The organism is Streptomyces sp. NPDC001678 (genome assembly GCF_042892945.1).
Lineage (GTDB): Bacteria > Actinomycetota > Actinomycetes > Streptomycetales > Streptomycetaceae > Streptomyces.
Window position 1 is genome coordinate 1 of sequence record NZ_JBIAUP010000001.1, and the last position, 230686, is coordinate 230686.

Sequence of the window (230686 nt, forward strand, 5' to 3'; positions counted from 1 at the left end):
ACTAATCCACCCCGAAGGGCTTCATCGTTCGACTTGCATGTGTTAAGCACGCCGCCAGCGTTCGTCCTGAGCCAGGATCAAACTCTCCGTGAATGATTACCGGGCTGCGTTTAATTAAAAACTGCCGGTGAAACACTCGCGTTGAGCGGAACAACCAGGCGGAATAGGCCCGGTCGTTCACAGCGTCCTCGCTGTGTGCGCCTACCCGATCCATAATCGGACCCGGCAGGACTTTTTTAAAGGAACCTCATCCATCGTGATGACGGACGGGGTGTCAACATATCTGGCGTTGACTTTTGGCACGCTGTTGAGTTCTCAAGGAACGGACGCTTCCTTTGTACTCACCCACAGTGTTGATTACTGGGGCTTTCCTCCGGGCTTCCCTTCGGTGTTTCCAACCTTACCAGATCCGTTTTCCGTTCCGTTCCCGGTTCGGATTCCTTTTCCGGCCCCCTGTTGGAGCGGGGTTTCTCGCTTTTGGCCTTTCGGCCTCCGGCGTGATCACTACTTTAGCGGATTTCCCTTTCGGCTCCTAATCGAGCCGACCGCAGGAATATTTCGGCACGCCGAAATAGACCCCGATCAGGGATGTCCTCGCAGTAGTGGTGGTCGCCGCTCGTCTCGGACGCGCCCAGGGCGCTGCCCGTCTCAAGCGGCTCGCCTACGTTAGGCCCTCTCGGCGCAGGAGTCAAGCACCGGCCGGCTGACCTCGCTTGCTCCTGTCACGCGGCACATGGGCCCGGTACCGGCTGACCGTCGGGTCGCCGTCCGTCCAGAAGCGCCAGGGGTGGACGGCGCCCGCGCCGCCCACGCCCGTGCGGGGGCCGTTGCGCACCTGACCCGTGGGGACGGGAGTGCCCCGAAGGACGGAGAGGGGCGCGCCCGGGCCGGCGCAGAGGTCCGTGCCGTTGAGCGAGCGGTCCACGTCGAGGGCGGTCGCGAGGCGGGCCGGGCCCTGGGCCAGCTCGCGGTCGTGGCGGGCCTTCGGGCGGTTGGCCCGGGCCAGGTCGACGCCCTTGATCACTTCACCGCCGCGCAGCAGGACTCCGCTGGCCGTGCCCTCGGGGCCGCAGACCAGGTTGAGGCTGAACCACATGCCGTAGATGAAGTAGACGTACGCGTGTCCGGGCGGACCGAACATCGACGCGTTCCGCTCCGTGCGGCCACGGAAGGCGTGCGAGCCGGGGTCCTTCTCTCCCGCGTATGCCTCCACCTCGGTGATGCGCAGTTCGATCGGGCCCTGCGGGGTCGTCCGGACGAGGGTGCGGCCCAGGAGTTCGGGGGCGACCTCCAGTACGGGACGGTCGAAGAACGCGCGGTCGAGTGGCATACGGTCAGGCGCGGCAGTCATGCCGGTCGAGCGTAGTGGAAGGGCCCGGCGGCCGGGTCCGGGGAGGAAGAGCGCGATGGTGTTCAAGAAGCTGATGGCGAGCCTGGGCGCGGGCGGGGCCTCGGTGGAGACGGTGCTGTTCGAGGAGAACGTCGTACCCGGCGGGGTGGTGCAGGGCGAGGTGCGCATCCAGGGAGGTTCGGTGCCGCAGCGGATCGAGGGGCTGTCGGTAGGGCTCCAGGCGCGGGTCGAGGTCGAGGGGAACGACGGCGAGTACAAGCAGGACGTGGAGTTCACCCGCGTCCAGCTGGGCGGGGCCTTCGAGGTGCAGGCGGAGGCCTCGCACGTGGTGCCGTTCGGGCTGGAGATCCCCTGGGAGACGCCGGTCACCATGTTCCTGGGCCGGCACCTCACCGGGATGAACGTGGGGGTGACCACCCACCTCGCCATCGCCCGCGCGGTGGACTCCAGCGACCTCGATCCGGTGAACGTGCATCCGCTCCCCGCCCAGCAGGCGATCCTCGACGCCTTCGGCCGGCTCGGTTTCTCCTTCAAGTCCGCCGATCTCGAGCGCGGCCGCATCAGTGGCACGCGGCAGCGGCTGCCCTTCTACCAGGAGATCGAGTTCCATGCGCCGGACCGGTACCGGGGGCTGAACGAGGTGGAGCTGTCGTTCGTCGCGGACGACCGCGAGATGGACGTCGTGCTGGAGATGGACAAGAAGCCGGGGCTGTTCAGCTCGGGCAGCGACACCTACCGCTCGTTCACCATGGATCTGCGCACGTACGAGCAGACCGACTGGGCGGCCTACCTCCACCAGTGGCTCGCGGAGGTGGGCGGCAAGCGGAACTGGCTCTGAGCCGGGGGGACGGCCCCCGGCCGATGACCGGCGGCCGGGGAGCCGGGCCCCGGCCGTCGGTCAGCCCAGCAGGACGACCAGGGGCGAATCCGTGCTCGCCCAGTACTCGACGGCGTCGTGGAGGACCGCCTCCGCCGTCCGGGCGTCGCCCGGGGCGGCCTTGCGGAAGGTCTCCCAGTCCTCGGCGAGCAGCAGATAGCCGCGGAACTTGCCGGAGCCCCACCACGACAGGTCCGTGAGGCAGTCGGCGAGGGCGTCCCAGTTGCGGCCGAACCACTCGGGGAACTCCAGGTCCGTCGCACAGCGGTCGAGGAAAGCGGCCTTGTCGTGGACCCCGGTGAGCCGGAGCCTGGCGCCCCGCCAGTCGGCCTCGGCGGCGCGGGCCATGACGTCCGTGGGGGCGTCCGTGCGGGCGTCCGTGAGGGCCTCGGTAGGGGGCAGGTGGTAGATGCCCGGGGGGATCGATCCGTTGAGGATGCCGGGGAGCCCTGGGGCGGGCAGCGGACGGGTCATGGGTGCACCACCGCTTCGAAGGTCTGGTAGTGGTCGCCGGTGTAGTAGCGCTCGGAGTGCTCTCCGGTGATGACGCGTCGGGCGCCGCGGTTGCGGGCGCCGGGGGTGGGGACGGTGTACTCGTGGTAGTAGCCGCGGGCCTGCTTGGGAAGCCGGTTCTCGTAGTTGCCGAAGACGGTGCCGTCCTTGTCGTACGGGAAGGGGCCGCCCTTGGCGATGAGTTCGAGGGTACGGCGTGCCTCGGGCGGCAGCTTGTCCTCGGTGACGGTCTTCATGCCCTTCGCCCAGGAGGGCACCGAGCCCGGTGGTGGCGTGGTGACGGCCGGGGTCCGGGTTTTCTCCGCCTTCTGGCTTCCCGACGAGGAGCAGGCGGGGAGCAACAGCAGCGGCAGGGCTGCCAGCAGCAGGGTCAGGGCGCGCATAAGGCGGCTCTGCCGTCGTCCGATGTTCTGAAGTACATGAAGCACACTCCATATGGTCGCAGTGCCGACGGTCCAGGCGTCGCTAGGCTGGCGCTTTCAGCTGTCCGCGTGTACTGGAGGTGTCCTGGTGTCCGAGCAGAAGCGTCGGCCGCTCCCCCACGATTTTCATCCGCCGGTGCCCTCGTTCCCCGTGGTGAGCGATGACGTGACGCCCGGGGCGAGGCTGAAGGGCGATCAGGTCCTCTCCGGTGGCAATGTGTCGCCGCACCTGCGCTGGGAGGGCGCCCCCGAGGGGACGAAGAGCTTCGCGGTGACGTGCTACGACCCGGACGCGCCGACCGGCAGCGGTTTCTGGCACTGGGTCGTCTTCGACATCCCGGCCGACGTCACCGAGCTGCCGGCCGGTGCGGGCACCGGTGAGATGAAGGGGCTGCCCGCGGGCGCCGTGCACGCGCGCAACGACTACGGCACCCGTGACTTCGGCGGCGCCGCGCCGCCGCCCGGGGACGGTCCCCACCGGTACGTCTTCACGGTGTACGCGGTGGACCGGGAGAAGCTGGGCCCGGACGAGGCCGCCTCGCCGGCCGTGGTCGGCTTCCACCTGCGCTTCCACGCGCTGGGGCGGGCGCAGCTGATCGGTGAGTACGAGGCTCCGGCGGCCGGCTGACGTTCCCGCGCCCCGTCACGCGCGGGTGGGCGGCCGGAAATTCCGTTGCGCCGGGCGGGCGGGGATCGCACAGTAGTGGTGCCTGACTGGCGGCTTCGCATGCGGCCGTCGGGCAGCGGGTACCGCAGTGGCGGGGGCGGTGGGGCGCTGGTGCGCCGGCCGTCCGCCGGAGTCCGGCTCGTGAGCCGGGTGGCCGCGCCTGCTGCTGTAACGCTCCGGGCCCGGGGTTTTCACGGGGGAAGGGCCCGGAGCGTTCTCCCTTTTGGTCCCTACCTTTTTGGTCCCTACCTGAGCAGCATCTGCGCGATCGCGACGCCGCCGACGGCGACGATGACGCCGCGCAGGACCGTGGGCGAGAGCCTGCGGCCGACCTTCGCGCCTATGAGGCCGCCGATGGTGGAGCCGACGGCGATCAGGAGGACGGCCGTCCAGTCGACGTCGGCGACGAAGACGAAGAAGAGCGCGGCGACGCCGTTGACGACGACACCGATGGTGTTCTTGAGGGCGTTGACGCGCTGGAGGTCGTCGTGGAGCAGCAGGCCCATGAGGGAGAGGTACATGACGCCCTGGGCCGCGCCGAAGTAGCCGCCGTAGGCGCTGGCCAGGAGCAGTCCGGCGAGGAGGGCGGGGCCGCCGTCGGTGGGGGCCTCGGTGCCGTTGCGCTCCCGGCGGCGGGCGAGGGCCCGGGCGAGCCGGGGCTGGAGCACGACGAGCAGCAGGGCGAGGGCGATGAGCGCGGGGACGATCGCGTCGAAGGCCTTCGACGGGAGGGCGAGCAGCAGGACGGCTCCGGTGAGGCCGCCGATCAGTGCGGTGATGCCGAAGCGGATGACGCGGCCGCGCTGGCCGCGCAGTTCGCGGCGGTAGCCGACGGCGCCGCTGATGTTGCCGGTGACGAGTCCCAGGGTGTTCGAGACGTTGGCGGTGACGGGGGGCAGTCCGGTGGCGAGGAGCACCGGAAAGGTGAAGAGGGTGCCGCTGCCGACGATGGCGTTGATGGTGCCCGCGCCGACGCCGGCGGCGAGGACCGCGAGTGCTTGCCAGATGGACAAGGCCATCTCCTTCGCTTCAGTGTGTCGCCTCCCCGCCCTGAGGGGGTCGGGGGGCCGCACTGATCATGCATGAATCGATCATGCATGAGGAAGGAGAGGGCTTCAGTCGATCGGGGGCTGCTCGCGGCGGGGGCTCTCCTTGGTGATCTTGGGGGTGCCGCCGCCTCCGCCGCCCGGGGCGCCGAAGCTGCCGACGGCGCCGCTGAGGCCCTTGAGGGCGTCGCCGATCTCGCTGGGCACGATCCAGAGCTTGTTGGCGTCGCCCTCGGCGATCTTGGGGAGCATCTGGAGGTACTGGTAGGCGAGCAGCTTCTCGTCGGCGTCACCGGCGTGGATGGACTCGAAGACGGTGCGGATCGCCTGGGCCTCGCCCTCGGCACGGAGGGCCGCCGCCCGGGCCTCGCCCTCGGCGCGCAGGATCGCGGACTGCTTCTCGCCCTCCGCCGTGAGGATCTGCGACTGCCGGATGCCCTCGGCGGTGAGGATCGCGGCGCGCTTGTCCCGGTCGGCGCGCATCTGCTTCTCCATCGAGTCCTGGATGGAGGTGGGGGGCTCGATGGCCTTGAGCTCGACGCGGTTGACGCGGATGCCCCACTTGCCGGTGGCCTCGTCGAGGACGCCGCGCAGGGCGGCGTTGATCTCCTCACGGGAGGTGAGGGTACGCTCCAGGTCCATGCCGCCGATGATGTTGCGCAGGGTGGTGACGGTGAGCTGTTCGATGGCCTGGATGAAGCTGGAGACCTCGTAGGTCGCGGCGCGGGCGTCGGTCACCTGGTAGTAGATGACCGTGTCGATGTTGACGACGAGGTTGTCCTGGGTGATCACCGGCTGCGGCGGGAACGGGACGACCTGTTCGCGGAGGTCGATGCGGTTGCGGATGGAGTCGATGAACGGGACGACGATGTTCAGGCCCGCGTTGAGGGTGCGGGTGTAGCGGCCGAAGCGCTCCACGATGGCGGCGCTGGCCTGCGGGATGACCTGCACCGTCTTCATGAGGGCGATGAAGACGAGCACCACCAGGATGATCAGGACGATGATGATCGGTTCCATCGTGGCTCAGCTCCCCATGCCGCTGTCGTAGGTCTCGTGGGTCATGACCAGTGCGTGGGTGCAATGGTCTTGATCAGTCTTACAGAACCGGATGCCACCGTGCAGGCGTTGGGCCCAGCTCGTCGGGATGCGGCCGGTTCTGGCCGACGGGGTCAGATGACGACCGCCGTGGCGCCGTCGATCTCGACGACGTCGACCTGCTGGCCCACTTCGTAGGAGCGGTCGGCGTGGAGGGAACGGGCGGACCAGATCTCGCCCGCCAGCTTGATGCGGCCGCCGCCGCCGTCGACCCGTTCGAGGACGACGGCCTGCCGGCCCCTGAGCGCGTCGATGCCCATCGCCTGCTCGCCGCGGCGGCCGCGCTGGCGGTTGGCGATCGGCCTGACGACGGCGATGAGGGCGACGGAGACGACGGCGAAGACCACGAATTGGGCCACCGTGCCCGCGTGGAAGACGGCCGCGGTGACCGCGGCGGCGACGGCCCCGGCCGCGAGCATGCCGAACTCCGGCATGGCGGTCACGACCAGTGGGATTCCCAGTCCGACGGCGGCCACGAGCCACCACACCCATGTGTCCACGTGGTCATGGTAGGGGTGGTGGCCGCCCGGCGGACAGGGCGTGCGGGAAGGGCCCGGGCTCCCTTAGGCCATCGGGAGGCCCTGGGCCGTCCAGCGGTCGCCGCGCTGCTCGACGACCAGCGGCAGGCCGAAGCAGTGGGAGAGGTTGCGGGAGGTCAGCTCGAGCTCGATGGGGCCCGCGGCGAGCACCTTGCCCTGGCGGATCATCAGGACGTGGGTGAAGCCGGGGGCGATCTCCTCGACGTGGTGGGTGACCATGACCATCGAGGGGGCGAGCGGGTCGCGGGCGAGCCGGCCCAGGCGGCGGACGAGGTCCTCGCGGCCGCCGAGGTCCAGGCCGGCGGCGGGCTCGTCGAGCATCAGCAGCTCGGGGTCGGTCATCATCGCGCGGGCGATCAGGGTGCGCTTGCGCTCGCCCTCGGAGAGGGTGCCGAACTTGCGGTCGAGGAACTCGGTCATGCCGAGGACGTCGAGGAAGGCGCGGGCGCGCTGCTCGTCGACCTCCTCGTAGTTCTCGTGCCAGCCGGCGGTCATGCCGTAGGCGGCGGTGAGGACCGTCTGGAGGACGGTCTGGCTGCGCGGCAGCTTGTCGGCCAGGGCGATGCCGGCCATGCCGATGCGCGGGCGGAGCTCGAAGACGTCGACCGAGCCGAGCTTCTCACCGAGGATCCGGGCGGTGCCCTTGGTGGGGAAGAGATAGCTGGAGGCGACATTGAGAAGGGTGGTCTTGCCGGCGCCGTTGGGGCCGAGGATCACCCAGCGCTCGCCCTCCTTCACCGACCAGGAGACCTGGTCCACCAGAGCCCGGCCGTCGCGGACCACGGATACGTCCACCAGTTCCAGCACATCGCTCATGAGCGCGTTGTCTCCCATTGCAGTCGCTTCGTCGCTTGCGCCTGTCGGCGCAGCCCCCTGGGAAAAACCTACGCCACCGGTTACCGATGGCAGTCCCTAGGCTGGGGGCCATGCTCGATGAGAATCGCTCAGGACGGCTCACCGCGTGGGGAAATGCCCTCCTTGCCGGATTTGCCGCCCCCGATGATGCCGCACACCACATCACCGGAAGTGACGCGGTCCACCGTGTCACCGGTTTGCCCGGCGAGTCCGGGCCGGTGGGACTCACACTGGCGCTGGGACGACTGAGGGCACTGGGGGCGACGGGACTACGGCTGGCGCTGCCGGTGCCGGGGCATCCGCTGGGGCTGAGCGGACCGCCGGAGTTCAATGCCCGCGCCATGGAGGCCGAGGAGGCCGTCGTCGTCCCGGGAACGGCGCTGGGGCTGGTGCCGGAGGTGTACGAGGCGGGGCCCGAGGGCGATGTGCACGTCGAGGTGGTGTGGCACTGCCTGGCCGTGCGGGACGCGCCGCCGGCCGATGTGCCCTCGCTGTCGGAGGCCGAGCGGGAGCTGGCCGAGGCGCTGCGCGAGGCGACGGAGGTGCTGACCCGGCTGGACGTGGCCGGCTCGGGACCCGCTGCCCAGGCGGCCCTGGAGGCCTACCGGGCGCGGGCCGAGAAGAGCCGTGAGGTGCTGGCGCCGGGGTATCCGCCGCGGGCGGCGCGGGTGCTGGAGCTGGCGCAGCGGGTCGGGGCGCTGATCGGGATCGCGTACGAGCCCGGGGACACCGAGGGGCGTGAGCACGGCGGCGCGGTGAGCGCCTCGGAGATCGCGGCACGGGCGGCGGCGCTGCGGCCGGTGGAGCGTACGGCCAGGCGGGCGCGGGTGGCCGCGTACAACGCGATGCTGGAGGAGCGGGACCGAGGGCGGCACTGACGCGCCCCCGGCGGCGGCGAGGCCCCGCGGACCGAGGGGTCCGCGGGGCCTCGCCGTACGCGTGTCCGTGCCGCCGATGGAGGCACAGGGCGTGAGACCTGTTTACTAGCGGCCCTCGCGACCCTCGCCATGGCCCTCACGGCCCTCGCCATGGCCCTCACGGCCGCGGTCCTCGTGGTGGCGGCCGTGGTGGTGCTCGGTGGTGACGTGGTGCTCGGTCATGTGGTGCTCGACCGGGGGGTTGTTGATGCAGGTGTTGCCGAACGTCGGGTTCAGGAGGCCGATGATGTCGATGGTGTTGCCGCAGAGGTTGATCGGGACGTCCAGCGGAATCTGGATGACGTTGCCCGAGATGACACCCGGTGACCCCTTGGCTACACCGGAGGCCAGCGCTCCGCCGAACCCGTCGTCATCCGTGGCGGCGGCGGGGACGACGGAGGCGCCGAGGGCGACACCGGCCGCGGCCAGAGCGAGGGCGGCCTTCTTGGCACTGTTCATAGGTGCTCTTCCTTCTGATGACTGACCTGGTCGACCCCTGCCACGGGGCCCTGCACCTATGAACGCCAATGCACCGCCGATGGCACGGCCATCGACGGTGTTTGCCCTCTTTCGGACGATTGACCGCCACCCGGATGTCGGCTCCGCCGGGTGCGGAGCCGACCTGCCTTTGGGGTGGCGAGGGTGGTGCGACGAGCTGATTACTCGTTGACGCAGAGGTTGCCCGCGGCCGGGTTCAGGGCGCCGACGACGTTGATGCTGTTGCCGCAGAGGTTCACCGGGACCTCGACCGGGACCTGGATGACGTTGCCGGAGACGACGCCGGGCGACTTCTCCGCCACGCCGTGCGCGCCGTGGGCCCCGTGGGCGGAGGCGGCACCGGCGCCGGCGAGGGCGAGACCGCCGACGGCGAGCGTGACAGCAGCGGCCTTCTTGATGTTGTTCACTCTTCCTATGACCTTCCTGAGTGTTTTGCCAGAGCGTCGCCACGGCTCCCGCCGCGGTTACGCCATGGAAAACGGCCCAGGGCCATTCGGGTTGCTGGGGCGGAGGGGTTATCACACGACCGCATGAATCTCTGATCAGAACGCGACGTTCCGCTACCGCCCGGGAACGGCCGCCCCTCAGGCTCCGATCCCATGTCGGACGGCCCACAGCGCCGCCTGCGTCCGGTCGGCGAGGTCCAGCTTCATCAGGATGTTCGACACGTGGGTCTTGACGGTCTTCTCGGACAGGACCAGCGCCCGGGCGATCTCCCGGTTGGAGCGCCCGTCCGCGATCAGGGCCAGCACCTCGCGCTCCCGCTCGGTGAGCCCGTTGCCCCTCCCCTGGCTCCCCGAGCCGCCCTCGTCCTGCGACAGCAGGATGTCCGCCACCTCCGGCTGGAGCAGGACGTGCCCGGCGTGCACGGACCGGATGGCACCGGCGAGGGCGTCCGGGTCCACGTCCTTGTAGACGTAGCCCGCCGCGCCCGCCCGCAGGGCGGGGATGACGGTGCGCTGCTCGGTGAAGCTGGTGACGACCAGCACCCGGGTGGGGTTGTCGAGCTCCCGGAGCCTGCGCAGCGCCTCGATCCCGTCCATGCCGGGCATCTTCACGTCCATGAGGACGACGTCCGGTCGCAGCTCCTCGGCCCGCTCGACGCCCTCGACGCCGTCCCCGGCCTCGCCGACGACCTCGATGTCGTCCTGGACCTCCAGAAAGGTGCGCAGCCCCCTGCGGACCACCTGGTGGTCGTCCACCAGCAGCACCCGGATCACACGGCTCTCAGCCACCGGGCACCTCCATTTCGATCGTCGTGCCCTTGCCGGGCGCGGATTCCACGGTCAGGCCGCCGCCGACCCCGTTCGCCCGGTCCCGCATGGAGACCAGGCCCAGGTGCCGGCCGGCCCTGCGCACGGCGGAGGGGTCGAAGCCCTGCCCGTCGTCGGCCACCCGCAGGGCGGCGCCGTGGCCCCGGCGGGTGAGGGTGACGTCCACGGCCCGTGCCCCGGAGTGGCGCAGGGCGTTGTGGAGGGCCTCCTGGGCCACCCGGAGCAGCGCCTCCTCCTGGGCGGCCGGCAGGGCCCGTACGCCATGGGCGGCGAAGGTGACCCTGGCGGTGGACTGGGCCCGGTCGAGGACCTTGACCTGGGTGCGCAGGGTGGCGACGAGGCCGTCCTCGTCGAGCCCGGCGGGGCGCAGCTCCACGACGGCGGCGCGCAGCTCGTCGGCGGCCTCGGCGGCGAGCCGGGCGACCTGGTGCAGCTCGCCCTTGGCGCGGGCGGGGTCGCGGTCGACGAGGGCGGCGGCGGCCTGGGCGGTCAGCCGCAGGGAGAAGAGCTTCTGGGAGACGGCGTCGTGGAGCTCGTGGGCGAGGCGGGCCCGCTCCCCGGCGATGGTCAGCTCACGGCTGCGCTCGTAGAGGCGGGCGTTGGTGAGGGCTATGGCGGCGTGCTGGGCGAGGACGCTCAGCAGCTCCTCGTCCTCGGCGGTGAAGCCGCAGCCGCCGGCGGGCTTGGGGCACTTCTTATTGGCGAGGAAGAGGGCGCCGAGGATCTCGTCGCCGTCGGCGACGGGCATCCCGATGAAGTCGCTCATGTCCGGGTGGGCGCCGGGCCAGCCCTCGAAGCGGTGGTCCAGCCGGACGTCGGCGAGGCGCTGCGGGGTGGCGTCCTTGAGCATGGCGGCGAGGATGCCGTGCTGGCGGGGCAGCGGGCCGATGGCCTTCCACTGCTCTTCGCTGACGCCGTCGACGACGAACTGGGCGAAGCCTCCGTGGTCGTCGGGGACGCCGAGGGCGGCGTACTCGGCGTCGAGGAGCTCCCGGGCGGAGACGACGATCGTCTTGAGGACGTCGCGCACCTCCAGGTGGCGGCTCATGGCGAGCAGGGCGGTGCTTACGGCCGTGAGGCCGGAGCGGGGGCCATGGGTCATGGTCTCACGGTATCGAGCGGAGCCATTTCCGGGATCGGGCCGACGGTGGGGGCGGGCGTAGTCCGTAAGCCTTAGGCCGGTGGGCCCGTGGGCAGGCTCTCCTCATGTCTATACCAATAGGACAGTGGACCCCCACCCATGGCGAGCCGTACCGGGCCGTGCCGTACCGGCCCGTGCGGATGGGTGTCGAGGAGTCGGTCGGGCGGGCCGCCGAGTTGCGGGAGCGGATGGCGGAGCGGCGGACCGTGCGGCGGTTCTCGGCCGATCCCGTGCCGGAGCAGGTGGTCAGGGACGCCATCGCGTGCGCTGCCACCGCGCCCTCCGGGGCGCATCAGCAGCCGTGGACGTTCGTCCTGGTGAAGGACCCGGAGGTACGGCGGCGCATCCGGGAGGCGGCGGAGGAAGAGGAGCGCCTCTCCTATGCGGGGCGGCTGGGCGAGGAGTGGCTGGCGGCGCTGCGGCCGCTGGGCACGGACGAGGTCAAGCCGCATCTGACGGACGCGCCCGCGCTGATCGTGGTCTTCCAGCAGCGCTACTGGCTCGGCGAGGACGGCAGCCGGCGCAAGCACTACTACGTGGACGAGTCGGTCGGCATCGCGGTCGGGATGCTGCTGTCCGCGCTGCATCTGTCGGGGCTGGCGGCGCTGGTGCACACGCCGAGCCCGATGCGGTTCCTGTCGGAGGTACTGGGGCGGCCGGTGAACGAGAAGGCGTTCGCGGTGATCCCCGTGGGCTATCCGGCGGCGGACTGCGAGGTGCCGGACCTGGTGCGCAAGAGCCTGGATCAGGTGCTGGTGGAGGTCTGACCCCAGGCCCGGTTCCAAGAACCTCAAAGGAACGTTTCTGATCGCAAACTCTCCGCAGGGGCGCGGCCACACCGGGTGAGAAACAAGACCTCCCGGTGTGAGCCCGCTCATGGGACGCACATCACGTACGAAGCGGCCTAGTGGACGGATAAGGCGCCCATAAGGAGCGGTTCGAGCAGGTGACGCACCCTTTCGCCCGAGCCGTGCGGAGGGCGCTTCAACGAAGCGGCGTAGTACGTCACACCTTTGCCACGGCATTTTGCGACCGCTAAGAATTTGCTCCGTCGCACGGCGCCGTGAACCGAGAAACGGCGCTTTCAGCGCGCCAGGACGGGCCGGTGCGACTCATCGATCGGAAGAGGTTCAGCTCAGCATGCGCTCCCCCATCTCTGGCTATACCCGCCTGACCAAGGTCCACACGTTCTCCGCGGCCGGAATCGCCGCGGCCGGTGTCGCCGCCCTGGCGTTCGCGGTCGTGCCCAACGGTTCCGCCGACGCCGAGCAGGCCCAGGCGGTGAAGCCGGTGGCGTGGAACGCCTCCGCCTTCGGCGAGACCCAGCAGGCCGAGCTGAACAAGCAGGCGGACCGCGCGGCCGAGCAGGCCAAGAAGGACGCCGAGAACAAGAAGAAGGCCGAGGCCGAGGCCAAGGCGAAGGCCGACAAGGAGCGCGCCGAGAAGGAGGCCGCCAGCCGGTCCGAGGAGCGCAAGCCGGTCGCTGCCGCCGCCGCTCCCGCCGCGCCCGCCGCCAAGGTCTACGCCAACAACCTGGACGGCTGGATCAAGGAATCCCTGGACATCATGAAGGCCAAGGGCATCCCGGGCAGCTACAACGGCATCTACCGCAACATCATGCGGGAGTCCACGGGCAACCCCAACGCCATCAACAACTGGGACTCCAACGCCGCCGCCGGCATCCCCTCCAAGGGTCTGCTCCAGGTGATCGACCCGACCTTCAAGGCGTACCACGTCGAGGGCACGTCCTGGAACATCTACGACCCGGTCGCCAACATCACCGCGGCCTGCAACTACGCGGCCAAGGTCTACGGCTCGATGGACAACGTGAACTCCGCCTACTGACGGCCGGAGGACACACACGCCGAAGGGCGGCACCCCATGAGGGGTGCCGCCCTTCGGCGTACCGGCGCGGGCCGCGACTACTTGCGCATGACCTCGGGCTCGTGGCGGCGCAGCAGGCGGACGACCGCGAAGCCGCACGCGACGCCGATGGCGAGGAGGGCGATCATGTCGATGCCCCACTGGCCGGCGGTGTGCGCCCAGAGCGGGTCGAGGTTCGTCGGGTTGCTCTTGTCCATCGGCGCCATGATGTGCGAGAGGTCCAGCGTGGTGCCGGCACCGGCGATGGCCCAGCGGGCCGGCATCAGCCAGGCGACCTGCTCGATGCCGGGCGAGTCGTACAGCTTGAACAGGATGCCGGTGAAGACGACCTGGACGATGGCGAACATGACCAGCAGCGGCATGGTCTTCTCGCTGGTCTTCACCAGGGAGGAGATGACCAGGCCGATCATCATGCAGGTGAAGCCCAGGGCGATGATCATGAGGCACATCTCGACGGCCGGGAACTTCTTCAGGATGAGGCCCTGCGCCGGCAGCTTACGGACCGAGAAGCCGATGGCGCAGGTGAGGACGCCCTGCACCACGGTGATGAGGCTGAGGACGATCACCTTGGACATCAGGTACGCGGACCGGGACAGGCCGACGGCGCGTTCCCGTTCGTAGATGACCCGTTCCTTGATCAGCTCACGGACGGAGTTGGCGGCGCCGGAGAAGCACATGCCGACCGCGAGGATCAGCATGATCGTGCCGGCGTCCTGGTTGAAGTGGCGCGGCGCGGGGGCGCCCAGTCCGTAGTCGGACGGGATGAGGGTGCTCACGCCGCCGAGGACGGCGGGGAGGAGCAGCATCAGGGCCAGGAAGCCGCGGTCGGAGGCGATGACCGAGCTGTAGCGGCGCATCAGCGTCCACAGCTGGGAGCCCCAGCTCTGCGGCACCGGCGGGCGGACCACCTGCGGCTGGACGTGGACGGACTGCGGGGCGACGGCGTCGATGTCGGCCGCGTACATCTGGTAGTGCTGCGAGCCCTTCCAGCGGCCCGCCCAGTCGTAGTCGCGGTAGTTCTCGAACGCCGAGAAGACATCGGCCCAGGTCTCGTAGCCGAAGAAGTTGAGCGCCTCCTCCGGCGGGCCGAAGTAGGCCACCGAACCGCCCGGCGCCATCACCAGCAGCTTGTCGCAGAGCGCCAGCTCGGCCACGGAGTGGGTGACCACCAGGACCGTGCGGCCGTCGTCGGCGAGGCCGCGCAGCAGCTGCATGACGTCGCGGTCCATGCCCGGGTCGAGGCCCGAGGTGGGCTCGTCGAGGAAGATCAGCGAGGGCTTGGTCAGCAGCTCCAGGGCGACCGAGACGCGCTTGCGCTGGCCGCCGGAGAGGGCGGTGACCTTCTTGTCCTTGTGGATGTCGAGCTTGAGCTCGCGCAGCACCTCGTCGATGCGCGCCTCGCGCTCGGAGGCCGCGGTGTCGCCGGGGAAGCGGAGCTTGGCCGCGTAGCGCAGCGCCTTCCGGACGGTGAGCTCCTTGTGGAGGATGTCGTCCTGCGGGACCAGACCGATGCGCTGGCGGAGCTCGGCGAACTGCTTGTACAGGTTCCGGTTGTCGTAGAGGACGTCACCCTGGTTGGCGGGCCGGTAGCCGGTGAGCGCCTTGAGGAGGGTGGACTTTCCGGAGCCGGAGGGGCCGATGACGGCGATCAGCGACTTCTCGGGGACGCCGAAGGAGACGTCCTTGAGGATCTGCTTGCCGCCGTCGACCGTCACCGTCAGATGGCGGGCCGAGAAGGAGACGTCACCGGTGTCGACGAACTCCTCGAGGCGGTCGCCGACCAGCCGGAAGGTCGAGTGACCGACACCGACGGTGTCCTGGGGGCCGATCAGCTGCTGACGGACCGGCTGACCGTTGACGTACGTGCCGTTGTGGGAGCCGAGGTCGACGATCTCGAAGCCGCCGGGGGTGGCCCGGAACTCCGCGTGGTGGCGGGAGACCTGGAGGTCGGAGACGACCAGGTCGTTGTCGAGGGCACGACCGATGCGCATCACCCGGCCGACGGCCACCTGGTGGAAGCGGGTCGGGCTCTCGCCGCCACCGGCGGGCGCCTGGCCCTGCGGCTGGGCGGCCTGCTGCGGCACCTGCTGGTACTGCTGCTGCCAGCCGCCCTGCTGCGGCACCTGCTGGTACTGCTGCGGAGGCTGCTGCCCCCAGCCCTGGGCGCCCGGCTGCTGGTACTGCTGCGGGGCCGGCTGGCCCGGCTGGACCGCCGGGGCCATCGCCGTCTGGGCGCTGTAGAGGTCGGCGGCCGGGGCAGCGGCGGCGGCAGCGGAGAGGTTCAGCCGCGGGCCGTCCGTCGCGTTGCCCAGGTGGACGGCCGAACCGGGGCCGATTTCCATCTGGTGGATCCGCTGGCCCTGTACATAGGTGCCGTTGGTACTGCCGTGGTCCTCGATGATCCAGCCCTGACCGCCCCACCGGACGGTGGCGTGCCGCCAGGAGACGCGGGCGTCCTCCAGGACCATGTCACCCTGCGGGTCGCGCCCGAGGGTGTACGACCGGGACGGGTCCAACGTCCAGGTCTGTCCGTTCAATTCCAGTACGAGTTCCGGCACTCCATGCCCCACTATTTGTCCCCCGATGAGCCCCCTGCACGGGGGAGTCTAGGGATGGCGAACATCGGGAGGAACTATTTCAGGCGCAGTCCCCCAACCAAAAGTCGGGAGCCTCACGACCGTGTACCGGGCCTGTAACAGGCGCCGTTGACCGATGCGAAACGCGCCCTGACAGTAGTAACCGCCCAGGGATGCGCGGGATCGTCGCGGATCGTCCGCTTCCGGGGCGACTGGTAGGGACCGGGGGGCCGTGATGACCTTGACCAGCGGCAGCCGCGCGGCGCGCGGCGCGGATCTCGTACTCACCGCGATAGCCGCGGTGAGCTGGGCCTTTCTCGCGATGGCCGGGGTCGCGGCGATAGGTCTGCATCTGCTCGGCGCGGACGCGGCCGGATCGCTGGGCCCGCTGACGGCGGCGGTGGTCGTCCTCGCGGTGGGCGGCTCCATCACTCCCTCGGGCTCGGTCGAAGCATTCGGGCTGACAGGCGCCGGGGCGCACACCACCATCGACATCGCGCCGCTGGGCGTCAGCCTCGTGGGAGCGCTGCTGCTGGGCATGGTGTTCGCGCGGTCGCTGCGGCCGCTGGGGCCCGCGGTGCGGGGGTCCGAGCTCGTCGCACGGGCGGCCGCGGTCGCCCTGCTGTTCCTCCTGGTCCTGGGCGGGCTGGCGTGGGCGGCCTCCTCCACCGTCACCTTCGACGGCGGCGGTCTGGGCCTCGGCGCAACGGGCGGCACCACACGGATCCCGGGGCTGGGCGACATCGGGGACATCGGGGGCGGCCTGCCGGGCCGGCTCGGGGACCTGGCCCAGGCCAAGGCGTCGGTGGGCTTCTCCGTGCGGCCCGGGGCGTCGCTGCTCGGCGGCCTGGTGTGGGTGCTGGGCGTCCTGCTGGTCACGCTGCTGTCCGCCCGCCGGGCCCCGCTCCCCCGCCGCTGGCAGGCCGCCCACGCGACGGTCCGCCCGGCGGCCTCGGCGCTGCGCACGGTGCTGGTGCTGGCGGTCGTCGCGGGCCTGGCGGCCGCCGGGGTCGCGGCGGCGGGCGACGACCACCCCCGGCGGGTGCTGGGCGCGGCCGTGCTCGGGGCGCCGAACGGGGTGTGGCTGGGGGTGCCGCTGGGACTGTTCGTCCCCCTGCGGGGCACGGCGAACGGGTCCCTGCTCCAGGTGCTGCCCCATCCGCTGGACGAACTGCTGCGCGCGGGGACGGACCAGGCGGTGACGGTGGGCCGGATCGCCGATCTGGAGCCGCTGGTGTGGCTGCTGCCGGTGGGCTGTGTGCTGCTGATGCTCACGGCCGGGGTGCTGACGGGGGCCCGTACGCCCCGGGACGGCGCCGGGCCGGGGGCGTACGCGTGGCGGTGCGGGCTGGCGCTGGGGGTGGCCACGGCGGTGACGCTGCCGCTGCTGGTGCTGGCGACGCGGGTGAAGGCGGGCGCGAGCCTGTCGGTGCTGGGCGTCGACGCCCTGGGGGCGGGGCTGGAGCTGGCCGGCAGCGTGCCCCTGGCGCTGGCGCTGGGGGCCGTGTGGGGGCTGGGCGCGGGAGCGTTCGGCGGGCTGCTGGCGTACGCGACGGGGGCGGCGGGACGGCGGGCCTCGGCCCACGCGCGCGGCCGGCGGCCGGACGAGGGGCGCAGCTACCCCGATCCGGCGTACGCGCCCGGGCCGTACGCCCCCTCGCCGGGCTACCGGCCCTCGCGCGGGGACACCAATCCGTATCTGCGGCCGCCCGGGGAGGTCCCTCCCGGCGAGGAGCCGGGCGCGCGGGACCCGTCCGGGGGCTCCTCCGGCCAGGATCCCTTCACCGCGCCGACGCAGACGAGCCGCCCGCCGGTGCCGCCTCCGCCACGGCGGCGGCCGGGGACGCCGTACCGGTACGGGTCGTCGCCGGTGCCGCCGCCGGACGAGCCGCCGCCCGCGCCGTGGCGGCGGTAGGGGCCCGCCGGGTCGTCGTCGGGGGACATGCTGAGTTGTCAGCCGGGACAGGTGTGCGGATACCGTAGGACCACCATGAGCGCATCGCAGATCCCCGCTGCCACCGCCGCCACCGGCGACGATGTCCCCACTCTCCTTGTGAAGATCTTCGGGAAGGACCGGCCGGGCATCACGGCCGGGCTCTTCGACACCCTCGCCGCCTTCGCCGTCGACGTCATAGACATCGAGCAGATCGTCACCCGGGGGCGGATCACACTGTGCGCCCTGGTCACCGCCCCCGTCGGCGGCTGGACGAGCGAGGGCGAGCTGCGCTCCACCGTGCACAGCTGGGCGGACTCGATGCACCTCCAGACCGAGATCATCTCCGGCCGGGGCGACAACAGGCCGCGTGGTGAGGGCCGTTCCCACGTCACCGTGCTCGGCCACCCACTGACCGCCGAGTCGACCGCCGCCATCGCGGCCCGTATCACCGACACCGGTGGCAACATCGACCGTATCTTCCGGCTCGCCAAGTACCCCGTGACGGCCGTGGAGTTCGCGGTCTCGGGCACGGACACGGAGAAGCTGCGCACCACGCTGGCCACCGAGTCGGCGGTGCTGGGCGTGGACGTGGCCGTGGTGGCGGCCGGCCTTCAGCGGCGGGCGCAGCGGCTGGTCGTGATGGACGTGGACTCCACGCTCATCCAGGACGAGGTCATCGAGCTGTTCGCGGCGCACGCGGGCTGTGAGGCCGAGGTGGCCGAGGTGACCGCGCGGGCGATGCGGGGCGAGCTGGACTTCGAGCGGTCCCTCCACGAGCGGGTGGCGTTGCTGGCGGGGCTGGACGAGTCGGTGGTGGAGAAGGTGCGGGCGGAGGTCCGGCTGACGCCGGGCGCCCGGACCCTGATCAGGACGCTGAAGCGGCTGGGCTTCCAGGTGGGTGTGGTCTCGGGCGGTTTCACCCAGGTCACGGACGATCTGCGGGAGCGGCTGGGGCTGGACTTCGCCTCCGCCAACACCCTCGAGATCGTCGACGGCAAGCTGACCGGCCGGGTCACCGGGGAGATCGTGGACCGGGCGGGCAAGGCCCGGCTGCTGCGCCGGTTCGCGGCGGAGGCGGGGGTGCCGCTGGCGCAGACGGTCGCGATCGGCGACGGCGCCAACGACCTGGACATGCTCAACGCGGCGGGGCTGGGCGTGGCGTTCAACGCCAAGCCCGTGGTGCGGGAGGCGGCGCACACGGCCGTGAACGTGCCGTTCCTGGACACGGTGCTGTATCTGCTGGGCGTCACCCGGGAAGAGGTCGAGGCGGCCAACACCCACGAGTGAGGGCCGCCACCCCGGCCGGGCCGTGGATCGCCCGGCCGGGCCGGGGATCCGTCAGGCCGGGCCGGGGATCCGTCAGGCGTGCGGCGTCCAGAAGGCGACGAGCCGTCCCACGCCGTGCTCGACGGACTTCCAGGACCCGGTAAAGGTCAGCACCGCGACCGCGGCGGTGGGGAAGCCGGAACGGTTCATCCGGGCGAGCAGATCGCCGTCGGCCTCGCCGGCGAGGGCGTCGGCCAGGGCGTGCATCCCGGGGTTGTGCCCGATGAGCACCAGGTCGGCCACCTCGTCGGAGACCTCGTTGAGCAGGGCGATCAGCTCGCCGAGGGACGCCTCGTACATCCGGTCCTCGTAGACCGTACGGGGGCGTTCGGGAAGCTCGGAGACGGCGAGCTTCCAGGTCTCGCGGGTGCGCGCGGAGGTCGAGCAGAGGGCCAGTTCGGGAGTGACGCCGGAGCCGGCGAGCCAGCGGCCGGCGGCCGGGGCGTCCTTGCGGCCGCGGTCCGCGAGGGGACGTTCGTGGTCGTCGCCGTCGGACCACTCGGCCTTGGCATGCCGGAGGATGACGATCCTGCGGGTCGGGTCGGAGCTCATGCCGTCCAGCTTCGCATGAAACGCGTGGCGAGGCGCGGGGTGTTGACGGGCTCGCCCCCTCCGGGCGGGGGTCATGGGCGCACGGGCGGTCACGGCGCCAGACGCTCCACGGCGTACCACGCGAAGCGCACCAGCTGCGCGACCGCACCGCCCCCGGACGCGCCGGCTTCGGAGGCGCCGTCCGCCGAGGCGGGCGAGGCGGTCAGCAGGAACGTCAGCAGGAAGAGGAAGACCGCGAGCGCGGCGGCGGGCAGGGCCACGGCCCACCAGGTCAGCCGGCTCCGGGTCGGCCGGGTCTGGGTCAGCTGGGTCTGGGTCCGCCGGGACACGGCGGCGGGAGCCTGCGGGCCGGCGGCGGGCATGGGGTCTCCTTCAGGAGGTCGGGTCCGCCGCGGCGTCGCGGCGTACTACGAACCTACGGAGACCCGCCACCTTCCCCCATCCGGCCTTCCACCCAATCGACCCTGACCTCCACCCCCTAGGGGATGGTGGTGCCAACCCCACCCCCGGGCGGCGCCGCGGGCGGGCCGGGGGCGTCAGGGGGAGGCGAGAGTGGCTATCACGCTGATGACGACGGTGATGCCGAGCATCACGCCGAGGATCGTCAGCAGGGCCTTCTGGCCGTTCTTGGGATTGGGGTTCTCTTCGAGGACCGGCATGAGGGACAGTCTCCCACCCGCGCCGGACCCCCGGTCACCCGGGTGCGTGGGTGACCCAGGCCCGGCGGATGCCCAGCCAGCAGCGCTGGGCGAGGGCGACGTGGCTGGCGGGCCCGACGGTGACGGGGGCGGTGTCCATCCCCGGGTCCCACCAGTGGACGCACTCGACGTGCAGCTGGACGCGGTCGGGGAGGGCGTTGCCGTTGAAGCAGTGGGTGACGGCGTGGGAGCCGTGGAGGCGGGTGTGGCACTCGGCCTCGTGGCGCGCCGGCGGTGCGGGGGCGGTCGCCGTGGTGCCCAGCAGGGCGACGGTGGCGAACAGCAGCACCGCCGTACGCCGTATCGGGGGGCTCATGCCCGTCCACCTCCCTCCTCCCCCAGTGTGCGGGCGCGCGCGGCGCCGCACGACCCGGGAGACGCCCGATGCCCGCCCCGGCGGTGGGCCGGGACGGGCATCGTGGGAGTACGAAGGGTCAGGCACCCCTCGTGTGAAGGGTCAGGCACCCATCATGTGCACACCGCCGTCGACGTGGACGATCTCGCCCGTCGTGCGCGGGAAGAAGTCCGACAGCAGGCCGACGACGCCGCGGCCGGCCGGCTCCGGGTCGGCCAGGTCCCAGCCGATGGGGGCGCGGTGGTTCCACACGTCCGCGAGCTCCTCGAAGCCCGGGATGGACTTGGCGGCCATCGACTTGATCGGGCCGGCCGAGACCAGGTTGCAGCGGATGCCCTTGGGGCCGAGGTCGCGCGCCAGGTAGCGGTTGGTGGACTCCAGGGCGGCCTTGGCCACGCCCATCCAGTCGTACTTCGGCCAGGCGATCTGCGCGTCGAAGGTCAGGCCCACGACGGAGGAGCCCTCACGCATCAGCGGCAGCAGGGCCATGGTCAGCGACTTGTAGGAGTACGCCGAGACCTGGACGGCCGTGGAGACGTCCTCCCAGGTGCCCTCCAGGAAGTTGAAGGCGCCCTGCGGGCCGAAGGCGATGGAGTGCACGATGCCGTCCAGCGGCGCGCCCTCGCCCAGGTGCTCGCGCACCTTGTCGGCGAGGCCGTCGAGGTGCTCCTGGTTGGTGACGTCCAGCTCGATGACCGGCGCGGGCTTCGGCAGGCGCTTGGCGATGCGCTCGACGAGCGAGAGGCGGCCGAAGCCGGTGAGGATGACCTCGGCGCCCTCGTTCTGGGCGACCTTCGCGGCCTGGAAGGCGATCGACGACTCGGTCAGGACGCCGGTGACGAGGATGCGCTTGCCTGCGAGGATTCCACTCATGGTGATCAGTGACCCATGCCCAATCCGCCGTCGACGGGAATGACGGCTCCGGTGATGTATGCGGCGTCCTCGGAGGCGAGGAAGCGGACCGAGGCGGCGATCTCCTCGGGCTGCGCGTAGCGGCCCAGCGGGACGTTGCCGACGATCCCCGCGCGCTGCTCGTCGGTGAGCACACGGGTCATGTCGGTGTCCACGAAACCGGGCGCGACGACGTTGACGGTGATGTTGCGGGAGCCCAGCTCACGGGCGAGCGAGCGGGCGAAGCCGACGAGGCCGGCCTTGGAGGCGGCGTAGTTCGCCTGGCCCGGCGAGCCCATCAGGCCCACGACCGACGAGATCAGGACGACGCGGCCCTTGCGGGCGCGCAGCATGCCCTTCGAGGCGCGCTTGACGACCCGGAAGGTGCCGGTGAGGTTGGTCTCCACCACCGAGGTGAAGTCCTCCTCCGACATCCGCAGCAGCAGCTGGTCGCGGGTGACGCCGGCGTTGGCCACCAGCACCTCGACCGCGCCCTGCTTCTCCTCGATCTCCTTGTACGCCTGCTCGACCTGCTCGGGGTCGGTGATGTCGCACTTCACAGCGAGGAAGCCGGTGGGCGGCTCGCCCGAGCGGTAGGTGATGGCGACCTTGTCGCCCGCTTCGGCGAAGGCGCGCGCGATGGCGAGGCCGATGCCCCGGTTACCTCCGGTGACGAGAACCGAGCGGCTCAAAGGATCACCCTTCCGATGTCGTATCCATGGATCTGCCGGACTACACACCGAACGTAGCGGTAGAGGTCACGGAAGTGAGAAGCGACCTGCGACAGCGGCGGCAGGCGGTCGCTGTTGGATCTCTACAGTCCCCGGCCGGGCTATGCCACCCAGTGGGCCGGCCGGGTGAGGCCCTCGGGCAGCACGGTGGCGGCGTCGCCGCGGGCCGCGTTGAGCTGCGGCTGGGTGAGGAAGAAGGCACCGGTGAGGTCGGCTCCGGACAGATCCGCGTCGCGGAGGTCCGCGCCGATCATGTCGGCGTCCCGCAGATCGGCGCCGGAGAGGTCGGCGGCGATCAGATAGGCCCCGCGCAGATTGGCGCAGCGCAGGTCCGCGCGGCGCAGCCGGCGGCCCATGAGGTCCGCGCCCCGGTGGTTCTTCGCCTTGCGCCCGCCCTTGGCCCGGACGAGTTCGCTGGTGCGCAGCAGCAGGACGTTCACCTTCTGGCGGTGCGCCCCCACGTCCAGGGCGGCCAGCGACGCCGCGTCGCCCTCGGTCAGCCGCTCGGTCTCCACCAGCAGGCGCCGCAGGTCGGCGTGGACGGGGCGGGCGTCCTTCAGGGTGAGGGCCTCGGTGAGGTACCACAGCAGCTCGTGGAGGTGCCGCATCACGGGGAAGACCTCGAACATCGTCCCGGAGGTCTGTGGCGCGGCGCGCCAGTCCCGGCCGAGGAAGGTGACCTGGGAGACCTTCTGCCCCGCGCCGAAGCAGTCGTAGACGGTGCAGCCCTGGTAGCCCTTGTCGCGCAGCCGGGCGTGGATGCCGCAGCTGAAGTCCGTCTTGAGGTTGGCGCAGGGCGTGCCGGCGTCCTTGTCCCGGGCGAAGTCCGCCGAGCGCGCGAAGGGCAGGGCCACACAGCACAGCCCGAAGCAGTTCCCGCAGTCGCCCTTGAGCGCGGCGCGGTCCGCGCTCCGGTCCGCGCCGGGGGCGGCGTCTTCACTTATGGCGGACACTGCGCGTCGGGTTCCTCTCGTACGGCGGGCGCTGCCGGAGGATGACGAGGTGGCAGGCCGTAACACCCTAACGGCATGGTTCACTGCGACTCACACCGATAAGGAGCGTGGACCGTGCCGCATGAGATCGATCCGTCATTCCTCGCGCTGCCGCTGCGCCCGCTCGCCGACGCGGCCCTCGCGCGGGCACGGGCCCTGGGGGCCGAGCACGCGGACTTCCGCTTCGAGCGGGTGCGCAGCGCCTCGTGGCGGCTGCGGGACGCCCGTCCCGCCGGTTCCTCGGACGCCACCGACCTCGGCTACGCGGTGCGGGTGGTGCACGGCGGTGCCTGGGGTTTCGCCTCCGGTGTGGAGCTGACGATGGACGCCGCGGCGCGGGTGGCCTCGCAGGCGGTGGCGATGGCGAAGCTGTCCGCGAAGGTGATCGCGGCGGCGGGGTCGGACGAGAGGGTCGAGCTCGCCGACGAGCCGGTGCACGCGGAGCGGACGTGGGTGTCGTCCTATGAGATCGACCCCTTCGACGTGCCGGACGCGGAGCGGACCGGGCTGCTGGCCGAGTGGAGCGAGCGGCTGCTGGCGGTGGAGGGCGTGGCGCACGCGGACGCGTCGCTGGTGACCGTGCACGAGAACAAGTTCTACGCGGACACCGCCGGCACCACGACCACCCAGCAGCGGGTGCGGCTGCACCCCCAGCTGACCGCCGTGGCCGTGGACCCCAAGACCGGCGGCTTCGACTCCATGCGCACCCTGGCCCCGCCCGCCGGTCGTGGCTGGGAGTATCTGACGGGCGCCGGCGGCTGGGACTGGGACGCCGAGCTCGCGGAGATCCCCGCGCTGCTGGCCGAGAAGATGCGCGCGCCGTCCGTCACGGCGGGGACGTACGACCTGGTGGTCGACCCGAGCAATCTGTGGCTGACCATCCACGAGTCCATCGGCCACGCCACCGAGCTGGACCGCGCGCTGGGCTACGAGGCCGCGTACGCGGGCACGTCCTTCGCCACCCCCGATCTGCTGGGCACCCTGAAGTACGGCTCCGGGATCATGAACGTGACCGGCGACCGGACCGCCGAGCACGGCCTGGCCACCATCGGCTACGACGACGAGGGCGTGGCCGCCCAGTCCTGGGACCTGGTCAAGGACGGCGTCCTGGTCGGCTACCAGACCGACCGCCGCACCGCCCGTCTCACCGGCCTCGACCGTTCCAACGGCTGCGCGTACGCGGACTCGCCCGAGCACGTGCCCGTGCAGCGGATGGCGAACGTCTCGCTGCGCCCGGCGGCGGACGGGCCGTCGACGGAGGAGCTCGTCTCCGGGGTGGAGCGGGGCGTCTATGTGGTGGGCGACCGGTCGTGGTCGATCGATATGCAGAGGTACAACTTCCAGTTCACGGGCCAGCGGGCGTACGCGATCCGGAACGGCCGTCTCGCCGGGCAGCTCCGGGACTTCGCCTACCAGGGGATCACCCCTGAGTTCTGGGGCTCCATGGAGGCCGTGGGAGGCCCGGACACCTATGTCCTGGGCGGTGCGTTCAACTGCGGCAAGGCCCAGCCGGGCCAGGTCGCGGCGGTCTCGCACGGCTGCCCGTCTGCCCTGTTCCGGGGCGTGAACATCCTCAACACGACGCAGGAGGCCGGTCGATGAGCGGTACACACGGATCCGGCTGGGGGTCCGGGGGTTATCCCCCGGGAAAGAACAGCAACACGACGCAGGAGGCCGGTCGATGAGCCCTCGCCAGCACAAGCCCCACGAGATCGTCGAGCGCGCCCTGGAGCTGTCGCGCGCCGACGGATGTGTCGTCATCGCGGGCGAGACCTCCACCGCCAATCTGCGCTGGGCCGGGAACGCGCTGACCACCAACGGGGTCACCCGGGGCCGGGACGTCACGGTCATCGCGACGGTCGACGGCGCCCAGGGCACCGCCTCCGGGGTCGTCTCCCGGTCGGCCGTCACCGCCGCCGAGCTGGAGCCGCTGGTGCGGGCGGCGGAGGCCGCGGCGCGGGAGGCCGGGCCCGCCGAGGACGCGCAGCCGCTGGTGACCGGCGTGCCGGGGTCGGCGGAGTTCACCGGGGCGCCCGCGGAGACGTCCTCCGCCGTCTTCGACGACTTCGCCCCCGCCCTCGGGGAGGCCTTCGCCCGGGCGCGCGCGCAGGGGCGGGAGCTCTACGGCTTCGCCCGCCACGAGGTCGTCTCCAGCTATCTGGGCACCTCCACCGGGCTGCGGCTGCGCCACGACCAGCCCACCGGCACGCTGGAGCTGAACGCCAAGTCCCCGGACCGGACCCGCTCGGCGTGGGCGGGGCGGGCCACGCGCGACTTCACGGACGTCGACCCGCGCGCCCTGGACGCCGAGCTCGCCGAGCGGCTGGCGTGGGCGGGCCGCAAGGTCGAGCTGCCCGCCGGGCGGTACGAGACGCTGCTGCCGCCCTCCGCCGTGGCCGATCTGCTGGTCTACCAGCAGTGGTCCTCGGCGGCCCGGGACGCGGCCGAGGGCCGTACGGTCTTCTCCAGGGCCGGTGGCGGCACCCGGATCGGCGAGAAGCTCTCGGAGCTGCCGCTGACGCTGCGCAGCGACCCGTCCGCGCCGGGGCTGGAGTGCGCCCCGTTCGTGCTGACGGGCAGCTCCGGCGACGACGCGTCGGTCTTCGACAACGGCCTGCCGATCGCCGCGACCGACTGGATCCGCGAGGGGGTGCTGGAACACCTGCTCACCACGCGGCACAGCGCGGAGCTGACGGGCCTGCCCGTCACCCCGTACACCGACAACCTGATCCTGGACGCGGGCGGCACCCGTTCGCTGGCGGAGATGGTCGCCGCGAGCGGCCACGACGGTCCCGCCCTGCTGCTGACGTGCCTGTGGTACATCCGTGAGGTGGACCCGGCGTCGCTGCTGCTCACGGGCCTGACCCGGGACGGGGTCTATCTGGTGGAGAAGGGCGAGGTCGTCGGCGAGGTCAACAACTTCCGGTTCAACGAGTCCCCGGTGGGACTGCTGTCCCGGGCGAGTGAGGCGGGACGCACCGAGCCGACGCTGCCGCGCGAGTGGGGCGACTACTTCACCCGGGCGGCCATGCCGGCGCTGCGGATTCCGGACTTCAACATGAGTTCGGTCAGCCGGGGCGTCTGACCGGTGGGCGGAGCAAATAGACTCGTCCTGTCCTTTGTCCGACAACCCCTTACAGGAACGCCACGATGACACGCCTCGGCGACTCCGTCGCGCGCGCCAGCGCTCTGCTGGCGCAGGATCTCTCCACCGACTCGGCCGTGGAGCAGCTGCTCACGGAGACGAAGGCGCGGCGCTATCTGGACCTGTCGGACCTGGCGCCGAAGGACCAGGCGGAGCTGATCGCCTCGCGTACGGTCGAGGTGCTGCCGGGCGTGGCCAAGCTGGCCGAGCGCATCGAGGCGCGGCAGGCCGAGGGCAAGGGTCTCCACATCAAGCTGGGCATCGACCCGACGGCCACGGACGTCCACCTGGGGCACGCCGTGCCGCTGATCATCCTCAGCCGGTTCCAGCGGCTGGGCCATGACGTCACGCTGATCATCGGTGACTTCACGGCCAAGATCGGCGACCCGACGGGCCGTACGGCCGAGCGCCCGCCGCTGACCGACGAGGACATCGCGCGCAACCTGGCCAGCTACCGGGAGCAGGTCCGCCCGTTCTTCGACTTCGAGAAGGTCAGCTTCCGGCAGAACAGCGAGTGGCTGGCGCCGTACACCTTCCCGGAGCTGCTGGGTCTGCTCTCGCAGGTGCCGGTCTCGCAGCTGCTCCAGCGCGAGGACTTCCGCAACCGGCTCGCGGCGGGCTCCGGTCTGACCATGACGGAGATGCTGTACCCGATCGCGCAGGGCCTGGACTCGGTGGCGCTGGACTGCGACGTGGAGCTCGGCGGCGCCGACCAGCTGCTCAACCTCCAGATGGGCCGCAAGCTGATGGAGGTGCACGGCCAGAAGCCCCAGCTGGTCGTCACCATGCCGCTGATCGAGGGCACCGACGGCACCGGCGCCAAGATGTCCAAGTCCAAGGGCAACTACGTGGGGCTGTCGGCGCCCGCCGACGATGTCTTCGGCAAGATCATGTCGGTGCCGGACCGGCTGATGGAGCCGTACCTCAAGGCGTGGACGGAGTGGACGGACGCGGAGATCGCGCTGGTCCTCTCCCGCGTCGAGGAGAAGTCGCTGCACCCGATGGATCTGAAGAAGATCCTCGCGGGTGAGGTCGTGGCCGCGCTGTACGGCATGGAGGCGGCGATGGCGGCCCGCGCGGGCTTCGTCGCGCAGTTCTCCAAGAAGAACTTCACCGACGTGGAGACGCCGGTGGTGGATCTGTCCGAGCACGGCGAGGAGCCGGCCACGGCCGTGCTCAGCAAGGTGCTGGGCTTCCAGCCGAGCGCCTCGGCCGCCCGCCGGGTGGCCAAGCAGAACGGTCTGCGGCTGGTGCTGGAGACCGCCGAGGGCCAGGAGGCCGTGGTGCTGCCGGAGGCCGAGGCCATCCGGCCGCTGGGCGAGGTGGCCCGTGAGCTGCTGGCCGGCCGGGAGGCGACCGTCTACCTGAAGGCCGGCCGGAAGATCGCCGAGCTGCGCGGTCTGTAGGCGGTCCTGAGCGAGACGGGTGGCCGGTGCGCGGGTTCCGCGCACCGGCCACCCTCGTTCTCCCGGCTTTCGGCCTCGCTCAGCCGACCCTGTGTTTGCCGCCCCGGACGCCGAGCCACAGCCGGTCGCCGAGGGCGACCAGCACCACCGCTCCCAGCAGCTGGAGCAGGTGCCGGATCCAGTCGATGCCGTGGGTGTGGCGGACGCCCAGCACGCTCGCCAGCCAGTTGCCCAGGAGGGCGCCGCCCAGGCCGAGAAGGATCGTGAGCCAGAGGGGGATCTGCTGTTTTCCGGGGATGATCGCCTTGGCGATCAGACCCAGGACGAGTCCGACGACGATTGCCCACAACCAGTTCATCTGGCCTCCTCGTGCGGAGCGACATGGGTGCTCCGCCATTCTGGGGCCGTCCCTTCTACGGCGCACGTCGGATCCGTCCGTACGCCGGATGCGCACCCCGAGCGCCCATCGGTGAGCCGTCCCGCAACCGACCCGGTCTCGTCCGCCGGAAGGCCCCGGCGTAACGTTGTGTACGTACGGGACCGAGCGAGTCGGTGCGGCAGTCGGGTGGTGGAACGTGATGCGGAAGCTGGGCGGCACGGAGGTCTTCCGGATCACCGGGGCCCGCCAGGGCCTCGCGGAGGACGTGCGCGGGCGGCAGCGCCGGTACGTGGTCTCGATGGGCATCCGGACGCTCTCGGTGGTGCTCACCGTGGTCCTGTGGAACATCGAGCGCTACGTGGCGATCGGCACGCTGGTCCTGGGCGCGCTGCTGCCGTATGTGGCCGTCGTCATCGCCAACGCGGGCCGGGAGAACGCCCCTTCGCTCCCCGGTACGTTCGTGCCGGCGCCGACGCGCCCGGTGCTGGGCCGGGCTCCGGAGCGGCCTTCCGACACGGTCGCGGAACCCGTCGCGGAAGCGGGACGGCCGGGCCGGCACGATCAGGGGCACGACCACAGCTGACCCTCCGGTTCCGGGCGAAGGCCGGCCGGACAGTGCGACAAGCTCAAGAAAACCTCAGATCAATCATGTGGATCGGTGCCCCGTTCCGGGCCCCCCGTGACATACTTCGTAGGCGCTCCGCATCCCCCGTCGGAGCGACAGACCGACGCCGGGCGGCTCCCCCCGTGGCTGCCCGGCGTCGCCGTGTCCGGCCACGTAGAGTCGAGGGGTGAACTCCCCCGAGAATGCCGTGATCTGCTCCGCCAAGGGCTGTCGTGCCGACGCCGTCTGGGTGCTCGCGTGGAACAACCCCAAGCTCCACACTCCCGAGCGCCGCAAGACCTGGCTGGCCTGCGACGAACACCGTGAGCACCTCTCCAACTTCCTGTCCCTGCGCGGCTTCCTGAAGGACGTGGTGACGCTGGCGGAGTGGGAGAGGACGTCAGCCGCCGATCGCTGACATGGGGCGGCTGGGCTGGAGGAAGGACGGGGCGTCGATGCCCGAGCCGGCCTTCTTGCCCCACATGGCCGTCCGCCACAGCCCGGCGAGTTCCTCGTCCGTGGCACCCGAGCGCAGCGCCCCGCGCAGGTCCGACTCCTCGGTGGCGAACAGGCAGGTGCGCACCTGTCCGTCGGCGGTCAGCCGGGTGCGGTCGCAGGCGCCGCAGAAGGGCCGGGTCACCGAGGCTATGACGCCGACGCGGGCGGGGCCGCCGTCGACGGTCCAGCGCTCGGCGGGGGCGGAGCCGCGGGCGTCCTCCCCCTCGGGGGTGAGGGTGAAGCGGGTGCGCAGGCTCGCCAGGATCTCCTCGGCGGTGATCATTCCGTCGCGCTTCCAGCCGTGCTGGGCGTCGAGCGGCATCTGCTCGATGAAGCGCAGTTCGTAGCCGTGCTCGACGGCCCAGGCCAGCAGGTCAGGGGCCTCGTCGTCGTTGTGCCCGGGCATCAGCACGGCGTTGACCTTGACGGGGGCGAGGCCGGCGGCATGGGCGGCGGCCAGGCCGTCGAGGACGTCCGTCAGGCGCTTGCGGCGGGTCAGGGCGGTGAAGACCTCGGGCCGCAGGGTGTCCAGGGAGACGTTGACCCGGTCCAGCCCGGCGTCCGCCAGGGCCCGCGCGGTACGGGCCAGGCCGATGCCGTTGGTGGTCAGCGACAGCCGGGGGCGGGGCGCGAGGGCGGCGCAGCGCTCGACGATGGAGACGAGGCCGGGGCGCAGCAGGGGCTCTCCGCCGGTGAAGCGGACCTCGGTGACGCCGAGGGCGGTGACGGCCACGGAGACCAGGCGGACGATCTCGTCGTCGGTGAGGAGATCGGGTTTGGCGAGCCACTGCAGGCCCTCTTCGGGCATGCAGTAGACGCAGCGGAGATTGCACCGGTCGGTCAGGGAGACCCGCAGGTCGGTGGCGGTGCGGCCGTAGGTGTCGATGAGCACGGGCGCCTCCGCCGGGGTTGCACGCTTGTTCGCTGCCCGCAGCGTACGTGATGGTTTCGGGGCTCCGCCCCGGACCCCGGTCCTCAAACGCCGGACGGGCTGATTTCAGCCCGTCCGGCGTTTGAGGACAAAGCGCAGTAGCCCGTCCGGCGTTTGAGGACAAAGCGCGGTAGCCCGTCCGGCGTGAGGACAACGAAAGGTCAGTGCGCCCCGTAGCCCGTCAGGGAGCGGACCTCGAGTTCGGCGTACTTCTTCTCCTGGTCGGGGGCCGGCCGGGAGAGCAGGGAGCCCAGCCAGCCGAGGGCGAAGCCCAGCGGGATGGAGACCAGGCCGGGGTTGCCGAGGGGGAAGTAGTCGAAGCTCATGCCCGGGAAGAGCGCCTTCGGGTTGCCGGAGACGACCGGGGAAAGGATCACCAGGGTGACGGAGGAGATCAGTCCGCCGTAGATCGACCACAGGGCGCCCTGGGTGGTGAAGCGCTTCCAGAACAGGCTGTAGAGGATCGTCGGCAGGTTGGCGGACGCGGCGACGGCGAAGGCCAGGGCGACCAGGGCGGCGGCGTTGAGCCGGTGGGCGAAGATGCCCAGGGCGATGGAGACGGCGCCGATGACGACCGCGGCGAGCTTGGCGGTGAGGATCTCCTCCTTCTCGCTCGTCCGTCCCTTGCGGATGACGTTGGCCCACAGGTCGTGGGCGAAGGAGGCCGAGGAGGCCAGGGTCAGCCCGGCGACGACGGCGAGGATGGTCGCGAAGGCGACCGCGGAGATCACGGCCAGCAGGATCGCCCCGCCGGTGGAGCCCGCTCCCCCGCCGACCTGCTGGGCGAGCAGGGGCGCCGCGGTGTTGCCGGACTCGTTGGAGGCGATGATCGCCTTGGGGCCGACCAGGGCCGCGGCCCCGAAGCCCAGGGCGATGGTCATCAGGTAGAACGCGCCGATGATGCCGATGGCCCAGTTCACCGACTTACGGGCGGCCCGGGCGGTGGGCACGGTGTAGAAGCGGATCAGGATGTGCGGCAGTCCGGCGGTGCCGAGGACGAGCGCCAGGCCGAGGGAGACGAAGTTGAGCTTGGAGGTGCCGTCCTTGCCGTACTGGAGGCCGGGTTCGAGGAAGGCCCGGCCCTTGCCGCTGGCGTCGGCGGCGCGGCCGAGGAGGGTGGAGAGGTTCCAGTGGAACTTGTTGAGCACCAGGATGGTGATCAGCAGGGTACCCGCGATCAGCAGGACCGCCTTGACGATCTGCACCCAGGTGGTGCCCTTCATCCCGCCGATGGTCACGTAGAGGACCATCACCAGGCCGACCAGAACGATGATCCAGCGCCGGGCCCCCTCGCCGGTGGCGCCCAGCAGCAGGGCGACCAGCGCGCCCGCGCCGACCATCTGGGCGAGCAGGTAGAAGATCGACACGACGATGGTGGAGGTGCCGGCGGCGGTGCGCACGGGCCGCTGCTTCAGCCGGTGGGCGAGGACGTCGGCCATGGTGAAGCGGCCGGAGTTGCGCAGCGGCTCGGCGACCAGGAGCAGGGCGACCAGCCAGGCGACGAGGAAGCCGATGGAGTAGAGGAACCCGTCGTAGCCGAAGAGCGAGATGGCCCCGGCGATGCCCAGGAAGGAGGCGGCGGACATGTAGTCGCCGGAGATGGCCAGGCCGTTCTGGAAGCCGGTGAAGGAGCGGCCGCCGGCGTAGAAGTCGGTGGCGTCCCTGGTCTGCCGGCCGGCCCAGACGGTGATGCCGAGGGTGGCGGCGACGAAGACCGAGAAGAGCGTGATGATCAGGGTGCGGTGATCGCTGGCGCCGCCGGCCGCCAGCGGGTGGGCGGCGGCGGTCAGTGCGGTGGTGCGTGGCGTCATTCGCCCGCCTCCAGACGGGCCTTGAGGGCCTCGACCTTGGGATCGATCTTCGCTTCGGCGTGGCGGGCGTACCACCAGGCGATCAGGAAGGTGGTCAGGAACTGCGCCAGCCCGAACACGAGGGCGATGTTGATGTTGCCGACGACGATGGTGTCCATGAAGCCGCCGGCGTAGTTGGACAGCAGGACGTAGAGCAGATACCAGCTGACGAAGGCGACGGTGAGCGGGAAGGCGAACGAGCGGTGCGCGCTGCGCAGTTCGCCGAACTCGTCGCTCGACTGCACGTCGAGGAAGTTGTCGGGCTGGGCGGGGATGGTGGGGCGGGCCGGCTCGGCCGGCCCTTTGGACGCGGTCGGTGGGGTACCCACGGCCTCTTCTGAGTCCACGGCCTCTCCTGAACAAAACGAGTGGATACGGGGGCGCGAGCCGAGCCTGTGACTGGGATCACGCATCGTAGAGCGACACCGCAGTATGCGACAGTCCCTGCCCTTCCGCCTGTCGACTGCCGTTCTCGGGCGTCGTGTTGACGCTCCGGAGTCCTCGGCTCCACCGGCATTCTTGAGGAATTCATTGCCCGGGCCCGCTGATCGGCGCTAGCTTCACTCGTCACACCCCGCCCCCGCACGCCCGTGCGCACGGGCGGATTTCCGGATGATGTGGAGAACTCCATGGCTCATCTGCGACTCAGACGACGCCGCGCCCTGCTGGCGGCCCCGCTCGGTCTGGCACTCACCGCCTCCCTCGGCTTCCTGCCGGGCGCGGCATCGGCCGCCCCCTCGGCGGGCGTTCCCGCGAAGGCCGCCGTCACCACGGACGGCCCGCTGCTCTCGTACGTCGTCAACATCAAGCCGGGCGCCCCCACGACGGGGCTGATCAAGAGGTCGATCGAACGGTCCAAGGGGACCATCGTGGCCTCGTACGACAAGATCGGCGTGATCGTCGTCCACTCGAAGAACCCGCACTTCGCGGAGACGCTGCGCGGCGTGCCGGGGGTGGCCTCGGCGGGCGCCACGCGCACCGCGCCGCTGCGGCAGGCCGCCACGACCGACTACGGCAAGCCGGAGAAGCTGAAGCTCACCAAGGAGGGCGCGCTGGCGGCGTCCCGTGACGCGGCGGCCGGCAAGGAGCCGCTGGAGGGCCTCCAGTGGGACCTCGGCGCCATCGGCGCGGACAAGGCCGCCAAGGTCAACCCGGGCAGCGGGAAGGTGACCGTCGCGGTCATCGACACCGGCGTGGACGACACCCACCCCGACCTCGCCCCGAACTTCGCCGCCGACAAGTCGGCCAGTTGTGTCACCGGCAAGGCCGACACCGGCCCCGGCGCGTGGCGCCCCCACAACCCGGACAAGGACTACCACGGCACCCATGTCGCCGGCACGATCGCCGCGGCCCGCAACGGCGTGGGCGTCGCGGGTGTCGCTCCCGGCGCGAAGGTCTCCGCCATCAAGGTGAGCACCCCGGACGACAACTCGTTCTTCTACGCCGAGAGCGTCGTCTGCGCCTTCGTCTTCGCCGCCGACCACGGCGCCGGGGTGACGAACAACAGCTACTACGTGGACCCGTGGATGTTCAACTGCCCCGACAACGCGGACCAGAAGGCGATAGCCGACGCGGTCGGCCGGGCCGCGCGGTACGCCCAGGACAAGGGCGTGGTCAACGTCGCCGCCGCGGGCAACTCCAACTTCGACCTGTCGGCCAAGGAGATAGCGGACGCCTCCAGCCCGAACGACTCCACGCCGCTGCCCCGGAAGATAGACCCCAAGGTCTGCCTCGACGTCCCCTCGCAGCTGCCGGGCGTCGTCACCGTCTCCGCCACCGGCGCGCAGGGGCAGAAGTCGTTCTACTCCAGCTACGGGCTGAACTCCGTCGACGTCGCCGCCCCCGGCGGTGACAACCTCCAGGTGCCCGAGCTGCCCGGCAAGGACGGCCGCATCCTCTCCACGATGCCGGGCGGCGACTGGGCGTACCTCCAGGGCACCTCGATGGCCAGCCCGCACGTGGCGGGTGTGGCGGCGCTGCTGAAGAGCACCCACCCGAAGTCCAGCCCGCAGGAGATCCAGTGGCTGATGAAGGCCCAGGCGAAGAACCCGGGCTGCCCCAAGGCCGCGTACGACCCCGACGGCACCGGCAAGTGGAAGGCCACCTGTGCCGGCACCAAGCACGTGAACGGCTTCTACGGCTTCGGCGTCGTGGACGCCCTGGCGGCGGTCCGGGACTGATCTGACCCGTGCCCGACGGAGGGGCCGGCCGGCGACCGGCCGGCCTCTTCCGTCTCTCGCTCGGCCTGCTCCAGCTCGTTGTGGCACCGCAGCACCCCGTGGGCCAGCAGCCCCTGAGCGGCGAGATAGGTGAGCATGACCCAGAACTGGGGTGCCGGGGCCTGCGGCCACTTGGCCAGTCCGCTCGCGAGGAGCGTGTCCGACAGCAGGAACAGCGCCCCGCCCGCACCGGTCCGCAGGCGGGCACGGGTGGCGCCGAGCGCCATCGCCGTCAGCAGCAGGCTGTAGAGCGCGACCGGCACCCGCAGCTCCCCGTCCAGGCCGGGCCACAGCAGGACGACCGCGGTGAGCCAGGCGGCGGTGTAGAGGGCCGCCAGCCGGTACGTCCGGGCGCCGCCGGGGCTGCCGTGCCGGGCGAAGAGCAGCAGGTAGCAGACGTGCCCGGCGGCGAAGGACCCCATGCCCAGCAGGAAGGCCGGGCCCCCGGAGTCCCCGCCCACCTGGAGCAGGGTGTCGCCCCCGCAGCCGAGGAGCAGCGCGCCCGCGAGCAGCGGCGGTCCGCCGCGCAGCAGCGCGTGGGCGGCGAGCAGCGGCATCAGCGCGGGCTTGGTGGCGTGGGCGAGGAGCGTGGCGCCCGTGAGCAGGGCGGTCAGATGGACCAGCGCCGTGCCGCCGAAGGCCGCCAGCGCCGCTGTGGCAGCGCGGTCCCGGCTCGCGCGAACCGCTCCAGCTCGAGCCGCTCCCGCTCGGGCCGCTTTCATACGGGCCGCTTTCACACGAGCCGCTCTCACGCGACCCGCTCGGGGACCGTCGCCGGCTTCGTCGCCTTCTCCGCCTTCGTCGCCTTCTCCGTCGTCGTCTCGGACGTACGGTCCGGCTGCCAGCCGGGGCCCCGGAAGACCCGCCCGAACCGCTCCCGCCAGCTCCGCGCCGCCTTCACGTCGCGCCCGATGGCCGCGTACTCGTGGGTGGCGACGCGCAGCGGGTTGTAGGTGTGGATGTTCTTCGTCAGGCCGTAGACCGGACGCTCCCCCTCCGGCACGAAGGACCCGAACATCCGGTCCCAGACGATGAGGATTCCGCCGAAGTTGCGGTCCAGGTAACCCCCTTGCGAGGCGTGGTGGACCCGGTGGTGCGAGGGCGTGTTCAGCACGTACTCGAGGGGCCGGGGCAGCTTGCCGACCCGCTCGGTGTGCACCCAGAACTGGTAGACGAGGTTGACCGACGAGCAGAACGCCACCGCCGCCGGGTGCACCCCGGCCAGCACCATCGGCACATAGAACGGCCAGACCGTCAGCGTGGTCCACGGCTGGCGCAGCGCGGTGGTGAAGTTGAACTTGCGGCTGGAGTGGTGCACCACGTGGCAGGCCCACAGGATCCGTACGACGTGGTGGCCCCGGTGGGACCAGTAGTAGCAGAAGTCCTGCGCGAGCAGCATCAGCGGCAGCGTCCACCACAGCACGGGCACGCGCAGGGGGGTGAGTTCGTAGAGGGCCGTGTAGACCGCGACGATCGGGATCTTCCACAGCGCGTCGAAGAGGAGGCTGCCCAGCCCCATGCCGACGCTGGTCGCCGCGTCCTTGGCCTCGTAGCCCTCGGAGCGGTCGTCGGGATGCAGCCGGTAGCTCACCAACTCCAGTGCGGTGAGCAGGATGAAGGCGGGTATGGACCACAGGACCACGTCCGGTAGGTGCGGCATGGCCGCACCATAAGCGCGCCGGAGGGCGGGCCGCTAGGGGTTGTTACCAACGGGTACCGCAGCTGGGAAAAGGGTTGGCCGCCTTGATCGGCCCCTGCCTAGAATCGGGGTGCGGGGGCGGCTCCGCGGTGTGCTTCCTTCTCCTCATCGCCAAAATGAATCCGAGCGCGCCCGCTCTCCGCCCCCGTTTTCGCTTTCTCAGGGGGATCCGCTTCGTGTCCACGCTCCATGCCGTGCTGCTCCGCCGCGCCCGGACCGTCTACGTCGACCATGAGCCGTCGCCGCCCGCCGCGGTGAGCGCGCCCGCCGTCGCGGCCGGACTGACCGCGCTGGAGGGCGAGTTGCTGGACCGGGGGCACGCGCTGACCGAACCGCTGCGCACGGCGCTGGCGGGTGCCGGGGCGCGGGCCCTCGCCGATGCCGGGCGGGGTCTGCTGCACGCGATCGACGCGCAGCTGGGCGCCGACCGTACGCACATGCCGCTCTTCCGCGGCTTCCCCCGGTCGGTGCCGAAGGACACGGACGCCCTCTTCGTGGACCGGGTCTTCGGCCTGCTGCTCCAGCGGCCGGAACAGCCGTGCGTGCTGTGCGGCACGGTCGGGGCCGTGCTGCCCGTCGCGCCGTGCGCGCATCTGGTGTGCCGCTCCTGCTGGGACGGCGCGGACTACACGGGCTGCCCGCTGTGCCACCGGCGCGTCAACCGTACGGATCCCTTCCTGCGGCCCGCCCGGCCCGACGGCGCCGTCGCCCGGTCGTATCCGGACGAGCCGCTGCGGCTGCTCGTGCTGGGCACCTCGCGGACGGCGGACGCGGCCGCCGAGCTGACCGGGCTGCTGGCCCGCGCCACGCCGCTGTCCCCGCGGGACCGCGACGACGTCAAGGTCCTCCTGGCACACGCCGAGCCGGGCGGCCTGGGCTGGCTGCCCGCCGACGTCCCCGTACGCGAGACCAGGGCGCTGGTGCTCGGCACGCTGCTGCGCGACGGCGGGCCCACGACCGTCGCCGCCGTGCGGGAGCGGCTGCCGAAGCTGCTGACGACCGCCACGGATGTGCTGCGCCTGCTGTGGGTGTGGTCCGGCGGCGAGGCGGACCTGCTGTCGGCGCCCCGGCTGCGCGGGGTGCCGCGCGGGCTGCGGCGCGAACTGCTGGCCGTCCTGGACGGATTCGCGACGCCCTCGCTCGTCGAGGACCTGCTCCGGCACCCGGAGGCGTGGAAGCGCGCGGCGGAGCTCCTCCACCCCTTCGAGGGACACGCGCGGCACCCACGAGCGGCACTGGCCTTCGCGGCGCTGCGGGGCACGGAGGTCTCGGGTGCGGAGGCGCTGGGCGAGGCACTGCTGCGGACGGCGGCGGAGCACCCGGAGGCGGTGACGGTGCGGGGCGACGGCTCCGGCGGGGCTGCTGACAGGGCGTGGCGGCCGGGGAGCGGCGGTCCCGTGCCCCCGCACGGTGTCCGGATCGTCGCGCGCACCTGGGCGGGCCGGGTCGAGGAGGCGCTGCGGCGCGGGGACGCCGCCGGGGCCGTGGCGCTGCTGGCGCGGCGGCCCGGCGAGCTGGTGCGGCGGCTGGACCAGCTGCTGCGCGTGTACGGGGGCGAGGAGCTCGCGCCCGAGCTGGGCGCGGCGCTGGAGCACGGCCTGCCGAAGGCCGGTCCCGGGCCGCTGCTCGGGGCGCTGGGCGCGCTGCGGGGGCGGCATCTGCCGTCGTCGCGGCGGGTGTTCTTCCCCCGGGGCCGGGTGGGCGGGGCGCGGGGCGTGGACGACATCCGGCCGCCGCTGCCCGCCGCGCTGGTGGCCCGGGTCGCCGGGCTGCTGGAGGCCGAGGTGGTACGGCGGCTCGGCGCGGCGTCCCGCTACGAGCTCGCCGTGCTGGACCCGGGGCTGGCGTCCCTGGCGGCGCCGTTCGCCGAGCGGTCCTCGGCGGCGTCGCTCGTCGCGGTGCCGCGCGGCAGCGAGCTGCGGCTGCCCGGGGGCCGGGTGCTGCGGCTGTTCCTGCACTGGCTGGAGCCCGAGGGCACCCGGGTGGACCTCGATCTGTCGGTGGCGTTCTTCGACGAGGACTGGCGTGCGGTCGGGCTGTGCGACTACACGCGGCTGCGGTACCGGGGCGACGCCGCCGTGCACTCCGGCGACCTGACCTCGGCACCGCCGCCGGACGGCGCGACCGAGTACGTCGACCTGGACCTGACGGCGCTCGCCGGGGCCGGGGCGCGCTATGCCGTGCCGGTGGTCTTCAGCTTCAACGACGTGCCCTTCGACGAGCTGCCGGACGCCTTCGCGGGGTTCATGACCGTCTCCGGCACCACCGCGGCGCGGGACGCGTCGTACGACCCCCGGTCGGTACGGCAGCGCTTCGACCTGGCCGGGGAGTCCCGGATCTGCGCACCGATGATCGTGGACCTGGCGGACGGGCGCGCGCTGTGGACCGATGTCCACCTTCCGGGTGACAGCGGTGTGCACGACCTCGGCCGGCACGGGGATGTGCTGGGCGCGCTCGCACGGGATCTGTGGGGACACTTCACGGGCGGGGCGCGGGTGACTCTGTGGGACGTGGCCTGCTGGCACGCGGCGGCGCGGTGCGACGAGACGGTCGTCGTGCGGCGCGCGTACGGCGCGGCGTCGGACGGGCCGGGCGAGCCCGGCGCGGGCACGGACCGCTCGCTCGCGGGCGGCACGGGCGCGGACCGCGCGGGTGCGGGCGGGCCGGGCACGGACAGGCCGCGTACGGACGACCCGCGCGTGGGCAGCGCGGGCACGCCGGACCCGGGCACGGACCGCGCCGACATGGCCGCCTTCCGCGCAGGCGCTGCGGGCACGCCCGTCCCGGGCACGGACCACCCGCCCACCGGCGACGCGGGCGCGGCCCGCCCGGGCACGGCCGCCCCAGCCGTGGTCGGCCCGGGCGGCGAACTGTGGCGCTACCGGCGTCGCGACGGCGAGGGCGTCGCCGCCTTCGCGGCGCGGCTGCGCGCGCTGGGCGTGCCGGACTCCCGGGAGCCGGCCGGCAGTGCGGGCAGTGGCGGCCACGCCGCCGCACGCGTGGCCGACGGCCGCCACGTCTTCCTCGCGTTCGTCGAGGGGGACGGGCTGTCCCCGGTCGGCGCGACCGGCACGGTCTACCGGCTCTTCCCCGGTGCTGTCGACGCGTGCGCGGGGCCGGAGCGGGTGACGGCAGGCGGGCTGCTGGCGGAGCTGGCCTGAACCCGGCCGCGCCGGAACCGGCCGGATCCCGCGTTGTCAGCGGTGGCCCGTAAGCTCTTGGACCATGCTCGAAGACCGCACCGCCGCCGCATCGCCCACCCCGTGGCCGGCCGCGTATCCCGAGGGGTACGCGGTCGTCGACGTGGAGACCACCGGGCTCGCCCGGGACGACCGGATAATCTCGGCCGCGGTCTACCAGCTGGACGCCCAGGGGCAGGTGGAGGACCAGTGGTACACGCTGGTCAACCCGCAGCGCGACCCGGGCCCGGTGTGGATCCACGGGCTGACGTCCGAAGTGCTCGCGGACGCGCCGCTGTTCCAGGACATCGCCGGCGAGTTCGCCAAGCGGCTCGACGGCCGGGTCCTCGTCGCGCACAACGCGGCCTTCGACTGGTCGATGATCGCCCGGGAGTACGCCCGGGCGGGCACCACCGCCCCGGTGCGGCAGCGGCTGTGCACCATCGCGCTGTCGAAGGAGCTGAAGCTCCCCCTGCCGAACCACAAGCTGGAGTCGCTCGCCGCGCACTACGGCGTCGTGCAGCAGCGCGCCCACCACGCGCTGGACGACGCCCGGGTGCTGGCCGAGGCGTTCCGGCCGAGCCTCCACCTGGCGGCGGGGGCGGGGCTGCGGCTGCCGCTGCTGGCCTGCCAGCCGCTGACCGAGTGGTCCGACGGCCCGACGGCCGCGCCGGCGTACTCGGCGAGGGTCGGTTATCAGCCGTCCTACCGGGGCGGCACCGGCACCTGGCGGGCCAGCCGCAAGCGCCCGGCGTGCCCCTACCCCAACCCCGGCCGTTACGCGCCGGGCGGGCAGCTCAAGCAGGGGATGCGGGTGGCGTTCTCCGGGGACACCTCCATCGACCGGGAGCTGCTGGAGGACCGGGCCGTGGAGGCGGGTCTCCATGTGGCCACGAGCATCTCCCGGCTCACCAGTGTGCTGGTGACCAACGACCCCGGCTCCCCCACCTCCAAGGTCGTCAAGGCCCGCTCGTTCGGTACGCCCGTGATCGACGAGGCGGCGTTCGTCCAGCTGCTGTCGCACGTCACCCCGGCGGAGGGCGGCGCCTGAGCGAGGGGGCGGGCCCCCGTGGCAAGGGGGGCGAACCCCACCAGGTACCGTCAAACGCGTGTACCGCTTCCTGCTGACCCGGCAGTGGGTGATCCTCACGCTCGTGGGGCTCGCCCTCATTCCGGCGATGATCAAACTGGGCTTCTGGCAGTTCCACCGCCATGAGCAGAGGGTCGCGCGCAACGACCGGATCGCCCACAGCCTGGCGTACGCCCCCGCGCCCGTCGGCACGCTCAGCGCCCCCGGCCGTGAGGTCCCGCAGGAGAACGTCTGGCGCAAGGTCACCGCGACCGGCACCTTCGACACCAAGGGCGAGGTCGTCGTCCGCTACCGCACCGACGAGTCCGGCAAGTCCGGCTTTATGGTGATCACGCCGCTGGTGCTGGACAACGGTACGGCGCTCCTCGTCAACCGCGGCTGGATCCCCGCCGACGGCGGCCAGCTGGCGTTCCCGGCCGTCCCCGCGGCGCCCTCCGGCAAGGTCACCGTCACGGGCCGGCTGCGCGCCGACGAGACGCCGGGCAGCGGCATCAAGGACACCAAGGGCCTGCCGCCCCGCATGATCATGCTCATCAACAGCGAGCGCCAGGCCAAGGAGCTCCACCGCCCCGTCCTCGGCGGCTATGTCGAGCTGATCTCCCCCACGGGCGACAAGCAGCCCCAGCCCGTACCCGACCCGGACCACAGCAGCATCGGCAACCACATGGCGTATGCCGTCCAGTGGTGGCTGTTCAGCGCGTGCGTGCCCGTCGGCTGGTTCGTCCTGGTCCGCCGAGAGCGCCGCGACCGGGCCGCCGACGCCGCGGCAGCGGCCGCGACCGCTTCCACCGCCGCTGCCGAAGCCGCGTCCGCCGGGGGCGGCGAGGACGGCGAGGTCGCCCGGACAGCCGCGCCTGCGGAGTAGCCCGCGCGGGGCCGGGGAAGGACGCCCCGCGTGTCAGCACTCATCGAGGACTACGCGCTCATCGGCGATCTGCAAACCGCCGCCCTCGTCGGCCGGAACGGCTCCGTCGACTGGCTCTGCCTGCCCCGCTTCGACTCGGCCGCCTGCTTCGCCGCGCTGCTCGGCGGCGAGGACCACGGCCACTGGCGGCTCGCCCCCGTGGGCGCCGGCGAGTGCGCCCACCGCTCCTACGCCGCCGACTCCCTCGTCCTGGAATCCGTCTGGGAGACCGACGACGGCACCGTCAAGGTCACCGACTTCATGCCGCAGCGCGACCGCGCCCCCGACCTCGTCCGGATCGTCGAGGGCGTCAGCGGGTCCGTCGAGATGCTGGGCGTGCTGCGGCTGCGGTTCGGCCACGGCGCGATCGTCCCCTGGATGCGCCGCGGCGACGGCCACCACGTCGCCGTCGCCGGCCCCGACTCCGTCTGGCTGCGCAGCGAGCCGCCCGTGACCACCTACGGCCGGGACTTCAGCACCCGCTCGGAGTTCACGGTCGAGGCCGGGCAGAAGGTCGCCTTCGTCCTCACCTGGCACCCCTCCCACGAGCCCCGCCCCGCGCTCGTCGACCCCCATGACGCCCTGCGCCACAGCCTGGCCGACTGGCGCGCGTGGGCCGGCCGCTGCCGGTTCCGCGGCCCGTACCGCGAGGCCGTGCTGCGTTCCCTGCTCACCCTCAAGGCCCTCACCTACGCGCCCACCGGCGGGATCGTCGCCGCCCCCACCACCTCCCTGCCCGAGGAGATCGGCGGCGTACGCAACTGGGACTACCGGTTCTGCTGGCTGCGCGACTCCACCCTCACCCTGGAGACCCTCCTCGCGCTCGGCTACGAGGACGAGGCCCGGGCGTGGCGCGACTGGCTGCTGCGCGCGGTCGCCGGCGACCCAGCCGACCTCCAGATCATGTACGGGCTGGCGGGCGAGCGCCGGCTGCCCGAGTCGGAGCTGGAATGGCTGCCCGGCTACGAGCGGTCCTACCCCGTCCGGGTCGGCAACCGGGCGGCGGGCCAGCTCCAGCTCGACGTCTACGGCGAGGTCATCGACTCCCTGCGCGCGGCGCGCCGCGGCGGTCTCGGCGACCGGCCGCACGCCTGGAACATCCAGCGCCGCTTCCTGGAGTTCCTCAAGGACCACTGGCGCGAGCCCGACTCGGGGCTGTGGGAGGTGCGCGGCCCGCGCCGCCACTTCACCCACTCGAAGGTGATGGCCTGGGTCGCCGCCGACCGCGCGGTGCGCACCCTGGAGGAGGACCCCTCGCTCCGCGGCGACCTCGACGGCTGGCGGGCCCTGCGCGACGAGATCCACCGGGACGTCTGCGAGCGGGGCTACGACGCCGAACGCGGCACGTTCACGCAGTACTACGGCTCGCGGGAGCTCGACGCGGCCGCCCTCCTCATCCCCCGCGTCGGCTTCCTGCCGCCCGACGACCCCCGCGTCGTCTCGACGGTCGACACGCTCCGGCGCGAACTGCCGCACCACGGCCTCGTCCGCCGCTACAGCGTCGAGGGCGAGCCGGTGGACGGCGTGCCCGGTGGCGAGGGCGCCTTCCTGGCCTGCTCGTTCTGGCTGGCCGACGCGCTGTTCCTGACCGGCCGGACGAAGGAGGCCCGCGAGCTCTTCGAGCGGCTCCTCGCCGTGCGCAACGACGTCGGCCTGCTCGCCGAGGAGTACGACCCCGAGGCCGGCCGGCAGCTCGGCAACTTCCCCCAGGCCTTCAGCCACATCGGCCTGGTGGGCACGGCCCTTCTGCTGACGGGGCGGGACACGGCAGACTGACGCCATGGATCTTGGACTTGAGGACCGGGTGTACGTACTGACCGGCGCGAGCCGCGGCCTGGGCTTCGCCACCGCCCGCGCGCTGGTCGCCGACGGGGCCCGCGTGGTGATCTCCGGGCGGGACGCGAAGACGGCCGAGGCGGCGGCCGGGGAACTCGGCGCGGGCGCCGTCGGCGTGGCCGCCGACAACGCCGACCCCGCCTCGGCCGAGCGGCTCCTGGACACCGCCCGGGAGCGCTTCGGCCGCCTGGACGGCGTACTCATCAGCGTCGGCGGCCCGCCGCCCGGCTCGGCCGCCGACAACGACGACGACCAGTGGCGCGCCGCCTTCGAATCCGTCTTCCTCGGCGCGGTCCGGCTGGCCCGCGCGGCGGCCGGCGCGCTCGGCGAGGGCGGTGTGATCGGCTTCGTCCTCTCGGCGTCGGTCCACGAGCCGATCCCCGGCCTGACGATCTCCAACGGCCTCCGCCCGGGTCTCGCGGGCTTCGCCAAGTCCCTCTCCCTGGAGGTCGCCCCACGCGGCATCCGCGTCGTCGGCCTGCTGCCGGGCCGCATCGCGACGGACCGCATGCGCGAGCTCGACGCCCTCTCCGGCGACCCGGAAACCGCCCGCGCCCGCCGCTCGGCGACGATCCCGCTGGGGCGGTACGGACAGCCGGACGAGTTCGGCCGGACGGCCGCGTTCCTGCTGTCGCCGGCGGCGTCGTATGTGACGGGTGTGATGCTGCCGGTGGACGGCGGGGCGCGTCACGGGTTCTGAGGGCGGTCCGGTTTGCCTGCCCGGAGCGCCGGGCCGCGACGAGGCTCACGCTCCGGGCACCGCCCTTCCGGCCGCCCCGGGCACGGTTTATGCGATCACGCGAATATCCGCGTCTCCGCATGGACGGCAGTCCGCGGCTCCCCTACGGTCGTGGTCGCCCGACCCGACAGGGCTCGATCACAAGGGGGTTCACCATGGCGCGCCAGGAACTCACCCGGCTTACCGGCAGCGCGAACGGGAACGGGAACAGTGAATGCGGCGAGGACGACTGCCCGAACGTCTACCGGACGGCCACCGGATCGTTCCTGGTTCAGGGCGAGACGTCCGAGGCCTTCAAGCCCTCGGTCGGCGAAGGGCTCGTGGAGATCCCCGAGCGCGTACTGAGGGAGGCGTTTCGTGCTCTTGGATGGTGAGGCATGGCAGGCACGATTCCTGGGCTTCGAACGGGAAGCATGGCGCCTTGAAACCCTGCCGCAGTACCTCATGCCGCAGGAGACCCAGGAGCTGCAGGCGTTCCGCAACGGGGCCCGCGTCGACCCCGCCACGGTATCGACCGGCTACACCGACCGGCTGCGCCGACAAGTGGGCGAGGGACGTGCTCAGGGACGGGTCCACATCGTCACCCGACCGCTGTCCGAGTACCTGCGATTCGAATTCTCGCGGTACTACGCACCCCACACCCTCGCAGGTGAAGAAATCCGCATCCTCGACGTGACCGGCCGCAGGAACCCTCTCGAAGGAGTCCGCGACTTCTGGATGTTCGACCGCGCCGAGGTGGTACTCATGCACTACCACCCGGACGGCAGGCAGATCAGCCGCGAAGTCCACGAAGGCGATGTGGCACATTTCGTCGAATACCAGCGAATCGCCATGGAAGAGTCGGTGCCCTTCGAGGAGTATGTGAAGGGCCTTGACCTTTGAGCCGGAAAGGCTGGGTCAGTCCAGGTCGGACCTAGCGGAATCGCTGCGAGACCAACGGCGGCGAGCCGGGAGGACGCAGACCTGGCTCGCCCGCCGCTGCGCGATGTCCCAAACAAAGATCAGCAACATCGAAAGCGGGAAACTCACACCCACTATTGTCGATGTAGAGCTGATACTGGAAGCCCTCGGGGTCGCCGGCCCTCTCGCCGCTCAGGTTCTCATCCTGGCTCGAACGGCCAACACGGAGTGGCAAGACAATTGGTCGTCCCGCCGCAGAGGTCTCGATAAAAAACAGAACGAGCTGGCGCGACTAGAATCCATTACGACAGAGTTCCGTTTCTTCCTTCTGTCGATGATCACCGGTCTGCTCGCCACGCCGGAATATGTACGGGCCAGCATCGCCGACGTGCCCGGCGACCAGTCCAAGACTGTCGCCAAGAAGCTGGAACGGCAGAGCGTGCTCTATGACTCGTCGAAATTCTTTACATTCCTGCTCACGGAACAGGCCGCACGCTGGCCGCTCCTCCCACCCATGGCGATGGCCATGCAGCTCGACCGGCTTGCTTCGGTTTCCCGAATCCCGAACGTACGCCTCGGCATCATTCCGTTGAGCGGCTGCATTCCAGAGACTCCCCTGAGCACCTTCACTGTCTACGACCGACGACTGGCCACGGTCGAGACCGGCACAGGAGCCTTGATCCTCCGGGATCATCGCGACGTAACCGCATACCGGGCGGACTTCGACCGCTACGAGGAATATGCGCTTTTCGGTGAAGCGGCCAGGGAGAAACTGGCGGAATGGTCAGCGGCCTGCCGTCGGTGATCTTTACCCCAGGACGTGAATAAAACTGGTCTCGACGCGTCACGAGCCCCACGATGTGCCAATGTCCGTGGACGCCGGGGCACCCACGCAACAAACCAATGCCGATGGCTGCCTCTGCGTCCTCCTATCGCTCAGGAAGGTTCGCCATGACTGACCTGTACGGGCTCGACATCGACGGCGCTCGATTCGCCACGGCGTGCGGCGGCAACACCCACCCCGACGGCGAATCCTGCATCACCCTCGCCCGCATCGCCGAGGACGCCTACGCCCTCGGCGACAGCAAGCGGCCCGACGCGCAGCCGCTGAGGTTCACCACCGCCGAGCTGAACGCGGCGGGCATCGACCCCGGCCGCTTCGGCCTCACGGCCTGACCGGCCCCGTAACCGGCGGCCCCCGCCTTCCGGAGGAGGCGGGGGCCGTCACCCACGTTCCCCGGACAGGAAGACGAGTTGCACGTTCACGGGTACCTCTGGGCTGGCGAGAAGGCCGCCTTCGACAAGGAGAGCGTCCGCCGCCCACCACCGTCCGTCCCACCGGCCCCCACCAGCCCCGACGAGGTACAGCAGCGCTACCGCGAAGCCGTCACCGCCTGGAAGACCACCGACATCCCGCCCATCGAGACGGCCCTGTGGCTGCTGAAACCACCCAGGCTGATCCAGGGCACATGGGACGAGCCCAAGGAAGCCGCCGAGTGGCTGGCGGAACGGCTGACCGAGCACACGCCCCGGCCGGCGGCCCTCGCCGCCTCCGCCGCCGAGCGGCTGGCACAGGGCGGTGACGTATCGCTCGGGTTCTACCTGCGCGGCACCTCGTTCCTGTCCGTGGCGCTGGTGACCTGCTCCCCGAACCGCGCGCGACCGGAACTCGGCTGCCCCCTCCGCCAACCCCCGTCACCCCACCCGCTCCGCCCGGTGCCTCACCGCCCGTAGCCGTACCTCCGCCGGGAGCCGGGCCAGGCCCGCCGACACCCGTGCGTGGTGGAGGACTTCCTCCCGTAGTCGGGCCAGCGCCGCCCCCGGTGCCCCGTGGGCGCCCAGGGTCAGGACGACCCGTGCCCGGGGCGCGGTCCGGCGGCCGCTCAGCTCGACGGCCGCCCGTTCCACCCCCGGCATCCCCTCCGCCTCCGCTTCCATGACCTCCTCCAGCGCCCGTCCCCGCACCGACGCCACCTCTCCGCCGCCGCTGTGGACGACCACCGCGCGCAGCCGGCGTCGGCGGGCCTGGGCAGAGAGCCACCACGCGGCCAGCAGGACGACGACGGCCAGGGTCGCGATGACCACCGGCCACCACCAGCCCCTGTCGCGCCACCTGCGCAGGTCCGCGCCCGGCAGCAGCACGTCGTCCGGGCCGTCGAACGGCCAGGACGACGGCAGTTCGAAGCCCCAGCGGCGCGGCAGGTCCAGCGCGCCGATCAGCACCGCGGCGCCGAGCGCCAGCAGCAGCGCTCCGGCGAGCCCGGTCAGCAGCCGGTTGACGGTCTTCAGCACCGCGAAAACCACCCCACCCCGGTCACTTCTTCGCCGGGCGTCGTACGTGCACGGACAGGGACGGCTCCCGGGCCAGCCCCAGCTCTCTCACGCCCTCGGCCAGTACGGTGTTCACGTCCGTCCGCACCTCGTCCAGGTCCCGGAAGTGGGAGCGGGCCCGGGCGCGGACCACGCGCCGGCCGACGTCGACGCGGACGCTCTGGACGCCGGGGACTTCCATCACCCGGTCGCGGAGCACCAGGGCCGCCGCCCCGCGTTCCAGTCCGGCCCGTACCCCGTCGTCGCCCGTGCCGTCGGCGCGGCGCATCGGCAGCACTCCGCGCAGGCCCGGGGCGACGGCGAGGACGATCAGCCAGCAGCCGACGAGAACGGCCGCCACCGCACCGGCGATCACCAGCCCGTCGCCCAGGTGACGGGTCGCCAGCTCGTGGGCGAGCCGGCGGCGCCAGGCCATGGCGGGGTGGCCGGCGCGGACGGCGGCGATGTCGTAGAGCAAGAGCCCGGCGACGGCCAGGGTCGCGGCCGCGAGCAGGGCGGCGGGCAGCCTGCGCGTGGACCGGAAGCGGGGGACGCGGCCGCCCTCGGCGACCTGGGGTGTCCCCTCCCCGGCCGTCTTCTCCAGTGACACGGGACCGCTCATCGCACCCGCACCCCCGCTGTCCGGCCGGTGTGCGCGGAGTGCAGCCGCTCGACCGTGATGACCACCTCGGGCACTTCCATCCCCGTCAGTTCCCCGACCCGTTCGGCGATCCGCTCACGCACGGCACGGCAGCGCGCGCCGATGTCGGCGGGGTAGTCCAGCTCCACGAGGACCCGTACCCGGGCGGAGCCGTCGTGGACGACGACGGAGGCGCGCGGGGGCTCATGGTCCTCGGGTGGTGCCGTGCCGCTCAGCGCCTCCAGGGCCGCCCGGGAGGCGATCTTCGCGACGACACGGTCGGCGATCCGGGTGGCGCCGCGCTCGGCGGGCACCACCGCGCGTCCTCCCCGCACGCCCTACCTCCCGTGCCGGTCACGGTCGCGGTCGCGCGGACGCAGCAGCCGTGAGAACTCACCCGGTTCCAGATCGCCGTCGAGGAGCCGCCCGGCCACGAACCCGAGCGCGCCCAGCGCTGCTACCAGCAGAAAAGCGCCGAACCCCCCGAAGTAGCCGGCGAAACCGAGCGCCATGCCGGCGATCATGCCGGCCACGGCCATGCTCATCACGCGCTCCTCACTGGAGCCTGGGCTCCGGCTCTTCCTCTTCCTCGTCCGGCAGCTTGACGTCGGTCACGGCGATGTTGACCTCGACGACCTCCAGGCCCGTCATCCGCTCCACCGCCGTGATGACGTTTTCCCGCACGGCGCGGGCGACATCCGCGATGGCGACGCCGTAATCCACCACGATCTCCAGATCGAGGGCCGTCTGGACCTCACCGACCTCGGCCTTCACTCCCCGGGCGACGGACCGCCCGCCGGGCACCCGGTCGCGGACGGCCCCGAAGGTGCGGGACAGACCGCTGCCCAGGGCGTGGACGCCGACGACGTCGCGGGCCGCGAGGCCGGCGATCTTCTCCACGACGCCGTCGGCGATGGTGGTGCGACCCCGCTCGGCGGGGGCGACCGGCTCCTTGCCGGAGCCGGGGGGCCGGCCCACGGCGGGGCCGGACTTCTGACCGGTCTGGTGGGGCTGACTCGATGTGTCGGTCATCGGCGTTCGCCTCTCTTCCCGTCCCTAGCCACCATAGGCGGGGTCGCCGCGCCCCGCTTGGGCGATCGAGGGGAAGTACCGAGGGAAGTATCGAGGGGAAATCCGGCCCGGCGCCGGTCAGGAGGAGGGGCGCGGGAAGCTCTTCGGTGTCACTCCCCGAGGCCCGCGAGGTCGCGCAGCCGGCGCGCCTGCGCCGCGCGCTCCGCGACGCGCTGCTCCTCGTACGTACGGTCGAGGGCGCCGCGCAGCAGTGCCTTGGTCTCGACGACCGCGTCGCGCGGCGCCGCCAGCAGGGCCGCGGTGAGGTCGGCGGTGGCGGCGGGGAGCTCCGCGAGGGGGACGACCACATTGGCCAGGCCGATGCGCTCGGCCTCGGCGGCGTGGACGAAGCGGCCCGTGGCACAGATCTCCAGCGCCCGGGCATAGCCCACGAGCGACACCAGCGGATGGGTGCCGGTGAGGTCGGGCACCAGCCCCAGGCTGGTCTCGCGCATGGCGAACTGCGCGTCGTCGGCACAGACGCGCAGGTCGCAGGCGAGGGCGAGCTGGAAGCCCGCGCCGATGGCATGGCCCTGGACGGCGGCTATGGAGACGATGTCGCTGCGCCGCCACCAGGTGAACGCCTCCTGGTACGCGGCGATCTCGGCGTCCAGCGCCTCGTCGGTGCCGCGGGCCAGGTCCAGGAAGGACGGCTCGCCGTCGAAGCCCTCGGGCGTGAACGCCTGCCGGTCGAGGCCGGCGGAGAAGGACTTGCCCTCGCCCTGGAGCACCACGACCCGCACGGTGCCCGGCAGCCGCCGTCCCGCCTCGGTCAGCGCCCGCCAGAGCGCGGGCGACTGCGCGTTGCGCTTGGCGGGGTTGGTGAGGGTGACGGTGGCCACCGTGTCATCGACGGTGAGTCGTACGCCGTCCTGGTCGAGCAAGGTCTCGCTGGCAGTCATGGGGGCCTCCGAATTGCCCGCAGTCATTTATGTGACTGCACAGTAACCACCCGGACGGCCGGTCGGCCGACCGGGTGGGACTGTCCTGACCGCTTTTCTCACAAGGTGCGCGGCGTCAGACCGAGGCGGCCTTCTTGCCGCGCGTCGCTCCACCGCGGCCCCGCAGGACCACGCCGGATTCCGTGAGCATCCGGTGGACGAAGCCATAGGAGCGACCGGTCTCTTCGGCCAGCGCCCTGATGCTCGCACCGGAGTCGTACTTCTTCTTCAGGTCTGCCGCGAGCTTTTCGCGCGCGGCGCCGGTCACCCGGCTGCCCTTCTTCAGAGTCTCGGCCACCCGTGCCTCCTCATGGGAGATGCGCCTCTTGTCTCTCATGATCACCCCTAGGCGGCCTCCTGGCCACCCATTCGGCAAGGTCCATAAGAAGTCCAAGGGAACGGACGTCCGTGTTTTCCGGCCACGACAGGCCCTGGAGCAGGCAATTCCGCATGATCGGGCTCGTACGGCCGTACGGGTGGCGAGGCGAAGCGGCAGGTCAGACAGGGCCCCGTACCGCGCGGCGCGAACGGCGCCCCGCATCCCGTACAGCGCGTGCGCCGGAGCGACGGAGGGTGACCCGGTACGAGCCGCCCTCACTCAGATGATGGATCACGCCTCGGCCGAATGATCGGGACCGCACTGATCAAGAGCGGTCCCGGGCCGGTCAGGCGAGCGCGACGAGGTCCGCGTAGTCCGGGCCCCACAGGTCCTCGACGCCGTCCGGGAGCAGGATGATCCGCTCCGGCTCCAGGGCGTCCACGGCGCCCTCGTCGTGCGTCACCAGCACCACGGCGCCCTTGTAGGTGCGCAGCGCGCCGAGGATCTCCTCGCGGCTGGCCGGGTCGAGGTTGTTGGTGGGCTCGTCGAGGAGGAGGACGTTGGCGGAGGAGACGACGAGCGTGGCCAGCGCCAGCCGGGTCTTCTCACCGCCGGAGAGCACGCCCGCGGGCTTGTCGACGTCGTCGCCGGAGAACAGGAAGGAGCCCAGCACCTTGCGGACCTCGACGAGATCGAGGTCGGGCGCGGAGGAGCGCATGTTCTCCAGGACCGTGCGCTCCGGGTCCAGCGTCTCGTGCTCCTGGGCGTAGTAGCCCAGCTTGAGGCCGTGACCGGGGGTGACGGCGCCGGTGTCGGGCTTCTCGGCGCCCGCGAGCAGCCGCAGCAGGGTGGTCTTGCCGGCGCCGTTGAGGCCGAGGATGACCACGCGGGAGCCCTTGTCGATGGCCAGGTCGACGTCGGTGAAGATCTCCAGCGAGCCGTAGGACTTGGACAGGCCCTCGGCGGTGAGCGGGGTCTTCCCGCAGGGCGCGGGCTCGGGGAAGCGGAGCTTGGCGACCTTGTCGGAGACGCGCACCGCCTCCAGGCCCGAGAGCAGCTTCTCGGCCCGCTTGGCCATGTTCTGCGCGGCGACGGTCTTGGTGGCCTTGGCGCGCATCTTGTCGGCCTGCGAATTGAGGGCCGCGGCCTTCTTCTCGGCGTTCTGCCGCTCGCGCTTGCGGCGCTTCTCGTCGGCCTCGCGCTGCTGCTGGTAGAGCTTCCAGCCCATGTTGTAGACGTCGATCTGCGAACGGTTCGCGTCGAGGTAGAAGACCTTGTTGACGACCGTCTCGACTAGGTCGACGTCGTGGGAGATCACGATGAAGCCGCCGCGGTAGGTCCTGAGGTAGTCCCGCAGCCAGGCGATGGAGTCGGCGTCGAGGTGGTTGGTGGGCTCGTCCAGGAGCAGGGTGTCGGCGTCCGAGAAGAGGATCCGGGCCAGCTCGACCCGGCGGCGCTGACCACCGGAGAGGGTGTGCAGCGGCTGGGTGAGGATACGGTCGGGCAGGCCGAGGCTGGCGGCGATGGTCGCGGCCTCCGCCTCGGCGGCGTAACCGCCCTTGGTCAGGAACTCCGTCTCCAGGCGCTCGTACTTCTTCATGGCCTTCTCGCGGGTGGCGCCCTTGCCGTTCGCCATCCGGTCCTCGTTCTCCCGCATCTTGCGCAGGACGGCGTCGAGGCCGCGCGCGGAGAGGATGCGGTCGCGGGCGAGCACGTCGAGATCGCCGGTGCGGGGGTCCTGCGGGAGGTAGCCGACCTCACCGGAGCGGGAGATGGTGCCCGCGGCGGGGATGCCCTCACCGGCGAGGCACTTGGTGAGGGTGGTCTTGCCCGCGCCGTTGCGGCCGACCAGGCCGACGCGGTCGCCCTTGGCGATGCGGAACGAGGCGGACTCGATGAGGACGCGTGCGCCGGCGCGCAGCTCGATACCGGATGCGGTGATCACGAGGGGTTCTACTCCTGGGCAGTGATGGACGGCGGAGGGACGGACTCGGTCGCGATGACGCCGTCTAATGCACGAGGAGGAATGCCATACGGACCAGTCTAACGGGGGCGCGCAAGCCGATTCGCGGGTCACCCGCCACACCCGGACGTGCCGGAGAGCGCGGGGCCGGGGCGATTCGCCGATACTCGGGGTGGACAGCCCTTACCGGTGAGCGGTGGAGCCGAGAGGCGGTGGGCACGTGCAGTTCGACGACGACGCGGACCTCGACACCTCCCAGGTGCAGGACCAGCGGGGCGGTGGCATCCCGGGCGGTGGGCTGACCATCGGCGGTGGCATCGTGGGGCTGATCGCGCTGGCCCTGGGGCTCTTCTTCGGCATCGGGCCGAACGAGCTGGGGCTGAGCTCCCAGGGGCCGGGCCCCGCAGCGTCGCCCAGCACGGACCAGCAGGTCTCCCGGACCTGCCGCACCGGCAAGGACGCCAACACCCGCCAGGACTGCCGGATCGTCGCGATCGTCAACAGCGCCCAGTCGTTCTGGAGCCAGGAGCTGGCCCGGCGCTCCATGACGTACACACCCGCCTCGACGGTCCTCTTCACCGGCCGGACGAACACCGCCTGCGGGGCCGCCACCTCGGCGGTCGGGCCGTTCTACTGCCCCGGCGACCGCAAGGTCTATCTGGACCTGGGCTTCTTCGACGAGCTGAAATCCAAGTTCGGCGCGAGCGGCGGCCCCTTCGCCCAGGCGTACGTCGTCGCCCACGAGTACGGGCACCACATCCAGAACCTCCAGGGCACGCTCTCCCGCGCCCAGGACCGGCTCACGGGGGCGGGCAGCAACTCGGTCAAGGTCGAGCTCCAGGCCGACTGCTACGCCGGGGTCTGGGCCAAGCACGCGACGACCACCCCGGACAAGTCCACCGGCCGGCCGCTGATCAAGCAGCTGACCAAGGCCGACATCGACGACGGGCTCTCCGCGGCGGCCGCGGTGGGGGACGACCGCATCCAGGAGAAGTTCCAGGGGCGGGTCACCCCGGAGAGCTGGACGCACGGCTCGGCGGCCCAGCGCCAGCAGTGGTTCACCACCGGCTACACCACGGGCGACATGGCCCGCTGCGACACCTTCCGCTGAGGAGTGAACGTCATGGCAGACCCGCACATCGCAGCGCCGGCCGTCAGCCCGGCGCTGCTCTACCACGACGCGAAGGCGGCGATCCGCCTGCTCACGGAGGCCTTCGGCTTCGCCCAGAGCGCGCTCTACGAGAGCGAGGACGGCACGGTCCTCCACGCCGAGCTCGTCTACGGCAACGGCATCGTGATGATCGGCTCCAAGGGCCGGGGCGGTGTCTTCGACGAGGCCATGGCGGGCGGCGGGCCCTCGGGCGTCTACGTCGTCGTCGAGGACACCGACGCCCACCACCGCCGGGCCGTCGAGCACGGCGCGGAGATCGTGATGCCCCCGACGGACCAGGAGTACGGCTCCCGGGACTACATGGCCCGGGACGCCGAGGGCAACGTCTGGAGCTTCGGAACGTACGCCCCGAAGGGGCCCCAGTTCGGCCCCTCCGGCGTTTAGCCACCCCAGCCCCTCCGGCGTTTGAGGAGCGGGGTCCGGGGCGGAGCCCCGGGAAACGCCTCCCTACGCACCCCCGGTGTGCACCTGGAATGCGGCCCGCCGCACCGCCTTCGCCAAGGCCGGGTCCGGATGCGCCGCCGCCAAGGCAACGAGCACCTGCACCGTCCGCGGATGCCCCACCGCCCGTACCTCCTCCAGCAGCCCCGGCACGGTCCCCTGCACCGCCGAGTCCAGGTGCCGCACCAGCAGCCGGCTCTCCCCGTGGTCCGCGACCGCGGCCGCCGTGTCCACCCACAGCCAGGTCGCCTCCTCCCGGCTGAGCACCTCGGCGGCCTCCTCCGGGTCGTGCCCCTCGTGCTCGGCGAGCCACAGCAGGGCGTACGGGCGCAGTACCGGCTCCTCGGCCGACGAGCGGACCGCCGGCTCGGCGGGGGCGCCCACCGCGCGCAGGGCCTCGAAGGCCAGGCCGCGCACCATCGCGTCGTCGCCCCGGGCCGCGTCCAGCAGCTCCGTGACGGCGCTGCGCACGGGCCGGGCGGCGAGCCAGGCGCGGTACTCGGCGCGGGCGGGGCCCGGGGTGAGGTCGGCGCAGCCGCGCAGCATGGCCTCGGCGGACAGCTCGATGTTCCCGGCGGGGCTCTGGGCTGCCACGCAGATCTGCTCCAGCTTGACCCACACCGCCCAGTTCCCGAGCGGCGTGAGCAGGGCCTCGGCGCGGGGGCCGGTGCCGCCGCGCATGACGAGCGCGCCGACCGAGGCGAGCCCTTCGAGGGCCCAGTCCAGCAGCCCCGGCAGCGGGTCGCCGGCGGTGGGGGCGGGCGGGACGGCGGGGCAGGCGCCCGGCGGGACCGGCGCGTCGTAGGGGATCTCGCACCGCTCGGCGCGGATCTCGGCCACCCGCTGTTGGAGGAGGTCGAGGAGCATCGCCACGGAGACCGGCCCGGCGGACAGGTGCATCACGGACAGCAGCTGGGGGGCGGCCTCGACGACCTCGGCCGCGATGGTGGAGTCGGTGCCGGGGGGCTCGGGGTGGGCCAGGGACCAGGCGTCGAAGAGCGCGACCCAGCCGCGCAGCACGGCGCTGTCGTCCCGCTCCCAGGCGGTGAGCCGCCAGCCGGGGCGGGCGGTGCCGCCGTGCAGCTCCAGCAGCCCGGCGAGCCGGGCGCGGTCCCAGTCGGTGCGCACCGGGGCGGGGGGCAGGTCCAGGGCGGCCGCGGCGCGCTCGGCCTCCTCGGCGGCGAGGCCGCCGCCGGCGCCCGGCCGCAGGGTCGTGCCCCGGGAGCACTCGTCGGCCGCCCAGCGGGCCAGGCGGACCGCGCCGGCCAGCCAGGCTCTGGCCTGGCGGGCGAGTTCCGGCCGGGCCGGGGTGCCGGCGGGCGGGCGGGGCGCCGGGCGGGCGCCCCGGTTCGCCACGGCCCGGCGGGCGGCGGTGATCGGCTGTCGGGGGACGAGTCTGAGCCGGGAGTCGCGCGGAGTACGGGACGTCACAGGAGCAGTCTTGCCGTTCACGCTCCGAAAACCCAATCGGAATCAACTATCCAGCCGTCGGCGACCTGTGGTGGGACGTCATACGGGGGGTGTGTGCGAGGCGCGAGCGCCCTGTTCGCGCCCTACATCAGGGGGGTCAGGAAGCGCCGCAGGGCCTCTTCGTAGCCCGTGGGATCGACGTTCCAGGAGGCCGCGTGGCCCGCTCCGCGAACGGTCCGCAGCGTGATCAGTTCCGGTCGCCGGGCGGCGAGTTCACGGGAGTGGAGGAGGGGCGCGATGGGGTCGTCGGTGCCGTGGACGACGAGGGCGGGGACGTCCAGGAGGGTGGGGTCGGCGGCGGCCAGCAGGCCCTCGGGGGCCAGACCGGTGCGTCCCTCCGTCGCCCGGACCGCAAGCGGAATGAGCGCGGCCGGGAGCCGGTGGGCGGCCAGGGCGGCCAGCGCGGCGGGCCAGTCGAGGAGCGGCGCGTCCAGGACGACGCCCGCGACGCGGTCGCTCAGCGCGGAGCCGGTGTCCCGCAGGGCGGTGAACAGCGCCATCGTCGCGCCCGTGGACCAGCCGTACAGGATGACGCGACGGGCGCCGTTGCGGACGGCGTAGCGGACGGCGGCATCCAGATCCCGCCACTCCCGGGCGCCGAAGTGGCTGATTCCATGCGCCGGGCGGGGGGCGCCGGGGTCGCCCCGGTAGGAGAGGGCGAGGACGGGGAGGCGCTGCCGGTGGAGGAACGGCAGCACGGTCATGGTGTGCTCCCGGGTGGTGCCCAGGCCGTGCACGGCGATCACCCAGGTGTCGCGGGCACCGGGCACGAACCAGGCGGGCAGCGGGCCGAGCTCGCCGGGCACCTCCACGTCGGCGTGGTCGAGGCCGAGGGCGTCGCGCGGGTTGCCCCGGTGGGTCTGCGGGGTGAGCCAGACCCGGTCGCCGGGGGCCGGGGCGCCGTGGGTGACGCGCTCCAGGTGCCGGACCACGCAGTCGTGGGGGTGCGAGACGTCGGCGACGACGTCGCCTACGACGGCGGCCAGGCCCCGGCCGGCCAGCCCGTAGGTGCCGGGGCGCAGCGTGGCCGGGGCGCGGGTGAGCGTGATCGTGCCGGGGGTGGTGGCGGTGCCGGGGGTGATGTCGTGGACGGTGAGCCGGTGCTCGCCCGGGGGCGGGTGGCCGGGCAGGGTCCGCAGGGCGGCGTCGCCGGCGTACCGTCCGGCCGCCACGACGGCGGCCCCGGCACCGATCAGCGTGGTGGCGGCGACGGCCGCCACTCCTTTCAGGCCCATCCCCTCCAGTCTGGTCCCGTGCGGGCCGCCGGGCGACTCGGCTCAGCCGGGCTGTCCGTAGCCCCGGTACTTGGCGGCGACCTCGGCCAGCCGCTCGGGGCTCAGCAGGGTGGGGGTGCGGCCGGGGACGGACGAGGCGGTGAGCCAGACCCGGCACATCCACTCCAGCTGGGCGGTGCGGTCGTAGGCGGCCTCCAGGGTGGCGCCGTGGGTGAGGGTGCCGTGGTTGCGGAGCAGGCAGCCGGTGCGTCCTTCGAGGGCCCGGAGGGTGTGGGCGGCCAGCTCGTCGGTGCCGTAGAGGGCGTAGGGGGCGACGCGGACGGGTCCGCCGAGGGCGGCGGCCATGTAGTGGATCAGGGGCACCTCGTCGACGAGCGTGGAGACGGCGGTGGCGTGGGTGGCGTGGGTGTGGACGATCGCGGCGGCGTCGGTGGCGCGGTAGACGGCGAGGTGCATGGGCAGTTCGCTGGTGGGGGCGAGCTCGCCGAGGACCTGGCGGCCGTCCAGGTCGACGCCGACGGCGTCGCCGGGGCCGAGCCGGTCGTAGGGCACCCCGCTGGGCGTGACAAGGACCACGTCACCGACCCTTGCGGAGACGTTTCCCGAGGTGCCGACGACCAGTCGGTCGGCGGTGCTCCTGCGGGCCGTGGCCACGACATCGGCCCAGGTCCGGCTGATGTCGTCGGGTGCGGCGGGGGTCTGCTCACCGGTCTTCATGATCTTCGCCTCCGGGCGGTGTCATCGGGGGGCCCGAGCCAGTTCACCTTCCGTTCACCCGGAGTCCCTACGGTCGCCGCGTACTGACCATCGAACTGATTGCCTGGGTGAATGGAAAACATCACGCTTCTCATCGGGATCGTGATCGTCACGGCCTTGGTGTTCGACTTTACGAACGGCTTCCACGACACGGCCAACGCCATGGCCACCACCATCTCGACCGGAGCGCTCAAGCCCAAGACCGCAGTGGCCATGTCGGCCGTGCTCAACCTGGTCGGGGCGTTCCTGTCCGTCGAGGTCGCGAAGACGATCTCCGGAGGCATCATCGATGAGAGTGCCGGCATCAGACCAGAGGTGATCTTCGCCGGGCTGGTCGGCGCGATCGTCTGGAATCTCCTGACCTGGCTGGCGGGCCTGCCCTCCAGCTCCTCGCACGCCCTCTTCGGCGGTCTGATCGGCGCCACCGTCGCGTCCGTCGGCTTCGACGCGGTCAACGCCGACAAGGTCGTCATGAAGGTCCTCATCCCCGCGGTCGCCGCCCCGATCGTGGCGGGCATCGCCGCCTGGGCCGCCACCCGCCTGACGTTCCGCCTGACCAAGGGCCGCGACGAGCAGGAGACCGCGAAGGGCTACCGCGCCGGCCAGATCGCCTCGGCCGCCCTGGTCTCCCTCGCCCACGGCACCAACGACGCCCAGAAGACCATGGGTGTCATCACCCTGGCCCTGGTCACCGGCGGCGTCGTCGCCCCGCACTCCGACCCGCCGCTGTGGGTCGTCGTCTCCGCGGGCCTGGCCATCGCGCTCGGTACGTACCTGGGCGGCTGGCGCATCATCCAGACGCTCGGCAAGGGTCTCGCCGACATCAAGCCGGCGCAGGGCTTCGCCGCCCAGACCGGTGCCGCGACCGTGATCCTCGCCTCCTCGCACATCGGCTTCGCGCTCTCCACCACCCAGGTCTGCTCCGGCTCGATCATGGGCTCCGGCCTGGGCCGCAAGGGCGGCGTGGTGCGCTGGTCGACCGCTGGCCGCATGGTCGCCGCGTGGGGCCTGACCCTCCCGGCCGCGGGCCTCGTCGCCGCCGGCGCCGCGCTCCTGGCCGACCAGGGCGACTGGGGCATCGCCGCCGTCGCCGTCCTGGGCCTCGGGGTCTCCGGCGCCATCTGGGCGGCCTCGCGCCGCAAGCCGGTCACCCACGACAACGTCAACGACCCGGGCACGCCGCAGGGCCTCCCCGAGGAGCCCGTCGGTGTCGTCACGGCCGCCCTTCAGGCCGTGGCCCCGCCGCCCGCCGGCTCCCTGACCCCGGCCGCCGCCCAGGTCACCCCGGCACCCGCCACCCCGGCCGCCCCCGCCGCCGCGACGACCGGCTGACGCCGGGCAACGGAGGAAGAACCACCATGCACATCGACTGGGCAGCTCTCGGCCAGGTCTTCGGCGTGAGCCTCGTGGTCACCGTCGGCCTCGTGGGCGTCTTCACGCTCGGCATCCTCGGCACGTCCCGCAAGCCGGAGGCCGCGGGCGCCACTTCCGCGACCGGCTCGCCTCTTCTGACCCGCACCGGCGCGTACGCGTGCTTCGCGCTGTGCGCGGCGGCGGTGGGCTACGGGATCTATCTGATCGTCGCCTGACGGGCACACCGCGTGCGTTCGCGGAGGGGCGGGACCGGGTTCTCCGGTCCCGCCCCTCCGTCGTCTCCCGCCCGCCCCTCCGTCGTCGGCGCGCGCTGCCGGGCGTCCGGGCCGTGGGCGAGAGAGCGGCGCATATGTCTTGAGGTCGGCCCGACGGCGCCAGTAGGAGCGCAGGTCAGGGCGAGTTGACGCCCCTTCCCGCCCCATGGTGGACTTCCGGAGCCAAACGGCGACAGCAGAGGAAGCCGGTGCGAATCCGGCGCGGTCCCGCCACTGTCACCGGGGAGTGTCCCCCCAACCGATGGCCACGGCGCGAGCCGGAAGGCCGGGGGCGGCGCGGATCCGGGAGCCAGGAGACTCTGGTCGCCGGTCGACGTCGAGCCAGGGCGCGGACCCTGAGTGAGGACACCGCTTCGCCATGCCCGGCAGCGATCGCTTTTCCTTCGCGTACGGCGCCGCCCTGGGCTTCGCCTGCGACCAGCTCCTCGGCGACCCCCGCCGCGGTCACCCCGTGGCCGCGTTCGGGCGGGCCGCGCAGGCCGTCGAGCGGCGGCTGTGGCGCGACCACCGGGGCTACGGCACCCTCCACACCTTGGTCTGCGCCGGTGGCGCGGTCGCCGGGGCCGGGCTGCTGGCCCGTGCCGCGCGACGTCACCGCGCGGCCGACATCGCGCTGACCGCCGCCGTCACGTGGTCCGTCCTGGGCGGCACGTCCCTGGGCCGGGAGGCCCGGGCCATCGGCGGGGCGCTGGCCGCCGGGGACCTGGAGGTCGCCCGGGAGCGGCTGCCGCACCTGTGCGGCCGCGACCCGCAGGCGCTGGACGCGCAGCAGATCGCCCGGGCCGTGGTGGAGTCCGTCGCCGAGAACACCTCCGACGCCGTCGTGGGCGCCCTCGTCTGGGGCGCCCTGGGGGGCGTGCCCGGGCTCGTGGGCTTCCGGGCGGTCAACACCCTCGACGCCATGGTGGGTCACAAGTCGCCCAGGCTCCGGCGGTTCGGCTGGGCGTCGGCCCGGCTCGACGACGTCGTCGGCTGGCCGGGCGCCCGGCTGACCGCCGCGCTCACGGTCCTCGCCGGGCCCGATCCGCGCGGCGCCCTGCGCGTGGCCCGGCGCGACGCCTCCCGCCACCCCAGCCCCAACGCCGGGCCGGTCGAGGCCGCCTTCGCCGGGGCCCTGGGCGTCCGCCTGGGCGGCACCCTCGCCTACGCCGGGCGCGTCGAGCACCGCCCCGTACTGGGCGGGGAGAACCGTCCCGTGCGGACGGCCGACATCGAGCGCGCGGTCCGGCTCTCGCGCCGGGTGTCGCTGCTGGCCCTGGGGACGGCGGTTGCGGTTCGTACGGTGGGCAGCCTGTTCAGGAAGGCGGGGAGGAATCGGTGACAGTCTCGGTGACAGCCGACAGGAGCGGGCGTACGGGCCCGCCGGGCGGGGGCCTGCTGGTGGCCGGGACCACCTCGGACGCGGGCAAGAGCGTGGTCACGGCCGGGATCTGCCGCTGGCTGGTCCGCAAGGGCGTCAAGGTCGCGCCGTTCAAGGCGCAGAACATGTCCCTCAACTCCTTCGTGACGCGCGACGGCGCGGAGATAGGGCGCGCGCAGGCCATGCAGGCCGCCGCCGCCCGCGTCGAGCCGAGCGCCCTCATGAACCCGGTGCTGCTCAAGCCCGGCAGCGACCGCAGCAGCCAGGTCGTCCTCATGGGCAAGCCGGTGGGCGAGCTCAGCGCCCGCGGCTACCACGCGGGCCGCCAGGAGCAGCTGTTCGGCACGGTGACGGAGTGCCTGGCCGAGCTGCGGCGCACCCACGACGCCGTGATCTGCGAGGGGGCCGGCAGCCCAGCCGAGATCAACCTGCGCCGCTCCGACATCGTCAACATGGGCATCGCCCGGGCCGCGCGCCTGCCCGTGGTCGTGGTCGGCGACATCGACCGGGGCGGTGTCTTCGCCTCCTTCTTCGGTACGACAGCGCTGCTCTCCCCCGAGGACCAGGAGCTGATAGCGGGTTACGTGGTCAACAAGTTCCGGGGCGACGTGAGTCTGCTGGAGCCGGGGCTGGAGATGCTGCGCGACCTGACGGGCCGGCGGACGTTCGGCGTGCTGCCGTTCGCCCACGGCCTGGGCATCGACGAGGAGGACGGCCTGCGCGTGTCCCTGCGCGGCGCGGTCCGCGAGTCCGTGGTCGCCCCGCCGCACGGCGCGGACGTCCTGCGGGTCGCCGTGTGCGCGGTGCCGCTGATGTCGAACTTCACGGACGTCGACGCGCTGGCGGCCGAACCGGGCGTCGTCGTGCGGTTCGTGGACCGCCCCGAGGAGCTCGCCGACGCCGACCTGGTCGTCGTACCGGGCACGCGCGGCACGGTACGGGCGCTCGCGTGGCTGCGCGAACGCGGGCTCGCCGACGCGCTCGTACGGCGGGCGGCGGAGGGCCGCCCGGTGCTGGGCATCTGCGGCGGCTTCCAGCTGCTGGGCGAGCGGATCGACGACGAGGTCGAGTCGAAGGCCGGCACGGTCGAGGGCCTGGGCCTGCTGCCGGTGCGCGTGCGGTTCGCGGTCGGGAAGACCCTGGCCCGCCCGGTCGGCGAGGCCCTGGGCGAGCACGTCGAGGGGTACGAGATCCACCACGGCGTCGCCGAGGTGCTGGGCGGGGCCGAGGCGTTCATCTCTGATGACAAAGGACACAGCCTGGACGGCTGCCGGGTGGGCGCGGTGTGGGGCACGCACTGGCACGGCTCGCTGGAGAGCGACGGCTTCCGCCGGGCGTTCCTGCGCGAGGTCGCGAAGGCGGCCGGACGGGCGTTCGTCCCCGCCCCCGACACGTCGTTCGCCGCGCTGCGGGAGGAACAGCTCGACCGGCTCGGCGATCTGATCGAGGAGCACGCGGACACGGACGCGCTGCTGCGCCTGATCGAGGACGGGGTGCCGGGCGGACTGCCGTTCATACCGCCCGGGGCGCCGCCACTGATTCGTTCCCCCCAGGGAGGCAACCGCTGATGTCCTCGTCCACCTACCCCTTCACCGCGATCGTCGGCATGGCCGACATGCGGCTGGGCCTCCTGCTCAACGCGATCTCGCCGTCGATCGGCGGTGTCCTCGTGCGCGGCGAGAAGGGCACCGCGAAGACCACCACCGTCCGGGCCCTGGCCGCGCTGCTGCCCGAGGTCGTGACCGTCGCGGGCTGCCGGTTCTCCTGCGACCCGGCGGCCCCGGACCCCCACTGCCCCGACGGGCCGCACGGCGGCGGCGACGGTGTCGATGACAGCGCCGTCCGCCCCGCCCGGATGGTCGAACTGCCCGTCGGCGCCTCCGAGGACCGCCTCGTCGGCTCGCTCGACATCGAGCGGGCGCTGGGCGAGGGCGTCAAGGCGTTCGAGCCCGGCCTGCTGGCCGCGGCGCACCGGGGCGTGCTCTACGTCGACGAGGTCAACCTGCTGGGCGACCACCTCGTGGACAGCCTGCTGGACGCGGCGGCGACCGGCGTCTCCTCCGTCGAGCGCGAGGGCGTCTCCGTACGCCACGCCTCCCGCTTCCTCCTCGTGGGCACCATGAACCCCGAGGAGGGCGAGCTGCGCCCGCAGCTCCTCGACCGCTTCGGGCTGACCGTCGAGGTCGCCGCCTCCCGCGAGACCGAGGAGCGCGTCGAGGTCGTGCGCCGGCGCCTCGCCTTCGACGAGGACCCGGCGGCCTTCGCCGCCAAGTGGGCGCCGGAGGAGGACACGCTGCGCGAGCGCATCGCCGCCGCGCGGGCGCTGCTGCCGGGCGTACGGCTCGGGGACGGCGCGCTGCGCCGGATCGCGGCGGTGTGCGCCGGGTTCGAGGTGGACGGCATGCGCGCGGACATCGTGACAGCACGCACCTCCGCCGCGCTGGCCGCCTGGGCGGGGCGTACGGATGTGACGACGGCGGACGTACGGCAGGCGGCGCTGCTGGCGCTGCCGCACCGGCGCCGCCGGAACCCGTTCGACGCGCCCGGCCTGGACGAGGACAGGCTGGACGAGATCCTCGCGGGGTTCGAGGACGAGGAGCCGGATCCGGAGCCGGACGGTCCGGAGCCGGACGGGGACGGGCCCGAGGGCCCGGAAGACCCCGGCGGTGGCCCGGACGGCGGCCCGGACAACGGACCGGACGGTGGCCCCGACGGCGGTGGGCAGCCCCCGCAGGACGCCGGCGACGCACCGGCCGCCACCACGGACGTACCGCCGCAGCGGCGCGAGCCCGCCCCACAGGAGGCGTCGGCCTCCGGGAGCGACGGCGGCGGGGAGGCTCCCAAGGCCCCTGAGACCCCCGCCGTGGCGGCGGCGGAGCCGTTCCGGACCCGGCGGTTCACCGTCCCCGGCCTCGGCGAGGGCGCCGACGGGCGCCGCTCGCGCGCGCTCACGGCGCACGGCCGGACGACGGGGGCGCGCCGGCCGCGCGGGGGCGCGCTGTCGAAGCTGCACCTCGCCGCGACCGTCCAGGCCGCCGCCCCGCACCAGCGGGTGCGGGGCCGCAGCGGTCCCGGGCTGGTCGTCCGGCGCGACGACCTGCGCGAGGCCGTGCGCGAAGGGCGCGAGGGGAACCTGGTGCTGTTCGTCGTGGACGCCTCCGGCTCCATGGCGGCCCGCAAGCGGATGAGCGCGGTCAAGGGCGCGGTGCTCTCCCTGCTGATGGACGCCTACCAGCGCCGCGACAAGATCGGGATGGTGACGTTCCGGGGCGCCGGCGCGGAGGTGGCGCTGCCGCCGACGTCGTCCGTGGAGGCGGGCGCGGCCCGGCTGGAGAAGCTGCCGACCGGCGGCCGGACGCCGCTGGCGGCGGGCCTGCTCCAGGCGCACGAGGTGCTGCGCGTGGAGCGCATGCGCGATCCTTCGCGCCGTCCGCTGCTGGTCGTCGTGACCGACGGGCGGGCGACGGGCGGCGTGGAGCCGCTGGCGCGGGCCGAGCGCGCGGCCGGGCTGCTCGCGGGCTCCGGCGTCGCCTCGGTGGTCGTGGACTGCGAGGCCGGGCCGGTGCGGCTCGGCCTGGCGGGCGAGCTGGGCCGGGCGCTCGGCGGGCCGGTGGTGACGCTCGACGATCTGCGCGCGGAGAATGTCTCCGCGCTGGTACGCACCGTACGGAACACCGACTCACGGAGGGCCGCGTAATGCCCAAGGGACAGCCGACCGTCGTACCCGACGACGGGCTCACCACACGTCAGCGCCGCAACCGGCCGCTGGTCCTCGTCCACACCGGCATCGGCAAGGGCAAGTCGACGGCCGCCTTCGGGCTGGCGCTGCGGGCCTGGAACCAGGGCTGGCCGATCGGGGTGTTCCAGTTCGTGAAGTCCGCGAAGTGGAAGGTCGGCGAGGAGAACGCGCTGCGGGTGCTGGGCGCCTCCGGCGAGGGCGGCACGGTCGACTGGCACAAGATGGGCGAGGGCTGGTCCTGGATCCAGCGCGATTCCGAACTCAGCAACGAGGAGAAGGCCCGCGAGGGCTGGGAGCAGGTCAAGCGCGACCTGGCGGCCGAGTCGTACAAGCTGTACGTGCTGGACGAGTTCGCGTACCCGATGCACTGGGGCTGGATCGACACGGACGAGGTGATCGAGGTGCTGCGGGACCGCCCCGGCACCCAGCACGTCGTCATCACCGGCCGCAACGCCCCGCAGAAGCTCCTCGACTTCGCGGACCTGGTCACGGACATGTCCAAGGTCAAGCACCCGATGGACGAGGGCCAGAAGGGCCAGCGGGGCATCGAGTGGTGAGTACGCACGTCCCCCGCCTGGTCATCGCCGCGCCGGCCTCCGGCAGCGGCAAGACCACGGTGGCCACCGGGCTGATGCGGGCCTTCGCGGACGCGGGGCTCGCGGTCTCCCCCCACAAGGTGGGGCCGGACTACATCGACCCGGGCTACCACGCGCTCGCGACCGGCCGCCCGGGCCGCAACCTCGACGCCTACATGTGCGGCCCGGAGCGCGTGGCCCCGCTGTTCCTCCACGGGGCGGCGGGCTGCGACCTCGCGGTCGTCGAGGGCGTCATGGGCCTCTACGACGGCGCGAGCGGGCAGGGCGAGCTGGCCTCGACGGCCCATGTGGCGAAGCTCCTGCGGGCGCCGGTGGTGCTCGTCGTCGACGCGTCGTCGCAGTCGCGGTCCGTGGCGGCCCTGGTGCACGGCTTCGCCTCCTGGGACCCGGAGGTACGGGTCGCGGGCGTCATCCTCAACAAGGTCGGCTCGGACCGCCACGAGGAGCTGCTGCGGGAGGCGCTGGGGGAATCGGGCGTACCGGTGCTGGGCGCGGTGCGACGCGCCGGGCAGGTGCACACGCCGTCCCGCCACCTGGGCCTGGTCCCGGTCGCGGAACGACGAGCGGACGCGGTGGACGCGGTGGCGGAGTTCGCCACACGGGTCCGCCAGGGCTGCGACCTGGAGGGCCTGATGGCCCTGGCCCGCAGCGCACCGCCGCTGCCGGAGGAAGCGTGGAACCCCGCGTTGTGGGCAGGCGTTCCGCAGGGCGATGGGGGTACCTCCCATGCCGTTCAGGCTATGGGGGAGGGTGGGCACAACGCGACGACGGACCCGCACCCGAACCGTGCCCCCGTGATCGCCGTAGCCGGCGGTCCGGCGTTCACGTTCGCGTACGCCGAGCACACCGAATTGCTCACCGCCGCCGGCGCACAGGTAGCGACCTTCGACCCGCTGCGGGACGAGTCGCTCCCGCCCGGCACATCGGCCATCGTCATCGGCGGCGGCTTCCCCGAAATGTACGCGGCGGAGCTCTCCGCGAACGAGCCGCTCCGCGCGGCCGTGGCGGCGCTCGCCTCGACCGGCGCCCCGATCGCCGCCGAATGCGCGGGCTTGCTCTACCTGGCCCGCAGCCTCGACGGCAAACCCATGTGCGGCGTCCTCGACGCCGACGCCCGCATGTCGGAGCGCCTCACCCTCGGCTATCGCGAGGCCGTCGCGCTCACCGACAGCCCGCTCGCCGCCGCGGGCACCCGCGTCCGGGGACACGAGTTCCACCGCACGGTGATCGAGCCGACGGCGGGCGCCACCCCCGCGTGGGGGATCACGCACCCCCGCCGCCAGGTGGAGGGTTTCGTACAGGGAGGCGTGCACGCCTCCTATCTCCACACCCACTGGGCGGGCGCCCCCGGCACGGCCTCCCGCCTCGTCGCGGGAGCGGGCAGCACGGGGTGACGACCCTCCACATCGGCGTCGGCGCCTGCCGCGGCGTGTCCCCCGATGAGGTGATCGCCCTCATCGGGCGGGCCCTCCAGGAGAGCGGCGCCGACGCCGCCGCGATCGCCGCCCTCGCGACCGTCGACGTCAAGGCGGACGAGCCCGGGCTCCTCGCGGCGGCCCACCACCTCGGGGTGCCCCTGACCGCGTACGGCGCCGAAGCGCTCGCCGCCCAGCCGGTGCCCCACCCCTCCGAAGCGGCCCGCAGGGCGACGGGCGCGCCCGGTGTCGCGGAGGCCGCCGCGCTGCTGTCGGCGGGGGCCGGCGGTGTCCTTCTCGTCGGGAAGCGGAAGTCCGGGCGAGCGACGTGCGCGATCGCCTGTACCGTCTGATTTCATGCACATATCGCAATCCGCGCGCGCCCCTCACGCGTCGTCCCCCGAGCCCGACCTCCGGCACCACGGGGACGTGGAAGTACGCGGCATGGGCGCCGAGTTGACCGACCTCGCCGTCAATGTGCGGTCCGGGACGCCCCCGGAGTGGCTGCGGGAGCGGATAGCGGAGTCGCTGGGCACGCTCGCGGCGTACCCGGACGGGCGGGCGGCCCGGCGGGCCGTCGCCGCGCGGCACGGGCTGCCGGAGGAGCGGGTGCTGCTGACGGCGGGGGCGGCGGAGGCGTTCGTGCTGCTGGCGCGGGCCCTGCCGGTGCGCCGGGCCGTGGTGGTGCACCCGCAGTTCACCGAGCCGGAGGCGGCCCTGCGGGACGCCGGGCACGCGGTGGAGCGCGTGGTGCTGGACCCGGAGGACGGGTTCCGGCTCGACCCGCGCGCGGTGCCCGGGGACGCGGATCTGGTGGTCGTCGGCAACCCCACCAACCCCACCTCGATCCTCCACCCGGCCTCGGCCCTGGCCCGGCTGGCGCGGCCGGGCCGGATCCTCGTGGTGGACGAGGCGTTCATGGACGCGGTGCCCGGCGAGCGGGAATCACTGGCCTCCCGCACGGACCTGCCGGGGCTCGTCGTACTGCGCAGCCTCACCAAGACCTGGGGCCTCGCGGGGCTGCGTGTCGGCTATGTGCTCGCCGCGCCCGACACCGTGGCCACGCTGGAGCGCGCCCAGCCGCTGTGGCCGGTGTCGTCGCCGGCGCTGGTGGCGGCGGAGGCGTGCAGCGCGCCGCGCGCGGTGGCCGAGTCCGCGCTCGCGGCGCATGTGACCGCCGCCGACCGGGCCCATCTGCTGGCGCGGCTCGCGGAGTTCCCGGAGCTGACCGTGCGGGGCCCGGCGGCCGGGCCGTTCGTCCTCGTCCGGCTGCCGGGGGCGGCGACGGTGCGGTCCCGGCTGCGCGGCCTCGGCTTCGCGGTGCGCCGGGGCGACACGTTCCCGGGGCTGGGGCCGGACTACCTCCGCCTGGCGGTCCGGGACCGCGCGACGTCGGACCGCTTCGTCACCGCCCTGCGGACAGCCCTCGACGACCTGGGCGGCCGCCGGGCCGGAAGCGGGGCCGCTGAGGACAGGGCCGTCGGCGACGGCCGGGCCGAGGCACCGGCGGCGCGCTGAGCTGAGCGCACCGCCGGGCCGAGCCCCGTCCTCACCCCGCCCTGCCTCCGCGCTCTCAGCCCTCGGACTCCCGCCCGTTCTCCTTGCGGCGCCGTGCGGCGATGAGCGCACCCCCTCCCCCGACGACCAGCAGCCCGGCCGCGGCCGCGAGGTAGGGGGTGGCGGAGCCGCCGCCGGTCTCGGCGAGGTCCTGCCCGGCCGGTTCGCCGGTCCGTCCGGCGGCCGCCTGCTTGGCCTCCGTACCGGTGCCGCTCTTCGCGGGCGCGCCCGGACCGTCCCCGGGCTTCACCGGGTCGGAGGGCCGGTCCGCCGGGGACTCGCAGGAGGCCCGTACCAGCGTCACCTTGCCCACCACCTTGGCCACGCCCAGCGCCAGCGGGTCCACGGAGACGTCGAGGTCGAGCGCGGTGGCGGCGGCGGTGCGGGAGGTGGTGACGGTCTTCGACAGGTCCAGCCGCACGTCCCCCACCCCCGGCACGGTCACCTTGGTCGGGCCGTTCGGGGTGAGCGTGACCTTCTTGCCGAGCACGGAGACGGAGCCCAGGAGGTTCGCGGTGGCCTTCGGCTTCGCGCCCGCCTCGCAGACGGCCTCGGAGGTGACCTGCTGGATCTCGACGAGCGAGCGCAGGGGCAGGCCGGGGAGGCGCACCTTGGCGTGGGCGAGGTTGGCGTAGCCCTTGGCGGCCCGGCGGTCGGCGGTGGCGCGGGCGGTGGCGGCGTCGGCGCGCAGGATGTCGACGGCCTCACCGCCCTCGATGCCGTCGAGGGTGACGCTGAGCGCGGTCTTCGAGGCGTCGTTCGAGGCGTCGGCGGGCGCCTTGACGTCGTTGAGGACGGCCTCGACGGGAACGTGCGCGGCCTTGCCGAGCAGGGAGACGTCGAGCCCGGTCCGCAGGACGGTCGCGTCGGCCCGGCCGGACCCGGATCCGGTGGCGGTACCGGTGGCGCTCGCGGGCGCGGCGGCCAGGGCGAGCGCGGTCGCGGTGACCGTCGCGGCCAGGGCCGTGAACCGGTGCGCGGGCATGCCGAAGGAAGAGCTGGTGGTGCTGAACACGTGTGTGGAACCCCCACGGGAGAAAGGAGCCGCCGGCGCGCCAATGGGGGACATCGCGCGCCGACGACTTGACTCCGCAATGTTCGATGCCCGGAGGGTGAACGGGCGGCGCTCTACCGCCAGTTCACTCCAAAGGGTGGGTTTCGCATCCGCATTCGAGCCAACTGTCGCAGAAGTGCCCGCGCGGCACACTCCGCCCCAGGCTCAGGCCACCACGCGCCCCCGCAGCACCACCCTGCTCGGCGCGCCGAGCACCCGTACGTCCGCGCGCGGGTCGGCGTCGTAGACGACGAGGTCCGCCGGGGCGCCCTCCTCCAGGCCCGGCCGGCCCAGCCACTCCCGCGCTCCCCACGTGGCCGCCGACAGCGCGGCCGACGCCGGGAGGCCCGCCTTGACCAGCTCCTCGACCTCCTGGCCGACCAGTCCGTGCGGCAGCGATCCGCCCGCGTCCGTACCCACGTAGACGGGGATTCCCGCGTCGTAGGCGGCGCCCACGGTGGCGTAGCGGCGCGCGTGCAGCCGGCGCATGTGGTCCGCCCAGCGCGGGAACTTGCGCTCGCCGCCCTCCGCGAGCCCGGGGAAGGTGGCGATGTTGACCAGCGTCGGCACGATGGCCACGCCCCGCTCGGCGAAGAGCGGGATCGTCTCCTCGGTCAGCCCCGTGGCGTGTTCGACGCAGTCGATGCCCGCCTCCACGAGCGGGGCGAGGGTCTCCTCGGCGAAGCAGTGGGCCGTGACCCGGGCGCCCAGCCGGTGGGCCTCGGCGATGGCGGCCTCGACCGCGCCGCGCGGCCAGCAGGCCCCCAGGTCGCCCGTCTCGCGGTCGATCCAGTCGCCCACCAGCTTCACCCAGCCGTCCCCGCGCCGCGCCTCGCGCGCCACATAGGCCACCAGGTCCTCGGGCTCGATCTCGTGCGCGTAGTTGCGGATGTAACGGCGGGTACGGGCGATGTGCCGGCCCGCGCGGATGATGCGCGGCAGGTCCTCGCGCTCGTCGATCCAGCGGGTGTCGGAGGGGGATCCGGCGTCGCGCAGCAGCAGCGCGCCCGCGTGACGCTCGGTCAGCGCCTGTTTCTCGGTGGTCGCGTCGTCGACCGCGCCGTGCGCGTCGAGTCCCACGTGGCAGTGGGCGTCCACCAGGCCGGGGAGCACCCACCCCTCGACGGTGGTGACGTCCTTCGCCCCGGCCGGCCGGTCGAAGGTGATCCGCCCGCCCACCACCCACAGCTCGTCGCGCACCCCGTCCACCGGGTCCGGTCCGACGAGTATCCGTCCCTTGATGTGCAGCACCGCGCCGTTGTCCATGCAGGCACTGTACGAGCCCGCCGTCACTCGCGTCCGATCACCAGCCGATCATCACCGGCTCCGCGCCGAAAGCCTCCGGACGCAAGTGATCTACGCTGTGCGCGTGATGGTGACGGCCGCGCTCCGGCGCCCCATGAGCGCGGCGCTGGGCCGGCGCGCCCGGCTGCGCTGGGTGCACCTGCTGCTCGGCGGCGCCCTGTCGATGCCGTTCTACCTGCTGACGAACACGCTGGTGTCGCTGTTCCGGCCGGACGGCAACATCCTCTTCTCCTCCTCCCTCGTCCGGCAGTTCGGCGTGCTGTTCCTCGCGCTCGGCCCGGTGGCCGTCACGGCGCTGCATCCGCTCGTCCGCCCCTTCGAGGGCGAGGCGGCCCGGGTGCTGTGCGGGGTGCCCCGGGAGGCGCTGGCCCTGGAGCCCGGCCGGTCGTGGGCCGCCCGGGGCCGGACGGCCGCGTGGTGCGCGCTGCACCTGGCGGTGGGGGCCGTCGTGAGCGGGATGTCGCTGGCCACGCCGCCGGCGGCGCTGTACCTGATCGCCCTGCCGTTCCTGGACGGGCAGGGCAAGCTCGCCGAGGTCGCCTGGCTGCGCGTCTTCACCGGGCCGGGCGTGCTGCTCGCGCCCTTGGCCGGGTGCGCGCTGCTGACGCTGGTCGTCGCCACCTCCTGGGCGGCGGGCTCGCTGCTGGCGCGCTGGGCGCCCGTCCTGCTGGGTCCCACGGCGGCGGACCGGCTCGTGGCGGCCGAGGAGCACGCGCACCGGCTGGCCCTGCGCAACCGGCTGGCGCGCGAGCTGCACGACTCGGTCGGGCACGCGCTCAGCGCGGTGAGCCTCCAGGCGAGCGCCGCGCGCCGGGTCCTGGACCACGACCCCGAGTTCGCCCGGCAGGCCCTGGCCGCGATCGAGGAGGCCGCGCGCGAGGCGGTCGGCGAACTCGACGCCGTGCTGGGGCTGCTGCGCGAGGACGGCTCCTCCCCCACCGCCCCGGCGCCCACCCTGGCCGACGTCGGCGGCCTGCTGGAACGTACCCGTGCGGCGGGCGGCACGGTCGAGTGCGTCCTGCCGTCCGGCGGTCTGGAGAAGATCCCCCCGGTGCCCTCCCGCGAGGCCTACCGGATCGTGCAGGAAGGTCTCGGCAACGCCCTGCGGCACGCGGACGGGTTGCCCGTGCGGCTGCGCGTCGCCGTGCACGACGACACCTTGGAGATATTGATGGAGAACCCCGTGAAACCCGGTGCCCGGGCCGGCGTCCCCCGCCCCGGCGGCGGCCGCGGCCTCACCGGCATCGCCGAGCGCGCCCGGCTGCTGCGCGGCACCAGCGAGGCCGGCGAACACGACGGCGTATGGCGCCTGTCGGCCCGGCTGCCGCTGCGGGGCGAGGCCCGGTGACCCCGTCCACCAACTCCGCCGACCCGATACGCGTCGTCCTCGCGGACGACGAACACCTCGTCCGCACCGCCCTGCGGGCCATCCTGGGCGCCGAGCCGGGCGTGGAGGTCGTCGGCGAGGCGACCACGGGCGCCGAGGCGGTGTCGGTGGTGCGCGCGCTGCGGCCCGACGTCGTGCTGATGGACGTCCGGATGCCCGAGGTCGACGGCATCCGCGCCACCGAGCGGATCCTGGCCGGCATGGACGACCCGCCGCGCGTCGTCGTCGTGACCACCTTCGAGAACGACGCCTACGTCTACGACGCGCTGCGCGCCGGAGCGTCGGGGTTCCTCCTCAAACGCGCGGGCGCCGACGAACTCGTCCAGGCCGTGAAGCTGGTGGCCCGCAGCGACTCGCTGCTCTTCCCCGCCGCCGTACGCGCCCTGGCCGCCGCCCACGCCGCTCCCAGGAGCGACGACAGGGCGGCGGCCCTGCGGGAACAGCTGTCGGAACGGGAGGCGGAGGTATTGCGGCTGCTGGCGACCGGCCTGTCGAACGCGGAGATCGCCACGCGGATGGCGCTGGGGCCCGCCACGGTCAAGACCCATGTGGCGGGCGTGCTCGCCAAGCTGGGCGTACGGGACCGTACGCAGGCGGTCATCGCCGCGTACGAATGCGGGTTCGTCAGCCCCCGCTGACGGGGGTTTTCCGCGCCTTCGGCGCGGTTCTACCCCACCCACCCGCCCGATTGCCCGGAACGGGATTGCCCGGTCACCCCGCCCCGCCCCGCGTCAGGCGGGGGTGACCCGCACCACGCAGTCGCGGACGGTCTTCGCCAGCACGCCCACCTCCGGGGCCGCCCCGCCCGGGAAGGCGAACCGGCGCCGGTTGTAGCCGAAGGCGAGGCCGACGCTCGGGTCGGCGAAGGCCTGCGAGCCCGCCGCACCGCTGTGCCCGAACGAACGGGCGCCCAGGAACGGGTAATCCACAGCCGTGGCGGCGAAGCCCAGGCCGAAGGCGTGGATCACACCGCTCAGGGCCAGGTCGGGCCCGAAGGAGTGGACCTCCGCGACACGAGCGGCCGTCTCGGCGGTGAGCAGCGGCGCCTTCCCGTCGACCTCGCTGATCGCCGCCGCGTACATCCGGGCCAGTCCCCGGGCGGAGGCCACACCGCCGGCGGAGGCCTGACCGCCGGCACGCACCTCACGGGAGTTGGGGAAGGACTCGAGGTCCGTCGGGTGCTCAGGGTGGTTGACGTTGAAGGCTATGCCCCAGAGGCTCTCGGGCCCGGCGGCGCCCAGGGCCTTCTCCCGCTTCTGCTCGGGCGTGGGGTCCATCGGCTGGGTGGAGAGCCAGCGGTGCTCCTGCTCCTCGGGCAGGCCCAGGTAGAAGTCCAGGCCGTACGGGGCGCGGATCCGCTCCTCGTACACCTCCTGAAGCGTCTGCCCGGTGACCCGGCGGACGACCTCGCCGGTCAGGGCGCCGATCACCAGCGCGTGGTAGCCGAAGGCCGTGCCCGGGCGCCAGTACGGGCGCTGGCCCGCCAGCCGCTCGGCGATCAGCCGGTCGTCGGCCAGCTCCTTCGGGGTGAACCCGCCGTCGGCGCCGACCAGGCCCGCGCGGTGGGTCAACAGGTCGCGCAGGGTGACGTGCTCCTTGCCCGCCGAGCCGAACTCCGGCCAGTAGTGGCGCACTTCCTCGTCCAGGTCCAGCGTGCCGTCCTGCACCAGCAGGGCGACGACGAGGTGCGCCGCGCCCTTGCTGGACGAGAACACACCGGTGAGCGAGTCCCCCGTGATCCCGGGCCCGCCCCACAGGTCCACGACCTGCTTGCCGTCCACGTACGCCGCCAGCTGCGCCGAGTGCCCGGCGCGCTCCTCGGCCAGCGTGGCCTCGAACGCCTCGCGCACGGGCTCGAAGCCCTCGGCGACGGTACCCTGCGCGACATGTGCGTTATGTGCGACATGCGCGTTGCCGTTGTCCGACATATGCCCCCCCATGATCAAAGTCGAATGACGAGTTGCACAGCTTCCGGCCGCGTTCGAATATTCCCGGCCCGATTCGACCTCCGGGTCATGGAACCGTAAAGGTCCAAGGCTCGTTACCTGGTACATGACCGCTATGACACCCGGCTCGAACATCCCGCTCTCCGTCACCCGTGTGACGGTGGACGTCACCGCCCCCGTGCGGCTCGACGTTTCGGGCCTGCTGCTCACCGCCGACGGCAAGGTGCGCTCCGACGACGACTTCGTCTTCTACAACCAGCCCAGCGCCCCCGGTGTGACGCACCGCGCCGCCTCCGGCGCCACGCCCGACGCGATCGTCGTCGACACGGCGGCCGTCCCCGCCGGCATCGACAAGATCGTGGTCACCGCGAGCCCGGACGCCCAGGGCGCCACCTTCGCGGGCACCGAGCCGACGGCCACCGTGCGCGGCGCGGACGACGGCTTGGTGATCGCCACGTTCACCCCGCCCCGGCTGAACACGGAGACGGCACTGGTGGTCGTGGAGATCTACCGGCGCAATGGCGCGTGGAAGCTCCGCGCGGTGGGTCAGGGATACGCCGACGGTCTGGCGGGCATCGCCACGGACTTCGGGGTGAGCGTGGAGGAGCCGGCGGCGGCGCCCGCGCCTGCTCCGGCTCCGGTGGCCGCTCCGGCTCCGGTGGCCGCTCCGGTGGTTCCTCCGGCCCCGGCCGCCCCGCCCGCGGTCCCCGGGAAGATCAACCTGGACAAGGGCCGGGTGAGCCTCCGGAAGAACGAGACGGTCTCCCTGGTCAAGGGCGGTCAGCCGCTGACCCGTTCGGTCAAGATGGGCCTCGGCTGGGAGCCCGCCTGGAACAGCCGGGCCATCGACCTCGACGCCTCGGTCATCGCCTACGGCCCCGACCGCAACATGATCGACGCCTGCTACTTCGGCCGGCTCCAGATCCTCAACGGCGTCATCCAGCACTCCGGCGACAACCTCACCGGCGAGGGCTCCGGCGACGACGAGACCATCACCGTGCACCTGGGCGGCCTGCCGCCCGAGGTGACGGGCCTCGTCTTCACCGTCAGCTCCTTCAACGGCCAGAAGTTCACCGAGGTCGCCAAGGCGTACTGCCGCCTGCTGGACGCCCAGACCGGCGAGGAGCTCGTCCGCTTCGACCTCACCGGCTCCGAGCCCCAGACGGGCGTCCTGATGTGCAAGTTCATCCGCCAGTACTCGGGCGAGTGGGAGATGACGGCCCTGGGCGACTTCGTCAAGTCCAAGACGGTACGGGACCTGGTGAAGCCGGCGGCGCAGGCGCTCTAGGAACGGGAGGAACGGGCCAGGCGCCGGTACGAGTCCAGCAGCGCGTCCCGGTCGTACGAACTGGTCGTGACCAGTACCTCGTCGGCCCCGGTGCGGGCCACGAGGGCGTCGAGGGCGGCCGTCACGTCGTCCTCGGTGCCGTGGATGTGGCCGCGCAGCCCGGCCTCGTAGAACCCGCGCTCGCGGTCCGTCATCGCCGGGACCAGCGTCTCCTCGATCTCCTCGGCCGGGCGCAGGGGCGGGAACGCCCCGTGCGTCCGCGAGTGGGCCAGGGCCCATGCCTCGGGGACGAAGAGCCGGCGGGCGGCGTCGCGGGTCCCGGCGACGGCCACGTTGCCGGCGACGACGACGTAGGGCTCGTCCCACCACGCGGAGGGGGTGAAGGCCGCCCGGTAGCGTTCCACGGCGGCCGTCATCGCGCCTTCGCCCTTGAGGCCGCCGATGACCAGGGCGGCTCCGGCGCGGGCGGCTGTGTCGGCGCCCGCGTTGTTGGCGAGCACGAACAGTGGTGGGCGGAGGCCCTCGGCGGGCAGCGCGTGGACGCCGGGGTGCGGGGTGGGCTCGCCCGTGAACCAGCCGGTCAGTTCCGCCAGCTGGCCCGCGAAGTCGCCCATCGCGTCCTTTGCCGTGCCCAGGGCGCGTCGGATGCCGTCCGTGAAGCCGACCGAGCGGCCGAGGCCCATGTCGATCCGGCCGGGGAAGAGGGAGGCGAGCACGCCGAACTGTTCGGCGACGACCAGGGGGCGGTGGTTGGGCAGCATCACGCCGCCGGTGCCGACGCGGATGCGGGAGGTCGCGGTGGCGACGGCTGCGGCGAGCACGGCGGGGGCGGAGCCGGCGACGCCGGGGACGCTGTGGTGTTCGGACACCCAGAAGCGGTGGTAGCCGAGCGCCTCGACCTCCCGCGCGAACCGCACGGTGTCCCGCAGCGCCTGCCCGGGCTCCTCGCCCTGACGGGTGCGGGAACGGTCGAGTACGGAGAGCTTGTACGTCACCTTTGGGTCAACGCGGTGGGTCGCGGGGGATTCCCGCTGAGCGTTGTGGGTGGGTCGGGGGCGGGGCGGGGTGGACGGGCCCTCACGGGGCTGACCGTTTGTGGGCAGGCGTTCCGCAGGGCTGGGGGCACCTCCCAGCGGTAGCTGGGGGAGGGTGGGCACAAACCGGACCACCGGGCCGCGCCCACCCCACCCCGCGCCGCCAGGCGCGGAAACCCCCACCGGCGGGCAGCCGGAAAGCCCGCGGAACCCGGCAGGCGCTAGCCCCGCGACCGCGCCTTAAAGGCCGCCTTGCGCGCCGCCTTCGCCGTCGCCTTGTCCGGGTGGAGCCTCCCCATCGCCTCCAGGACGTCCGCCGTCGCCGGGTGCTCCACCCGCCACACCGTGTCGAAGAAGCCGCTGTGCCCGCTCACGAGGCTCTCGACGAGCTCCCGGAGCTCCTCCGGGTCGTCCGCCTCCGTGTCCAGCCGGGCGGCGATCGTGTCGACGGTCAGCCAGAAGACCATGTCCTCGCCGGGCGGCGGCACGTCCGTCGCGCCGTGCTCGGCGAGCCAGACGCGGGCGAGGCCGCCGAGCTGCGGGTCGTCGAGGACCTCGCGGAGCGCGGGCTCGGCCTCGGCGCCGACGAGGGAGAGCGTCTGCTGGCACACGAGGCGGCGCCCCGGCGCCTCCTCGTCCGCGCCGCGCGCGGCGGCGAGCAGCTCGCGGGCCGCGTCGAGCGGCGTGCGGCGGGCGAGCCACAGCTCGGCCTCGGCGCGCACGGCGAAACCGGGGTGGCCGGGGAGCGCCGCGAGGAGGTCGGTGGCGGAGGACTCGGCGAGGTCGCCGACGGCCGGGGCGTCGATGCCGGCGTCGAGCATGCGGGACCGTACGGCGAAGAGGCCGAGCGGGGTGAGGGCCACCATGCCGTAGCGGCTGACGTCCTCCTCCTCGGGGAGGTCGGAGGTCACGCCGTCGACGGACTCCCGGATGTGGCCCTCGCCGTCGACGACCTCGATCAGGGACTCGTCCACCGGCTGGTAGCGCACCAGGCCGGTCGGCGCGAGGATCCGGAACTGGTCGTCCAGGCGCATCATCGCGTCGGAGACCTCCTCCAGGACGTCGTCCGTGGGCTCGTCCATGTCATCCGGGACGATCATGGAGGCGGCGAGCGCGGGCAGCGGGACGGGGCGGTCGGGCGAGCCCTCGTCGAGTGCGGTCAGCAGGTAGAGGTTGCCGAGGACGCCGTCGAGGAAGTCGGCCTCCTCCTCGGGGTTCCAGTCGATCGCGTCGAGGTCGAGGTCGCCGTCGCCGGTCTCGGAGAGCTGCTCGACGAGGTCGCCCAGGTCGGGCGCGGCGGCGTCGGCCAGGACGGTCTCCAGGCCGCCGAGCCACAGGTCCAGGATGTCCTGGGGGCTGCCGGAGGTGAGCGTGGCCAGTTCCTCGCCGGCGACGGCCGTGCCGTGGGGCTCGTCCGAGGTGGCGTCGGCGGGCTCGTCGGGGGATTCGGTGAATTCGACCAGGCCCGTGTCCAGCGCCAGCTGCCAGGCCTCGGCCGCGTAGGCCGGGCCGTCCTCGTCGTCCTCCAGGCCGAGCAGCCCGGTCGCCGTCTTCAGCTGCCCGGCGAGCAGCTCGCCGCCCGCGCCGACCGGGGTGCCCTCGCCGGCCCAGCGGGCGAGCTTCGCGGCGCGGACGAACAGCGGCGCGGAGAGCGCGTCGCGCGCGAGCTCCGCGTCGGAGGGGAGCCGCACCGGCGGCATGGTCGGGCGGTCTCCTGACATCAGGGGGGCATCTCCTCGTCGTGACGGCCGCGCCGCGGTCCCGGGCGCGCAGTGCCCCACCTTAGACGGGTTTCCGGCGGCGGCCCGCGCATCGCAGGGACCGTTACCCGCGGTTCGTCCACGGGTTGCGCCCGAACCCTTGACAACTGGCCGGAAATCAGCGGACATTGACGCGCGTAGATCACCCGTTGCTCGGATGACGGCGGGCGATCTCATCCGATCGGCATCCCGGTCGCCCCCTCATCGCTCCCACCGGAGGACTTTGTGCTGTCCCACCGCCGCCGTGCCGCGACCGTCGGCTCCCTCATAGCCGGTGCGCTCGCGGCCGGGCTGATCGTCCCGGCCCAGTCCGCGAGCGCCGCCGACGCCGGTGTCCGCGTCCACGACATCCAGGGCACCACCCGCCTCTCGCCGTTCGCCGGCAAGCAGGTCGCGGACGTGCCGGGCGTCGTCACGGCCGTGAAGAACTTCGGCTCGGCCCGCGGCTTCTGGGTCCAGGACCCGAACCCGGACCGCGACGAGGCCACCAGCGAGGCGATCTTCGTCTTCACCGGCGCGACCGCCCCGGCCGTCGCCGTCGGCGACTCCGTGCTCGTCTCCGGCACCGTCACCGAGTACTACCCCGGCGGCGAGGCGGCGGGCGGCCAGTCGGTCACCCAGCTGACGAAGCCCACCGTGACCGTGAAATCCTCCGGCAACGCCCTGCCCGCCGCCGTCCGGCTGAACGCGGCGGCCCTGCCGTCCCGCTACGCGCCCGACGCCCACGGCGGTTCCGTCGAGAAGCTGCCGCTGCAGCCCCGCCGCTACGCGCTGGACCGGCTGGAGTCCCTGGAGGGCATGCGGGTCGAGGTCGTCGACGCCCCCGTCGTCGGCGCCACCAGCGAGTACAAGGACCTGTGGGTCACCGCGACGCCCCGGCACAACCGCACCGGGCGCGGCGGCACCCTCTACGGCTCCTACGCCGACCCCAACGCCGGCCGGGTGAAGGTCGCCTCCCTCCTCCCCTACGCCCAGCACCCCTTCCCGGTCGCGAACGTCGGTGACGAGCTCTCCGGGGTCACGGCGGGCCCGCTCGACTACGACAACCACGGCGGCTACACCATCCAGGCCACCGAACTGGGCACGCTCGCCGACCACAAGCTCCAGCGCGAGACCACGCGCAAGCAGCGGAGCGACGAGCTGGCCGTCGCCACGTACAACGTGGAGAACCTCTCCCCCAAGACCCCGCAGGCGAAGTTCGACCGCCTCGCCGGGGCTCTGGTGACCAACCTCGCCTCGCCCGACATCGTCGCCCTGGAGGAGGTCCAGGACAACGACGGCACGACGAACGGCGGCGTCGTGGACGCCACGCAGACGCTGAAGAAGCTCACGGACGCCATCGCCGCCGCGGGCGGCCCCGCGTACCAGTGGCGGCAGATCGACCCCGTCGACGGCAAGGACGGCGGCCAGCCGGGCGGCAACATCCGTACCGCCTTCCTCTTCAACCCCGCCCGGGTCTCCTTCAAGGACGTCCCCGGCGGTGACTCCGCCACGGCCGTGCGGGTCGTCCGGGAGGGCGGCAAGGCCGGCCTCTCCGCCTCCCCCGGCCGTATCGAGCCGGGCGACGCCGCCTGGACCAACAGCCGCAAGCCGCTGGCCGGCCAGTTCTCCTTCCGGGGCAAGGACGTCTTCGTCGTCGCCAACCACTTCAACTCCAAGGGCGGCGACCAGGGCCTCGACAGCCGCTTCCAGTCCCCGGCCCGGACCTCCGAGACCCAGCGGCTGGCGCAGGCGAAGCTCGTCAACGGCTTCGTCAAGCAGCTCCTCGCCGCCGACCGGAACGCCAATGTGATCGTCGCGGGCGACCTCAACGACTACCAGTTCTCCCCCGCCCTCAAGGCCCTCACCGCCGGCGACGCCCTGACGGACCAGGTCACCCGGCTCCCCGCGAAGGAGCGGTACGGCTATGTCTTCCAGGGCAACTCCCAGGTGCTGGACCACATCCTCACCAGCCGTCATGTGAGCCGCGTGGACTACGACATCGTCCACATCAACGCCGAGTTCGCCGACCAGGCGAGCGACCACGACCCTCAGGTGCTGCGCTGGAAGCCGTAGCGGCGCTTAGGGGAGTCGCTCAGAACATTTAAATAGACCTGTACGGTCGAAGGGGCCCAGAATCCGGGGAGGCACCCGAACCCGGAGCGTGACGCCATGCCACCCACCAGCCCCTTCGGCCGTACCGTCTGTGCGATGGTGACCCCGTTCACCGCCGACGGCGCACTCGACCTCGACGGCGCGCAGCGGCTCGCCGACCGCCTCGTCACGGAGGGCCGCTGCGACGGTCTCGTCCTCAGCGGCACCACCGGCGAGTCGCCGACCACCACCGACGCGGAGAAGAGCGCTCTCGTCACGGCCGTCGTCGAGGCCGTGGGCGACCGCGCCCGGATCACGGCCGGGGTGGGGTCGGCCGACACCCGGCACACCGCCGGACTGGCCCGGGCCGCCGAACGGGCCGGCGCCCACGGCGTCCTGGTGGTCACCCCGTACTACAGCAGGCCGCCGCAGGAGGACGTCGCGGAGCACTTCCGCACGGTGGCCGACGCGGTGGGCGTCCCGGTGATGCTCTACGACATCCCGGGCCGCACGGGCACCCGCATCGAGCCCGACACCATGCTGCGACTGGCCGAGCACCCGCGCATCGCCGGGGTCAAGGACTGCGCGTACGACCTGCTCGGCAGCTCGAAGGTGATCGCGGCGACGGGCCTGGCCTACTACTCCGGCTGCGAGGAGCTCAACCTTCCGCTGCGGGCGGTGGGAGGAACGGGCTATGTCAGCACCGTGGCCAACGTCGCGGGCCCGGCGCTGGCCGCCGTCCTGGACGCGTTCGACCGCGGTGAGAACGCGGAGGCGACCCGGCTCCACCAGCGCGTCCTGCCCCTGGCGGAACAGATGATGGCCGCGGGCCTCCCCGGCACGGTCACGGCGAAGGCTCTGCTGGGAGCGCTGGGCCTCCCGGCCGGTCCGGTGCGGGCGCCGCTGCGCGAGGCGACGAAGGAGCGCACCGAGGCGCTGCTGAAGGTGTACGAGGACGCGGTCGGTGGGGGCGGGCGGTAGGACCGCCGAGTGGGGCGGGGTCGCGGACCCCGCCCCGGCCGCGTCAGTCGTTGCTGTGGAGGATCTCGTTGAGCCCGCCCCACGTGCTCTTGTACGGGCGGGCCTCGACGGCGCCCGTGGTGGAGTTGCGGCGGAAGAGGATGTTGTCGGCGCCCGAGAGGGTCAGGGCCTTGACGATCTCGCCGTCCGGCATCGTGACCCGGGTGCCGGCGGTGACGTAGAGGCCCGCCTCGACGACGCACTCGTCGCCCAGCGCGATACCGATGCCCGACTCGGCGCCGAGCAGGCAGCGCTCGCCGATGGAGATGATCTGCTTGCCGCCACCGGACAGGGTGCCCATGGTGGAGGCGCCGCCGCCGATGTCGGTGCCGTCGCCGACGACGACGCCCGCGCTGATCCGGCCCTCGACCATGGAGGTGCCGAGCGTACCGGCGTTGAAGTTGACGAAGCCCTCGTGCATGACGGTGGTGCCGGAGCCCAGGTGGGCGCCCAGACGGACCCGGTCGGCGTCGGCGATGCGGACGCCGGAGGGGACCACGTAGTCGGTCATGCGCGGGAACTTGTCGACGCTGGTCACCTGGAGGTGGAGGCCCTCGGCGCGGGCGGCGAGGCGCGCGGCCTCGACCCGGTCGACGGGGACCGGGCCCAGCGAGGTCCAGGCGACATTGGCGAGCAGGCCGAAGACGCCGTCGAGGTTCTGGCCGTGCGGCTTGACCAGACGGTGGGAGAGCAGGTGCAGCCGCAGGTAGGCGTCGTGCGCGTCGGCCGGCTTGTCGTCGAGCGAGGCGATGACCGTGCGGACGGCGACGACCTCGACCCCGCGGCGCGGGTCCGGGCCCACGGCCTTGAGGGCACCCTCGCCGAGCAGCTCCGCGGCCCGCTCGGCGGTCAGCCGCTCGGTGCCGGCCGGGCCGGGCGCGTCGGCCAGCTCGGGGGCCGGGAACCAGGTGTCGAGGACGGTGCCGTCCTCGGCGAGGGTGGCGAGGCCGGCGGCGACGGCGCCGGTGGTACGGGAAGCGGTGGCAACAGCATCGGTCATGTCCGGAAACCTAACCGGACGGGCCCGTCCAAGGCGAACCGGCCGCCCCTCCCCACCCCTTACCGGCCCCGTCGCGCTCCGCTCACACGGATGGCGCAGCCCCGCCAGCCGGTCGGCCGCGCTCGCGTCGCCCGCTCGAATGAACCGGCATATCCAGTGGAGTGGGCGCTCCCGCCCGCTCCACCGTCCCGTTCGTGAACGGATGCCGCATGAGACAGCTCCGCCGCTGCCTGACCACGGCCCTGGTCCTGGCCCTCCCGCTCACCGCCGCCCCGGTCGCGGCGGCCGACCACGGCCCCGGGCGCCCGGGGCACCACCGGGCGCCGCTGCGCAGGACGGCCGGCGAGCCGGTGCCCGCGCACTACATCGTCACCCTGCGCAAGGGCGCAAGCCCGCGCACGCTGACGAGCGTGCTGGGCGTCGTCCCGGACCGCATCTACACCCACACCCTGACCGGCTTCGCCGCCCGGCTCACCCCGCAGCAGCTGGAGGCCGTGCGCAGCTCGCCGGAGGTCGAGGCCGTCGAGGAGGACGCGGTCTACGCCCAGGCGGCCGAGGGCCCTCCGTCCATACGCCGCCTGGCGGCGACGGACTCCTGGGGCCTGGACCGCGTGGACCAGCGCAATCTCCCCCTGGACGGCCGGTTCACCGTCAACGGCACCGGTGAGGGCGTGACCGCCTACATCATGGACACCGGCATCGACTACTCCCATCCCGACTTCGGCGGCCGGGCCCGCAAGGGCGTCGACGAGGTGACCTCGGGCGGCGACGGCCGGGACTGCGCCAGCGCCGGCGCCAGCGGCCACGGCACGCATGTGGCGGGGGTGGTGGGCAGCGCGACGTACGGGGTGGCGCGCCGGGCGTCCCTGGTCAGTGTGCGGGTGCTGGACTGCGCCGGGCGGGGTACGACGTCGGCCATCGTGTCGGGCTTCGAGTACGTGGCCACGAGCGCGCCGCCGGCCTCGGTCCTCAACGCGTCCCTCGTCGGCCCGGTGTCGCAGGCCATGGACAACGCCGCGAACAGCGTGGCCGCCAAGGGGACACCGGCGCTGGTGGCGGCCGGCAATGCCAACGACAGCGCCTGCAACCACTCCCCGGCCGCCGCCCTCCAGGCCCTGGCCGTGGGCGCGACCAACCGCATGGACCAGATGACGGACTTCACCAGCTACGGCCCGTGCGCGCGGATCCTCGCCCCGGGCGAGGAGATCCTCTCGCTGCGGGTGGGCGGCGGCACCACCACCAAGAGCGGCACCTCGCAGGCCACCCCGTTCGTCACGGGTGTCGCGGCCCTGTACAAGGCGCAGAACCCCGCCGCGAGCTCGGCGACGGTCGTCAACTGGCTCATCGCGCAGTCCACCAAGGACGTGGTGACGGACGTGAAGCCGGGCACGCCGAACCGGCTGCTGTACACGGGCGGCCTCTGACGGACAATCGCGGGATGGACGATCACGGGCATCCGACGATGAATCACCTGCCCTCCGAGGCACGGCCGCACGCCGCGACCTTCATGGGCTGGCCTCCGGCCGGCCCGGTCCGGGGCGAGTGGACGGCCGCCGTGCGGGAGGACGTCGTCGCCATCGCCCGGACGATCGCCGACTACGAGCCGGTGATGATGCTCGCGGCACCGGGGGACGACACGGATGCCCACCGGGCATGCGGCGGCGCGGCGAAGGTCGTCCGAATGCCCGTGGACGACCTCTGGCTGCGCGACTCCGGGCCGGTGTTCGTCACCGGCGAGGACGGCACGCTCTCCGGGATCGACTTCGGCTTCAACGGCTGGGGCGGCAAACAGGAGCACTCCCGGGACGGCCTGGTGGCCCGCCGGCTGCTGGAGTGGGCCGGCGTCCCCCGGATCGAGGCTCCCCTGGTGACCGAGGGCGGCTCCCTGGAGACCGACGGCGACGGCACCCTGCTCGTCACGGAGAGCTCGCTGGTCAACGACAACCGCAACCCGGGCCGCTCCCGCGACGACATCGAGCGGGCCCTCACCGGGCTGCTCGGCGTCCGGAAGGTGATCTGGCTTCCGGGTGTGCGCGGCGAGGACATCACCGACTGCCACGTCGACGCCCTCGCCCGCTTCGCCGGGCCCGCCACCGTGCTCCTCAGCCGCCCGCCCGTGGACACTCCCGCGGTGTGGACCCGGGTGTACGAAGAGGCCCGCGCGGCCCTGGAGTCGGCCACCGACGCCCACGGCCGCACCCTGGAGATCATCGAGCTCCCGGAGCCCGAACCCGCCGCCCTGGGCAGGCGCGGCCCGGACTTCCTGGGCTCCTACGTCAACTACTACGTGGCGAACGGCGCCGTGATCGTCCCGCGCTTCGGCGACCGCGGCGCCGACGAGGAGGCGGCCTCGATCATCGGCTCCCTCCACCCGGGCCGCGAGGTGCGCACCGTGGACATCTCCGCGCTCGCCGAGGGCGGAGGCGGGATCCACTGCGCCACACAGCAGCGGCCCGCCTCCTGACGGGTCTCGACGTGCCAGTGCGTTAAGGCACCATGACTGGTGACTATTTGACTGCACAAGGATGAGTATGGGCGGGGAACACGCGTACAAGAGCTTCGGGCGAGAGCTCAAGCAACTGATCAAAGACATGGGCGCGCCCAAGTTGGAGAGCATTTCAGCGGCCAGTCGAAAGCCAGGGCGCGAGTTCCTCTCACGCTCCCGTTTGAGCGATTGGCAAGCCGGTAAGACGCTGCCCAGCACGACTGGGGCGCTGGACACCCTGCTCACCGTTCTCACGGAATTGGCTGGCACCTCCCTCCCAGCCGACCGGAGAGTGTGGCACGCCAAACGCGAAGCGGCCCGCAAGTCGGCGGCGACAGAGAAATCAGCTTCTCCTCGTGACGTCGTGGTACCTGCTGGAGCGGGTGGGCTGTGTGTACGCGATGCAGACCCTCTGCTGCTCGGTGTCCGTCGAGCCAGGGCTGAAGACGGTCATGCCGCACTCCCCCCTTACGTCCTTAGAGACGCAGACGAGAAGCTGGATGCAGCTCTTCGACGAGCGGCCGAGCAGGGCGGCATGGTACTCCTCAGAGGGGACTCGACAGCTGGTAAGAGCCGGTCGGCCTACGAGGCGATACTCCGTCTCGTGCCGGACTTCCAGCTGGTGCAGCCTCGCCGCATGAACCCTCTGGACGAGTGTGTGGATGAGGTGTCAGCACAGGCGTTGAAAGGTCGCCAGTGTGTCGTATGGCTGGACGAACTTGAATCCTTCCTCGGCCCGGACAGGCTCGACCTGCACGTGCTGGGCAGGCTGATCAGTCACCGCGCGGTCATCCTCTCGACCATGCGTCTCACGGAGTACAACCGCCGTGTACCGCGCCAGGACGAAGCGAAGGGAGGAAACGACACCTACACCAGAATCGACCTTGCCGATCCAGTACTGAAGGCGGCAGAGGTCATTGATCTCGCACGCGTCTGGAGCACACCAGAGATCGAGCGTGTCCAGCCGCAATCCGATCCCCGATTGGCGGAAGCCGTCCGGCATCACGCGCGTTACGGGATCGCCGAGTATGTCTCCGCCGGCCCGAAGCTCTGGGACAAGTGGCGCAATGCCCGCTATGTGGGTGGCAATCCCCGGGGGCATGCACTGGTTGCCGCGGCGATCGATCTGGCGCGCGCCGGCCTGTCGCGCTCTTTGCCCACAGAGCTCCTCGCCGCGTTGCACGACGACTACTTGGCCGACGAGCAAGGGGCACTACTCGCACCCGAGCCGTTTGACGACGCTTTGGCATGGGCCTCCGAGCATCACTTGGGAATCAGCCGACTGCTGTTGCCTGTGGGTGATGGAGTCTGGCGGCCATTCGACTACTTGGTCGACATGCTGTCCCAGACTCCGGGAGCTCCCCCTGTACCCGACAGAGTCCACGAGGCAGCGCTGGGAAACGCCACCTCTCATCAAGAGCTCTACAGCGTCGGGGTCGCCGCGTACCAGGCAGGTCGCACAGATCTCGCGATTCGGGCCTTCACGCCTCCTGCAGAAGCCGACAACGTCGATTCCATGCTGTATCTGGGTTCGATCCTCCTCGACCAGGACAAGGAAAGCGCAGCCGAGAAGTGGTGGCTCCGGGCCGCGAACGCAGGCAGCGGCCTGGGCATGCTGAATCTCGGGGTCCGGCACTCCAGGAAAGGGCGTAACAAGAAGGCGGAAAAGTGGTGGCGCAAGTCCCTCGCCGCAGGCCACTCAGAAGCGGCCGTAAAGCTGGCAGAGGTCCACGAGAGGCGGGGGGAGGAAGATGAGGCAGAGAGGTTTTGGAATCTGGCACTTGAAGCCGAGGTCGCCCATGCCTTCTTCAGATTCGGACTGCTGGCCTTTCAAAAGGGAGATCACAAGGAAGCCGAAAGACTCTACTTGGAGGGCGCAACCCGAGGCAGCCGGGAGTCGGCCACCAATCTGGCCCAGGTATACGTCATGCAGAACCGGCAGGAGGAGGCCGAGCGGCTCTACCTCATCGCGGCTGACGCTGGGGATGCGGTGGCCATGCGAGGTCTTGGCTTGATCAGCCAATGGGGAAGCGCTCTGTCCGCCCCGCACGAGGCAGGAGAAGAAGCCCTCAAGCAGGCGGCCCAGCGGATGCAAAAGCTCCTCGAGGAAGGACACGAGGACGGCTGGGACGCTTCCGCAAAAGCCGCCAAAGCGTGGTTCAGGCGGGCCTTCGACAACGGCGACGTGTTGTCGATGCGACTACTGGGAAACCTTTACCAAAAGCACGGTAAGCGGCAGAAGGCCCATAAGGCGTACAAGCAAGGCGCCAAAGCCGGCGATCCTGCATGCATCGCCTACTTCCACCAACCAACTCTTGCGAGTGCGAAATACAAGGAATTCCCGCTACCGGATGATGGCGAGGATGCCGAGGCAGAAGAACACCCGTGGCGCCCCAGCCCGCGAACCCTGCGCATGCTCCAGGCCGCCCTCGAAATCGAGTCTGATATGGCCTTCGATGAACTGGAGTACCTAGAGGATCAGCCCATATCCGCGAAGAACCAACCCGTCGGCCTGTTCGGCATGTTGCCCGCACAGACATGGGGGCAGGGCCTCTCTTGGCGGCGAGAGATGGTCCGAGCCTTCGACGACCTGGCTGACGACATTGAGAACAGCCGTGTTCCCCGCCCACGCTGCACCGGAGAGGAGATGGCCCTGCACATTGCCCTCGAAACAGCCGCCTCCCTCGTCGACGACAGCCCGGATCTGGTTACCACGTTCACGAAGGGCATCCCGGAGCAGCCGGACGACTACGACTGGTGGGCGTGCAAGGACCTGCTCTTCGAGGACCACGACGTGCTCTTGATGTACGAACCGTGGATGGAGGGAATCGAGCACCCGGACAACATCGTGAATCAGTCCATGGGCTTGGCAAACCTCAGCCCGGAGGACTGGTTCACCCCCTTCTGGGAGAGCGATCGCCGGGCCCCCGACCGCGGGTTCCGACGCTGATCCGGACCGGGCCGGAATTCCGGAGCATAGGCTCTGACCAGCGGAAACTCACTCCTGACAGCCTCAGCTCCCATGCCGGAGCACAGCGACAGGAGATTCGATCGGCGCACCAACCGACGACCTTCCGAAAGGACTGCCGTGGCACCGCTCGAGATACTCCTCCTGCTGATCATCCCTTTGACCGCCTTCGCGGCCCTGCTCATCGGCTTCCTGGCAGCTCTCCGCGGCCTCCAAGGTGATGAGCGGGTCACCATCTTCCGGGTATTCGTGCGTGCCCTGCGCCGGTGAACACGCCGAAGCCCCCGGCCATGGGCCGGGGGCTTCGGCGATCACAGGAATTCAGACGTTGAAGCCGAGCGCGCGGAGCTGCTCGCGGCCCTCGTCGGTGATCTTGTCGGGGCCCCACGGCGGCATCCAGACCCAGTTGATCCGGAGCTCGTTGACGATGCCGTCGGTCGCCGACTTCGCCTGGTCCTCGATGACATCGGTCAGCGGGCAGGCCGCGGACGTCAGGGTCATGTCGAGGGTGGCGATGTTGGCGTCGTCGATGTGGATGCCGTAGATCAGGCCGAGGTTGACGACGTCGATGCCCAGCTCGGGGTCGACCACGTCGTAGAGGGCCTCGCGGACCTCCTCCTCGGTGGCCGGCTTGGTGGTCACCTCGCCGGTCGCCTCGGTGATGGCGTCTGCGTTGTCGCTCATGCGGTCTTCCTCTCAGCGCCCTCGCCCAGCGCCTGGGCGGTCGCGTCCTTCCATGCCATCCAGCTCAGCAGAGCGCACTTGACGCGTGCGGGGTACTTGGAGACGCCGGCGAACGCGACGGCGTCCTCCAGCACCTCCTCCATGGCGTCGTCCGGCTCGATCCGGCCCTTGGACTGCATCAGCTCCAGGAAGGTCTCCTGGATCCGGCGGGCCGTATCGAGGTCCTTGCCGACCAGCAGCTCGTTGAGCACCGAGGCGCTCGCCTGGCTGATGGAGCAGCCCTGGCCCTCGTAGGAGACGTCCTCGATCGTCCCACCGGACATCCGCACGCGCAGCGTGATCTCGTCGCCGCAGGTGGGATTGGTGTGGTGGACCTCTGCGTCACCGTCCCGCAGACCGCGTCCGTGGGGATTCTTGTAGTGGTCCAGGATCACGTCCTGGTACATCGAATCAAGCTTCACAGTCAGCCCTTGTCACCCGAAGAAGTTCCGTACGTGCTCCAGGCCCTCGATCAGCGCATCGACCTCGCCGGGGGTGGAGTACAGGTAGAACGACGCTCGCGTGGTCGCCGGAATTCCGTAGCGCAGGCAGACGGGGCGGGCGCAGTGGTGGCCGACCCGGACCGCGATGCCCTGCTCGTCGAGGACCTGGCCCACGTCGTGCGGGTGGATGTCGCCGAGCGTGAAGGAGACGGCGGCGCCGCGGTCCTCGGCCGTGGTGGGGCCGATGATCCGCAGGTCGGGGACCTCCTGGAGCCTGCGGATCGCGTATTCCGTGATCGCGTGCTCGTGGCGGGCGATGTTCTCCATGCCGATCGAGGTGAGGTAGTCCACCGCGGCGCCGAGGCCGACGGCCTGGGCGATCGGGGGCGTACCGGCCTCGAACTTGTGCGGCGCGGGGGCGTAGGTGGAGGAGTGCATCGAGACGGTCTCGATCATCTCGCCGCCGCCGAGGAACGGCGGGAGGTCCTCCAGCAGCTCCTGGCGGCCCCACAGGACGCCGATGCCGTCCGGGCCGCACATCTTGTGGCCGGTGAAGGCCACGAAGTCGGCCTGGAGCGCCTGGACGTCCAGGGGCATGTGCGGGGCGGCCTGGGAGGCGTCGATGACGACGAGCGCGCCGACCTCCTGGGCGCGGCGGACGATCGCCTCGACCGGGTTGACCGTGCCCAGGATGTTGGAGACCAGCACGAAGGAGACGACCTTGGTCTTCTCCGTGATGACCTGGTCGATGTTCGACAGGTCGAGGCGGCCGTCGTCGGTGAGGCCGAACCACTTCAGCTTCGCGCCCGAGCGCTGCGAGAGCAGCTGCCACGGCACGATGTTGGAGTGGTGCTCCATCTCCGTGATGACGATCTCGGTGTCGTGGTCGACCCGGTAGGGCTCGTCGGCCCAGGCGAGCATGTTCGCCACGAGGTTGAGCGACTCGGAGGCGTTCTTGGTGAAGATCACCTCATCGCGGCTCGGGGCGTTGATGAAGGCCGCGATCTTGTCGCGGGCGCCTTCGTAGAGCGCCGTGGCCTCCTCGGCGAGCACGTGCACGCCGCGGTGGACATTGGCGTTGTGCCGCTCGTAGTGGGCGTTGAGCACGTCCAGGACCTGGCGCGGCTTCTGCGAGGTGGCCGCGTTGTCCAGGTAGATGAGCTTCTTGTCGTCGTGGACCACGCGGTCCAGGATCGGGAAGTCCTTGCGGATCGCGTCGGTGTCCAGCAGGCCCGGCAGCAGTATCGTCACGCCGTTACGCCACCCTTCACGTACGCCTCGTAGCCCTCGTTCTCCAGCTTGTCGGCGAGCTCGGCGCCGCCGGACTCCACGACGCGGCCGTTCGCGAAGACGTGGACGAAGTCGGGCTTGATGTAGCGCAGGATGCGCGTGTAGTGGGTGATCAGCAGGGTGCCGACCTCACCGGTGGCGCGGACGCGGTTGACGCCCTCGGAGACGATGCGCAGGGCGTCGACGTCCAGGCCGGAGTCGGTCTCGTCGAGGATCGCGATCTTCGGCTTGAGGAGCTCCAGCTGAAGGATCTCGTGGCGCTTCTTCTCACCGCCGGAGAAGCCCTCGTTGACGTTGCGCTCGGCGAAGGCCGGGTCCATCTGGAGCTGCTCCATGGCGGACTTGACCTCCTTCACCCAGGTGCGCAGCTTCGGGGCCTCGCCGCGGACGGCGGTGGCGGAGGTGCGCAGGAAGTTGGAGACCGAGACGCCGGGGACCTCGACCGGGTACTGCATGGCGAGGAAGACACCGGCGCGGGCGCGCTCGTCGACGGACATCTCCAGGACGTCCTCACCGTCGAGGGTGACAGTGCCGCCGGTGATCGTGTACTTGGGGTGACCGGCCAGGGAGTAGGCCAGGGTGGACTTGCCGGAGCCGTTGGGGCCCATGATGGCGTGGGTCTCGCCCTGCTTCACGGTCAGGTCGACGCCCTTGAGGATCTCCCGGGGGCCGTTCTCGGCTTCGACGGAGACGTGCAGGTCGTGGATCTCAAGCGTTGCCATGGGGAACTCAGGACTCCTGGGTGACGGAGACGAGCACGTCGTCCCCTTCGATCTTGACGGGGTAAACGGGGACGGGCTGCGTCGCGGGGAGGCAGTCGGGCTTGCCGGTGCGCAGGTCGAAGCTGGAGCCGTGCAGCCAGCACTCGATGTGGCAGTTCTCCACCTCGCCCTCGGAGAGGGAGACGTTCGCGTGCGAGCAGATGTCGTTGATCGCGAACACCTCGCCCTCGGTGCGGACGATGGACACCGGGGTGCCGTCGACCTCGACGCGCTTGGGCGTGTCCTCCTCGAGCTCGCCGAGGGAGGCCACCTTCACGAAATCGCTCATGCGACCGCCGCCTTCAGCTCTTCCTCGATCTTGGCGATGAGGCGCTCCTCCAGCTCGGCGATGCCGATCTGCTGGACGAGCTCGGCGAAGAAGCCGCGGACGACCAGGCGGCGGGCCTCGTGCTCCGGGATACCGCGGGCCATCAGGTAGAAGAGCTGCTCGTCGTCGAAGCGGCCGGTCGCCGAGGCGTGGCCGGCGCCGACGATCTCACCGGTCTCGATCTCCAGGTTGGGGACCGAGTCGACGCGGGCGCCGTCGGTGAGGACGAGGTTGCGGTTGAGCTCGTAGGTGTCGGTGCCCTCGGCCTCCGCGCGGATGAGGACGTCGCCGATCCAGACCGCGTGGGCGTCCTTGCCCTGGAGCGCGCCCTTGTAGACGACGTTGCTGCGGCAGTGCGGGGTGTCGTGGTCGACGAAGAGCCGGTGCTCCTGGTGCTGGCCGTTGTCGGTGAAGTACAGGCCGTAGAGCTCGGCCTCGCCGCCGGGGGCGCCGTAGACGACCCGGGGGTGGAGGCGGACCAGGTCGCCACCGAAGGTGACGATCACGGACTTGAAGGAGGCGTCGCGGCCGACCAGCGCGGTGTGCTGGGCGGCGTGGACGGCGGTGTCGTCCCAGTCCTGGACGGAGACGACGGTGAGCTTGGCGCCGTCGCCGATGAGGTACTCGACGTTGGCGGCGAGGGTGGCGTCACCGGTGTGGTCGATGACGACGACGGCCTCGGCGAAGGCGCCGATCTCGACGACCTGGTGGCCGAAGGCCACGCCGCCCTGGCCGCGCACGGAGATCCGTACGGGCTCGGAGAGCACGGTGTCCTTGGGGATCGAGACGACCGAGGCCTTCTCGAAGGAGCTGTACGCCTGGGCGGCGACCCGGTCGACCGGCTTGCCGGACCGGCCCAGCCGGGCGTCGTCCCGGCCGACGGTCTCCACGGTCACGCCCTCGGGGGCCTCGACCTCGACCTTGACGCCGGCGCCGTTCGCCACCGCCGTGCCGTCGTGCAGACCGCGCAGACGCTGGAGCGGGGTGAAGCGCCACTCCTCCTCGCGGCCGTGGGGCACGGGGAAATCGGCGACGTCGTACGAGGCGGGCGCGCTCACTCGCGCGTCGATGGGCTGCCGGGGGCCGCCCACCTGGATGGCGCCGTCGGTCGTGCTGCCGGCGGGAGTGTTGTCAGCCATGGCTGTCGTCGTGCTCTCTTCCTGTCACAAAGGGTTCGCTGCGATGGGGCGGTGGCGGCGGCTAGCCGACCGAGCCTTCCATCTGCAGCTCGATCAGCCGGTTGAGCTCCAGCGCGTACTCCATGGGCAGCTCGCGGGCGATCGGCTCGACGAAGCCGCGCACGATCATCGCCATGGCCTCGTCCTCGGACAGACCGCGGCTCATCAGGTAGAAGAGCTGGTCGTCGCTGACCTTGGAGACGGTCGCCTCGTGGCCCATGGAGACGTCGTCCTCGCGGACGTCGACGTAGGGGTAGGTGTCCGACCGGGAGATGGTGTCCACCAGCAGGGCGTCGCAGAGCACGTTCGACTTGGAGCCGTGGGCGCCCTCGCCGATCTCGATCAGGCCGCGGTAGGAGGTGCGGCCGCCGCCTCGCGCCACCGACTTGGAGACGATGTTGGAGGAGGTGTTCGGCGCCATGTGGACCATCTTGGCGCCGGCGTCCTGGTGCTGGCCCTCGCCGGAGAAGGCGATGGACAGGGTCTCGCCCTTGGCGTGCTCGCCCATCAGGTAGACGGCCGGGTACTTCATCGTCACCTTGGAGCCGATGTTGCCGTCGACCCACTCCATGGTCGCGCCCTCGTAGGCCACGGCGCGCTTGGTGACCAGGTTGTAGACGTTGTTCGACCAGTTCTGGATGGTCGTGTAGCGGCAGCGGCCGCCCTTCTTGACGATGATCTCCACCACCGCGCTGTGCAGCGAGTCGGAGGAGTAGATCGGGGCGGTGCAGCCCTCGACGTAGTGGACGTAGGCGTCCTCGTCGACGATGATCAGCGTCCGCTCGAACTGGCCCATGTTCTCGGTGTTGATCCGGAAGTAGGCCTGCAGCGGGATGTCGACGTGGACACCCTTGGGCACGTAGATGAACGAGCCACCGGACCACACGGCGGTGTTCAGCGAGGCGAACTTGTTGTCACCGACCGGGATCACCGTGCCGAAGTACTCCTGGAAGAGCTCGGGGTGCTCCTTCAGGGCGGTGTCGGTGTCCAGGAAGATGACGCCCTGCTGCTCCAGGTCCTCACGGATCTGGTGGTACACGACCTCGGACTCGTACTGGGCGGCGACACCGGCGACCAGGCGCTGCTTCTCGGCCTCGGGGATGCCCAGCTTGTCGTAGGTGTTCTTGATGTCCTCGGGCAGGTCCTCCCAGGAAGCGGCCTGCTTCTCGGTGGAGCGCACAAAGTACTTGATGTTGTCGAAGTCGATGCCGGAGAGGTCGGAGCCCCAGGTCGGCATGGGCTTCTTGTCGAAGAGCCGCAGGCCCTTCAGGCGGAGCTTGAGCATCCACTCGGGCTCGGACTTCTTGGCCGAGATGTCGCGGACGACCTCCTCGGAGAGGCCGCGCTTGGCCGCGGCACCGGCCTCGTCGGAGTCGGCCCAGCCGTATTCGTACGTGCCCAGGCCCTCGAGCTCAGGGTGGGCAGTCTCCGTGGGGAGAGTCATGCGGGGTTCCTCCCGGCCGTGCTGGTGGATGCGGTGGTGGTCTTTTTGGGGATGAACGTCGTGCACACTCCGTCGCCGTGGGCGATGGTGGCAAGACGCTGCACATGTGTCCCGAGCAGGCGGGAGAAGACCTCGGTCTCCGCCTCGCACAGCTGCGGGAACTGCTCGGCGACATGGGCGACCGGGCAGTGGTGCTGGCAAAGCTGTTCGCCGACCGGTGCGCTACGCGCTGTAGCAGCGTACCCGTCCGCGGTCAATGCCCGGGCGAGAGCCTCCGTGCGGTCCTCGGGGGCGACGGCCTCCAGGGCCTCGCGATACCCCTCGGCCTGGGCGGCCATCCGGGCCCGGGCGAACGCGGCGACGGCGGCCTCGCCCATCTCGCCGCCTCCGGCGGACTGGGCGATCCAGCGCAGGGCGTCCTGGGCGAGCTTGTCGTAGGCCTGGTCGAAGGCGTCCCGGCCGCAGTCGGTGAGGGCGAAGACCTTGGCGGGCCGGCCGCGGGTGCGCGCCCCGTAGACGCGCTTCTCACGGGCCTCGACGACACCGTCGGCGACGAGCGTGTCGAGGTGCCGGCGGACGGCGGCGGAGGTCAGCTCCAGCCGCACGGCCAGCTCGGCGGCGGTGGAGGGCCCGTGGTCGAGGATGGACCGGGCGACGCGATTGCGGGTGCCGTGCTGCTCGTCATGAGCGCGCTGCTCGGGAGCCGGCACTTCCCGCGACGGTGCGGGCAGGGCCGGGCGCGACCCGGTGGCCGCCTCGGCCACGGGGCTCCGTGAAGCCTCGCCCGCGTATTTCACAACACCATTGTTGCGTAATTGCCCGAAGGGCGACAAGCTCCACCGGGTCACGGAACGGTGGCTTTGATCACTTAGGGTCACCTAACCGCGCCCCCCGCCGGGGTCCGTTCCGCCCCGCCCTCCGTACACTTCCCGCATGCATGAAGAGCCCGCGGTCGAGGTCCACGGCCTGGTCAAGCGGTACGGGACGAAAACCGCGGTGAACGGTCTCGACCTGACCGTCGCGCGCGGCGGCGTGACCGCCGTCCTGGGCCCCAACGGCGCCGGAAAGACCACCACCATCGAGACCTGCGAGGGCTACCGGCGGCCCGACGCCGGCACCGTCCGCGTCCTCGGCCTGGACCCCCTCGCCGACGCCGCCGGCCTGCGCCCGCGCGTCGGCGTGATGCTCCAGAGCGGCGGCGTCTACGCGGGCGCCCGCGCCGAGGAGATGCTGCGCCACACCGCGTCCCTCCACGCCCACCCCCTGGACGTGGGCATGCTGATCGAGCGGCTCGGGCTGGGCGACTGCGGCCGTACGACGTACCGCAGGCTCTCCGGCGGCCAGCAGCAGCGCCTCTCGCTCGCCATGGCCGTCGTCGGCCGCCCCGAGCTGGTCTTCCTCGACGAGCCGACGGCCGGCCTGGACCCCCAGGCCCGCCGCGCCACCTGGGACCTGGTGCGCGAGCTGCGCGCCGACGGCGTCACGGTCGTCCTGACCACGCACTACATGGACGAGGCGGAACAGCTCGCCGGCGACGTCGCCATCATCGACGGCGGCAAGGTCATCGCCCAGGGCAGCCCGGAGAAGCTCTGCAAGGGCGGCGCCGAGAACACCCTGCGCTTCAGCGGCCGGCCCGGCCTGGACCTCGCCTCGCTCCTCAAGGCGCTGCCCGCCGACTCCGCCGCCGCCGAGCCGGCCCCCGGCTCGTACCGCGTCAACGGCACGGTCGACCCGCAGCTGCTCGCGACGGTGACGTCCTGGTGCGCCCAGCACGGGGTCATGCCGGACCGCATAACGGTCGAGCGGCACACGCTCGAGGACGTGTTTCTGGAACTGACGGGTAGGGAGCTGCGGGCATGACCGGGTACGCACGGACCGGCCGGGGGTCCGGGGGTTGTCCCCCGGAGGAATGCAGCCTGGAACTTACGGGCAGGGAGCTGCGCGCATGACCTCCACCGGCACCTTCGCCCCTCGCCCCGGGGCCGCGCCGCTGTCGCGGATGATCCGCGCGCAGGCCGCGCTGGAGACCCGGATGCTGCTGCGCAACGGCGAGCAGCTGCTGCTGACCGTGGTCATCCCCACGCTCCTGCTGGTGCTCTTCAGCGCCGTCGACATCATCGACACGGGAAGCGGCAAGTCCGTCGACTTCCTGACCCCCGGTGTGCTCGCCCTGGCCGTGATGTCCACGGCCTTCACCGGGCAGGCCATCGCGACGGGCTTCGAGCGCCGCTACGGCGTGCTCAAGCGGCTCGGCGCGTCCCCGCTGCCGCGCTGGGGGCTGATGACCGCGAAGACGGCCGCCGTGCTGGTCACCGAGGTCCTGCAGATCGCGCTGCTGACGGCCGTCGCGTTCTCGCTCGGCTGGTCGCCGCACGGCAACCCGCTCGCCGTCGTTCTGCTGCTCGTCCTGGGGACGGCCGCGTTCTCGGGGCTGGGCCTGCTGATGGCCGGGACGCTCAAGGCCGAGGCGACGCTCGCGGCCGCGAACCTGGTCTTCCTGCTGCTGCTGGTCGGCGGCGGGGTGATCGTCCCGCTGGAGAAGTTCCCGGGCGCCGTCCGCACGGCGCTGGAGGCGCTGCCCATCTCCGCGCTCTCCGACGGCCTGCGCGACGTGCTGCGCGACGGCGCGGGCATGCCCTGGGCCGACCTCGGCATCCTCACCGTGTGGGCCGTGCTGGGCCTGGGCGCGGCCGCGCGCTTCTTCCGCTGGGAGTAGGACGCGCCGGGGCGCACGCGGGACCCTCGTGAATCCGTGCACAAGCGTCCCCTTACGATGACTTCCGTGCCGAAAACGCTGAACCCCCTCCAGCTCGTCGCCGACCGCTGGCAGCCCTCCGCCCGCTTCGTCGAGCGGGCCGCGCTCGCCTGCGTGGCCATGTCCGTGATCATCGTCGTGACGGGCGGCGCGGTGCGGCTCACCCAGTCCGGGCTCGGCTGCCCGACCTGGCCGACCTGTACCGAGGACAGCCTGACGCCCACGCCGGCGATGGGCATCAACGGCGTCATCGAGTTCACCAACCGCATGCTGACGTACGTGCTGTGCGCGGTGGTCGGTGTGGCGATCGTGGCGGCACGCGCGCGTGCCCCGCGCCGCCGCAGCCTGACGAAGCTGGGCTGGGCGCAGTTCTGGATCGTCGCGAGCAACGGCATCATCGGCGGCATCACCGTGCTGACGGGCCTCAACCCGTACATCGTCGCCGCGCACTTCCTGGCGGCCACCTCGCTGCTGACGGTGGCCACGATCATGTGGCTGCGGACCCGCGAGGGCGACGACGAGCCGCGTGACGTGGTGGCCCGTCCGGTGCGCCAGCTCGGCTGGGTGCTGGTCGTCGCGAGCGCCCTGCTGATCGTGGCGGGCACGGTGGTCACCGGCTCGGGCAGGCACGCGGGCGACGCCTCCAAGGACGTCCACCGCATCCCGCTGGACTGGCACGAGGTCACCCAGCTGCACGTCGACTTCGTCTACATCGTCATCGGCCTCACCGTGGCACTGTGGTTCGCGCTGCGGGCCGTGAAGTCCCCGGAGGGGCCGCGCCGCAAGGTCGTCGAGCTGTTCGTCGTGATCATGCTCCAGGGCACGATCGGCTATGTGCAGTACTTCAACGACTCGCCCGAGGTGGTCGTCGGCGCCCATATGCTCGGCTCCTGTCTGATGTGGGTCGCCGTGCTGCGGGTGTTCCTGTCGCTGCGCGAGCGCGGCGAGGCGCCGGTGCTGCCCGCTCCCGCCGGTGAGCACGAGGCGCTTCAGACGGCCGCCGCGTCCAGCCGGTAGACCCTGCGCGCGGTGCCGGCCGCGACGAGGGAGGCGATCCGTGCCGCCTCCGCCGCCCGGCACCACCCGTCGGCCACCCAGTCCCCCATCAGCCGTTCCATGGCGCGGGTGAACAGCCGGGCGGCCACCACGTACAGCTCCGCCAGGGCCCGCGCCCCGGTCGAGAACAGCAGTTTGCCGAACGGGGCTTCGCGCAGCGTCTCCTCCGGCCGGGTCCCGACGTCCGCGTAGACGTGCGGGAAGGCAGCGGCCAGCTGGGCCGCCTGCCGCCGGTGCCAGGGGTCCGCGAGCAGCACCAGGTCCACGCCCCGGCTCGCGGTGGCCCGCAGGAAGCCGGCCAGCCGCTGCGGCCGCGCGCAGTGCAGCTGGACGGGCAGGCCCGTGGCGACCGCGCTCCACAGCAGATGGCGGATCAGCACGGGGTCGTCCGGCGTGTCCCCGGTGCGGCGCGTGCGCAGCCACCGTCCGGTGGCCTCGCGCACCTCGGCCGCGTCCGGTGGGCTGTCGTCGCAGAAGGCGACGCCGGTGGCGAAGGCGGTGGCGCTCGCTGAGGCCGTGTAGAGGGCTTCGGCCGTATACGCGAGGAAGGCGTCCAAACCTCCGGTCGTGTCGGCGATCCGCGCGGCCAGCGGTTCGAGCCGGACGACCTCGTGGGCGCGGCCCTCGGCGGCGCGGGCCAGCTCGTCCGGCGAGGTGAGGGCGAGGGCGCCGGTCGCGCCCGCCTCCAGCAGGAACGTCCCGATGCCCGCGCCGCGCAGCAGCAGACGGCCGGCGCGGTAGGCGCCCAGTTCGCGGCGGCGGGCCAGATAGCGCACGGGCGCGCAGTGCGGCTCCAGCCCCAGCAGGGGCGGGCACCAGCGGCGTACGGCCAGGCCCGCGCGGCTGTCGAAGAAGGTGGTGCCGGGCGGCGCGGGCCCGCTGGACCCGGCGGCCTCGGCCAGATGGGTCTCGAACTCCCCGAGCCCCAGATCCGCGTGGACGGCGCCGTGGCTGTACTGGTCGACGAGCGGCGGTATGCCGCCGTCCTTCCTGGCGTCCATCGCGCCCCCTCCTCGCCGGTCCCCACCGCGCGGCGCCGGGGCGCCGCTCCCGGTGGGTCTAACGGACGAGGGGGCCGTCAGTTATCGCCGGGGTTCCTCGGCCCGCCGATCTGGATGCCGGCCATGCGGGACCACTCGTAGGGGCCCGTACGCACCTTGGCGGCCATCTCCCCGTCGAAGTCGTCGTGGAGGGTGATCCCGGCGAGCCTGGCCGCTTCCTGCGCGGTCTCCATGTCGCGGGCGACGAGGTTGCCCCATTCGCCGTTGGCGCCGACGAGGGCGATCCGGGTGGTGCCCCGCCCTATGTGGGCCAGCTGGCCCTCCGCGCCACCGCCGTGGCTCTTGGCGAAAGCGGTGATCTGCTTGGCCAGTTTCGCGGCCCGCTTGGGGTCGGCCGCTGCCTGCTTGGTGTCTGCCATGGCCAGGATGCTACCGACGGGTAGCCCAAACGGCGATGGGCGGCGGGGGGGGGGTTGGGGCCCCCCCCCCCCCCCCCCGCGGGGGGCGGGGGGGGGGGGGGCGGGGGGGGCGGCGGGGGGCGGGGGGGGGCCCCCCCCCGCGGGGGGCCCCCCCGGGGGGGGGGGGGGGGGGGGGGGGGCGCCCCCCCCCCCCCCCGCCCATCGGCGGAGTCCGGTGCGGTCGGCCGGCTGCGGGCCGTCCGTGGCTGGTCGCGCAGTTCCCCGCGCCCCTTACCGGGCGCTCAGCGCAGGAACGGGTCGATCGCGACCGCCGTGAACAGCAGCGACACATAGGTGATCGACCAGTGGAACAGCCGCATCTCCTTGAGCTTCGCGCCGGTGATGCCGGCGTTGGCGCGGGCCTGGAGGGCGTGGGCCTCCTTCAGCCAGAAGGCGCCGCACAGCACGGCGACGGCCGTGTAGAACCAGCCGGTGTAGCCCAGCGGCTGGAGCAGCAGCGACACGCCGACCATCACCCAGCTGTAGAGGACGATCTGCTTGGCCACGACCTTGTTGCCCGCGATGACCGGCAGCATCGGCACGCCGACGCGCTCGTAGTCGTCCTTCACCTTCATCGACAGCGGCCAGTAGTGCGGCGGCGTCCAGAAGAAGATGACGAGGAAGAGGATCAGGGAGGCCCAGGAGACCTCGTTCTTCACGGCGGACCAGCCGATGATGACCGGCAGGCAGCCCGCGATGCCGCCCCACACGATGTTCTGCGCGGTACGCCGCTTGAGGATCATCGTGTAGACGACGACGTAGAACGCGTTGGCGCCCAGCGAGAGCATCGCCGACAAGGGGTTGACCAGGAACCAGAACCACACCGTCGAGCCGACGGTCAGCGCGCTGGCGAAGACCAGGCATTCGCGGGCGGACACCATGCCCGTGACCAGCGGACGCTGGGACGTACGGTCCATCATCGCGTCGATGTCACGGTCGTAGTACATGTTGAACGCACCCGCGCCACCGGCGGACAGGTAACCGCCGACGCAGGTGGCCAGCACCAGCCACAGGTCCGGGACGCCCTCGGCCGCGAGGAACATCACCGGCACCGTCGTCATCAGCAGCAGCTCGATGACGCGCGGCTTCGTCAGTGCCACGAAACCCTTGACCCGGGCCCCGAACGGCCGGTGACCAGGGCTCTCTGCGAGCACCCCCGCAGGACGGGATTCGACGGCCGTCACGCACACCCCTGAGAGAGATAAGGCCAGCAAGCTCGTCCGGGCGTGAATCCCGGGTAAAGGCTTGCGCGTACTACGCCACTCTAGACGCAGGGGACATCGGGGCCTCCGCCGGGGTGGGGTCGTGTTGAGACGCCGGGTCCACCGGGCCGAACGGGGCCGAACCCCGGCAGAACGGTCCCCTCCGGGAGGCGGGCGGGCGCCGGGCCCGGCAGGCTGGAGAGGAGGCCCCCGCACCGGGGAGGGAATGAATCCCGTCCGGGTGCGGTTGCCCGGGTCGGCGATCAGATGATCGAGGATCGCTCGACGCGAACTCGACGATCAAATGAGAGCCGTGCGGCCCGACTGTGAGTCGAAAAAACGCCCGTCCAGGCGGGGGTAGGCTCGTCAGCGCCGCGTCGTGGCGGAACATACCGCCCCCGGCAGATCGCATATGTGGAGAGGAGCCCTGATCCGAGGGTGAGCACCAAGCCGACCACCACAGACCTCGAATGGACCGAACTGGACCAGAGGGCCGTCGATACCGCCCGCGTCCTGGCCATGGACTCCGTGCAGAAGGTCGGCAACGGCCATCCCGGCACGGCCATGAGCCTGGCTCCCGCCGCCTACCTGCTTTTCCAGAAGCTGATGCGGCACGACCCGAGCGACGCCGACTGGCTGGGCCGGGACCGATTCGTCCTCTCCCCGGGCCACACCAGCCTGACCCTGTACACCCAGCTGTTCCTGGCGGGCTACGGGCTGGAGCTGGCGGACCTCAAGGCCTTCCGCACCTGGGACAGCAAGACCCCGGGTCACCCGGAGCACGGCCACACCGTCGGTGTGGAGACCACCACCGGCCCGCTGGGCCAGGGCATCGCCAACGCGGTGGGCATGGCCATGGCCGCCCGCTACGAGCGCGGCCTGTTCGACCCGGAGGCCCCGAAGGGCGAGTCCCCCTTCGACCACACCGTCTGGGCGATCGTCTCCGACGGCGACCTGGAGGAGGGCATCTCCGCCGAGGCGTCCTCGCTGGCCGGTCACCAGAAGCTGGGCAACCTCGTCGCCCTGTACGACGACAACCACATCTCGATCGAGGGCGACACCGAGACGGCCTTCTCCGAGGACGTCCTCAAGCGCTACGAGGCCTACGGCTGGCACGTCCAGCGCATCGAGCAGGCCCCCAACGGCGACTTCGACATCCAGGCGCTGTACGCGGCCTTCCAGGCCGCCAAGGCCGAGACCGAGCGCCCGTCGATCATCGCGGCCCGCACGATCATCGCCTGGCCCGCCCCGAACGCCCAGAACACCGAGGCCTCGCACGGTTCGGCGCTCGGCGAGGCCGAGATCGTCGCGACCAAGAAGGTCATGGGCTTCGACCCCGAGCAGCACTTCCAGGTCGAGGACGAGGTCCTCGCCCACGCCCGCCAGGTCGTCGACCGCGGCCGCGCGGCCCGTGCCGCCTGGGACAAGCAGATCCAGGTCTGGCGCGAGGCCAACCCGGAGCGCGCCGCCGACCTCGACCGGATCACCGCGGGCGAGCTGCCCGACGGCTGGGAGAAGGCCCTCCCGGTCTTCCCGGCCGGCAAGGACGTCGCGACCCGCAAGGCGTCCGGCGAGGTCCTCAAGGCGCTGGGCGGCGTGATCCCCGAGCTGTGGGGCGGCTCCGCCGACCTCGCCGGCTCGAACAACACCACGATCGACCCGTCGTCGTCCTTCCTCCCCGTGGGCAACCCCCTCCCGGAGGCGAACCCGTACGGCCGCACGGTCCACTTCGGCATCCGTGAGCACGCCATGGGCTCGACCATGAACGGCATCGCGCTGCACGGCAACACGCGTATCTACGGCGGCACCTTCCTGGTGTTCTCCGACTACATGCGCCCGGCCGTGCGCCTGGCCGCGCTGATGAAGCTGCCGGTCACCTACGTCTGGACGCACGACTCCATCGGTCTCGGCGAGGACGGCCCGACCCACCAGCCGGTCGAGCACATGGCCGCGCTGCGCGCCATCCCGGGCCTGAACATGGTCCGCCCGGCCGACGCCAACGAGACGGCCATCGCCTGGCGCGAGATCGTCAAGCGGCACACCGCCAAGCCCGCGCCGCACGGTCTGGCCCTCACCCGCCAGAACGTCCCGACGTACGAGGCCAACGAGGGCGCGGCCAAGGGCGGCTACGTCCTGTTCGACGCCGAGGGCGGCCGTCCGCAGGTGATCCTGATCGCCACCGGTTCCGAGGTCCAGCTGGCCGTCGAGGCCCGCGAGGCGCTCCAGGCCGAGGGCGTCCCGACCCGTGTGGTCTCGATGCCGTCCGTCGAGTGGTTCGAGGAGCAGGACCAGGCGTACCGCGACGGCGTGCTGCTGCCGGACGTCAAGGCCCGGGTGGCGGTCGAGGCCGGTATCGGCCTGACCTGGTACCGCTACGTCGGCGAGGCCGGCCGGATCGTCTCGCTGGAGCACTTCGGCGCCTCCGCCGACTACAAGGTGCTCTACCGCGAGTTCGGCCTGACCTCGGACGCCGTGGTCGAGGCCGCCCGCGAGTCGATCGCCGACGCCGCCCGTCGCTGACGGCGCCCGTATACAACCTGTAGGAGATGCAGAACCCATGACAGACGCACTCAAGCGCCTCTCCGACGAAGGCGTCGCGATCTGGCTGGACGACCTGTCCCGCAAGCGCATCACGTCCGGCAACCTGGCCGAGCTCATCGACCAGAGCCACGTGGTGGGTGTGACGACCAACCCGTCGATCTTCCAGAAGGCGATCTCCGGTGGCGAGGGCTACGAGCAGCAGCTCACCGACCTCGCCGCCCGCAAGGTCACCGTCGACGAGGCCATCCGCATGATCACGACGGCGGACGTCCGTGACGCCGCCGACATCCTGCGCCCGGTCTTCGACGCCACCGGCGGCCAGGACGGCCGGGTCTCCATCGAGGTCGACCCCCGTCTGGCGCACAACACCACCGCCACGATCGCCGAGGCCAAGCAGCTGGCCTGGCTGGTGGACCGCCCCAACACCCTGATCAAGATCCCGGCCACCAAGGCGGGCCTGCCGGCCATCGCCGAGGTGATCGGCAAGGGCATCAGCGTCAACGTCACGCTGATCTTCTCCCTCGAGCGCTACCGCGCGGTCATGGACGCCTACCTGACCGGTCTGGAGAAGGCCAAGGCCGCCGGCCAGGACCTGTCCCTGATCCACTCGGTCGCGTCCTTCTTCGTGTCCCGCGTGGACACCGAGATCGACAAGCGCCTGGACGCGCTGGGCACCGACGAGGCCAAGGAGCTGCGCGGCAAGGCCGCCCTGGCCAACGCCCGCCTGGCCTACCAGGCCTACGAGGAGGTCTTCTCCTCGGACCGCTGGCTGGCCCTGGAGAAGGCCGGCGCCAACAAGCAGCGCGCCCTGTGGGCCTCGACCGGCGTCAAGGACCCGGCCTACAAGGACACGCTGTACGTGGACGACCTGGTGGCGCCGAACACGGTGAACACCATGCCGGAGGCCACCCTGGAGGCCACCGCCGACCACGGTCAGATCACCGGTGACACGGTGCGCGGCACGTACGAGCAGGCCAAGGCCGAGCTCGACGCGATCGCGAAGCTGGGCATCTCGTACGACGAGGTCGTCCAGCTGCTGGAGGACGAGGGCGTCGAGAAGTTCGAGGCGTCGTGGAACGACCTGCTGAAGTCCACTGAGGCGGAGCTCAAGCGCCTCGCTCCGGAGGCATGAAATTGAGCAGCAGCAATCCGCTGCGTGACGCTCTGGACCGACGGCTCCCGCGTATCGCGGGGCCGTCGGGCCTGGTCATCTTTGGCGTCACGGGCGATTTGTCCCGTAAAAAGCTGATGCCCGCCGTGTACGACCTGGCCAACCGCGGCCTGCTGCCGCCGGGCTTCTCCCTGATCGGCTTCGCCCGCCGGCAGTGGGCGGACGAGGACTTCGCGCAGGTGGTGCACGACGCCGTCAAGGAGCACGCGCGCACCCCCTTCCGCGAGGAGGTCTGGCAGCAGCTGGTCCAGGGCTGCCGGTTCGTCTCGGGCGACTTCGACGACGACGACGCCTTCGACACGCTCCGCACCACCATCGAGGAGCTCGACAAGGCGCAGGGCACGGGCGGCAACTTCGCCTTCTACCTGTCCGTACCGCCGAAGTTCTTCCCCAAGGTCGTCCAGCAGCTCAAGAAGCACGGCCTGGCCGACCAGAAGGCGAACTCCTGGCGGCGCGCCGTCATCGAGAAGCCCTTCGGTCACGACCTGAAGAGCGCCCAGGAGCTCAACCGGATCGTCCACGAGGTGTTCCCGGCCGAGGCGGTCTTCCGCATCGACCACTACCTCGGCAAGGAGACGGTCCAGAACATCCTGGCGCTGCGGTTCGCCAACACCCTCTTCGAGCCGATCTGGAACCGGTCGTTCGTCGACCACGTACAGATCACCATGGCCGAGGACATCGGCATCGGCGGCCGCGCCGGCTACTACGACGGCATCGGCGCCGCCCGTGACGTCATCCAGAACCACCTGCTCCAGCTGCTGGCGCTGACCGCGATGGAGGAGCCCGCCTCCTTCGACGCCGACGCGGTGGCCGCGGAGAAGACCAAGGTGCTGGGCGCCGTCTCGCTGCCCAAGGACCTCGGCAAGGAGACCGTCCGCGGTCAGTACACCCACGGCTGGCAGGGTGGCGAGGAGGTCGTCGGCTACCTCGAGGAGGACGGCACCGACCCCAAGTCGAAGACCGACACCTACGCCGCGATCAAGCTGGAGATCGACAACCGCCGCTGGGCGGGCGTCCCCTTCTACCTGCGCACCGGCAAGCGGCTGGGCCGCCGCGTCACCGAGATCGCGGTCGTCTTCCAGCGCGCCCCCTACTCCCCCTTCGACCGGACCGCCACCGAGGAGCTGGGGCAGAACGCCCTGGTCATCCGGGTGCAGCCGGACGAGGGCGTGACCGTGCGCTTCGGCTCGAAGGTACCGGGCACCTCGATGGAGGTCCGGGACGTCTCGATGGACTTCGCCTACGGCGAGTCCTTCACCGAGTCCAGCCCCGAGGCGTACGAGCGGCTCATCCTCGATGTCCTGCTCGGCGAGTCGAACCTCTTCCCGCGCCTGAAGGAGGTCGAGCTCTCCTGGGAGATCCTCGACCCGATCGAGGAGTACTGGGACAAGCACGGCAAGCCCGCGCAGTACCCGGCCGGCACCTGGGGGCCGGTCGAGGCGGACGAGATGCTCGCACGAGACGGACGGAGCTGGCGTCGGCCATGAAGATCGACCTTACGGACACCACGGCCAGCAAGATCAACAACGCGCTGGTCCAGGGCCGCCGGGCCATCGGCACCCCCGCCATCGGCATGGTGCTGACCCTGGTCATCGTCACCGACGAGGAGCACGCCTACGACGCGCTCAAGGCGGCCAACAACGCCTCCCGCGAGCACCCCTCGCGCAAGCTCGTCGTCATCAAGCGCGTCAGCCGCTCGCCGCGCGACCGCGCCCAGGCCCGCCTCGACGCCGAGGTGCGGGTGGGCGCGGACGCCGGCGCCGGCGAGACGGTGGTGCTGCGGCTCTACGGCGACGTCATAGACCACGCCCAGTCGGTCGTGCTGCCGCTGCTGCTGCCGGACGCCCCCGTGGTGGTCTGGTGGCCGGTCAACTCCCCGAGCGACCCGGCCAAGGACCCCCTCGGCGCGCTCGGCCAGCGCCGGGTCACCGACACCTACACCGCCGAGGAGCCCGTCGCCGAGCTGTCGGCCCGCGCCGCGCACTACGCGCCCGGCGACACCGACCTGGCCTGGACCCGGATCACGCCGTGGCGCTCCATGCTCGCGGCCGCCCTGGACCAGCAGCCCGGCATCGAGATCACCTCGGCCGAGGTGGAGGGCGAGCCCTACAACCCCAGCGGTGAGCTGCTGGCCATGTGGCTCGGCGACCGCCTCGGGGTGCCCGTGACGCGCTCGGTCTCGGGCGGCCCCGGTCTCACGGCCGTCCGGCTGGAGACCAAGAACGGCGTCGTCACCCTGGACCGCCCCGACGGCGCCCTGGCCACGCTCTCCATGCGCGGCCAGCCCGACCGGGCCGTGGCGCTCAAGCGCCGCGACACGGCCGAGCTCCTCGCGGAGGAGCTGCGCCGGCTGGACCCGGACGACATCTACGCGTCCTCGGTCAAGTACGGCGTGGACCGGCTGAACGCGGCGCCGGTGGCGCCGAAGTCGGACGAGCCCTCCGCCGCGCCCAAGCCGTCCGCGCCCTCCCAGGGCCAGACTCAGGGCCAGACCCAGGGTCAGGGCCAGACCCAGGGCAAGAAGGCGGCGAAGAAGTGAGCACGCCCCAGATCGTCGTGCACCGGGACAAGGAGCTGATGGCCCAGGCCGCGGCGGCCCGGCTGATCACGAAGATCGTGGACGCCCAGGCCGCCCGCGGCTCCGCGTCCGTCGTCCTCACCGGCGGGCGCAACGGCAACGGGCTGCTCGCGGCCCTCGCCGCGGCGCCCGCCCGGGACGCGGTCGACTGGTCCCGGCTGGACCTGTGGTGGGGCGACGAGCGCTTCCTCCCGGAGGGCGACCCCGAGCGCAACGCCACGCAGGCCCGTGAGGCCCTGCTGGACGCGGTGCCGCTGGACCCGAAGCGGGTGCACTACATGCCCGCGGCGGACGGCACGTACGACGACGCGGACGCGGCGGCGGAGGCCTACGCGGCCGAACTGGCCGCGGCGGCCCGCCCCGAGGACCATGGCCCCGTGCCGGCCTTCGACGTCCTGCTGCTGGGCGTCGGCCCGGACACCCACGTCGCCTCCCTCTTCCCGGAGCTTCCGGGCGTACGGGAGACGGAGCGCACGGTCGTCGGCGTCCACGGCGCGCCGAAGCCCCCGCCGACGCGGGTCTCCCTGACCCTCCCGGCGATCCGGGCGGCCCGGGAGGTCTGGCTGCTGGCGGCGGGCGAGGACAAGGCCGGGGCGGTGACGCTCGCGCTGAGCGGCGCGGGCGAGGTGCAGGCCCCGGCGGCGGGCGCGTACGGCACGCGGCGCACGCTGTGGCTGCTGGACGCGGCCGCGGCGGCCCACCTTCCGCGCGACCTGTACCCGCCGGCGTCGCCCTGACGGGCCCCCGGAAGATACGGCGATGGCCCGCTCCCCCGCGAAAGGGGAGCGGGCCATCGCCGTATGCGGGTTCGGCACCGCCGAGCGCCGCCATCGGGGTTGCTCACCGCTGCGGCGGGAGGGAGGCCCCAGCCCCGCCCTTTCACCGTTTCCCGGGGCTACGCCCCGGACCCCCGGGGGGTCTGGGGGCTTGCCCCCCAGGAAACGGGAAGGGGCGGGACCGGGGCACCCAACCCCGCCGCGACGGCGCCCGGCCGAGACGCCGCAGCCCAGCGGCTAGCGCCCCCGCAGCTCGCGGTACCGCGAAACCAGCGACGCCGTCGACGCGTCAAGACCCGGCACGTCCGCCCCCTCCGTCAGCGCCGGCTCCACCCGCTTCGCGAGGACCTTGCCGAGCTCGACGCCCCACTGGTCGAAGGAGTCGATGTTCCAGATCGCGCCCTGGACGAAGACCTTGTGCTCGTACAGCGCGATCAGCTGACCGAGCACCGACGGCGTCAGCTCGCTCGCGAGGATCGTCGTCGTCGGGTGGTTGCCCTTGAACGTCTTGTGGGGGACGAGCTCCGCCGGGACGCCCTCCGCCGCGACCTCCTCGGGGGTCTTGCCGAAGGCGAGGGCCTGGCCCTGGGCGAAGAGGTTGGCCATCAGCAGGTCGTGCTGGGCGACCAGCCCGGGCTGGAGGTCGTCCACCGGGCGGGCGAAGCCGATCAGGTCTGCCGGGATGAGCTTCGTGCCCTGGTGGATCAACTGGTAATACGCGTGCTGGCCGTTGGTGCCCGGGGTGCCCCAGACCACCGGGCCGGTCTCCCAGCTCACCGGCCGGCCGTCACGGTCCACCGACTTGCCGTTGGACTCCATGTCCAGCTGCTGGAGGTAGGCCGCGAACTTCGACAGGTAGTGGCTGTAGGGCAGCACCGCGTGCGACTGCGCGCCGTGGAAGTTGCCGTACCAGACGCCCAGCAGGCCGAGCAGCAGCGGGGCGTTCTCCTCCGGCGGCGCGCACCGGAAGTGCTCGTCGACCAGGTGGAAGCCGGCCAGCATCTCGCGGAAGCGGTCGCCGCCGATGGCGATCATCAGGGAGAGGCCGATGGCGGAGTCGTACGAGTAGCGACCGCCGACCCAGTCCCAGAACTCGAACATGTTGGCGGTGTCGATGCCGAAGTCGGCGACCTTCTCGGCGTTCGTGGACAGCGCGACGAAGTGCTTGGCGACCGCGCTCTCGTCGGCGCGCAGCTCGGTGAGGAGCCAGTTCCGCGCGGAGGTGGCGTTGGTGATGGTCTCGATCGTGGTGAAGGTCTTGGAGGCCACGATGAAGAGCGTCTCGGCGGCGTCGAGGTCGTGGACCGCCTCGTGGAGGTCGGCGCCGTCCACGTTGGAGACGAAACGGAACGTCATGTCGCGGGCGGTGTAGGCGCGCAGCGCCTCGAACGCCATCGCCGGACCGAGGTCGGATCCACCGATGCCGATGTTGACGACATTCTTGATGCGCTTGCCGGTGTGGCCCTTCCACTCACCCGAACGGACCCGGTCGGTGAAGATCTGCATCTTCCGCAGGACCGCGTGCACGGCGGGCACGACGTTCTCCCCGTCGACCTCGATGACGGCCGACTCCGGGGCGCGCAGGGCGGTGTGGAGCACCGCGCGGTCCTCGGTGGTGTTGATCCGCTCGCCGCGGAACATCGCGTCCCGCAGCCCGGCGACGTCGGCCGACGCCGCCAGCTCGCGCAGCAGCCGCAGGGTCTCGTCGGTGACCAGGTGCTTCGAGTAGTCGAGGTGGAGGTCGCCGACGGAGACGGTGTACTTGCCGGCCCGGTCCGGGTCGTCGGCGAAGAGCTCCCGCAGGTGCACCTCCCCCAGCTCGTCACGGTGCTTGGCGAGCGCGTTCCACTCGGGAGTGCGGTCCAGCCTGGTGCGGCTCTCTGCGTTCATCTCGGACATCAGTCCACTTCTCCTCGTGATTTCCCCGCTCTCTCCAACCTAATTGATCAGCCGTCGATTCCCGGTGCAAACGACAAGCGGCCCGGCCGGACACCTTTTCGGGTGTCCGGCCGGGCCGCTCGGTCGTGCTAGATCTCTCCACGGAGCTTGGCGAGCGCCTCGGCGAGGATCGCCTCGCCGTCGGCGTCGCTGCGCCGTTCGCGCACATAGGCGAGATGGGTCTTGTACGGCTCCGTGCGCGGCGGGTCCGGCGGGTTGTCCCGGTCCTGACCGGCCGGGAAGCCGCAGCGGGGGCAGTCCCAGGTGTCGGGCACCTGGGCGTCGCTGGCGAAGCTCGGCTGCGTCTCGTGCCCGTTGGAGCACCAGAAGGAGATCCGCAGTCGGGGTGCTGATTCGCCCCGCTCCGCCTCTCCCATGGGCCCCGCCCCGACCCGGCTTCCTCGGATCGCGTTGCCACTTGCCACGGTCGTAACTCCCTGCGTGATGGTGCTGCACTGTGCCGAACAGCGGCTGCGCCGCGGGGTCGACAGTCCGCTCCGCTGCGGGCGCCTCAGTCTACGTAAGGCCCAACGCGCGTCCAGTGGCAGGAGTTACAGCCCGGCCGCGAGGACGCGCCCTCAATCATAGGCCGCGTCCGCGACGGTGCGTCAGCTGCCGACCTTCATCAGCACGCCGAGCGTGACGATGCACGCGAACCACAGCAGACCGACCACGATGGTGATCCGGTCGAGGTTGCGCTCGGCGACCGAGGAACCGCCGACGGAGGACTGCATGCCACCGCCGAACATGTCGGACAGGCCGCCGCCCTTCCCCTTGTGCATGAGCACCAGCATCATCATCAGCAAGCTGAAGACGATGAGGGCGATCGAGAACCCGATGACCACGGCTGGACCAACTCTCTCGGACTGACTGGATGGAAAACACTGCGGGGCCGGGCAGCGGCGTTTACGCCGGTCCCGGCCCCGACAGGGTACGACGGCGGGGGGCCGTCGTCATAGCCGCTACTGGTCGGCGAAGCGGACGATCTTGACGAACTCGTCCGCGTCCAGCGAGGCCCCGCCGATCAGGGCGCCGTCGACATCGGGCTGCGCCATGATCGCCGCGATGTTGCCGGACTTCACCGAGCCGCCGTACTGGATGCGGACCTTGTCGGCCAGCTCCTGGTCGTACAGCTCCGCCAGGCGGGCGCGGATGGCACCGCAGACCTCCTGGGCGTCCTCCGGCGTGGCGACCTCGCCGGTGCCGATGGCCCAGACGGGCTCGTAGGCGATCACGATCGTCGCGGCCTGCTCGGCCGGGACGTCCTTGAGGCCGCCCTCGAGCTGCGCCAGGGTGTAGGCGACGTGGTTGCCCGCCTTGCGGACGTCCAGGCCCTCGCCGACGCAGAGGATCGGGGTGATGCCGTGGCCGAAGGCGGCCTTCACCTTGGCGTTGCAGAGCTCGTCCGTCTCGCCGTGGTACTGGCGGCGCTCGGAGTGGCCCACCGCGACGAAGGAGCACTTGAGCTTGGCGAGCATGCCACCGGAGATCTCACCGGTGTACGCGCCGGAGTCGTACGCCGAGATGTCCTGGGCGCCGTACATGATCTTCAGCTTGTCGCCGTCGACCAGGGTCTGCACCGAACGCAGGTCGGTGAAGGGCGGCAGGACGGCCACGTCTACGGCGTCGTAGTCCTTGTCCGCGAGGGTGAAGGCGAGCTTCTGGACGTGGGCGATGGCCTCGAGGTGGTTGAGGTTCATCTTCCAGTTGCCCGCCATCAGCGGGGTGCGTGCACTCACGGTGGTTCAGTCCTCCAGTGCGGCGAGGCCGGGGAGCGTCTTGCCCTCGAGGTACTCGAGGCTGGCGCCGCCACCGGTCGAAATGTGGCCGAAAGCGTTCTCGTCGAAGCCCAGGATGCGCACGGCGGCGGCGGAGTCGCCACCACCGACGACGGTGAAGTCGTCCGAGTCCAGCAGGGCCTGGGCGACGGCCTTGGTGCCGTTGGCGTAGTCGGGGTGCTCGAAGACGCCCATCGGGCCGTTCCAGAAGACGGTGCCCGCGTCGGCCAGCTTGGCCGCGTAGAGCTCACGCGTCTTCGGGCCGATGTCCAGGCCCTCCTTGTCGGCGGGCATGGCGTCCGTGGCGACGACCTCGGGGTTGGCCGGGGCCTTGGTCTTCAGGTCGGGGAAGTCGGCCGAGACCAGCACGTCGACCGGCAGGACGAACTCCACGCCCCGCTTCTCGGCCTCCGCCAGGTACTCCAGGCACTTGCCCTTCTGGTCCTCCTGGAGCAGCGAGATGCCGACCTCGTGGCCCTTGGCGGCCAGGAAGGTGTACGACATGCCGCCGCCGATGAGGATGCGGTCGGCCTTCTTCAGCAGGTTGTCGATGACACCCAGCTTGTCGGAGACCTTGGCGCCGCCCAGCACGACCACGTAGGGGCGCCGGACGTCGTCGGTGAGCTTCTTCAGCACGCCGACCTCGGTGGCGATCAGGTCGCCGGCGGCGTGCGGGAGCCGCGCGGGGAGGTCGAAGACCGAGGCGTGCTTGCGGTGCACGGCACCGAAGCCGTCGCCGACGTAGAGGTCGGCGAGCGAGGCGAGCGCGTCGGCGAAGGCGCCGCGCTCGGCGTCGTCCTTGCTGGTCTCGCCCGCGTTGAAACGGAGGTTCTCCAGCAGCGTGACCTCGCCGTTCGCCAGTGCGGCGACGGTGGCCTTCGCGCTGTCACCGACCGTGTCGGTGGCGAACGAGACGTTCTTGCCCAGGATCTCGCCGAGCCGCTTCGCGGCCGGGGCGAGGGAGAACTGGGGGTCCGGGGCGCCCTTGGGACGGCCCAGGTGGGAGGCGACGATCACCTTGGCGCCCGCGGCGGCGAGCTTGGCGATCGTCGGCGCGACGGCGCGGATGCGGCCGTCGTCGGTGATGGTGCTGCCGTCGAGCGGCACGTTCAGGTCGGCGCGGACGAAGACCCGCTTCCCCTCGACGCCGCCTTCGATCAGTTCGTCGATCGTCTTCATGCAGTGACTCCGTGACTTCGTTAGTCATAAGACGGGGCCCGTACGACGCGTCGTCGCGTCGTGCGAGCCCCATCCCCACACTCGGTGCCTGGTGACAGTAGTGCGGACTGCCGGTCAGGCGAAGGTCAGAGCTGGCCGCCGACGAAGACCGTCAGGTCCACCAGGCGGTTGGAGTAGCCCCACTCGTTGTCGTACCAGCCGACGACCTTGACCTGGTTGCCCTGGACCATGGTCAGGGAGGAGTCGAAGGTGCAGGAGGCCGGCCAGTTCACGATGTCGGAGGAGACGATCGCGTCCTCGGTGTACTCGAGGATGCCCTTGAGCTGACCCTCGGCGGCCTTCTGGAAGGCGGCGTTGATCTCTTCCTTGCTGGTCTCGCGGTCGAGCTCGAGGACCAGGTCGGTGACCGAGCCGGTCGGGACCGGGACGCGCATGGCGATGCCGTCCAGCTTACCCTTGAGCTGCGGGAGGACCAGGGCGGTGGCCTTGGCGGCACCGGTCGAGGTCGGGATGATGTTCTCCGCGGCGGCGCGGGCGCGGCGCAGGTCGGAGTGCGGGAAGTCCAGGATGCGCTGGTCGTTGGTGTACGCGTGGACCGTCGTCATCATGCCCTTGACGATGCCGAAGTTCTCGTCGAGAACCTTGGCCATCGGCGCCACGCAGTTGGTGGTGCAGGAGGCGTTGGAGATGACGTGGTGGTTGGCCGCGTCGTACTTGTCCTGGTTGACGCCCATCACGATGGTGATGTCCTCGTTCTTGGCCGGAGCCGAGATGAGGACCTTCTTCGCGCCGGCGGCCAGGTGCTTGGCCGCGTCCTCGCGCTTGGTGAAGATACCGGTGGACTCGATGACGATGTCGGCGCCGAGCTCGCCCCACGGGAGGGCGGCCGGGTCGCGCTCGGCCATCGTCTTGAAGGTCATGTTGCCGACGGTGATCGTGTCGTCGGTGTGGCTGACCTCCTGCTTCAGACGACCCAGGATGGAGTCGTACTTCAGCAGGTGCACCAGAGTGGCGTTGTCGGTCAGGTCGTTGACACCGACGATCTCGATGTCCGCACCCTGCTCCAGGAGCGCACGGAAGTAGTTACGACCGATACGGCCAAAGCCGTTGATGCCTACGCGGATCGTCACGAACCGATCTCCTCGTTGGTGTGCCGGGCTGCCCGGCGGCTGTATTGGGATGTCCCCGACCACCACCGACCCTACCTCTAACAGGGGAGGTACGTGACATTGGCGGCGGGGGCTGTCAGGCGCGCTCAGCCGTGCTCAATCCCGCTCAGCTGCAGGTCAGCCGCCGATGGCGCGCAGTGCGGCGCCGATCAGCCCGGCTCGCTCGCGCGGGTCGGGCACGTGTTCAAGACCGAAGCCCAGCAGGACGGTGTCCCGGGTGGTGAGGGCCGCGGCACCGCGGTCCCGCATCCCCGGTCCATCACTCTGCGTCACCGGTGAGCGGTACTCACCGGCTGCGGCAGTGCGGAACTGCGGGAAGGTGTCGGGCGGCAGCTCGTCGGAGATCGGGCGGTAGGCCCCGGCGAGCGCCAGCGGGCTCCCACCGGTGCCGAGGGCGGCCGTGGCGCCCGTGAGCTCACCGGCGCCGGTGAAGCGCGTGGCCTGGGCGAACGAGGTGCGGGCACCGGCACCCAGGTAGTACTGGGCGAAGTCGTCCGTGTCGGCGTCGCCGACCCGGGACTCGCCGCCCGCCTTGGTGCCCGCGGCGATCAGTTTGCCGCCCTCGTTGACGAAGTCGCGCACGGCGAGGAGGGTCGCGCCGTCGGGGCGGGCGTCCCCGGAGTTCCACAGGACGGTGTCGTAGTGGCTGAGCACGCCCAGCGCGGGCGGCGCGCCCTGGGTGGCGACGTCCCAGACGGTGGCCTTGCGGCCGTTGTCGGTGAGGGCCTTGACGTAGTCCGGGGCGTGCCGGGAGGCGCCGCCGGGGCCTTCGTCGGTGACGACGAGGGTGTCGGCGCGCGGGGTGTCGGCCACGGTGAAGGTGAACGGCTCGCTGGTGGTCCCGTGCCCGTCGCGAGTCTGTCCGCTGAACCGGACGCGGACGGTGGAGCCGGAGTGGGCGCCCTGGAGCGTGGCGCGGTACTGGTCGAAGCGGAGGTTGTCCTCGCCGCCGTAGCGGTCGCCGCCGTCCCAGGCCTTGACGGGCACGGTGGTCTCGGGCTCGCCGTCGACGCTGTAGTGGGCGCGGATGCCGGTGAGGCTCTTGCGGGCGGTGACGGCGACGGTCTGCTCGCCGTCACGGGCGTGGGACGTGGTGAAGGCGTGCGGGGTGAAGTCGGGGGCGTCGAGGCCGACCGAGGAGGAGGGGCGATCGGCGTGGCGCGCGGACTCGGCGACGGAGAGGGCGAAGGGGACGTTCTTGGCGAACTCCTGCTGGATCAGCTTCTCGTCGTCGGGGAAGATGAAGGAGGAACGGCAGTCGGCCGGGTCCCAGCGGTCGTCGGGGTCGACCGCGGAGGCGGTCTGACAGGTCGACATCTCCGGGGTGAACATCATGGTTCCGTTGACGTTGGCCGCGTGGCCGTCCGCCTCGCCGTTGGTGGTGTAGAGCTCCGAGGAGACCTGGGGCCGGTAGCCGGGTATCGCGGACTTCTCGGGGGTGCCGGCGAGCGCCTTGTAGAGGACGTCGTCGGGGGTGGGGGTGGCCACTTGCCAACCGACGCCGTAGAGCAGGAGTTCGGCGGCGGAGTGGTAGTTGACGGCGTAGGTGAAGCGGTGCTCCTTCTCGAAGGAGTCCAGCGCCTTGGTCTCCGGTTCGGAGGCGGCGGCGGGCCCGCGATAGGTCTGGGAGGCCGGGTTCGGGGAGGAACCCTCGTTGTCGTAGCCCCACTTGTAGGGGAAGTTGCGGTTGAGGTCGACGCCGTCCGCCGCGGTGATCTTTCCGTCGCCGTCGTTGTCGCGGAGGTTCTTGCGCCACAGACGGGTGGCGGGGCTCTGGAAGGTGTAGTCGTAGCCGTCGGGGTTGGCGGAGAGGACGAACCACAGTTCGGTGGAGTCCACGATCCTGGTGATCCGGTCGTCCTTGCCGTAGCTGTCGAGGTAGTGGTGCATCAGCCGCCGGGTCATCTCCGGGGTGATCCACTCGCGGGCGTGCTGGTTGGACATGTAGAGCACGGCGGGCCGGTCGCCGTCGTGGCGTGCGGCGGCGTCCTTGGTGACCTTGAGGGCGAGGATGTCCTGGCCGCGTACGGTCCTGCCGATGCTGACGACCTTGGTGAGGCCGGGGTGGGTGCGGGCGGTGTCGGTGATCTCCTGCTGGAGGCCGTTCTTCCCGCTGTACGGGCGGAAGACCCCGTCGCCCTTGGGCGCCGGGCCCTGGTGGTTCCGTACGCGCTTCTCGGTGATGTCGACGCCCTGGCGGCGCAGTTCCTCGGCCTGCCTGCCGGTGAGGACGACCTCGACGGGCGTCTTCTCGCCGTCGGTGACACGCCGGCCCAGTTCATGGCCGTCGACGCCGGCCCGGAGCAGCAGCGGGACCTGGGCGCTGGTGACCCGGGCGGTCCACGCGGTCAGGGTGTCGGGGCCTGCGGGCGGTGTCGCGGCCGGTGGCGCGGTCGTCGGTGGCACTGCCTCAGCGAAGGGTGCCGTCGCGAGGCCGCCGCCGCATAACAGCGCGGCCGCCGCGAGGGCCGTTCTCGTCCTGCGTCTCATGTGCCCCCCTTGCCATTGACTGTCACGTCGGTGCACGGACGGCAGGCTTCCGACTCTTCATGATCATGTCAATGGCGCGTTTTCCGCCCGGCCGTGGACAGCACAACGCCCCCGCCACCCTTGCGGGTGAACGGGGGCGGCGTCGGGGTGACGGCGGGGCAGGTCAGCCGACCATGCCCTCGGCCATCTCCTCGGACAGGTCCGACAGATCGGAGAGGTTCGACTCGGTGCCGGGGATGCCCAGGTCCTGGGCGCGCTTGTCGGCCATGGCCAGCAGCCGGCGGATCCGGCCGGCGACGGCGTCCTTGGTCAGCGGCGGGTCGGCGAGCGCGCCGAGCTCCTCCAGGGAGGCCTGCTTGTGCTCCATCCGCAGCCGGCCGGCGGCCGCGAGGTGCTCGGGGACCTCCTCGCCGAGGATCTCCAGCGCCCGCTGCACCCGTGCCCCCGCGGCGACGGCGGCCCGCGCCGAGCGGCGCAGATTGGCGTCGTCGAAATTGGCCAGCCGGTTGGCGGTGGCCCGCACCTCGCGGCGCATCCGCCGCTCCTCCCAGGCCAGCACCGACTCATGGGCACCGAGCCGGGTGAGCAGCGCGCCGATCGCGTCGCCGTCGCGGACGACGACCCGGTCCACACCGCGCACCTCGCGGGCCTTGGCCGCGATCTGCAGCCGGCGGGCCGCCCCGACCAGCGCCAGCGCCGCCTCCGGGCCGGGACAGGTCACCTCCAGGGAGGAGGACCGGCCGGGCTCGGTGAGGGAGCCATGCGCCAGGAAGGCACCACGCCAGGCGGCCTCGGCGTCACAGGTGGCCCCGGAGACGACCTGCGGGGGCAGCCCGCGGATCGGCCGGCCGCGGCCGTCGACCAGGCCGGTCTGGCGCGCCAGCTGGTCACCGCCCGCCACCACCCGCACCACGTACCTGCTGCCCCTGCGGAGCCCGCCCGGGGCCATGACCACCAGGTCGGAGGCGTGCCCGAAGATCTCCAGGATGTCCTTGCGCAGCCGCCTGGCCGCGATCCCGGTATCCAGCTCCGCCTCGATCACGATGCGCCCGCTGACGAGGTGCAGCCCGCCCGCGAACCGCAGGATCGCCGAGACCTCCGCTTTCCGGCAGCAGGTCCGGGTGACGGGGAGCCGGGAGATTTCGTCCTTCACCGCTGCCGTCATCGCCATGGGCCGATCCTTCCATGCATCCGAAAAATACGGTCGTACGCGGCGGCCAACAGCTCCGGGTCGTGTGTCGGGGAGCCGTCGGGCGAGGCGACCGGCGCCAGCTCGACCGTGGCCCCCAGCCGCTTCGCGGCATCGATGAGGCTGTCCCGGTCGGGCACGGCGGCCTCGTCGGCCAGCACCACGTCCAGGGCGAGTTTAGGGGCGTGTCGGGCCAAAACCTCCAAATGACGCTGCGGGGAGAAGCCATCGGTTTCCCCGGGTTGCGGGGCGAGGTTCAGCGAGAGCACCCGGCGGGCCTTGGTCTCCTGGAGCGCCTCCAGCAGCTCGGGCACCAGCAGGTGCGGGATGACGGAGGAGAACCAGGAGCCCGGGCCGAGCACCACCCAGTCCGCGTCCAGCACGGCCGCCACGGCCTCGGGCACCGCCGGCGGGTCCTCCGGGACGACGTGCACGGACTGCACCTCGCCCGGGGTGAGCGCCACGGTGGCCTGGCCGCACACGGTGGTGACCGCGTCGGGGACGGCCGGATCGTGGCCCTTGACCAGCGCCTGGAGCTCCAGCGGGACCGCCGACATCGGCAGCACCCGGCCGTGGGCGCCCAGCAGCTTGCCGACCAGGTCCAGCGCCTGGACGTGGTCGCCCAGCTGCTCCCAGAGGGCGACGATCAGCAGATTGCCCACGGCGTGGCCGTGGAGCTCGCCCCGGCTCTCGAAGCGGTGCTTGACCACCCGGGCCCAGGTCTGCCCCCAGTCGTCGTCGCCGCACAGCGCCGCGAGGGCCTTGCGGAGGTCGCCGGGGGGCAGCACGCCCAGCTCGTCGCGGAGCCGGCCGCTGGAGCCGCCGTCGTCGGCGACGGTGACGACGGCGGTCAGGTCGCCGGTGATCCGGCGGAGCGCGGCGAGGGAGGCCGACAGGCCGTGGCCGCCGCCGAGGGCGACGACCTTGGGCTGGGCGCCCCGGTGCGCACGGCCCTCGGCCCGGCCGCTCGGGCGGCCGGGCACCAGCTTGCGGACGCGACGCATCCGGAAGGTCCGGCCGGTCACTCGCGCCCCATGTCCCGGTGGACGACTACGGTCTCGACGCCTTCCGAGACAAGACGGTGGGCGAGCTTCTCGGACATGGCGACGGAGCGGTGCTTGCCACCGGTGCAGCCGACCGCGATCGTCACATAGCGCTTGCCCTCGCGGCGGTAGCCGGCGGCGATGAGCTGGAGGAGCTCGGTGTAGCGGTCGAGGAACTCCTTGGCGCCCGGCTGGTTGAAGACATAACCGGACACCTCCTCGTTGAGGCCGGTGAAGGGGCGCAGCTCGGGCACCCAGTGGGGGTTGGGCAGGAAGCGGCAGTCGACGACGAGGTCGGCGTCGACGGGCAGGCCGTACTTGTAGCCGAAGGACATGACGGTGGCCCGCAGCTCCGGCTCCTCCTCGCCGGCGAACTGGGCGTCCAGCTTGGCGCGCAGTTCGTGGACGTTGAGGCTGGAGGTGTCGATGACGAGGTCGGCGTCGCCGCGCAGCTCGCGCAGCAGGTCGCGCTCGGCGGCGATGCCGTCGACGATGCGGCCCGAGCCCTGGAGGGGGTGGGGGCGGCGCACGGACTCGAAGCGGCGCACCAGGGCATCGTCGGACGCCTCCAGGAAGATCACCCGGCGCTTGACCTTCTTGGCCTCCAGGTCGGCGAGCGACTCTCGGAGGTTGTCGAAGAAGCGCCGGCCGCGGACGTCCACGACGACGGCGATACGGGCGACATTGCCCTGGGAGCGGGCGCCGAGGTCCACCATGGTGGGGATCAGGGCGGGCGGCAGGTTGTCCACGACGAACCAGCCGAGGTCCTCCAGACACTTGGCGGCGGTGCTGCGGCCCGCTCCCGACATGCCGGAAATGATCACCAGCTCGGGGATGCCCGCCGCTTCGCCGGTAGCGTCCACCGTCGTGCCCGTACTCACCTGTGCTCCGTCCCGCTCGGTCACGTTCATCCTGTCTTCCCCCGTTCTGCCGACGGCGCCACCGGCGTCGTCTTCCCTTCCATAGTGAGGCCTGTCCGGGCGTGCGGCCCGGACGACGGACCGCGCCGGTCCGGGCGCGGTCTGCCGCAGCCGTCCTGTGCGGCCAGGTCCATCATTCCTCCGCGTCGTCCATGATCTCGCCCGTGGCCGTGTTGACGGCCGGGGCGGGCGGGGCCGCCGCGGCCAGCGCCGCGGCGACGGTCTCGGCCGTCTTGCGGCCGATGCCGGGCGCCGCGCAGATCTCCTCGACCGTCGCGGCGCGCAGCCGCTTGACCGAGCCGAAGTGCTTGAGCAGCGCCTGTTTGCGGGTCTCGCCCAGGCCGGGGACCGCGTCGAGCGGTCCGGCCTTCATGCTTCTGGAGCGCTTGCCGCGCTGATAGGCGATGGCGAAGCGGTGGGCCTCGTCGCGGACGCGCTGGAGGAGGTAGAGGCCCTCGCTGGTGCGCGGCAGGACGACCGGGTCGTCCTCGCCGGGCAGCCAGACCTCCTCCAGCCGCTTGGCGAGGCCGCACACGGCCACGTCGGTGACCCCGAGCTCGTCCAGGGCCCGCTGGGCGGCGGCCACCTGCGGCTGCCCGCCGTCGACCACGACGAGCTGGGGCGGGTAGGCGAAGCGCTTGGGCCGGTCGCCGTTCTCGGCGGGGACCTCGCCGCCGGGCTCGTCGGCCGGGGCCTCCTCGGCCCACTCCCCCGTCTTCAGGCTCTCCCGCAGATAGCGGCGGAAGCGGCGGCCCACGACCTCGTGCATCGAGCGGACGTCGTCCTGACCCTCGAAGCCCTTGATCTGGAAGCGGCGGTACTCGCTCTTGCGGGCCAGGCCGTCCTCGAAGACGACCATGGACGCGACGACGTCCTGTCCCTGGAGGTGGGAGATGTCGAAGCACTCGATGCGCAGCGGCGCCGAGTCCAGGCCGAGGGCCTCGGCGATCTCCTCCAGGGCCCGGGAGCGGGTGGTGAGGTCGGAGGCGCGCTTGGTCTTGTGCAGCGCGAGCGCCTGCTGGGCGTTGCGCTGGACGGTGGTCATCAGGTCCTTCTTGTCGCCGCGCTGCGGGACGCGCAGGTCCACGCGGGAGCCCCGGCGGCCGGTCAGCCACTGGACGACGGGCGGGGCCGGCTCCGGCAGGGCGGGGACGAGCACCTCCTTGGGGACGGCGTCGCCGCTCTCCTCGCCGTAGAGCTGCTGGAGGGCGTGCTCGACGAGGCCCGCCGTGTCGACCGCCTCGACCTTGTCGGTGACCCAGCCGCGCTGTCCGCGCACCCGGCCGCCGCGCACATGGAAGATCTGCACGGCCGCTTCGAGCTCGTCCTCGGCGACCGCGATCAGATCGGCGTCGGTGGCGTCGGCCAGGACGACGGCGTTCTTCTCCATGGCGCGGCGGAGCGCCTCTATGTCGTCCCGCAGCCGGGCCGCTTTCTCGTACTCCATCTCCTCGGCGGCATCATGCATCCGCTGTTCCAAACGGCGGATGTACGCACCGGTACGTCCGGCCATGAAGTCGCAGAATTCCTCGGCCAGTTCGCGATGCTCCTCGGGGGTGACGCGGCCGACGCAGGGCGCGGAGCACTTGCCGATGTAGCCGAGGAGGCAGGGGCGGCCGATCTGGTGGGAGCGCTTGAACACTCCGGCGGAGCAGGTGCGCACGGGGAAGACCCGCAGCATCAGGTCGACGGTCTCCCGGATGGCCCAGGCGTGGGCGTACGGGCCGAAGTAGCGCACGCCCTTCTTCTTGGGGCCGCGCATGACCTGGACGCGGGGGAACTCCTCGTTGAGCGTGACCGCGAGGGAGGGGTAGCTCTTGTCGTCCCGGTACTTCACATTGAAGCGGGGGTCGTACTCCTTGATCCAGGAGTACTCCAGCTGGAGCGCCTCGACCTCGGTGGAGACCACCGTCCACTCCACGGAAGCGGCCGTGGTGACCATGGTGCGGGTGCGCGGGTGGAGGCCGGCGAGGTCCTGGAAGTACGAAGAGAGCCGCTGGCGGAGGCTCTTCGCCTTCCCGACGTAGATCACCCGACCGTGCTCGTCGCGGAACTTGTACACCCCCGGCGAGTCGGGGATCTGTCCCGGCTTGGGTCGGTAGCTGCTGGGGTCGGCCATGTCACACACCCTACTTGCGGGCACTGACAACTCCACCGTCCGGCCGCCGGTCCGCCCACGTCCGCTCACGGGGGGCGGCCGCCCCGTTCCGGCCCGTGGACGGCCCCCGTCCCCGGCCCGTGGACGGGCACGACTCCGGCCCCGGCGGTGGTGGCCGCCGGGGCCGGAGCGGGAGCGGGGGACGGCCCCGTGGGGGGGTGCCGTCAGCGGTGCCGCAGCCGGTGCCTGCGCACCACCACGGCCCCCAGCCCGAGGGCCAGGGCCGCCGCCCCGCCGGCCATCGCGGCGGGGGCCGCGATCGGGGAGCCGCCGTCACCTTCCGGTGCCGCGCTCACCGACCGGTCCGCATCGGTCCCCGGTGCGACGGACGTCGCGTCGCCGTTCACGGCGTCTTTCGCGTCGTAGCCGCCGGCCACGCCCTTCTTCGCGTAGGCCGAGCCCGGCAGCTTGGCGCCGTAGGCCTTGCGCACCCGGTCCCGGTAGGCGTCGACCGTGGTGCCCTGCTCGCCGACCGCCCGCACGGCGTCCTCGTCGAGGGGCAGGACGCGGTCGCCGCGCTGGACGTACCAGGCGTTGATCTGCGGCTCGCGGAAGACCGTGCCACCGCTGAGTTTGCGGGCGCCGGCGGCCGCGTAGCGCGTCTCGTCGTCGCCGGTGGCGATGTTGACGACGCTCCAGGTGTTCCCGGTGCGCGCGGTCCACACCGACGCCTTCTGCCCGTCGGCCGAGACGGCGGTGCTGGCGAGGAAGTCCAGCCGGGCGATCGGGGCGCCTTCCTTGCCCGCCACGAAGTCCCGGTCGAGCGTGTAGACGGGGACGGTCGCGCCGTCGATCCTCGGGCGCGCGTCGGTCTTCGCGAGCGCGCCGTCATGGGCCGCGCCGTCACGAGCCGCGCCGTCGCGGGCGAAGAAGCGGGAGAGCGTGGCCAGGCTGGCGGGCGCGGCGGCCGCGTCGTGGGCCTCGGCGATCCCGGCCGCCGGCGGCGGCGCGGGGACGGCCGGGGGCGGCGCGGCGTGGGCGAGCGGGGCGAGGCCCAGCAGCGCGGCGGTCAGGGCGCCGGCGGCGGCAGCGCGGGCGGCGTTCCTCGGTATGTACCGGTCGGTCATGGCCCTCACGCCCCGATCCCGTAGAGCGAATGGGTCCAGGAGAACTGGTTGTTGTTCACGTACCAGTTGTGCGATGCCCAGTTGTAGCGGTTGCTGGAGGGCCAGGGGTCGCCCCAGTAGACCATGCTGTTCGCGTCGTCGTACCCGTAGAGGACGTGCATATGGCCGCCGCCGGACTGCCACTGGATCCGGGTCTCGACCGGGCGGCCCGCGTCGATCTCGGACTTGACGGTCGAGTAGCGCAGCCAGCCGTTGACGTACCGGCCTTCATTGATGCCGGCCCAGTCGAGGGCGTTCTGCACATTGCCCAGCGTGGCCTGGTTGTTGGGGCATGTGCTGCCCTGGGAACGGTTGAAGGCGGCGTTGCAGAACTGGTTCTGGCTGTAATTGCGGCCGAACCAGGTGGCGATGGTGTTGCCGGAGGCGGCCCAGCACCAGTTCGTCTTCTGCTGCGCCTGCATGCCGATGTTCAGTTTGTTCGCCGCTCGCAGCGCGGGCTGTTCGCCGGTCGCCGCGCTCGCCGTGGTGGGGACGGCGAACAGGGCGGCGGCGACAAGGGCCGTCAAGGACAGCCGTCTGCCGCGTATACGGGCCTTTTCCTCGGTTGCTGATTCTGTGGTTGCCGATGCCGAAGCACGGGACATTTCGCGTTCCTCCCGTGGGTGGGGGGTGGTGATGGAGGAGCGCGTCCGGACGCGTGTGAGGAGCATCGGATGTTGTCGGGGGCTGGTCAACCGGCTTCAATACGGCCAGGAGCCCGGGTGTGAACGAATCCCGCCGGATGTGAACGGCTCGTGGCTGTCCAGTAGGAAAGCGACACGCCGAGGCATGGCCAATACATCTGTCGATCGTGAATATTCACAGGCACACGGGGGCTTCACGGGGGCTCCACAGCGGGAAAGCGCGGACAGAGGAGCGAGTGGAATGGCGCGCACCAGCACAGGCGTTGCCGAGGCCGAACTGGCCCGGGCACTGCGATCGGGCCCCTTCCACCTGGCGCTGCGCACGGCACTGTCGGTGCGCGGGCTGGCACTGCACCGGGTGCAGCACCGGCTGGCGCAGCGCGGGGTGAAGGTCGGGGTGACGAGCCTGAGTTACTGGCAGCAGGGCGTCCGCAGACCCAGGCGACCGGAGTCCCTGCGGGCCGTGCGGATGCTGGAGGACGTGCTGGACCTGCCGGAGCGGGCCCTGACCCGGTTACTCACCGACCCGGCGGCCCTCCGTACGGCCCCGGACCGGCCGGCCGCGCGTTCGTACCGCTCGCTGGTGGAGGAGTCCCGGGCCCTGGAGCGGCTGCTGGCGGAGCTGGAGTCGCCGGAGGACGGTGGCCTCCACACCGTCTGCCATCTGGAGCGGGTGTCCATCGGCGCGGGGCGCGAGATGCGCGCCCGCGACTCGCACCACGTGGTGCGGGCGCACCGGGACGGCGTGGACCGCTATGTGGCCATCCACCACGGCGACGAGGGCTGCGACCCGGGCCGGATGACCGTACGGGCCGGCGAGAACTGCCGGCTGGGCCGGGTCCGGTGGCACGCGGCGGCGGGCGTCCTCGTCGCCGAGCTGCTCTTCGACGCGCGGCTGCGGGCCGGGGAGACGCATGTGTTCGGCTACGGCTTCGACGACGGCACGGGCGGCCCGAGCGGCGAGTACGTCCGGGGGTTCAGCTTCGCGGGCGGGCAGTACGTGCTGCGGGTCCGCTTCGACGAGGCGGCGCTGCCGGTGCGGTGCCGCCGCTTCAGCCAGAACGCGGCGGGGGCGCCGCGCAGCGGTCAGCAGGAGCTGACGCTGGCGGGACGGCACCGGGAGGTGCACCTGGTGGAGCAGGGGGTCCGGCCGGGGATCGTGGGGATCGCCTGGGACTGGTCGTAGCCGCCGGGGGCGTGGCTCAGGCGTCGGGGCCGGCGATCAGCTTGCCGCCGTCGGCCTTGACGGGGACGGCGGGCAGGGGCGCGCCCGCCGGGCCCTGGAGGACCTTGCCGGTGGCGGCGTCGAACGTGCTGCCGTGGCAGGGGCAGCTGATCTTCCCGTTCTCGACCTTGGTGACGACGCAGCCCGCGTGGGTGCACACGGCGCTGAACGCCTTGTACTCCCCCTCGGCGGGCCGCGAGACGACGAGCTTCTGCTCGCGGTAGAGACGCGCGCCGCCGACGGGGATCTCCCCGGCCGCGCCCAGGTCCACGGGGGCGGTGGGGGTGGCCGGCCCCTTGGCGCCCGTACCACCGGTGCACGCGGCGGCACCGACCCCGGCGACACCCGCCAGAGCGGCTCCGCGCAGCACGGTACGGCGGGACGCCGAGGGCGACGGGGAAGCCGAGGGGGACGTCATGCGGAGCTCCAGCGGTGGTACGGGTGGTACGACGTAGCGACAATACCGGCAGTGGGTGGGGTGCCTCCGCCGCGACGGCGATCAGCCACCGCCGGGGAGCCCGGCGGTGGCCGGACCGCCTCAGCCCTTGCGGGCGGCCGCGCCCCGCGCCGTCTTCTTCGCGGCGGTCTTCTTCGCGGCGGCGCCGGTACCGGTCTTCGCCGAGACCGTCTTCCTGGCCGTAGCGGCCTTCGCCGCCACCGTCTTCTTCGCCGCCGAGGCGGCCTTCTTCGCGGGCGCCCGCTTCGCCGCCTTGCGCGCCACCGGCACCGCCGCGTCGCTGACGCGATCGCCCAGCATGTCGCGGAGGAACTTGCCCGTGTGGCTGGTCGGTACGGCCGCCACCTCCTCGGGCGTGCCCTCCGCGACGACGAGGCCGCCGCCGGAGCCGCCCTCGGGGCCCATGTCGACGACCCAGTCGGCGGTCTTGATCACGTCGAGGTTGTGCTCGATGACGATGACCGTGTTGCCCTTGTCGACCAGCCCGGACAGCACGCTGATCAGCTTGCTGATGTCCTCGAAGTGCAGACCGGTCGTCGGCTCGTCCAGGACGTACACCGTCCGCCCGGTCGACCGCTTCTGGAGCTCGCTGGCGAGCTTGACGCGCTGGGCCTCGCCGCCGGAGAGGGTCGGCGCCGACTGTCCCAGGCGGACATAGCCCAGGCCCACCTCGTGGAGCGTGCGCAGGTGGCGCGAGATCGTCGGCACGGCCTCGAAGAACTCGAGGGCCTCCTCGATCGGCATGTCCAGCACCTCGGCGATGGACTTGCCCTTGTAGTGGACCTCCAGGGTCTCCCGGTTGTAGCGCGCGCCGTGGCAGACCTCGCACGGCACGTACACGTCCGGCAGGAAGTTCATCTCGATCTTGATGGTGCCGTCGCCCGCGCAGTTCTCGCAGCGACCGCCCTTGACGTTGAAGGAGAAACGCCCGGGCAGGTAGCCACGGACCTTGGCCTCCATCGTCTCCGCGAAGAGCTTGCGGACGTGGTCGAAGACGCCGGTGTACGTGGCGGGGTTCGAGCGCGGCGTACGGCCGATGGGCGACTGGTCGACGTGGACGACCTTGTCGACGAGGTCGTCGCCCTCCACGCGCGTGTGCCGGCCGGGGACGGCCCGGGCGGCGTTCAGCTCGCGTGCCAGGTGGGTGTAGAGGATGTCGTTGACCAGCGTCGACTTGCCGGAGCCGGAGACGCCGGTGACGGCCGTGAGCACGCCCAGGGGGAACGACACGTCGATGTCGCGGAGGTTGTTCTCCCGGGCGCCGCGCACGGTGAGCCTGCGGGTGGGGTCCACGGGGCGGCGGACGTCCGGGATGGGGATGGACCTCTTGCCGGACAGGTACTGACCGGTCATGGACGTCTCGGTGGCCAGCAGCTCCTTGAGGGGTCCGCTGTGGACGACCTTGCCGCCGTGCTCGCCGGCGCCGGGGCCGATGTCGACGACCCAGTCGGCGACCTTGATGGTGTCCTCGTCGTGCTCGACGACGATCAGGGTGTTGCCCATGTCGCGCAGGCGGACGAGGGTTTCGATCAGGCGGTGGTTGTCGCGCTGGTGGAGGCCGATGGAGGGCTCGTCCAGGACGTAGAGCACACCGACGAGGCCGGAGCCGATCTGGGTGGCCAGCCGGATGCGCTGGGCCTCGCCGCCGGAGAGCGTGCCGGCGGCGCGGTTGAGCGAGAGGTAGTCCAGGCCGACGTCGACGAGGAACTTCAGGCGCTCGTTGACCTCCTTGAGCACCCGCTCGGCGATCTTCTTCTCACGGCCGGTGAGCTTCATGTCGCGCAGGAAGTCCGCGCACTCGCTGATCGACATCGCGGAGACCTCCGCGATGGACCGGCCCTGCACGGTGACCGCGAGGACGATGGGCTTGAGCCGCGTGCCCTCACAGGTGGGGCAGTGCACCTCGCGCATATAGCCCTCGAAGCGCTCACGGCTGGTGTCGCTCTCCGCCTCCGAGTGGCGCCGCTTGACGAACGGCACCGCGCCCTCGAAGGCGGTGGTGTAGGCGCGCTCCCGGCCGTAGCGGTTGCGGTAGCGCACCTCGATCTGGGTCTTGTGGCCGTGGAGCAGGGCCTTCTTGGCCCGCTGGGGCAGCCCGGCCCAGGGGATGTCGGTGCGGAAGCCGAGCGCGTCGGCGAGCGCGCCGACCAGCCGGCCGAAGTAGTCCTTGGTGTGGCCGTGCGACCAGGGGCTGATGGCGCCCTCGTCGAGGGACTTGTCCTCGTCGGGGACGATCAGCTCGGGGTCGACCTCCATGCGCGTGCCGATGCCGGTGCATTCGGGGCAGGCGCCGAAGGGCGAGTTGAAGGAGAAGGAGCGGGGCTCCAGCTCCTCGAAGGACAGATCGTCGTACGGGCAGTAGAGGTGCTCGGAGAACATCCGCTCACGCTCGGGGTCGTCCTCGGCGAGGTCGACGAAGTCGAGGACGACCATGCCGCCGGAGAGGCCCAGCGCGGTCTCGACGGAGTCGGTCAGCCGGCGCTTGGCGCTGTCCTTGACGGTGAGGCGGTCGACGACCACCTCGATGGTGTGCTTCTCCTGCTTCTTCAGCTTCGGAGGCTCGCTGAGCTGGATCGTCTGCCCGTCGACCCGGGCCCTGCTGTAGCCCTTGGTCTGGAGGTCGGAGAAGAGATCGACGAACTCGCCCTTGCGCTCGCGCACCAGCGGCGAGAGCACCTGGAAGCGGCTGCCCTCGGGCAGCTCCAGCACCCGGTCCACGATCGCCTGAGGCGACTGCCGGGAGATGGGGCGCGCGCACTCGGGGCAGTGAGGCTTGCCGATCCGGGCGAACAGCAGCCGGAGGTAGTCGTAGACCTCGGTGATGGTGCCGACCGTCGAGCGCGGGTTGCGCGAGGTCGACTTCTGATCGATCGAGACCGCCGGGGACAGGCCCTCGATGAAGTCCACATCGGGCTTGTCCATCTGCCCGAGGAACTGCCGGGCGTAGGAGGAGAGCGACTCCACGTAGCGGCGCTGGCCCTCGGCGAAGATCGTGTCGAACGCGAGGGAGGACTTGCCCGACCCCGAGAGTCCGGTGAAGACGATCAGGGAGTCGCGCGGGAGGTCGAGCGAGACGTTCTTGAGGTTGTGCTCGCGAGCGCCACGGACGATGAGACGGTCTGCCACGCCAGTCGGCACCTTTCTTGAGAGTCGGCTCTGGAGAGCTGAGGGGGCTGGTCCTCACCCCCGATCCAGAGTACGGGGGAGGTCTGACAACCAAGGGCCGCACGAAAAGTCGTCAGCGATGCCGTGCCACCCACGAGCCTATAGCACGCACATTCGATTTACGGGCCGGATCGACCTCCTTCACCCGAAGGAGTGGCGGGGCTATCGTCGGCGCCATGACTGATCATGTGCACGACTTGAACGCTGTACGTGAGGCGACCGACCGGCTGCTCACCGCCGCCGGCACCCTGGACAACGCGGCCGCGGCCCAGGCGTCACGGCTGCCCGGCTGGACCCGGGGCCACGTCCTGACCCATCTCGCGCGCAACGCGGACGCCCTGGTGAACGTGCTGGAGGGCCGCCCCATGTACACGAGCGCCGAGGCCCGCGACGCCGACATCGAAAGCGGCGCGCCCCGCCCGCTGGCCACCCAGCTCGACGACCTGCGCACGGCGGGCGCCCGCTTCCTGGACACGGCGACCACCCCCGCCGACTGGAACCGCACCGTCACCCTGCGCAACGGCGTGACCGACACCGCCGCCAACGTCCCCTTCCGCCGGCTGATCGAGGTCGAGCTCCACCACGTCGACCTCGGCATCGGCTACGACCTGGAGGACCTGCCCGCCGGCTTCACCGCCCGCGAGATCGACTTCCTGGCGAAGCGCTTCACCGGCCACCCCGACGTACCGGCCCTCCGGCTGGTCTCCACCGACGGCGGCACCTGGACCTCCGGCCGCGCGGAGGGCGAGCCGCTCACCGTGACCGGCACGGCCCCGGCGCTGCTGGGCTGGCTGGCGGGTCGCAGGGACGGCGCGGAACTCCAAACAGGTGGCGCTCCGCTGCCCGTTCTGCCGCCCCTATAGGCTGTCGACCATGATGTACAGCGGAGCGGTAGAGGTCGGCGGACCTGCGGACGTACACGAGTTGGCCGATCTGATGATCTCCAAGGTCGCGGTCGGCCCGATGAACAACAACGCTTATCTGCTGCGCTGCCGCGCGACGGACGAGCAGCTGCTGATCGACGCCGCGGCCGAGCCCCACACCCTGCTCACCCTGATCGGCGACGGCGGCATCGCCTCGGTGGTGACCACCCATCAGCACGGCGACCACTGGGGCGCGCTGCGCGAGGTCGTGGACGCCACCGGCGCCCGCACCTACGCCGGCCGCGAGGACGCCGAGGGCATCCCGGTGCCGACGGACGTGCTCGTCGACGACGGCGACGTCATCCGCGTCGGACGGGTGGAGCTGACGGCCCGCCACCTGGTCGGCCACACCCCGGGCAGCATCGCGCTGGTCTACGACGACCCGCACGGCCACGCCCATGTGTTCACCGGCGACTGCCTCTTCCCCGGCGGCGTGGGCAACACCCACGACGACCCCAAGGCCTTCGCCAGCCTCCTCCACGACGTCGAGACCAAGATCTTCGGCGAACTCCCGGACGAGACCTGGGTCTACCCGGGCCACGGCAACGACACCACCCTCGGCGCCGAGCGCCCGCACCTCGCGGAGTGGCGCGAGCGCGGCTGGTGAGGCCCGGCGGCCGAGGCCGCCACCGACGGTAGCGCGCCGTCCGCACACCGGGCGGACGGCGTTCTTCCGGCGCGCCCCCGGCAACGCCCCCGTACGCCCCGTTTCCCCCGCTCCAGGGGGAAGTTGGGCAGTACATGAATCGCGACCGACCTCCGGCCATGCTCCGCCTCGCGGCGGCGTCCATGGTCGGGACCGCCATCGAGTTCTACGACTTCTTCGCCTACGGCACCGCGGCCGCCCTCGTCCTGGGCCCGCTGTTCTTCCCCACCGTCTCCCCCCTCGTCGGCACCCTCGCCGCGTTCGGCACCTTCGGCGTCGGCTTCATCGCCCGCCCGCTGGGCTCGGTGTTCTTCGGGCACATCGGCGACCGGCTGGGCCGCCGCCCCGTACTCGTCTTCTCGCTGCTGCTGACGGGCATCGCCACCGTCGCCGTCGGCTTCGTCCCCACCTACCAGCGGATCGGCGTCGCCGCCCCGCTGCTGCTGCTCGTACTGCGCTTCCTCCAGGGTCTGGGAGTCGGCGGCGAATGGGGCGGCGCCGTACTGCTCACCACCGAACACGCCCCCGCCCATCGCCGGGTGCTGTGGTCGAGCTTTCCCCAGACCGGCCCGTCCGTGGGATTCCTGCTGGCCAACGGCATCACCCTGACCCTCTCGGCGACCCTCCCCGACGACCAGTTCCTGTCCTGGGGCTGGCGCGTGCCGTTCTGGGCGGCGGGCGTCCTGGCCGCGGCCGGCCTGCTGCTGCGCACCCAGCTGGCCGAGACCCCGGACTTCCGGGCGCTCACCGAGAACAAGAACCGCGCGACGCTCCCCTTCACCGAGGTCGTCCGCGGCCACTGGCGGCTCGTCCTGCTCACCGCCGGCGGGCTCTCCATCGGCTATTCCGTCTTCTACACGGTCACCACCTGGTCCCTCGCCTACGGCACCGAGCACCTCGGCGTCGACCGCACCCTCATGCTCGGCTGCGTCATGGTGGCGGTCGCCGTCTCCGGCGCGGCCACCCCCGTCGTCGCCCTCCTCGGCGACCGCTTCGGCCGCCGCACCCTGTGCCTGACCGGCTGCACCGCCGTGGCCCTGTGGATGTTCCCCCTCATGGGCCTGCTGCGCACCGGGCGCCCCCTGCTGATGCTGCTGGGCTTCGTCGTCGCGATGCTGGCCTTCATCACCGCCTTCGGCGTGGTCGGCGCGTATGTGCCCGAGCTCTACGAGGCCAGGGTGCGCTGCACCGGGGCCTCCGTCGGCTACAACCTCGCCGGCGTGCTCGGCGGTGCCGTCACCCCGCTGGTGGCGACCGCGACGGCCGGGTCGGGCGGGCCGCCCTGGGGTGTCGCCGCCTATCTCACCGGCATCGCCCTGCTGAGCCTGGGCTGCTTCCTGCTGCTGCCCGAGACCCACCCCGCCGCGCTCGCCTCCCGTCCGGCCACCGACCCCGCCCCGGCCTGAATTCCGTCAGACGCGGGCGCTCCGGCTGTCCTGTTCCCGCTCCCCCTCCGGGGAGCGGGCCTCCAGAGCCTCGGCCCGCGCCTGCCCGGCCGAGGCGCGCAGGCTGGTGATCGTGGTGACGATCAGCACGGCACAGATGACGCCGAGCGAGACCGGGATGCTGATCTCGGGGACCGCGACGCCGCTCTCGTGCAGGGCGTGCAGAACCAGCTTGACGCCGATGAAGCCGAGGATGACCGACAGGCCGTAGGAGAGGTGGACCAGCTTCTTCAGCAGCCCGCCTATCAGGAAGTACAGCTGTCGCAGACCCATGAGCGCGAAGGCGTTGGCGGTGAAGACGATGTACGGGTCCTGGGTGAGGCCGAAGATCGCCGGTATGGAGTCGAGGGCGAAGAGCACGTCCGTCGTACCGATCGCCAGCATGACGATCAGCATCGGGGTCATCAGCCGCTTGCCGTTCTCCACGATGAACAGCTTGGTGCCGTGGTAACGGTCGGTGGAGGGGAAGCGGCGCTCGACCAGCTTCAGGAAGCGGTTCTCCTCGAACTCTTCCTCCTCCTCGTCGGCCCGCGCCTCCTGGATCAGCTTCCAGGCCGTCCAGACCAGGAAGGCCCCGAAGAGATAGAAGATCCAGGAGAAGTTGGCGATGATCGCGGCGCCGGCACCGATGAAGGCGGCCCGCAGCACCAGGGCTATGAGCACGCCGACCATGAGCACTCGCTGCTGGTAGATCGACGGCACCGAGAACTTCGCCATGATCAGGACGAAGACGAAGAGATTGTCGACGCTCAGCGACTTCTCGGTGATGAAGCCCGCGAAGAACTCACCGGCGGGCTGCCCGCCCCCGAAGACGAGGAGCCCCAGCCCGAAGAGCCCCGCCAGGACCACCCAGACCGCCGTCCAGACCCCGGCCTCCTTGAGGGAGACCTCATGAGGCTTGCGGCCTCCGATGAAGAAGTCGGCGGCGACGAGGGCGCACAGACCGAGGATGGTCAGCACCCACAGGGTCAAGGAGACGTCCACTGTTCCTCCGGCACGTCGTACGGGCGTACGGCAAGTCCTCAGAACAGTACAGGAAGAGCCAAGGAATAGTAAAGAGAATCCCAAAACAGCAGGTCGGTGTGGGTTGGTTGCCAGTCAGATGCCGTACGCGCGCCGCGCCTGGCCGACCTGCCGCAGCACCTGCCCGACGACATCGCTCCCCGCGGGCACCCGCGACGGCTCGTACGTCCAGGCGTGCCCGACCCACGGGTCGGCGAGGTGGTCGTCCGGCACCGGCGTGATCCTCAGCAGCGAGCGCCACAACGGGTCCAGCACGGGCCCGTAGGCCCGCGCGTCGTCCCGGTCGGCCACCATCAGCAGATGGACGCCCACGGACGGCCCCTCGTCCGCCAGATAGCGCAGCTGGGTGACGGCACGGTCGTCGAAACCGTGCGGGAAGTCGTTGACGATCAGCAGCTGCTCGCCCGTGTCGAGGTCCGGGGGCAGCGAGTCCAGGGCGCGGTTGCGCACCGCCATCTGCACCAGGTCGACCCTGCGGGTCAGGCGTGCCAGCACGTCCGACACCCCGCGCGCACCGGTGGAAGGCGGCTCCTTCAGCGCCCCGCTCTCCAACAGCGGAGCCAGGGCCGGGCCCGCCGCTCCGGCCGGGTCGATGACGTGGAGCGTGTAGTCCCCCACGGGGTGGACGGCCAGCAGCCGCACGGCGTGCGCGACCGCGCAGTCCATGGCCAGCCTGCGCAGCTCGGCCGAGTCCGGCAGGCCCGCGTCCCGGCCGCCGGACCGGCCCGCGTCGATCCACAGGCCGCGCTCCAGCGGCAGCCGCACCAGCATGGGAATGCGCAGGCCGGGGCGCTCCGGCAGGTGCAGATCACCCAGCCGCAGCGCCATCGGGGCCGACAGCGGCACCTGGTAGCCCTGCCAGACGGGGCTGTCCCAGCGGGCGTAGGCGGGCGGCAGGGCGTGCTCGACGACCTCGGCCTCCGCGACGAGCTGGGCGAGGTCCCGGTCGAGCACGGACCGCGCCCGGTCGACCAGCTCGGCGTGGCGGGCGCGGGCCTCCTCGCGGGCCGTGTCCGCCGCCGGGCCGACGCGGGTGGCGGGATCGGAGAGGACCCGGTCCAGCTCCTGCTCCAGACGGGACTCCGCGAAGTCGACCGCGCTGCGGTAGGCGGCGACCGTCCGGGTCAGGTCCTCGAACATGCCCCAGACCTGGTTGTAGAGCCGCTCGTCCATGGACCAGCCGGTGGCGTCGCCCGCGACGGGCCCCGGCGTTCCCGTCCCGGACGTTCCGGGCCCGGACGTTCCAGTGCCAGGCGTTCCGGGCTCGTCGGCCGGGGCGCGGTCAGGGTGCCGGTCCGTGGCCGGGGACGCCGACGCCAGTGCCGGCTCGCGCGGCGCCGAGGACGGCGTCGAGGACGGCTCCGGGCCCGCCGCCGGGGCCTGCGGCCCGCTCTGGCGGCGCGGGTGCCGGTAGCTGATGGGGCCGGCGGAGGGCGGGGCCGCCTGGGCCCGTACCGCGGCCCGGTCCTGCGTGGCGGCGGACTCGGGCGCGGCCAGGGCCGGTACAGCGGCGGACCCGCCCTCGTCCCGGCCGCGCGCGGCGCCGGTCCCGGTCGCGGCCGCGTCACCCCGCTCCGGCACGTCGGCCGCCGGGGGCGCGCCGTCGCCGGGCGCAGTTTCGGCGCAGGCCGGCTCGACGTGAGCGGGCTCGATGTGAGCGGGCTCGATGTGAGCGGGCTCGGCTGGTGCCGACTCGACGCGGGCCTGCTCGACGCGAGCCGGCTCGCTACGGACAGGCGGTGCCGCGACCGCGCGGGCCATGCCCCGGGCTACCGCCTCGTCGATGCCGGCGGCCAGCTCGGCCGCCCCGGGCAGGCCCTGGTCGTGGAGCATCGCGGCCAGGCCTCCCGCGTACCCCTGGCCGACCGCGCGCACCTTCCAGGCGCCCTGCCGGCGGTAGAGCTCAAGGGCGACGACCGCCGACTCGGCGTCCAGCCCGGTGACCGTATAGCTGGCGATCTCGGTGCCGTCCGTGCCCGTCACGGCGAGGAACGGGGCCGCGATGGCGCCGAAGCGCGCCGGGGCCGACGTCACGGACGGGAGGGCGAGCACCACGGTGAGCCGGTGGGCGGCCTCCGGGACGGCGTCCAGGTCGACCGCCATCCGGTGTTCCGCGGCGGCCTGTCCGGACACCTCCAGCCCGGGGAGCCTCGGCGAGGCGGGGTGCGCGACCCACTGGGCGTCGGTCACCCTGCCGTCCGCGTCGCCCAGCGTCGCACCCGCCACCACCGGGTGGCCCGCCGAGACCCGGATCTCCAGTCGAGTACCGGGCAGTGGGTGGTTCTGCCCCCGCACCAGCTCGGCCGTCATCGCCGCTTCCCCCTATGTCGCGCCATGTCGTGCTCGTCGTGTCGTGCCGCCCTCGTCCGCGAGGGCGGTTACAGAACCGCCTGGATCTCCGCCAGCAGGTCCTGGAACGTCCGGCCGTTGGCCGGGGTGCCGATGGCCGTCATCTGCCAGCCGTCGCCCACGCGGTGCACCTTGGCCATGATCTGCGCGGTGTACGGGCCGCCGCCGTCCAGGGTGTAGCGGGCCAGCTCCTGGCCGGTGGTCTCGTCGACCAGGCGGCAGAAGGCGTTGCGGACCTCGGCGAAGGTCTGGCCGGTGAACGAGTTCACCGTGAACACGATCTGATTGATGTGCACCGGGACGCGCTGGAGGTCGACGAGGATCGACTCGTCGTCACCGCCCTGACCGGCGCCGCCGACCAGGTTGTCGCCGGTGTGGCGCACCGAGCCGTCCTTGCTGACGAGCTGCTGGAAGAAGGCCACGTCGACCGGCTGCTTGTCGGCGAAGAGCACCGCCGACGCGTCGAGGTCGATCTCCTTCGTCCGCGTCCCGAACAGCCCGCGGCGGGGGGCCGCCTGCCAGCCCAGCCCCATCCGCACCGCGGTCAGGGTGCCCCCGTCGGCCTTCTGAAGGCTGATGCCCTGGCCCTTGGACAAGTTGACCGTCACGCGCAGTCCCTCTCTCGTTGGCTGTGCCCCCGGGGCCGCACGTGTTTCGTGCGGCCGTCTTCACATACGACCCTATGCACACGCGACGGTCGCGTACGCGTCCGGGAGGGGTTTGTGGCGGTCTTGCAACATGCTCCGTACCAGGTCGGACAGCCTGGGATATGCTGTCGCGCCGCTCGTCAGGCCAGCCCCGCCTCGCGCATCTGCCGCAGCTCCTTCTTCAGCTCGCCCACCTCGTCACGCAGCCGTGCGGCGACCTCGAACTGGAGCTCCGCCGCGGCGGCGCGCATACGGTCGGTCATGTCCTCGATGAGCTGGGCCAGTTCCGCGGCGGGGCGGTCCGTGAGCACCGCTTCCGCGGCCTTCGCCTTGCCCTTGCCCTTGGCGGCCTTCCCCTTGCCGGCCGGAGCCGTCGGGACGGGGGCCTTCGCCTGGTCCTTGCCGGGCTTGCGGTAGCCCGTGCCCAGCAGCTCCTCGGTGTCGAGCTCCTCGCGGGCGAGGGAGGCCACGATGTCGCCGATCTTCTTGCGGAGCGGCTGGGGGTCGATGCCCCGCTCCTTGTTGTAGGCGATCTGCTTCTCGCGACGGCGGTTGGTCTCGTCGATGGCCTTCTCCATCGCGGGAGTGATCTTGTCGGCGTACATATGGACCTGTCCGGAGACATTGCGCGCCGCGCGGCCGATGGTCTGGATCAGGGACGTCCCGGAGCGCAGGAATCCCTCCTTGTCGGCGTCGAGGATGGCCACCAGCGACACCTCGGGCAGGTCGAGGCCCTCGCGCAGCAGGTTGATGCCGACCAGGACGTCGAACTCGCCGGCGCGCAGCTCGCGCAGCAGCTCGACCCGGCGCAGCGTGTCGACGTCGCTGTGGAGGTAGCGCACCTGGATGCCGAGCTCCAGGAAGTAGTCGGTGAGGTCCTCGGCCATCTTCTTGGTGAGGGTGGTCACGAGGACGCGCTCGTCGCGCTCGGTGCGGGTGCGGATCTCGTGGACCAGGTCGTCGATCTGGCCCTCGGTCGGCTTGACGACGACCTCGGGGTCGACGAGACCGGTGGGACGGATGATCTGCTCGACGAAGCCGTCGCCGCGCGAGAGCTCGTAGGGGCCGGGCGTCGCGGAGAGGTAGACGGTCTGGCCGATGCGCTCGGTGAACTCCTCCCACTTCAGCGGGCGGTTGTCCATGGCGGACGGCAGGCGGAAACCGTGCTCGACGAGCGTGCGCTTGCGGGACGCGTCGCCCTCGTACATCGCGCCGATCTGCGGGACGGTGACGTGCGACTCGTCGATGACGAGGAGGAAGTCCTCGGGGAAGTAGTCGAGGAGGGTGTTGGGCGGGGAGCCGGGCTCGCGGTCGTCCATGTGCAGCGAGTAGTTCTCGATGCCCGAGCAGGATCCGACCTGGCGCATCATCTCGATGTCGTAGGTGGTGCGCATGCGCAGCCGCTGGGCCTCCAGGAGCTTGCCCTGCTTCTCCAGCTGGGCGAGGCGCTCCTCCAGCTCGCGCTCGATGCCCGCGATGGCCTTCTCCATCCGCTCCGCGCCGGCGACGTAGTGGCTGGCGGGGAAGACGTAGAGCTCCTGGTCGTCGGAGATGACCTCGCCGGTGAGCGGGTGGAGCGTGGAGAGCGCCTCGATCTCGTCGCCGAACATCTCGATGCGGACGGCCAGTTCCTCGTAGACCGGGAAGATCTCGATGGTGTCGCCGCGCACCCGGAAGGTGCCCCGGGTGAAGGCCAGGTCGTTGCGCGTGTACTGGATCTCGACGAAGCGGCGCAGCAGCGTGTCGCGGTCGATCTCCTCGCCGACCTTCAGCGGCACCATGCGGTCCACGTACTCCTGCGGCGTACCCAGGCCGTAGATGCAGGAGACCGATGCCACGACGATCACGTCACGCCGGGTGAGCAGCGAGTTCGTGGCGGAGTGGCGCAGCCGCTCGACCTCCTCGTTGATCGAGGAGTCCTTCTCGATGTAGGTGTCCGACTGCGGGACGTAGGCCTCGGGCTGGTAGTAGTCGTAGTACGACACGAAGTATTCGACGGCGTTGTTGGGCAGCAACTCGCGGAACTCGTTGGCGAGCTGGGCCGCGAGGGTCTTGTTGGGCGCCATGACGAGGGTGGGCCGCTGCAGCTTCTCGATCATCCACGCGGTGGTGGCCGACTTGCCGGTGCCGGTCGCGCCGAGGAGGACGACGTCCTTCTCCCCCGCGCGAATGCGGCGCTCCAGCTCCGCGATGGCCGTCGGCTGGTCGCCGCTGGGCTGGAAGGGGCTGACGACCTCGAAGGGCGCCACCTTGCGTTCGATCTTGGATACGGGCCGCATGAGACCACCGTACGGCCCACCACTGACAACGGCCTCGTCTCCCGTCCCCCGCCCCGTTCTCCCACCGGTCACGAGGCGAACGCCGGGCGAAATGTCGGCAAAGGGTCTCCGGCTCCGGCTGCCCCGGCGCTCGCGATCACGTACACGTTTGCTGTACCACTTTCCGTGCAGCAGGTACGACGTTCCGTGCACAGGTACGACGTTCCGTACGCGAGGGCCGGCGGCGCGACGGGCGTCCCGGCCCCGGACGCCGCGAGGAGCCCCCATGCGCATCCGCATCGCCCCCGCCGTGACCGGTGTGCTCGCCGGTCTGTCCCTCTCGACGCTCGCCTCCGTGCCCGCCCCCGGGGTCGCCGCGGCGACCGTGCGCGCCGCCGCCGAGGGCCCGGCCGCGCCCGTCGTCATCGGACACCGCGGGGTGCCCGCCGAGGCGCCGGAGAACACCCTGGCCTCGATCGACAGAGCGGCCCGGCTGGGCACCGTCTGGGTGGAGAACGATGTCCAGCGCACCAAGGACGGCGCCCTGATCGTCATGCACGACACCACCTTGGAGCGCACCACGGACGCCAAGCGGCGCTACCCCGCACGCGCCCCCTGGAAGGTCGCGGACTTCACGCTCGACGAGATCGAGAAGCTGGACGCCGGCAGCTGGTACGACAGCCGTTTCACCGGCGAACGGGTGCCCACGCTCGACCGCTATCTGCGCCGGGTCGACCACAACCACCAGAAGCTGCTGCTGGAGGTGAAGGCCCCGGAGCTCTACCCGGGGATCGAGCGGCAGATCGTGGCCGAGCTGCGCCGCTCCGGCTGGCTGGACCGGCCGCACATCGACGAGGGGCTGGTCGTCCAGAGCTTCAGCGCGCCGTCCCTGAAGACGCTGCACAAGCTCCGCCCCGACCTCAAGAAGGGCTTCCTGGGCGCCCCGAAGGCGGCCGACCTCCGCTCGTACGCCGAATTCGCCGACCAGATCAACCCGGACCACACGCGGATCACCGCCGACTGGGTCACCGCCGCCCATGCCCTCAACGGCCCGCACGGGCGGCGGCTCGAGGTCTGCGCGTGGACCGTCGACGACGAGGAGAAGGCGGTGGACCTCGCCCGGATGGGCGTGGACGGCATCATCAGCAACGCCCCCCACGTCATCGCCGCCGCCCTGGACGACGACGGGGACGACCCGTCCCTCCTGAACGACGACGCCCGGCCCGGCCCGGACCCGGCCGGCGCCCCCGCCGACGAGGACGCGCCCCTCGACGACGCCGTCTGAGCCCCGGGGCCCCGGCAGGGGGCGCCCGGCCACGCTCTACGCTGGAGGGCGTGACGGACTCCGAGCGCCCCCTGCCGCCCGGCCCCCGGGCCTGGGCGTGGTCGACGACCGACTCGCCCGTCGGTCCCCTGGGCCTCGCCGCGACCCCGGACGGCCTGCTGAGCGTCGTCTTCCACGCCGACGCCGGCACGATCGAACGGACCCTGCCCCACCTGGAACGGCACCTGGGCGCCGCCCCCATGGCGGCGCCCTCCGCCTGCCACGACGTCCTCACCGAGGCCGCGGAGCAGCTCCGGGCCTACTTCGCGGGCCGCCTCCGCGTCTTCTCCGTGCCCCTGGACTGGTCCCTCACCTCCGGCTTCAACCGCCGCACCCTGCGCGAGCTCCTCGCCCACGTCCCCTACGGCACGGTCGTCGCCTACCAGGACCTCGCCACCCGCCTGGGCGACCCCGGCGCGGCCCGCGCGGTCGGCGTGGCCATGGGAAGCAATCCGCTGCCCATCGTGGTGCCCTGCCACCGCGTCATCGGGAGCGACGGCGGCCTGGGCGGCTTCGGCCCCGGCCTGGAGGCCAAGCGGGTCCTGCTGTCGCTGGAAGGGGTCCTTCCGGAGCCGCTGTTCTAAGCCACGCCGCTCTGAACCCCGCCGTTCCGGACCTCGCCGTTCCGCGCCCCGCCGCTCCGGACCGCCGCTGCCGAGGGATGCTGGAAGCGGGAGATGGTGCGCCATGCGTACGGGCAACGAACCCATGACGGCGCGCAGCCCGCTGCGGCTGCGGTGCGGGCTGGCGTCCTTCGGGCTGGTGTGGACGGCCGCCGGGACGGCGCTCTTCGCGCTGGCGGGGCGGCCGGGGTGGGCGATCGCGTGCGGGGTGGTGATGCTCGTGACCGTGGTCGACCTGGTCGTGATCGTCCGGCACATCCGGCAGGGGCCGCACTACCAGCCGGGCCGGGACGTCCCACCGTATGAGCCCGTCAAGCCTCCAAACCACCCCGGAAGGAATTCCTAGCCCTATTTCCTGGCCCTGTGCGGCTCCCTGGCCCTGTACGGCTTCCTAGCCCTGTGCGGCCGGCGGCTCGGCGCGGGCCGCCAGGAAGCGGCGGGCCTCGGCCGTCCGCTCCTCCCGCTGCTCCGGCGAGAGGCGCTCCCAGGCCTCCCGGGCGGTCTCCACGCTCTCGGTGAGCGCGTCGGAGTACGCGCCGACCCGTACCGCCTCATGGAGGCGCATCCGGCCGGAGAGGACCTCCTGGGCCATCTCCCGCAGGACCTCACCGCCGCTGCCGCCGGCGAGGTGCCGAAGCGCCTCGTGGACGACGCGGGCCCGGGCCCGGTCGCGGCCGGGAGTCACGAATTCCTCGAATCCGACGTGGTGCTCCGGCATTCCGCCGCCGCTCCTTCTCTCCCGGCGTCAGACCGCCGGGTGGTCGTACCCCGTACGCGGCAACGGAAAGGCGCCGAGGGAGGCCGCGATCTCGCCGCCCGTGCGCCCGATCGCCGCGCAGCCGACGTTCATGGCCACTTGCGCCGCGTTGAGGAGATTGGTCATCGCGGTCCATTCCTTGAGGACGGTCTCCGCCTCGGCGGCGCCGAGCGCGTATCCCATCGCGGCGCCCCATCCGGTCCATCCGGAGGCGGCGGAGGCCGCGATGGCGATGGACAGGGTGATGAGCGCGTCCAGCATCGCGCCGAGGCACGCGGCGACGGCCTCGCCCGTGTACGCCACCGACCGGGCGATCTCCCGGTATTCGTCGTCGATCGCGTACAGGGCGTCCCGCGCGTCCTCCAGGTTCTTGCGCAGGGCCTCGAAGTAGCCGTGCGCGGCGTCGGCCGCGTTGCCCTGCCAGCTCACGCGGACGGCCCCGGTGCCGGACCCGAGGTTCCTGGCGAGGGCGTCGCAGGAATGCCCCAGGTTCCGCCAGACGTCGGCGCACCGGGCATACGCCTCCCAGTCCCCGGCGAGGGCGTGCTTCGCGTATTCCATCGGGTCGCCCGGCACCATCAGCTCGGCCAGTTTCAGGAACCATCCGGCCGGGCTGAGGAAGTCCCCGACGTCGTTGACGGGTTTCAGCGGATGGACGAACTCCGCGGGCTTCCGGGGCGGGGTGAGGTGCCGGGTCGGCTCGGCCACGTCGGCGAAGTCCATGACCGGGTCAGCGCCCCGCCCGGCCGTGGGCCGTGTCCCGGCCGTAGGCCGCGTCCGTCTCGGCGGCGACCGCGAGGTCGGTGCGCCGGTAGTACGAGGCCGCGGCGCCCAGTTCCCGCGCCGACTCCCCGAGTACGGCGGTCAGCCGGTCGAGGGTGCGCAGCACGGTGTCCCGCACGTCGGTGTGCTGTCCCGCGAGCAATCCCAGCAGTCCGTGTTCCATGAAGTCGAGCGAGGTGAATCCCTTGGTGTAGGAGGCCATTTCCGAGGCGTCCTGCGCGCCCCTGCCCACCTGCCGGGAGAATGCCTCCAGCCGTCCCGTCTCCACCTGAAGTCGCCCGGACACAGCAGCCCTTTCTCCGTCGATGTGAATCCGGTCAATGTGAGCGCACGTCACGGCGACACGCATGCCAGCAGGAAGCACGCCAGCATGCCCATGCCTCCCACCCTGCGCAGCCATCGGACGTGTTCCGCCACCTCGGCCCTGCGCAGCATTTCCCGGACCGCCTTGAACTGCCCGATGGTCCTGGGGTGGAATCCGGCGACGACGAGCATGACGCCGTGGGCCATGACCGGAAGCGCCATGAAGAGAAGGATCAGCCACTCCCAGAAGGCGCGCGGGCTGATGAGGGAATAGGAGCCCCATTCCCGGTACACCTTCACCCGTTCCCCGGGGACGTACGCGCCGTCGATCTCGGCGTCCGTCAGCACCGCGCCGCCGTCCGCGGGGCGGAACACCCCGTCGCAGCTGGTGCCTTCATGGCCACTGCCCCGGTGCGTGGTTTGGCAGTGACCGATGGTCATGGTCCCCTGGTGGTCCGCGAAGCCGAAGGCCTTCACCGCGGACGTGGCGGTGAACTCCATGAGCAGCAGTCCGGCCACGACGAGACAGACCCCGCCGAGGCGGGTCTTGATCCTCGGCCGGGGTGTGGGCGCGAAGGGACTCGCGCCGAGCAGTTCCGGCATGGCCATGGTCGTCGTTCCCCTTCGGAGCAGCCGCGCTGTGACGCCGTTCGGGGCGACACGCTAGCGACGCGGAGGGGAAGTGATGACGCGGTGCGGCGGCCCGACGACCGCTCGCGTCAGCGGCGTACGAACGCGGAGGGCCCGTACGAAGGGCTCGCCGAGAGCCGGACGAGGCGCCGCCGCCCGTCGGCGGTGCTCACCCCGTCTCACCCGATCTGATGAACGGCTCAGCCGGACCGCTTCGCCGCCCGCTCGCGCAGCTGCTCCCAGACGGCCCTGACCTGGGGCTCCAGCGCCTCCAGCGGGCCGTCGTTGTCGATGACGAGGTCCGCCACGGCCAGGCGCTCCTCCCGTGTGGCCTGGGCGGCCATCCGGGCGCGGGCCTCGTCGGGGGTCATGCCCCGCAGCCGGACGAGCCGCTCCAGCCGGGTGTCGGTGCCGGCGTCGATGACCACCACCAGGTCGTAGAGAGGGGCGAGCCCGTTCTCGGCGAGGAGGGGGACGTCGTGGACGACGACGGCGTCCGGGCCGGCGGCGGCCTCCAGCTCGGCCGAGCGGGCGCGGACCAGGGGGTGCACGATGGCGTTGAGGGCGGCGAGCCGGTCCTTGTCGGCGAAGACGACGGCGCCCAGCGCGGGCCGGTCGAGGGTGCCCTCGGCGGTGAGGACGCCGGGGCCGAACTCGGCGACCACCGCCGCGAGTCCGGGCGTGCCCGGCTCCACCACTTCCCTCGCGATGCGGTCCGAGTCGACGACGACCGCTCCGTACGACGCGAGGAGCCGCGACACCTCGCTCTTGCCCGCGCCGATCCCGCCCGTGAGGCCCACCTTCAGCATGGGCCCCACGCTATCGGGCCGGGTGTCAGCGGCCTCCGTCACCCTCCCGGTCGGCGAGGAAACGCTCGAATTCGGCGCCCAGTTCATCGGCGGAGGGCAGTTCGACGGGCTCGGCGACGAGGTTGCCCCGGGTCTCGGCCCCGGCCACCGCGTCGTACTGGTGCTCAAGGCCCCGGACGAGCGCGATCAGCTCCTCGTCGCCCTCGCCGAGCTGGCGCTCGATCTCCTCCTGGGTGCGGTGCGCCGCGGTGCGCAGAGCGTGCGCGGCGTCGGGCAGGACCAGCCCCGTGGCGGCGGTGACCGCCTCCAGGGCCGTCAGCGCCGCGTCGGGGTAGGGCGAGCGGGCGACGTAGTGGGGGACGTGGGCGGCGACGCCCAGGACGTCGTGGCCGGCCTCGGCGAGGCGGTACTCGACGAACGACTCGGCGCTGCCGGGCACCTGGGCCTCGTCGAAGTAGCTGCGGTGACCGGGCATCAGGTCCGTGCGGTTGCCGTGAGGGGTGATGCCGACGGGCCGGGTGTGGGGGACGCCCATGGGGATGCCGTGGAAGTTGACGGCCAGCCGTACGCGGAGCCGCTCCACGAGCAGGCGTACGGCGGCGGCGAAGCGCTCCCACTCCACGTCCGGCTCGGGGCCGGTGAGCAGGAGGAACGGGGCGCCCGTGGCGTCCTGCACCAGGTACAGCTCCAGCTTCGGCGTCTCGTACTCGGTCCAGCGGTCGCGCTGGAACGTCAGCAGCGGGCGCCGCGCGCGGTAGTCGATGAGCCGGTCGTGGTCGAAGCGGGCCACGACCTGGTGCGGCAGGTCGCCCAGCAGCCGCTTGACGATCAGCTCGCCCGTCTCACCGGCGTCGATATAGCCCTCGAAGTGGTAGAGCATGACCAGTCCGGCCGTGTCCTGGGCCAGAGCCAGGTCGGCCACGGCGAGCCCCTTGGGCTCCCATTCGTACAAACCCTGCGGATCCATCACGGTGACCGTTCCTCCTCATGTTCCTTGGGAGAGAACGCTCTTGAGGGCCGTGACCATTCCCGCCCCGGCCCAAAGGACCGAGGGCGGGCAAACGCGCGTAAGGCCCGCTCTCCAAGGAGAGCGGGCCTTACGTCGGTCAGCTATTCAGCTGCGCTGTCGGTCAGAGCCTCAGCTCTGGCCGCCGGCGAGCTTCTCGCGCAGGGCGGCGAGAGCCTCGTCCGACGCCAGGGCGCCGGAGGTGTCGGCCGACTCCGAGGAGTACGAGCCACCGGCCGGAGCGGCCTGCGCGGCGTCCTGGTCACCGGCGGCGGCAGCCTCGGCGTCCGCCTCGCGGGACTTGATGACCTGCGCCTGGTGCTGCTCGAAGCGCTGCTGCGCCTCGGCGTACTGGCGCTCCCACTCCTCGCGCTGCTTCTCGTAGCCCGGCAGCCAGTCGTTGGCCTCGGGGTCGAAGCCCTCGGGGTAGATGTAGTTGCCCTGGTCGTCGTAGGACGCGGCCATGCCGTACAGGGTCGGGTCGAACTCGACCACGGACGGGTCGGCACCGAAGGACTCGTTGGCCTGCTTCAGCGAGAGGCTGATGCGACGACGCTCGAGGTCGATGTCGATGACCTTGACGAAGATCTCGTCGTTGACCTGGACGACCTGCTCCGGGATCTCCACGTGGCGCTCGGCCAGCTCGGAGATGTGGACCAGGCCCTCGATGCCCTCGTCGACGCGCACGAACGCACCGAACGGAACGAGCTTGGTGACCTTACCCGGGACGACCTGACCGATCTGGTGGGTCCGGGCGAACTGCTGCCACGGGTCTTCCTGGGTGGCCTTGAGCGACAGGGAGACGCGCTCGCGGTCCATGTCGACGTCCAGGACCTCGACCGTGACCTCCTGGCCGACCTCGACGACCTCGGACGGGTGGTCGATGTGCTTCCAGGACAGCTCGGAGACGTGGACGAGACCGTCGACGCCGCCCAGGTCCACGAAGGCACCGAAGTTGACGATGGAGGAGACGACGCCGGAGCGCACCTGACCCTTCTGGAGGGTGGTGAGGAAGGTCTGGCGGACCTCGCTCTGGGTCTGCTCCAGCCAGGCGCGGCGGGACAGGACCACGTTGTTGCGGTTCTTGTCCAGCTCGATGATCTTGGCCTCGAGCTCCTTGCCCACGTAGGGCTGGAGGTCGCGGACACGACGCATCTCGACCAGGGAGGCCGGCAGGAAGCCACGGAGGCCGATGTCGAGGATGAGACCACCCTTGACGACCTCGATGACGGTACCGGTGACGATGCCGTCCTCTTCCTTGATCTTCTCGATGGTGCCCCAGGCACGCTCGTACTGGGCGCGCTTCTTCGAGAGGATCAGGCGACCTTCCTTGTCCTCCTTCTGGAGAACAAGGGCCTCGATCTCGTCGCCGACCTTGACGACCTCGTTCGGGTCGACGTCGTGCTTGATCGAGAGCTCGCGGGAGGGGATGACACCCTCGGTCTTGTAACCGATGTCGAGCAGGACCTCGTCCCGGTCGACCTTCACGATGACGCCGTCGACGATGTCGCCGTCGTTGAAGTACTTGATCGTCTCGTCGATCGCGGCGAGGAAGGCTTCCTCGTTACCGATGTCGTTGACCGCAACCTGCGGGGTGGTGGCGGTGGTCTCGGTGCTGCTCGTCATGTGGGAAAGGGCTCCGGTACGGACATTGAAGTCGTAGGTACTGCTACGCCGAGAGCCCGTATCGCACTGCCGAAGCCGGACAGCCTTGGAGGCGCACTCTCCGTAAAGAGCTTCTGACCCGGCGGAACCGGGAGCGCCTCGACAACCGAGGGGACATACAACAAGTGCGAGCGCGGCCTGCTACGTCTGAGGCGCGCAGGCCCGCGGCGCAACTTGTAGCATACGGGGGCAGCCGGACACGGTCAATGCGCGAAGGCGCACACCCGGGACGAATCGCGGCAATTCCGGCACAACTCGGGTCGTGCGAGGCCACGAGGGCCCCGAAGCACCCCCGCACGCCACCCCCGGGACCGCCCGGAGGGCTCCGTGCCGTCATGCTCGGGCGAGAACCTGCAAAGATCGAGCGCGACCGCCGGGATGATCAGATGACCCAAGAATACGAGCCCGAGGCCACCCGCCGTGAGAGCGGCGAGACCGAGAGCAGCCGGGCCAGTCGTGGCTGGTGGGACCGCAACGCGGACGAGTACCAGAACGAGCACGGCGGCTTCCTCGGCGACGACCGCTTCGTCTGGGGGCCGGAGGGCCTCGACGAGGCGGAGGCCGCCCTGCTGGGCCCGGCGGAGTCGCTGGGGGGCCTGGACGTCCTGGAGATCGGCGCCGGCGCGGCCCAGTGCTCGCGCTGGCTGGCCGGGCGGGGCGCCCGCCCCGTGGCCCTCGACCTGTCCCACCGGCAGCTCCAGCACGCCCTGCGGATCGGCGCGGACTTCCCCCTCGTGGAGGCCGACGCCTGCGCCCTGCCCTTCGCGGACGGCTCCTTCGACCTGGCCTGCTCGGCCTACGGGGCGATTCCCTTCGTCGCCGACCCGGTGCGGCTGATGCGCGAGGTGCGGCGGGTGCTGCGGCCCGGCGGCCGCTGGGTGTTCTCCGTGACCCACCCCATCCGCTGGGCGTTCCCGGACGAGCCCGGGCCCGAGGGGCTGTCCGTGGCCGCGTCGTACTTCGACCGCACGCCGTACGTGGAGCAGGACGAGACGGGACGGGCGGTCTATGTGGAGCACCACCGCACGATCGGCGACCGGGTGCGCGACGTGGTGGCGGCGGGCTTCCGACTGGTCGACCTGGTCGAGCCGGAGTGGCCCGCGTGGAACCAGCAGGAGTGGGGCGGCTGGTCCCCGCTGCGGGGGCATCTGATTCCGGGGACGGCGATCTTCGTGTGCGAGCGCGACTGACCCTGCGGGTGGCTTCCGGGGACGGCGGGTTCCCGAGACGGCGGTTTGTCGACCGCGGGCCGCCGATGGCTGATCGCGCAGTTCCCCGCGCCCCTTACGGGGCGCATCCGATACGGGGTGTGTCCGGGCCTGGGCGAGACTTAGGCACGTGATCCGCACCGACGCTCTCGCCCAGTTGCCCGTACGCACCGCCCTTCCCGCGCTCGTCCGCGCGCTGGACGGGCACGGGGCGGCCGTGCTGTGCGCGCCGCCCGGTACCGGCAAGACGACGCTCGTACCGCTGGCGCTGGCGGGCCTGACGGGTTCCGGGCCGGTACGCCGCGTCCTGGTCGCCGAGCCCCGCCGTATCGCCGCGCGCGCCGCCGCGCGGCGCATGGCGTGGCTGCTGGGCGAGGAGGCCGGCGGCCGGGTCGGCTTCACCGTGCGCGGCGAGCGCAGGGCCGGGCCCTCGACCGTGGTGGAGGTCGTCACCACCGGTGTCCTGCTCCAGCGTCTCCAGCGCGACCCGGAGCTCGCCGGAGTCGACGTCGTGGTGCTCGACGAGTGCCACGAGCGGCATCTGGACGCCGACACGGCGGCCGCCTTCCTCCTGGACGTCCGGGCCGCGCTGCGCCCGGAGCTGCGTCTGGTGGCCGCGTCGGCGACGACGGACGCCGAGGGCTGGGCCCGGCTGCTGGGCGGCGCGCCGGTGGTGGAGGCGCGGGGGGTGTCGCACCCCGTGGAGGTGGTGTGGGCGCCGCCGGAGCGCGCGATACGGCCGCCGCACGGCATGCGCGTGGATCCCGCGCTGCTGGAGCACGTGGCCGCCGTGGTGCGGCGGGCGCTGCGCGAGCGGGAGGGCGACGTGCTGTGCTTCCTGCCCGGTGTGGGCGAGATCGGCCGGGTGGCCGGGCTCCTCGGCGCGGGCCCCGGCGGGGCGGAGGTGCTCCAGGTGCACGGGCGGGCCCCGGCCGCCGTGCAGGACGCGGTGCTGGCCGGTGGCACCGGTGCGCGGCGCGTGGTGCTGGCGACCTCGGTGGCCGAGTCGAGCCTGACCGTGCCGGGCGTACGGGTCGTGGTGGACGCCGGGCTGGCCCGGGAGCCGCGCATGGACCACGCCCGGGGGCTGAGCGCGCTGACGACCGTACGGGCGTCCCGGGCGTCCGGGCGGCAGCGGGCGGGCCGTGCGGGGCGTGAGGCCCCGGGGACGGCGTACCGCTGTTGGACGGAGGCGGACGAGACGCGGCTGACCGCGTTCCCGGCGGCGGAGATCACGGTGGCGGACCTGACGGCGTTCGCCCTTCAGGCCGCCTGCTGGGGCGATCCCGACGCGACCGGGCTCGCGCTGCTCGACGCCCCGCCGGCCGGTGCGCTGGCGGCCGCCCGGTCGGTGCTGGCGGCCACGGGCGCGGTGGACGCCGACGGGAGGCCAACCGACCGGGGCCGGCGCATGGCGCGCCTGGGTGTGCACCCCCGGCTCGCGCGCGCCCTGCTGGACGGCGCGCGAGAGGTCGGCGCACGCCGGGCGGCGGAGGTCGTGGCGCTGCTGAGCGAGGAACCGCCGAGGGAGTACGGGGACGATCTGGCGGCGGCGTGGCGCTCCGCCCGGCGCGGGAACGACGCCTACGGCGCCCGCTGGCGCGTGGAGGCGCGCAGGTTGGAAAGTGCGCTGCGGAGCGTCTCCGAGGAGCCCGCCGCGGCCGTGTCCCGTGCGGACAGCGACGACGCCGTCGCCGGCCTGATCGCCGCCCTGGCGTTCCCCGAACGGGTGGCGCGGCTGCGTGGCGGGGCCTCGTACCTGATGGTGTCGGGCACCGGTGCCGAGCTGGGCGAGGGTTCCCGGCTGCGTACCGCGCCCTGGCTCGCGGTGGCCGTGGCGGACCGGCCCGTCGCCGCCGCGTCGGCGCGGGTGCGGCTGGGGGCCGTGATCGACGAGGAGACGGCGCGGGCGGCGGCGGGGGCGCTGTACGACGAGGGCGAGGAGGTGCGCTGGTCGGAGGAGCGGCGCGATGTCGTGGCGCGGCGCGTGGCCCGGCTGGGGGCGGTGGAGCTGACCGCGAGCGTGCTGGGCGCGCCTGATCCGGGGCTGGTGCGGGCGGCGCTGCTGGAGGGGCTGCGCCGTGAGGGCCTGGGGCTGCTGCGGTGGGGCGCGGAGGCGACGGCGCTGCGGCAGCGGCTGGCGTTCCTCCGCCGTGAGCTGGGCGAGCCGTGGCCGGAGGTGTCCGACGAGGCGCTGCTGGCGCGGGCGGACGAGTGGCTGGGCGTGGAGCTGGACCGGGCCCGCAGGCGCACGGATCTGGAGCGGCTGGACGCGGGCGCGGCGCTGGAGCGGCTGCTGCCGTGGGCGAGCGGTGACGCCGTGCGGCTTGGCGAGCTGGCGCCGGAGCGCATCGAGGTGCCGAGCGGTTCACGGATCCGGGTGGACTACGGCGGTGAGCAGCCCGTACTGGCGGTCAAGCTCCAGGAGCTCTTCGGGCTGCACGAGACGCCCCGGGTCGCGGGAGGACGGGTGCCCGTGCTCGTCCATCTGCTGTCCCCGGCGGGGCGTCCGGCGGCGGTCACCGCGGATCTGGCGTCGTTCTGGCGGGACGGCTACCGGTCCGTACGGGCCGAGCTGCGCGGCCGGTATCCGCGCCATCCCTGGCCGGAGGACCCGGCCTCGGCCGTCGCGACGCGCCGCACCAACGCCAGGCGCTAGCGCGCCGCGACGACCGGGGCCTGCCCGTTCCTCACGCCCGTCTTGCTACTCCTTGCGTTCGTCCCGTCCGCCGGCCCTGCCCGTCAGGGGAGGTAGCGCTCCAGGGCGGCGGCTCCCTTCTCCTCTATGTGACGCCTGGCCGCCTCGACGCGTTCGGGGGTCACGTCGTGGCCGGAGGCCATGACGAGGTCCTCGGGGTCGAAGGGCCGCTCGCCGCCGGTGTAGAGCCGGCTGGGGCGGGACGGGGTGGACGCGTCCTCCGGGGTCACTTTCACGGCGGGCCTCCTCTGCTCAGGCGACCCCTTCCGGGGTCACCCGTTCGGGTTTCCCTCCATCGTGTGCCCGGTGCGCCGCCGGCGCACGACGATCTCGGGCTTCGAGGGCGAGGGAGAGCGCGAGCAGGACGCCTCCGAGGGCGAGGAGGCCCCAGGGGAGGTAGCTGGTGAGCAGGAGTACGAGCTGCCGTTGCGTGGCCACGAGGGCGACGGTCGAGTCGACGTGGTCGGGGCGCATCTTCACATGGCCGGAGAAGGCGGGGATCGGTTCCTTGCCGGGAGCGCCGGTCCAGCGCATCTCCTCGCGGTGGATCTCCTCGCCGTTGACCGGGGCGCCGGTGACGGGGTCGACCCAGAACATGCGCCGGGTGGTGTACCAGCGTTCCAGGCCGAGCTGGCGGACGGTGTCGGGGCTGATGCCGAGCGGCAGCTTCCTGGGCAGGGGGACCTTGGTCCAGGGGATCGTCTGCTCGAAGTAGTAGACGTCCAGGCCGTGGAAGGTACGGGTGCCCTTGTAGTGGATGGGCGCGGAGGTGCGGGTCATCAGATCGAAGTAGCGGTAGTCGCGTTTCTCGACGAGGAACGGCCATTTGAACTCGATGCCGTCGCGGCGCACCGGGGTGCCGTCGACGTGTTCGCCGCCCGCGTGGACGGGCTCCTGGCTGTGGGCGTCGAAGACGTACCGCTCGGGGATCATGGAGACCATGGCGCCGTCGGGGCCGGCCGCGTAGGAGAGGGTGTCCCAGACGACGACGTCGCGGCCGGTCTCGTCGCGGACCTCGCGGGCCTTCTCGACGTTGCCCTTGAGGGTCTGGACCACGGTGAGGCGGGGGACGGTGCGGGGCTTGAGGGTGCCGTAGTCGATGAGGGTGGCGTTCTCGGCCTCCATGACGGCGGTCCGGTACTGGCCGGCCGGGACCTTGGCGAGGCGGGGGAAGGCGTACCAGCGCAGCAGGGGGGACAGCGCGGCGCAGAAGACCGCGAGTGCCAGCAGTACGAGGCTCGCCCATCGGCGCATGGCGGGGCCGCTCCGCTAGGGCCGGGCGGGGGCGGAGGTGAGCAGGGGCTCGGGGGAGGTCTCGCCCCCGGGCGGGCCGAGGGCCGTGACGGCGAGGACGACGGCGAGGGCGGCGGCCAGTCCGATGGCCGCGGCGGCCAGTGCGCGCATGCGGAGCCTCCCGGCGGATTCCCCTGGGCCTGACGAGGCGTCAGAGATGGGGCACGGTAGCAACGCCGGGCGCGGAAGAGAACAGCCCGTCCGGAAGAGAACCCGGAAGGCGACTCCGGAAGAGATCGACGCCGTACGGCAAGAGATCGACGCCGTACGGCCCGCCCCCGGAAGCGATCGTCCGGAAACGATCGTCCAGGGACGGGCCGTACGGCACCGGATGCGCGGGCGTCAGTGCGCGGCGGACTCCCAGTCCCCGCCGACACCCACGGACACGTCCAGCGGGGCGCGCAGCTCGACGGCACCGGCCATCTCGCGACGGACCAGCTCCTCGACCTTCTCCCGCTCCCCCGGCGCGATCTCCAGCACGATTTCGTCGTGCACCTGGAGCAGCATCCGGGAGGCGAGCTTCTCCGCCGCCAGGGCCTCGGCCACCCGCAGCATCGCGATCTTGACGATGTCGGCGGCCGTGCCCTGGATCGGGGCGTTCAACGCCATCCGCTCGGCCATCTCACGCCGCTGCCGGTTGTCGCTGTTGAGATCCGGCAGGTAACGGCGACGGCCCAGCATCGTCTCCGTGTAGCCCGTGGCCCGGGCCTCCTCCACGACGCGCTGGAGGTAGTCGCGCACCCCGCCGAAGCGCTCGAAGAACGTGTCCATCAGACGACGCGCCTCGTCCGGCATGATGTTCAGCTGCTGCGAGAGCCCGAACGCCGACAGCCCGTACGCCAGGCCGTACGACATCGCCTTGATCTTGCGGCGCATCTCGGGGTCGACCTCGCTCTTGGCGACGCCGAACACCTGGGAGGCGACCGTCGTGTGAAGGTCCTCGCCCGAGGCGAACGCCTCGATCAGGCCCTCGTCCTCGGAGAGGTGGGCCATCACCCGCAGCTCGATCTGGCTGTAGTCGGCGGTCATCAGCGACTCGAAGCCCTCACCGACCACGAAACCCCGGCGGATGGCACGGCCCTCGTCCGTCCGCACCGGGATGTTCTGGAGATTGGGATCGGTGGAGGACAGCCGGCCCGTGGCCGCCACGGTCTGGTTGAACGTGGTGTGGATCCGGCCGTCGGTGGCGATCGCCTTGATCAGGCCCTCGACCGTGGACCGCAGCTTGGACTGCTCACGGTGGCGCAGCATGATCACCGGAAGCTCGTTGTCCGTCTGCCCGGCGAGCCAGGCCAGCGCGTCCGCGTCCGTGGTGTAACCGGTCTTGGTCTTCTTCGTCTTGGGCAGGCCCAGCTCGCCGAAGAGGACCTCCTGGAGCTGCTTGGGCGAGCCCAGGTTGAACTCGCGGCCCGCCGCCAGATGCGCCGACTCCACCGCCTGCTGCACGGCAGCGGCGAACTGCTGCTCCATGCGCTCCAGCCAGCCCCGGTCGGCGGCGATGCCCGCGCGCTCACAGGCGGACAGCACGGCGCTCGTCGGCAGCTCCACATTGGTCAGCAGCTTCGCGGCACCCACCTCCACGAGCCGCCCCTCGAACGCGCCGCCCAGGTCCAGCACCGTACGGGCGCGGCCCATCAGCGCGTCCGCCTCGGCCTGCTCGTCGGCGCCGAACGCCAGCTGGCCGTCACCGGCCGCGGCCGTGGCGAGCTCACGCCCCAGGTACTCCACCGACAGCGCGTCCAGCGCGAACGACCGGCGCCCCGGCTTGACCAGGTACGCGGCCAGCGCCGTGTCCATCGTCACGCCCTCGACCGACCAGCCGTGATCGGCGAAGACCCGCATCGCGGCCTTCGCGTCGTGCATCACCTTGGGCCGCTCCGGATCCGCGCACCACTCGGCGAACGCCCGCTCGTCGGCCTCGTCCAGCTCCGCCGGGTCGAACCACACGGCCGGGCCCTCGCCCGTCGCCAGCGCGATCTCCGCGACCCGGCCGCTGCCCCGCGACCACGAATCCACGATCGCCACACCCAGCGGACCCGCACCGTGCTCGGCCAGCCACGGCGCCAGCCCGCCCGTGGCCAGCACCACGCCGTCGACCTCGGCGCCCGCCTCCGGAGCCGCCTCCTCGACGGACTCCCCACCCGGGTCGGCCGCCAGCAGCCGGTCCCGCAGCCCCTGGTTGCGGATCTCCAGCCCCTCCAGGAACGCCACCAGCGCCGCCCGGTCGTAGGCCGCGCGCTCCAGGTCGTCCGGATGCGTGGACAGCCGCACGTCCCGCACCATCTCCGTCAGCCGGCGGTTGAGCTTGACCGCCTCCAGGTGGTCACGCAGATTCTGCCCGGCCTTGCCCTTGACCTCGTCGACCCGCTCGACGAGCTCCGCGAACGAACCGAACTGGTTGATCCACTTCGCGGCCGTCTTCTCACCGACACCCGGGATGCCCGGCAGATTGTCCGACGGGTCGCCGCGCAGCGCCGCGAAGTCCGGATACTGCGCCGGGGACAGCCCGTACTTCTCCTGCACCTTCTCCGGAGTGAAACGCGTCAGCTCCGACACGCCCTTCGTCGGGTACAGCACCGTGACCGCGTCGGTGATCAGCTGGAAGGAATCCCGGTCGCCCGTGACGATCGAGACCTCGAAGCCCTCGGCCTCCGCCTCCGTCGCCAGCGTGGCGATGACGTCGTCGGCCTCGAAGCCGTCGACGGCGAAACGCCGGACGTTCATCGCGTCCAGCAGCTCGCCGATCAGCGTCACCTGCCCCTTGAACTCGTCCGGGGTCGCCGAACGCGTCGCCTTGTACTCCGGGAACTCCTCCGAGCGCCACGTCTTGCGCGACACGTCGAACGCCACCGCGAAATGCGTAGGCCGCTCATCACGCAGCGTATTGGCCAGCATCGACGCGAAGCCGTACACCGCGTTCGTCGTCTGACCGGACGACGTCGTGAAGTTCTCCGCGGGCAGCGCGAAGAACGCCCGGTACGCCATGGAGTGCCCGTCCATCAACAGCAGACGGGGACGGCCTCCCCCGGCGTCGCCGGTCGGGTCGTTCGCTTCGGTCGGGGTATTCGATGCCTTGGATGCCACGCCCCCGATCCTGCCACGGCCCACTGACAATCCCGACCGCCCCGCGCCCCGGTCACCCTCACCACCGCCACCGTCGCACCCCCGTGACAGGATCGGCACCCCACGCACGTCCCAAGATCCACCGAGCGCTCAAGGGAGAGCGAGATGGCAGGCAAGCCGCCCACCGGCGACCCCGTACAGGACGCACCGAGCGTCACCGCCCCGCAGCACGCCGCCGCCGGGCTGCCCGCCATCGCCCACTCACTGCGCATGGCCCACGAACAGATGGGCGTCCGCCGCACCGCCCTGACCCTCCTCCAGGTCAACCAGAAGAACGGCTTCGACTGTCCCGGCTGCGCCTGGCCCGAGCCCGAGAAGCGCCACACCGCCGAATTCTGCGAGAACGGCGCCAAGGCCGTCGCCGAGGAGGCCACCCTCCGCCGCGTCACCCCTGCCTTCTTCGCCGCCCACCCCGTCGCCGACCTCGCCGACCGCAGCGGCTACTGGCTCGGCCAGCAGGGCCGCCTCACCCACCCCATGTACCTGGCCGAAGGCGCCACCGCCTACGAACCCGTCACCTGGGAACGCGCCTTCGACATCATCGCCGAGGAGCTCCACGCCCTCGACACCCCCGACGAAGCCGTCTTCTACACCTCCGGCCGCACCAGCAACGAAGCCGCCTTCCTCTACCAGCTCTTCGCCCGCGAGTTCGGCACCAACAACCTGCCCGACTGCTCCAACATGTGCCACGAGTCCTCCGGCTCCGCACTCACCGAGACCATCGGCATCGGCAAGGGCAGCGTCCTGCTGGAAGACCTCTACAAGGCCGACCTGATCATCGTCGCCGGGCAGAACCCCGGCACCAACCACCCCCGCATGCTCAGCGCCCTGGAGAAGGCCAAGCACGGCGGCACCCGGATCATCACCGTCAACCCCCTCCCCGAGGCGGGCCTGGAACGCTTCAAGAACCCGCAGAACGCCCGCGGCCTCGCCGCCGGCGGCACCCCCCTCACCGACCTCTTCCTCCAGATCCGCCTCGGCGGCGACCAGGCGCTCTTCCGCCTCCTCAACCGGCTGATCCTGGAGACCGAAGGCGCCGTCGACACCGCCTTCGTCGACGAGCACACCCACGGCTTCGACGACTTCGCCCGCGCCGCCCGCGCCGCCGACTGGGACGAGACCCTCCGCGCCACCGGACTGCGCCGCGAGGAGATCGAGACCGCCCTGCGCATGGTCCTCCAGTCGAAGCGCGTCATCGTCTGCTGGGCCATGGGCCTCACCCAGCACAAGCACGCCGTACCCACCATCAAGGAAGTCGTCAACTTCCTCCTCCTGCGCGGCAACATCGGCCGCCCCGGCGCCGGCGTCTGCCCCGTCCGCGGCCACAGCAACGTCCAGGGCGACCGCACCATGGGCATCTTCGAACGCCCCGCCCCCGCCTTCCTCGACGCCCTCGAGAAGGAATTCGGCTTCACCCCGCCCCGCGCACACGGCCTCGACGTCGTCCGCGCCATCCGCGCCCTGCGCGACGGACAGGCCAAGGTCTTCTTCGCCATGGGCGGCAACTTCGTCTCCGCCACACCCGACACCGACGTCACCGAAGCCGCCGTCCGCCGCGCCCGGCTCACCGTCCACGTCTCCACCAAGCTCAACCGCTCCCACGTGATCACCGGCGCCCGCGCCCTGATCCTCCCCACCCTCGGCCGCACCGAACGCGACCGGCAGCACACCGGCGACCAGTTCGTCACCGTCGAGGACTCCATGGGCATGGTCCACGCCTCCCGCGGCCGCCTCGAACCCGCGAGCCCCCAGCTCCTCTCCGAGCCCGCCATCGTCTGCCGCCTCGCCCGCCGCACCCTCGGCACCACCAGCCCCACCCCCTGGGAGGACTTCGAGCAGGACTACGCGACGATCCGCGACCGCATCGCCCGCGTCATCCCCGGCTTCGAGGACTTCAACGCCCGCGTCGCACGCCCCGGCGGCTTCACCCTCCCCCACGCCCCCCGCGACAGCCGCACCTTCCCCACCACCACGGGCAAGGCCAACTTCACCGCAGCCCCCGTCGAACACCCCCACGTCCCCGAAGGCCGGCTGCTCCTCCAGACCCTCCGCTCCCACGACCAGTACAACACCACCATCTACGGCCTCGACGACCGCTACCGCGGCATCAAGAACGGCCGCCGCGTCGTCCTCCTCCACCCCGACGACGCCCACGCCCACGACCTCGCCGACGGCGCCTACGCCGACCTCGTCAGCGAATGGACCGACGGCACCGAACGCCGCGCCCCCGGCTTCCGCGTCGTCCACTACCCCACGGCCCGCGGCTGCGCCGCCGCCTACTACCCCGAGACCAACGTCCTCGTCCCCCTCGACCACACCGCCGACACCAGCAACACCCCCGCCAGCAAGTCCATCGTCATCCGGCTCGAGCCGAGCGAAGGGCGAGCAGCGGAAAAGGGAGATCACAACAGTTGACGGACGGACCGTCGAGCTGAAAAAAATTTCACACCACAACGACCAAGGGTGATCGGAGCCGCGCGTCATGGGCGAGCACAGCAAGACCACGTTCCCGCAGGAGATCCTCGACCAGTGGGCCGACAGCGGGCTCGACCTCAACGCCCTGTTCTCCGCCGGTCACCTGGGCGAGCGCATGAGCGTCACCGTCGTCGAGGCCTCCCCCGAGCGCGTCGTCGGCACCATGCCCGTCGAGGGCAACACCCAGCCCTACGGCCTGCTCCACGGCGGCGCCTCCGCCGTCCTCGCCGAGACCCTGGGCTCGGTCGGCGCCATGCTCCACGGCGGGCCGACCCGGATCGCCGTCGGCGTCGACCTCAACTGCACCCACCACCGCGGCGTCCGCTCCGGCCTCGTCACCGGCGTCGCCACCCCCGTCCACCGGGGACGCACCTCCGCCACCTACGAGATCGTCATCACCGACGAGCAGGACCGCCGCGTCTGCTCCGCCCGCCTCACCTGCGTCATCCGCGAGCAGACGACCAGCTGAACGACCAACTGACGGACACAACGCAGCACCGTCACGACGGCCGGCCACGGAACCCCGTGGCCGGCTTTCGCACACCCTGACGCCCGACGACGACCGGAAAGCGGAGTGTGATCTCCGTCATAACAAGAAAGTCACAGCATCGTCGTCACCTCTGCCCGACCCCCGCGCGCACCCCCTAAAGTCGCGGCACACCGTGACCGCCGGGCCGTTCGTCCAGCACACCGCAGCCATCCGCACAGCACCTTCCCGCCCCCCGCGCCCGATCCGCCCGGCGAGCGACACGGCACCTCTCCATCAGGCCACCGCGCCAGGGAAAGGACTTAAGCGTGCGCCACCGTTCCCTCGTCATCCTCACCGCCGCGCTCACCACCGGAGCCCTCGCCCTCGCCGCCTGCGGATCACGCGACGCCGACAGCGCCAAGGACAACGGCACCGGCGACGGCGGCACGAAGACCACCGTGACCATCGGCGTCGACGCCCCGCTGACCGGCTCGCTCTCCCCGTTCGGACAGGGCATCAAGAACTCCGTCGACCTCGCCGTACGCACCGCCAACAAGAACAACGAGGTCAAGGGCGTCACCTTCAAGACCACCGCCCTCGACGACCAGGCCGTCCCCGGCACCGGACAGCAGAACGCCGCCAAACTCGTCGCCGACAAGGACGTCGTCGGCGTCGTCGGCCCCATGAACTCCGGCGTCGCCCAGTCCATGCAGGGCGTCTTCGCCAAGGCCGACCTCACCCAGGTCTCCCCCGCCAACACCAACCCCGCCCTCACCCAGGGCGACAACTGGGCCAAGGGCGAGAAGAACCGTCCCTTCAAGACCTACTTCCGCACCGCCACCACCGACATCATCCAGGGCCGCTTCGCCGCCCAGTACCTCTACAAGGACGCCAAGAAGAAAAAGGCCTTCGTCGTCGACGACAAACAGACCTACGGCGTCGGGATCGCCGCCATCTTCGCCCAGGAATTCAAACGCCTCGGCGGCGAGATCGCCGGCACCGACCACCTCACGGTCAAGGAGACCGACTTCTCCGGCATCGCCAACAAAATCAAGACCTCCGGCGCCGACTCCGTCTACTTCGGCGGCCAGTTCCCCGAAGCCGGCCTCCTCTCCGACCAGGTCAAGAAAGCCGGCGCCCGCATCCCCCTCATGGGCGGCGACGGCATCTACAACCCCGGCTTCATCACCGCCTCCGGCGAATCCAACGACGGCGACCTCGCCACCTCCGTCGGCTACCCCGTCGAAGAACTCGACTCCGCCAAGAAATTCGTCCAGGGCTACAAGGACGCCGGCTACAAGGACCCCTACGCCACCTACGGCGGATACTCCTACGACGCCGCCTGGGCCATCGTCCAGGCCGTCAAGAAGACCGTCGAGGACAACAAGGGCAAACTCCCCGCCGACGCCCGCACCAAAATCCTCGACGCCATGAGCAAGGTCTCCTTCGACGGCGTCACTGGAAAAGTCTCCTTCGACCAGTACGGCGACACCACCAACAAACAACTGACCGTCTACCAGGTCGTAGGCGACACCTGGAAATCCGTGAAGAGCGCCACCTTCCAGGACTGACCGGGCCGCCCGCGCGAAGGCACCCGCACCCCCGCACACCCTCGCGCGGCACCGCCCACCACACCCGACGGGGAGGCACGCGGTGCACGAACTGCCGCAGACACTGGTCAGCGGACTCGCACTGGGAACGCTCTACGGCCTCATAGCCATCGGCTACACGATGGTCTACGGCATCGTCCAGCTCATCAACTTCGCCCACGGCGAGATCGTCATGATCGGAGGCTTCGGCGCCCTCACCGTCCGGCTCTGGCTCCCCGGCACCGTCCCCCTCGCCGCCGCCCTCCCCCTGATGCTCCTCGGCGGCGCCCTCACCTCCGTCGCCGTCGCCACCGCCGCCGAACGCTTCGCCTACCGCCCCCTCCGCGACGCCCCCCGCCTCGCCCCCCTCATCACCGCGATCGGCCTGTCCATCGCACTCCAGCAACTCGTCTGGGCCTTCTACCCCGACGCCAAGAAATCCCGCAGCTTCCCCCAGTTCCACGGCGACGCCTTCGAACTCACCGGCAACATCCACCTCCAGCGCGACGACGTCTTCGTCCTCGTCGCCGCACCCCTGTGCATGCTCGCCCTCGGCCTCTTCGTCGCCAAAAGCCGCACCGGACGCGCCATGCAGGCCACCGCCCAGGACCCCGACACCGCCCGGCTCATGGGCATCGACACCAACCGCATCATCGTCCTCGCCTTCGCCATCGGCGGCGCCTTCGCAGCCGTCGCCGCCGTCGCCCAAGGACTCCGTGCCGGCCAGATCAACTTCGAGATGGGCTTCATCCTCGGCCTCAAGGCCTTCACCGCCGCCGTCCTCGGCGGCATCGGCAACATCTACGGCGCCATGCTCGGCGGCGTCGTCCTCGGCATCGCCGAAACGGCCTCCACCACCTACATCCAGCACATCCCCGGAATGCAACAGCTCGGCGGCGGAGGCTGGAAGGACGTCTGGGCCTTCGTCCTGCTCATCGTCGTCCTCCTCGTACGGCCACAAGGACTGCTCGGCGAACGCGTCGCGGATCGGGCGTGAGACCCATGACCCCACAACACCACCACACCGGCACCACCAGCCGCGCCATCCCCCGGCTCACCCTCCCCCTCGTCCCCCTCCCCCTCACCACCGCCAGAATCCTCACCGCCGGCGGAGCCCTCCTCACCCTCCTCTCCACCTTCCTCCCCTGGACCTGGACCCGCGCCTTCCCCGGCAACCTCACCGTCACCGGCTACCCCGGTGGCCTCCAGATCCTCACCCTCACCGGCGCCAACCTCACCCTCGCCCACCTCCTCGCCACCACCGGCCTCCCCGGCCTCCGCTGGCTGGCCCCCTCCGGCCGCCACACCGCCACCCTCCACCTGGCCGCCGGCACCCTGGCCACCACCTGGTACACCCTCATCGCCATCGCCACCCGCCTCGGCGGACTCGTCAACCTCGAACCCGGCGGCTACCTCGCCGGAGCAGCCGCCCTCGCCACCCTCACCGGCGCCCTCGCGCTCCCCAACACCCCCGCGCGCCCCCTGCCACCGGCCCGCGCCCTCCCCGCACGGGCCGAAATCCTCATCATCGCGGCCGTGTTCGGACTCGCCCTCCAAGTCCTCACCTACGGCATCGGCACCGCCTACGGCGAACTCTTCACCGGCTTCCTGCTGCTCACCGGCTTCACCACCGCCGCGCTCTTCACCAGCGGACTGGGCGCCCGGCTCACCGACCTCACCCACCGCCACCGCCGCGTCACCCTCACCGCGGCCCTCGTCACCGCCGTCCTCTTCCCCCTCACCCAGGACACCGACGAATACACCCTCATCATCGTCAACATCCTCATCTTCTCCACCGTCGCCCTCGGCCTGAACGTCGTCGTCGGCCTCGCCGGCCTCCTCGACCTCGGCTACGTGGCGTTCCTCGGCGTCGGCGCCTACACCGCCGCCCTCGTCTCCGGCTCCACCGCCTCCACCCTCCACATCCACTTCCCCTTCTGGGCCGCCGTCCTCACCGGCGCCGCCGCCTCCCTCGTCTTCGGCGTCGTCATCGGCGCCCCCACCCTCCGGCTCCGCGGCGACTACCTCGCCATCGTCACCCTCGGCTTCGGCGAGATCTTCCGCATCGCCGTCGGCAACCTCAACGGAGAATCCGGCCCCTCACTCACCAACGGCCCCAACGGCATCCCCAACATCCCCGACCTCGCCATCCTCGGCTACGACTTCGGCGCCAAACACTCCCTCGGCAGCCTCACCCTCACCCCCTTCGCCAACTACTACCTCCTGATGCTCTTCTTCACCGCCCTCGTCGTCCTCGTCTTCAGCCGCGCCGGAAACTCCCGCATAGGCCGCGCCTGGGTCGCCATCCGCGAGGACGAAACCGCCGCCACCGCCATGGGCATCAACGGCTTCCGCCTCAAACTCATCGCCTTCGCCCTCGGCGCCACCCTCGCCGGACTCGCCGGCACCGTCCAGGCCCACGTCGCCTACACCGTCGTCCCCGAGCAATACGTCTTCGCCGGGCCCGTACCGCCCAACTCCGCCTTCCTCCTCGCCGCCGTCATCCTCGGCGGCATGGGCACCATCACCGGCCCCCTCCTCGGCGCCGCACTGCTCTACCTCATCCCCGCCAAACTCCAGTTCCTCCAGGACTACCAACTCCTCGCCTTCGGCCTCGCCCTCATCCTCCTCATGCGCTTCCGGCCCGAAGGGATCATCCCCAACCGCCGCCGGCAGCTGGAGTTCCACGAAGCCGAGACCGCCCCGGGCACGGGCACCGGTACGGGCAGGGGCACGGGCACGGGCACCGACGGCAGCCGGCTCACCGAGGCGGAGGCATAGCCACCATGACCACCACGACCGCCACCGCCGCCACCGCCGCCCCCGTCCTCACCGCCACCGGCGTCACCATGCGCTTCGGCGGACTCACCGCCGTACGAGCCGTCGACCTCACCGTCCGAGAAGGTCAGATCGTCGGACTCATCGGCCCCAACGGCGCCGGAAAAACCACCTTCTTCAACTGCCTCACCGGCCTCTACACCCCCACCGAAGGCACCGTCACCTACCGCGACACCGTCCTCCCGCCCAAACCCCACCTCGTCACCCAAGCCGGCATCGCCCGCACCTTCCAGAACATCCGTCTCTTCGCCAATATGACCGTCCTCGAAAACGTCCTCGTCGGCCGCCACACCCGCACCAAAGAAGGCCTCCTCTCCGCCCTCCTCCGCGGCCCCGCCTTCCGCCGCGCCGAAAAGGCATCCGAAGAACGCGCCATGGAACTCCTCGAATTCACCGGCCTGGCCACCAAACGCGACCACCTCGCCCGCAACCTCCCCTACGGCGAACAACGCAGACTCGAAATCGCCCGCGCCCTCGCCAGCGACCCCGGCCTGCTCCTCCTCGACGAACCCACCGCCGGAATGAACCCCCAGGAGACCCGCGACACCGAAGGACTCGTCCTCGCCATCCGCGACCAGGGCACCGCCGTCCTCGTCATCGAGCACGACATGCGCTTCATCTTCAACCTCTGCGACCACGTCGCCGTGCTGGTACAGGGCGAAAAACTGGTGGAAGGCACACCCGAGACCGTCCAGCGCGACGAACGCGTCATCGCCGCCTATCTCGGCACCCCCTTCGAAGGCGCACCGGGCCAGGCGGAAGCCGCGGAAGTCCAAGCGGCCGAAGCCCAAGCGGCGGAAGCCCACGCCGCAGAGGAGACCGACCGATGACCGCCCTCCTCGAAGTCGAGGACCTCCACGTCGCCTACGGCAAGATCGAAGCCGTCAAAGGCATCTCGTTCACCGTCGACACCGGCCAGGTCGTCACCCTCATCGGCACCAACGGCGCCGGCAAGACCACCACCCTCCGCACCCTCTCCGGCCTCCTCACCCCCCGCTCCGGCACCATCCGCTTCGACGGACAACCCCTCACCGGCATCCCCGCCCACAAGATCGTCGCCCTCGGCCTCGCCCACTCCCCCGAAGGCCGCCACATCTTCCCCCGCCTCACCATCGCCGAGAACCTCCAGCTCGGAGCCTTCCTCCGCAAGGACGGCGAGGGCATCGCACAGGACGTCCGACGCGTCTACGAGCTCTTCCCGATCCTGGGCGAACGAGCACGCCAGGCGGCCGGCACGCTCTCCGGCGGCGAACAGCAGATGCTGGCGATGGGGCGCGCCCTGATGTCCCGGCCCAAGCTGCTCATGCTCGACGAGCCCTCCATGGGCCTCTCCCCGATCATGATGCGGAAGATCATGGACACCATCACCGAGCTCAAGGCCACCGGCACCACGATCCTGCTCGTCGAACAGAACGCCCAGGCCGCGCTCGGCCTCGCCGACCGGGGGCACGTCATGGAGACCGGCCGGATCGTCCTCTCCGGAACGGGGGCCGACCTGCTCCACGACGAGTCGGTACGCAAGGCGTACCTCGGAGAGGACTGACCGGGCACGCAAAAGGGCCCGTGTCCGGTGACCGGACACGGGCCCTTCATCAGTCATCAGCGCTGAGGCCTACTGCTCCTTGGACGCCTTCTTCTCCCGGGCGTCCTCGATGACCGCCTCGGCCACCTGCTGCATGGACAGCCGACGGTCCATCGACGTCTTCTGGATCCACCGGAACGCGGCGGGCTCGGTCAGCCCGTACTGCGTCTGGAGAATGCTCTTCGCCCGGTCCACGAGCTTCCGCGTCTCCAGGCGCTGCGCGAGGTCGGCGACCTCCTGCTCCAGCGCCTTCATCTCGGTGAAGCGGGAGACCGCCATCTCGATGGCGGGCACGACATCGCTCTTGCTGAACGGCTTCACGAGGTAGGCCATGGCCCCGGCGTCCCGGGCCCGCTCCACGAGGTCGCGCTGCGAGAACGCGGTGAGCATCAGCACCGGGGCGATCGACTCGGACGCGATCCGCTCGGCGGCGGAGATCCCGTCGAGGACCGGCATCTTCACATCGAGGATCACCAGATCCGGCTTGTGCTCGCGCGCCAGCGCCACGGCGGTCTCACCGTCGCCCGCCTCACCGACGACGGAGTAGCCCTCCTCCTCGAGCATCTCCTTGAGGTCGAGACGGATCAGGGCCTCGTCCTCGGCGATCACGACACGGGTGACGTGCGGAGGGGTGTGCTGCGGCTCGTCGTCGACGGGCGGCGTGGGCTCGGCGGCGGTCACGGGTCTCCTTGGTACGGGCAAGTGCTGCTCGCATGAGCCTACCTACGTCATGTAGTTTTGAGCACTGAGGGGGTATAGACTCTCCTTGGATTGCAAGGCCCCGGTAGCCCAATTGGCAGCAGGCAATGGATTCAAAACCCATACAGTGTCGGTTCGAATCCGACCCGGGGCACTTCACCTTCGATTCGAAGGAACGCTAGCACTTCCAACGCTTGGGGATCTTCACTCCTTGCGGTGAACATAACTTCGAATCCTGTCTTCCGCACCAGCACTGCGGCCACGCTCGTCTCTATGTACGACATCGAAACGCGTCGGCGTGCGCTCGCTCTCGTCGGTCAAGGCCGCAGCCTCAATTCCGTGAGCGAGGAGACCGGGATCTCCCGGTACACGCTCCGTTCATGGCAGACGAGGATCGAGCCGCTCGCACGCCCGGCCTCGACCTGCTCCCGTTGCGGACCCGATCCACGCCCTCCCGACGATCCCGCCGCGTACGCGTACCTGCTCGGCCTCTACCTCGGGGACGGCTGCGTCAGCAGACAGCCGAGCGGCACCTACGCCCTCCGCATCGCCTGCGCGGACGCATGGCCCGGGCTGATCACGGCCTGTCGCGACGCGATGAAGAGCGTCCGCCCGGAGAACAGCGTGTGCGTCGTCCAGAAGCCGGGCTGCGTCTCGGTGGGCAGCACCAGCCGTCACTGGCCGTGCCTCTTCCCTCAACACGGCCCCGGCAAGAAGCACGAGCGCAAGATCAGCCTCGAACCCTGGCAGCAGCAGATCACGGACACCCACCCCTGGGAGCTCGTACGCGGCCTCGTCCACTCCGATGGATGCCGCATCACCAACTGGGCCACCCGGACCGTCCGTGGCAGCGTCAAACGCTACGAATACCCGCGCTACTTCTTCACCAACAAGTCCGAGGACATCCGGCGGCTGTACACCGACACCCTCGACAGACTCGGCGTCAGCTGGAAGCAGGCCAACGCCCAGAACGTCTCTGTCGCCCGCAAAGCCTCCGTCGCCCTCATGGACACCCACATAGGCCCCAAGTACTAGAGCTCCTTCGGCGCGTCGTCCTCCCCGATGTGGTGCACCCGCACCAGGTTCGTGGTCCCCGCCATGCCCGGCGGGGAGCCCGCCGTGATGATGACCATGTCGCCCTGGCGACAGCGCCCGATCCGCAGCAGGTACTCGTCCACCTGGTCGACCATCTCGTCCGTCGTCTCGACGACCGGGCCGAGGAACGTCTCCACGCCCCACGTCAGATTCAGCATCGCCCGCGTCGCCGGCTCCGGCGTGAACGCCAGCAAGGGGATCGGTGAGCGGTAGCGCGAAAGGCGCCGGGCCGTATCACCGGATTGAGTGAAGGCTACAAGGAACGTCGCGCCGAGGAAGTCGCCCATTTCGGCCGCCGCGCGGGCGACCGCGCCGCCCTGGGTGCGGGGCTTGCTGCGCTCGGTCAGGGGTGGGAGGCCCTTGGCGAGGATGTCCTCCTCCGCCGCGATGACGATGCGGCCCATCGTGCGCACCGTCTCGACGGGGTACTTCCCGACGCTCGTCTCGCCGCTGAGCATCACCGCGTCCGTGCCGTCGATGACGGCGTTGGCGACGTCGGAGGCCTCGGCGCGAGTGGGGCGGGAGGCGTCGATCATCGAGTCGAGCATCTGGGTGGCGACGATGACCGGCTTGGCGTTGCGCTTGGCGAGTTTGATGGCGCGCTTCTGGACGATGGGAACGGATTCCAGGGGCATTTCGACGCCGAGGTCGCCGCGGGCGACCATGATGCCGTCGAAGGCGGCGACGATGCCGTCGAGGTTGTCGACGGCCTGGGGCTTTTCGATCTTGGCGATGACGGGGAGGCGGCGGCCTTCCTCGTTCATGACGCGGTGGGCGTCCTCGATGTCGCGTGCGCTGCGGACGAAGGAGAGGGCGATGACGTCGGCGCCGGTCCTGATGGCCCAGCGGAGGTCGTCGATGTCCTTGTCGGAGAGGGCGGGGACGGAGACGGCGACGCCGGGGAGGTTGAGGCCCTTGTGGTCGGAGACCATGCCGCCTTCGAGGACGAGGGTCTTGACGCGGGGGCCGGTGACCTGGACGACTTCGAGGGTGACGCGTCCGTCGTCGACGAGGATGCGTTCGCCCTTGGTGACGTCGGCGGCGAGGCCGTTGTAGGTGGTGCCGCACTGGTGGCGGTCGCCTTCGACGTCTTCGACGGTGATGGTGAATTCGTCGCCGCGTTCAAGGAGTACGGGGCCTTCGCGGAATCGGCCCAGGCGGATCTTCGGGCCTTGAAGGTCGGCGAGGACGGCGACGTTGCGGCCGGTTTCCTCCGCTGCCTTGCGTACCCGCTGGTAGCGCGCTTCGTGGTCGGCGTACGTGCCATGGCTGAGGTTGAAGCGGGCGACGTCCATGCCGGCTTCCACGAGTGCCTTGATCTGCTCGTACGAGTCGGTGGCGGGCCCAAGGGTGCAGACGATTTTCGCTCGGCGCATGGCACGACCTTATGACCTACCGGTGGGTAGAGAATTGGCCCGCCGCAACCGTCCAACGTCCTTTCGGTAAAAGCTTGTTGACACCTTGTGAAACGTGCAGAGGGGTGCTCTGATGAGCACCCCTATCGGGGGGCTAGAGCGTCGGGCGGGTCATCGTAAAGCGGGCGTTGACGTTGGCGTAGACGGCCTGGCGCTGGGGTTCGAGGTCGAGTGCGGGCGGTGGTGCGGCGGCTCCGCCGTAGCCGGCGGAGCGCATGATGCCGCCGGGGGCGACGGGCATGGCCGGGGCGGCGTTCTCGGCGCCGATGTCGGCGATCTCGACGACGGCGGCGAGGTCCGCGCCGAGTGCGGCGGCATATTCGCGGGCGCGCTGGACGGCTTCGCGGACGGCCTGCTGGCGGGCTTCGCGGTGGGCGGGCGAGTCGGGTCGCAGGCTCCACCAGGGGCCGTCGACGCTGGTGAGGTCGAGTTCGGCGAGGTGGGTGGCGAGTTCGCCGAGGGCGGTGAAGTCGGCGAGGGTGGCGGTGATGTGAACGTGGCCGTGGTAGGCGCGGACGCGTTCGTGGCGGCCTTTGTCGGTGAGCTGGGGGGTGATGCTGAAGGTTCCGGTCTCGGTTTTCTCGACGGCGTCGCCGTAGGACTTGAGGAGATCGAGGACTTGGTTATTGCGGCGGGTGAGGTCCTGGAGGGCGTTGCGGCGGTCGGTGCCTCGGGCGCTGACGGTGATGCCGATGCGGGCGATTTCGGGGTCGACTTCGAGGCGGGCTTCGCCTCGGACGGCGACGCGGGGGGCGTCGGGGGTTCCGTAGGGCAGGTCGGTCATGGGGTCAGCGTCTCAGGTGGGGGTGGTGGTGGGGAGGGACGGCGCGTGGTGGCGGGAATCGCGTGATGGGGATCGCAGGGGGTTGAGGGTGTTGGTGGGCGTGGGGGGTGGGCCAGAATCTACGCGCGTTGGTTCTGGATATGAATGGGGAGAACAGAACATATGCCGCTCAACCGTAGGAATTTCCTGGAGCGTACGGCTGTGACGGGCGCCGGTGTGGCGTTGGCGGGGGCCGTGGGGGCCGCGCCGGCCGCGGCGGAGGGGCTCGCCGGGGGCGGGGACGCTCGCCGGGCGAAGCGGTACGCGTTGACCGTGATGGGGACGACCGACCTGCACGGCAATGTCTTCAACTGGGATTACTTCACCGATGCCGAGTTCGACGACAAGGCGCACAACGATGTGGGGCTCGCCAAGATCTCTACGCTGGTGCGGCAGGTGCGGGCGGAGAAGGGCCGGCGGAACACTCTGCTGATCGACGCGGGTGACACGATCCAGGGTACGCAGCTGTCGTATTACTACGCGAAGGTGGATCCGATCACGGGTGCGGGTGGCCCGGTTCATCCGATGGCGCGGGCGATGAACGCGATCGGGTACGACGCGGCGGCGGTCGGCAATCATGAGTTCAACTACGGTATTCCGACGCTGCGGAAGTTCGAGGAGCAGTGTGATTTTCCGCTGCTGGCGGCGAACGCTCTGGATGCGAAGTCGCTGCGGCCGGCGTTCCGTCCGTATGTGATCAAGCGGGTGTGCACTCCGCACGGTCGTGATGTGAAGGTGGCGATTCTGGGTCTGACCAATCCGGGGATCGCGATCTGGGACAAGGCGAATGTGCAGGGGAAGATGGTGTTCCCGGGCCTGGAGGAGCAGGCGGCGAAGTGGGTGCCGAAGCTGCGGTCGATGGGTGCGGATGTGGTGATCGTGGCGGCGCATTCGGGTTCGAGTGGTACGTCGTCGTACGGTGATCAGTTGCCGTATGTGGAGAACGCGGCGGCGCTGGTGGCGGAGCGGGTGCCGGGTATCGACGCGATTCTGGTGGGGCACGCGCATACGGAGATTCCCGAGTACCGGGTGACGAACAAGGAGTCCGGTAAGCAGGTGGTGCTTTCGGAGCCGCTGAAGTGGGGGCAGCGGTTGACGTTGTTCGACTTCGGTCTGGTGTGGGAGCGGGGCCGTTGGCAGGTGGAGTCGGTGTCGGCGAAGGTGCTGAATTCCAACACCGTGGCCGAGGACCGCCGGATCACCGGTCTGCTGGGCAAGGAGCACCGGAAGGTCGTGACGTATGTGAATCAGGTGATCGGTACGTCGTCGGCGGCGATGAGTGCGGCGGAGGCGGCGTACAAGGACACGCCGATCATTGATTTCATCAATTATGTGCAGGCGGAGACGGTGAAGGCGGCTCTGTCGGGCACCGCCCATGCCTCGCTCCCTGTTCTTTCGCAGGCGTCGTGTTTCTCGCGGACGGCGTCGGTGCCGTCGGGGAAGGTGACGATCCGCGAGGTGGCGGGGCTGTATCCGTTCGAGAACACGCTGGAGGCGCGGCTGCTGACCGGTGCGCAGTTGCGGGCGTATCTGGAGTTCTCGGCGCGTTATTACGTGCGGACGGCCGCGGGTGCGCCGGTTGACCCGGCGAAGCTGACGAACGCCGAGTCGATCCCGGATTACAACTATGACGTGGTGAGTGGTCTCTCCTATGAGATCGACATCGCGAAGGAGCCGGGTGCGCGGATTGTGAATCTGTCGTTCCGGGGGAAGCCGCTGGATGATGCGGCGGAGTTTGTGCTGGCGGTGAACAATTATCGGGCGAGTGGTGGCGGTAATTTCCCGCATGTGGCGCGGTCGAAGCAGTTGTGGGCGAATTCGGAGGAGATCCGGAACACGATCATCGGCTGGGTGAAGGCCAAGGGTTCCATTGATGTGGGGGCCTTCGCGTCAGTGGACTGGAAGCTGACGCGGGATGGTGTGCCGGTTTTCTGAACCGGTGCCGCCTGGACCGGTGCCGCCTGAACCGGGGCCGCCGACGGCGTGCTGGGGCCGTGGCTGGGTGCGCGGCTCCAGGCCGAAGGTGGTGAAGGCGGTGCGGTGGGGCAGGGGGTAGACCGTGCGGCCGGTGAGGGCGTTGAGGATCACGGCGCTGCGCCAGGCGGCGAGTCCCAGGTCGGGGGCGCCGACGCCGTGGGTGTGGGTTTCGGCGTTCTGGACGTGGATGGCGCCCTTGACGGAGGGGTCGAGGACGAGCCGGTGCTGTTCGTCGACGCGGGCGCGGCCGTTGGAGTCGCGGCGGATATAGGGGTCGAGGGCCGCGAGGAGGGTGTCGACGCGGCGTTCGCGGTAGCCGGTGGCGAGGACGACGGCGTCGGTGGTGAGGCGGGAGCGGCTGCCCTGCTGGGTGTGTTCGAGGTGGAGTTCGACGCGGGTGGTGCCGACGCGGCCGGCGGTGCGGACGAAGACTCCGGGGGTGAGGACGGCGTCGGGCCAGCCGCCGTGGAGGCTGCGGCGGTAGAGCTCGTCCTGGATGTCGGCGATGGTGTGGCGGTCGATGCCCTGGTTGAGCTGCCATTGCTGGGGCAGGACCTGGTCGCGGACGGGTTCGGGCAGGGTGCGGAAGTAGTGGGTGTAGTCGGGGGTGAAGTGCTCCAGGCCGAGCTTGCTGTATTCCATGGGCGCGAAGGCCGGGGTGCGGGCGAGCCAGTGGAGGCGTTCGCGGCCGGTGGGCCGGCTGCGGAGGAGGTCGAGGAAGATCTCGGCGCCGGACTGGCCCGAGCCGATCACGGTGATGTGTTCGGCGGCGAGGATCTTGTCGCGGTGGTCGAGGTAGTCGGCGGAGTGGGTGACGGGGACGTTGGGGGCTTCGGCGAGGGGGCGCAGGGGTTCGGGGATGTAGGGGGCGGTGCCGACGCCGAGGACGAGGTTGCGGGTGTAGGCGCGGCCGAGGGCGTCGGCTTCGCCTTCGGGGTCGAGCTGGGTGTAGTCGATCTCGAAGAGGACGCGTTCGGGGTTCCAGCGGACGGCGTCGATGTGGTGGTTGAAGTGGAGGCCGGGGAGGTTCTGGCTGGCCCAGCGGCAGTAGGCGTCGTATTCGGCGCGGTGGATGTGGTGGCGCTCGGAGAAGTAGAAGGGGTAGAGGCGCTCGCGGGCCCTGAGGTAGTTGAGGAAGGACCAGTGGCTGGTGGGGTCGGCGAGGGTGACGAGGTCGGCGAGGTAGGGGACCTGGAGGGTGGTGCCGTCGATGAGCAGGCCGGGGTGCCAGTGGAAGGCGGGGTTCTGGTCGTAGAAGGCGACGCGGAGGTCGTCGAGGGGCTGGGCGAGGGCGGCGAGGGAGAGGTTGAAGGGGCCGATGCCGATGCCCACGAGGTCCAGGGGCTGGTCCGGGGCGGATGCGGGGGTCTGGGGGGTGGTCATCGGGTCGAGTGGCCTTCCACGAGTTTTGAGCGGGCACGGGCGGCACCGACTTCTGGGCGGGCACGGGCAGCACCGACCGGCCAAGCTACCGGCTGTGCACGTGTCGTGACCCGGGGTGCGGGAGGTTTCGCCCGATGGTGGGTATTGGGGGGCCGCGCCTTGTGGCGGGGGCGAGTTGGGGTCTTCGTCGCGCGGGCGGGCGGGGGCGTCCGAGTGGGGTTCGGCGGGGTGGGGGGCGGGGCGGGGCGGTGTCGCAAGGTAATGTGCACACCATGGCCATGACTTTCGCTCTCGACGTAGGGCCCCTGAAGCCCGACCTCGCACCGCTCGTTCTGGGTCTGGTGCTGTTCTTCCTCGTCTTCGCCGTGATGGCGAAGGCGATCCTCCCCCGGATCAACAAGGTCCTCGTCGAGCGCGAGCAGGCCACCGACGGCCGGATGGACGAGGCCGAGGAGACGCGCGCCGAGGCGGCGCGGGTCCACGCCGAGTACCAGGAGCTGCTGGCGGAGGCCCGCCACGAGGCGGCGCGGCTGCGTCAGGAGTCCGTCGAGCAGGGCAACGCGATCATCGCCGAGCTGCGTGCCGAGGGTCAGCGTCAGCGTGAGGAGATCATCTCCGCGGGTCACGCGGTGATCGACGCCGAGCGCGCGGTGGCCGAGGCCGAGCTGCGCGAGCAGGTCGGTGCGCTGGCCACGGAGCTGGCGGGCCGGATCGTCGGCGAGCCGATGGCGGACTACGCCCGGCAGAGCGGCGTCGTCGAGCGTTACCTGGAGGAGCTGCGTACGGCGAAGGCGGCCGACGCGGCTGCGGGCGAAGCGCGCGGCTGACGACCGGCAGAGCCATAGGCCTTGAGGCTCCCGCGCCCCTGTTGAGGGGGTGCGGGAGCCTTTTGTCGTTTCCGGGCCGGGCCCGCTTGCCGTTTTCGGGCCGGGCCCGCGCCCGGGGGCCGGGCCGGGGTCAGGCGCGGGCGATGGTCTCGTGGTGGCGGATGACCTCGGCGACGATGAAGTTCAGGAACTTCTCGGCGAAGGCCGGGTCGAGCTTGGCGTTCTCGGCGAGCTCGCGCAGCCTGGCGATCTGGCGTGCCTCGCGGGCGTGGTCGGCGGGCGGCATCTTGTGCTCGGCCTTGAGGTGACCGACCTGCTGGGTGCACTTGAACCGTTCGGCGAGCATGTGGATCACCGCCGCGTCGATGTTGTCGATGCTGTCGCGGAGCCGGCTCAGCTCGGCGCGTACGGACTCGTCGATGACGTTGTTGTTCTTCTCCACGGTGACGACCCTATGCGGACGGGCGTGGTCCGATGACCGGTGGGTGCTCCGGATCGGGGACGGTGCCGCTCCAGCCGCCCGGTACGGCCCTGCCCTGGCGTTCGCGGAAGCGGACGGGGGCGGTGCCCACCCTTCGGGTGAAGAGGCGGCTGAAGTAGGCGGGGTCGGTGTAGCCGACGCGGCGGGCGACGGCGGCGACGGGGAGCTCGGTGGCGGCGAGGAGTTCTTTGGCGCGGCCGAGGCGGATGCCGAGGAGGTAGTCCTTGGGGCTGCATCCGGCGCCGCGGCGGACGGCGGTGCGCAGTTCGGTGGGGGTCATGCCGTGGCGGGCGGCGTGCTGGGCGATGGACAGCGGGAGGAAGGCGTCGCGGGCGAGGGCGTGGAGGAGGGGGTCGGTGTCGCCGGTGGTGTCGGCGCGGGAGCGGCGCAGGGCGACGAGGAGTTCGTGGACGGCGGCTGAGGTCTCGACTTCGAGGTGGGGGTTGCCGCGGCGGGCGGCGCGGGCGATGCGGGTGACGGCGGCGCGGGCGGCGGTGGTGTCGGTGAGGGGGAGGACGGGTCGGTCGGGGTCGATGTAGCCGAGTTCGGTGTAGGCGGTGACGGCGGTGCCGGTGAAGTCGACGAAGCTTTCGTCCCAGCCGGGGCCGGGGGCGGCGCCGTAGTGATGGGGAATGCCGGGGAGGAGCTGGATGAGGGCGGGGGCGGTGACGGTGTGGACGTGGTGGTCGGGGGTGCGGTACCAGCCGGTGCCCGCGCTGATGACGACGGCGACGTGGTGGTCGAGGGTGCGGGGGCCGACGGTGGGGAGGGCGCCGTGCTGGAGGCCGACGCCGAGGCAGACGAGGCCGAGCCGGTGGTGGACCGGTCCGGGCGTGAAGTAGCGCATCCAGGTGTGGTACACGCGTGTCCGCCTCCACGGCCGCCGGGTGTCCAATCAGGGCTGATCTTTGTCCATGGCCCTGGCTGCCGCCAGAGGGCGAGGATGGTCGCCGTTCGCGCTGTCCGGGTGGTGTGGGGAAGGCGGGGTCGTGCCGGGGTTCGTGGTGGGGGACGAGGATTTCGAGCTCGACGGGCGGCCGGTGCGGCTGTTGTCGGGGGCGTTGCACTACTTCCGGGTGCATGAGGGGCTGTGGGGGCATCGGCTGGGGATGCTGCGGGCGATGGGGCTGACGTGTGTGGAGACGTATGTCCCCTGGAATTGGCATGCTCCGGTCGAGGGTGGGCCGGTGGACCTGGGGCCGCTGGGGCGGTTCCTGGACGCGGTGGCGGCGGCGGGGATGTTCGCGATCGTTCGGCCGGGTCCGTACATCTGTGCGGAGTGGGAGAACGGTGGGCTGCCGGCGTGGGTGACCGGGGGGCTCGGGGCGCGGGTGCGGACGCGGGACGAGGGGTTTCTGCGGGCGGTGGACGGCTGGCTGGCGCCGGTGGCGGAGCAGGTGGTGGGGCGGCAGGTGGACCGGGGTGGCCCGGTGGTGCTGCTCCAGGTGGAGAACGAGTACGGGTCGTACGGCAGCGACCGGGTTTATCTCCAGTGGCTCGTCCAACGGTGGAAGGCGCTGGGGGTGACGGTTCCGCTGGTGACGTCGGACGGCCCGGAGGAACACATGCTGTCGGGCGGTTCGGTGCCGGGGGTGCTGGCGACGGTGAATTTCGGTTCGGGGGCGCGTGAGGCGTTCGGGGTGCTGCGGCGGTTCCGGCCGGGCGGTCCGCTGATGTGCATGGAGTTCTGGTGCGGCTGGTTCACCCACTGGGGCGCGGAGGAGGCCGTGCGGGGGGCGGAGGACGCGGCGGGGGCGCTGCGGGAGGTCCTGGAGTGCGGGGCGTCGGTGAATGTGTACATGGCGCACGGGGGGACGAGTTTCGGCGGCTGGGCGGGGGCGAACCGGGCCGGTGAGGATCATCTGGGCGCGTTGCGGCCGACGGTCACGTCGTACGACTACGACGCGCCGGTGGACGAGTACGGGCGGGCGACGGCGAAGTTCTGGGCGCTGAGGGAGGTGCTGGCCGGGTTCCGGGACGGGGCGGCCGTCCCGGGCGGGGCAGCCGTCCCGGGCGGGGCAGCCGTCCCGGGCGGGGCAGCCGTCCCGGGCGGGGCAGCCGTCCCGGGCGGGGCGGCGGGTCCGCTGCCGGAGCCGCCGCCCGCGCCGCCGGTGCTGGGCGCCGCGGTGGTGGCGCGGCTGGATCGGTGGGCGCCGCTGGACGGGGTCGTGGACGCGCTGGGGGGCGAGGAGAGCGAGACGGCCCTGCCGCCGGTGTTCGAGGACCTGGGTGTGGACCGGGGGCTGGTGCGGTACCGCTTCACGATTCCGGGGCCCCGGAAGGCGTCCCCCCTGTGGGTGATGGGGCTGCGTGATGTGGCGGTGGTGTCCGTGGACGGGGCGCGGGTCGCGGTGGTCGACGACGCCTCGGATCCGGTGCTGATCGGTGAGGTCGCGGGGCCGGCCGTGGTGGAGCTGTGGGTGGAGTCGCTGGGCCGGGTCAATTACGGGCCGCGGCTCGGGGAGGCCAAGGGCGTCACGGGCGGGCTGCTGCACGAGGGGCAGTACGTGCACGGGGTGCGGGCGCGGGGGCTGCGGCTCGCGGCGCTGGAGGAGCCCGGGGCCCTGGGGCGGGTGCCGTGGCGGGCGGGGCCGGGTGGGGGGCCGGGGCTGTACGGGGGGACGTTCCCGGTGGTGGGGGCGGGGGACGCGGTGCTGGAGGTGCCCGGCTGGGTACGGGGGTTCGTGTGGGTGAACGGTTTCTGTCTGGGGCGTTACTGGGACCGGGGTCCGCGCCGTCCGCTGTATGTGCCGGGGCCGGTGCTGCGCGAGGGGGAGAACGAGGTGCTGGTGCTGGAGCTGGAGGGGCCGGGCGAGCCGGAGGTCCGGCTGGGCGGAGTGCCCGGCCACGACGGGGCCCAAGCGTCCGTCCCGCTGGCCACCGGCCGATGACGGTGGCCAACGGGACGGAACCCCGTGGTTGTTTATTGCCCGACTAGCTGCACGATGAAGCCGTCCAGGCAGAACTCAGCAGTCCCGTTGTCCCCCACTTTCCGCAGTCCCACCCACGCCTCACCCGTATCCGGTGCCGTGAACTCGTACGAGAAAGTGGCCGGTCGCTCGGCGACGGGGAGGGGCGTACGGACCAGTTCGCGCGCTCCCGGTTCGTCGACGGCCGTCACCCATGCGTACTGGCCCGCCCGCTCGTTCTCGTAGCGGAAGGTCACCCGGTAACGGTGCCCCGCCGCGAAGCGCGCGGTGTGGGGGACGGTGCGGTAGACCACGCCGGGGTTCTCGCCGCGCGACTTCAGCGACTGGGTGCCGTCTATGACGTCGTCGACGGCCTTGCCGTTCCAGCCGCGCTGGGTGTAGGGCGCGTGCCGCTGGGCGATATGGGTGCGCGGGTCGGTGGCCCCGCCGGCGTCTCCCTTGACGAAGGGGCCCCAGCCCTGGGGCACGTTCTCGAAGTCCTCGGACACCAGGGCGCCCCGGGCCCCGGTCCGGCGGCCGGGCACCACGCGGACGGCGTCGAACCGCACCCGCGCCCGGCCGGGGCCGGCCGTCAGCGCGAGGGTCACGGGCCCGCCGCCCTCCGGCACGGTGAACCAGGTGAACATCCGCTGGAAGCGGGTGCCGTGCTTGCTGTCGGCGGCCACGTAATTGCCGGCCGTGGAGGTGTCCGTCCAGTTCGTCGCGGTGATCCCGTCGGCGGTGCGGACGCTCAGCGCGGCCCGGCGCCGCTCCCCCGCGACCGTGCCGACCTCGACCTGGACGGACGCCGCGTACGTGCCGGGCCGCAGGCGGGCGAGCCGCTGGCTCACGGTGGCCGCCTCCCCCGCGCCGATCACCAGCTCCCAGTCGCCGAGGGCACCGCGCTCGACGCGGGCGGGGCCGCTGACCCGCCAGGCGTCGAGGGTGCCGGAGGTGAAGGACGGGTCGCGCAGCGGGGTGCCCTCGCCCCAGCGGGGGTCGCGGCGGGCTGGGCGCGCGTCCGGGCGGGTGAGGACGTAGGGCTGGGCGGGGGCCGCCCGGAGGGTGACGCGGCCGTCCCGTACCGGCAGCCGGAGGGTGTCGGCGCGGCCCTGGTCGGTGAGGCGGTGGAGGGCGACGGTGCGCAGCCGGGACCAGGCGCGGGGCAGGGTCCAGGTGGTGGTGCCGCCGTGCGGGTTGTAGTGGTAGAGCCGGTCGGGGTCGGTGGCGCGGCGGGGCTCCCAGGGGAGGAGGTAGGTGTCGCCGCGGAGGACGACGCGCCCGTCGGTGACGACCGTCCTGGCGCCGTCGGTGTCCGAGACGGAGGTCCCGGCCGGGCCGGCGAAGGTGATCTCGTGGTCGGTCCAGGTGAGGATCGGGTGTGCCTGGAGGTATTTGGCGGGGAGGTTGTGGGTCCAGATCAGGCGGTGGAAGGCCGTCCAGTCGGTCTTGCCCTGCCAGCCCTCGAAGGTGCCGAGCCGGGCGGTGCCCAGGAGGGGCCATTTGTCGGCGAAGACGTCCTTCTGGTGGTGGCGGATGAAGCGGATGAGCTTGGAGTTGACGCCGCGTGAGGTGTCGGGTCCGTAGTCGGTCTCGGCGGCCCAGTGGGACCAGAGGCTGGAGCGTTCCAGTCCGTGGCCCCATTCGGTGGTGATGCGCCAGCCCTGGGCGCGCAGTTCGCGCTGGAGGCGGTCGGAGGTCCAGCCGGATTCGCGGAAGACGTCGATGTAGAGGGTGTCGAGTGCCGGGTCGGTCTCCTCGCGCAGCCGGCGGAAGCGGCGGACGATGTCGCCGGAGAGCAGGTCGCGGCGGGGGTCGATGCGGTAGGACTGGTCGAGCCAGTCCCATTGGGGGTCGCTCTTGTCGACGAGCGTCTCGGAGAAGGCGTGGGCCACGGGGTACGACTCGGTGGTGTTGACGTGGACGGCGAAGTCGCTGTTCCAGCGTCTTCCCGCGCGCAGCAGGGTGTTGAGGTCGGTGAGTCCGCCGGCGCGGGTGTTGTAGTTGCCGCCGTAGTCGGGGTGGGCGGAGTCGTGGCCCTCGGACTGGTAGCCCTTCAGGAGGGTGAACTGCCGTAGGCCGTCGGTGGCGAGACAAACGCGTTTGATGTTGTCGAGGACGGCGAGGAACGGGTTGGTGGCCTGGCTGGCGAAGTTGAAGGGGATGTGGGGGACGACGCGCAGGTGCTGCTCGTCGGCGCCGAGGGGGTCGGTCATGATGTCGCGCGTGGCGATGGCCGCGTCCTGCCAGTCGGCCCGGCCGTCGCCGTTGCGGTCGCGGGTGACGACGACGCGGACGTACGGCAGGGGCTCGGTGTCGCCGGCGGGGGCGCCGGCGGCGCGGTGGGTCCACTGGCCGCAGACGATCTGGGCCTTGGTGTAGCCGTCGCGGGCGAGGACCTGCCGGCGGAAGCGGCCGTTCTCCCAGGCGGTGGTGGCGTCGGGCCGGTCGTGGACGGTGTTCGTCTCGATGCCGCCGCCGAGTTCGCCGGTGGCGACGACGGCGTAGGCGCAGCCGGTGGGCGTGGCGTCGGGCGGTGTGGTGGGGGTGGGGCGGATGTGGGTGTCGCCGCTTTTGGCGGCGTCCAGCTGGAGGCGGGCGGCGAGGAGTTCCGCGCCGGGCTGGGTGCTGCGGACGGAGAGGAAGGCGAGGCCGGGGAGGCGCAGGGTGCCGACGGGCAGTCCGGGGGCCTCCGTGATCCGGGTGACGCGCCAGTCCACGCGGGAGCCGTGGACGCGGATCTCGACGTCGACGCGGGTGCCGGCGGGGAGGGTGAGGGTGTACGCGGCGCGGTCGGCGGTGAGGGAGACGGTGACGTCCGGGGTGTGCTCGGTCTCGTCGACGAGCAGGGTCGTGACGGGGTCCTCCTGGCCGTGGAGGACGGCGCCGGTGGCGCGGTCGGTGTAGGAGACGATCCGGGGGAAGGCCGCATCGACGCGTACGTCCAGGGTCTCGGAGCGCAGGAGCGCCTCGGCGCCCTGTGCCGCGGCGCGGGCGGTGCCCTGTGCCGTGGCGCGGGCCGGGAAGGCGCCTGCGCCCGCGAGGGCGGCCGCGGTGGCGACGACGGCGCGGCGGCTGGGTCCGGTGGCTTCTACGGTCACGCCGTCACTGTGTGACGGCAGGGGCGAAGGTGACCATGGACAAAGTCTGTTGTCGTCTTGGACTGTTGTCTCATGATCGCGAAAATGCAGTGTGTCGTCGTCGACTGTCCCGACCCGCTCGCCCTGGCGCGCTTCTACTCCGCCGTGCTCGGCTGGCGGGTGGACGCCGGCGACAGCGACCCCGGCTGGGTGTGGCTGACCGATCCGGGCACGCGGCAGCGGATCGCCTTCCAGCGGGTGGAGGGCGAGTACGTCCCGCCCCGCTGGCCGGATCCCGCGCATCCGCAGCAGATGCACCTGGACTTCGACGTCGACACCCGTGCGGACGTGGAGCGTGCCCGGCGGGAGGTCGTCGCGCTCGGTGCGACGTTCCTTCACGACAGCGCCGGCGAGAAGCGCGGGTTCCTGGTGTTCACCGACCCGAACGCTCTCGACTTACCGTTCTACGGTACCGGGCGGTCGACGGCAGCAAGAAGCCCCGCCCATGCGCCTCGGGGGAGAAACGCACGAGCGGGGCGGCCAGGGGCCTAGGCTTCGGTGCCATGGCTGAGGCTTACGTCACCAGCGACGAGCACCCGGCATGCGGGATCTGCCCGTCACGCCGCTTCCCCCTCGGAGCCTTCGACGTGTTCGAACGGCCCTCGCGCGACTGCCCGTTCAGTCCCGACGACGGGCACCGGTACACCACTGATGGTGTGCCCGTGTGCGTGCATCCGGAGAAGGTGGGCATCCCTGCGGGGAGATACAAGACCGATGGCTTGCCCGTGGCCACGAAGCTTGCGTTGCCTGGCGACGTTGCCGAACTGGATTCGTATCTGCGCGACGTGATGCACAGCGCAGCGCCGGGAGTGCTCGAATTGCTGATCGAGCAAGCCACCACCGAGATTCCCCGTACCTTCCCCGAAGTGGACGTCATCACGACGCTGCGCCGCGCTCTCAGCTAGCTCGCCGTAGCGAAGCCGGGGGCGAACCTGCGTCCACCCTCGAAGATGCCCAGCGGCTCATACTTCTTGATGGCGGCAGCGCGCCGCTTCTCGGTCTCGTCCTTGCCGATCCAGAACCGCTCGTTCACCGGCCCCCATGCGGCCCGGTAGACCTGGTGCGTGTAGTCGCCGTGGTCCCAGCCGCCGATTTCCTCGCGGTCCGTGGCGTGAACGAACTTGATCCCAGTCCGCTCCTGAACACGGCTCAGCACGGTGAACTGAGCGGCAAGGGCGTGGATCATCTCATCCACGGGGACGGAGACGGGAATCTCTGCCGCGTACTCGTCGCCATCCGTCATCGCGTAGACGGCCGACTTGATCGCCATTGCCCGGAGGGCTTCCGGGAACAGCGGAACGGTGTCCTTCTCGACGTCGAAGCCGTCGACGAGCGCATAGCCCGTGAAGCTCTGCCAGTCCTTGTCGTACTTGGCGCACCCGGTGCGCAGACGCTCGAACTCCGGGTCGGCCTCAATTGCCGAGAGAATCTCTCGTGCACGCTCGGACACCCTCTCGGGAGCCGGACGAACAAGGGTTGCGTTCACCACTGCACTCTCCTTTTCGGTTGCGTGTATTTGCCGCCTCAGCCATCGCGGCGGGCTCACCGGTGGTACGGATTGCTGATGATCGCAAGCGGGATCACCAGGGCGACGGAGACGACGACCGTCGTGGCCCAGATCGCACCGGCCCATCTGAGGACTGCGCGTCGAATCACGGCTACCTCATCCACGCGTGGAACGGGCGCTTGACGATCTGCGTGTAGGAGTGGTGCGACGGGTTGGCCCTGACGTGCTCCAAGATCCAGAGCGAACCAACCTCCTGGTCGGTGCTCCGGGGGGAGCCCTCCCCACACACGTCGCACTCCTGGGCGTAGGTGTGGGGCTTCGCGTCCGGCTCACGGTCGGGCCGAACGGTCCAATCAGCGTGTGCGATCACGGCACGTGTGCTCATGCAGGCCAATCCCTTCGGGCGTTGCCCCCGTCAGTGCCACAGGTGTACAGCCGGTCGCAGAGGCAGCGCGGCGACCGTCAAGGCGTCATACCGGCGTCATTCATCGGTCAAAACCCGTGACCAACTGTCGCCCAGCGCCCTACTGTCGAAGACGTGGCCGAACCCAACACGATCCTTCGCGCCGTCAGAATCAGCCTGCGCATGTCGCAAGATGATCTAGCCCTCGCCATACGTCAGGCGGGGAAGGAATCAGGTGAACCGAACGACTGCGCCAAACGCAACGTTCAGCGATGGGAGTCAGGGAAGGTCCTCAATCCCCGCCCCGTCTACGCCAGGGCCCTGGAGCGCGTAACAGGTCTTCCGATCGAGGCTTTAGGGTTCGCCCCACCGGGGCCGAACGCACGAGCGGCAGAGTCAGCCGTGCTGAACGGTCGTGAACCAGAACAGCGAGAGGCGGCGAAGGCGCGAGCCGCAACAGCCCCAGGAGGTATCGCCCCCATGACCAAGCACAACGATCACGGAACCCTGTCCGGCATCTGGCTGTCCCGATACGAGTACCACTCGTCGGGGCGGGAATCCGACTTCATCGGAGAGCACTATGTAGTGGTACTCCAGCACGGCAACAAGCTGACGGCGCGCTCGCTGCCGGAAGGCTCTTCGAACCCGAATTCTCCGCTGACGCTCGACCTGACCGTTGAAGGAAACGTAGTCACGGGAACGTGGCGCGAGGAAACGGCACGGGATGGCTACTACGCCGGGGCCGTCTACCACGGGGCTATTCAGCTCCTTGTCGAACCTACGGGCCGGAAGATGAGCGGTAAGTGGGTCGGCTTCGGCAAGGACTTCGACGTGAACACTGGCCCATGGGAACTGACCTTCAAGGACGCCTCAACCTCTAAGCCCACAATGGCCGAGTACAACCGGTCGCCCGGGGAATGAGGTAACGCCTGCCGTCCCTAATCGGGGATAGCCCGGGTTCGCGCCCAACGCAAAGAGCCCCCGACGGCAGCCCAGCGCGGGCAGTCGTCGGGGGCAGTGGTCAGAAGTGCTCTGGGCAACCGCAGATGACGCCCAGGGCAGTCGGGTCAGGGTCGCACCCGGCCTCAGCGCGGAACAGCTCCGAGAAGAGCGGCCACAGCGGGTGCACGCCGATCCTCCGGGTCTCTCCGCCACCCAACAGGCAAGCCAGTTCCCGCAGTTCGTCACTCAGAGGCGGCAAGTTGTCCGCCCAGCGACGTTGGCGTTCGTGCAAGGACTCAGACACGGCGAGACTCCTCTACGGCAGCGCGGGCGGCGGCCCTCATGGCGGCAAGAGGGTCGATGTCTCCGGCGTCTGTTGCTCGCTCATGGGCCGACAGGGCGGCATCGAGCTGGGCCAGGAAGCGGAGGCCCGGATGGGCGACCGGCGCCCCGGCGCTACCTGGCACAAGAACCCCGTCCCTGGCGATCTGGGCTACCAGGGCGCCCCACACGGCCCGAAGGTCCTCATAACGCTCCCTGTCGCCCTCGGGGGCCGTCTCGGGCTTTGTCGCGGCCGTTCTGTCGGCAGCCTTCCGGGCGCGTGCCGCCGCCTTCCGGTGCGCGTCGCCGCAATAACGGGTCCGCTGGTCGGCATCGGCGGGTAGTTCCACGTCGCATGGCGCGTGAGCGCATCGTCTCTTCAATTTTCTCCTGTGGTTCGGCGGACACTTTGGATTTCTCGTGTCCGGGACGGACACGAAAGGCGAGCTGGGGCCGGGATCGGGGAAGGGGCTCGCTGCGAACTTTTGGAGCGGTTACCCCTTCCCTGCGAGCCGGCCGTCAGAGCTCGATCACTTGGATAGGCAAATTGTTCGGCGTCGTCCGCTCATGGAGACGTGCGCCCGTGGGGACCGCGAGCCAGTCAGTCCGGCCTGACTCAATCCAGCAGCCCCGGCACATCACTCTCAGGTTTTCCCGGGTGCGCTTCCCGCCGCGCTGAATTGGTGTTCGCCACCCAACCCCGACCGCCTTGGACGGCCCGAACGCATCACATGGTTCGCAGCGAAGCACATCTGTTCTCAGTCGGGCGAGACGAGCACACGCCGCGATGATCTCCGGCTCGCGCTCAGGCGAACGGCCAAGCCAACGAAGGTGCCCGACGAGAACGGCACTCCACTTTTTCGGGGTGCCCCCCTCTTCAGACTCCCCCCTCACTTCTGGACCCCCGCCTGCCGTGCTTCAAGTTCGGCGGCGTGCTTGGCAGCCTCATCGGCAAGCACCGTCGGGTGATTTAGATCAAGCTCTGCCTTGTCCGCGAACACCATAAGGTCGGGGGTGTTGTCGGGCAGGGTGGCGCTCAGAATCTGAACTGACCCCACTTCCTGCACCCATACGCCAGCGACGCGGGCAAGTGCACGGAAGAGCGCGCGGTCTTCACCGAAAGCTCCCGGCGCAACGCGAGAGGCGGCAATGGAAATGTCACTGCGCAGCCCGACAAATATTCGGGAAGCATCTGCAACAACCGCCGTGTTGGCGGGGAGGTACTGCGAAACAACCGGCGTCAGGCCATAAATTCCCTTGGGCCACTCAGTGGCGGGCACTTCGGCACGAAGAGACTTTGCCGCAATCGGATCAACCCAAAGGGTCGTGGCCTCTGCGCCGGTCGCTTCCATACGCTCAAGAGCCGCACTGATCTCAGCCACAGACGGGGCAATGTGCTTCGTATCGCCTTGAGCAAGCAGACCGATCACGCGCCGGTTGTCGTTCGGGTCGGCCGGACCGGCGCCGTTAAACAGGCCCTTGTCGATTCCGCGAGCCAGGGCGGCGGCAAGGGACTGGTTGATACCGGCTACAAGATCCGGGCGTGCGTCCTGAAGTACCTCCGAGGATGCGCGCTCAAGGGCGCCGAACTTGACTGCCCGGGAAGTCCGAGACGTGATATCCGTGCCCGGATCTGGAATCGGGGTGTGGGCGTCCACGTAGCCGCCATCGCCTGTCTTGATGGCCGGAAGCATCATCGCAGCCTCACGCATGGGCAGTTTGTTGGACGATGGGATATTGGCCAGGAACCGGGACTTCGGGCCAATCATGTTGGCCCACAGCGCAGCCGGTTCTGTGGCCGTCCACTGAGACCCGTCCGGGATCTGACGCCGGTTCACCGGCAGGAAGCCGTCAGCAGTACGGATAGAGGCACTGGTCATACGGGACTCACTTTCAATTGGGTACAGGGCATCAAGCGCGCGAGCGCCCGCCGTCGTAGTCGGGTAGGCGGGATTCGTGACAGGTCCGAGTTCGTAAACGGTCATCGACGTCACGACACGAATGGGCAGGCCGGTTTCCGGGTCGTCGTCACTTGCCCGTTCCTGGCCTCCCGGATTGACGCGGAAGGTGAATGAGCTACCGACCACATCACCACGCTTGATCAATTCCGCTACGTCGTGGCCAGCCTGAGTATTCGGGATATCGATCTCATACCGCACGCCTTCCGAGTCAGCGGTAAGGCGAAGCGTTCCCGAACTGCGACGCCCGAGCACGTTGTCAACGCTGTGGTTGAACGTGGCCAGTACGTCATTACGGGCCGTCGCCGGGTTCCACGCGGACGGAGAGATTCGCTCCCGAAATCCTCCTAGGTCGTGGCTCAGCTCGTTGAATCGGATTGCGTAACCGCTGATCGTGTTCACGCCCCCGAAACTTCGGAGCGACACGGCGTGCGGAGCGGTCCGCCTCTGGATCTCTGTGTTGGGCAAAGTCATTTTCCTCTCGTCGGGTCCTGGTTGCGGAGCAGGACAGAGCATGGGAAAGGGACGCGGGGCAAGGCGTTAGCCTGCTGTTTTTGCTCCGCGTCCCTGTGTCCCGGCCGGTCCCGCCTACTGACGGAAGAGCGACCCGGTCTTCTCTTCCGGCTCTTCGCCTTCGTGCTCTTCGTCGTACTCAGCCACAAGCGGCGGCAAGGCGCGTTCCCACGCATCCGCAAGGGCCGACCAGCGGTAGCCGTACGAGCGGCCGTGTGCCGTCCGGACGCGAACCTGTTTGAGCCCGTGCTCACGCAAAAGGGCGGCAACGTCTTCGGCACGTAGCTCGTCGGGTCCGCTGAAACGCTGGAAGGTCAGCGGGTCCAAATCGATTGCGGCAGAGGCAATATCGTCCTTGCTGATGGCGACCGGCCAGACATGAGCTGGACGGGCCGCATGATGCAGCCTGAGCGCCGTAAGGAGTCGCGCGGAAGCTGAGCCATCTACTCGCTCCGCAGCGTCCTCCTTGGCTGCCTCAATCGCCGCCAGGCAGCGCTCAGGCCAGACCCCACCCGCGAGGACGGCAGTCAGAAACAGGCAGGACCAAATCTCATGGTCGCGCCCGTCCGTGACGCTGGTAATCCGCTCGTCCAGCAATACCGCAAGCATGTCTGTCGGATCGGTGATACGCACTGCTGTCTGTGCCGCCCAATCCGCAAGCGCAGTGCGGACTTTCTCCAATTGGCCGCCGTGCGCCACGGGAAGAAACGAGTCAGGCCGTTCCTCGCTACGGGCGCGCTTCGTGTGAACCACAAAAGTCCGCGTCAGCAGTGCGTCCGGGAGTCGGGCCGTGGCAAGTCCGGCGAATGCGACCGGCCCGAAGCACGGGTAACGGATCACCTCCTGTTGCTTGTCTTTATGTGCTCGCACGACCACCGCCCCGCGCTTGTAGCCAGAGTTCAAGATGATGGTCAAGTCATCCTGGTTTCCAGCAGAGTTCGCGGAGTAGGTGCGGTCAAGCTCATCCGGGAACAGGGTCACCGGGTATTCGCCCGGTTCATCTGCCGACGCCGCCGCACTGATGATGCGGAGCATGGAAGCCGCAGACAGTGAGCCCACATCCTGACCGTTAGCAGCAAGACAGCTAAGGATTTCCAGAGCGCGTGTCTTCCCACTGCCAGGTGATCCGGAGAAGAAACCGAGTCGCGGGGCAATGGGGAGATCAGGGCAGCGCGTGAGGAGGTGCGTGTACGCCGTCCAGAGGGTCACCACGTCGAAATGCCGGGGCTCGGGGAACCACACGAAGCGCCGAAGTGCTGCCTCAGTCTGAGTGAGGGCTTCAGCGCCGCCGGCGGTCACCTTGGCCTGAGCCTTGAGCACGTCCGTAAGGGAGTCGGTCACGCGCGGACCACCTGCTTGAGTGCCTTGCCGAAGCGGTACGCCACACCCCCGGTATGCGTTCCAGACATGCTGATCCGGCTTGCCGCGTAGACCAGCTCAGCGGGCGCCTGACGGCCGTTCTCCGCGTACTCGACCACAAGGGCCAGGACGACGCCGCGAAGGTCCATGAGCCCCGCTGTGGCGTGCTTGCCGCCCAACCCGAAGCGCGGGGGCTTCCCCGGCTTCGCCTCGACGGCCACGGGTAGCCCTGTGTCGGCAACGGCGTCCAGCAGTGCGGATACGGACCGCTCAGCACATCCGGGGACGTGCACGGCGTGTGGGTCGGCAAGGTCCTCGTAGTGGCTGCCGTAGTCGCCAGAACGTCCCTGTCGGGCAAGGTAGTTCAGCAGCACATCGCGATGGTGTGGGAAGAAGTCCGTTGACCACTTCTCCCCCTCCGGGCGCGGAGCATTCAGCCGCTCGGCAACACGCCGGAGCGCCTGATTGTGAGTAATCGTCATTGGGCCTGTGCCCTCTCTCGTTGCTTGGTGTTGGCCGGTCTATAGGCGGGACAGAAGGGGACAGGGGGACACCGGCTCACCACCTACTAACTTGAGTAGGTGGTGAGCCCTGCCCTCTCCCTGGGTCTAGGGAGCGGGTTGCCTTCCCTCAGTGAGGAGAGAGCGAGTGACACGCCCGCCATGCCACACCCCTAGAGCGAGTCGATTGCCCGCCCCTCCCGATAGAGCACGAGGGCTTCCAGGCCCCGGCTCACGGGCATGGAGAAGCCCCGCCGACATAGGGAGTCGACGGGGCCTGTTCGACGCCTCAGCGGCTATGCAGCCGCCTCAAAGTCAGCCATCTCCGCCAACCGCAGACCTGTGCCACGCGCGGTAGGTACGTCTGGCCGAGTCTCATAGGCAAGTTCCTCACGAAGCGCTATGAGGGCATCGGCGGCTTCACGGAAGAAGCCATTGCCCAGAGCGAAAGACACGCGGGACTCGTCCAGCCGTCGCCAGCCACCCCGCGTCCCCTTCTTGATCAGCAATCGCGCCCCTGCCTCAAGGAGAAGGTGCCGCCTCTGCTGATCATCTGAGTCTGCCCAGACTTCACGGATCGTGCGCCCAGTCGGTACCGATTCCCGCTTCTCCGGGCGCGCCGGGGTGCTCTCCAGCACTGCGAGCCGGTTATCCAACGCCTCCGCTCGCTCCTGCCACGCACGCTTTGCCGCTGCCGACCTCTGTCGCCCCTTCTCCTCCTGATGCGCGTTGAACTCAGCCAACGTGGCGGAGATTTCAGGGGCAGGGTCATATCCAGGCGTGACGATCGTCTTTTGCGTCTGGAGATCCCCGATCAGGGACAAGAACTCGCGCTCTACATACTCTTCGACCCAGTCAGCCCGAATGGCAACAGGCGCGGGGCACACGATCCCCGTGAGGTGTGCCGTGCACTTGTAGCTCTCGCGCTGCACACCCCCTCGCTTGTTGGACATGTGATACATGCGACTTCCACAACCCGCACAATGGATGACACGCAACAGCTTGGACTTCTGATCCACGCGATCATGCGGCCCGATCTTTCGGTCTTCAAAGAGCTTGCCGATCGCATCAAATTCTTCGCGTGTAAGGATCGGATGTTCGGTCGCCATGATCGGCGCGCCTTCACTGTCCCGAACAGGCTTGTTGTCATGCAGCTTCCATCCGAGCAATGCCGGAGAGGTGAGTACCTTACGGATCACCGAGGGCACCCAGCAGAATTTATCCCTGACAGTCGTCTCCCCCTTGGCGCCGCCAGTCTTTCCCCCGGTCTTACGCCCTGCCTTCAGAGACCAGTGATCACGCGGAGTCGGAACCTTATCCGCCCTGAGATCCTGGCAAAGCTTCGTGATCGTCATGCCTGAAAGAAGGTCCCGGATAATCCGCTCAATAACCTTTACCGCGTCAGGATCAGGAACCAGGGTCTTACCCGCTCCATGCTCCTTGGGCATGGGAACGATCATGTATCCGTACGACGGCCGCCCGCCCTTCCAGCGGTACGCCATCTTTCGCATGGCTGCCTGAGCACCCAACACGCGATCACGGATGCTCGCCGACTCCACCTGAGCCGCGAAGGCAAGCATCATCATCATGAGTTCTGCGGTCGGGTCCATGGCATTCCGAAAGTCGAAGACCAGTCGACCCCCGCCTATCCCCTCGGCGAAGACCAGCATCTTGCGGTGCTGCTTGGCCCACTTCGCCAAGTCGTGCATGTCGCTCATGGAGCGGATAGCACGGTCGAAGCGCCACCACACGATGGCGTCGAACTCGTCCGGTCGCGCGAGCCACGCGCCCAGCTCCGGTCGGTCGAACGGCCCCACCTTGGACGCGCTCACGTCCAGGTCGACAGCCTCGCGTCCGTCGAAGTCGATGCCGAGAGCGGCAGCGGCAAGGTCGTCAGCCTCGCGCTGCCGCTCCGGGGAAGTCGTCTCGTCGGTCAGCACGGACAGGCGCACGGCGCGTACGCCTCTGAGGCGGGCAAGGGTCTCCATGCCGGAGGTCTGGTGAGTCGATCGCCCGGCCGGACCGGTCTGCGTGTCGGTGTCCATGGACACCTTCGAGCGAGTCGAACGCCCGCCCGCGCTGGCCTGAGAAGGAAGCGTCATACCCTCGCTGGAGCGCAAGGGCTTCCTGTCCGCGCTGACCTGCTTCGTTACCGCCATGACCGGGGTCCTCCAGAACGGTGGTTCTGGAGCGTTCGGAGACCCGGCCGGGCACCCCTTCTGCCTCTGCTACGGACAGCAGGGGGTGGTGCCGTCCTGAGGCATCAGGACAGCCGGTCGGCCACGGCTTTCAGGGCCTCCCCCGCCCCGCCCACGATCGGCGTGCCGTGGCCGAAACAGGCCGTTTGGACTCCCAGCGTCGACTGACGGCGGAAGGAGGCGACGGCCCTCGGCCGGTCGACGTTGAAGACGCCCAGCATCAGCTCGCCCACGTTGGCGATGGTGTCACCCGTGAACAGCACCCCGGAACGCGTCAGATGCAGGGCCGTGCTGCCTTCCGTATGCCCCGGCACCGGCACGACCCGGACCTCCTCGCCCCAGTCCAGGACGTCCCCTTCCCCCAGCTCCCGGTCCACCCGGCACGGCCGCGCCGCCGGTACGCCGACGAGGCCCGTCTGCACGGACTCGTAGATCGGGACCTCCCAGTCCTCCAGCACCGGCGGCTCCGGCACCGCGCCCCGGATCACGGCCGCGTCCCCCGCGCCCGCCAGCACCCTCGCGCCCGTGGCCGCCGCCAGATCGGCCGCCGAGCCCACGTGGTCGATGTGGGAGTGGGTCAGCACGATCTCCCGGACGTCCTCCGGGCGGGCGCCCAGCTTCGCCAGCTCGTCCAGGATCCGCTCCGCGTGCCCCGGCAGCCCCGTGTCCACCAGCGCCCAGCCCTCCGCGCCCGGCAGCCGCACCGCGTACGACTGCCCCACAGAGAACGTCATCATCCATATATGGGGCGTCACTTGAGAGGTTTCGATCGTCGTCTCCGTCATACGGTCACGCTAGGCGCGCGCCACGCGGAGAGCCCAGGCTTTGCGCCGTCGGCGGATTGAGCCCCCGGCGAACGTACGGACGTCAGGCCTGCCCGCCGCGTGCCGCCCGGTCCACGGGGAACAGCGCGGTCACCTGCCAGCCGCCCTCCGGTGCCGGCCCGGCCCGCAGCGAGCCGCCCATCGCCTTGGCGCGCTCGGCCAGCCCGACGAGCCCGAAGCCGCCGCCCCGGGCCTTCTCCGCCAGCTGGGCGCCCCGCTTGCCGTCGTCCGCGATGCGCAGTTCGACGCCCGAGGACACCCCGCGCACCCCGATGCGTACGGCCGTGGCGTCGGCGGCGTGCTTGCGGATGTTGGTGAGGGACTCGCGGACGACGCGGTGGACGCCCGCCGCGACCTCGCCCGGGATCCAGTTCTCCATGCCCCGCTCGATGTACAGGGCGACGGGCGGGCCGGTACGGGCGAACTCCTCGGTCAGGGCGCGGACCTGCGGCAGCCCGGCGACGGGCTCGGTCTCGGCCTCCCCCTCGCGCAGCACGCCGACCATGCGGCGCATGGCGCCCAGCGCCTCGCTCGCCGACGTCTCGATGCGCTGGAAGGCGTCGGCCGCGGCGGGGCCCTCCAGGGCGGTGAAGCGGGCGGCCTGGGCCTGCACCGCGATGCCCGTGACGTGGTGGGCGACGAGGTCGTGGAGTTCACGGGCGAGTTCGAGCCGTTCGGCGGTGCGGACGGCGGCCAGGTCGCGGACGCGCTGGCGGGAGTGGCCGCGCAGCAGCAGCGAGTAGGCGCTGACGACCACCAGCAGCATGGAGAAGAGCGCGGTGAACCACTGGGGCTTGAGGTCGCGTATGGGCGCGGCGACGATCGCGACGGCGAGCAGCGGCCCGAGGACGCCCGCGGCGCGGTCGGAGGCGCGGCTGACGACGACGGTGAACAGCACGAGCAGGGCGACGTCCTCGCCCATGCCCCAGACGATCCGGGGGTGCTGTCCGATCATCAGGACGGCGGAGGCGGTGAGGGAGACTCCGGCCGCGATGCTCGCGCGCACCGGCAGTGGGATCCAGCTGTAGGGGACGGCGCACAGGCAGACGAGGACGCCGGAGGCGAGGACGATGGCGTGCGGCCGGCTCGGCTGGCGGGCGAGCGCGATGCCCTCCAGGCCGACGAGGCAGAGCAGGACCGCCCCCAGGACGGCCTTGGCGACTGTGGCCCGCCGGGGGTACCGGACGGCCCATCCGGCCCATCTGCTCATGTGCCGCCCGTGGCCAGCCCGCTCTCCCAGGCCCAGGCGGCGATCTCGACGCGGTTCCGGGCGTCGAGCTTGAGCTGCACATTGGCCAGGTGGGTCTTGACCGTGGACAGGGAGACGAACAGTTCGGCGGCGATCTCGGCGTTGGTGGCGCCGCGGGCGAGGCAGCGCACGACGTCGGCCTCGCGGTCGGTGAGGGGTTCGGCGGGCCGCCGGGCGGCGGCCGGCGTGCTCGTGCTCGCGGGGGCCAGGTCGCGCAGCAGCCGGACGGTGATCGCGGGGGAGATCAGGGAGTCGCCGACGGCGGCGGCGTGGACGGCCTCGACGAGCATGGCGGGGCTGGCGTCCTTCAGCAGGAAGCCGGAGGCGCCGTTGCGCAGCGCGGTGTGGACGTATTCGTCGAGGTCGAAGGTGGTGACGATGACGATGCGGGGGCGCTGTGCCCGGTCGGGGTGGGCGGCGGCGAGGGCGGACAGCCGGCGGGTGACCTCCAGGCCGTCCAGCTTGGGCATGCGGATGTCGAGGAGGAGGACGTCGGGGTCGTGCTGCTCGACGGCCGCCAGGGCGGCCTCGCCGTCGACGACGTCGGCGACGACGTCGATGTCGGGCTGGCTCTCCAGGATCATCCGGAACCCGGTGCGGACCATCTCCTGGTCGTCCGCGATGACCACGCTGATCGCCATACTGTGCCCTCGCTCCTCGGAACGCTTGAGAATCGGAAGCCTTGGGAAGAAGCCGTGGCCGCGCTGCCGGGTCCCTCCATGTCACCGGGGGTGCGGGGGCGCCGCAACCGCAGCTCCCCCGGTCGCCGGGCCCTTCGGGGGTCCGGTCAGTCGGCGCTGCGCCCGTTGCGGCGCAGCGCGACGCGGACGCCGTAGGCGCCGCCGGCGGCCAGCAGCGCGATGCCGCCGACGATGACGGGGGTGCCGACCTCTCCGGCGTCATGACTGGCCTTGATCACCTGGCCGGCCTCGACCACGCGCTTGACGGGGTTGCCGGAGGTGTCGTGGGGCGGCTTGGCGTGTCCCCGGTCCTTGACGTGGACGTCCTGGGAGGCCTTGGCCCGGGCGTCGCCGGGGTGCGCGGCGTGGGTGGTGTGCCCGGCGGCGGGGGCCTTGCGGTAGTCCTTGATCGTGTCGCCGGTGGCGGCGAGGCGGTCGAGGTCGGTGCCGTCGAGGGTGTGGCGCAGGGAGCCGGAGGCGAAGTCGTAGTAGTTCGGCAGCCGGCTGCCCTCCAGCTGGGCGCGCAGGGTGGGGTGGGTGCTGTCGGCGCCGAGGATCCGCAGGTGGAGCCGGTCGAGCTCGGCCGAGGGGCGGCTCGCGTCGATGGTGTGGCGCGCTCCGCCGTGGGTGACGGTGACGCTGGCCGGTCCGTTGCCGGAGGTCAGCCGGGCCCGGCTGCCGTCGGGCAGGAGCACCTGCCGGACGGTGGTGCCGGGGCGGCCCGGGCGGGTGTCGTGGTCGGCGCGGCCGGGCGTGCCGGCCGCGCCGCCCGCCGGTACGGGCGCCACGGTGGGCGCCACGGCGGGGGTGGCGTCGGCGGGCTTGCCCACGACGATGACGCCGGTGTCCCGGTCCGCCGCGACGGCGGTCGCCGCCGGATACGCCACGGCCGCGACGGCGGCGGCGAGGACGGTGGCGGCGGTGAGGCGGGACTTGACGGACACGGGGTGCCTTTCCATGGCGGGCGGCTCGGTCGGCCGCCGGTCCTCGGCAGCCGCGTCCTTTACGTTACGGACGTTTATCCGCCCCACACCTCGTCTGTCCGACCATTCTCGTCTCGGCCGAAAGGATGACGGGCCCCTCCCGTGTCATACCAAAGTGCGGCTCGACGGGGCCGGGGCGGGCCGCCGGAACCCGCGCCGGCGCTGGTCCGTCCGGGTGCGGACGGCCGCGCGTACGGGTGAGGACCACACGGTCCCGGCCGGGTCGGGCGGTCAGGGCGCGGGTCGCGTGGTACAGGCCGGGTGCGCGGTGCGGGCCGGGCGGGTCGTGCCGCCGGTGCGGTCGCCGGGCCGGTCGCGGGCCGTCAGCCGGTCCCGTCTCCGGGCCGACGCCGGTCCCGCCGGTCCGTCAGCCGGTTCAGCCGCCGAGGCTCGCGGCGGCGGAGGCGATGTCCGGGGCGAAGGTGCTCACCTCGGTGTAGACGCCGGGGTAGCCGGGGCGGGCGCAGCCGTTGCCCCAGCTGACGATGCCGACCTGGATCCAGGCGCCGCCGTCGTCCTTGCGGAACATGGGGCCGCCGGAGTCGCCCTGGCAGGTGTCCACGCCGCCGGTGTCCATGAGGCCGGCGCAGATCTCCTCGCCGGGGGTGAGGCTGTCGCCGTAGGCGCCCTGGCAGGTGGCGTCGTCGACGTAGGGCACGTCGGCCTTGAGCAGGTAGCGCTGCTGGCTGCCGCCCTCGCGGTCGGCGCCCCAGCCGGCGACGGTGAAGGTGCCCTGGTTGTAGGCGGTGGTGCCGGCGATCTTGAGGGTGGGCAGGTCGAGGGGCTTGGCGAGCTTGATCAGTGCCCAGTCCTTGCCCTTGCCGTTGTAGCCGGGGGCCTGGAGGACCTGGGTGGACTTGACCTTGACGGCCTGGGAGGACTGCAGGTCGACGGCGCCCGCGGTGGCGGTGATGGAGGTGTTGGCGCCGCTGCCGTTCACACAGTGGGCGGCGGTGAGGACGATCTGCTTGGTGTAGAGGGCTCCGCCGCAGCCCATGGACAGCCGCACCATCCACGGGAACTCGCCCTGCGCGGCGCGGACGCCGCCGACGACACCGGGGCCGGGGTCCGCCGCGTGGGCGGTGCCGGGCTGGAGGCTGAACGCGGCGAGGGCGACCGCGCCGACGGCCGTGCATCTCCTGAGCGTCTTGAGGTGGTTGCGCAACGCTCTTCCTTTCGTGGGAGGTTGTGCGCATCGCGCCGATGAGCGGGCCGGGGGGCGGTGGGGTGCCGGGCCCACCGGGTCCGGGCGGCCCCCCTTGACCTTGTTGGGCTCATGACAATGCGTGTTGCGATTATCGGGCCGGGGGACGGCTGCGACCTAGCCGCCTTTTCGGACAGTCGAGGCCCCGGTTCCGCCCCTACAGTGGAAGGGCAGCGCCAACCTCAGGGGGTGGTCACGCGTGGGCTCGGACGGCATCGAGATCCAGCACGGATTCCCGCACGCCGAGACCGTACGGTCGGCGATCACGGCGCTCTACCGGCGGCTCTCCTACGACGGCGTGCAGGCCTTCGGCGCCAGCGTGTTCCCGGTGGACGTGGCCTTCTCCGACGACGAGGACCCCTACCTCGGGGTGCAGCGCGTCGCCCGTGAGATGGTGCGGCACCTGCGGCTGCCGGACGCCCGGATGATCGTCAGCTTCCGCGACATGCGGCACGCCGGGAACGTCGAGCTCGCGGCCGGGCCGGAGTACTTCATCGAGCTCAACTCCCGTTTCAAGGAGCACCGCAGGGACGTCGGCGCCGCCCTCTCGCACGAGGTCATGCACGTCTATCTCCACCGGCTCGGGCTCGAGTTCCCCGGCACCCGGGACAACGAGATCCTCACGGACACGGCCGCCGCGTACCTGGGGGCGGGGTGGCTGCTGCTGGACGCCTACCGGGAGTCGTCGGCCGCCACGCAGAAGCTCGGGTACCTCACGCCGGAGGAGTTCGGGTACGTGCTGGCGAAACGGGCCCTGGCCTTCGGGGAGGACCCGTCGCCGTGGTTCACCAGCCCGCAGGCGTACGAGGCGTACACCCGGGGGCGGGAGCGGGCCCGCCGCGACGAGCGTCGGCCGCCGCTGGCGGGGGCGGGACGGCTGGGGCGGCACCGCTACGCGCGGGACCGGCGGGCGCGGGCCGCGTCCGCGGACGCGGGGTACGCCTTCGAGGACGCCGGGGTCGTCTTTCCGTGCCCCACGTGCTGTCAGCGCATCCGGGTGCCGGTGCGGGGGCGCGTGCGGGCGCGGTGCGCGTTGTGCCGTACGGAGCTGGAGTGCGACACGTAGGTTTTCCGGGGGCTGCGCCCCCGGGCCCCCGCTCCTCAAACTCCCCCAGCTACCGCTGGGAGGTGCCCCCAGGGGCTTTATTTACCCCCACCACTTCCGCAGAACCTTCTCCGCCGGCTTTCCGTGCGGCGTGTACGCCAGCCGTTTCGCGGTCTCGCCGCTGTCGGGCCAGTCGTCCCACATCCACCAGCACACGCCCGCCCACCAGGGCTTGCCGTCGAAGGCGGCGAACAGGGCCTCGTAGGCGGCGGCCTGTTCGGCGTCGCCGTCGCGCTTGCTGACGGTCCAGGAGTACGGGGCCGTGGTCGTGCCGCGCTGGCTGACGTAGCCCGCCTCGGTGAAGAGGATTTTCCGTTGCTGCCGGGCCGAGAACGCGGCGAGCTCGTCCACGATGGGCCGCCAGCCCTCCGCCAGCCGGGCCGGGTCCGCGGTGGCCTTGTCGGCCAGCGGCCAGTAGGCGTCGATGCCGATGACGTCGAGGTCCTTCCAGAAGGGGATCTTCTGGTACTCGTCGTAGTTGGCGGCGTACGTCAACGGGCCCTTGTAGTGCTCACGGATCGCGGTGATGGTCCTCCCCCAGCGCTCGCCGTCCCGCGAGGTGCCCGCGAGCTCGGTGCCGACGGAGAACTGCTCGACACCGTTGTCGGCGGCCAGCCGGGCGTAGTGGGTGATGAAGCGGCCGTACGCCGCGAACCAGGCGTCCGGGTCCTTGGGCTTGATCTCGGCGCGGTCGCCGCCCTTGGTCAGGTCGACATGGGGCTTGATCATCGTCTTCAGCCCCGAGTCGTGGGCGAGTTTGATGATGTGCCGCAGACTGTCGTCGCTCGCCGTCTCGCCCGTGGTGCGCATGGCCGGGTCGGTGACGCGGTCCTGGTACCAGGTGGGGGTGAAGGTCACCCACCGGGCGCCGGTGGCGGCGATCTGCCGAAGATACGTTTCGGCCTTGGGACCGGCGTAGTCGTCGGTGTTCCACGAGGGGAGCGTCATGCCCCGCAACCCGCTCACCTTCCTGTCGTCTGGCCGGCCGTTCCGGTCGCTCGCGGACGGGCCGGGGGTGGGGTCCTCGCCGCCGGACGACGAGCATCCGGCGACGAGGAGGACGGCCACCGTCGCCAGGGCGGCGGCCGTCCTCCTCATCACGTTCACTTAGGTCAGGCTCCTGTTCACTGAGCGAGAGCCGTCGGGCCGACGAAGGTGTAGCCCAGGGCCTTGATGCCCTCGACCGTCTGCTTCAGCGGGTCCACGGCGTAGTAGGGGTGGTAGAAGAAGCTGGCCACTCCGTCCCGGACCGCCAGATTGGCCTTGGCGGAGGCGATCAGGTCGGCGGGGAGCCGTGCCGGGTGGTTGTTGTAGGGCACGGGCTCGTAGTTCCCGATGTTCTCGGGGAGCACGGTCGTACCGTAGACGTCCTTGACCGAGTACGGGAAGAACTGGCCGATGTACCGCGCGGGGTTCACCGTTCCGCCGCTCAGCGTTCCGGCGAAGTACAGCGAACGCTCCAGCCGTGCCGTGTAGTTCTGTCCGAAGACCTTGTAGTCGGCTGCCGAGGCGGCGTAGTGCGGGGTCGTCCACAGGGTCGGCTTGGGCAGGCCGGCCGCGGTGAAGCCGGCGAGGGCCGAGGTGACCCGGGACTGGGCCCAGACGGCGTTGTCCTCGGCGGGCGGCCCGTCGTAGATCACGTTGTCGCTCGCGTCGACGTGGGCGCGGAAGAACTCGAAGTCGTCGCCCGTGACACCGGTGTAGGGGTTGTTGACGTTGCTGTACTGGTGGGTGTAGCCGTGATCCATCAGGACGGCGCCGTGCTGGAGCATGTACTGGAGCGCGGAGACGACCTGCGGGGCCTGGGCCAGCGTGATCGTCTCGGCCTTGCCGTTGTTGTAGGCGCCCTTGGGGTCGGTGTAGACGGGGATGACGTTGATCCCGTAGGGGATGTTCTGCGAGGCCAGGTAGTCGGCCATCGCCCGCAGCTCCGCCGGGTCGGACTTGGGGCTGATGTCCTCCAGCCGGACGAACGCCCGGTGGCGCTCGGCGGTCGCCGGGGCGAGCGCGTCGAAGAGGAGGTCCTCGAAGACGATCACGCGGTCCGACTCGGAGACGTAGGAGAAGGGGATCTCCCCCACGTAGGTGAGGTTGGCCGAGCGGAACGCCCAGGGGCTGGTGGCCCCGCTGTTGGCGTCCGTGGCCGTGGCGAGGGTGGTGACCTGCGGGTAGGTGCCGCCGGAGATGGCCGGGTGGAGCACCCCGCCGTCGTAGCCCGTGGGGATCTTCCGGGTCAGCGTCTGGTTCTTGTACGCGACCTGGGTGATGTTGCCGACGCCACCGCCGTTGTCGAAGTAGGAGTTGGTGGGGTCCCAGCCGTACTTCTGCTTGAAGGTCTCGATGCCCACGGCGTTGGCCATGTTCCAGATGTTGTCGCCGATCCAGTCGATGGGCTTACTGGTCTTCAGCGCGTCCTGGTAGAAGGCGGCCGGGATGGCGTCCGGGATCGTCCCGCCGTAGTAGGTCGAGCCCACGTAGACGGTGGCGGTGTACTGCTCCACCATGCCCGCCGTGTAGGCGGAGACGGGCTTGGAGGTGACGGTGCCGAAGTGGCCCGAGAGATTGGCGATCGCCATCGCGTAGAGCTCGCCGAGGTAGCCGTAGGGCCCCGTGTTGTCGTAGAGGACGAGGGCCGAGGTGCCGGCCGGGGCGGCGAGGGCCTGGGCGGCGGCGGACTTGACGGTCGCCGGGGCCTTGGCCGGAGTGATGGTGAGGGTGTGGGCGCGGCGCTTGCGGTCGTTCGCCAGCCGGCCGGCGACCCACGCCTTGAGGTCCTTGGTGCTGGCCCCCGACAGCGAGGCCTTGTCTACGCCCTTGAGGCCGTAGGACGGGCGGGGCTTCACGCCACCGCCACCGCCGCCTATCGCGGCCTCGGCGCCCGCCGAAAGAGCAAAGCCGCCCAGCAGGGCGGCGATGACGGACAGGATGACTGAGACCCGGGAAAGTCGCGCTCTTCCCCGCTTGTTTTTCATTTTTGGTTCCCCCCTGATTGGCCGGCCTTTGCCGGCTATTGGCCGGTCCTTCACCCGGGACGCCGTTCGGTGACGACGCGGACCGCCGATGTGAAGCCCCAACAGTTGGCTGATTCTTGTGGCCCGTCAGAAGTGTGTCAATAGACAACGATGGTCCGTACCGCGCAATGAGGAACAGCCCAATTGGTGCAGACCTTCAACCCCACCCGTCACATGCGCCACGCGATCAGGCATAACTACCGGTTGGTCCATTGAATTCTCTGTTCCGATTCAACATCTCTCACCATGAAGGGTTAATTGCTGCTAGTCATCTGATACCTTCCCTGCGCACGCCTCGGAACGACGAACGAGGCGCAATCCGGGGGGAACTCATGTACGGAAAACCCGCTCTGGGGACAGTCCTGCCCTTGGCCGGACTGACGGCAGCCCCAGAAGTTCTGCCGGGCATACCCTTTGCCAGGGGACTCCAGGAAGCGGCCGGTGCCGGATTCCTGCTCTACTGCGCGATAGCCGCAGCACTTCTTACGGCAAAATTCTGGTTCGTTCTCCGGAACTCCGGTGAACATTCATGATCACGGAGGTTCTTCTCTGGGCCAGCATCGCCATCATCGTGATGGCGGGCTGCTACAACTCCACCCTGTTCATCCTGTCCAGACGACGGGTGCGCCGTGACCGCGGCCCCCGCGCCGAACGCCTCTACATCTTCCTCCTCGCCTGTCTGAACGAGGAAAAGGTGCTCACCGAGAGCCTGGCCCGGATCACCTCGCTGCCGGCCGGGAACTTCATGGCCCTCGTCATCGACGACGCCTCCGACGACCGCACCGCCGAGATCGCCCGCACCGCCGACCCCGACCGGGTCAGGCTCCTCCAGCGGCACCTGCCCAACGCCCGCAAGGGCAAGGGCGCCGCCCTCAACGCGGGCATCCGTCACCTGCGGGACTCCGGCATCCTCGACGGCCGCGACCCCGCCGACGTCATCGTCTGTGTCGTGGACGCCGACGGCCGCCTCGACCCCCACATCGTCCAGGCGGTCGACCCCTACTTCGACGACCCGCGCACCGGCGCCACCCAGGTCGGCGTGCGCATGTACAACCGTCACCAGGGCGTCCTCGCCCGGCTCCAGGACATGGAATTCGTCATCTACGGCGACATCTTCCAGACCGCCCGGCGCTACTTCGGCAGCGTCGGCATGGGTGGCAACGGCCAGTTCATGCGGCTCGCCGCCCTCGACACCCTGATGAAGGACGGCAACGGCCCCTGGAGCGACTCCCTGACCGAGGACCTCGATCTCGGAGTACGCCTGATCGCACGCGGCTGGACCAATCACCACTGCACCACCGCCGCGGTCAGCCAGCAGGCCGTGCTCGACGTACGCCGCCTGGTGCGCCAGCGCTCCCGCTGGTTCCAGGGGCACCTCCAGTCCGCCGGACTGGTGCCCATGATCCTGCGCGAGGTGCCCACCAAGGCCGCCGTCGACCTGCTCTACCACCTCTCCAGCCCGGTCCTGATCCTGCTCACCTCGCTGCTGCCGCTGTCCTTCGTCGTCGCGGTCGGCGGCACCGTCGTCGGCTCCGTCGAGGCCGGACACCCGCTGGTGTCCCCCATGTGGATCATCGGCCCGTACGTCCTGTCCTTCACCGCGGCGTACGCCTACGGCTGGGTCTACTCACGACGCGAGCGGGGGCTCGGACTCGTCCGCGCCGTCCTCCTCTCCCACCTCTTCGTCATCTACGGCTACATCTGGTTCGCGGCCGGCTGGTGGGGCCTGTGGCGGATGCTCACGGGCAAGCAGACCTGGCTCAAGACCGCGCGCACCTGACGCGCGACTCCTCCACACATCTCCACTCATCGGTCAAGCACGCACCTTCCGAGGGAGAACCATGTCCCCGAACGTCATCACCACGCCCGTGCGCGCCATGCTCGTCCTGGGCACGCGGCCGGAAGCCATCAAACTCGCGCCCGTGGCCCGCGCCATGGCCGCCTCGCCGCTCTTCGAACCCGTCGTCGTCACCACCGGCCAGCACCGCGAGATGCTCCACCAGATGCTGGAGCTCCTCCAGGTCCCCGCGAGCGTCGAGCTCGACGTGATGCGCGACCGGCAGGAACTCTCCAAGCTCACCGCCCGGCTGGTGGACGGCCTCGGCGAGACCGTCCGCACCCACCGGCCCGACCTCGTCGTCGTCCAGGGCGACACCACCTCCGCCCTCACCGGCGCCCTCGCCGCCTTCTACGAGCACATCCCCGTCGCCCACGTGGAGGCCGGGCTGCGCACCGGAGTGCTGGACAACCCCTTCCCCGAGGAGCTCAACCGCCGCCTCATAGGGCGCATGGCGCGCTGGCACTTCGCGCCCACGACCCGGGCGGCCGGCCACCTCACCGCGGAGGGGGTGCCGGCCGCCGAGGTGTTCGTCACCGGCAACACCGTCATCGACAACCTCCTGTGGGTCCTGGACCAGGGCAACGGCCGCGACCTCTTCCACAGCGACCTGCGACGCGTCCTGGTCACCCTCCACCGCCGCGAGAACCAGGGCGACAAGATGCGCGCCATGGGCCGCACCCTGCGCCACCTCGCCGACCGGGGCGACGTCGAGATCGTCCTGCCGCTCCACAAGAGCCCCGCCGTCCGCGAGGCCCTGCTGCCGGAGCTGTCCGACCACCCGGCCGTCCGGATCGTCGAGCCGCTGGGCTATGTGGACTTCTCCGCCACGCTCGCCGGCTGCGACCTCGTCCTGACCGACTCCGGCGGCATCCAGGAGGAGGCCCCCACCCTCGGCAAGCCCACCCTGGTGCTGCGCACCACCACCGAGCGGCCCGAGGCGGTGGAGGCGGGCGCGGCCCGGCTCGTGGGCACCGAACCGCAGGCCATCCTGGAAGCCGCGACGCGTCTGCTGGACGACGAGGAGGCGTACGCGCGCATGGCGAAGGCCGGTAATCCCTTCGGGGACGGCCTCGCCACCGAGCGCATCGTGGCCCAGCTGGCCGAGGACTTCGGCGCGGACGCCGGCGCGGCGCCCACGCCGGAGCCGCTGGTCGTCCCCCAGCCCGGCGGTCCGGGGTCATACTCGACGGCATGACGAGAGTTCACCGGCTCCTCGCCCTCGCTCTGTTCGGCGCCGTCGCCGTGGCGGGGCTCGCCTTCGCGGTGAACGCGATCTGGGGCGGCGAGGGCGGCGAGCCGGCCCGGCCGTGGGCCGAGGGATCGGTCCACGGCCCGTGGCGGTCGGTCTTCGACGGGCACGGCGAGAACATCGGCCGCCACGACGGCCTGGCCCTCTCCCCCAAACCCTCCCGGGAGCCGGGCGAGACCCACGCCGGGCTGATCGTGTCGACCCAGGAGTACGGCGACATGAACCTCCAGGCCCGGATGCGCACGGTCGCCCAGCTGCGCACCCCCAAGCCCAATCCCTGGGAGGTGCCGTGGCTGGTGTGGGCGTACACGGACCCGGAGCACTTCTACTACATCACCCTCAAGCCCAACGGCTGGGAGCTGGGCAAACGTGATCCGGCGTATCCGGGCGGCCAGCGGTTCCTGGCCACGGGCTCGGAAGGCTTCCCGATCGGCCGCTGGTCGGGGGTGAAGGTGGCCCAGCGCGGGGCGCACATGGAGGTGAGCGTCGACGGCAAGGGCCTGGTCGCCTACGAGGACAAGGAGCGCCCTTACTTGCGGGGCAGCATCGGGGCGTACACGGAGGACGCCCGGGTGGTGTTCAGCGACATCGCGGCGGAGCCGGCGGAGTCGGCGGAGTAGCGGAACAGCCAGGAAATGACCGGACGGACCGACGTCATCGTCGGCCCGTCCGGTTGTGCGGTTCCGCTACGCGGTCAGCGCGCGGTCGGTCGGGAGGACCGGCGCGGGCAGCGTGCTGGAACCCGTCAGGTAGCGGTCGACACCGCGTGCGGCGGAGCGGCCCTCCGCGATGGCCCAGACGATCAGGGACTGGCCCCGGCCCGCGTCTCCGGCGACGAAGACTCCCGGCACGTTGGTGGCGTAGTCCGCGTCGCGGGCGATGTTCCCGCGGTCGTCCAGTTCCAGGCCGAACTGTTCGACGAGACCGTTCTGCCGGTCCGTTCCCGTGAAACCCATCGCGAGGGTGACGAGCTGGGCCGGGATGCGACGTTCGGTGCCGGGCTTCTGGTGGAGCTTGCCGTCGGTGAACTCGACCTCGACGAGGTGGAGCCACTGGACATTGCCGTCCTCGTCGCCCTCGAAGCGCGTGGTGGAGACGGAGTAGACGCGCTCGCCGCCCTCCTCGTGCGCCGAGGTGACCTTGTAGAGCATGGGGAAGGTCGGCCAGGGCTGGTGGGGGGCGCGCTCCTCGCCCGGCCGGGGCATGATCTCCAGCTGGGTGACGGAGGCCGCGCCCTGCCGGTGGGCGGTGCCGACGCAGTCGGCTCCGGTGTCGCCGCCGCCGATGACGACGACGTGCTTGCCCTCGGCGGTGATCGGGGAGACCGTCAGGTCGCCCTCCTGCACCTTGTTCGCCATGGGCAGGTACTCCATGGCGAAGTGGACGCCCTTGAGGTCGCGGCCGGGGACGGGCAGGTCGCGGGAGGTGGTGGCACCGGCGGCGATGACGACGGCGTCGTAGCGCCGGCGCAGCTTCGCCGCGTCGATGTCGCGCCCGATCTCCACCTCGGTGCGGAACTTGGTGCCCTCCGCGCGCATCTGCTCGATGCGCCGGTTGATGTGCCGCTTCTCCATCTTGAACTCGGGGATGCCGTAGCGCAGCAGGCCGCCGACGCGGTCGGCGCGCTCGTAGACGGCGACGGTGTGGCCGGCGCGGGTGAGCTGCTGGGCGGCGGCGAGGCCGGCCGGGCCGGAGCCGATGACGGCGACGGTCTTGCCGGAGAGCCGCTCGGGCGGCTGGGGGGTGACGTCGCCGGATTCCCAGGCCTTGTCGATGATGGTGACTTCGACGTTCTTGATGGTGACGGGCGCCTGGTTGATGCCGAGCACGCAGGCGGACTCGCAGGGGGCGGGGCAGAGGCGGCCGGTGAACTCGGGGAAGTTGTTGGTCGCGTGGAGTCGCTCGGACGCGGCCTGCCAGTCGTCGCGGTAGGCGTAGTCGTTCCACTCGGGGATGAGGTTCCCCAGCGGGCAGCCGTTGTGGCAGAACGGGATGCCGCAGTCCATGCAGCGGCTCGCCTGCTTGCTGATGACCGGCAGGAGGGAGCCGGGGACGTGGACCTCGTTCCAGTCGCGGACGCGCTCCTCGACGGGGCGGGTGCGGGCGAGGACGCGGTCGGTGGTGAGGAAGCCCTTCGGGTCAGCCATGGGTCGCCGCCTCCATCATCTTCTCGTGGGTCTCGGTCTCGGTCAGACCGGCTCGCTCGGCGGCGTCCTTGGCGGCGAGCACTGCCTTGTAGGTGGTGGGCAGGACCTTCCTGAAGCGGGCCGCTGCCGTGTCCCAGTCGGCGAGGAGGCCGGCCGCGACGGTGGAGGCGGTCTCCTCGCGGTGGCGGCGCACCACGTCGTGCAGCCACCGGCGGTCGGCGTCGTCGAGGGGTTCGACGGCTCCGGCCAGTTCCTTGTTGACGTCGCGGGGGTCGAGGTCGACGACGTAGGCGACGCCGCCGGACATGCCGGCCGCGAAGTTGCGGCCGATGGGGCCGAGGACGACGGCCCGGCCGCCGGTCATGTACTCGCAGCCGTGGTCGCCGACGCCCTCGGAGACGACGGTGGCGCCGGAGTTGCGGACGCAGAAGCGTTCGCCGACGCTGCCGCGCAGGAACATCTCACCGCCGGTGGCGCCGTAGGCGAGGGTGTTGCCGGCGATGGTGGAGTACTCGGCGAGGTGGTCGGCGCCCCGGTCGGGGCGGACGACGATCCGGCCGCCGGAGAGGCCCTTGCCGACGTAGTCGTTGGCGTCGCCCTCCAGGCGCAGGGTGACGCCGCGCGGCAGGAAGGCGCCGAAGGACTGGCCGGCGGAGCCGGTGAAGGTGATGTCGATGGTGTCGTCGGGCAGGCCCGCGCCGCCGTACTTCTTGGTGACCTCGTGGCCGAGCATGGTGCCGACGGTCCGGTTGACGTTGCGGATGGGCACCTGGGCGCGGACGGGCTGGGGGGCTTCGGCGCCGACGGTGTTGAGGGCGTCGGCGGCGAGCTTGATCAGCTGGTTGTCGAGCGCCTTGGCCAGGCCGTGGTCCTGGACGGTGGTGCGGTGGCGCGCGGTGCCGGCGGGCAGGTCGGGGACGTGGAGCAGCGGCGCCAGGTCCAGGCCCTGGGCCTTCCAGTGGCCGACGGCGCGGGCGGTGTCGAGGAGCTCGGCCTGGCCGACGGCTTCCTGGAGGGTGCGGAAGCCCAGCTCGGCGAGGATTTCGCGGACCTCCTCGGCGATGAACTCGAAGAAGTTGACGACGAATTCGGCCTTGCCGCTGAACCGTTCGCGCAGGACGGGGTTCTGGGTGGCGATGCCGACGGGGCAGGTGTCGAGGTGGCAGACGCGCATCATGACGCAGCCGGAGACGACGAGGGGCGCGGTCGCGAAGCCGAACTCCTCGGCGCCGAGGAGGGCGGCGATCACGACGTCGCGGCCGGTCTTGAGCTGGCCGTCGGTCTGGACGACGATGCGGTCGCGCAGGCCGTTGAGGAGCAGGGTCTGCTGGGTCTCGGCGAGGCCCAGCTCCCAGGGGCCGCCCGCGTGCTTGAGGGAGGTGAGCGGGGAGGCGCCGGTGCCGCCGTCGTGGCCGGAGATCAGGACGACGTCGGCGTGGGCCTTGGAGACGCCCGCGGCGACCGTGCCGACGCCGACCTCGGACACCAGCTTCACATGGACGCGGGCGGCGGGGTTGGCGTTCTTGAGGTCGTGGATGAGCTGGGCGAGGTCCTCGATGGAGTAGATGTCGTGGTGCGGGGGCGGTGAGATCAGGCCGACGCCCGGGGTGGAGTGCCGGGTCTTCGCGACCCAGGGGTAGACCTTGTGGCCGGGCAGCTGGCCGCCCTCGCCGGGCTTGGCGCCCTGGGCCATCTTGATCTGGATGTCGTCGGAGTTGACGAGGTATTCGCTGGTCACGCCGAAGCGGCCGGAGGCCACCTGCTTGATGCTGGAGCGGCGTGCGGGGTCGTAGAGGCGCTCGGGGTCCTCGCCGCCCTCACCGGTGTTGGACTTGGCGCCCAGCCGGTTCATGGCGATGGCGAGGGTCTCGTGGGCCTCCTGGGAGATGGAGCCGTAGGACATGGCGCCGGTGGAGAAGCGCTTGACGATCTCGCTGACGGGCTCGACCTCGTCGAGGGGGATCGAGGGGCGGTCGCTCTTGAAGGAGAACAGTCCGCGCAGGGTCATCAGCCGCTCGGACTGCTCGTCCACGCGCCGGGTGTACTGCTTGAAGATGTCGTAGCGGCGGGCGCGGGTGGAGTGCTGGAGCCGGAAGACGGTGTCCGGGTCGAAGAGGTGCGGCTCGCCCTCGCGGCGCCACTGGTACTCGCCGCCTATGTCGAGGCGGCGGTGGGTGGCGGGGATGCCGGTGGCGGGGTAGGCCTTGGCGTGGCGGGCCGCGACCTCGCGGGCGACGACGTCCAGCCCGGCGCCGCCGATCTTGGTGGCGGTGCCGTGGAAGTAGGTGTCGACGAAGGACTCGTCGAGGCCGACGGCCTCGAAGACCTGGGCGCCCCGGTAGGAGGCGACGGTGGAGATGCCCATCTTGGACATGACCTTCAGGACGCCCTTGCCGAGCGCCTTGATGAGGTTGCGGATGGCGTCCTCGGGGGCGGTGTCCGGCAGGAACGTGCCCGCGCGGACGAGGTCCTCGACGGACTCCATGGCCAGGTACGGGTTCACGGCCGCCGCGCCGTAACCGATGAGCAGCGCGACGTGGTGGACCTCGCGGACGTCACCGGCCTCGACCAGCAGCCCGACCTGGGTGCGCTGCTTGGTGCGGATGAGGTGGTGGTGGATGGCCGAGGTGAGCAGCAGGGACGGGATGGGGGCGTGCTCGGCGTCGGAGTGCCGGTCGGAGAGCACGATGAGCCGGGCGCCGTTCTCGATGGCGGCGTCGGCCTCGGCGCACATGGCGTCGAGGCGGGCGGCGAGCGCCTCGCCGCCCCCGGCGACGCGGTAGAGGCCGGAGAGCGTCGCGGCCTTGAGGCCGGGCAGGTCGCCGTCGGCGTTGATGTGGATGAGCTTGGCGAGCTCGTCGTTGTCGATGACGGGGAAGGGCAGGGTGACGCTGCGGCAGGACGCGGCGGTGGGGTCCAGCAGATTGCGCTGCGGTCCGAGGGAGGAGATCAGCGAGGTGACGAGCTCCTCGCGGATGGCGTCCAGCGGGGGGTTGGTGACCTGCGCGAAGAGCTGGGTGAAGTAGTCGAAGAGCAGCCGCGGCCGCTCGGACAGCGCCGCGATCGGCGAGTCCGTGCCCATCGAACCGATGGGTTCCGCCCCGGACTTGGCCATCGGGGCGAGGATGACGCGCAGCTCCTCCTCGGTGTAGCCGAAGGTCTGCTGGCGGCGGGTGACGGAGGCGTGGGTGTGCACGATGTGCTCGCGCTCGGGGAGGTCGGCGAGGTCGATGAGCCCGGCCTCCAGCCACTCCTCGTAGGGCTGTTCGGCGGCGAGGGCGGCCTTGATCTCGTCGTCCTCGATGATGCGGTGGCCCTCGGTGTCGACGAGGAACATCCTGCCGGGCTGGAGCCGGCCCTTGCGGACGACCTTGGCGGGGTCGATGTCGAGGACGCCGACCTCGGAGGAGAGCACGACGAGGCCGTCGTCGGTGACCCAGTAGCGCCCGGGGCGCAGGCCGTTGCGGTCGAGGACGGCGCCGACGACGGCGCCGTCGGTGAAGGTGACGCAGGCCGGGCCGTCCCAGGGCTCCATGAGGGTGGAGTGGTACTGGTAGAAGGCCCGCCGGGCGGGGTCCATGGAGGCGTGGTTCTCCCAGGCCTCGGGGATCATCATCAGCACGCTGTGCGGGAGGGACCGGCCGCCGAGGTGGAGGAGCTCCAGGACCTCGTCGAAGGAGGCGGAGTCGGAGGCGTCGGGGGTGCAGACGGGGAAGGTCCGGTCGAGGGGGGCGTCCCCGCCGTGCTCATGGTCGGCAGAGCCGAACAGCTCACTGGCCAGCTGGGATTCCCGCGCCCCCATCCAGTTGCGGTTGCCCTTGACGGTGTTGATCTCTCCGTTGTGGGCGACGAAGCGGTAGGGGTGGGCGAGCGGCCAGCTCGGGAAGGTGTTGGTGGAGAACCGCGAGTGGACCAGCGCGATGGCGGTGGCACAGCGGCGGTCGGAGAGGTCCGGGAAGAACGGCTCCAGCTGCCCGGTGGTGAGCATGCCCTTGTAGACGAGGGTGCGGGCGGAGAGGGAGGGGAAGTAGACGTCCGCCTCGCGCTCGGCGCGCTTGCGCAGGACGAAGGCCTTGCGGTCGAGGGCGAGGCCGGCGTTCTCCCCGTCCGTGACGAACAGCTGGCGGAAGGCGGGCATCGTGGCGCGGGCGTCGGCGCCGAGGAGCTCGGGGGTGACGGGGACGGCTCGCCAGCCGAGGACGGTCAGGCCCTCCTCGGCGGCGATCGTCTCGATGCGCGAGACGGCGGTGGCCGCCTCCTCGTCGTCGGCGGGGAGGAAGGCGATGCCGACGGCGTACGAGCCGGGGGCGGGAAGCTCGAATCCCTCGCCCCCCTCGCCTTCCGCCACGCTCTCCCTGAGGAAGGCGTCGGGGACCTGGATCAGGATGCCGGCGCCGTCCCCCGTGTCGGGGTCGGATCCGGTGGCGCCGCGGTGCTCCATGTTGCGCAGGACGGTGAGCGCCTGTTCGACGAGCTCATGGCTCGCCTGGCCGGTGAGAGTCGCGACAAAGCCCACGCCACAGGCGTCGTGCTCGTTCCGCGGGTCGTACATCCCCTGCTGGGCGGGGTGGGATGCGTGGCGCATCGGCGCTCCCGTCGTCGTCTTGGCAGTCATGTCGTGATGCATGTGCCGAGGGACGACGCTGGCCCTCGCCGAAGAAGGTGGTGCAGGCTTACATGATGGGTCGCTTCTCAAGGAGCGGAAGAGGGAGTCCATCATGTGGACACCAGATGGGTTCGGGCGGCGCTCCGGGCGCTCTGGGATCACCAGGCCCGGCCGCGCCCGAGAGCGGTGCGGCACGGGCGGCATTGCCCGCGGCGCTACCGGATTGTGCCCTGTCCCCAAGGAAACGAAACCGTGGAGAAACACGCACGTTATACGGCAGCGCGCATAAGAATTACCCGACGGCGGTCCCGAAGGCAATACCGAGGAGATACGTCACACCCGCCGCGGCACCGCCGAGCAGCAGCTGCCGCAGCCCGCTGAACCACCACGTCCGCGCCGTCACCCGGGCCACGACCGCGCCACAGGCGAACAGCCCCGCCAGCGCGAGCAGCACCGCGGGCCACAGCTCGGTGGCCCCGAGCAGGTACGGCAGCAGGGGCAGCAGGGCGCCCAGCGCGAACGAGCCGAACGACGAGGCGGCGGCGACGGTGGGCGAGGGCAGGTCGGACGGGTCGATGCCGAGCTCCTCGCGGGCGTGGATCTCCAGCGCCTGCTCGGGGTCCTTCGACAGCTGCCGCGCGACCTCACGGGCCAGTGCGGGCTCGACGCCGCGCGACTCGTAGAGCGCGGCCAGCTCCTCCAGCTCGTCCGCCGGGTGCTTGCGCAGCTCGCGCCGCTCCACGTCCAGCTCGGCGAGAACCAGCTCGCGCTGCGAGGCGACGGAGGTGTACTCACCGGCGGCCATCGAGAACGCGCCGGCCGCGAGCCCGGCCAGACCGGCGATCACGATGGCGTCGGACGAGGCGGTACCACCGGCCACGCCCGTCATCAGGGCCACGTTGGAGACCAGTCCGTCCATGGCCCCGAACACGGCGGGCCGCAGCCAGCCGCCGTTCACATCACGGTGGGTGTGATTGTCGCGGTGGGCTATGTGCGTTGCCGCGGCCGTATCGAGGACAGCCATGTCTCCAGATGCTCCCTTCCCCAGGGACGCGGACGGATCGCCCGCGTTCCCTCTGCGATGACGCGTTTCCGCGTCGTATGGGTCGAAGGTACGCACGAATGGCCATGATCCGCTAGCAAGGAAGGCCGAACTTACCTCGCTGACCTGCGGGTTTACCAAAAAGCCCCCTGCGGCCTGAGGCCGCAGGGGGCTGGGATGACGCGTGTGGGCGTGCGTCAGCGCTTCTCGGCGCCGGGCGCGGGCTCGGCGGGCTTGGCCCCGGCGGGCTTCGGCTCGGCGGGCTTCGGCTCGGTGGCGGGCTTGGTGAGACCTACCTTGGCCTCGCCCTCCTCGGACCCGCCCTCGGAGGCACCCTCCGCCGTGTCCTCGGCCGCGGCCGGCTCCACGACGAGCTCCCGCCCGGGGACCCGCTTCGAGGAGATCACGAAGTACGCGACGGCGCCGAGGAAGACCAGGATGGCGGTCCAGCCGTTGAGCCGCAGGCCCAGGAAGTGGTGGGCCGTGTCGACCCGCAGGTACTCGGTCCAGAACCGGCCGACGGTGTACGCGGCGACGTAGACCGCGAAGGCCCGCCCGTGGCCCAGCTTGAACCTCCGGTCCGCCCAGATCACCAGCGCCGCGACACCGAGGCACCACAGCGACTCGTACAGGAACGTCGGGTGGTACGTGCCGCCGACCCGTCCGATCGCCGGGTCCGGGTCGATCTTCAGTGCCCAGGGCAGATCGGTGGGCCGGCCGTAGAGCTCCTGGTTGAACCAGTTGCCCCAGCGGCCGATGGCCTGCGCCACGGCGATGCCGGGCGCGATGGCGTCCGCGTACGCCGGCAGCGGGATCCCGCGCCGGCGGCAGCCGATCCAGGCGCCGACGGCACCGAGGGCGATGGCGCCCCAGATGCCGAGGCCGCCCTCCCAGATCTTGAACGCGCCGACCCAGTCCCGGCCCGGGCCGAAGTACAGCTCGTAGTCCGTGATCACGTGATACAGCCGCCCGCCGACGAGCCCGAAGGGCACCGCCCACACGGCGATGTCGGCGATCGTCCCGGACCGGCCGCCACGTGCGATCCAGCGCTTGTTGCCGAGCCAGACGGCGACGAAGACGCCGATGATGATGCAGAAGGCGTAGCCGCGCAGCGGGATCGGTCCGAGGTGGACGACACCGGTCGAGGGGCTGGGGATGTATGCGAGATTCATGGCACCCCCGACGCTACCTTGCCGGAACGTGCGGGTGGCACCCCGCCCGGGGCTACGTCTGCGTAACACCGGAGCCGACTTACGTCCGGGTGACCCTCGCGCACTCGTCGTGAAGGGTCCCGTCATGGTCCCCCAGGTCGCGACCGCGGTCGTAGGGGTCGACGGCGGGCCCGGACCGGTCCGTCTCGTCCTGCCGCCCGTGATGGCGTTTGAGCTTGGGGAACGCCGGATGGATGAACCCGTCCTGGGCGTCGCAGGTGGTGTTGCCGATGTCCACCACGTGATGGCGGACGACCAGTTTGCCGGGCGCCACCTGGAAGCGGGCGGGGTCGAAGACCTCGGTGTCCATGACGCGGCGCACGATGGTGCGCGCGACCTGCCGGGAGCCCTTGTCCTTCTTCGTCAGCGGGTAGACGAAGGTGTAGTCGGCGTGGACGGCGACGACGCCGCCCTTGCGCTCGGCGAAGGTCATCCGGCCCCGCGTCTTGACGGTGCCGCCCACCAGACGGACCTCGTTCGGGTCGAAGCGGCTGAAGAAGAAGAGCGGGTCGTTCTCCTTGCCGGGCTTGGCGAGCCCCTCGTTCATCTTGGTGATCAGCTTGTCCTGCCTCGGGTCGAGCAGGTCCAGCGCGGCGGCCGGGCGCTCACCGCGCAGGGTCGCGGGATCGAGGTCGGCGGCGACGAGGAAGTCCTTGGTCAGCTTCAGGGCCGAGGCGACCTGCTCCTTCGACGACTCCCCCACGGCCGTCGCCTCGGGCGGGACGATCCCCGCCGCACCGTCGGCGTACTGCTCCGCCGGCGACCCGGCGAAGGGATGGTCGAGGGTCGCGGTGGCCGCCATGTCCTTCTTCTTGCCCCAGCCACCGGGTATCCGGGACCGGACGCCGCCGGGGTCGAGCACGATCGTGGCGGCCACGGCGACGGCCAGGGCGGCGCCGAGGCCGCCCTGGACCCGGCGCCTACGGACGGCCCGCCCGTCCATCTCCCGCCACGCGGGGCCGGTGCGCCATCCTTCGGGGTACTGGGGAGGGGTGTTCTTCGCGTTCGCGCCACCCTGGCCGAACATCCCACCCAGCCCCTTACCGCGGGCCGGGGAAGGAGCCTTTCCCTCATCGTCCGAGTATCTCCCGGACCCAGGCGATTCGACTGCCACCACACACTCTTTCGCATCAAGATCTACAGTTTGGAGCGGCAACTCTGGAGGCGGGACAGAGGTCTGGCGCAGACGGAGACGCCTTCAAGGAAGTGCTGCCACTGACTACCGACTACCGACGCGGTTGCGCAGCCCGCGCTTCAAGGTCGACCGTTAACTTAGCCGACATGTACATGATTACTGCGTACAGGCCACCGAGGAGCGAGAATCCGTGAATCCCCCGTACGTGAACACGTCACCCGCCAGTTCCGACGCCCCGAAGCCGATGGACATGCCCCGCGTAGTCAGGACCGGGCGCATAATGCTTTTCGTGCTCGGCGGAATCCAAGCCGTGGTCGGGCTGCTCCTTGTCACAGCAGCAACGCTCGGCGTCGGCGAGGGAACTGGCTCCCTCCTTCCCGACTACCCGGAGGGGGCTTACGTTCGCGGCGTACTCCCCCTCGTTCTGGGCTCCGCCGCGCTTGCTGTCGGAGCAAGGTTCCGCTCGGGCGGCAGGGGCGTTCGCATCGGCGCTATGGCCATCGCGGTGCTCATTTTGCTCCGCGGCGCCATCGAAGTCGCCGTGGACCAGACTCTGCCTCTGGGGAGCCTCATCTTCGGGCTGCCACTCCTGATCTACAGCACGAAGAAGGAAGCCGTCGCCTGGTTCGCCCGCCCCCGAGCCTGAGTCCAGCAGCCGATCAGCGACGGTCAACGCACCGCCATGGCGTATCTCAGTGCTTCCCGGTGCTCCTGCGCCCACGCAGCGCCGCGTTGTTCCTCCGGTAACCCTGCAAGCCCGGCGGTAATGTGATCGACGACTTCGTCATAGCGACCAAGAGGCAGGGTGCACAGCCCCATGTTCAGACTGTTGAATTCCGGCGTCAGCCAGTAGGCGGTCTCGGGCGGCGGTACAGCCGCAGCCACGCCGGACAGCCGCTCGGCTTCCTCCGCCACCCGGAGCGCTTGATGGATCTGCCCGAGCGCTGCGAGCCCGGCCGCCGCCTGAAGCAGTCCCCAAACCGCTGGGCCGGGTGCGCGCCCGGCGTGTACGCGGCGGCGGCGTACCACCGAGTGACGCCTTGTTGCCGTCCCTGTCGACGGGCCAGGTATCCGCGGAAGTTCACTGCCTGAGCGGCCAGCGTGCCGTCCTCGACGGAGTCCGCCAGCTCCGGGGCCTGGGCGAGCATCGCCACCGCTTCGTCGTCCCAGCGTATCTGGGCGAAAAGACTCAACGGTCCCGGCATCCCCCCATGAAGGCTGTCGAGTACTCCGGACGGCCCGTGAACGATTGTCAGCGTTCAGCACCACTCCAGACAGCGCTCTCCCGGCCTCGAGCTCCAGCTACGAGCGTCGGTGGACACCCACCCAGCGGCAACGCGCGACGAACTCCGAGCCAAGGTGGCCGAGGCCAACCGGCGGCCGTCGGCAGAAGGTGGGTGCCGTGACGAGCGAGCGGGCCGCCGAGACAGCGATTATCTCACCTCTCCCCCAGCATCCACGTTGCGGAAAGCGCTGGGACATCAAGCGGGAGAGGCTCGCGCCTTGGCGATCGACAACCGTGAATACGCAGCATCAATGACCAAAACCATGGGGTCCACCAGCGGGTGGCGCACCCATGAGGGCATAAGGATGCCTGCCCCGGCTTAGCCTGGGCAGGCATCCTTCAGAACATCACCAGATGAGGATCAGTCCCACTCCATCCCCGCGTAGGGATCGGGCTTCCCCGTCCATGGATCGATTCCGTTGTCCCAGACCCGTTTCTCCTCTTTCCAATGAAGAAACTTTGGTGAGGTCACACCCCAGAGATGCACACCACTCAGCGGGCACTCCACAAATTCCGCCAAGAATACCCGTCGCAGAAACTCCACCATCCCGGTTTCATAGACCGCGACAGGCGTTTTCGTGTGTCTTCCGATCACGACTACTGGCCAACGATCAGGGTCACCGCTGGCGGTTTGCCAGCAGAGAATGTCGGGCCCAGAAGTGACGCCCCAGGCCACCAGGGAACTAGTGGAATGAGCGCACTCCTCGGCCAGCCCTACCGACTCAGCAACAATCGCGCGCGCGTTCTCCGTTTCGAAACGCATCCCGTAAGCCGAGGGGTCATACGCAGTCGACAGCGGCTGGAAGACGGTCAGAAAATTGTCGATCACCCCTTCCCCGTACTCCGACATGAACGCCTTATAGTCCCGGGGAAACGTTATCCCCCATGCCTTCTCAGCATCAGACCAGTTGACGTCTTCACCCGCATTCTCATGCGCCGGCATCAGAACACGAAGAGCTCCAACCCCCGACGGTCCAGGCCCCTCCTGCCCCAGTCTCATCTCGTCCCTCCAGTAGGTTGTGGAACTCCTTGGTGCGTAACAGTGCCCAGGTTGCGCCACTGATCAAATCTCGGGCTGTACAAAGAGTTAGGAACCACTACATCGAACTTAACACCAGGGCGGCCGTCGCCGTACACCCCGTCGGCAGACATCTCAAAGGACACAGGAACCGTACGATCCCCGGAGTATTTCGGCTTTACCTGATACCGAACCGCCTGTCCGTCATCGATAGCAGATTTAACCTCCACCTCATATTTACGCATGTTGTCTTCAAGGCGCCCGTTTCCAACTACATAATAGTTTGCCTGGCGAGAGCAAGTAGCAAGATTATCGAGGTCTTCCCCGGATCCACTGAGCTCCCTCCCCAGAAGATGACAGTTATTTATCGCGCTCTGAGGCGAAAGACCCAAGTAGCCGGCGTAACGACCAGCCCACTCGTACCCCGGGGGCCTGATGTCAGCAGTCACATAACTTCCCTCATGCGTACTCAGGAAGGCACTGTCGAGACATGCATCGATGCCAGTCGCCCGACCCCCGTGGGCAGTATCTCGTGGACTGTACTCCCGCCATCCGCTCCCGCCACGTCGGCAGTCTCCCCGGTCATCCGACTGAGTGTCATGCCGGGAACCTCCGTCCGATGCCGCGTCTGGAGTGAAGAGCGTGATCGCTGCGAGGTCGATCAATGCCTGCGCCGTGACTGTCGCGGCGGTTGTCGCAGCAGCCGTGGCGGCAGTGACCGTTGTGCCTACGAAGGAGACGACAGGGCCGAGGAGCGTCGGGGCAGAGAACGGATGCGGCCCACGATTGGGATTCTGCGGGATGACCGGCTTAGGCGGCTTGATGATGCGCGGGTGACGGAAGAAGGTTCCACCGCCACCACCGCCACCACGGCCGCCTCGGCTCGGGGCGTACCCGGAACCCCCGCTCCCGCCGTCGCCATCGTCATCGTCATCGTCGTAGAAGTCGCCACCACCTCCGCCTCCCTCGTTGTCGTCCTCATCGTCATCCGACCAAATCTGACTGTTCGACCTTTCAGGCGCTCCCTCCATCCATCGGGCCTGGCGCTCAATAGCCGATTGATTCCTCACATTCATGCAGCGGGAAAAGTTGAAAGCATAGAAGCATTCGTCACGTCCTGTCGGAGTGGGAGTGACGGCATCCACCAACATTTCCAATTCCTCGTAGACATCGCAGGCCCAACCACATCCGTACTTGCGTCGATGCCCATCAGGGTCCGTGCCATTCAGAGGATCAGCTTCGCCGTAGATGTACCGGTTCGCCCGAGCTGCGGTGTTCGGATCGAGCAACCACGTGTCACGGGAACCGAAGCGGCCCGTGCCCGGCTGGTACCAGCGGGAGGCCATGTTGACGTCGCCGGTCGACGGATCGGTCCAGCCCGACTGGTAGCCGAGCGACGACCGCGTGCCCGCCTTGGCCCGTACCGACCCGAACGGGTCGTACGACGCCGAGCCCACGAGCTTCGTCCCGTCGGCCGAAAGGCCCGCGACGACGTCGGTGTGCCGGTCCGTCACCGACCGCTGCGCGGTCGTGCCGTCCGTGCTGCCGAGCAGCGCGCCACCGGGGGTCCGGCTGTACGTGCTGGTGCCGTCCGACACCAGATTGTTGGAGCCGCCGTCGTAGGTGAACGCGGCGTTGCCGCTCCGGCCGACGCGGTCGAGTGAGTCGTAGCTGTACGTCGTGTCCCCGTCGGCGATGCGCCGCTCGAAGGCGTCGTACGTCAGGGCGCGCGGCTTGCCGCTGCCCGTGTCGACCGAGGCGAGGGTGCCGCGCGGCGTGTAGCCATAGCGCGTGGCACCGTCCGTCAGCTGGCGGTTGGCCTCGTCGAAAGTCGCGGTGGTGTCACCGGCCTTGACGCGGTTGCCGGCGTCGTCCCACGTGTACGACGTGGTCTTGCCGTCGGCCGTCCAGGACGTCAGGCGCCCGGACTTGTCGTAGGCGTACGTCTCCTTTCCGGCGCCCGCGACGCCGCTGGTGGTCTTCGTGGTGAGGCGGTTGTCCAGGTCGTAGTCGTACGCGGTGGACATGACCTCGGTCGTGCCGTCCGCGCCGGTGACCTTGGACTCGGTCAGTCGGCCGAGCTGGTCGTAGACGTAGCCCCGTCGGCCGCCGGTCCGCCAGTCCGTCGCGCCGGCGGGCTTGGACGCGTACTGCTCCTGCAGCACACGGCCGGCCGCGTCGTAGGCGGTGATGGTCTGGCCGCCGGTGACGGCGTCCTCGGTGCGGTTCAGACGGCCCGCGGCGTCATAGCCGTAGGCGGTGGTGCCGGACTTGTCGGTCCGGGAGGTCATGTTGCCGTCGTTGTCGTAGGTGTAGGTGGACTTGCCTCCCGGGCCGTTCGAGGTCAGCAGCTCGCCACGGTCGTTGTAGGTGTAGGTGTTCGGATTGAGGACGTCGCCCGAGCCGACCTTGGTGAGACGGCCCGCCAGGTCGTGCTCCAGGGTCCGGTCGGTGGTGGCGGCCTCGGCGCCCGTGCCCGTCTCCTTGGTCAGCCGACCGTGGACGTCGTAGGTACTGTGCCGCTCGACACCGCCGGGCAGCAGCTCGGCCACGTTCTGGCCGGCCGCGTCGTAGACCTTGGTCCACGTGCGGTCCGCGGCCTTCGGCTGCGCCGCCGTCACCGGCTCGATCGTGGACTCGGGCAGGCCCCACGGCGTGAACGTGTAGGTCGTGGTGTTGCCACGGCCGTCCGTCAAGCGCGTACGGTTGCCCATCGCGTCGTAGCCGAAGGTGGTGGTGATGGACTTGCCGTCCGCCACCGGCTCGGCCTGCAGTGTCATCCGGCCCACGGCGTCGTAGGCGAAGGTGGTCTTCGCTCCCGAAGCCGAGGTGGCGGAGACCCGGTTGCCGTCGGCGTCGTACTCCACGGCGGTCGACCGCAGGGCGGTGTCACCCGTGCCGTAGTCGACCGTGCCGGCCACCCCGCCGAAGCCGTCGTAGCGCGTGACGCTCTTCCGGCCCGTCGCGTCGACGGTCTGGACCTTGCGGCCCAGGGCGTCGTACGCGAACTTCGACGTTCCGCCACCGGGCTCGGTGGCGCTCAGGACCTCGCCTGCCACGTCGTACGCGGCCGACGTGATCAGCCCCGCCGGGCTGGTGGACGATATCTGGTTGCCCGCGTCGTCCCAGGCGTAGCGAGTGGTGAGGTTCTGCGCCGACGGGTAGCGCTCGACGGTCGTCGCCGTCAGCTGCCGACCCAGCTCGTCGTAGGTGGCCTCGGCCCGCGCGCCGGTGGGTCCGGTGGTGGAGAGGCGCAGGCCTGTGGGCGTCCAGGTGAATCGATTCGCCTGGTCGTCCGTCGACGTCGGCTGCAGCGGGTTGCCGTCGCTGCCGAGGCTGGTGTTGAGGTTGGCGTTGAGCAGGCTGGTCGCCGGGAGGGACTGGCGGATCAGGTGGCCCAGCTGGTCGTAGGCGTAGCTGACCGTCCGGCCAAGCGGGTCGGTGGTGGCCGTCCTGCGGCCCAGGGCGTCGTAGGCGACCCGGGTGACGGCGGTGATCTTCTCCCCGCCGGGCGGGGTGTAGTCGGGCAGGGTGACGGCGGTGGCCCGGCCGAGCTTGTCGACCGCGGTACGGGTCACCGACCCGTTCGCGGCGCGGGCCTCGGTGGCCTCGCCGAAGGTGTTGTACCCCCTGAGCGTGCTGGGCTTGACGGCCTGGGGCTGCTGCCCCTGCTGCTCGGCCTGGATCTGCGGGGCGATCTGCTCCACGAGGCGGCCGAGGGCGTCGTAGCGGTTGGTGGTGGTGAAGGCGGTCGCGTCGGCACCGGTCTCGTTGCCACGCGGGGTCGTCGCCGTGAGGGCCAGGCCGCGCTGGTCGTAGGCGAACTTCGCCGTACGTGTGCGGTCGCCGTCGACGACGGTCTGGGTGAGCTTGTTGCCCGCCTTGTCGTAGGTGAAGCGCTGGGTGCTCAGCGCGGTCTTCTGCTCGACGGGCCGGTCGGCGTCGTCGTAGGCGTAGGTCGTCCAGCGGTTGAGGCCGTTCGGGTCGAGCACGCTGCGCGTGACGCGGCCCGTGGCGTCCATCTCGTTGGTGACGGTGGCGGTGCCACCGGCTCCGGTCCGCTGGATCAGGTTGCCCGCGCCGTCGTAGACGTCGGCCTCCATCACGATGTCGTGCTTGCTGCCGTCGGCCTGGGTAACGCTCTTCGCGGTCTTCGACGCGAGCTTGCCGTCGTCGAAGTAGGCGTAGGCCGTGGTGGCGCCCATCGCGTCGGTCGACGAGGCCAGGCGGCCCGCCGGGTCGTACGCGTTGGAGGCGACCACCAGGTCCTTGGCCTCGCCGGAGGGATCACCCCTCCAACCCTTCAGAACTGTTTCCGCGAGGCGACCGCCCGGTGTGTACCGGAACTCGTACGTCGTCCCGAGGGCGTCGGTCGTACGGGTCTTGCGGCCGAGCGCGTCGTAGGCGACGACCGTGTCGTTGCCCTCGGCGTCCGTGGTCTTGTCCTCGAGGCCGTGCTCGTCGTAGTGGTGGGTGGTGGTGCGCTGGGCGTCACCGCCCGTGGTGTCCTCCGTGGATTCGGTCAGCAGCATGCCGTCGGGGTCGAAGGCGCGCGTGGTCTTCGCGGTGTGGGTGACGCCCGTGATCTCGTTCTTCACCGCGGCGCCGGTCTCGGAGACGATCCGGGACATGGCGTCGTAGGCGAAGGCCGTGGTCACGCCGTCCGGCCGGCTGTCGGAGACCTGGGTCTCGGTCAGCTTCCGGCCGATGCCGTCGTAGGCGTAGCGCGTGACCAGGCCGGACGGGGCCGTGGCCTGGGCGAGGTCGCCCTGTGCCGTATAGCCGTACTCCGTGACGGCACCGCCGGGAGCGGTGGTCGTCCGGACCAGACCTGCCGGGACGGAACCGCCGCCGATGGCGGCTTCCTGCCCGGTGGTGTACATCGTGACCGACTTACGGCCGTCCGCGAGCACGGTCGTGTCCGGGAGGCCGAGCGCCGTGTACGTCATCGACGTGCGGTAACGGTCGTCGCGAGCGCTCGTGGAGCGGGCGTCGCGGGTGGCCGTGGGCTTGTCGTTGCGCGGATCGAGCGGATCGGCGGCGTTCAGGTAGTAGTCGGTGAAGGATGTCCAGCAGGAGTTGGCGTCGCGGCAGGTGGTCTTGGAGACCGTGTTGCCGCGGGCGTCGTGTCCTGTGACAGCGAAATGACCGTTGGGGTCGGTCACCGTGTGGAGGAAGCCGCCGGTGTCGTACGCGTAGGTGGTACGGCCCCCTTCGGTATCCGTCGCCGTCACCGGGCGCTGGCCGCGCAGGGCGTCGTAGGAGACACTGCTGGTCCGGCCCGTCGGGTCGGTGACGCTGATGGTGGACGTCAGCGAGGACATGCCGGAGTTCCGCATGGCCTGGTAGTGCTCGGCCACCTGGTCCTCGGTGAGCTCCTTCGGGTAGAAGGCCGCCTCGTCGAGGTCACCGGTGAAGTAGCGGGTGCCGGGCTTCTGCCCGTCCCAGCCCTCGCTCGAGTAGCCGCCGCCCAGGTAGGTGTGGGCCATGGTCTCGGGCTTGGAGGGCTCGTTGAGGCCGCCGACCTTCGTACCGTCGAGGTAGAGGGACTGGCTGGTGCTGCCGCCGGTGATGACGACGTGGTGCCACTGGTTGTCGGTGACCTCCGTGCCCGAGACGATCGGCTTTCCGGAGCCGCTGTGCCAGAGCTGGCCCCGCAGCTTGCCGTCGGCGTCGACGAGCAGGCTCGGATTCCAGTCGGTCGGGGTCTTGCCCAGCTCCGCGTTCTGCAGGCCCAGCAGGACGCTGCTCGGCTTGCCCGTGCGGAACCACATTTCGGCCGTCATGGCGGGGGTGTTGCCCATGACTCCGAACGGCAGCTCGACCGAGCCGTCGCCGGCGAGGGTCACCGCCCCGTTGTCACCGGGCCCGAAGGCACCGGTCGCACCGAGCTTGGCCTTGGTGTACGTGCCGTCACTGGCGTACACGGCGGCCTTGCTGTGGGCCTTGTCGCCGCTGGTCTCGTCCAGACGCCAGTAACCCGAGGGCGCGTCGGCGGTGACCGTGCCCCGGTAGTGGGCGCCGTCGCCGGAGACCAGACCGGTACGGGAGCGGTAGTGCTCGGCGACGGTGGTGTCCGTCAGCTCCTTGGTGTAGAAGGCGACCTCGTCGAGCTGGCCGGTGAGATAGCGGGTGCCGGGCTTCTGCCCGTCCCAAGCCTCGCTGGAGTAGCCGGCGCCCAGATAGGCGCGGGTCAGTGTCTCGGGCTTGGACGGCTGGCTCAGGCTGCCGACTTTCGTACCGTCGAGATAGAGGGACTGGCTGGTGGCACCGCCAGTGAGCACCACGTGGTGCCACTCGTTGTCCGTGACCTTGGACGACGAGATGATCGGCGAACCGGTACCGCTGTGCCAGAGCTGGCCGCGCAGCTTGCCGTCGGCGTCGACGAGCAGGCTCGGATTCCAGTCGGTCGGGGTCGCGCCCAGCTCCGCGTTCTGCAGCCCCAGCAGCACTCCGCCTGGCTTGCCCGTACGGAACCACATCTCGAACGAGAGCGCGTTGGCGCCCTTCAAGGTGTCCGTCGGAACCTGAACGGCCCCCGCCGACCCGTCGAAGGTAGCTGAGCCGTCGTCACCGTCGGAGAAGGCACCGACCGCGCCGAGCGTCACGCCGTCGCGATAGGCACCGTCCGCGCCGCCGGTGATCTCATTGGCGGCGGTGGAACCGCTGCGGTCGCCCAGCCGCCAGTAGTCGACAGGGCCCGAGGAACGGACCGTGTCCGCGTAGGCCGCCGAACCGGCGGAGTAGACCGGTGCGGAGACCTTCCACGTACCGCCCTTCTCGTCCGTGGTCTCGGTGACCCGGCCGGTACCAGAGTCGTAGGCGACCTGCGCGTGGACACGTCCGGACGGGAGAGTGACCTTGGTCAGCCGGCCCGACATCGCGCGAGCACGGTAGTGCTCGGCGACCGTGGTGGCGTCGAGGGACTGGTGGTAGACGGCCACTTCGTCCATGAGGCCGGTGAAGTGGCGGATACCGCTGGCTTGGCCGTCCCAGCCGGTGCTGGAGTAGCCCGCGCCGAGGTAGGTGAACGACTGCTTCCGGTGGTTGATCGGACCGGTCAGCGTGCCGACCAGCGAACCGTCGAGGTACATCGACTGCGTCGTGCCGGCGGCCGTGAGCGCGACGTGGTGCCAGCTGTCGTCGGTGACGGCGCCCGCGCTCACGATCGGCTGAACACGGCCCGTCCAGTACTGGCCGATCAGCTTGCCGTTCTTGTCGACCGCCAGAGTCGGGGTCCAGTCGTTGGGCTCACCGTCGGCCAGACGCCCGTCCTGGAATCCAACCAGGACGCCGGGCTTGGCGGTCTTGAACCACAGCTCGGTCGTCAAGGAGGTCGAGGTCCGGATGGTGTCCTCGGGCAGTTCGACGTAGGAGTTGGTGCCGTCGAAGGCTGCGGCCTTGTCACTCGTACCCGCCACGGCTCCGGCGGCGCCCAGCTTCACATCCCGGTAGAGGGCCTGGTTGAGGCCGGTCCGGGAGGGGGCGTCGCTGCCCGCGGTCGCGCCCTGGTCCTCGCCCAGTCGCCAGTAGGACACCGGGTTCTGGTCGAGCACCATGCTGCGGTAGAGCGAGCCGTCTCCGTACTCGTACACCGTGCACTTGTCGGTGGAATTCGGCGGGCAGACCTTGGTGAGACGGTCACCGGTATAGGTGTACGTCCACGTCAGGCCGTCCGCACCGGGGCCGTTGCCCTTGGCGGTCGCGGTGGCGACCTTGCCGCCGTTCCAAGTGAAGACCAGCGAGCGCCCCGAGAGCGCGTCACGGGCCTCGGTCAGCTTGCCATCGGTGTAGGTCAGCCGCTGCTCCCGGCCCGCACCGTCGGTGATCTTCGTCAGCCGTCCGGAAGAGTCAAAGGAGTACGTGCTGGCCGATTTATCGCGCATCACCCAACCGCCGCCACTGACGGAGGTGAGGGTGATCGAACTGCCGGACGGTGCGGCATAGGTGCCGTCGGTGTTCCGGCCGAACCGGACGCGGCTGCCTCCCGCAGTCGTCACGACGACGTTGCCGGTGCTCTCGGCAATGGCCCGCATGTCCCAGCGGGTGGACCAGCCACTGCCGAAGACGTTGTCCGTCCGTGGCTCCAGGGAGTTATAGGTACGAGTCACCGACAGCTCAGGGCCGACCGTGCGAATGGCCGCATCAGCAGCCCGGGTCGAGTAGTTCCCTGAGTTCATACCGAATTCGCGAACACCATCACCGCCAAGATGGCCGGTCACCGGGGGCTGCGGCACTTGGGTGGAGAAGAAGGCCGGATTCTGCCGGGCCGATGTGTCCTTGCCGTCGAAGACGTAGGCGTACCAGGCGTAGTTCTTACTCCAGGACAACCAGCCGACCGGCACGGCCCACTGCTGGGAAGCACCCCTGTCACTGCTCCGACAGTTCTTGCGAGCATCCTTTCCTTCGGCTTCACACACCTCGAAGCTGTACTGCAACGCGCCGCTGGGGGAGTGATCTGCGTCCTTTCCCGCCGCCCACAGAGTCGGAGTCAGCGAGTTCAGAACCGCGCCACTGGCCGGTGATTCGGCCGTCAGCTGAGGCGGCAGATTCACAGACGAGAACTTGACTGCCGGCCCCGGAACACCTTCCGTAGTGAAGCGAGGGCCGTCCAGTACGTCCATGGTCCACTGCAGCGTGTACTCAGCAGGCGTCAGCGGAGCGATCTTCGCGTCCAGAGCGATGCTCTGCCCTGGGGCGACATCGCGGGGCATAGGCGTCCACGCGATCTTCGACTGGTCAGTGATTTCCTTGCCGGAGGCGTCGAGGAGGTTGTAGCGCAGCTGGACGTTGCCACCCTTGACCCAGGTGTCTTGCCCCTGGTTCGTCACCGTGACCTGCATGGATCCCTGCGACGTGGCCGTCACCGGCGCCGTGATGTTTCCCAGCTTGTAGGTGGCGCCGTACTTGGTCCAGGTGATGTCCAGGCGGGGGCTGCCGTTCGGGTAGTCGTCGGAGCCAAACTGCTTCCAGCTCTTGCTGTCTGAATCCGATGCCTTGACGGCGAGGCCGTAGTTCTTCTTGCGCCCGTGAGTCCAGTCGTCGACGAGCTCACGTCCCGCCGAACCGAGGCTGATGCCCTCCCACGCCGCACCGCACGACCACGACTCAGTGTTGGGCGGTCGCCAACCGTGGGCGAAGCTCTTGGAGACCAGCGACGCGCCCGTGTCGGGACCTGGGTACGACTTGGCCGACGACTCGGACCAGTCTGACGTGATGGCGTGGACCGTCACCGGCCGCGCGTCGCAAGAGTACGACCAGGTGTTGTAGAGCTGGAGCTTCGCGTCCAGCACCCAGGCATTCTTCAGCGAACTCTCGACGCCGTCGAAGCGTAGGAACGACGCGGCTTTGTGCGTGCCACCATCATAAGTTCCCGCTTTGAGGATGGTGTCGCTCGAGAAGTCCTGGGTGTACGGGGACTGTACGTACGTGCCGGATGCCGCAGTGACGCCCTTGACCGACGGGTCCACCTTCACCGGATACACCCGCTCCGGTGCGCTCAGCCACTCCTTGTCGAGGGAGACGACCAGCACCTGGCGACCGTTCTCCGTGTCCAAGGCATAGCGGACGCCCGAGGAGATCTCGCCCTGGTTGGCGTTATCCGCCAAGTGCGAGTCCTCCATCCATCCGGCCGGCATCCGGGCACGGAGGCGTGCGTCCTTGTCGACGAACACCACTCCGCCCTGGCCATCGAGCCTCGCGGTCAGACCGTCCGTCAGGAGCGGGAAGCGCCACTCGGCGGGCGCGTCCTTGCTCTTGAGGACAAGGGTCTCCTTAACGGAGTCACTGCCCGCGATGTACTGCAGATCTGCGGCTTGTCGCGCGTCCGGATAAGTGATGACGCCGCCGTTAACCTTGCCCGGCGTGGATGCACTGCCCGAGAGGGCGTAGCCCAGCGACGGCCCGTCGCTCAGCTTCATGCTCATCACGGGGTTGGCGTCCGCCGCGGGCGCGAAGCTGATGGCGGTCTCGGTCGAGCGGGTCTCCCACAGCGGACCAGCCGTGCTCGCCGCGCGAAGGCTGCGAGTGGAGCGGATCAGCGTGGAGTCGATCGGCTTCCAGGAGCCGTCACGATCCTTGAAGTTGACGGGCTCGTTGTAGAAGCGGGTGGTGTAGGTGCCGTCTTCATTGAGGAAGGTGCGTCGGCGCTCCTGGCGTCCGGCGGGCAGCTCCTGGCTCGTCTTCTCCGAGAATCCCTGCGGCGCTGGATTGTCAGGGGCCTTGGTCTGCTCGGCCTTGCCCATCTTGGGCTGCTGCGGTTTGCCGCCGAGCTCGTGCTCGGTCAGCTTGTGTTCCTGTGGCAGTTGGCCGGGGGCCTCGAGGGCTCCAGGGCGGCCGTCCTTGGCCGCCGCTTCCGTGGCGCCACCGGCGACCCGATGCCCACGGCCTGCTGCCGAACCCCAGCGCTGGCCAGGAGCACCGGGGCTGCCCAGTGAACTTCGATTCCATTGATCGACTGCTAGCGCGACCTGCTCGGTCCCGCACAGCAGGGCCATGACAAAGGCCATGGCAAATGATATGCGACGTTTAAAACGCACGACTTTCCCTAAGGAGTGAACAAAATCGCCCATTTTTACTACTTGGGCGATCTTCGCTCAACCCCATAAGGGATGTAACGGAACCTCAATGATGAGAAGTTGTCACTCCATTACTTATCAGGAAGGTCAAATTCCGGCTGTTCTAGAACAAACCCGCCCGGAACGGCTGTCACCCCTTCTGCGCCGCCGCCACCAGCTCCCGCAGCTTTTGCGGCGTCAGTGGATGGGTCGGGTCGTCGTACAAACTCTTGCCGTTGAGGATGACCGTCGGGGTGCCGCGGTGGCCCGACTTGCTGAAGACGTCCTGGGACTTCTGGACCCAGCTGTTGTGGGTGCCGTCCTCGACGCACTTCTGGAAGGACGCGGTGTTCAGGCCCGGGACCTTGCCCGCGAGCTCCAGCAGTCTGGCCTTCTTGCCGTAGGCGTCGTCCGTCTCCGGCGGCTGGTTCTTGTAGAGCTCGTCGTGGTACGGGAGGAACTTCCCGGCGTCCTGGGCGCAGGCCGCCGCGTTCGCGGCGTTCAGGGAGCCGGAGCCGCCGAGGTTCTTGTCGATCAGCGAGACCAGGGTGTACTCGGCCTTGAGCTGGCCCTTGCCCTCCAGGTCGTGGACGGTGTCGCGGAAGCCGTTCTCGAACTGTCCGCAGCCGGGGCAGCGGAAGTCCTCGAAGACGACCAGGTTGGCCTTGGCGGCCTGATTGCCGACGGGGATGGCGAGGCTGTCCTTGCCGATGGCGCCCTGGGGCGCGACGAGGGGGCCGGACGTCTTGCGCTTGTTGTCCTTGCCGCCGCCGGAGCCCGCCACCACTGCCGCGATGCCGGCGCCGGCGCCCAGGACGGCGACCACCACGACGGCCGCGATCAGGGTCCGCTTGCGCTTGGCACGGGACTCTTCCTTCCGGCGCTGTTCCTGTAGCCGCTCGCGGGCGCTGCGCTTACCGTCGTTGTTCTTCTGGCTCACATCCCCGTACAACGAACCGGGGGCGCGGTCATACGCGCCCCCGGTCGCCGTTTCCTTCAAAAGAGTTACGCGCGCTCGAGAGTTACGCGCGCTTGCGGACGCCCTCCGCCAGCTCACCCGCCAGGGAGCGGACCGCCGCGATTCCGGACTCCAGGTCGGGCGCGTCCAGCAGGCGCTTGACGAACGCCGAGCCGACGATGACGCCGTCGGCGAACTGGGCGACCTCCTCGGCCTGGGCGGCGTTGGAGACGCCGAGGCCCACGCAGACCGGCAGTTCGGTGACGGCCCGGGTGCGGCGCACCAGGTCCTGGGCCTCGCGACCCACCGACTCCCGGGTGCCCGTGACGCCCATCAGCGAGGCGGCGTAGACGAAACCGCTGCCCGCCGCCGTGATCTTGGCGAGGCGGTCGTCGCGGCTGCTCGGGGCGACGACGAACACCGTGGCCAGGCCGTGCTGTTCGGCGGCCTTGCGCCAGGTCTCGGACTCCTCGACCGGCAGGTCCGGCAGGATGCAGCCCGCTCCCCCGGCGGCGGCCAGGTCGGCGGCGAAGCGCTCCACGCCGTAGGCGTCGACCGGGTTCCAGTAGGTCATGACGAGGACCGGGGCGCCCGTGATCTCGTGCGCCTCCTTGACCGTGCGGATGACGTCCTTGATCTTGATGCCGCCGCGCAGGGCGATGTCGTCGGCGGTCTGGATGACCGGACCGTCCAGGACCGGGTCGCTGTGCGGCAGCCCGACCTCGACGATGTCGCAGCCGCCGTCGAGCATGGCCGTGACGGCCCGGACGCCGTCGGCGACCGTCGGGAAGCCGGCGGGGAGGTACCCCACCAGCGCGGCGCGGTTCTCGGTCTTGGCCACGGCCAGGACCGAGTTCAGGAGTTCGATGTTGCCCGCCATCACTTGGCCCCCTCGTCGTACAGCCCGAAGTAGCGGGCCGCGGTGTCCATGTCCTTGTCGCCCCGCCCGGAGAGGTTGACCAGGATCAGGCCGTCCTCGCCCAGCTCGCGGCCGATCTCCAGCGCGCCCGCGAGCGCGTGGGCGCTCTCGATGGCCGGGATGATGCCCTCGGTGCGGGAGAGCAGCCGCAGCGCGTCCATGGCCTGGGCGTCGGTGACGGCCCGGTACTCGGCGCGGCCGATGTCCTTGAGGTAGGAGTGCTCGGGGCCGATGCCGGGGTAGTCGAGGCCGGCGGAGATGGAGTAGGGCTCGGTGATCTGGCCGTCCTCGTCCTGCAGGACGTAGGAGCGCGAGCCGTGGAGGATGCCGGGGGTGCCCTCGGTGAGGGTGGCCGCGTGCTCGCCGGTCTCCACGCCGTGGCCGCCCGGTTCGCAGCCGATGAGGCGGACGCCCTCGTCGGGGAGGAAGGCGTGGAAGAGGCCGATGGCGTTGGAGCCGCCGCCCACGCACGCGACGGCGGCGTCGGGGAGCCGGCCGGCGCGTTCGAGGATCTGGCGGCGGGCCTCGACGCCGATGACGCGGTGGAAGTCGCGGACCAGCGCCGGGAAGGGGTGGGGGCCCGCGACCGTGCCGAAGAGGTAGTGGGTGTGGTCGACGTTGGCGACCCAGTCGCGGAAGGCCTCGTTGATGGCGTCCTTCAGCGTGCGGCTGCCGGACTTCACGGAGACGACCTCGGCGCCGAGCATCCGCATCCGGGCGACGTTCAGCGCCTGGCGCTGGGTGTCGACCTCGCCCATGTAGATGGTGCATTCGAGGCCGAAGAGGGCGCAGGCGGTGGCGGTGGCCACGCCGTGCTGACCGGCGCCCGTCTCGGCGATGACCCTCGTCTTGCCCATGCGCTTGGTGAGCAGCGCCTGGCCCAGCACGTTGTTGATCTTGTGGGAGCCGGTGTGGTTGAGGTCCTCGCGCTTGACGAAGACCCGGGCGCCGCCCGCGTGTTCGGCGAAGCGCGGCACCTCGGTGAGCGGGCTCGGGCGGCCCGCGTAGTTGACCATCAGGTCGTCGAGCTCGGCGGCGAAGGCCGGGTCGGCCTTGGCCTTGTCGTACTCGGCGGCGACCTGGTCGACGGCGGCGACGAGGGCCTCGGGGATGAACTTGCCGCCGAAGGCGCCGAAGTAGCCGGACGCGTTCGGCACCTGGCCCTCGGGGTCGGGTACGAAGAAGCCGGAGGACATGTGAGCACTCCTGGGATGTGCGGAAGTTCCGGGTACGGGGCTTATGGGCGCCCTGCCCGGTGATGACGGAAGGTTACGGCTGAACGCCGCGACGCCATCGCATCCCGTTGATCTGACCCGGCTCACAGCCGATGTGGTACCGCACCCGGCGGCCGCGGACGCGGCGCGCGGGCGCCCGGCAGCCGCGGGGGCGACAGCCGCGCGCCAGCCGGGCGTAGGAGTGCTGCGGGGAGTCCGGGCCCTGGCCCGGCCGCCCGGCCCCGGCCGTGGGCACGCCGGTGGGGGCCGGGCGTCGGCCCGGTCCCGTACGGCGTGCGCGGCCGGTGGTCATGGCGCTCGTCAGCCCCGTCCGTGGCGCAGGGCGGGGTGGGCGCCGGCGGCGACCAGGTCGGCCACGGCCGTCCGGGGGTCACGGCCGGTGACCAGGGACTCGCCCACGAGGACGGCGTCGGCGCCGTCGTTGGCGTAGGCGATGAGGTCGTGGGGGCCGCGGACGCCGGACTCGGCGATCTTGACGATGCCGTCGGGGATCTCGGGGGCCACCCGGGCGAAGGTGCCCCGGTCCACTTCGAGGGTCTTGAGGTTGCGGGCGTTGACGCCGATGATGCGGGCGCCGGCGTCGACGGCGCGCTGGACCTCCTCCTCGTCGTGCACCTCGACCAGCGGGGTGAGCCCGATGGACTCGGCCCGCTCGATGAGGGAGACGAGGGCCTCCTGCTCCAGCGCGGCGACGATCAGCAGGGCCAGGTCGGCGCCGTAGGCGCGGGCCTCCCACAGCTGGTAGGCCGTGACGATGAAGTCCTTGCGCAGGATCGGGATGTCGACCCGGGCGCGGACGGCCTCCAGGTCGGCGAGCGAGCCGCCGAAGCGGCGCTGCTCGGTGAGGACGCTGATGACGGACGCGCCGCCCGCCTCGTAGTCCGCGGCGAGGCCGGCCGGGTCGGCGATGGCGGCGAGGGCGCCCTTGGAGGGGCTGGACCGCTTGACCTCGCAGATCACGCTGACGTTCTCGCCGCGCAGGGCGGCGGCGCCGTCCCTGGCCTGCGGGGCCCTGGCCGCGCGCTCCTTGAGATCGTCGAGGCTGACGCGCGCCTGCCGCTCCGCGAGGTCCGCACGGACTCCGTCGATGATCTCGTCGAGCACACTCACGCGAGCGGCCCCCTTCCGGAATCGGCTGGTCAGGTCTGACGCGGCACGACTTCACCACATCAGGCAATTGCGATGGTACTTGCCGGAGGGCGAAGGTTTCGCATCCGGTTGACGCGCATCCCGCCCTCCGGACGACCGGAGGGAGGCCCTCCGGCGCGTACGGTCCGTGGCGCGGGGCTTGCGCGCGGTGTTCGCGTTACGCACACCGTACGCGAACGATCGACATCGGTCCGTACCGGGCAGTGTCGATCGATGTCGATCTAGGGTGGTCGGAGCCGGTCGGCACCATCGGCGGCACCGATCCGTCACCGAACGTACGGCTCACGGGTGGGATCTACGGCGCGAGCGCCGAACCCCACGGCAGATTGCGTACGACCGTGAACAGCAGCACGATCCCGGCCAGCGCCCACACGTGTTCCGTCCGGAAACCGACGGGCATGCCGCCGCCCGTCCGGGCCGCCCGGACCAGCCACAGCGTCCAGAGCACGGCGAAGGCGGCGTACCCGGCGACGGCCAGGGCGTTCGCCCCGAGCGCCGTGGCGAGGTCGCCGTGGGCCAGCGCGTGGAGGCCGCGCAGCCCTCCGCAGCCCGGGCAGTACAGCCCCGTCCAGCGCAGGAGGGGGCAGGCGGGATAGGAGCCCGGACGGTTGGGGTCCACGACACCCACCCAGGTGACGGCCGCGCCCAGCCCGGCGGCGACGCCGAGCGGCGCGGCGAGGCGGCGCGGCAGGGGTTCGAGCGGGGCGGCCGGGGCGGCGGCGCGGCCGCCGTCCCGCGCGGGATCCGTCGTCACACCGCGCAGTCTCCGCCCGGTAGCACGAAGGCGCAGCTCAGGACGTCCGTACGGGGGATCCCGCACGGTCCCGGGCCGCGCCTCGGCGCCGAAGGAACGGGGCGGATCAGGCCCGGCTCTCGGCGGCCTGGGTCCGCAGGGCCTTCTTGGGGGCCTGGCCCATGCCCATCATGCGCATGATCCCGCCGACGACGCCGCCGAGGACCACCACGACCATGCCGGCCCAGAAACCTACGGGCTTGGCCATGACGACGAACGCGCCCGAGATGCAGAAGCCGATGAAGGCGATGGTGACACCGGTCCAGGCGGCCGGGGTGTGTCCGTGGTCGCTACCCGACATGAGTTGACTCCTCGTTGCTGTGTCGCGCCCGGGGGCGCGGAGATCGCTGGGGCCATTGTCCCCGACGCGCCGGGCGGCCGTGCGCCGGGGTTGGCGTCCGGCCCGGGCGTGTCATCGTCCGGGGGCGGCGTGTCATCGTCCGGGGGCGGCGTGTCATCGTCCGGGGGCGCCCGTGGGGTCCTCGCCCCGGTCGAGGGCCTTCCACAGCTCCTCGGGCCGGTCCGGGTCGGCGGGGGCCTTGGCGCGGCGCGGGGCGGGGGCGTCACCGCGCTCGTAGCGGCCGGACATGGCGGGCCACTGACCACCGAAGCGCAGGGCGAGCAGCCCGGCGAGGAAGATCAGGACGCCGCCGGCGACGGCGACCCACGGCCAGGCGGTGTGCCCGACGCCGTCGATGGAGGCCCGGGTCAGGCCCGCGACCTTGGCGGCCTTCTCCTCCAGGGCGGTGGTGTCGCTCAGGCCCGTGACCGCCGCGCCCACCACGCCGGCGCCGCTCATCACGAGCAGCCCGGCGACGAAGCGGCGGGCCGCGCCGCGCACGGCGAAGACGGCGACGAGCGCGGCGAGGCCGACGAGGGCCAGGGCGCCGGGCAGGGCGGTGACCTCCTGGCCGCTGGCCTGCTGGGCCATGCTGATGCCCCGCTCGGCGGCGGCGGTGCCCTCGGACCAGGTGCGGCCGGAGGCCAGGAGGACGAGGGCCGCACCGGCGGCGGCCAGGATCAGGGCGGCGGCCACGCTTTTGCGCGAGGCGGGGGGGCGGGGTGTGGGTACTGCTGCGGTCACGGGTACCACTATCCCCTGTCGGGAGCGGGGGCCGGTGGGCGGGTGCGGGCCGTGGGCGTGTGCGCCCACCCGTTCCGCCCTGCGGAACGATTGCCCGCACATCCCTACAGCCGGTTCGCCGTGTGGACCGCCCTCAGGACCGCGCCGGCCTTGTGGCGGCATTCGGCGTCTTCCGCCGCCGGGTCGGAGTCGGCGACGATGCCGGCGCCGGCCTGGACGTAGGCGGTGCCGTTCCGCAGGAGGGCGGTGCGGATGGCGATGGCGGTGTCGGAGTCCCCGGCGAAGTCGAGGTAGCCGACGCAGCCCCCGTACAGGCCCCGGCGGGAGGGCTCCAGCTCCTCGATGATCTGCATGGCGCGCGGCTTGGGCGCACCCGACAGCGTGCCCGCCGGGAAGCAGGCGGTGAGGACGTCGAAGGCCGTGCGGCCCGGTGCGAGGCGGCCGGTGACGGTGGAGACGATGTGCATCACATGGCTGTAGCGCTCGATCGACATGAAGTCGACGACCTCGACGCTGCCGGGCTCGCAGACCCGGCCCAGGTCGTTGCGGCCGAGGTCGACGAGCATCAGGTGCTCGGCGCGCTCCTTGGGGTCGGCCAGCAGCTCCTCGGCCAGCGCGGCGTCCTCCTGCGGGGTGGCGCCGCGCGGGCGGGTGCCGGCGATGGGGTGCACCAGCGCCCGCCCGTCCTCGACCTTCACCAGGGCCTCGGGGCTGGAGCCGACCACGTCGAACGCGCCGCCGTCGCCGTCCGGGAAGCGGAAGAGGTACATGTACGGGCTGGGGTTGGTGGCCCGCAGCACCCGGTAGACGTCGAGGGCGGAGGCGGTGCAGGGGGTCTCGAACCGCTGCGAGGGCACGACCTGGAAGGCCTCCCCCGCGCGGATGCGCTCCTTGATGTCCTCGACGGCCGCCATGAAGTCGGGGCCGCCCCAGCGGGCGGTGTACTCGGGCAGCTCGGAGGGCGGCAGGACGGTGGGCTCGGAGGGCACCGAGCGGCAAAGGTCGGCGGCCATGGCGTCGAGGCGGGCGACGGCGTCGGCGTACGCCTCGTCGATGCCGGAATCGCGGTTGTCGTGGTTGATCGCGTTGGCGATCAGCAGGACCGTGCCGTTCCAGTGGTCGAGGACGGCGAGGTCCGAGGTGAGGAGCATGGTCAGCTCGGGCAGCCCGAGGGTGTCCTCGCCGTGCTCGCCGATCCGCTCCAGGCGGCGCACGATGTCGTAGCCCAGATAGCCGACCATGCCGCCGGTGAAGGGCGGCAGCCCCGTGCCCTCGATGAGGTCGCGGGGGGTGTGCAGCGCCGCCACGGTGGCCCGCAGGGCGGCCAGCGGGTCCCCGTCGGTGGGGACGCCCACGGGCGGGGTGCCCAGCCAGTGGGCCGCTCCGTCGCGCACGGTCAGGGCGGCCGCGCTGCGGACGCCGACGAAGGAGTAACGGGACCAGGTACGGCCGTTCTCGGCGGACTCCAGCAGGAACGTGCCGGGCCGCTCGGCGGCGAGCTTGCGGTAGAGGCCCACGGGCGTGTCGCCGTCGGCGAGGAAACGGCGGGTGACCGGGATGACCCGGCGGTCCTTGGCGAGCGTGCGGAAGGTCCCCGCGTCGGGGGTGACATCCCCGCCGGCTCCGCCGGGGCCGTGGGAAGCGTGTGCGGACGTGGCAGCCATGGCAGCGGAGCCTACTGGCTGCGGCGGCGGTCTAGCCGCCCAGCGGCAGTTCGTCCGAATCGAAACAGGTCCGGGTGCCGGTGTGGCAGGCCGGGCCCTCCTGGTCGACCTTGACCAGGATCGTGTCCGCGTCGCAGTCCAGGGCGACGGACTTGACGTGCTGCGCGTGCCCCGAGGTGTCGCCCTTGACCCAGTACTCCTGGCGGCTGCGGCTCCAGTACGTACAGCGGCCGGTGGTGAGCGTGCGGTGGAGGGCCTCGTCGTCCATCCAGCCGAGCATGAGCACCTCACCGGTGTCGTACTGCTGGGCGATGGCGGGGATCAGGCCGTCGACGCTCCGCTTGAGCCGGGCGGCGATGGCGGGGTCGAGGTTGGAGAGGGGGCGGGTGTTGCCGGTCATGGCTCCATTGTCCCCCGCCCGCGCCGGTGGCGCCGCCGCCGGTGGCCGGACACGCCCGGTCACGGGCCCCGTGGCTTCGGCCCGGACCGTGGTCGTAGGCTGACGCCATGTCAACCCATGCGCAGCGCGAACGTCTGCTCCTCGCCGATCTGTTGGAGACGGTGGGGCCCGACGCGCCCACCCTCTGCGAGGGCTGGCGGGCCCGTGATCTCGCCGCCCACACCGTGGTGCGCGAGCGGCGGCCCGACGCCGCCGCCGGCGTCGTGATCAAGCCATTGGCCGGCCGGCTGGAGCGGGTGCAGGCGGAATTCGCGGCCAAGCCGTACGAGGAGCTGATCCAGCTCATCCGCACCGGGCCGCCGCGCACCTCGCCCTTCGCCCTCAAGCAGGTCGACGAGGCGGCCAACACCGTGGAGTTCTACGTCCACACCGAGGACGTGCGCCGGGCCCAGCCGGACTGGACGCCCCGCGAGCCGGACCCCGTCTTCGCGGACGCGCTGTGGAGCCGGCTGGAGCGCACCGCCCGGCTGGTCGGCCGGAAATCGCCGGTGGGCCTGGTGCTGCGGCGCCCGGACGGGCGGACGGCGGTCGCCCAGAAGGGCGCGCCCGTGGTGACGGTCACCGGGGAGCCCGGCGAGCTGCTGCTGTTCGCCTTCGGGCGGCAGGACGCGGCGCGGGTGGAGCTGGCGGGCGAGGACACGGCGATCGCCAAGCTCAAGGCGGCGTCGCTGGGGCTCTAGGCCACGGGAGCTTCAGGCCGCTGGGGCTCCGGGCCGCTGGGGCTCCAGGCACCCGCCGGGCCCGACTGGCACCTTTGCTCCTCCTGGCGTATGGCGGACCCCCGTGACCCGGGGTGACACTGGTACCGAGGGCGGAAGAAGGTGCCGATCATGGCTTTCCGGAGCAGAACGACGACACACATCTTCGCCGGGCAGGGGCGCGACCAGCCGTCGTCGCTGACCGGCTACTCCTTGGGACTCCTGCTGCTGCGCATGATGCTCGGCATCATCATGGTCGCGCACGGTACGGGGAAGCTGTTCGGGTGGTTCGACGGGGCGGGCGTCGACGGGACGGCCCAGTACTTCAAGCAGGCCGGCTATCCGGCGGCGAAGGCGATGGCCGTGATCGCCGGGCTCAGCGAGTCGCTCGGCGGGGCCGGGCTGTTCCTGGGGCTGCTGACCCCGCTGGCCGCGGCGGCGGTGCTGGGGACGATGGTCAACGCGCTGGGGGTGACCTGGGAGGGCGGATTCATGCTGCCCAGCGGGGTGGAGTTCACGCTGCTGGTGGCCGTGAGTGCGACGGCGCTGGCGCTGACCGGGCCGGGGGCGTATGCGGTCGACCACTATCTGCCGGTGCTGCGGGCCCATCGGGTGACGTACGGGGTGGCGGCGATCGCGCTGGCGCTGGTGACCGGGGCGATCTTCTTGCTGATCCGGAAGTAAGCGTTGAACGCCGGACGGGCGACGAAGTCGGCCCGTCCGGCGTTCGAGCGGCTAGCGAACCGGGTGCCCCGCGTCCCGCAGGGCACCCTTCACGTCCCCGATGCGCAGGTCGCCGAAGTGGAAGACCGACGCGGCCAGGACCGCGTCCGCGCCCGCCTCGACGGCGGGGGCGAAGTGCTCCAGGCGGCCCGCGCCGCCGCTGGCGATGACGGGGACGGTGACGTGGCGGCGCACGGCGGTGATCATCTCCGTGTCGTAGCCGTCCTTGGTGCCGTCGGCGTCCATGGAGTTCAGCAGGATCTCGCCGGCGCCCAGTTCCGCGGCGCGGTGGGCCCACTCCACGGCGT

Annotated in this window: 202 protein-coding genes, 1 tRNA gene, 1 rRNA gene, 1 pseudogene and 1 riboswitch (1 of these 206 cut by a window edge); of the genes and pseudogenes, 82 read left to right on the plus strand and 123 right to left on the minus strand. The window is 71.1% G+C overall.

Annotated features, from left to right (window positions below; all coding sequences use genetic code 11):
* Together ACFYZR_RS00005 and ACFYZR_RS00010 are read right to left on the minus strand one after the other, a co-directional pair.
* Positions 1–93, minus strand: a 16S ribosomal RNA gene (locus ACFYZR_RS00005); the annotation flags it as partial.
* Positions 94–688: 595 nt separating this feature from the next.
* Positions 689–1351: a DNA-3-methyladenine glycosylase gene (locus ACFYZR_RS00010; protein WP_391902568.1), complete on the minus strand. Its 663-nt coding sequence runs from the start codon at positions 1349–1351 to the stop codon at positions 689–691.
* 55 nt (positions 1352–1406) lie between these two features.
* Here ACFYZR_RS00010 and ACFYZR_RS00015 point away from each other — a divergent pair, with 55 nt between their 5' ends.
* Positions 1407–2189 (plus strand): sporulation protein, encoded by a 783-nt coding sequence (locus tag ACFYZR_RS00015; RefSeq protein WP_391902570.1) that lies wholly within the window; start codon positions 1407–1409, stop codon positions 2187–2189.
* Between the two features lie 60 nt (positions 2190–2249).
* Here ACFYZR_RS00015 and ACFYZR_RS00020 read toward each other — a convergent pair whose 3' ends face one another.
* Together ACFYZR_RS00020 and ACFYZR_RS00025 are read right to left on the minus strand one after the other, a co-directional pair.
* Positions 2250–2702, minus strand: coding sequence for a barstar family protein (locus tag ACFYZR_RS00020; RefSeq protein ID WP_391902573.1), 453 nt, complete (start codon positions 2700–2702; stop codon positions 2250–2252).
* The gene (locus tag ACFYZR_RS00025) at positions 2699–3124 is read right to left on the minus strand and encodes a ribonuclease domain-containing protein (RefSeq protein ID WP_391902576.1); all 426 of its coding nucleotides are present in this window, start codon (positions 3122–3124) and stop codon (positions 2699–2701) included. The genes ACFYZR_RS00020 and ACFYZR_RS00025 overlap by 4 nt, the downstream gene beginning before the upstream one ends.
* A gap of 127 nt (positions 3125–3251) precedes the next feature.
* Between ACFYZR_RS00025 and ACFYZR_RS00030 the strand changes: the two genes are divergently transcribed.
* Positions 3252–3791, plus strand: coding sequence for a YbhB/YbcL family Raf kinase inhibitor-like protein (locus ACFYZR_RS00030; RefSeq protein ID WP_391902580.1), 540 nt, complete (start codon positions 3252–3254; stop codon positions 3789–3791).
* A gap of 284 nt (positions 3792–4075) precedes the next feature.
* On the opposite strand, the gene ACFYZR_RS00035 is transcribed toward ACFYZR_RS00030, so the two are convergent.
* From ACFYZR_RS00035 to ACFYZR_RS00050, 4 genes are all read right to left on the minus strand, one after another.
* Complete coding sequence (locus tag ACFYZR_RS00035; RefSeq protein ID WP_391902582.1) at positions 4076–4849, minus strand: sulfite exporter TauE/SafE family protein; 774 nt, start codon at positions 4847–4849, stop codon at positions 4076–4078.
* A gap of 96 nt (positions 4850–4945) precedes the next feature.
* Positions 4946–5893 carry an SPFH domain-containing protein gene (locus ACFYZR_RS00040; protein ID WP_391902585.1) on the minus strand — a complete coding sequence of 316 codons (948 nt, stop codon included), beginning with the start codon at positions 5891–5893 and terminating at the stop codon, positions 4946–4948.
* A gap of 152 nt (positions 5894–6045) precedes the next feature.
* On the minus strand, positions 6046–6471 hold the full coding sequence (locus ACFYZR_RS00045) for an NfeD family protein (RefSeq protein ID WP_391902588.1): 426 nt from the start codon (positions 6469–6471) through the stop codon (positions 6046–6048).
* Between the two features lie 63 nt (positions 6472–6534).
* Positions 6535–7344 (minus strand): ABC transporter ATP-binding protein, encoded by an 810-nt coding sequence (locus ACFYZR_RS00050; protein ID WP_391902591.1) that lies wholly within the window; start codon positions 7342–7344, stop codon positions 6535–6537.
* Positions 7345–7436: 92 nt separating this feature from the next.
* On the opposite strand from ACFYZR_RS00050, the gene ACFYZR_RS00055 reads away from it, so the two are divergent.
* Entirely contained in the window at positions 7437–8243 is an 807-nt protein-coding gene (locus ACFYZR_RS00055; RefSeq protein WP_391902594.1) for a hypothetical protein, read from the plus strand.
* 105 nt (positions 8244–8348) lie between these two features.
* Here ACFYZR_RS00055 and ACFYZR_RS00060 read toward each other — a convergent pair whose 3' ends face one another.
* The 4 genes from ACFYZR_RS00060 to ACFYZR_RS00075 form a co-directional block, all read right to left on the minus strand.
* On the minus strand, positions 8349–8741 hold the full coding sequence (locus ACFYZR_RS00060; protein ID WP_391902597.1) for a chaplin: 393 nt from the start codon (positions 8739–8741) through the stop codon (positions 8349–8351).
* 200 nt (positions 8742–8941) lie between these two features.
* Entirely contained in the window at positions 8942–9187 is a 246-nt protein-coding gene (locus tag ACFYZR_RS00065; protein WP_391902599.1) for a chaplin, read from the minus strand.
* A 177-nt stretch (positions 9188–9364) separates the two neighbouring features.
* On the minus strand, positions 9365–10015 hold the full coding sequence (locus tag ACFYZR_RS00070) for a response regulator (RefSeq protein ID WP_391902602.1): 651 nt from the start codon (positions 10013–10015) through the stop codon (positions 9365–9367).
* The gene (locus ACFYZR_RS00075; RefSeq protein ID WP_391902605.1) at positions 10008–11156 is read right to left on the minus strand and encodes a GAF domain-containing sensor histidine kinase; all 1149 of its coding nucleotides are present in this window, start codon (positions 11154–11156) and stop codon (positions 10008–10010) included. Before ACFYZR_RS00075 ends, ACFYZR_RS00070 begins: the two co-directional genes overlap by 8 nt.
* A 104-nt stretch (positions 11157–11260) precedes the next feature.
* On the opposite strand from ACFYZR_RS00075, the gene ACFYZR_RS00080 reads away from it, so the two are divergent.
* A complete protein-coding gene (locus ACFYZR_RS00080) occupies positions 11261–11962 on the plus strand; it encodes a nitroreductase family protein (protein WP_391902608.1) in 702 nt (233 codons plus the stop codon).
* A gap of 373 nt (positions 11963–12335) precedes the next feature.
* On the plus strand, positions 12336–13040 hold the full coding sequence (locus ACFYZR_RS00085) for a transglycosylase SLT domain-containing protein (RefSeq protein WP_391902611.1): 705 nt from the start codon (positions 12336–12338) through the stop codon (positions 13038–13040).
* Between the two features lie 77 nt (positions 13041–13117).
* Here ACFYZR_RS00085 and ACFYZR_RS00090 read toward each other — a convergent pair whose 3' ends face one another.
* Positions 13118–15649 carry an FHA domain-containing protein gene (locus ACFYZR_RS00090; protein WP_391902613.1) on the minus strand — a complete coding sequence of 844 codons (2532 nt, stop codon included), beginning with the start codon at positions 15647–15649 and terminating at the stop codon, positions 13118–13120.
* Positions 15650–15890: 241 nt separating this feature from the next.
* Between ACFYZR_RS00090 and ACFYZR_RS00095 the strand changes: the two genes are divergently transcribed.
* Together ACFYZR_RS00095 and serB are read left to right on the plus strand one after the other, a co-directional pair.
* Complete coding sequence (locus ACFYZR_RS00095) at positions 15891–17570, plus strand: streptophobe family protein (RefSeq protein ID WP_391902615.1); 1680 nt, start codon at positions 15891–15893, stop codon at positions 17568–17570.
* A 75-nt stretch (positions 17571–17645) separates the two neighbouring features.
* On the plus strand, positions 17646–18878 hold the full coding sequence (gene serB / locus ACFYZR_RS00100; protein WP_391902618.1) for a phosphoserine phosphatase SerB: 1233 nt from the start codon (positions 17646–17648) through the stop codon (positions 18876–18878).
* A 72-nt stretch (positions 18879–18950) separates the two neighbouring features.
* Here serB and ACFYZR_RS00105 read toward each other — a convergent pair whose 3' ends face one another.
* From ACFYZR_RS00105 to ACFYZR_RS00135, 7 genes are all read right to left on the minus strand, one after another.
* Complete coding sequence (locus ACFYZR_RS00105) at positions 18951–19469, minus strand: SixA phosphatase family protein (RefSeq protein WP_391902621.1); 519 nt, start codon at positions 19467–19469, stop codon at positions 18951–18953.
* A gap of 89 nt (positions 19470–19558) precedes the next feature.
* Complete coding sequence (locus tag ACFYZR_RS00110; RefSeq protein WP_391902625.1) at positions 19559–19831, minus strand: hypothetical protein; 273 nt, start codon at positions 19829–19831, stop codon at positions 19559–19561.
* 174 nt (positions 19832–20005) lie between these two features.
* Positions 20006–20128, minus strand: coding sequence for an SGM_5486 family transporter-associated protein (locus ACFYZR_RS00115; RefSeq protein WP_268248345.1), 123 nt, complete (start codon positions 20126–20128; stop codon positions 20006–20008).
* A gap of 34 nt (positions 20129–20162) precedes the next feature.
* On the minus strand, positions 20163–20483 hold the full coding sequence (locus ACFYZR_RS00120) for a hypothetical protein (protein ID WP_391902628.1): 321 nt from the start codon (positions 20481–20483) through the stop codon (positions 20163–20165).
* 141 nt (positions 20484–20624) lie between these two features.
* On the minus strand, positions 20625–21395 hold the full coding sequence (gene fabI / locus ACFYZR_RS00125) for an enoyl-ACP reductase FabI (RefSeq protein WP_361698045.1): 771 nt from the start codon (positions 21393–21395) through the stop codon (positions 20625–20627).
* Positions 21396–21400: 5 nt separating this feature from the next.
* Positions 21401–22105 (minus strand): 3-oxoacyl-[acyl-carrier-protein] reductase, encoded by a 705-nt coding sequence (gene fabG / locus ACFYZR_RS00130; RefSeq protein ID WP_229350294.1) that lies wholly within the window; start codon positions 22103–22105, stop codon positions 21401–21403.
* A gap of 140 nt (positions 22106–22245) precedes the next feature.
* Positions 22246–23097, minus strand: coding sequence for a pentapeptide repeat-containing protein (locus ACFYZR_RS00135; protein ID WP_391902632.1), 852 nt, complete (start codon positions 23095–23097; stop codon positions 22246–22248).
* A gap of 114 nt (positions 23098–23211) precedes the next feature.
* Between ACFYZR_RS00135 and ACFYZR_RS00140 the strand changes: the two genes are divergently transcribed.
* From ACFYZR_RS00140 to tyrS, 3 genes are all read left to right on the plus strand, one after another.
* A complete protein-coding gene (locus ACFYZR_RS00140; RefSeq protein ID WP_391902634.1) occupies positions 23212–24738 on the plus strand; it encodes a TldD/PmbA family protein in 1527 nt (508 codons plus the stop codon).
* A 79-nt stretch (positions 24739–24817) separates the two neighbouring features.
* On the plus strand, positions 24818–26221 hold the full coding sequence (locus ACFYZR_RS00145; RefSeq protein WP_391902637.1) for a metallopeptidase TldD-related protein: 1404 nt from the start codon (positions 24818–24820) through the stop codon (positions 26219–26221).
* 65 nt (positions 26222–26286) lie between these two features.
* Positions 26287–27687 carry a tyrosine--tRNA ligase gene (gene tyrS / locus ACFYZR_RS00150; RefSeq protein ID WP_391902640.1) on the plus strand — a complete coding sequence of 467 codons (1401 nt, stop codon included), beginning with the start codon at positions 26287–26289 and terminating at the stop codon, positions 27685–27687.
* 79 nt (positions 27688–27766) lie between these two features.
* Here the strand turns inward: tyrS and ACFYZR_RS00155 are convergent, their stop codons facing one another.
* Positions 27767–28045 carry a GlsB/YeaQ/YmgE family stress response membrane protein gene (locus ACFYZR_RS00155; RefSeq protein ID WP_391902643.1) on the minus strand — a complete coding sequence of 93 codons (279 nt, stop codon included), beginning with the start codon at positions 28043–28045 and terminating at the stop codon, positions 27767–27769.
* A 220-nt stretch (positions 28046–28265) separates the two neighbouring features.
* Between ACFYZR_RS00155 and ACFYZR_RS00160 the strand changes: the two genes are divergently transcribed.
* Complete coding sequence (locus ACFYZR_RS00160; RefSeq protein ID WP_391902646.1) at positions 28266–28649, plus strand: DUF3099 domain-containing protein; 384 nt, start codon at positions 28266–28268, stop codon at positions 28647–28649.
* A gap of 208 nt (positions 28650–28857) precedes the next feature.
* On the plus strand, positions 28858–29088 hold the full coding sequence (locus ACFYZR_RS00165; protein ID WP_391902649.1) for a hypothetical protein: 231 nt from the start codon (positions 28858–28860) through the stop codon (positions 29086–29088).
* On the opposite strand, the gene moaA is transcribed toward ACFYZR_RS00165, so the two are convergent.
* The 3 genes from moaA to ACFYZR_RS00180 form a co-directional block, all read right to left on the minus strand.
* Positions 29071–30060: a GTP 3',8-cyclase MoaA gene (gene moaA, locus ACFYZR_RS00170; protein WP_391902652.1), complete on the minus strand. Its 990-nt coding sequence runs from the start codon at positions 30058–30060 to the stop codon at positions 29071–29073. The genes ACFYZR_RS00165 and moaA overlap by 18 nt on opposite strands.
* Positions 30061–30260: 200 nt before the next feature.
* Positions 30261–31910 carry a cation acetate symporter gene (locus ACFYZR_RS00175; protein ID WP_391902654.1) on the minus strand — a complete coding sequence of 550 codons (1650 nt, stop codon included), beginning with the start codon at positions 31908–31910 and terminating at the stop codon, positions 30261–30263.
* Positions 31907–32296 carry a DUF485 domain-containing protein gene (locus ACFYZR_RS00180; protein WP_391902657.1) on the minus strand — a complete coding sequence of 130 codons (390 nt, stop codon included), beginning with the start codon at positions 32294–32296 and terminating at the stop codon, positions 31907–31909. Before ACFYZR_RS00180 ends, ACFYZR_RS00175 begins: the two co-directional genes overlap by 4 nt.
* A 282-nt stretch (positions 32297–32578) precedes the next feature.
* Between ACFYZR_RS00180 and ACFYZR_RS00185 the strand changes: the two genes are divergently transcribed.
* Complete coding sequence (locus ACFYZR_RS00185; RefSeq protein ID WP_391902659.1) at positions 32579–34129, plus strand: S8 family serine peptidase; 1551 nt, start codon at positions 32579–32581, stop codon at positions 34127–34129.
* On the opposite strand, the gene ACFYZR_RS00190 is transcribed toward ACFYZR_RS00185, so the two are convergent.
* Entirely contained in the window at positions 34084–34890 is an 807-nt protein-coding gene (locus ACFYZR_RS00190) for a lysoplasmalogenase (protein WP_391902661.1), read from the minus strand. The genes ACFYZR_RS00185 and ACFYZR_RS00190 overlap by 46 nt on opposite strands.
* A 26-nt stretch (positions 34891–34916) precedes the next feature.
* Complete coding sequence (locus tag ACFYZR_RS00195) at positions 34917–35828, minus strand: sterol desaturase family protein (protein ID WP_391902664.1); 912 nt, start codon at positions 35826–35828, stop codon at positions 34917–34919.
* A 215-nt stretch (positions 35829–36043) separates the two neighbouring features.
* Here ACFYZR_RS00195 and ACFYZR_RS00200 point away from each other — a divergent pair, with 215 nt between their 5' ends.
* The 10 genes from ACFYZR_RS00200 to ACFYZR_RS00245 all read left to right on the plus strand — a co-directional run bounded on the left by ACFYZR_RS00200 (position 36044) and on the right by ACFYZR_RS00245 (position 46249).
* Positions 36044–39028: an MXAN_6230/SCO0854 family RING domain-containing protein gene (locus ACFYZR_RS00200; RefSeq protein ID WP_391902667.1), complete on the plus strand. Its 2985-nt coding sequence runs from the start codon at positions 36044–36046 to the stop codon at positions 39026–39028.
* 64 nt (positions 39029–39092) lie between these two features.
* Positions 39093–40097, plus strand: coding sequence for a DEDDh family exonuclease (locus tag ACFYZR_RS00205; RefSeq protein WP_391902670.1), 1005 nt, complete (start codon positions 39093–39095; stop codon positions 40095–40097).
* Positions 40098–40155: 58 nt separating this feature from the next.
* Positions 40156–41001, plus strand: a complete 846-nt coding sequence (locus tag ACFYZR_RS00210; RefSeq protein WP_391902673.1) for an SURF1 family protein — start codon at positions 40156–40158, stop codon at positions 40999–41001.
* A 30-nt stretch (positions 41002–41031) separates the two neighbouring features.
* Complete coding sequence (locus ACFYZR_RS00215; protein ID WP_391902676.1) at positions 41032–42816, plus strand: glycoside hydrolase family 15 protein; 1785 nt, start codon at positions 41032–41034, stop codon at positions 42814–42816.
* A gap of 4 nt (positions 42817–42820) precedes the next feature.
* Positions 42821–43576: an SDR family oxidoreductase gene (locus ACFYZR_RS00220; protein WP_391902679.1), complete on the plus strand. Its 756-nt coding sequence runs from the start codon at positions 42821–42823 to the stop codon at positions 43574–43576.
* 194 nt (positions 43577–43770) lie between these two features.
* Entirely contained in the window at positions 43771–43989 is a 219-nt protein-coding gene (locus ACFYZR_RS00225; protein WP_391902681.1) for a hypothetical protein, read from the plus strand.
* Positions 43973–44497, plus strand: a complete 525-nt coding sequence (locus tag ACFYZR_RS00230) for a DUF6879 family protein (RefSeq protein ID WP_391902684.1) — start codon at positions 43973–43975, stop codon at positions 44495–44497. The genes ACFYZR_RS00225 and ACFYZR_RS00230 overlap by 17 nt, the downstream gene beginning before the upstream one ends.
* A complete protein-coding gene (locus ACFYZR_RS00235) occupies positions 44487–45320 on the plus strand; it encodes a helix-turn-helix domain-containing protein (RefSeq protein WP_391902686.1) in 834 nt (277 codons plus the stop codon). The genes ACFYZR_RS00230 and ACFYZR_RS00235 overlap by 11 nt, the downstream gene beginning before the upstream one ends.
* Before the next feature lie 146 nt (positions 45321–45466).
* Complete coding sequence (locus tag ACFYZR_RS00240) at positions 45467–45691, plus strand: DUF397 domain-containing protein (RefSeq protein ID WP_391902689.1); 225 nt, start codon at positions 45467–45469, stop codon at positions 45689–45691.
* Positions 45692–45769: 78 nt separating this feature from the next.
* Positions 45770–46249 carry a hypothetical protein gene (locus ACFYZR_RS00245; protein WP_391902692.1) on the plus strand — a complete coding sequence of 160 codons (480 nt, stop codon included), beginning with the start codon at positions 45770–45772 and terminating at the stop codon, positions 46247–46249.
* Here ACFYZR_RS00245 and amaP read toward each other — a convergent pair.
* From amaP to ACFYZR_RS00285, 8 genes are all read right to left on the minus strand, one after another.
* Positions 46211–46807 (minus strand): alkaline shock response membrane anchor protein AmaP, encoded by a 597-nt coding sequence (amaP, locus tag ACFYZR_RS00250; protein ID WP_391902694.1) that lies wholly within the window; start codon positions 46805–46807, stop codon positions 46211–46213. The genes ACFYZR_RS00245 and amaP overlap by 39 nt on opposite strands.
* A 22-nt stretch (positions 46808–46829) precedes the next feature.
* Positions 46830–47447: a DUF6286 domain-containing protein gene (locus ACFYZR_RS00255; protein ID WP_391902697.1), complete on the minus strand. Its 618-nt coding sequence runs from the start codon at positions 47445–47447 to the stop codon at positions 46830–46832.
* Complete coding sequence (locus tag ACFYZR_RS00260; RefSeq protein WP_391902699.1) at positions 47444–47800, minus strand: Asp23/Gls24 family envelope stress response protein; 357 nt, start codon at positions 47798–47800, stop codon at positions 47444–47446. The genes ACFYZR_RS00255 and ACFYZR_RS00260 overlap by 4 nt, the downstream gene beginning before the upstream one ends.
* Before the next feature lie 3 nt (positions 47801–47803).
* Positions 47804–48010 (minus strand): hypothetical protein, encoded by a 207-nt coding sequence (locus ACFYZR_RS00265; protein WP_391902702.1) that lies wholly within the window; start codon positions 48008–48010, stop codon positions 47804–47806.
* 10 nt (positions 48011–48020) lie between these two features.
* Positions 48021–48497: an Asp23/Gls24 family envelope stress response protein gene (locus ACFYZR_RS00270; RefSeq protein ID WP_391902705.1), complete on the minus strand. Its 477-nt coding sequence runs from the start codon at positions 48495–48497 to the stop codon at positions 48021–48023.
* A gap of 149 nt (positions 48498–48646) precedes the next feature.
* On the minus strand, positions 48647–49438 hold the full coding sequence (locus ACFYZR_RS00275) for an enoyl-CoA hydratase/isomerase family protein (RefSeq protein WP_391902708.1): 792 nt from the start codon (positions 49436–49438) through the stop codon (positions 48647–48649).
* Between the two features lie 115 nt (positions 49439–49553).
* Entirely contained in the window at positions 49554–49775 is a 222-nt protein-coding gene (locus ACFYZR_RS00280) for a helix-turn-helix domain-containing protein (RefSeq protein WP_066977790.1), read from the minus strand.
* Between the two features lie 367 nt (positions 49776–50142).
* Positions 50143–51741 carry an ABC-F family ATP-binding cassette domain-containing protein gene (locus tag ACFYZR_RS00285; protein WP_391902711.1) on the minus strand — a complete coding sequence of 533 codons (1599 nt, stop codon included), beginning with the start codon at positions 51739–51741 and terminating at the stop codon, positions 50143–50145.
* Positions 51742–51979: 238 nt separating this feature from the next.
* On the opposite strand from ACFYZR_RS00285, the gene ACFYZR_RS00290 reads away from it, so the two are divergent.
* On the plus strand, positions 51980–52870 hold the full coding sequence (locus tag ACFYZR_RS00290) for a neutral zinc metallopeptidase (protein ID WP_391902714.1): 891 nt from the start codon (positions 51980–51982) through the stop codon (positions 52868–52870).
* 12 nt (positions 52871–52882) lie between these two features.
* Positions 52883–53314: a VOC family protein gene (locus ACFYZR_RS00295; RefSeq protein WP_391902717.1), complete on the plus strand. Its 432-nt coding sequence runs from the start codon at positions 52883–52885 to the stop codon at positions 53312–53314.
* Positions 53315–53377: 63 nt separating this feature from the next.
* Here ACFYZR_RS00295 and ACFYZR_RS00300 read toward each other — a convergent pair whose 3' ends face one another.
* From ACFYZR_RS00300 to ACFYZR_RS00310, 3 genes are all read right to left on the minus strand, one after another.
* Positions 53378–54802, minus strand: a complete 1425-nt coding sequence (locus tag ACFYZR_RS00300; RefSeq protein WP_391902719.1) for a hypothetical protein — start codon at positions 54800–54802, stop codon at positions 53378–53380.
* Between the two features lie 122 nt (positions 54803–54924).
* On the minus strand, positions 54925–56076 hold the full coding sequence (locus ACFYZR_RS00305; RefSeq protein ID WP_391902722.1) for an alpha/beta hydrolase: 1152 nt from the start codon (positions 56074–56076) through the stop codon (positions 54925–54927).
* 42 nt (positions 56077–56118) lie between these two features.
* A complete protein-coding gene (locus ACFYZR_RS00310; RefSeq protein ID WP_391902725.1) occupies positions 56119–56793 on the minus strand; it encodes a class II aldolase/adducin family protein in 675 nt (224 codons plus the stop codon).
* Between the two features lie 111 nt (positions 56794–56904).
* On the opposite strand from ACFYZR_RS00310, the gene ACFYZR_RS00315 reads away from it, so the two are divergent.
* The 9 genes from ACFYZR_RS00315 (at position 56905) to cobC (ending at position 67109) form a co-directional block, all read left to right on the plus strand.
* Positions 56905–58164, plus strand: coding sequence for an anion permease (locus ACFYZR_RS00315; protein WP_391902727.1), 1260 nt, complete (start codon positions 56905–56907; stop codon positions 58162–58164).
* 26 nt (positions 58165–58190) lie between these two features.
* Positions 58191–58421: a hypothetical protein gene (locus ACFYZR_RS00320; protein WP_391902730.1), complete on the plus strand. Its 231-nt coding sequence runs from the start codon at positions 58191–58193 to the stop codon at positions 58419–58421.
* A gap of 237 nt (positions 58422–58658) precedes the next feature.
* Positions 58659–58781, plus strand: a riboswitch (cobalamin riboswitch).
* Positions 58782–58839: 58 nt separating this feature from the next.
* Positions 58840–59802 (plus strand): cobalamin biosynthesis protein, encoded by a 963-nt coding sequence (locus tag ACFYZR_RS00325; protein WP_391902732.1) that lies wholly within the window; start codon positions 58840–58842, stop codon positions 59800–59802.
* The gene (locus tag ACFYZR_RS00330) at positions 59799–61409 is read left to right on the plus strand and encodes a cobyric acid synthase (RefSeq protein WP_391902735.1); all 1611 of its coding nucleotides are present in this window, start codon (positions 59799–59801) and stop codon (positions 61407–61409) included. The genes ACFYZR_RS00325 and ACFYZR_RS00330 overlap by 4 nt, the downstream gene beginning before the upstream one ends.
* Positions 61409–63538, plus strand: coding sequence for a putative cobaltochelatase (locus ACFYZR_RS00335; RefSeq protein ID WP_391902738.1), 2130 nt, complete (start codon positions 61409–61411; stop codon positions 63536–63538). Before ACFYZR_RS00330 ends, ACFYZR_RS00335 begins: the two co-directional genes overlap by 1 nt.
* Entirely contained in the window at positions 63538–64137 is a 600-nt protein-coding gene (gene cobO, locus ACFYZR_RS00340; RefSeq protein ID WP_391902741.1) for a cob(I)yrinic acid a,c-diamide adenosyltransferase, read from the plus strand. The genes ACFYZR_RS00335 and cobO overlap by 1 nt, the downstream gene beginning before the upstream one ends.
* The gene (locus tag ACFYZR_RS00345) at positions 64131–65570 is read left to right on the plus strand and encodes a cobyrinate a,c-diamide synthase (protein ID WP_391902744.1); all 1440 of its coding nucleotides are present in this window, start codon (positions 64131–64133) and stop codon (positions 65568–65570) included. The genes cobO and ACFYZR_RS00345 overlap by 7 nt, the downstream gene beginning before the upstream one ends.
* Entirely contained in the window at positions 65567–65944 is a 378-nt protein-coding gene (locus ACFYZR_RS00350; protein WP_391902747.1) for a cobalamin biosynthesis protein, read from the plus strand. The genes ACFYZR_RS00345 and ACFYZR_RS00350 overlap by 4 nt, the downstream gene beginning before the upstream one ends.
* Positions 65945–65948: 4 nt before the next feature.
* Positions 65949–67109, plus strand: a complete 1161-nt coding sequence (gene cobC, locus ACFYZR_RS00355) for an Rv2231c family pyridoxal phosphate-dependent protein CobC (protein ID WP_391902751.1) — start codon at positions 65949–65951, stop codon at positions 67107–67109.
* A 55-nt stretch (positions 67110–67164) separates the two neighbouring features.
* Here cobC and ACFYZR_RS00360 read toward each other — a convergent pair whose 3' ends face one another.
* On the minus strand, positions 67165–68163 hold the full coding sequence (locus ACFYZR_RS00360) for an SCO1860 family LAETG-anchored protein (protein WP_391902753.1): 999 nt from the start codon (positions 68161–68163) through the stop codon (positions 67165–67167).
* Between the two features lie 204 nt (positions 68164–68367).
* Positions 68368–69468, minus strand: coding sequence for an amidohydrolase family protein (locus ACFYZR_RS00365; RefSeq protein ID WP_391902755.1), 1101 nt, complete (start codon positions 69466–69468; stop codon positions 68368–68370).
* A 106-nt stretch (positions 69469–69574) separates the two neighbouring features.
* Here ACFYZR_RS00365 and ACFYZR_RS00370 point away from each other — a divergent pair, with 106 nt between their 5' ends.
* Positions 69575–70855 (plus strand): sensor histidine kinase, encoded by a 1281-nt coding sequence (locus ACFYZR_RS00370; RefSeq protein WP_391904291.1) that lies wholly within the window; start codon positions 69575–69577, stop codon positions 70853–70855.
* Complete coding sequence (locus ACFYZR_RS00375; RefSeq protein WP_391902758.1) at positions 70852–71532, plus strand: response regulator; 681 nt, start codon at positions 70852–70854, stop codon at positions 71530–71532. Before ACFYZR_RS00370 ends, ACFYZR_RS00375 begins: the two co-directional genes overlap by 4 nt.
* A gap of 93 nt (positions 71533–71625) precedes the next feature.
* On the opposite strand, the gene ACFYZR_RS00380 is transcribed toward ACFYZR_RS00375, so the two are convergent.
* A complete protein-coding gene (locus ACFYZR_RS00380; RefSeq protein ID WP_391902760.1) occupies positions 71626–72822 on the minus strand; it encodes a serine hydrolase domain-containing protein in 1197 nt (398 codons plus the stop codon).
* Between the two features lie 133 nt (positions 72823–72955).
* On the opposite strand from ACFYZR_RS00380, the gene ACFYZR_RS00385 reads away from it, so the two are divergent.
* Entirely contained in the window at positions 72956–74128 is a 1173-nt protein-coding gene (locus tag ACFYZR_RS00385; RefSeq protein WP_391904294.1) for a TerD family protein, read from the plus strand.
* Here ACFYZR_RS00385 and ACFYZR_RS00390 read toward each other — a convergent pair.
* Together ACFYZR_RS00390 and ACFYZR_RS00395 are read right to left on the minus strand one after the other, a co-directional pair.
* On the minus strand, positions 74125–75123 hold the full coding sequence (locus ACFYZR_RS00390; RefSeq protein WP_391902764.1) for an MsnO8 family LLM class oxidoreductase: 999 nt from the start codon (positions 75121–75123) through the stop codon (positions 74125–74127). The two genes, ACFYZR_RS00385 and ACFYZR_RS00390, sit on opposite strands and share 4 nt — an antisense overlap.
* A 260-nt stretch (positions 75124–75383) precedes the next feature.
* Positions 75384–76883, minus strand: a complete 1500-nt coding sequence (locus ACFYZR_RS00395) for a hypothetical protein (RefSeq protein ID WP_391902767.1) — start codon at positions 76881–76883, stop codon at positions 75384–75386.
* Positions 76884–77147: 264 nt separating this feature from the next.
* Between ACFYZR_RS00395 and ACFYZR_RS00400 the strand changes: the two genes are divergently transcribed.
* Positions 77148–78977: an endonuclease/exonuclease/phosphatase family protein gene (locus ACFYZR_RS00400; RefSeq protein WP_391902770.1), complete on the plus strand. Its 1830-nt coding sequence runs from the start codon at positions 77148–77150 to the stop codon at positions 78975–78977.
* Positions 78978–79073: 96 nt separating this feature from the next.
* Positions 79074–79976 (plus strand): 4-hydroxy-tetrahydrodipicolinate synthase, encoded by a 903-nt coding sequence (dapA, locus tag ACFYZR_RS00405; RefSeq protein ID WP_391902772.1) that lies wholly within the window; start codon positions 79074–79076, stop codon positions 79974–79976.
* Positions 79977–80019: 43 nt separating this feature from the next.
* Here dapA and dapD read toward each other — a convergent pair whose 3' ends face one another.
* On the minus strand, positions 80020–81015 hold the full coding sequence (dapD, locus tag ACFYZR_RS00410) for a 2,3,4,5-tetrahydropyridine-2,6-dicarboxylate N-succinyltransferase (protein WP_391902774.1): 996 nt from the start codon (positions 81013–81015) through the stop codon (positions 80020–80022).
* A gap of 209 nt (positions 81016–81224) precedes the next feature.
* On the opposite strand from dapD, the gene ACFYZR_RS00415 reads away from it, so the two are divergent.
* Together ACFYZR_RS00415 and ACFYZR_RS00420 are read left to right on the plus strand one after the other, a co-directional pair.
* The gene (locus tag ACFYZR_RS00415; RefSeq protein ID WP_391902777.1) at positions 81225–82439 is read left to right on the plus strand and encodes a S8 family peptidase; all 1215 of its coding nucleotides are present in this window, start codon (positions 81225–81227) and stop codon (positions 82437–82439) included.
* Between the two features lie 14 nt (positions 82440–82453).
* The gene (locus tag ACFYZR_RS00420) at positions 82454–83479 is read left to right on the plus strand and encodes an agmatine/peptidylarginine deiminase (protein WP_391902780.1); all 1026 of its coding nucleotides are present in this window, start codon (positions 82454–82456) and stop codon (positions 83477–83479) included.
* Between the two features lie 364 nt (positions 83480–83843).
* Here the strand turns inward: ACFYZR_RS00420 and ACFYZR_RS00425 are convergent, their stop codons facing one another.
* The gene (locus ACFYZR_RS00425; protein ID WP_391904296.1) at positions 83844–84164 is read right to left on the minus strand and encodes a hypothetical protein; all 321 of its coding nucleotides are present in this window, start codon (positions 84162–84164) and stop codon (positions 83844–83846) included.
* On the opposite strand from ACFYZR_RS00425, the gene ACFYZR_RS00430 reads away from it, so the two are divergent.
* The gene (locus tag ACFYZR_RS00430) at positions 84105–86450 is read left to right on the plus strand and encodes a tetratricopeptide repeat protein (protein ID WP_391902782.1); all 2346 of its coding nucleotides are present in this window, start codon (positions 84105–84107) and stop codon (positions 86448–86450) included. The two genes, ACFYZR_RS00425 and ACFYZR_RS00430, sit on opposite strands and share 60 nt — an antisense overlap.
* Before the next feature lie 138 nt (positions 86451–86588).
* Positions 86589–86738 (plus strand): hypothetical protein, encoded by a 150-nt coding sequence (locus ACFYZR_RS00435; protein ID WP_391902785.1) that lies wholly within the window; start codon positions 86589–86591, stop codon positions 86736–86738.
* A gap of 51 nt (positions 86739–86789) precedes the next feature.
* Here the strand turns inward: ACFYZR_RS00435 and ACFYZR_RS00440 are convergent, their stop codons facing one another.
* The 8 genes from ACFYZR_RS00440 to ACFYZR_RS00475 form a co-directional block, all read right to left on the minus strand.
* Entirely contained in the window at positions 86790–87152 is a 363-nt protein-coding gene (locus ACFYZR_RS00440; protein ID WP_391902788.1) for a metal-sulfur cluster assembly factor, read from the minus strand.
* A complete protein-coding gene (gene sufU / locus ACFYZR_RS00445; protein ID WP_391902791.1) occupies positions 87149–87613 on the minus strand; it encodes a Fe-S cluster assembly sulfur transfer protein SufU in 465 nt (154 codons plus the stop codon). Before sufU ends, ACFYZR_RS00440 begins: the two co-directional genes overlap by 4 nt.
* 12 nt (positions 87614–87625) lie before the next feature.
* The gene (locus ACFYZR_RS00450; RefSeq protein ID WP_391904299.1) at positions 87626–88879 is read right to left on the minus strand and encodes a cysteine desulfurase; all 1254 of its coding nucleotides are present in this window, start codon (positions 88877–88879) and stop codon (positions 87626–87628) included.
* 2 nt (positions 88880–88881) lie between these two features.
* Positions 88882–89646, minus strand: a complete 765-nt coding sequence (gene sufC, locus ACFYZR_RS00455) for a Fe-S cluster assembly ATPase SufC (RefSeq protein WP_391902794.1) — start codon at positions 89644–89646, stop codon at positions 88882–88884.
* Positions 89647–89653: 7 nt separating this feature from the next.
* Positions 89654–89974 (minus strand): non-heme iron oxygenase ferredoxin subunit, encoded by a 321-nt coding sequence (locus ACFYZR_RS00460; protein ID WP_361697920.1) that lies wholly within the window; start codon positions 89972–89974, stop codon positions 89654–89656.
* Positions 89971–91152, minus strand: a complete 1182-nt coding sequence (gene sufD, locus ACFYZR_RS00465; RefSeq protein ID WP_391902798.1) for a Fe-S cluster assembly protein SufD — start codon at positions 91150–91152, stop codon at positions 89971–89973. The genes ACFYZR_RS00460 and sufD overlap by 4 nt, the downstream gene beginning before the upstream one ends.
* A gap of 61 nt (positions 91153–91213) precedes the next feature.
* Positions 91214–92635 carry a Fe-S cluster assembly protein SufB gene (sufB, locus tag ACFYZR_RS00470; protein ID WP_229348031.1) on the minus strand — a complete coding sequence of 474 codons (1422 nt, stop codon included), beginning with the start codon at positions 92633–92635 and terminating at the stop codon, positions 91214–91216.
* Positions 92632–93432 (minus strand): helix-turn-helix transcriptional regulator, encoded by an 801-nt coding sequence (locus ACFYZR_RS00475; protein ID WP_391902801.1) that lies wholly within the window; start codon positions 93430–93432, stop codon positions 92632–92634. The genes sufB and ACFYZR_RS00475 overlap by 4 nt, the downstream gene beginning before the upstream one ends.
* Before the next feature lie 136 nt (positions 93433–93568).
* Between ACFYZR_RS00475 and ACFYZR_RS00480 the strand changes: the two genes are divergently transcribed.
* The 3 genes from ACFYZR_RS00480 (at position 93569) to ACFYZR_RS00490 (ending at position 96407) form a co-directional block, all read left to right on the plus strand.
* The gene (locus ACFYZR_RS00480; protein WP_391902804.1) at positions 93569–94495 is read left to right on the plus strand and encodes an ABC transporter ATP-binding protein; all 927 of its coding nucleotides are present in this window, start codon (positions 93569–93571) and stop codon (positions 94493–94495) included.
* 85 nt (positions 94496–94580) lie between these two features.
* Positions 94581–95351 (plus strand): ABC transporter permease, encoded by a 771-nt coding sequence (locus ACFYZR_RS00485; protein WP_391902806.1) that lies wholly within the window; start codon positions 94581–94583, stop codon positions 95349–95351.
* A gap of 66 nt (positions 95352–95417) precedes the next feature.
* Positions 95418–96407, plus strand: a complete 990-nt coding sequence (locus tag ACFYZR_RS00490) for a heme A synthase (protein ID WP_391902808.1) — start codon at positions 95418–95420, stop codon at positions 96405–96407.
* Here the strand turns inward: ACFYZR_RS00490 and ACFYZR_RS00495 are convergent.
* The 3 genes from ACFYZR_RS00495 to ACFYZR_RS00505 form a co-directional block, all read right to left on the minus strand.
* Positions 96380–97447 (minus strand): amidohydrolase, encoded by a 1068-nt coding sequence (locus ACFYZR_RS00495; protein WP_391902810.1) that lies wholly within the window; start codon positions 97445–97447, stop codon positions 96380–96382. The genes ACFYZR_RS00490 and ACFYZR_RS00495 overlap by 28 nt on opposite strands.
* A gap of 77 nt (positions 97448–97524) precedes the next feature.
* Complete coding sequence (locus ACFYZR_RS00500; RefSeq protein ID WP_391902811.1) at positions 97525–97866, minus strand: hypothetical protein; 342 nt, start codon at positions 97864–97866, stop codon at positions 97525–97527.
* A gap of 281 nt (positions 97867–98147) precedes the next feature.
* Positions 98148–99089 (minus strand): heme o synthase, encoded by a 942-nt coding sequence (locus ACFYZR_RS00505; RefSeq protein WP_391902813.1) that lies wholly within the window; start codon positions 99087–99089, stop codon positions 98148–98150.
* A 456-nt stretch (positions 99090–99545) separates the two neighbouring features.
* Here ACFYZR_RS00505 and tkt point away from each other — a divergent pair, with 456 nt between their 5' ends.
* The 5 genes from tkt to pgl are packed head-to-tail and all read left to right on the plus strand — an operon-like array spanning position 99546 to position 106134.
* Positions 99546–101627 (plus strand): transketolase, encoded by a 2082-nt coding sequence (tkt, locus tag ACFYZR_RS00510; RefSeq protein ID WP_391902816.1) that lies wholly within the window; start codon positions 99546–99548, stop codon positions 101625–101627.
* 37 nt (positions 101628–101664) lie between these two features.
* Entirely contained in the window at positions 101665–102780 is a 1116-nt protein-coding gene (gene tal / locus ACFYZR_RS00515) for a transaldolase (RefSeq protein ID WP_391902819.1), read from the plus strand.
* Positions 102781–102782: 2 nt separating this feature from the next.
* Positions 102783–104306 (plus strand): glucose-6-phosphate dehydrogenase, encoded by a 1524-nt coding sequence (gene zwf, locus ACFYZR_RS00520; protein WP_391904301.1) that lies wholly within the window; start codon positions 102783–102785, stop codon positions 104304–104306.
* On the plus strand, positions 104303–105358 hold the full coding sequence (gene opcA / locus ACFYZR_RS00525) for a glucose-6-phosphate dehydrogenase assembly protein OpcA (RefSeq protein WP_391902822.1): 1056 nt from the start codon (positions 104303–104305) through the stop codon (positions 105356–105358). Before zwf ends, opcA begins: the two co-directional genes overlap by 4 nt.
* Positions 105355–106134 (plus strand): 6-phosphogluconolactonase, encoded by a 780-nt coding sequence (gene pgl, locus ACFYZR_RS00530; protein ID WP_391902825.1) that lies wholly within the window; start codon positions 105355–105357, stop codon positions 106132–106134. The genes opcA and pgl overlap by 4 nt, the downstream gene beginning before the upstream one ends.
* 276 nt (positions 106135–106410) lie before the next feature.
* Here the strand turns inward: pgl and pgi are convergent, their stop codons facing one another.
* From pgi to ACFYZR_RS00595, 13 genes and pseudogenes are all read right to left on the minus strand, one after another.
* Positions 106411–108063 carry a glucose-6-phosphate isomerase gene (gene pgi / locus ACFYZR_RS00535; protein ID WP_391904304.1) on the minus strand — a complete coding sequence of 551 codons (1653 nt, stop codon included), beginning with the start codon at positions 108061–108063 and terminating at the stop codon, positions 106411–106413.
* A 137-nt stretch (positions 108064–108200) separates the two neighbouring features.
* Positions 108201–108536 (minus strand): RNA polymerase-binding protein RbpA, encoded by a 336-nt coding sequence (locus tag ACFYZR_RS00540; RefSeq protein WP_003957010.1) that lies wholly within the window; start codon positions 108534–108536, stop codon positions 108201–108203.
* 183 nt (positions 108537–108719) lie between these two features.
* On the minus strand, positions 108720–108950 hold the full coding sequence (secG, locus tag ACFYZR_RS00545) for a preprotein translocase subunit SecG (protein ID WP_391904307.1): 231 nt from the start codon (positions 108948–108950) through the stop codon (positions 108720–108722).
* Between the two features lie 123 nt (positions 108951–109073).
* Positions 109074–109850: a triose-phosphate isomerase gene (tpiA, locus tag ACFYZR_RS00550; protein ID WP_391902828.1), complete on the minus strand. Its 777-nt coding sequence runs from the start codon at positions 109848–109850 to the stop codon at positions 109074–109076.
* Between the two features lie 6 nt (positions 109851–109856).
* Positions 109857–111068 (minus strand): phosphoglycerate kinase, encoded by a 1212-nt coding sequence (locus ACFYZR_RS00555; RefSeq protein ID WP_391902830.1) that lies wholly within the window; start codon positions 111066–111068, stop codon positions 109857–109859.
* Between the two features lie 125 nt (positions 111069–111193).
* Complete coding sequence (gap, locus tag ACFYZR_RS00560) at positions 111194–112198, minus strand: type I glyceraldehyde-3-phosphate dehydrogenase (RefSeq protein ID WP_311613295.1); 1005 nt, start codon at positions 112196–112198, stop codon at positions 111194–111196.
* A gap of 273 nt (positions 112199–112471) precedes the next feature.
* Positions 112472–114727: pseudogene (locus ACFYZR_RS00565) on the minus strand (M14 family metallopeptidase); the annotation flags it as partial.
* 163 nt (positions 114728–114890) lie between these two features.
* The gene (whiA, locus tag ACFYZR_RS00570) at positions 114891–115898 is read right to left on the minus strand and encodes a DNA-binding protein WhiA (RefSeq protein WP_071964484.1); all 1008 of its coding nucleotides are present in this window, start codon (positions 115896–115898) and stop codon (positions 114891–114893) included.
* Positions 115889–116941, minus strand: coding sequence for a uridine diphosphate-N-acetylglucosamine-binding protein YvcK (yvcK, locus tag ACFYZR_RS00575; protein ID WP_391902835.1), 1053 nt, complete (start codon positions 116939–116941; stop codon positions 115889–115891). Before yvcK ends, whiA begins: the two co-directional genes overlap by 10 nt.
* Positions 116938–117870: an RNase adapter RapZ gene (gene rapZ, locus ACFYZR_RS00580; protein ID WP_391902837.1), complete on the minus strand. Its 933-nt coding sequence runs from the start codon at positions 117868–117870 to the stop codon at positions 116938–116940. Before rapZ ends, yvcK begins: the two co-directional genes overlap by 4 nt.
* A gap of 142 nt (positions 117871–118012) precedes the next feature.
* The gene (gene uvrC / locus ACFYZR_RS00585) at positions 118013–119998 is read right to left on the minus strand and encodes an excinuclease ABC subunit UvrC (protein WP_391902841.1); all 1986 of its coding nucleotides are present in this window, start codon (positions 119996–119998) and stop codon (positions 118013–118015) included.
* A 203-nt stretch (positions 119999–120201) separates the two neighbouring features.
* Complete coding sequence (locus tag ACFYZR_RS00590) at positions 120202–121104, minus strand: hypothetical protein (protein WP_391902843.1); 903 nt, start codon at positions 121102–121104, stop codon at positions 120202–120204.
* 5 nt (positions 121105–121109) lie between these two features.
* A complete protein-coding gene (locus tag ACFYZR_RS00595) occupies positions 121110–121748 on the minus strand; it encodes a papain-like cysteine protease family protein (RefSeq protein ID WP_391902846.1) in 639 nt (212 codons plus the stop codon).
* 280 nt (positions 121749–122028) lie between these two features.
* On the opposite strand from ACFYZR_RS00595, the gene ACFYZR_RS00600 reads away from it, so the two are divergent.
* Entirely contained in the window at positions 122029–122973 is a 945-nt protein-coding gene (locus ACFYZR_RS00600; protein WP_391902849.1) for a hypothetical protein, read from the plus strand.
* Positions 122974–122989: 16 nt separating this feature from the next.
* On the opposite strand, the gene ACFYZR_RS00605 is transcribed toward ACFYZR_RS00600, so the two are convergent.
* Together ACFYZR_RS00605 and uvrA are read right to left on the minus strand one after the other, a co-directional pair.
* Positions 122990–123430 (minus strand): Rieske (2Fe-2S) protein, encoded by a 441-nt coding sequence (locus ACFYZR_RS00605; protein ID WP_391902851.1) that lies wholly within the window; start codon positions 123428–123430, stop codon positions 122990–122992.
* Between the two features lie 120 nt (positions 123431–123550).
* Complete coding sequence (gene uvrA, locus ACFYZR_RS00610) at positions 123551–126595, minus strand: excinuclease ABC subunit UvrA (RefSeq protein WP_391902854.1); 3045 nt, start codon at positions 126593–126595, stop codon at positions 123551–123553.
* A gap of 215 nt (positions 126596–126810) precedes the next feature.
* On the opposite strand from uvrA, the gene ACFYZR_RS00615 reads away from it, so the two are divergent.
* From ACFYZR_RS00615 to ACFYZR_RS00625, 3 genes are all read left to right on the plus strand, one after another.
* Entirely contained in the window at positions 126811–127497 is a 687-nt protein-coding gene (locus ACFYZR_RS00615) for a maleylpyruvate isomerase family mycothiol-dependent enzyme (protein WP_391902857.1), read from the plus strand.
* A 10-nt stretch (positions 127498–127507) separates the two neighbouring features.
* Entirely contained in the window at positions 127508–128164 is a 657-nt protein-coding gene (locus tag ACFYZR_RS00620) for an MBL fold metallo-hydrolase (RefSeq protein ID WP_391902859.1), read from the plus strand.
* Positions 128165–128322: 158 nt separating this feature from the next.
* Positions 128323–129609 carry an MFS transporter gene (locus ACFYZR_RS00625; RefSeq protein WP_391904310.1) on the plus strand — a complete coding sequence of 429 codons (1287 nt, stop codon included), beginning with the start codon at positions 128323–128325 and terminating at the stop codon, positions 129607–129609.
* A gap of 6 nt (positions 129610–129615) precedes the next feature.
* Here the strand turns inward: ACFYZR_RS00625 and ACFYZR_RS00630 are convergent, their stop codons facing one another.
* The 4 genes from ACFYZR_RS00630 to uvrB all read right to left on the minus strand — a co-directional run bounded on the left by ACFYZR_RS00630 (position 129616) and on the right by uvrB (position 135946).
* Positions 129616–130632 (minus strand): TerC family protein, encoded by a 1017-nt coding sequence (locus ACFYZR_RS00630; protein WP_391902862.1) that lies wholly within the window; start codon positions 130630–130632, stop codon positions 129616–129618.
* A gap of 114 nt (positions 130633–130746) precedes the next feature.
* Positions 130747–132981 carry a TerD family protein gene (locus tag ACFYZR_RS00635; protein ID WP_391902865.1) on the minus strand — a complete coding sequence of 745 codons (2235 nt, stop codon included), beginning with the start codon at positions 132979–132981 and terminating at the stop codon, positions 130747–130749.
* Positions 132982–133049: 68 nt separating this feature from the next.
* Complete coding sequence (locus ACFYZR_RS00640; RefSeq protein ID WP_391902867.1) at positions 133050–133628, minus strand: TerD family protein; 579 nt, start codon at positions 133626–133628, stop codon at positions 133050–133052.
* A gap of 179 nt (positions 133629–133807) precedes the next feature.
* A complete protein-coding gene (gene uvrB, locus ACFYZR_RS00645) occupies positions 133808–135946 on the minus strand; it encodes an excinuclease ABC subunit UvrB (RefSeq protein ID WP_391902870.1) in 2139 nt (712 codons plus the stop codon).
* Between the two features lie 265 nt (positions 135947–136211).
* On the opposite strand from uvrB, the gene ACFYZR_RS00650 reads away from it, so the two are divergent.
* From ACFYZR_RS00650 to ACFYZR_RS00660, 3 genes are all read left to right on the plus strand, one after another.
* Entirely contained in the window at positions 136212–137210 is a 999-nt protein-coding gene (locus tag ACFYZR_RS00650; RefSeq protein ID WP_391902873.1) for a glycerophosphodiester phosphodiesterase, read from the plus strand.
* Between the two features lie 71 nt (positions 137211–137281).
* Positions 137282–137833, plus strand: a complete 552-nt coding sequence (locus ACFYZR_RS00655; protein WP_391904314.1) for a methylated-DNA--[protein]-cysteine S-methyltransferase — start codon at positions 137282–137284, stop codon at positions 137831–137833.
* 103 nt (positions 137834–137936) lie between these two features.
* Positions 137937–138218, plus strand: a complete 282-nt coding sequence (locus ACFYZR_RS00660) for a DUF6343 family protein (protein WP_391902876.1) — start codon at positions 137937–137939, stop codon at positions 138216–138218.
* Positions 138219–138263: 45 nt separating this feature from the next.
* Here the strand turns inward: ACFYZR_RS00660 and ACFYZR_RS00665 are convergent, their stop codons facing one another.
* The 7 genes from ACFYZR_RS00665 to rpsA all read right to left on the minus strand — a co-directional run bounded on the left by ACFYZR_RS00665 (position 138264) and on the right by rpsA (position 143786).
* Positions 138264–138590 (minus strand): hypothetical protein, encoded by a 327-nt coding sequence (locus tag ACFYZR_RS00665; protein ID WP_391902879.1) that lies wholly within the window; start codon positions 138588–138590, stop codon positions 138264–138266.
* 27 nt (positions 138591–138617) lie between these two features.
* Positions 138618–139352, minus strand: coding sequence for a WXG100 family type VII secretion target (locus tag ACFYZR_RS00670; RefSeq protein WP_391902881.1), 735 nt, complete (start codon positions 139350–139352; stop codon positions 138618–138620).
* A 7-nt stretch (positions 139353–139359) separates the two neighbouring features.
* On the minus strand, positions 139360–139698 hold the full coding sequence (locus tag ACFYZR_RS00675) for a type VII secretion target (RefSeq protein WP_391902884.1): 339 nt from the start codon (positions 139696–139698) through the stop codon (positions 139360–139362).
* A 47-nt stretch (positions 139699–139745) separates the two neighbouring features.
* Positions 139746–140324, minus strand: coding sequence for a hypothetical protein (locus tag ACFYZR_RS00680; RefSeq protein ID WP_391902887.1), 579 nt, complete (start codon positions 140322–140324; stop codon positions 139746–139748).
* 221 nt (positions 140325–140545) lie between these two features.
* Positions 140546–141154 carry a dephospho-CoA kinase gene (gene coaE, locus ACFYZR_RS00685; RefSeq protein WP_391902889.1) on the minus strand — a complete coding sequence of 203 codons (609 nt, stop codon included), beginning with the start codon at positions 141152–141154 and terminating at the stop codon, positions 140546–140548.
* Positions 141155–141179: 25 nt separating this feature from the next.
* Positions 141180–142124 carry a PAC2 family protein gene (locus tag ACFYZR_RS00690; RefSeq protein ID WP_311613273.1) on the minus strand — a complete coding sequence of 315 codons (945 nt, stop codon included), beginning with the start codon at positions 142122–142124 and terminating at the stop codon, positions 141180–141182.
* Positions 142125–142292: 168 nt separating this feature from the next.
* Positions 142293–143786 (minus strand): 30S ribosomal protein S1, encoded by a 1494-nt coding sequence (gene rpsA / locus ACFYZR_RS00695; RefSeq protein WP_126913649.1) that lies wholly within the window; start codon positions 143784–143786, stop codon positions 142293–142295.
* A 425-nt stretch (positions 143787–144211) separates the two neighbouring features.
* On the opposite strand from rpsA, the gene ACFYZR_RS00700 reads away from it, so the two are divergent.
* Complete coding sequence (locus ACFYZR_RS00700) at positions 144212–145015, plus strand: class I SAM-dependent methyltransferase (protein WP_391902893.1); 804 nt, start codon at positions 144212–144214, stop codon at positions 145013–145015.
* 148 nt (positions 145016–145163) lie between these two features.
* The gene (hrpB, locus tag ACFYZR_RS00705) at positions 145164–147692 is read left to right on the plus strand and encodes an ATP-dependent helicase HrpB (RefSeq protein WP_391902896.1); all 2529 of its coding nucleotides are present in this window, start codon (positions 145164–145166) and stop codon (positions 147690–147692) included.
* A gap of 83 nt (positions 147693–147775) precedes the next feature.
* Here the strand turns inward: hrpB and ACFYZR_RS00710 are convergent, their stop codons facing one another.
* From ACFYZR_RS00710 to polA, 4 genes are all read right to left on the minus strand, one after another.
* The gene (locus ACFYZR_RS00710; protein ID WP_391902898.1) at positions 147776–147967 is read right to left on the minus strand and encodes a hypothetical protein; all 192 of its coding nucleotides are present in this window, start codon (positions 147965–147967) and stop codon (positions 147776–147778) included.
* A 16-nt stretch (positions 147968–147983) separates the two neighbouring features.
* Positions 147984–148985 carry a DUF3068 domain-containing protein gene (locus tag ACFYZR_RS00715; protein ID WP_391902901.1) on the minus strand — a complete coding sequence of 334 codons (1002 nt, stop codon included), beginning with the start codon at positions 148983–148985 and terminating at the stop codon, positions 147984–147986.
* Between the two features lie 15 nt (positions 148986–149000).
* The gene (locus ACFYZR_RS00720) at positions 149001–149135 is read right to left on the minus strand and encodes an SPW_0924 family protein (RefSeq protein ID WP_391902904.1); all 135 of its coding nucleotides are present in this window, start codon (positions 149133–149135) and stop codon (positions 149001–149003) included.
* Between the two features lie 231 nt (positions 149136–149366).
* Positions 149367–152024: a DNA polymerase I gene (gene polA, locus ACFYZR_RS00725; RefSeq protein ID WP_391904316.1), complete on the minus strand. Its 2658-nt coding sequence runs from the start codon at positions 152022–152024 to the stop codon at positions 149367–149369.
* Between the two features lie 228 nt (positions 152025–152252).
* Here polA and ACFYZR_RS00730 point away from each other — a divergent pair, with 228 nt between their 5' ends.
* The 7 genes from ACFYZR_RS00730 to ACFYZR_RS00760 all read left to right on the plus strand — a co-directional run bounded on the left by ACFYZR_RS00730 (position 152253) and on the right by ACFYZR_RS00760 (position 161061).
* The gene (locus tag ACFYZR_RS00730) at positions 152253–154562 is read left to right on the plus strand and encodes an FdhF/YdeP family oxidoreductase (RefSeq protein ID WP_391902906.1); all 2310 of its coding nucleotides are present in this window, start codon (positions 152253–152255) and stop codon (positions 154560–154562) included.
* 67 nt (positions 154563–154629) lie between these two features.
* Entirely contained in the window at positions 154630–155091 is a 462-nt protein-coding gene (locus ACFYZR_RS00735) for a PaaI family thioesterase (RefSeq protein ID WP_391902908.1), read from the plus strand.
* Between the two features lie 326 nt (positions 155092–155417).
* Positions 155418–156662: a branched-chain amino acid ABC transporter substrate-binding protein gene (locus tag ACFYZR_RS00740; protein ID WP_391902910.1), complete on the plus strand. Its 1245-nt coding sequence runs from the start codon at positions 155418–155420 to the stop codon at positions 156660–156662.
* 82 nt (positions 156663–156744) lie between these two features.
* Positions 156745–157677 (plus strand): branched-chain amino acid ABC transporter permease, encoded by a 933-nt coding sequence (locus ACFYZR_RS00745; RefSeq protein ID WP_391902913.1) that lies wholly within the window; start codon positions 156745–156747, stop codon positions 157675–157677.
* Between the two features lie 5 nt (positions 157678–157682).
* Positions 157683–159461: a branched-chain amino acid ABC transporter permease gene (locus ACFYZR_RS00750; protein ID WP_391902916.1), complete on the plus strand. Its 1779-nt coding sequence runs from the start codon at positions 157683–157685 to the stop codon at positions 159459–159461.
* Positions 159462–159466: 5 nt separating this feature from the next.
* A complete protein-coding gene (locus ACFYZR_RS00755; protein WP_391902919.1) occupies positions 159467–160348 on the plus strand; it encodes an ABC transporter ATP-binding protein in 882 nt (293 codons plus the stop codon).
* On the plus strand, positions 160345–161061 hold the full coding sequence (locus ACFYZR_RS00760) for an ABC transporter ATP-binding protein (RefSeq protein ID WP_391902921.1): 717 nt from the start codon (positions 160345–160347) through the stop codon (positions 161059–161061). Before ACFYZR_RS00755 ends, ACFYZR_RS00760 begins: the two co-directional genes overlap by 4 nt.
* Before the next feature lie 69 nt (positions 161062–161130).
* Here the strand turns inward: ACFYZR_RS00760 and ACFYZR_RS00765 are convergent, their stop codons facing one another.
* Entirely contained in the window at positions 161131–161781 is a 651-nt protein-coding gene (locus ACFYZR_RS00765) for an ANTAR domain-containing response regulator (protein ID WP_391902924.1), read from the minus strand.
* 97 nt (positions 161782–161878) lie between these two features.
* Here ACFYZR_RS00765 and ACFYZR_RS00770 point away from each other — a divergent pair.
* Together ACFYZR_RS00770 and ACFYZR_RS00775 are read left to right on the plus strand one after the other, a co-directional pair.
* Positions 161879–161953 (plus strand) — tRNA-Leu (locus ACFYZR_RS00770).
* A gap of 119 nt (positions 161954–162072) precedes the next feature.
* Positions 162073–162834, plus strand: coding sequence for a transcriptional regulator (locus ACFYZR_RS00775; protein WP_391902927.1), 762 nt, complete (start codon positions 162073–162075; stop codon positions 162832–162834).
* On the opposite strand, the gene pyk is transcribed toward ACFYZR_RS00775, so the two are convergent.
* Complete coding sequence (gene pyk / locus ACFYZR_RS00780) at positions 162831–164270, minus strand: pyruvate kinase (protein ID WP_391902930.1); 1440 nt, start codon at positions 164268–164270, stop codon at positions 162831–162833. The genes ACFYZR_RS00775 and pyk overlap by 4 nt on opposite strands.
* A gap of 133 nt (positions 164271–164403) precedes the next feature.
* Positions 164404–165093: an SIMPL domain-containing protein gene (locus ACFYZR_RS00785; RefSeq protein WP_391902933.1), complete on the minus strand. Its 690-nt coding sequence runs from the start codon at positions 165091–165093 to the stop codon at positions 164404–164406.
* A 162-nt stretch (positions 165094–165255) separates the two neighbouring features.
* Here ACFYZR_RS00785 and ACFYZR_RS00790 point away from each other — a divergent pair, with 162 nt between their 5' ends.
* Entirely contained in the window at positions 165256–167067 is a 1812-nt protein-coding gene (locus ACFYZR_RS00790) for a bifunctional metallophosphatase/5'-nucleotidase (RefSeq protein WP_391902936.1), read from the plus strand.
* On the opposite strand, the gene ACFYZR_RS00795 is transcribed toward ACFYZR_RS00790, so the two are convergent.
* Positions 167023–168492, minus strand: a complete 1470-nt coding sequence (locus ACFYZR_RS00795; RefSeq protein ID WP_391902939.1) for a lysine N(6)-hydroxylase/L-ornithine N(5)-oxygenase family protein — start codon at positions 168490–168492, stop codon at positions 167023–167025. The two genes, ACFYZR_RS00790 and ACFYZR_RS00795, sit on opposite strands and share 45 nt — an antisense overlap.
* A 272-nt stretch (positions 168493–168764) precedes the next feature.
* Between ACFYZR_RS00795 and atpF the strand changes: the two genes are divergently transcribed.
* Positions 168765–169319 (plus strand): F0F1 ATP synthase subunit B, encoded by a 555-nt coding sequence (atpF, locus tag ACFYZR_RS00800; protein ID WP_391902942.1) that lies wholly within the window; start codon positions 168765–168767, stop codon positions 169317–169319.
* A 130-nt stretch (positions 169320–169449) separates the two neighbouring features.
* On the opposite strand, the gene ACFYZR_RS00805 is transcribed toward atpF, so the two are convergent.
* Both ACFYZR_RS00805 and ACFYZR_RS00810 read right to left on the minus strand, forming a co-directional pair.
* Positions 169450–169761 (minus strand): chorismate mutase, encoded by a 312-nt coding sequence (locus ACFYZR_RS00805; RefSeq protein WP_391902945.1) that lies wholly within the window; start codon positions 169759–169761, stop codon positions 169450–169452.
* A gap of 10 nt (positions 169762–169771) precedes the next feature.
* A complete protein-coding gene (locus tag ACFYZR_RS00810) occupies positions 169772–170662 on the minus strand; it encodes a helix-turn-helix domain-containing protein (protein WP_391902948.1) in 891 nt (296 codons plus the stop codon).
* A 127-nt stretch (positions 170663–170789) separates the two neighbouring features.
* Between ACFYZR_RS00810 and ACFYZR_RS00815 the strand changes: the two genes are divergently transcribed.
* Complete coding sequence (locus ACFYZR_RS00815) at positions 170790–172691, plus strand: beta-galactosidase family protein (RefSeq protein ID WP_391902951.1); 1902 nt, start codon at positions 170790–170792, stop codon at positions 172689–172691.
* Between the two features lie 32 nt (positions 172692–172723).
* On the opposite strand, the gene ACFYZR_RS00820 is transcribed toward ACFYZR_RS00815, so the two are convergent.
* Complete coding sequence (locus ACFYZR_RS00820) at positions 172724–175810, minus strand: endo-alpha-N-acetylgalactosaminidase family protein (RefSeq protein ID WP_391902954.1); 3087 nt, start codon at positions 175808–175810, stop codon at positions 172724–172726.
* Between the two features lie 72 nt (positions 175811–175882).
* Here ACFYZR_RS00820 and ACFYZR_RS00825 point away from each other — a divergent pair, with 72 nt between their 5' ends.
* Together ACFYZR_RS00825 and ACFYZR_RS00830 are read left to right on the plus strand one after the other, a co-directional pair.
* Positions 175883–176341, plus strand: coding sequence for a VOC family protein (locus ACFYZR_RS00825; RefSeq protein WP_391902957.1), 459 nt, complete (start codon positions 175883–175885; stop codon positions 176339–176341).
* An 11-nt stretch (positions 176342–176352) separates the two neighbouring features.
* Complete coding sequence (locus ACFYZR_RS00830; protein WP_358622720.1) at positions 176353–176754, plus strand: hypothetical protein; 402 nt, start codon at positions 176353–176355, stop codon at positions 176752–176754.
* On the opposite strand, the gene ACFYZR_RS00835 is transcribed toward ACFYZR_RS00830, so the two are convergent.
* Entirely contained in the window at positions 176751–177338 is a 588-nt protein-coding gene (locus ACFYZR_RS00835) for a hypothetical protein (protein WP_391902959.1), read from the minus strand. The two genes, ACFYZR_RS00830 and ACFYZR_RS00835, sit on opposite strands and share 4 nt — an antisense overlap.
* A gap of 604 nt (positions 177339–177942) precedes the next feature.
* Here ACFYZR_RS00835 and ACFYZR_RS00840 point away from each other — a divergent pair.
* Positions 177943–178680 carry an XRE family transcriptional regulator gene (locus tag ACFYZR_RS00840; RefSeq protein WP_189455360.1) on the plus strand — a complete coding sequence of 246 codons (738 nt, stop codon included), beginning with the start codon at positions 177943–177945 and terminating at the stop codon, positions 178678–178680.
* 1232 nt (positions 178681–179912) lie between these two features.
* Here the strand turns inward: ACFYZR_RS00840 and ACFYZR_RS00845 are convergent.
* The 9 genes from ACFYZR_RS00845 to ACFYZR_RS00885 all read right to left on the minus strand — a co-directional run bounded on the left by ACFYZR_RS00845 (position 179913) and on the right by ACFYZR_RS00885 (position 190451).
* Entirely contained in the window at positions 179913–181382 is a 1470-nt protein-coding gene (locus ACFYZR_RS00845) for an HK97 family phage prohead protease (RefSeq protein WP_391902962.1), read from the minus strand.
* A gap of 186 nt (positions 181383–181568) precedes the next feature.
* A complete protein-coding gene (locus tag ACFYZR_RS00850) occupies positions 181569–182834 on the minus strand; it encodes a DUF3631 domain-containing protein (protein WP_189455097.1) in 1266 nt (421 codons plus the stop codon).
* Positions 182831–183334, minus strand: coding sequence for a hypothetical protein (locus tag ACFYZR_RS00855; RefSeq protein ID WP_189455099.1), 504 nt, complete (start codon positions 183332–183334; stop codon positions 182831–182833). Before ACFYZR_RS00855 ends, ACFYZR_RS00850 begins: the two co-directional genes overlap by 4 nt.
* 314 nt (positions 183335–183648) lie before the next feature.
* Positions 183649–185397, minus strand: a complete 1749-nt coding sequence (locus tag ACFYZR_RS00860) for a recombinase family protein (protein ID WP_308430374.1) — start codon at positions 185395–185397, stop codon at positions 183649–183651.
* A 218-nt stretch (positions 185398–185615) separates the two neighbouring features.
* Positions 185616–186287, minus strand: a complete 672-nt coding sequence (locus ACFYZR_RS00865; RefSeq protein WP_391902967.1) for an MBL fold metallo-hydrolase — start codon at positions 186285–186287, stop codon at positions 185616–185618.
* A gap of 130 nt (positions 186288–186417) precedes the next feature.
* Complete coding sequence (locus ACFYZR_RS00870; protein ID WP_391902970.1) at positions 186418–187584, minus strand: sensor histidine kinase; 1167 nt, start codon at positions 187582–187584, stop codon at positions 186418–186420.
* Positions 187581–188264 carry a response regulator gene (locus ACFYZR_RS00875; RefSeq protein WP_391902973.1) on the minus strand — a complete coding sequence of 228 codons (684 nt, stop codon included), beginning with the start codon at positions 188262–188264 and terminating at the stop codon, positions 187581–187583. Before ACFYZR_RS00875 ends, ACFYZR_RS00870 begins: the two co-directional genes overlap by 4 nt.
* A 146-nt stretch (positions 188265–188410) precedes the next feature.
* Positions 188411–189247 carry a hypothetical protein gene (locus tag ACFYZR_RS00880; protein ID WP_391902976.1) on the minus strand — a complete coding sequence of 279 codons (837 nt, stop codon included), beginning with the start codon at positions 189245–189247 and terminating at the stop codon, positions 188411–188413.
* A gap of 415 nt (positions 189248–189662) precedes the next feature.
* Positions 189663–190451 carry a S1 family peptidase gene (locus ACFYZR_RS00885; RefSeq protein WP_391902978.1) on the minus strand — a complete coding sequence of 263 codons (789 nt, stop codon included), beginning with the start codon at positions 190449–190451 and terminating at the stop codon, positions 189663–189665.
* A 238-nt stretch (positions 190452–190689) separates the two neighbouring features.
* Here ACFYZR_RS00885 and ACFYZR_RS00890 point away from each other — a divergent pair, with 238 nt between their 5' ends.
* On the plus strand, positions 190690–191556 hold the full coding sequence (locus ACFYZR_RS00890; RefSeq protein ID WP_391902981.1) for a hypothetical protein: 867 nt from the start codon (positions 190690–190692) through the stop codon (positions 191554–191556).
* A gap of 81 nt (positions 191557–191637) precedes the next feature.
* Here ACFYZR_RS00890 and ACFYZR_RS00895 read toward each other — a convergent pair whose 3' ends face one another.
* Together ACFYZR_RS00895 and ACFYZR_RS00900 are read right to left on the minus strand one after the other, a co-directional pair.
* Complete coding sequence (locus ACFYZR_RS00895; protein ID WP_391904319.1) at positions 191638–192693, minus strand: glycoside hydrolase family 113; 1056 nt, start codon at positions 192691–192693, stop codon at positions 191638–191640.
* 26 nt (positions 192694–192719) lie between these two features.
* Entirely contained in the window at positions 192720–194567 is a 1848-nt protein-coding gene (locus ACFYZR_RS00900; protein WP_391902984.1) for a DUF2334 domain-containing protein, read from the minus strand.
* A 568-nt stretch (positions 194568–195135) separates the two neighbouring features.
* Between ACFYZR_RS00900 and ACFYZR_RS00905 the strand changes: the two genes are divergently transcribed.
* The 3 genes from ACFYZR_RS00905 (at position 195136) to ACFYZR_RS00915 (ending at position 198315) form a co-directional block, all read left to right on the plus strand.
* Positions 195136–196386: a glycosyltransferase gene (locus tag ACFYZR_RS00905; RefSeq protein WP_391902987.1), complete on the plus strand. Its 1251-nt coding sequence runs from the start codon at positions 195136–195138 to the stop codon at positions 196384–196386.
* 61 nt (positions 196387–196447) lie between these two features.
* Positions 196448–197641, plus strand: coding sequence for a non-hydrolyzing UDP-N-acetylglucosamine 2-epimerase (gene wecB / locus ACFYZR_RS00910; protein WP_391902991.1), 1194 nt, complete (start codon positions 196448–196450; stop codon positions 197639–197641).
* Positions 197638–198315, plus strand: a complete 678-nt coding sequence (locus ACFYZR_RS00915) for a calcium-binding protein (RefSeq protein WP_391902993.1) — start codon at positions 197638–197640, stop codon at positions 198313–198315. Before wecB ends, ACFYZR_RS00915 begins: the two co-directional genes overlap by 4 nt.
* A 66-nt stretch (positions 198316–198381) precedes the next feature.
* On the opposite strand, the gene ACFYZR_RS00920 is transcribed toward ACFYZR_RS00915, so the two are convergent.
* The 5 genes from ACFYZR_RS00920 to ACFYZR_RS00940 form a co-directional block, all read right to left on the minus strand.
* The gene (locus tag ACFYZR_RS00920; RefSeq protein ID WP_391902996.1) at positions 198382–199842 is read right to left on the minus strand and encodes a glutamate synthase subunit beta; all 1461 of its coding nucleotides are present in this window, start codon (positions 199840–199842) and stop codon (positions 198382–198384) included.
* Positions 199835–204427, minus strand: a complete 4593-nt coding sequence (gene gltB / locus ACFYZR_RS00925) for a glutamate synthase large subunit (protein WP_391904322.1) — start codon at positions 204425–204427, stop codon at positions 199835–199837. Before gltB ends, ACFYZR_RS00920 begins: the two co-directional genes overlap by 8 nt.
* 313 nt (positions 204428–204740) lie before the next feature.
* The gene (locus ACFYZR_RS00930; protein ID WP_391902999.1) at positions 204741–205472 is read right to left on the minus strand and encodes a VIT1/CCC1 transporter family protein; all 732 of its coding nucleotides are present in this window, start codon (positions 205470–205472) and stop codon (positions 204741–204743) included.
* 215 nt (positions 205473–205687) lie between these two features.
* Positions 205688–206662 carry a prolipoprotein diacylglyceryl transferase gene (lgt, locus tag ACFYZR_RS00935; RefSeq protein ID WP_391903002.1) on the minus strand — a complete coding sequence of 325 codons (975 nt, stop codon included), beginning with the start codon at positions 206660–206662 and terminating at the stop codon, positions 205688–205690.
* Positions 206663–206741: 79 nt separating this feature from the next.
* Complete coding sequence (locus ACFYZR_RS00940; RefSeq protein ID WP_391903005.1) at positions 206742–207728, minus strand: hypothetical protein; 987 nt, start codon at positions 207726–207728, stop codon at positions 206742–206744.
* A gap of 298 nt (positions 207729–208026) precedes the next feature.
* Here ACFYZR_RS00940 and ACFYZR_RS00945 point away from each other — a divergent pair, with 298 nt between their 5' ends.
* Complete coding sequence (locus tag ACFYZR_RS00945; protein WP_391903008.1) at positions 208027–208482, plus strand: hypothetical protein; 456 nt, start codon at positions 208027–208029, stop codon at positions 208480–208482.
* 23 nt (positions 208483–208505) lie between these two features.
* Here the strand turns inward: ACFYZR_RS00945 and ACFYZR_RS00950 are convergent, their stop codons facing one another.
* The 13 genes from ACFYZR_RS00950 to hisI form a co-directional block, all read right to left on the minus strand.
* Positions 208506–208751, minus strand: coding sequence for a hypothetical protein (locus ACFYZR_RS00950; RefSeq protein ID WP_391903011.1), 246 nt, complete (start codon positions 208749–208751; stop codon positions 208506–208508).
* Positions 208752–209482: 731 nt separating this feature from the next.
* Positions 209483–210064, minus strand: a complete 582-nt coding sequence (locus ACFYZR_RS00955; RefSeq protein WP_391903014.1) for an SMI1/KNR4 family protein — start codon at positions 210062–210064, stop codon at positions 209483–209485.
* Positions 210065–210117: 53 nt separating this feature from the next.
* A complete protein-coding gene (locus tag ACFYZR_RS00960; RefSeq protein ID WP_391903017.1) occupies positions 210118–220647 on the minus strand; it encodes a LamG-like jellyroll fold domain-containing protein in 10530 nt (3509 codons plus the stop codon).
* A 199-nt stretch (positions 220648–220846) separates the two neighbouring features.
* On the minus strand, positions 220847–221635 hold the full coding sequence (locus ACFYZR_RS00965; RefSeq protein WP_391903020.1) for a DsbA family protein: 789 nt from the start codon (positions 221633–221635) through the stop codon (positions 220847–220849).
* An 82-nt stretch (positions 221636–221717) separates the two neighbouring features.
* Complete coding sequence (gene trpA, locus ACFYZR_RS00970) at positions 221718–222533, minus strand: tryptophan synthase subunit alpha (RefSeq protein WP_391903023.1); 816 nt, start codon at positions 222531–222533, stop codon at positions 221718–221720.
* Positions 222533–223768: a tryptophan synthase subunit beta gene (trpB, locus tag ACFYZR_RS00975; RefSeq protein WP_391903025.1), complete on the minus strand. Its 1236-nt coding sequence runs from the start codon at positions 223766–223768 to the stop codon at positions 222533–222535. The genes trpA and trpB overlap by 1 nt, the downstream gene beginning before the upstream one ends.
* A 73-nt stretch (positions 223769–223841) precedes the next feature.
* Positions 223842–224099, minus strand: coding sequence for a tryptophan biosynthesis modulator TrpM (trpM, locus tag ACFYZR_RS00980; protein ID WP_391903028.1), 258 nt, complete (start codon positions 224097–224099; stop codon positions 223842–223844).
* 8 nt (positions 224100–224107) lie between these two features.
* A complete protein-coding gene (trpC, locus tag ACFYZR_RS00985) occupies positions 224108–224917 on the minus strand; it encodes an indole-3-glycerol phosphate synthase TrpC (protein WP_391903031.1) in 810 nt (269 codons plus the stop codon).
* 334 nt (positions 224918–225251) lie between these two features.
* On the minus strand, positions 225252–225710 hold the full coding sequence (locus tag ACFYZR_RS00990; RefSeq protein ID WP_391903034.1) for a DUF2752 domain-containing protein: 459 nt from the start codon (positions 225708–225710) through the stop codon (positions 225252–225254).
* A gap of 106 nt (positions 225711–225816) precedes the next feature.
* Complete coding sequence (locus tag ACFYZR_RS00995) at positions 225817–226050, minus strand: HGxxPAAW family protein (protein ID WP_391903037.1); 234 nt, start codon at positions 226048–226050, stop codon at positions 225817–225819.
* Positions 226051–226203: 153 nt separating this feature from the next.
* Positions 226204–226833: a TIGR02234 family membrane protein gene (locus ACFYZR_RS01000; RefSeq protein ID WP_391903039.1), complete on the minus strand. Its 630-nt coding sequence runs from the start codon at positions 226831–226833 to the stop codon at positions 226204–226206.
* 104 nt (positions 226834–226937) lie between these two features.
* Positions 226938–228497 (minus strand): anthranilate synthase component I, encoded by a 1560-nt coding sequence (locus ACFYZR_RS01005; protein ID WP_391903041.1) that lies wholly within the window; start codon positions 228495–228497, stop codon positions 226938–226940.
* 31 nt (positions 228498–228528) lie between these two features.
* On the minus strand, positions 228529–228897 hold the full coding sequence (gene hisI / locus ACFYZR_RS01010; RefSeq protein WP_391903043.1) for a phosphoribosyl-AMP cyclohydrolase: 369 nt from the start codon (positions 228895–228897) through the stop codon (positions 228529–228531).
* Positions 228898–229004: 107 nt separating this feature from the next.
* Here hisI and ACFYZR_RS01015 point away from each other — a divergent pair, with 107 nt between their 5' ends.
* Positions 229005–229637 (plus strand): TIGR03085 family metal-binding protein, encoded by a 633-nt coding sequence (locus ACFYZR_RS01015; protein ID WP_391903045.1) that lies wholly within the window; start codon positions 229005–229007, stop codon positions 229635–229637.
* Between the two features lie 150 nt (positions 229638–229787).
* The gene (locus tag ACFYZR_RS01020) at positions 229788–230339 is read left to right on the plus strand and encodes a DoxX family protein (protein WP_391903047.1); all 552 of its coding nucleotides are present in this window, start codon (positions 229788–229790) and stop codon (positions 230337–230339) included.
* 51 nt (positions 230340–230390) lie between these two features.
* Here ACFYZR_RS01020 and hisF read toward each other — a convergent pair whose 3' ends face one another.
* Positions 230391–230686, minus strand: the end of a protein-coding gene (gene hisF / locus ACFYZR_RS01025; RefSeq protein WP_391903050.1) for an imidazole glycerol phosphate synthase subunit HisF. 460 nt of this gene lie beyond the right edge of the window; 296 of the gene's 756 nt are visible here — the last part of the coding sequence; the start codon falls outside the window, past its right edge — the gene reads right to left on this strand; the stop codon is at positions 230391–230393.

Bases quoted from the DNA above. Each gene is read 5' to 3' on its own strand.
- ACFYZR_RS00010 (WP_391902568.1), bottom strand. From the start codon at position 1,351: ATGACTGCCGCGCCTGACCGTATGCCACTCGACCGCGCGTTCTTCGAC.
- ACFYZR_RS00015 (WP_391902570.1), top strand. From the start codon at position 1,407: ATGGTGTTCAAGAAGCTGATGGCGAGCCTGGGCGCGGGCGGGGCCTCG.
- ACFYZR_RS00020 (WP_391902573.1), bottom strand. From the start codon at position 2,702: ATGACCCGTCCGCTGCCCGCCCCAGGGCTCCCCGGCATCCTCAACGGA.
- ACFYZR_RS00025 (WP_391902576.1), bottom strand. From the start codon at position 3,124: ATGCGCGCCCTGACCCTGCTGCTGGCAGCCCTGCCGCTGCTGTTGCTC.
- ACFYZR_RS00035 (WP_391902582.1), bottom strand. From the start codon at position 4,849: ATGGCCTTGTCCATCTGGCAAGCACTCGCGGTCCTCGCCGCCGGCGTC.
- ACFYZR_RS00040 (WP_391902585.1), bottom strand. From the start codon at position 5,893: ATGGAACCGATCATCATCGTCCTGATCATCCTGGTGGTGCTCGTCTTC.
- ACFYZR_RS00050 (WP_391902591.1), bottom strand. From the start codon at position 7,344: ATGGGAGACAACGCGCTCATGAGCGATGTGCTGGAACTGGTGGACGTA.
- ACFYZR_RS00055 (WP_391902594.1), top strand. From the start codon at position 7,437: ATGCTCGATGAGAATCGCTCAGGACGGCTCACCGCGTGGGGAAATGCC.
- ACFYZR_RS00060 (WP_391902597.1), bottom strand. From the start codon at position 8,741: ATGAACAGTGCCAAGAAGGCCGCCCTCGCTCTGGCCGCGGCCGGTGTC.
- ACFYZR_RS00075 (WP_391902605.1), bottom strand. From the start codon at position 11,156: ATGACCCATGGCCCCCGCTCCGGCCTCACGGCCGTAAGCACCGCCCTG.
- ACFYZR_RS00080 (WP_391902608.1), top strand. From the start codon at position 11,261: ATGTCTATACCAATAGGACAGTGGACCCCCACCCATGGCGAGCCGTAC.
- ACFYZR_RS00085 (WP_391902611.1), top strand. From the start codon at position 12,336: ATGCGCTCCCCCATCTCTGGCTATACCCGCCTGACCAAGGTCCACACG.
- ACFYZR_RS00095 (WP_391902615.1), top strand. From the start codon at position 15,891: ATGACCTTGACCAGCGGCAGCCGCGCGGCGCGCGGCGCGGATCTCGTA.
- serB (WP_391902618.1), top strand. From the start codon at position 17,646: ATGAGCGCATCGCAGATCCCCGCTGCCACCGCCGCCACCGGCGACGAT.
- ACFYZR_RS00105 (WP_391902621.1), bottom strand. From the start codon at position 19,469: ATGAGCTCCGACCCGACCCGCAGGATCGTCATCCTCCGGCATGCCAAG.
- ACFYZR_RS00110 (WP_391902625.1), bottom strand. From the start codon at position 19,831: ATGCCCGCCGCCGGCCCGCAGGCTCCCGCCGCCGTGTCCCGGCGGACC.
- ACFYZR_RS00115 (WP_268248345.1), bottom strand. From the start codon at position 20,128: ATGCCGGTCCTCGAAGAGAACCCCAATCCCAAGAACGGCCAGAAGGCC.
- ACFYZR_RS00120 (WP_391902628.1), bottom strand. From the start codon at position 20,483: ATGAGCCCCCCGATACGGCGTACGGCGGTGCTGCTGTTCGCCACCGTC.
- fabI (WP_361698045.1), bottom strand. From the start codon at position 21,395: ATGAGTGGAATCCTCGCAGGCAAGCGCATCCTCGTCACCGGCGTCCTG.
- ACFYZR_RS00145 (WP_391902637.1), top strand. From the start codon at position 24,818: ATGAGCCCTCGCCAGCACAAGCCCCACGAGATCGTCGAGCGCGCCCTG.
- tyrS (WP_391902640.1), top strand. From the start codon at position 26,287: ATGACACGCCTCGGCGACTCCGTCGCGCGCGCCAGCGCTCTGCTGGCG.
- ACFYZR_RS00155 (WP_391902643.1), bottom strand. From the start codon at position 28,045: ATGAACTGGTTGTGGGCAATCGTCGTCGGACTCGTCCTGGGTCTGATC.
- ACFYZR_RS00160 (WP_391902646.1), top strand. From the start codon at position 28,266: ATGCGGAAGCTGGGCGGCACGGAGGTCTTCCGGATCACCGGGGCCCGC.
- ACFYZR_RS00175 (WP_391902654.1), bottom strand. From the start codon at position 31,910: ATGACGCCACGCACCACCGCACTGACCGCCGCCGCCCACCCGCTGGCG.
- ACFYZR_RS00185 (WP_391902659.1), top strand. From the start codon at position 32,579: ATGGCTCATCTGCGACTCAGACGACGCCGCGCCCTGCTGGCGGCCCCG.
- ACFYZR_RS00190 (WP_391902661.1), bottom strand. From the start codon at position 34,890: ATGAAAGCGGCCCGAGCGGGAGCGGCTCGAGCTGGAGCGGTTCGCGCG.
- ACFYZR_RS00195 (WP_391902664.1), bottom strand. From the start codon at position 35,828: ATGCCGCACCTACCGGACGTGGTCCTGTGGTCCATACCCGCCTTCATC.
- ACFYZR_RS00205 (WP_391902670.1), top strand. From the start codon at position 39,093: ATGCTCGAAGACCGCACCGCCGCCGCATCGCCCACCCCGTGGCCGGCC.
- ACFYZR_RS00220 (WP_391902679.1), top strand. From the start codon at position 42,821: ATGGATCTTGGACTTGAGGACCGGGTGTACGTACTGACCGGCGCGAGC.
- ACFYZR_RS00225 (WP_391902681.1), top strand. From the start codon at position 43,771: ATGGCGCGCCAGGAACTCACCCGGCTTACCGGCAGCGCGAACGGGAAC.
- ACFYZR_RS00240 (WP_391902689.1), top strand. From the start codon at position 45,467: ATGACTGACCTGTACGGGCTCGACATCGACGGCGCTCGATTCGCCACG.
- ACFYZR_RS00255 (WP_391902697.1), bottom strand. From the start codon at position 47,447: ATGAGCGGTCCCGTGTCACTGGAGAAGACGGCCGGGGAGGGGACACCC.
- ACFYZR_RS00265 (WP_391902702.1), bottom strand. From the start codon at position 48,010: ATGAGCATGGCCGTGGCCGGCATGATCGCCGGCATGGCGCTCGGTTTC.
- ACFYZR_RS00270 (WP_391902705.1), bottom strand. From the start codon at position 48,497: ATGACCGACACATCGAGTCAGCCCCACCAGACCGGTCAGAAGTCCGGC.
- ACFYZR_RS00275 (WP_391902708.1), bottom strand. From the start codon at position 49,438: ATGACTGCCAGCGAGACCTTGCTCGACCAGGACGGCGTACGACTCACC.
- ACFYZR_RS00295 (WP_391902717.1), top strand. From the start codon at position 52,883: ATGGCAGACCCGCACATCGCAGCGCCGGCCGTCAGCCCGGCGCTGCTC.
- ACFYZR_RS00305 (WP_391902722.1), bottom strand. From the start codon at position 56,076: ATGGGCCTGAAAGGAGTGGCGGCCGTCGCCGCCACCACGCTGATCGGT.
- ACFYZR_RS00310 (WP_391902725.1), bottom strand. From the start codon at position 56,793: ATGAAGACCGGTGAGCAGACCCCCGCCGCACCCGACGACATCAGCCGG.
- ACFYZR_RS00315 (WP_391902727.1), top strand. From the start codon at position 56,905: ATGGAAAACATCACGCTTCTCATCGGGATCGTGATCGTCACGGCCTTG.
- ACFYZR_RS00320 (WP_391902730.1), top strand. From the start codon at position 58,191: ATGCACATCGACTGGGCAGCTCTCGGCCAGGTCTTCGGCGTGAGCCTC.
- ACFYZR_RS00325 (WP_391902732.1), top strand. From the start codon at position 58,840: ATGCCCGGCAGCGATCGCTTTTCCTTCGCGTACGGCGCCGCCCTGGGC.
- ACFYZR_RS00335 (WP_391902738.1), top strand. From the start codon at position 61,409: ATGTCCTCGTCCACCTACCCCTTCACCGCGATCGTCGGCATGGCCGAC.
- cobO (WP_391902741.1), top strand. From the start codon at position 63,538: ATGCCCAAGGGACAGCCGACCGTCGTACCCGACGACGGGCTCACCACA.
- cobC (WP_391902751.1), top strand. From the start codon at position 65,949: ATGCACATATCGCAATCCGCGCGCGCCCCTCACGCGTCGTCCCCCGAG.
- ACFYZR_RS00365 (WP_391902755.1), bottom strand. From the start codon at position 69,468: ATGGACAACGGCGCGGTGCTGCACATCAAGGGACGGATACTCGTCGGA.
- ACFYZR_RS00370 (WP_391904291.1), top strand. From the start codon at position 69,575: ATGGTGACGGCCGCGCTCCGGCGCCCCATGAGCGCGGCGCTGGGCCGG.
- ACFYZR_RS00380 (WP_391902760.1), bottom strand. From the start codon at position 72,822: ATGTCGGACAACGGCAACGCGCATGTCGCACATAACGCACATGTCGCG.
- ACFYZR_RS00385 (WP_391904294.1), top strand. From the start codon at position 72,956: ATGACACCCGGCTCGAACATCCCGCTCTCCGTCACCCGTGTGACGGTG.
- ACFYZR_RS00395 (WP_391902767.1), bottom strand. From the start codon at position 76,883: ATGTCAGGAGACCGCCCGACCATGCCGCCGGTGCGGCTCCCCTCCGAC.
- dapA (WP_391902772.1), top strand. From the start codon at position 79,074: ATGCCACCCACCAGCCCCTTCGGCCGTACCGTCTGTGCGATGGTGACC.
- dapD (WP_391902774.1), bottom strand. From the start codon at position 81,015: ATGACCGATGCTGTTGCCACCGCTTCCCGTACCACCGGCGCCGTCGCC.
- ACFYZR_RS00415 (WP_391902777.1), top strand. From the start codon at position 81,225: ATGAGACAGCTCCGCCGCTGCCTGACCACGGCCCTGGTCCTGGCCCTC.
- ACFYZR_RS00420 (WP_391902780.1), top strand. From the start codon at position 82,454: ATGGACGATCACGGGCATCCGACGATGAATCACCTGCCCTCCGAGGCA.
- ACFYZR_RS00440 (WP_391902788.1), bottom strand. From the start codon at position 87,152: ATGAGCGACAACGCAGACGCCATCACCGAGGCGACCGGCGAGGTGACC.
- sufC (WP_391902794.1), bottom strand. From the start codon at position 89,646: ATGGCAACGCTTGAGATCCACGACCTGCACGTCTCCGTCGAAGCCGAG.
- ACFYZR_RS00460 (WP_361697920.1), bottom strand. From the start codon at position 89,974: ATGAGCGATTTCGTGAAGGTGGCCTCCCTCGGCGAGCTCGAGGAGGAC.
- sufD (WP_391902798.1), bottom strand. From the start codon at position 91,152: ATGGCTGACAACACTCCCGCCGGCAGCACGACCGACGGCGCCATCCAG.
- sufB (WP_229348031.1), bottom strand. From the start codon at position 92,635: ATGACTCTCCCCACGGAGACTGCCCACCCTGAGCTCGAGGGCCTGGGC.
- ACFYZR_RS00480 (WP_391902804.1), top strand. From the start codon at position 93,569: ATGCATGAAGAGCCCGCGGTCGAGGTCCACGGCCTGGTCAAGCGGTAC.
- ACFYZR_RS00485 (WP_391902806.1), top strand. From the start codon at position 94,581: ATGACCTCCACCGGCACCTTCGCCCCTCGCCCCGGGGCCGCGCCGCTG.
- ACFYZR_RS00495 (WP_391902810.1), bottom strand. From the start codon at position 97,447: ATGGACGCCAGGAAGGACGGCGGCATACCGCCGCTCGTCGACCAGTAC.
- ACFYZR_RS00500 (WP_391902811.1), bottom strand. From the start codon at position 97,866: ATGGCAGACACCAAGCAGGCAGCGGCCGACCCCAAGCGGGCCGCGAAA.
- tal (WP_391902819.1), top strand. From the start codon at position 101,665: ATGACAGACGCACTCAAGCGCCTCTCCGACGAAGGCGTCGCGATCTGG.
- opcA (WP_391902822.1), top strand. From the start codon at position 104,303: ATGAAGATCGACCTTACGGACACCACGGCCAGCAAGATCAACAACGCG.
- pgi (WP_391904304.1), bottom strand. From the start codon at position 108,063: ATGAACGCAGAGAGCCGCACCAGGCTGGACCGCACTCCCGAGTGGAAC.
- ACFYZR_RS00555 (WP_391902830.1), bottom strand. From the start codon at position 111,068: ATGAAGACGATCGACGAACTGATCGAAGGCGGCGTCGAGGGGAAGCGG.
- whiA (WP_071964484.1), bottom strand. From the start codon at position 115,898: ATGGCGATGACGGCAGCGGTGAAGGACGAAATCTCCCGGCTCCCCGTC.
- rapZ (WP_391902837.1), bottom strand. From the start codon at position 117,870: ATGAACGTGACCGAGCGGGACGGAGCACAGGTGAGTACGGGCACGACG.
- uvrC (WP_391902841.1), bottom strand. From the start codon at position 119,998: ATGGCCGACCCCAGCAGCTACCGACCCAAGCCGGGACAGATCCCCGAC.
- ACFYZR_RS00590 (WP_391902843.1), bottom strand. From the start codon at position 121,104: ATGACCGACCGGTACATACCGAGGAACGCCGCCCGCGCTGCCGCCGCC.
- ACFYZR_RS00595 (WP_391902846.1), bottom strand. From the start codon at position 121,748: ATGTCCCGTGCTTCGGCATCGGCAACCACAGAATCAGCAACCGAGGAA.
- ACFYZR_RS00600 (WP_391902849.1), top strand. From the start codon at position 122,029: ATGGCGCGCACCAGCACAGGCGTTGCCGAGGCCGAACTGGCCCGGGCA.
- ACFYZR_RS00605 (WP_391902851.1), bottom strand. From the start codon at position 123,430: ATGACGTCCCCCTCGGCTTCCCCGTCGCCCTCGGCGTCCCGCCGTACC.
- ACFYZR_RS00615 (WP_391902857.1), top strand. From the start codon at position 126,811: ATGACTGATCATGTGCACGACTTGAACGCTGTACGTGAGGCGACCGAC.
- ACFYZR_RS00620 (WP_391902859.1), top strand. From the start codon at position 127,508: ATGATGTACAGCGGAGCGGTAGAGGTCGGCGGACCTGCGGACGTACAC.
- ACFYZR_RS00625 (WP_391904310.1), top strand. From the start codon at position 128,323: ATGCTCCGCCTCGCGGCGGCGTCCATGGTCGGGACCGCCATCGAGTTC.
- ACFYZR_RS00635 (WP_391902865.1), bottom strand. From the start codon at position 132,981: ATGACGGCCGAGCTGGTGCGGGGGCAGAACCACCCACTGCCCGGTACT.
- uvrB (WP_391902870.1), bottom strand. From the start codon at position 135,946: ATGCGGCCCGTATCCAAGATCGAACGCAAGGTGGCGCCCTTCGAGGTC.
- ACFYZR_RS00650 (WP_391902873.1), top strand. From the start codon at position 136,212: ATGCGCATCCGCATCGCCCCCGCCGTGACCGGTGTGCTCGCCGGTCTG.
- ACFYZR_RS00660 (WP_391902876.1), top strand. From the start codon at position 137,937: ATGCGTACGGGCAACGAACCCATGACGGCGCGCAGCCCGCTGCGGCTG.
- ACFYZR_RS00665 (WP_391902879.1), bottom strand. From the start codon at position 138,590: ATGCCGGAGCACCACGTCGGATTCGAGGAATTCGTGACTCCCGGCCGC.
- ACFYZR_RS00670 (WP_391902881.1), bottom strand. From the start codon at position 139,352: ATGGACTTCGCCGACGTGGCCGAGCCGACCCGGCACCTCACCCCGCCC.
- ACFYZR_RS00680 (WP_391902887.1), bottom strand. From the start codon at position 140,324: ATGGCCATGCCGGAACTGCTCGGCGCGAGTCCCTTCGCGCCCACACCC.
- coaE (WP_391902889.1), bottom strand. From the start codon at position 141,154: ATGCTGAAGGTGGGCCTCACGGGCGGGATCGGCGCGGGCAAGAGCGAG.
- rpsA (WP_126913649.1), bottom strand. From the start codon at position 143,786: ATGACGAGCAGCACCGAGACCACCGCCACCACCCCGCAGGTTGCGGTC.
- ACFYZR_RS00700 (WP_391902893.1), top strand. From the start codon at position 144,212: ATGACCCAAGAATACGAGCCCGAGGCCACCCGCCGTGAGAGCGGCGAG.
- ACFYZR_RS00715 (WP_391902901.1), bottom strand. From the start codon at position 148,985: ATGCGCCGATGGGCGAGCCTCGTACTGCTGGCACTCGCGGTCTTCTGC.
- ACFYZR_RS00720 (WP_391902904.1), bottom strand. From the start codon at position 149,135: ATGCGCGCACTGGCCGCCGCGGCCATCGGACTGGCCGCCGCCCTCGCC.
- polA (WP_391904316.1), bottom strand. From the start codon at position 152,024: ATGGACGGGCACTCCATGGCGTACCGGGCGTTCTTCGCGCTGCCCGCG.
- ACFYZR_RS00730 (WP_391902906.1), top strand. From the start codon at position 152,253: ATGGCAGGCAAGCCGCCCACCGGCGACCCCGTACAGGACGCACCGAGC.
- ACFYZR_RS00735 (WP_391902908.1), top strand. From the start codon at position 154,630: ATGGGCGAGCACAGCAAGACCACGTTCCCGCAGGAGATCCTCGACCAG.
- ACFYZR_RS00750 (WP_391902916.1), top strand. From the start codon at position 157,683: ATGACCCCACAACACCACCACACCGGCACCACCAGCCGCGCCATCCCC.
- ACFYZR_RS00755 (WP_391902919.1), top strand. From the start codon at position 159,467: ATGACCACCACGACCGCCACCGCCGCCACCGCCGCCCCCGTCCTCACC.
- ACFYZR_RS00760 (WP_391902921.1), top strand. From the start codon at position 160,345: ATGACCGCCCTCCTCGAAGTCGAGGACCTCCACGTCGCCTACGGCAAG.
- ACFYZR_RS00775 (WP_391902927.1), top strand. From the start codon at position 162,073: ATGTACGACATCGAAACGCGTCGGCGTGCGCTCGCTCTCGTCGGTCAA.
- pyk (WP_391902930.1), bottom strand. From the start codon at position 164,270: ATGCGCCGAGCGAAAATCGTCTGCACCCTTGGGCCCGCCACCGACTCG.
- ACFYZR_RS00785 (WP_391902933.1), bottom strand. From the start codon at position 165,093: ATGACCGACCTGCCCTACGGAACCCCCGACGCCCCCCGCGTCGCCGTC.
- ACFYZR_RS00790 (WP_391902936.1), top strand. From the start codon at position 165,256: ATGCCGCTCAACCGTAGGAATTTCCTGGAGCGTACGGCTGTGACGGGC.
- ACFYZR_RS00795 (WP_391902939.1), bottom strand. From the start codon at position 168,492: ATGACCACCCCCCAGACCCCCGCATCCGCCCCGGACCAGCCCCTGGAC.
- atpF (WP_391902942.1), top strand. From the start codon at position 168,765: ATGGCCATGACTTTCGCTCTCGACGTAGGGCCCCTGAAGCCCGACCTC.
- ACFYZR_RS00825 (WP_391902957.1), top strand. From the start codon at position 175,883: ATGATCGCGAAAATGCAGTGTGTCGTCGTCGACTGTCCCGACCCGCTC.
- ACFYZR_RS00830 (WP_358622720.1), top strand. From the start codon at position 176,353: ATGGCTGAGGCTTACGTCACCAGCGACGAGCACCCGGCATGCGGGATC.
- ACFYZR_RS00840 (WP_189455360.1), top strand. From the start codon at position 177,943: ATGTCGCAAGATGATCTAGCCCTCGCCATACGTCAGGCGGGGAAGGAA.
- ACFYZR_RS00855 (WP_189455099.1), bottom strand. From the start codon at position 183,334: ATGACGATTACTCACAATCAGGCGCTCCGGCGTGTTGCCGAGCGGCTG.
- ACFYZR_RS00860 (WP_308430374.1), bottom strand. From the start codon at position 185,397: ATGGACACCGACACGCAGACCGGTCCGGCCGGGCGATCGACTCACCAG.
- ACFYZR_RS00865 (WP_391902967.1), bottom strand. From the start codon at position 186,287: ATGATGACGTTCTCTGTGGGGCAGTCGTACGCGGTGCGGCTGCCGGGC.
- ACFYZR_RS00870 (WP_391902970.1), bottom strand. From the start codon at position 187,584: ATGAGCAGATGGGCCGGATGGGCCGTCCGGTACCCCCGGCGGGCCACA.
- ACFYZR_RS00875 (WP_391902973.1), bottom strand. From the start codon at position 188,264: ATGGCGATCAGCGTGGTCATCGCGGACGACCAGGAGATGGTCCGCACC.
- ACFYZR_RS00895 (WP_391904319.1), bottom strand. From the start codon at position 192,693: ATGAGGAGGACGGCCGCCGCCCTGGCGACGGTGGCCGTCCTCCTCGTC.
- ACFYZR_RS00900 (WP_391902984.1), bottom strand. From the start codon at position 194,567: ATGAAAAACAAGCGGGGAAGAGCGCGACTTTCCCGGGTCTCAGTCATC.
- ACFYZR_RS00905 (WP_391902987.1), top strand. From the start codon at position 195,136: ATGATCACGGAGGTTCTTCTCTGGGCCAGCATCGCCATCATCGTGATG.
- wecB (WP_391902991.1), top strand. From the start codon at position 196,448: ATGTCCCCGAACGTCATCACCACGCCCGTGCGCGCCATGCTCGTCCTG.
- ACFYZR_RS00915 (WP_391902993.1), top strand. From the start codon at position 197,638: ATGACGAGAGTTCACCGGCTCCTCGCCCTCGCTCTGTTCGGCGCCGTC.
- ACFYZR_RS00920 (WP_391902996.1), bottom strand. From the start codon at position 199,842: ATGGCTGACCCGAAGGGCTTCCTCACCACCGACCGCGTCCTCGCCCGC.
- gltB (WP_391904322.1), bottom strand. From the start codon at position 204,427: ATGCGCCACGCATCCCACCCCGCCCAGCAGGGGATGTACGACCCGCGG.
- ACFYZR_RS00930 (WP_391902999.1), bottom strand. From the start codon at position 205,472: ATGGCTGTCCTCGATACGGCCGCGGCAACGCACATAGCCCACCGCGAC.
- lgt (WP_391903002.1), bottom strand. From the start codon at position 206,662: ATGAATCTCGCATACATCCCCAGCCCCTCGACCGGTGTCGTCCACCTC.
- ACFYZR_RS00940 (WP_391903005.1), bottom strand. From the start codon at position 207,728: ATGTTCGGCCAGGGTGGCGCGAACGCGAAGAACACCCCTCCCCAGTAC.
- ACFYZR_RS00955 (WP_391903014.1), bottom strand. From the start codon at position 210,064: ATGCCGGCGCATGAGAATGCGGGTGAAGACGTCAACTGGTCTGATGCT.
- ACFYZR_RS00960 (WP_391903017.1), bottom strand. From the start codon at position 220,647: ATGGCCTTTGTCATGGCCCTGCTGTGCGGGACCGAGCAGGTCGCGCTA.
- trpA (WP_391903023.1), bottom strand. From the start codon at position 222,533: ATGGCGGGCAACATCGAACTCCTGAACTCGGTCCTGGCCGTGGCCAAG.
- trpB (WP_391903025.1), bottom strand. From the start codon at position 223,768: ATGTCCTCCGGCTTCTTCGTACCCGACCCCGAGGGCCAGGTGCCGAAC.
- trpM (WP_391903028.1), bottom strand. From the start codon at position 224,099: ATGACCACCGGCCGCGCACGCCGTACGGGACCGGGCCGACGCCCGGCC.
- ACFYZR_RS00995 (WP_391903037.1), bottom strand. From the start codon at position 226,050: ATGTCGGGTAGCGACCACGGACACACCCCGGCCGCCTGGACCGGTGTC.
- ACFYZR_RS01005 (WP_391903041.1), bottom strand. From the start codon at position 228,497: ATGGCTGCCACGTCCGCACACGCTTCCCACGGCCCCGGCGGAGCCGGC.
- hisI (WP_391903043.1), bottom strand. From the start codon at position 228,897: ATGACCGGCAACACCCGCCCCCTCTCCAACCTCGACCCCGCCATCGCC.
- ACFYZR_RS01015 (WP_391903045.1), top strand. From the start codon at position 229,005: ATGTCAACCCATGCGCAGCGCGAACGTCTGCTCCTCGCCGATCTGTTG.
- ACFYZR_RS01020 (WP_391903047.1), top strand. From the start codon at position 229,788: ATGGCTTTCCGGAGCAGAACGACGACACACATCTTCGCCGGGCAGGGG.